198 protein-coding genes, 2 tRNA genes, 1 other RNA gene, 1 pseudogene and 1 riboswitch (2 of these 203 cut by a window edge) are annotated in these 230,686 nt (G+C 62.2%); of the genes and pseudogenes, 94 read left to right on the forward strand and 108 right to left on the reverse strand.

Going from position 1 to position 230,686, the window contains the following annotated elements:
- The 3 genes from flgA to F8197_RS09730 form a co-directional block, all read left to right on the forward strand.
- Nucleotides 1-665, forward strand: partial view of a flagellar basal body P-ring formation chaperone FlgA gene (gene flgA, locus F8197_RS09720; protein ID WP_152881670.1) — the 3' portion only. The gene continues 37 nt to the left of window position 1, outside the view; 665 of the gene's 702 nt are visible here — the last part of the coding sequence; its start codon lies off the left edge, out of view; it ends in the stop codon at nucleotides 663-665.
- A 113-nt stretch (nucleotides 666-778) separates the two neighbouring features.
- A complete protein-coding gene (gene flgM / locus F8197_RS09725; RefSeq protein WP_026637463.1) occupies nucleotides 779-1,096 on the forward strand; it encodes a flagellar biosynthesis anti-sigma factor FlgM in 318 nt (105 codons plus the stop codon).
- Nucleotides 1,097-1,104: 8 nt separating this feature from the next.
- Nucleotides 1,105-1,569 carry a flagella synthesis protein FlgN gene (locus F8197_RS09730; protein ID WP_152881671.1) on the forward strand — a complete coding sequence of 155 codons (465 nt, stop codon included), beginning with the start codon at nucleotides 1,105-1,107 and terminating at the stop codon, nucleotides 1,567-1,569.
- A 66-nt stretch (nucleotides 1,570-1,635) separates the two neighbouring features.
- Here F8197_RS09730 and motD read toward each other — a convergent pair whose 3' ends face one another.
- The 9 genes from motD to F8197_RS09775 all read right to left on the reverse strand — a co-directional run bounded on the left by motD (nucleotide 1,636) and on the right by F8197_RS09775 (nucleotide 11,828).
- Nucleotides 1,636-2,457: a flagellar motor protein MotD gene (gene motD, locus F8197_RS09735; protein ID WP_152881672.1), complete on the reverse strand. Its 822-nt coding sequence runs from the start codon at nucleotides 2,455-2,457 to the stop codon at nucleotides 1,636-1,638.
- 1 nt (nucleotide 2,458) lies between these two features.
- Nucleotides 2,459-3,205 (reverse strand): flagellar motor protein, encoded by a 747-nt coding sequence (locus F8197_RS09740; protein WP_056140749.1) that lies wholly within the window; start codon nucleotides 3,203-3,205, stop codon nucleotides 2,459-2,461.
- Nucleotides 3,187-3,918: an RNA polymerase sigma factor FliA gene (locus tag F8197_RS09745; protein WP_019922854.1), complete on the reverse strand. Its 732-nt coding sequence runs from the start codon at nucleotides 3,916-3,918 to the stop codon at nucleotides 3,187-3,189. Before F8197_RS09745 ends, F8197_RS09740 begins: the two co-directional genes overlap by 19 nt.
- A 17-nt stretch (nucleotides 3,919-3,935) precedes the next feature.
- Nucleotides 3,936-4,760, reverse strand: coding sequence for an antiactivator of flagellar biosynthesis FleN protein (locus tag F8197_RS09750; RefSeq protein WP_152881673.1), 825 nt, complete (start codon nucleotides 4,758-4,760; stop codon nucleotides 3,936-3,938).
- Entirely contained in the window at nucleotides 4,753-6,267 is a 1,515-nt protein-coding gene (gene flhF, locus F8197_RS09755) for a flagellar biosynthesis protein FlhF (protein WP_152881674.1), read from the reverse strand. The genes F8197_RS09750 and flhF overlap by 8 nt, the downstream gene beginning before the upstream one ends.
- Nucleotides 6,268-6,477: 210 nt before the next feature.
- Nucleotides 6,478-7,602, reverse strand: coding sequence for a transposase (locus F8197_RS09760; protein ID WP_152881675.1), 1,125 nt, complete (start codon nucleotides 7,600-7,602; stop codon nucleotides 6,478-6,480).
- A gap of 69 nt (nucleotides 7,603-7,671) precedes the next feature.
- Nucleotides 7,672-9,798, reverse strand: coding sequence for a flagellar biosynthesis protein FlhA (flhA, locus tag F8197_RS09765; protein ID WP_304438339.1), 2,127 nt, complete (start codon nucleotides 9,796-9,798; stop codon nucleotides 7,672-7,674).
- A 5-nt stretch (nucleotides 9,799-9,803) separates the two neighbouring features.
- Nucleotides 9,804-10,994: a flagellar biosynthesis protein FlhB gene (flhB, locus tag F8197_RS09770; RefSeq protein ID WP_152881676.1), complete on the reverse strand. Its 1,191-nt coding sequence runs from the start codon at nucleotides 10,992-10,994 to the stop codon at nucleotides 9,804-9,806.
- Nucleotides 10,995-11,108: 114 nt separating this feature from the next.
- Nucleotides 11,109-11,828, reverse strand: a complete 720-nt coding sequence (locus F8197_RS09775; RefSeq protein ID WP_056140768.1) for a pseudouridine synthase — start codon at nucleotides 11,826-11,828, stop codon at nucleotides 11,109-11,111.
- A gap of 149 nt (nucleotides 11,829-11,977) precedes the next feature.
- On the opposite strand from F8197_RS09775, the gene F8197_RS09780 reads away from it, so the two are divergent.
- Nucleotides 11,978-12,319, forward strand: coding sequence for a hypothetical protein (locus tag F8197_RS09780; RefSeq protein ID WP_227012177.1), 342 nt, complete (start codon nucleotides 11,978-11,980; stop codon nucleotides 12,317-12,319).
- A gap of 185 nt (nucleotides 12,320-12,504) precedes the next feature.
- Here the strand turns inward: F8197_RS09780 and F8197_RS09785 are convergent, their stop codons facing one another.
- Genes F8197_RS09785 through F8197_RS09800 form a run of 4 tightly spaced genes read right to left on the reverse strand, consistent with a single transcriptional unit; the run spans nucleotide 12,505 to nucleotide 15,640 of the window.
- Nucleotides 12,505-13,539 (reverse strand): S49 family peptidase, encoded by a 1,035-nt coding sequence (locus F8197_RS09785; protein ID WP_152881677.1) that lies wholly within the window; start codon nucleotides 13,537-13,539, stop codon nucleotides 12,505-12,507.
- A 20-nt stretch (nucleotides 13,540-13,559) separates the two neighbouring features.
- The gene (locus F8197_RS09790) at nucleotides 13,560-13,925 is read right to left on the reverse strand and encodes a Rieske 2Fe-2S domain-containing protein (protein WP_152882029.1); all 366 of its coding nucleotides are present in this window, start codon (nucleotides 13,923-13,925) and stop codon (nucleotides 13,560-13,562) included.
- The gene (locus tag F8197_RS09795; RefSeq protein ID WP_026637464.1) at nucleotides 13,925-14,584 is read right to left on the reverse strand and encodes an HAD-IIIA family hydrolase; all 660 of its coding nucleotides are present in this window, start codon (nucleotides 14,582-14,584) and stop codon (nucleotides 13,925-13,927) included. The genes F8197_RS09790 and F8197_RS09795 overlap by 1 nt, the downstream gene beginning before the upstream one ends.
- Before the next feature lie 42 nt (nucleotides 14,585-14,626).
- Complete coding sequence (locus F8197_RS09800) at nucleotides 14,627-15,640, reverse strand: RluA family pseudouridine synthase (protein ID WP_152881678.1); 1,014 nt, start codon at nucleotides 15,638-15,640, stop codon at nucleotides 14,627-14,629.
- A 714-nt stretch (nucleotides 15,641-16,354) separates the two neighbouring features.
- On the opposite strand from F8197_RS09800, the gene F8197_RS09805 reads away from it, so the two are divergent.
- From F8197_RS09805 to glp, 3 genes are all read left to right on the forward strand, one after another.
- Nucleotides 16,355-19,771 carry an Rne/Rng family ribonuclease gene (locus F8197_RS09805; protein WP_152881679.1) on the forward strand — a complete coding sequence of 1,139 codons (3,417 nt, stop codon included), beginning with the start codon at nucleotides 16,355-16,357 and terminating at the stop codon, nucleotides 19,769-19,771.
- Nucleotides 19,772-19,982: 211 nt separating this feature from the next.
- Nucleotides 19,983-21,089: a GTP 3',8-cyclase MoaA gene (gene moaA / locus F8197_RS09810; RefSeq protein ID WP_152881680.1), complete on the forward strand. Its 1,107-nt coding sequence runs from the start codon at nucleotides 19,983-19,985 to the stop codon at nucleotides 21,087-21,089.
- A gap of 1 nt (nucleotide 21,090) precedes the next feature.
- Nucleotides 21,091-23,169 (forward strand): gephyrin-like molybdotransferase Glp, encoded by a 2,079-nt coding sequence (glp, locus tag F8197_RS09815; RefSeq protein WP_152881681.1) that lies wholly within the window; start codon nucleotides 21,091-21,093, stop codon nucleotides 23,167-23,169.
- A 147-nt stretch (nucleotides 23,170-23,316) separates the two neighbouring features.
- Here glp and F8197_RS09820 read toward each other — a convergent pair whose 3' ends face one another.
- From F8197_RS09820 to cqsA, 3 genes are read right to left on the reverse strand one after another with little or no spacing between them, the layout of a single operon-like run.
- Nucleotides 23,317-24,648, reverse strand: a complete 1,332-nt coding sequence (locus F8197_RS09820; protein WP_152881682.1) for a DNA recombination protein RmuC — start codon at nucleotides 24,646-24,648, stop codon at nucleotides 23,317-23,319.
- Between the two features lie 6 nt (nucleotides 24,649-24,654).
- On the reverse strand, nucleotides 24,655-25,056 hold the full coding sequence (locus F8197_RS09825) for a group II truncated hemoglobin (RefSeq protein WP_373996828.1): 402 nt from the start codon (nucleotides 25,054-25,056) through the stop codon (nucleotides 24,655-24,657).
- 31 nt (nucleotides 25,057-25,087) lie between these two features.
- Entirely contained in the window at nucleotides 25,088-26,347 is a 1,260-nt protein-coding gene (gene cqsA / locus F8197_RS09830) for an alpha-hydroxyketone-type quorum-sensing autoinducer synthase (RefSeq protein WP_056140796.1), read from the reverse strand.
- 166 nt (nucleotides 26,348-26,513) lie between these two features.
- Between cqsA and F8197_RS09835 the strand changes: the two genes are divergently transcribed.
- Nucleotides 26,514-27,794 (forward strand): sensor histidine kinase KdpD, encoded by a 1,281-nt coding sequence (locus tag F8197_RS09835; RefSeq protein WP_152881683.1) that lies wholly within the window; start codon nucleotides 26,514-26,516, stop codon nucleotides 27,792-27,794.
- Between the two features lie 2 nt (nucleotides 27,795-27,796).
- Complete coding sequence (locus F8197_RS09840; protein WP_056140800.1) at nucleotides 27,797-28,873, forward strand: response regulator; 1,077 nt, start codon at nucleotides 27,797-27,799, stop codon at nucleotides 28,871-28,873.
- Here the strand turns inward: F8197_RS09840 and F8197_RS09845 are convergent.
- The 3 genes from F8197_RS09845 to F8197_RS09855 all read right to left on the reverse strand — a co-directional run bounded on the left by F8197_RS09845 (nucleotide 28,829) and on the right by F8197_RS09855 (nucleotide 33,633).
- On the reverse strand, nucleotides 28,829-29,935 hold the full coding sequence (locus tag F8197_RS09845) for a PAS domain-containing sensor histidine kinase (protein ID WP_152881684.1): 1,107 nt from the start codon (nucleotides 29,933-29,935) through the stop codon (nucleotides 28,829-28,831). The genes F8197_RS09840 and F8197_RS09845 overlap by 45 nt on opposite strands.
- A gap of 140 nt (nucleotides 29,936-30,075) precedes the next feature.
- Nucleotides 30,076-32,613: an ABC transporter permease gene (locus F8197_RS09850; protein WP_152881685.1), complete on the reverse strand. Its 2,538-nt coding sequence runs from the start codon at nucleotides 32,611-32,613 to the stop codon at nucleotides 30,076-30,078.
- A gap of 6 nt (nucleotides 32,614-32,619) precedes the next feature.
- Entirely contained in the window at nucleotides 32,620-33,633 is a 1,014-nt protein-coding gene (locus F8197_RS09855) for an adenosine deaminase (RefSeq protein ID WP_152881686.1), read from the reverse strand.
- A 447-nt stretch (nucleotides 33,634-34,080) separates the two neighbouring features.
- Here F8197_RS09855 and F8197_RS09860 point away from each other — a divergent pair, with 447 nt between their 5' ends.
- The 15 genes from F8197_RS09860 (at nucleotide 34,081) to F8197_RS09930 (ending at nucleotide 51,301) form a co-directional block, all read left to right on the forward strand.
- Entirely contained in the window at nucleotides 34,081-36,003 is a 1,923-nt protein-coding gene (locus tag F8197_RS09860) for a PrkA family serine protein kinase (protein ID WP_152881687.1), read from the forward strand.
- A 34-nt stretch (nucleotides 36,004-36,037) separates the two neighbouring features.
- Nucleotides 36,038-37,315 (forward strand): YeaH/YhbH family protein, encoded by a 1,278-nt coding sequence (locus F8197_RS09865; RefSeq protein ID WP_152881688.1) that lies wholly within the window; start codon nucleotides 36,038-36,040, stop codon nucleotides 37,313-37,315.
- Entirely contained in the window at nucleotides 37,312-38,886 is a 1,575-nt protein-coding gene (locus F8197_RS09870) for a SpoVR family protein (RefSeq protein ID WP_373996829.1), read from the forward strand. Before F8197_RS09865 ends, F8197_RS09870 begins: the two co-directional genes overlap by 4 nt.
- Before the next feature lie 545 nt (nucleotides 38,887-39,431).
- Complete coding sequence (locus F8197_RS09875; protein WP_152881689.1) at nucleotides 39,432-40,097, forward strand: energy transducer TonB; 666 nt, start codon at nucleotides 39,432-39,434, stop codon at nucleotides 40,095-40,097.
- An 88-nt stretch (nucleotides 40,098-40,185) separates the two neighbouring features.
- Nucleotides 40,186-41,124: a MotA/TolQ/ExbB proton channel family protein gene (locus F8197_RS09880; RefSeq protein ID WP_152882032.1), complete on the forward strand. Its 939-nt coding sequence runs from the start codon at nucleotides 40,186-40,188 to the stop codon at nucleotides 41,122-41,124.
- A gap of 6 nt (nucleotides 41,125-41,130) precedes the next feature.
- Entirely contained in the window at nucleotides 41,131-41,559 is a 429-nt protein-coding gene (locus tag F8197_RS09885; protein ID WP_026637469.1) for a biopolymer transporter ExbD, read from the forward strand.
- A 58-nt stretch (nucleotides 41,560-41,617) separates the two neighbouring features.
- Complete coding sequence (locus F8197_RS09890) at nucleotides 41,618-42,046, forward strand: biopolymer transporter ExbD (protein WP_026637470.1); 429 nt, start codon at nucleotides 41,618-41,620, stop codon at nucleotides 42,044-42,046.
- 71 nt (nucleotides 42,047-42,117) lie between these two features.
- Nucleotides 42,118-43,338, forward strand: coding sequence for a tetratricopeptide repeat protein (locus tag F8197_RS09895; protein ID WP_193333384.1), 1,221 nt, complete (start codon nucleotides 42,118-42,120; stop codon nucleotides 43,336-43,338).
- A gap of 234 nt (nucleotides 43,339-43,572) precedes the next feature.
- Complete coding sequence (locus tag F8197_RS09900) at nucleotides 43,573-44,556, forward strand: bifunctional riboflavin kinase/FAD synthetase (protein WP_056140826.1); 984 nt, start codon at nucleotides 43,573-43,575, stop codon at nucleotides 44,554-44,556.
- Between the two features lie 63 nt (nucleotides 44,557-44,619).
- A complete protein-coding gene (gene ileS / locus F8197_RS09905) occupies nucleotides 44,620-47,502 on the forward strand; it encodes an isoleucine--tRNA ligase (protein ID WP_152881691.1) in 2,883 nt (960 codons plus the stop codon).
- Between the two features lie 71 nt (nucleotides 47,503-47,573).
- Entirely contained in the window at nucleotides 47,574-48,077 is a 504-nt protein-coding gene (gene lspA, locus F8197_RS09910) for a signal peptidase II (protein ID WP_152881692.1), read from the forward strand.
- Nucleotides 48,078-48,090: 13 nt separating this feature from the next.
- Nucleotides 48,091-49,314 (forward strand): bifunctional phosphopantothenoylcysteine decarboxylase/phosphopantothenate--cysteine ligase CoaBC, encoded by a 1,224-nt coding sequence (coaBC, locus tag F8197_RS09915; RefSeq protein WP_152881693.1) that lies wholly within the window; start codon nucleotides 48,091-48,093, stop codon nucleotides 49,312-49,314.
- A gap of 1 nt (nucleotide 49,315) precedes the next feature.
- Nucleotides 49,316-49,765: a dUTP diphosphatase gene (gene dut / locus F8197_RS09920; RefSeq protein WP_056140838.1), complete on the forward strand. Its 450-nt coding sequence runs from the start codon at nucleotides 49,316-49,318 to the stop codon at nucleotides 49,763-49,765.
- A gap of 18 nt (nucleotides 49,766-49,783) precedes the next feature.
- On the forward strand, nucleotides 49,784-50,881 hold the full coding sequence (locus F8197_RS09925; RefSeq protein ID WP_152881694.1) for a M48 family metallopeptidase: 1,098 nt from the start codon (nucleotides 49,784-49,786) through the stop codon (nucleotides 50,879-50,881).
- A gap of 9 nt (nucleotides 50,882-50,890) precedes the next feature.
- Nucleotides 50,891-51,301 (forward strand): surface-adhesin E family protein, encoded by a 411-nt coding sequence (locus F8197_RS09930; protein WP_056140844.1) that lies wholly within the window; start codon nucleotides 50,891-50,893, stop codon nucleotides 51,299-51,301.
- A gap of 3 nt (nucleotides 51,302-51,304) precedes the next feature.
- On the opposite strand, the gene F8197_RS28565 is transcribed toward F8197_RS09930, so the two are convergent.
- The gene (locus F8197_RS28565; RefSeq protein ID WP_193333385.1) at nucleotides 51,305-51,460 is read right to left on the reverse strand and encodes a hypothetical protein; all 156 of its coding nucleotides are present in this window, start codon (nucleotides 51,458-51,460) and stop codon (nucleotides 51,305-51,307) included.
- A 42-nt stretch (nucleotides 51,461-51,502) separates the two neighbouring features.
- On the opposite strand from F8197_RS28565, the gene F8197_RS09935 reads away from it, so the two are divergent.
- From F8197_RS09935 to F8197_RS09950, 4 genes are all read left to right on the forward strand, one after another.
- On the forward strand, nucleotides 51,503-52,525 hold the full coding sequence (locus F8197_RS09935; protein WP_019922894.1) for an XdhC family protein: 1,023 nt from the start codon (nucleotides 51,503-51,505) through the stop codon (nucleotides 52,523-52,525).
- Between the two features lie 128 nt (nucleotides 52,526-52,653).
- Nucleotides 52,654-53,550: a DMT family transporter gene (locus F8197_RS09940; RefSeq protein WP_152881695.1), complete on the forward strand. Its 897-nt coding sequence runs from the start codon at nucleotides 52,654-52,656 to the stop codon at nucleotides 53,548-53,550.
- Nucleotides 53,550-54,494: a DNA-3-methyladenine glycosylase 2 gene (locus F8197_RS09945; protein WP_152881696.1), complete on the forward strand. Its 945-nt coding sequence runs from the start codon at nucleotides 53,550-53,552 to the stop codon at nucleotides 54,492-54,494. The genes F8197_RS09940 and F8197_RS09945 overlap by 1 nt, the downstream gene beginning before the upstream one ends.
- Before the next feature lie 70 nt (nucleotides 54,495-54,564).
- Nucleotides 54,565-55,314, forward strand: a complete 750-nt coding sequence (locus F8197_RS09950) for a Fic family protein (RefSeq protein ID WP_152881697.1) — start codon at nucleotides 54,565-54,567, stop codon at nucleotides 55,312-55,314.
- 50 nt (nucleotides 55,315-55,364) lie between these two features.
- Here F8197_RS09950 and F8197_RS09955 read toward each other — a convergent pair.
- Nucleotides 55,365-55,441: transfer RNA gene (locus tag F8197_RS09955), tRNA-Met, on the reverse strand.
- 173 nt (nucleotides 55,442-55,614) lie between these two features.
- Here F8197_RS09955 and F8197_RS09960 point away from each other — a divergent pair.
- From F8197_RS09960 to F8197_RS09980, 5 genes are all read left to right on the forward strand, one after another.
- The gene (locus F8197_RS09960; protein ID WP_152881698.1) at nucleotides 55,615-56,202 is read left to right on the forward strand and encodes an NUDIX hydrolase; all 588 of its coding nucleotides are present in this window, start codon (nucleotides 55,615-55,617) and stop codon (nucleotides 56,200-56,202) included.
- Entirely contained in the window at nucleotides 56,199-56,933 is a 735-nt protein-coding gene (aat, locus tag F8197_RS09965; protein WP_373996830.1) for a leucyl/phenylalanyl-tRNA--protein transferase, read from the forward strand. The genes F8197_RS09960 and aat overlap by 4 nt, the downstream gene beginning before the upstream one ends.
- Before the next feature lie 106 nt (nucleotides 56,934-57,039).
- On the forward strand, nucleotides 57,040-57,768 hold the full coding sequence (locus F8197_RS09970; protein WP_152881699.1) for an arginyltransferase: 729 nt from the start codon (nucleotides 57,040-57,042) through the stop codon (nucleotides 57,766-57,768).
- Between the two features lie 34 nt (nucleotides 57,769-57,802).
- A complete protein-coding gene (locus tag F8197_RS09975; RefSeq protein WP_152881700.1) occupies nucleotides 57,803-58,843 on the forward strand; it encodes a quinone-dependent dihydroorotate dehydrogenase in 1,041 nt (346 codons plus the stop codon).
- 10 nt (nucleotides 58,844-58,853) lie between these two features.
- Entirely contained in the window at nucleotides 58,854-59,900 is a 1,047-nt protein-coding gene (locus tag F8197_RS09980; RefSeq protein ID WP_152881701.1) for an aldo/keto reductase, read from the forward strand.
- Nucleotides 59,901-59,928: 28 nt separating this feature from the next.
- Here the strand turns inward: F8197_RS09980 and F8197_RS09985 are convergent, their stop codons facing one another.
- The 9 genes from F8197_RS09985 to F8197_RS10025 form a co-directional block, all read right to left on the reverse strand.
- The gene (locus F8197_RS09985; RefSeq protein ID WP_019922902.1) at nucleotides 59,929-60,858 is read right to left on the reverse strand and encodes a CysB family HTH-type transcriptional regulator; all 930 of its coding nucleotides are present in this window, start codon (nucleotides 60,856-60,858) and stop codon (nucleotides 59,929-59,931) included.
- Nucleotides 60,855-61,946 (reverse strand): sulfate/molybdate ABC transporter ATP-binding protein, encoded by a 1,092-nt coding sequence (locus F8197_RS09990; protein WP_056140866.1) that lies wholly within the window; start codon nucleotides 61,944-61,946, stop codon nucleotides 60,855-60,857. Before F8197_RS09990 ends, F8197_RS09985 begins: the two co-directional genes overlap by 4 nt.
- A gap of 1 nt (nucleotide 61,947) precedes the next feature.
- Nucleotides 61,948-62,838 (reverse strand): sulfate ABC transporter permease subunit CysW, encoded by an 891-nt coding sequence (gene cysW / locus F8197_RS09995; RefSeq protein WP_152881702.1) that lies wholly within the window; start codon nucleotides 62,836-62,838, stop codon nucleotides 61,948-61,950.
- The gene (cysT, locus tag F8197_RS10000) at nucleotides 62,838-63,710 is read right to left on the reverse strand and encodes a sulfate ABC transporter permease subunit CysT (protein WP_056140870.1); all 873 of its coding nucleotides are present in this window, start codon (nucleotides 63,708-63,710) and stop codon (nucleotides 62,838-62,840) included. The genes cysW and cysT overlap by 1 nt, the downstream gene beginning before the upstream one ends.
- A 119-nt stretch (nucleotides 63,711-63,829) precedes the next feature.
- Nucleotides 63,830-64,609 carry a sulfite exporter TauE/SafE family protein gene (locus F8197_RS10005; RefSeq protein WP_152881703.1) on the reverse strand — a complete coding sequence of 260 codons (780 nt, stop codon included), beginning with the start codon at nucleotides 64,607-64,609 and terminating at the stop codon, nucleotides 63,830-63,832.
- 100 nt (nucleotides 64,610-64,709) lie between these two features.
- Nucleotides 64,710-65,348, reverse strand: a complete 639-nt coding sequence (locus F8197_RS10010) for a peroxiredoxin (RefSeq protein WP_019922907.1) — start codon at nucleotides 65,346-65,348, stop codon at nucleotides 64,710-64,712.
- Nucleotides 65,349-65,381: 33 nt separating this feature from the next.
- On the reverse strand, nucleotides 65,382-65,945 hold the full coding sequence (locus F8197_RS10015; RefSeq protein ID WP_152881704.1) for an alpha/beta hydrolase: 564 nt from the start codon (nucleotides 65,943-65,945) through the stop codon (nucleotides 65,382-65,384).
- Nucleotides 65,946-65,967: 22 nt separating this feature from the next.
- Nucleotides 65,968-66,978, reverse strand: coding sequence for a sulfate ABC transporter substrate-binding protein (locus F8197_RS10020; protein WP_152881705.1), 1,011 nt, complete (start codon nucleotides 66,976-66,978; stop codon nucleotides 65,968-65,970).
- 130 nt (nucleotides 66,979-67,108) lie between these two features.
- On the reverse strand, nucleotides 67,109-67,492 hold the full coding sequence (locus tag F8197_RS10025; protein WP_152881706.1) for a diacylglycerol kinase: 384 nt from the start codon (nucleotides 67,490-67,492) through the stop codon (nucleotides 67,109-67,111).
- Nucleotides 67,493-67,594: 102 nt separating this feature from the next.
- Here F8197_RS10025 and F8197_RS10030 point away from each other — a divergent pair, with 102 nt between their 5' ends.
- Nucleotides 67,595-68,374, forward strand: coding sequence for an IclR family transcriptional regulator (locus F8197_RS10030; RefSeq protein WP_152882033.1), 780 nt, complete (start codon nucleotides 67,595-67,597; stop codon nucleotides 68,372-68,374).
- Here F8197_RS10030 and pbpG read toward each other — a convergent pair.
- The 3 genes from pbpG to F8197_RS10045 all read right to left on the reverse strand — a co-directional run bounded on the left by pbpG (nucleotide 68,356) and on the right by F8197_RS10045 (nucleotide 71,194).
- Nucleotides 68,356-69,435: a D-alanyl-D-alanine endopeptidase gene (pbpG, locus tag F8197_RS10035; RefSeq protein WP_056140883.1), complete on the reverse strand. Its 1,080-nt coding sequence runs from the start codon at nucleotides 69,433-69,435 to the stop codon at nucleotides 68,356-68,358. The two genes, F8197_RS10030 and pbpG, sit on opposite strands and share 19 nt — an antisense overlap.
- A gap of 148 nt (nucleotides 69,436-69,583) precedes the next feature.
- The gene (locus F8197_RS10040) at nucleotides 69,584-70,276 is read right to left on the reverse strand and encodes a nitroreductase (RefSeq protein ID WP_373996831.1); all 693 of its coding nucleotides are present in this window, start codon (nucleotides 70,274-70,276) and stop codon (nucleotides 69,584-69,586) included.
- Nucleotides 70,277-70,285: 9 nt separating this feature from the next.
- Complete coding sequence (locus F8197_RS10045; protein WP_152881707.1) at nucleotides 70,286-71,194, reverse strand: DMT family transporter; 909 nt, start codon at nucleotides 71,192-71,194, stop codon at nucleotides 70,286-70,288.
- Nucleotides 71,195-71,573: 379 nt separating this feature from the next.
- Here F8197_RS10045 and F8197_RS10050 point away from each other — a divergent pair, with 379 nt between their 5' ends.
- Nucleotides 71,574-72,134, forward strand: a complete 561-nt coding sequence (locus F8197_RS10050; RefSeq protein ID WP_019922915.1) for a phasin family protein — start codon at nucleotides 71,574-71,576, stop codon at nucleotides 72,132-72,134.
- A 67-nt stretch (nucleotides 72,135-72,201) separates the two neighbouring features.
- On the opposite strand, the gene F8197_RS10055 is transcribed toward F8197_RS10050, so the two are convergent.
- Both F8197_RS10055 and F8197_RS10060 read right to left on the reverse strand, forming a co-directional pair.
- On the reverse strand, nucleotides 72,202-72,834 hold the full coding sequence (locus F8197_RS10055) for a response regulator transcription factor (RefSeq protein WP_152881708.1): 633 nt from the start codon (nucleotides 72,832-72,834) through the stop codon (nucleotides 72,202-72,204).
- Nucleotides 72,821-74,818 (reverse strand): 7TM-DISM domain-containing protein, encoded by a 1,998-nt coding sequence (locus F8197_RS10060; RefSeq protein ID WP_193333386.1) that lies wholly within the window; start codon nucleotides 74,816-74,818, stop codon nucleotides 72,821-72,823. The genes F8197_RS10055 and F8197_RS10060 overlap by 14 nt, the downstream gene beginning before the upstream one ends.
- A gap of 184 nt (nucleotides 74,819-75,002) precedes the next feature.
- On the opposite strand from F8197_RS10060, the gene F8197_RS10065 reads away from it, so the two are divergent.
- Both F8197_RS10065 and F8197_RS10070 read left to right on the forward strand, forming a co-directional pair.
- Complete coding sequence (locus tag F8197_RS10065) at nucleotides 75,003-76,121, forward strand: GGDEF domain-containing protein (protein WP_193333387.1); 1,119 nt, start codon at nucleotides 75,003-75,005, stop codon at nucleotides 76,119-76,121.
- Nucleotides 76,121-77,764, forward strand: coding sequence for a methyl-accepting chemotaxis protein (locus F8197_RS10070; protein ID WP_152882034.1), 1,644 nt, complete (start codon nucleotides 76,121-76,123; stop codon nucleotides 77,762-77,764). Before F8197_RS10065 ends, F8197_RS10070 begins: the two co-directional genes overlap by 1 nt.
- A gap of 20 nt (nucleotides 77,765-77,784) precedes the next feature.
- On the opposite strand, the gene F8197_RS10075 is transcribed toward F8197_RS10070, so the two are convergent.
- The 6 genes from F8197_RS10075 to F8197_RS10100 form a co-directional block, all read right to left on the reverse strand.
- Nucleotides 77,785-78,507, reverse strand: a complete 723-nt coding sequence (locus F8197_RS10075) for an ABC transporter ATP-binding protein (RefSeq protein WP_152881711.1) — start codon at nucleotides 78,505-78,507, stop codon at nucleotides 77,785-77,787.
- On the reverse strand, nucleotides 78,507-79,280 hold the full coding sequence (locus F8197_RS10080) for an ABC transporter ATP-binding protein (RefSeq protein WP_056141940.1): 774 nt from the start codon (nucleotides 79,278-79,280) through the stop codon (nucleotides 78,507-78,509). The genes F8197_RS10075 and F8197_RS10080 overlap by 1 nt, the downstream gene beginning before the upstream one ends.
- 23 nt (nucleotides 79,281-79,303) lie before the next feature.
- On the reverse strand, nucleotides 79,304-80,515 hold the full coding sequence (locus F8197_RS10085; protein ID WP_019922921.1) for an ABC transporter ATP-binding protein: 1,212 nt from the start codon (nucleotides 80,513-80,515) through the stop codon (nucleotides 79,304-79,306).
- 10 nt (nucleotides 80,516-80,525) lie between these two features.
- Nucleotides 80,526-81,455 carry a branched-chain amino acid ABC transporter permease gene (locus F8197_RS10090; protein WP_056140901.1) on the reverse strand — a complete coding sequence of 310 codons (930 nt, stop codon included), beginning with the start codon at nucleotides 81,453-81,455 and terminating at the stop codon, nucleotides 80,526-80,528.
- Between the two features lie 237 nt (nucleotides 81,456-81,692).
- On the reverse strand, nucleotides 81,693-82,655 hold the full coding sequence (ispH, locus tag F8197_RS10095; protein ID WP_019922923.1) for a 4-hydroxy-3-methylbut-2-enyl diphosphate reductase: 963 nt from the start codon (nucleotides 82,653-82,655) through the stop codon (nucleotides 81,693-81,695).
- A gap of 23 nt (nucleotides 82,656-82,678) precedes the next feature.
- Entirely contained in the window at nucleotides 82,679-83,131 is a 453-nt protein-coding gene (locus tag F8197_RS10100) for a peptidylprolyl isomerase (protein WP_070249484.1), read from the reverse strand.
- Nucleotides 83,132-83,284: 153 nt separating this feature from the next.
- Nucleotides 83,285-83,356: riboswitch (Fluoride riboswitch) on the forward strand.
- A 69-nt stretch (nucleotides 83,357-83,425) separates the two neighbouring features.
- Between F8197_RS10100 and F8197_RS10105 the strand changes: the two genes are divergently transcribed.
- The 4 genes from F8197_RS10105 to rpmG all read left to right on the forward strand — a co-directional run bounded on the left by F8197_RS10105 (nucleotide 83,426) and on the right by rpmG (nucleotide 86,127).
- Complete coding sequence (locus F8197_RS10105) at nucleotides 83,426-84,643, forward strand: chloride channel protein (protein WP_373996832.1); 1,218 nt, start codon at nucleotides 83,426-83,428, stop codon at nucleotides 84,641-84,643.
- 238 nt (nucleotides 84,644-84,881) lie between these two features.
- Nucleotides 84,882-85,556 carry a DNA repair protein RadC gene (gene radC / locus F8197_RS10110; protein WP_152881712.1) on the forward strand — a complete coding sequence of 225 codons (675 nt, stop codon included), beginning with the start codon at nucleotides 84,882-84,884 and terminating at the stop codon, nucleotides 85,554-85,556.
- A gap of 153 nt (nucleotides 85,557-85,709) precedes the next feature.
- On the forward strand, nucleotides 85,710-85,946 hold the full coding sequence (gene rpmB / locus F8197_RS10115; RefSeq protein WP_026637479.1) for a 50S ribosomal protein L28: 237 nt from the start codon (nucleotides 85,710-85,712) through the stop codon (nucleotides 85,944-85,946).
- Nucleotides 85,947-85,959: 13 nt separating this feature from the next.
- On the forward strand, nucleotides 85,960-86,127 hold the full coding sequence (gene rpmG, locus F8197_RS10120) for a 50S ribosomal protein L33 (RefSeq protein WP_019922928.1): 168 nt from the start codon (nucleotides 85,960-85,962) through the stop codon (nucleotides 86,125-86,127).
- 112 nt (nucleotides 86,128-86,239) lie between these two features.
- On the opposite strand, the gene F8197_RS10125 is transcribed toward rpmG, so the two are convergent.
- The 5 genes from F8197_RS10125 to F8197_RS10145 form a co-directional block, all read right to left on the reverse strand.
- Complete coding sequence (locus F8197_RS10125) at nucleotides 86,240-87,442, reverse strand: fatty acid desaturase (protein ID WP_193333388.1); 1,203 nt, start codon at nucleotides 87,440-87,442, stop codon at nucleotides 86,240-86,242.
- A gap of 181 nt (nucleotides 87,443-87,623) precedes the next feature.
- Nucleotides 87,624-88,937: a mechanosensitive ion channel family protein gene (locus F8197_RS10130; RefSeq protein ID WP_152881714.1), complete on the reverse strand. Its 1,314-nt coding sequence runs from the start codon at nucleotides 88,935-88,937 to the stop codon at nucleotides 87,624-87,626.
- A gap of 73 nt (nucleotides 88,938-89,010) precedes the next feature.
- A complete protein-coding gene (locus tag F8197_RS10135) occupies nucleotides 89,011-90,312 on the reverse strand; it encodes an RsmB/NOP family class I SAM-dependent RNA methyltransferase (RefSeq protein WP_026637480.1) in 1,302 nt (433 codons plus the stop codon).
- Nucleotides 90,313-90,357: 45 nt separating this feature from the next.
- The gene (gene purN, locus F8197_RS10140; protein WP_056140917.1) at nucleotides 90,358-90,966 is read right to left on the reverse strand and encodes a phosphoribosylglycinamide formyltransferase; all 609 of its coding nucleotides are present in this window, start codon (nucleotides 90,964-90,966) and stop codon (nucleotides 90,358-90,360) included.
- A gap of 124 nt (nucleotides 90,967-91,090) precedes the next feature.
- Nucleotides 91,091-91,477 carry a barstar family protein gene (locus F8197_RS10145; RefSeq protein WP_152881715.1) on the reverse strand — a complete coding sequence of 129 codons (387 nt, stop codon included), beginning with the start codon at nucleotides 91,475-91,477 and terminating at the stop codon, nucleotides 91,091-91,093.
- Nucleotides 91,478-91,930: 453 nt separating this feature from the next.
- On the opposite strand from F8197_RS10145, the gene F8197_RS10150 reads away from it, so the two are divergent.
- The 11 genes from F8197_RS10150 to F8197_RS10200 all read left to right on the forward strand — a co-directional run bounded on the left by F8197_RS10150 (nucleotide 91,931) and on the right by F8197_RS10200 (nucleotide 104,600).
- Nucleotides 91,931-92,455 (forward strand): glycine zipper 2TM domain-containing protein, encoded by a 525-nt coding sequence (locus F8197_RS10150; RefSeq protein ID WP_152881716.1) that lies wholly within the window; start codon nucleotides 91,931-91,933, stop codon nucleotides 92,453-92,455.
- Between the two features lie 128 nt (nucleotides 92,456-92,583).
- The gene (locus F8197_RS10155; protein WP_152881717.1) at nucleotides 92,584-93,369 is read left to right on the forward strand and encodes a spermidine synthase; all 786 of its coding nucleotides are present in this window, start codon (nucleotides 92,584-92,586) and stop codon (nucleotides 93,367-93,369) included.
- Nucleotides 93,370-93,433: 64 nt separating this feature from the next.
- A complete protein-coding gene (locus F8197_RS10160; protein ID WP_152881718.1) occupies nucleotides 93,434-95,209 on the forward strand; it encodes a GspE/PulE family protein in 1,776 nt (591 codons plus the stop codon).
- Between the two features lie 99 nt (nucleotides 95,210-95,308).
- Nucleotides 95,309-95,384: transfer RNA gene (locus F8197_RS10165), tRNA-Lys, on the forward strand.
- Nucleotides 95,385-95,746: 362 nt separating this feature from the next.
- On the forward strand, nucleotides 95,747-97,003 hold the full coding sequence (locus F8197_RS10170; protein ID WP_152881719.1) for an HlyD family secretion protein: 1,257 nt from the start codon (nucleotides 95,747-95,749) through the stop codon (nucleotides 97,001-97,003).
- A 75-nt stretch (nucleotides 97,004-97,078) separates the two neighbouring features.
- Nucleotides 97,079-97,465, forward strand: coding sequence for a hypothetical protein (locus F8197_RS10175; RefSeq protein ID WP_056140932.1), 387 nt, complete (start codon nucleotides 97,079-97,081; stop codon nucleotides 97,463-97,465).
- 291 nt (nucleotides 97,466-97,756) lie between these two features.
- Complete coding sequence (locus F8197_RS10180; protein WP_152881720.1) at nucleotides 97,757-98,680, forward strand: TraB/GumN family protein; 924 nt, start codon at nucleotides 97,757-97,759, stop codon at nucleotides 98,678-98,680.
- 15 nt (nucleotides 98,681-98,695) lie between these two features.
- Nucleotides 98,696-100,837, forward strand: coding sequence for a peptidase domain-containing ABC transporter (locus F8197_RS10185; RefSeq protein ID WP_152881721.1), 2,142 nt, complete (start codon nucleotides 98,696-98,698; stop codon nucleotides 100,835-100,837).
- Nucleotides 100,827-101,564: an MGMT family protein gene (locus F8197_RS10190; RefSeq protein WP_152881722.1), complete on the forward strand. Its 738-nt coding sequence runs from the start codon at nucleotides 100,827-100,829 to the stop codon at nucleotides 101,562-101,564. The genes F8197_RS10185 and F8197_RS10190 overlap by 11 nt, the downstream gene beginning before the upstream one ends.
- Before the next feature lie 64 nt (nucleotides 101,565-101,628).
- Nucleotides 101,629-102,402, forward strand: coding sequence for an ABC transporter substrate-binding protein (locus F8197_RS10195; RefSeq protein WP_152881723.1), 774 nt, complete (start codon nucleotides 101,629-101,631; stop codon nucleotides 102,400-102,402).
- Between the two features lie 86 nt (nucleotides 102,403-102,488).
- Complete coding sequence (locus tag F8197_RS10200; RefSeq protein ID WP_152881724.1) at nucleotides 102,489-104,600, forward strand: S9 family peptidase; 2,112 nt, start codon at nucleotides 102,489-102,491, stop codon at nucleotides 104,598-104,600.
- Between the two features lie 24 nt (nucleotides 104,601-104,624).
- Here F8197_RS10200 and F8197_RS10205 read toward each other — a convergent pair whose 3' ends face one another.
- The 7 genes from F8197_RS10205 to F8197_RS10235 all read right to left on the reverse strand — a co-directional run bounded on the left by F8197_RS10205 (nucleotide 104,625) and on the right by F8197_RS10235 (nucleotide 113,720).
- On the reverse strand, nucleotides 104,625-105,914 hold the full coding sequence (locus tag F8197_RS10205) for an MFS transporter (RefSeq protein WP_152882036.1): 1,290 nt from the start codon (nucleotides 105,912-105,914) through the stop codon (nucleotides 104,625-104,627).
- 125 nt (nucleotides 105,915-106,039) lie between these two features.
- Nucleotides 106,040-106,750 carry a BON domain-containing protein gene (locus F8197_RS10210; protein ID WP_056140951.1) on the reverse strand — a complete coding sequence of 237 codons (711 nt, stop codon included), beginning with the start codon at nucleotides 106,748-106,750 and terminating at the stop codon, nucleotides 106,040-106,042.
- Between the two features lie 105 nt (nucleotides 106,751-106,855).
- Nucleotides 106,856-107,530 carry a hypothetical protein gene (locus F8197_RS10215; RefSeq protein ID WP_193333389.1) on the reverse strand — a complete coding sequence of 225 codons (675 nt, stop codon included), beginning with the start codon at nucleotides 107,528-107,530 and terminating at the stop codon, nucleotides 106,856-106,858.
- 152 nt (nucleotides 107,531-107,682) lie between these two features.
- Nucleotides 107,683-109,386 carry a hypothetical protein gene (locus tag F8197_RS10220; RefSeq protein ID WP_152881726.1) on the reverse strand — a complete coding sequence of 568 codons (1,704 nt, stop codon included), beginning with the start codon at nucleotides 109,384-109,386 and terminating at the stop codon, nucleotides 107,683-107,685.
- Nucleotides 109,387-109,428: 42 nt separating this feature from the next.
- Nucleotides 109,429-110,883, reverse strand: coding sequence for an efflux transporter outer membrane subunit (locus F8197_RS10225; protein ID WP_152881727.1), 1,455 nt, complete (start codon nucleotides 110,881-110,883; stop codon nucleotides 109,429-109,431).
- A gap of 24 nt (nucleotides 110,884-110,907) precedes the next feature.
- Nucleotides 110,908-112,533: a DHA2 family efflux MFS transporter permease subunit gene (locus F8197_RS10230; RefSeq protein WP_152881728.1), complete on the reverse strand. Its 1,626-nt coding sequence runs from the start codon at nucleotides 112,531-112,533 to the stop codon at nucleotides 110,908-110,910.
- Between the two features lie 11 nt (nucleotides 112,534-112,544).
- Complete coding sequence (locus F8197_RS10235; protein WP_152881729.1) at nucleotides 112,545-113,720, reverse strand: HlyD family secretion protein; 1,176 nt, start codon at nucleotides 113,718-113,720, stop codon at nucleotides 112,545-112,547.
- Between the two features lie 131 nt (nucleotides 113,721-113,851).
- On the opposite strand from F8197_RS10235, the gene F8197_RS10240 reads away from it, so the two are divergent.
- From F8197_RS10240 to F8197_RS10250, 3 genes are all read left to right on the forward strand, one after another.
- On the forward strand, nucleotides 113,852-114,550 hold the full coding sequence (locus tag F8197_RS10240; protein ID WP_152881730.1) for a TetR/AcrR family transcriptional regulator: 699 nt from the start codon (nucleotides 113,852-113,854) through the stop codon (nucleotides 114,548-114,550).
- Nucleotides 114,551-114,611: 61 nt separating this feature from the next.
- Nucleotides 114,612-114,794, forward strand: coding sequence for a hypothetical protein (locus tag F8197_RS10245; RefSeq protein WP_152881731.1), 183 nt, complete (start codon nucleotides 114,612-114,614; stop codon nucleotides 114,792-114,794).
- Nucleotides 114,795-114,818: 24 nt separating this feature from the next.
- On the forward strand, nucleotides 114,819-115,340 hold the full coding sequence (locus tag F8197_RS10250; RefSeq protein ID WP_193333390.1) for a GNAT family N-acetyltransferase: 522 nt from the start codon (nucleotides 114,819-114,821) through the stop codon (nucleotides 115,338-115,340).
- 56 nt (nucleotides 115,341-115,396) lie between these two features.
- Here F8197_RS10250 and F8197_RS10255 read toward each other — a convergent pair whose 3' ends face one another.
- On the reverse strand, nucleotides 115,397-116,068 hold the full coding sequence (locus F8197_RS10255) for a thiol:disulfide interchange protein DsbA/DsbL (protein WP_019922950.1): 672 nt from the start codon (nucleotides 116,066-116,068) through the stop codon (nucleotides 115,397-115,399).
- 130 nt (nucleotides 116,069-116,198) lie between these two features.
- On the opposite strand from F8197_RS10255, the gene F8197_RS10260 reads away from it, so the two are divergent.
- Nucleotides 116,199-117,509, forward strand: coding sequence for a M20/M25/M40 family metallo-hydrolase (locus F8197_RS10260; protein WP_152881733.1), 1,311 nt, complete (start codon nucleotides 116,199-116,201; stop codon nucleotides 117,507-117,509).
- A 95-nt stretch (nucleotides 117,510-117,604) separates the two neighbouring features.
- Here F8197_RS10260 and F8197_RS10265 read toward each other — a convergent pair whose 3' ends face one another.
- Nucleotides 117,605-118,516, reverse strand: a complete 912-nt coding sequence (locus F8197_RS10265) for a LysR family transcriptional regulator (protein ID WP_152881734.1) — start codon at nucleotides 118,514-118,516, stop codon at nucleotides 117,605-117,607.
- A 93-nt stretch (nucleotides 118,517-118,609) separates the two neighbouring features.
- Here F8197_RS10265 and F8197_RS10270 point away from each other — a divergent pair, with 93 nt between their 5' ends.
- On the forward strand, nucleotides 118,610-119,050 hold the full coding sequence (locus tag F8197_RS10270) for a PACE efflux transporter (RefSeq protein ID WP_152881735.1): 441 nt from the start codon (nucleotides 118,610-118,612) through the stop codon (nucleotides 119,048-119,050).
- Here the strand turns inward: F8197_RS10270 and F8197_RS10275 are convergent, their stop codons facing one another.
- Nucleotides 119,051-120,793 (reverse strand): PQQ-dependent sugar dehydrogenase, encoded by a 1,743-nt coding sequence (locus tag F8197_RS10275; RefSeq protein WP_152881736.1) that lies wholly within the window; start codon nucleotides 120,791-120,793, stop codon nucleotides 119,051-119,053.
- A 145-nt stretch (nucleotides 120,794-120,938) separates the two neighbouring features.
- Between F8197_RS10275 and F8197_RS10280 the strand changes: the two genes are divergently transcribed.
- Complete coding sequence (locus F8197_RS10280) at nucleotides 120,939-122,156, forward strand: YeeE/YedE family protein (RefSeq protein WP_152881737.1); 1,218 nt, start codon at nucleotides 120,939-120,941, stop codon at nucleotides 122,154-122,156.
- A 78-nt stretch (nucleotides 122,157-122,234) separates the two neighbouring features.
- Here the strand turns inward: F8197_RS10280 and F8197_RS10285 are convergent, their stop codons facing one another.
- Entirely contained in the window at nucleotides 122,235-122,657 is a 423-nt protein-coding gene (locus F8197_RS10285; protein ID WP_193333391.1) for a type II toxin-antitoxin system HicB family antitoxin, read from the reverse strand.
- Between the two features lie 26 nt (nucleotides 122,658-122,683).
- Nucleotides 122,684-122,773 (reverse strand): annotated as a pseudogene (locus F8197_RS10290) (type II toxin-antitoxin system HicA family toxin); the annotation flags it as partial.
- 82 nt (nucleotides 122,774-122,855) lie between these two features.
- Here F8197_RS10290 and F8197_RS10295 point away from each other — a divergent pair.
- Nucleotides 122,856-123,647 carry a PhzF family phenazine biosynthesis protein gene (locus F8197_RS10295; RefSeq protein WP_152881739.1) on the forward strand — a complete coding sequence of 264 codons (792 nt, stop codon included), beginning with the start codon at nucleotides 122,856-122,858 and terminating at the stop codon, nucleotides 123,645-123,647.
- 54 nt (nucleotides 123,648-123,701) lie between these two features.
- On the opposite strand, the gene F8197_RS10300 is transcribed toward F8197_RS10295, so the two are convergent.
- Genes F8197_RS10300 through F8197_RS10310 form a run of 3 tightly spaced genes read right to left on the reverse strand, consistent with a single transcriptional unit; the run spans nucleotide 123,702 to nucleotide 125,473 of the window.
- The gene (locus tag F8197_RS10300; RefSeq protein ID WP_152881740.1) at nucleotides 123,702-124,544 is read right to left on the reverse strand and encodes an NmrA family NAD(P)-binding protein; all 843 of its coding nucleotides are present in this window, start codon (nucleotides 124,542-124,544) and stop codon (nucleotides 123,702-123,704) included.
- Nucleotides 124,545-124,572: 28 nt separating this feature from the next.
- Nucleotides 124,573-125,127: a TetR/AcrR family transcriptional regulator gene (locus F8197_RS10305; protein ID WP_152881741.1), complete on the reverse strand. Its 555-nt coding sequence runs from the start codon at nucleotides 125,125-125,127 to the stop codon at nucleotides 124,573-124,575.
- A 1-nt stretch (nucleotide 125,128) separates the two neighbouring features.
- On the reverse strand, nucleotides 125,129-125,473 hold the full coding sequence (locus tag F8197_RS10310) for a multidrug efflux SMR transporter (protein ID WP_152881742.1): 345 nt from the start codon (nucleotides 125,471-125,473) through the stop codon (nucleotides 125,129-125,131).
- A 77-nt stretch (nucleotides 125,474-125,550) separates the two neighbouring features.
- On the opposite strand from F8197_RS10310, the gene F8197_RS10315 reads away from it, so the two are divergent.
- The gene (locus F8197_RS10315; RefSeq protein ID WP_152881743.1) at nucleotides 125,551-126,933 is read left to right on the forward strand and encodes an aminomethyltransferase family protein; all 1,383 of its coding nucleotides are present in this window, start codon (nucleotides 125,551-125,553) and stop codon (nucleotides 126,931-126,933) included.
- 7 nt (nucleotides 126,934-126,940) lie between these two features.
- Here the strand turns inward: F8197_RS10315 and lpdA are convergent, their stop codons facing one another.
- From lpdA to aceE, 3 genes are all read right to left on the reverse strand, one after another.
- Entirely contained in the window at nucleotides 126,941-128,731 is a 1,791-nt protein-coding gene (lpdA, locus tag F8197_RS10320) for a dihydrolipoyl dehydrogenase (protein ID WP_152881744.1), read from the reverse strand.
- A gap of 9 nt (nucleotides 128,732-128,740) precedes the next feature.
- Nucleotides 128,741-130,393, reverse strand: a complete 1,653-nt coding sequence (gene aceF / locus F8197_RS10325; RefSeq protein WP_152881745.1) for a dihydrolipoyllysine-residue acetyltransferase — start codon at nucleotides 130,391-130,393, stop codon at nucleotides 128,741-128,743.
- A gap of 81 nt (nucleotides 130,394-130,474) precedes the next feature.
- On the reverse strand, nucleotides 130,475-133,165 hold the full coding sequence (gene aceE / locus F8197_RS10330) for a pyruvate dehydrogenase (acetyl-transferring), homodimeric type (protein ID WP_056140990.1): 2,691 nt from the start codon (nucleotides 133,163-133,165) through the stop codon (nucleotides 130,475-130,477).
- 268 nt (nucleotides 133,166-133,433) lie between these two features.
- Here aceE and folD point away from each other — a divergent pair, with 268 nt between their 5' ends.
- The 5 genes from folD (at nucleotide 133,434) to F8197_RS10355 (ending at nucleotide 138,572) form a co-directional block, all read left to right on the forward strand.
- Nucleotides 133,434-134,279 carry a bifunctional methylenetetrahydrofolate dehydrogenase/methenyltetrahydrofolate cyclohydrolase FolD gene (folD, locus tag F8197_RS10335; protein WP_056140993.1) on the forward strand — a complete coding sequence of 282 codons (846 nt, stop codon included), beginning with the start codon at nucleotides 133,434-133,436 and terminating at the stop codon, nucleotides 134,277-134,279.
- Nucleotides 134,280-134,296: 17 nt separating this feature from the next.
- The gene (locus F8197_RS10340) at nucleotides 134,297-136,375 is read left to right on the forward strand and encodes a M3 family metallopeptidase (protein ID WP_152881746.1); all 2,079 of its coding nucleotides are present in this window, start codon (nucleotides 134,297-134,299) and stop codon (nucleotides 136,373-136,375) included.
- Nucleotides 136,376-136,386: 11 nt separating this feature from the next.
- Entirely contained in the window at nucleotides 136,387-136,812 is a 426-nt protein-coding gene (locus F8197_RS10345) for a DNA polymerase III subunit chi (RefSeq protein WP_152881747.1), read from the forward strand.
- Nucleotides 136,809-137,204, forward strand: a complete 396-nt coding sequence (locus F8197_RS10350; protein WP_019922965.1) for a hypothetical protein — start codon at nucleotides 136,809-136,811, stop codon at nucleotides 137,202-137,204. The genes F8197_RS10345 and F8197_RS10350 overlap by 4 nt, the downstream gene beginning before the upstream one ends.
- Nucleotides 137,205-137,423: 219 nt before the next feature.
- Nucleotides 137,424-138,572: a branched-chain amino acid ABC transporter substrate-binding protein gene (locus tag F8197_RS10355; RefSeq protein WP_056141002.1), complete on the forward strand. Its 1,149-nt coding sequence runs from the start codon at nucleotides 137,424-137,426 to the stop codon at nucleotides 138,570-138,572.
- 78 nt (nucleotides 138,573-138,650) lie between these two features.
- Here F8197_RS10355 and F8197_RS10360 read toward each other — a convergent pair whose 3' ends face one another.
- Nucleotides 138,651-138,971, reverse strand: a complete 321-nt coding sequence (locus F8197_RS10360) for a c-type cytochrome (RefSeq protein WP_019922967.1) — start codon at nucleotides 138,969-138,971, stop codon at nucleotides 138,651-138,653.
- Nucleotides 138,972-139,118: 147 nt separating this feature from the next.
- Nucleotides 139,119-140,981 carry a dihydroxy-acid dehydratase gene (ilvD, locus tag F8197_RS10365; protein ID WP_152881748.1) on the reverse strand — a complete coding sequence of 621 codons (1,863 nt, stop codon included), beginning with the start codon at nucleotides 140,979-140,981 and terminating at the stop codon, nucleotides 139,119-139,121.
- 133 nt (nucleotides 140,982-141,114) lie between these two features.
- Here ilvD and F8197_RS10370 point away from each other — a divergent pair, with 133 nt between their 5' ends.
- Both F8197_RS10370 and lgt read left to right on the forward strand, forming a co-directional pair.
- On the forward strand, nucleotides 141,115-142,029 hold the full coding sequence (locus tag F8197_RS10370; RefSeq protein WP_152881749.1) for a LysR family transcriptional regulator: 915 nt from the start codon (nucleotides 141,115-141,117) through the stop codon (nucleotides 142,027-142,029).
- The gene (lgt, locus tag F8197_RS10375; RefSeq protein WP_152881750.1) at nucleotides 142,023-142,898 is read left to right on the forward strand and encodes a prolipoprotein diacylglyceryl transferase; all 876 of its coding nucleotides are present in this window, start codon (nucleotides 142,023-142,025) and stop codon (nucleotides 142,896-142,898) included. Before F8197_RS10370 ends, lgt begins: the two co-directional genes overlap by 7 nt.
- 88 nt (nucleotides 142,899-142,986) lie before the next feature.
- Here lgt and F8197_RS10380 read toward each other — a convergent pair whose 3' ends face one another.
- The 8 genes from F8197_RS10380 to F8197_RS10415 all read right to left on the reverse strand — a co-directional run bounded on the left by F8197_RS10380 (nucleotide 142,987) and on the right by F8197_RS10415 (nucleotide 152,236).
- Complete coding sequence (locus F8197_RS10380; protein ID WP_056141017.1) at nucleotides 142,987-143,445, reverse strand: EVE domain-containing protein; 459 nt, start codon at nucleotides 143,443-143,445, stop codon at nucleotides 142,987-142,989.
- A 62-nt stretch (nucleotides 143,446-143,507) separates the two neighbouring features.
- Nucleotides 143,508-143,686: non-coding RNA, 6S RNA (gene ssrS / locus F8197_RS10385), on the reverse strand.
- A 55-nt stretch (nucleotides 143,687-143,741) separates the two neighbouring features.
- Nucleotides 143,742-144,053 (reverse strand): cell division protein ZapA, encoded by a 312-nt coding sequence (locus F8197_RS10390; protein ID WP_019922972.1) that lies wholly within the window; start codon nucleotides 144,051-144,053, stop codon nucleotides 143,742-143,744.
- On the reverse strand, nucleotides 144,050-144,337 hold the full coding sequence (locus tag F8197_RS10395) for a hypothetical protein (RefSeq protein WP_152881751.1): 288 nt from the start codon (nucleotides 144,335-144,337) through the stop codon (nucleotides 144,050-144,052). Before F8197_RS10395 ends, F8197_RS10390 begins: the two co-directional genes overlap by 4 nt.
- Nucleotides 144,338-144,469: 132 nt before the next feature.
- Nucleotides 144,470-147,367 (reverse strand): beta-galactosidase GalA, encoded by a 2,898-nt coding sequence (gene galA / locus F8197_RS10400; protein WP_227012178.1) that lies wholly within the window; start codon nucleotides 147,365-147,367, stop codon nucleotides 144,470-144,472.
- A gap of 96 nt (nucleotides 147,368-147,463) precedes the next feature.
- A complete protein-coding gene (locus tag F8197_RS10405) occupies nucleotides 147,464-150,034 on the reverse strand; it encodes a TonB-dependent receptor (RefSeq protein ID WP_152881752.1) in 2,571 nt (856 codons plus the stop codon).
- Between the two features lie 177 nt (nucleotides 150,035-150,211).
- Complete coding sequence (locus F8197_RS10410) at nucleotides 150,212-151,171, reverse strand: LysR substrate-binding domain-containing protein (protein WP_152881753.1); 960 nt, start codon at nucleotides 151,169-151,171, stop codon at nucleotides 150,212-150,214.
- A gap of 108 nt (nucleotides 151,172-151,279) precedes the next feature.
- On the reverse strand, nucleotides 151,280-152,236 hold the full coding sequence (locus tag F8197_RS10415) for an SMP-30/gluconolactonase/LRE family protein (protein WP_152881754.1): 957 nt from the start codon (nucleotides 152,234-152,236) through the stop codon (nucleotides 151,280-151,282).
- A gap of 198 nt (nucleotides 152,237-152,434) precedes the next feature.
- Here F8197_RS10415 and dgoD point away from each other — a divergent pair, with 198 nt between their 5' ends.
- The 4 genes from dgoD (at nucleotide 152,435) to groL (ending at nucleotide 156,375) form a co-directional block, all read left to right on the forward strand.
- Entirely contained in the window at nucleotides 152,435-153,583 is a 1,149-nt protein-coding gene (dgoD, locus tag F8197_RS10420; protein ID WP_152881755.1) for a galactonate dehydratase, read from the forward strand.
- Nucleotides 153,584-153,666: 83 nt separating this feature from the next.
- On the forward strand, nucleotides 153,667-153,996 hold the full coding sequence (locus F8197_RS10425; RefSeq protein ID WP_152881756.1) for a YnfA family protein: 330 nt from the start codon (nucleotides 153,667-153,669) through the stop codon (nucleotides 153,994-153,996).
- A gap of 380 nt (nucleotides 153,997-154,376) precedes the next feature.
- The gene (groES, locus tag F8197_RS10430) at nucleotides 154,377-154,667 is read left to right on the forward strand and encodes a co-chaperone GroES (RefSeq protein ID WP_026637491.1); all 291 of its coding nucleotides are present in this window, start codon (nucleotides 154,377-154,379) and stop codon (nucleotides 154,665-154,667) included.
- A gap of 58 nt (nucleotides 154,668-154,725) precedes the next feature.
- Nucleotides 154,726-156,375 (forward strand): chaperonin GroEL, encoded by a 1,650-nt coding sequence (gene groL / locus F8197_RS10435; protein ID WP_152881757.1) that lies wholly within the window; start codon nucleotides 154,726-154,728, stop codon nucleotides 156,373-156,375.
- An 81-nt stretch (nucleotides 156,376-156,456) separates the two neighbouring features.
- On the opposite strand, the gene F8197_RS10440 is transcribed toward groL, so the two are convergent.
- The 7 genes from F8197_RS10440 to F8197_RS10470 form a co-directional block, all read right to left on the reverse strand.
- Nucleotides 156,457-156,810 (reverse strand): hypothetical protein, encoded by a 354-nt coding sequence (locus F8197_RS10440; protein ID WP_152881758.1) that lies wholly within the window; start codon nucleotides 156,808-156,810, stop codon nucleotides 156,457-156,459.
- Between the two features lie 14 nt (nucleotides 156,811-156,824).
- Nucleotides 156,825-157,310: a hypothetical protein gene (locus F8197_RS10445; RefSeq protein ID WP_152881759.1), complete on the reverse strand. Its 486-nt coding sequence runs from the start codon at nucleotides 157,308-157,310 to the stop codon at nucleotides 156,825-156,827.
- Nucleotides 157,311-157,401: 91 nt separating this feature from the next.
- The gene (locus tag F8197_RS10450; RefSeq protein ID WP_227012179.1) at nucleotides 157,402-157,827 is read right to left on the reverse strand and encodes a hypothetical protein; all 426 of its coding nucleotides are present in this window, start codon (nucleotides 157,825-157,827) and stop codon (nucleotides 157,402-157,404) included.
- A gap of 62 nt (nucleotides 157,828-157,889) precedes the next feature.
- Nucleotides 157,890-158,873 (reverse strand): glycosyl hydrolase 53 family protein, encoded by a 984-nt coding sequence (locus F8197_RS10455; RefSeq protein ID WP_152881761.1) that lies wholly within the window; start codon nucleotides 158,871-158,873, stop codon nucleotides 157,890-157,892.
- A 139-nt stretch (nucleotides 158,874-159,012) separates the two neighbouring features.
- The gene (locus F8197_RS10460; RefSeq protein ID WP_152881762.1) at nucleotides 159,013-159,894 is read right to left on the reverse strand and encodes an SMP-30/gluconolactonase/LRE family protein; all 882 of its coding nucleotides are present in this window, start codon (nucleotides 159,892-159,894) and stop codon (nucleotides 159,013-159,015) included.
- A 156-nt stretch (nucleotides 159,895-160,050) separates the two neighbouring features.
- Nucleotides 160,051-160,671, reverse strand: a complete 621-nt coding sequence (locus F8197_RS10465; RefSeq protein WP_056141042.1) for a 2-dehydro-3-deoxy-6-phosphogalactonate aldolase — start codon at nucleotides 160,669-160,671, stop codon at nucleotides 160,051-160,053.
- A 2-nt stretch (nucleotides 160,672-160,673) separates the two neighbouring features.
- Nucleotides 160,674-161,570 carry a 2-dehydro-3-deoxygalactonokinase gene (locus F8197_RS10470; protein ID WP_373996833.1) on the reverse strand — a complete coding sequence of 299 codons (897 nt, stop codon included), beginning with the start codon at nucleotides 161,568-161,570 and terminating at the stop codon, nucleotides 160,674-160,676.
- A gap of 194 nt (nucleotides 161,571-161,764) precedes the next feature.
- On the opposite strand from F8197_RS10470, the gene F8197_RS10475 reads away from it, so the two are divergent.
- On the forward strand, nucleotides 161,765-162,331 hold the full coding sequence (locus F8197_RS10475) for a hypothetical protein (RefSeq protein WP_227012180.1): 567 nt from the start codon (nucleotides 161,765-161,767) through the stop codon (nucleotides 162,329-162,331).
- A gap of 80 nt (nucleotides 162,332-162,411) precedes the next feature.
- Here F8197_RS10475 and F8197_RS10480 read toward each other — a convergent pair whose 3' ends face one another.
- The 4 genes from F8197_RS10480 to F8197_RS10495 form a co-directional block, all read right to left on the reverse strand.
- Complete coding sequence (locus tag F8197_RS10480) at nucleotides 162,412-163,674, reverse strand: MFS transporter (protein WP_152881763.1); 1,263 nt, start codon at nucleotides 163,672-163,674, stop codon at nucleotides 162,412-162,414.
- Complete coding sequence (locus tag F8197_RS10485) at nucleotides 163,671-164,204, reverse strand: PadR family transcriptional regulator (protein WP_019922993.1); 534 nt, start codon at nucleotides 164,202-164,204, stop codon at nucleotides 163,671-163,673. Before F8197_RS10485 ends, F8197_RS10480 begins: the two co-directional genes overlap by 4 nt.
- 171 nt (nucleotides 164,205-164,375) lie before the next feature.
- The gene (locus tag F8197_RS10490; RefSeq protein WP_056141048.1) at nucleotides 164,376-166,247 is read right to left on the reverse strand and encodes a glucokinase; all 1,872 of its coding nucleotides are present in this window, start codon (nucleotides 166,245-166,247) and stop codon (nucleotides 164,376-164,378) included.
- 80 nt (nucleotides 166,248-166,327) lie between these two features.
- Nucleotides 166,328-167,965: an alpha-glucosidase gene (locus F8197_RS10495; RefSeq protein ID WP_152881764.1), complete on the reverse strand. Its 1,638-nt coding sequence runs from the start codon at nucleotides 167,963-167,965 to the stop codon at nucleotides 166,328-166,330.
- A gap of 195 nt (nucleotides 167,966-168,160) precedes the next feature.
- Here F8197_RS10495 and F8197_RS10500 point away from each other — a divergent pair, with 195 nt between their 5' ends.
- The 3 genes from F8197_RS10500 (at nucleotide 168,161) to F8197_RS10510 (ending at nucleotide 174,716) form a co-directional block, all read left to right on the forward strand.
- Nucleotides 168,161-169,753 (forward strand): oligopeptide:H+ symporter, encoded by a 1,593-nt coding sequence (locus F8197_RS10500; RefSeq protein WP_373996834.1) that lies wholly within the window; start codon nucleotides 168,161-168,163, stop codon nucleotides 169,751-169,753.
- A 108-nt stretch (nucleotides 169,754-169,861) separates the two neighbouring features.
- Complete coding sequence (pulA, locus tag F8197_RS10505) at nucleotides 169,862-172,606, forward strand: pullulanase-type alpha-1,6-glucosidase (RefSeq protein ID WP_152881765.1); 2,745 nt, start codon at nucleotides 169,862-169,864, stop codon at nucleotides 172,604-172,606.
- Between the two features lie 202 nt (nucleotides 172,607-172,808).
- Complete coding sequence (locus tag F8197_RS10510) at nucleotides 172,809-174,716, forward strand: GGDEF and EAL domain-containing protein (RefSeq protein WP_152881766.1); 1,908 nt, start codon at nucleotides 172,809-172,811, stop codon at nucleotides 174,714-174,716.
- On the opposite strand, the gene F8197_RS10515 is transcribed toward F8197_RS10510, so the two are convergent.
- From F8197_RS10515 to F8197_RS10525, 3 genes are all read right to left on the reverse strand, one after another.
- The gene (locus tag F8197_RS10515; RefSeq protein ID WP_152881767.1) at nucleotides 174,713-176,437 is read right to left on the reverse strand and encodes an alpha-amylase family glycosyl hydrolase; all 1,725 of its coding nucleotides are present in this window, start codon (nucleotides 176,435-176,437) and stop codon (nucleotides 174,713-174,715) included. The two genes, F8197_RS10510 and F8197_RS10515, sit on opposite strands and share 4 nt — an antisense overlap.
- An 18-nt stretch (nucleotides 176,438-176,455) precedes the next feature.
- Nucleotides 176,456-178,087 (reverse strand): alpha-D-glucose phosphate-specific phosphoglucomutase, encoded by a 1,632-nt coding sequence (locus tag F8197_RS10520; RefSeq protein ID WP_152881768.1) that lies wholly within the window; start codon nucleotides 178,085-178,087, stop codon nucleotides 176,456-176,458.
- Between the two features lie 79 nt (nucleotides 178,088-178,166).
- The gene (locus F8197_RS10525; RefSeq protein WP_193333392.1) at nucleotides 178,167-179,492 is read right to left on the reverse strand and encodes an MFS transporter; all 1,326 of its coding nucleotides are present in this window, start codon (nucleotides 179,490-179,492) and stop codon (nucleotides 178,167-178,169) included.
- Nucleotides 179,493-179,654: 162 nt separating this feature from the next.
- Here F8197_RS10525 and F8197_RS10530 point away from each other — a divergent pair, with 162 nt between their 5' ends.
- The gene (locus tag F8197_RS10530; protein WP_152881769.1) at nucleotides 179,655-182,099 is read left to right on the forward strand and encodes a TIM-barrel domain-containing protein; all 2,445 of its coding nucleotides are present in this window, start codon (nucleotides 179,655-179,657) and stop codon (nucleotides 182,097-182,099) included.
- A gap of 67 nt (nucleotides 182,100-182,166) precedes the next feature.
- Nucleotides 182,167-183,993, forward strand: a complete 1,827-nt coding sequence (locus F8197_RS10535; RefSeq protein WP_152881770.1) for a M2 family metallopeptidase — start codon at nucleotides 182,167-182,169, stop codon at nucleotides 183,991-183,993.
- Nucleotides 183,994-184,080: 87 nt separating this feature from the next.
- Here the strand turns inward: F8197_RS10535 and F8197_RS10540 are convergent, their stop codons facing one another.
- Together F8197_RS10540 and F8197_RS10545 are read right to left on the reverse strand one after the other, a co-directional pair.
- Nucleotides 184,081-185,499 (reverse strand): mannose-1-phosphate guanylyltransferase/mannose-6-phosphate isomerase, encoded by a 1,419-nt coding sequence (locus F8197_RS10540; RefSeq protein ID WP_152881771.1) that lies wholly within the window; start codon nucleotides 185,497-185,499, stop codon nucleotides 184,081-184,083.
- 251 nt (nucleotides 185,500-185,750) lie between these two features.
- Nucleotides 185,751-188,489 carry a TonB-dependent receptor gene (locus tag F8197_RS10545; protein WP_152881772.1) on the reverse strand — a complete coding sequence of 913 codons (2,739 nt, stop codon included), beginning with the start codon at nucleotides 188,487-188,489 and terminating at the stop codon, nucleotides 185,751-185,753.
- Between the two features lie 346 nt (nucleotides 188,490-188,835).
- Between F8197_RS10545 and F8197_RS10550 the strand changes: the two genes are divergently transcribed.
- The 5 genes from F8197_RS10550 (at nucleotide 188,836) to F8197_RS10570 (ending at nucleotide 195,738) form a co-directional block, all read left to right on the forward strand.
- Nucleotides 188,836-191,463: an esterase gene (locus tag F8197_RS10550; protein WP_227012181.1), complete on the forward strand. Its 2,628-nt coding sequence runs from the start codon at nucleotides 188,836-188,838 to the stop codon at nucleotides 191,461-191,463.
- Nucleotides 191,464-191,656: 193 nt separating this feature from the next.
- Entirely contained in the window at nucleotides 191,657-191,935 is a 279-nt protein-coding gene (locus F8197_RS10555; protein WP_082488684.1) for a hypothetical protein, read from the forward strand.
- A 91-nt stretch (nucleotides 191,936-192,026) separates the two neighbouring features.
- Nucleotides 192,027-192,389 (forward strand): diacylglycerol kinase, encoded by a 363-nt coding sequence (locus F8197_RS10560; protein ID WP_152881773.1) that lies wholly within the window; start codon nucleotides 192,027-192,029, stop codon nucleotides 192,387-192,389.
- Nucleotides 192,390-192,647: 258 nt separating this feature from the next.
- A complete protein-coding gene (gene wbaP / locus F8197_RS10565; protein WP_152881774.1) occupies nucleotides 192,648-194,108 on the forward strand; it encodes an undecaprenyl-phosphate galactose phosphotransferase WbaP in 1,461 nt (486 codons plus the stop codon).
- 79 nt (nucleotides 194,109-194,187) lie between these two features.
- Nucleotides 194,188-195,738, forward strand: coding sequence for a hypothetical protein (locus F8197_RS10570; RefSeq protein ID WP_152881775.1), 1,551 nt, complete (start codon nucleotides 194,188-194,190; stop codon nucleotides 195,736-195,738).
- A 24-nt stretch (nucleotides 195,739-195,762) separates the two neighbouring features.
- On the opposite strand, the gene F8197_RS10575 is transcribed toward F8197_RS10570, so the two are convergent.
- From F8197_RS10575 to F8197_RS10635, 13 genes are all read right to left on the reverse strand, one after another.
- Nucleotides 195,763-196,710, reverse strand: coding sequence for a glycosyltransferase (locus F8197_RS10575; protein WP_152881776.1), 948 nt, complete (start codon nucleotides 196,708-196,710; stop codon nucleotides 195,763-195,765).
- Complete coding sequence (locus F8197_RS10580) at nucleotides 196,700-197,767, reverse strand: glycosyltransferase family 4 protein (RefSeq protein ID WP_193333393.1); 1,068 nt, start codon at nucleotides 197,765-197,767, stop codon at nucleotides 196,700-196,702. Before F8197_RS10580 ends, F8197_RS10575 begins: the two co-directional genes overlap by 11 nt.
- Nucleotides 197,764-198,906, reverse strand: coding sequence for a hypothetical protein (locus F8197_RS10585; RefSeq protein ID WP_152881778.1), 1,143 nt, complete (start codon nucleotides 198,904-198,906; stop codon nucleotides 197,764-197,766). The genes F8197_RS10580 and F8197_RS10585 overlap by 4 nt, the downstream gene beginning before the upstream one ends.
- Before the next feature lie 9 nt (nucleotides 198,907-198,915).
- On the reverse strand, nucleotides 198,916-199,905 hold the full coding sequence (locus F8197_RS10590) for a glycosyltransferase (RefSeq protein WP_152881779.1): 990 nt from the start codon (nucleotides 199,903-199,905) through the stop codon (nucleotides 198,916-198,918).
- On the reverse strand, nucleotides 199,892-200,539 hold the full coding sequence (locus F8197_RS10595) for an acyltransferase (protein ID WP_152881780.1): 648 nt from the start codon (nucleotides 200,537-200,539) through the stop codon (nucleotides 199,892-199,894). The genes F8197_RS10590 and F8197_RS10595 overlap by 14 nt, the downstream gene beginning before the upstream one ends.
- 19 nt (nucleotides 200,540-200,558) lie before the next feature.
- Nucleotides 200,559-201,524 (reverse strand): glycosyltransferase family 2 protein, encoded by a 966-nt coding sequence (locus tag F8197_RS10600; protein WP_152881781.1) that lies wholly within the window; start codon nucleotides 201,522-201,524, stop codon nucleotides 200,559-200,561.
- Between the two features lie 84 nt (nucleotides 201,525-201,608).
- Entirely contained in the window at nucleotides 201,609-202,844 is a 1,236-nt protein-coding gene (locus F8197_RS10605) for an oligosaccharide flippase family protein (RefSeq protein WP_152881782.1), read from the reverse strand.
- Nucleotides 202,845-202,951: 107 nt separating this feature from the next.
- A complete protein-coding gene (locus F8197_RS10610; protein ID WP_152881783.1) occupies nucleotides 202,952-204,148 on the reverse strand; it encodes a Wzz/FepE/Etk N-terminal domain-containing protein in 1,197 nt (398 codons plus the stop codon).
- Nucleotides 204,149-204,213: 65 nt separating this feature from the next.
- Nucleotides 204,214-206,166 (reverse strand): SLBB domain-containing protein, encoded by a 1,953-nt coding sequence (locus tag F8197_RS10615; RefSeq protein WP_152881784.1) that lies wholly within the window; start codon nucleotides 206,164-206,166, stop codon nucleotides 204,214-204,216.
- Nucleotides 206,167-206,218: 52 nt separating this feature from the next.
- Nucleotides 206,219-209,242: a YjbH domain-containing protein gene (locus tag F8197_RS10620; RefSeq protein ID WP_227012182.1), complete on the reverse strand. Its 3,024-nt coding sequence runs from the start codon at nucleotides 209,240-209,242 to the stop codon at nucleotides 206,219-206,221.
- A 328-nt stretch (nucleotides 209,243-209,570) separates the two neighbouring features.
- Nucleotides 209,571-210,086 (reverse strand): GNAT family N-acetyltransferase, encoded by a 516-nt coding sequence (locus F8197_RS10625; protein WP_152881785.1) that lies wholly within the window; start codon nucleotides 210,084-210,086, stop codon nucleotides 209,571-209,573.
- A complete protein-coding gene (locus tag F8197_RS10630) occupies nucleotides 210,083-210,604 on the reverse strand; it encodes a GNAT family N-acetyltransferase (protein ID WP_056141095.1) in 522 nt (173 codons plus the stop codon). Before F8197_RS10630 ends, F8197_RS10625 begins: the two co-directional genes overlap by 4 nt.
- Before the next feature lie 79 nt (nucleotides 210,605-210,683).
- Entirely contained in the window at nucleotides 210,684-211,958 is a 1,275-nt protein-coding gene (locus F8197_RS10635) for an amidohydrolase family protein (RefSeq protein ID WP_152881786.1), read from the reverse strand.
- Between the two features lie 285 nt (nucleotides 211,959-212,243).
- On the opposite strand from F8197_RS10635, the gene phaP reads away from it, so the two are divergent.
- From phaP to F8197_RS10655, 4 genes are all read left to right on the forward strand, one after another.
- On the forward strand, nucleotides 212,244-213,131 hold the full coding sequence (gene phaP, locus F8197_RS10640) for a phasin family protein (protein WP_152881787.1): 888 nt from the start codon (nucleotides 212,244-212,246) through the stop codon (nucleotides 213,129-213,131).
- A 337-nt stretch (nucleotides 213,132-213,468) separates the two neighbouring features.
- Nucleotides 213,469-215,223 (forward strand): ABC transporter ATP-binding protein, encoded by a 1,755-nt coding sequence (locus F8197_RS10645; RefSeq protein ID WP_152881788.1) that lies wholly within the window; start codon nucleotides 213,469-213,471, stop codon nucleotides 215,221-215,223.
- On the forward strand, nucleotides 215,213-217,027 hold the full coding sequence (locus F8197_RS10650; protein ID WP_227012183.1) for an ABC transporter ATP-binding protein: 1,815 nt from the start codon (nucleotides 215,213-215,215) through the stop codon (nucleotides 217,025-217,027). The genes F8197_RS10645 and F8197_RS10650 overlap by 11 nt, the downstream gene beginning before the upstream one ends.
- A gap of 208 nt (nucleotides 217,028-217,235) precedes the next feature.
- A complete protein-coding gene (locus tag F8197_RS10655) occupies nucleotides 217,236-219,356 on the forward strand; it encodes a GGDEF domain-containing protein (RefSeq protein WP_308937340.1) in 2,121 nt (706 codons plus the stop codon).
- A 12-nt stretch (nucleotides 219,357-219,368) separates the two neighbouring features.
- Here the strand turns inward: F8197_RS10655 and F8197_RS10660 are convergent, their stop codons facing one another.
- Nucleotides 219,369-219,737 (reverse strand): hypothetical protein, encoded by a 369-nt coding sequence (locus F8197_RS10660; protein WP_019923029.1) that lies wholly within the window; start codon nucleotides 219,735-219,737, stop codon nucleotides 219,369-219,371.
- 77 nt (nucleotides 219,738-219,814) lie between these two features.
- A complete protein-coding gene (locus F8197_RS10665) occupies nucleotides 219,815-220,237 on the reverse strand; it encodes a hypothetical protein (RefSeq protein WP_227012184.1) in 423 nt (140 codons plus the stop codon).
- Between the two features lie 223 nt (nucleotides 220,238-220,460).
- Here F8197_RS10665 and F8197_RS10670 point away from each other — a divergent pair, with 223 nt between their 5' ends.
- Nucleotides 220,461-221,537 (forward strand): hypothetical protein, encoded by a 1,077-nt coding sequence (locus F8197_RS10670; RefSeq protein WP_152881790.1) that lies wholly within the window; start codon nucleotides 220,461-220,463, stop codon nucleotides 221,535-221,537.
- Nucleotides 221,538-221,543: 6 nt separating this feature from the next.
- Here the strand turns inward: F8197_RS10670 and F8197_RS10675 are convergent, their stop codons facing one another.
- Nucleotides 221,544-222,464 (reverse strand): LysR family transcriptional regulator, encoded by a 921-nt coding sequence (locus F8197_RS10675; RefSeq protein ID WP_227012185.1) that lies wholly within the window; start codon nucleotides 222,462-222,464, stop codon nucleotides 221,544-221,546.
- A gap of 109 nt (nucleotides 222,465-222,573) precedes the next feature.
- Here F8197_RS10675 and F8197_RS10680 point away from each other — a divergent pair, with 109 nt between their 5' ends.
- Entirely contained in the window at nucleotides 222,574-223,413 is an 840-nt protein-coding gene (locus tag F8197_RS10680) for a phytanoyl-CoA dioxygenase family protein (protein ID WP_152881791.1), read from the forward strand.
- Entirely contained in the window at nucleotides 223,413-224,228 is an 816-nt protein-coding gene (locus tag F8197_RS10685; protein WP_152881792.1) for a sugar phosphate isomerase/epimerase, read from the forward strand. The genes F8197_RS10680 and F8197_RS10685 overlap by 1 nt, the downstream gene beginning before the upstream one ends.
- Nucleotides 224,229-224,232: 4 nt before the next feature.
- On the opposite strand, the gene F8197_RS10690 is transcribed toward F8197_RS10685, so the two are convergent.
- Both F8197_RS10690 and F8197_RS10695 read right to left on the reverse strand, forming a co-directional pair.
- Nucleotides 224,233-225,291 (reverse strand): CHASE domain-containing protein, encoded by a 1,059-nt coding sequence (locus F8197_RS10690; RefSeq protein ID WP_227012186.1) that lies wholly within the window; start codon nucleotides 225,289-225,291, stop codon nucleotides 224,233-224,235.
- 3 nt (nucleotides 225,292-225,294) lie between these two features.
- Entirely contained in the window at nucleotides 225,295-226,422 is a 1,128-nt protein-coding gene (locus F8197_RS10695) for an HD domain-containing phosphohydrolase (protein WP_019923037.1), read from the reverse strand.
- 118 nt (nucleotides 226,423-226,540) lie between these two features.
- Between F8197_RS10695 and F8197_RS10700 the strand changes: the two genes are divergently transcribed.
- The 5 genes from F8197_RS10700 to F8197_RS10720 all read left to right on the forward strand — a co-directional run.
- Complete coding sequence (locus F8197_RS10700) at nucleotides 226,541-227,026, forward strand: MarR family winged helix-turn-helix transcriptional regulator (RefSeq protein ID WP_056141125.1); 486 nt, start codon at nucleotides 226,541-226,543, stop codon at nucleotides 227,024-227,026.
- Between the two features lie 24 nt (nucleotides 227,027-227,050).
- Nucleotides 227,051-227,797: a 2OG-Fe dioxygenase family protein gene (locus F8197_RS10705; RefSeq protein ID WP_152881793.1), complete on the forward strand. Its 747-nt coding sequence runs from the start codon at nucleotides 227,051-227,053 to the stop codon at nucleotides 227,795-227,797.
- A 56-nt stretch (nucleotides 227,798-227,853) separates the two neighbouring features.
- Nucleotides 227,854-229,206 carry a hybrid sensor histidine kinase/response regulator gene (locus tag F8197_RS10710; RefSeq protein WP_373996835.1) on the forward strand — a complete coding sequence of 451 codons (1,353 nt, stop codon included), beginning with the start codon at nucleotides 227,854-227,856 and terminating at the stop codon, nucleotides 229,204-229,206.
- Between the two features lie 271 nt (nucleotides 229,207-229,477).
- Entirely contained in the window at nucleotides 229,478-230,164 is a 687-nt protein-coding gene (locus tag F8197_RS10715) for a CerR family C-terminal domain-containing protein (RefSeq protein ID WP_152881794.1), read from the forward strand.
- Nucleotides 230,161-230,686, forward strand: the start of a protein-coding gene (locus F8197_RS10720; RefSeq protein WP_152881795.1) for a TolC family protein. The gene runs 1,055 nt beyond the window's last position; only the first 526 of its 1,581 coding nucleotides appear in the window; it begins with the start codon at nucleotides 230,161-230,163; its stop codon lies beyond the right edge, outside the window. The genes F8197_RS10715 and F8197_RS10720 overlap by 4 nt, the downstream gene beginning before the upstream one ends.

Below are 230,686 nucleotides of genomic sequence, written 5' to 3' on the forward strand. Positions count from 1 at the left end.
CGCTGCTGCTACCGGTGTTGCCCCAGGCTCACGCCCAGGGCCGCCAGGACGCGGCCGGCATCAAGCGTACCGTTGAAGATTTTCTCAAGATACAAAGCGGCGGCCTGCCGGGCCAGGTCACGGTGGCCGTGGGCGCCATCGACCCGCGCCTAAACCTGGCCGCCTGCCCTGCCCCGCAGGCATTCTTCTCGCCGGGCGCACGCGCCTGGGGCAAGACCACCGTGGGCGTGCGCTGCACGGCGCCAGCCGCCTGGACCCTCTATGTGCAAGCGAGCGTGACCGTGATGGGCGACTATGTCGCCAGCGCCGCGCCGCTGGTGCAGGGCCAGGAGATCGAGGAGCGCCAACTGGTCGTGCTGCAGGGCGACCTGACCAGCCTGCCGGCGGGCGTGGCCACCGATGTCAGCCAGGTGATCGGCCGCAGCACCAATGCATCATTGCCGCCAGGCACTCCCTTGCGTCTTGATACCTTGCGCAGCAAGCCGGTGGTGCAGCCGGGCCAGCTGGTGCGGCTGGTGTCCTCCGGCAGCGGTTTCAGCGTGTCGGCCGAGGCGCGCGCCATGAGCACGGCGACCGATGGCCAGGTGGTGCGGGTAAAAACCGCCTCGGGACAGCAAATCAGTGGTATCGCCAAAACCGGCGGACTGGTGGAGGTGGCGTTTTAAAGGATGGGCAAAAGCTGGGGGTCTTGGTCACGACGGCGCTAAAGTTTCTCAAACGCGCGCCGTTATAGACTCAGATCCCGGAGTATCACACTCCACCCAGTGAAGGAAGTGCTGTGAAAATCAACGATACAACATTAAAGAACACGCCAGGCTTGCCTGCAACGAACAGCCCGCCCGCCACGACCACCCGCAGCGCGGAGACGGCGGTGCAGTCGTCTACTCCGGCTGCGACCGACAGCGTACGGTTGTCGCCGCAGGGACAGGCCATGGCAGCCAGTGCCACCAATGGCGCAGGCGCCGTGTTCGACAGCAAAAAAGTCGAACGCATCAAGCTGGCAATTGCCGATGGGCAGTTCCAGGTCAACTCGGAAAAAGTGGCGGATGGCTTGCTCGATACGGTCAAGGATCTGCTGCACTCAAGACAACGTTAGGATAGATCATGACCACGGTCACCCCGCTCGACAATCTGCGTGAAGAAGCGCACATCATGACCACCTTGCTGGACTTGCTCAAGCAAGAACAGCAGATGCTGGTCTCGGCGGAGATCGAAGGCCTGGATGTGGTCACCAACAAGAAAACCGTGTTGATTGCGCAGATGACACTGCTGTCGGCCCAGCGCCACCGCGCCCTGGGCAAGGCCGGTTTCCCGGCCGAAGAGGCTGGCATGGAAGCCTGGATCGCCGCCAGCGGCGACGACGACATTGCCCACGCCTGGACTGCGCTGCTCGACACCACGCGCGAAGCCAAGGAATGCAATCGCGTCAACGGCATGCTGATCAACAAGCAAATCAATAATACCCAGGGCGCACTGGCGGCCCTGCGGCCTTCGACCGGTGGGCAGACGTATAGTGCGACCGGCATGTCGAATCCGATACCACGCAGCCGAGGCTTTTTAGCAGGCTGAAAGATGGCCTGAGGCCGCCCAGGACTTCGGGCCGTTCAGGCCATCTTTCGGATGCGTGCGTTTTGATTATTGTGGAGCTGGCACTGGCGCTGCGGCTGGGATTACCGTTGGTGCGGTCGCCGGTGCGCCGTCGGTCGGCAACTCCGTCACCGGATCAGGCAAGCCCGATAGAATCGTTACCGCCACCCGGCGGTTGCGGGCGCGGCCGATGGGGTCGTCGTTCGAGGCGACCGGCACGTTCGAGCCGAAGCCCACTGCCGTCAACCGCGTGGGCGCCACGCCATTTTCCACGAATAAACGCACCACGCTGCTCGCGCGCACCGACGACAGTTCCCAGTTCGACGGGAATTGCACATTGCTGATCGGCAGATCATCGGTGTGACCCTCGACCTGCACGTTATGGGTATCGTTCTTGAGCAGCACGCCCACCGCGCTCAGCGCTTCCACCGATTCCGGCGTCAGGCGCGCATCGGCCGGGTCGAACAGCACGCTGGCATTGATTTCCACGCTCACGCCCCGGCTATTCTGCGTTACGCGCACTTTCCCCTCCTTGACCAGCGGCGCCAGCGTGGACAGCAAGTCCTGCGCCAGCCTGGTCATTTCCTGGCGCTCCTGTTTCAGCATTTCGGCGCGGCGTTTCAGGGCGGGATTGGGGATCGGCAGATTGGGCACTTGCGTGTTGACCGGCGGCGACGAACCGGCGCCACCGAAGGCGTCACCCAGGGCATCGGAAAACACCTTGTACTTGCCGATATTGACCGACGAGATCGCGTACATCACGACGAAGAACGCGAACAGCAGGGTAATGAAATCGGCGTACGAGATCAGCCAGCGCTCGTGGTTTTCCACCTCATCGTCGAACTTTTTGCGGGCGCGCCGGTGGTACATCTCAGTGCTCTCGCATCAAGGTGGCGATGCGCTCTTCGATCACGCGCGAGTGGTCGCCGGTGGCAATATCGTAAAACACGGCAGCGGCGATTTCCTGCTGGTGCACATGCTGGTTGACGATGGCCTTGAGCTTGTTGGCGATCGGATAGAAAAACAGGTTGGCCAGGCCCACGCCGTAAATCGTCGAGACGAACGCCACCGCGATGCCTGCGCCCAGCTTGGTGGGATCGGTGAGATTTTCCATCACGTGAATGAGGCCCAGCACGGCGCCGAGGATGCCGATGGTGGGCGCGTAGCCGGCCGCCGATTCCCACACCCGCACGGCCAGCCGTTCCTCGGTCTCGTACGCGGTGATTTCGGTGTCGAGCAACTGGCGCAGCTTGTCGGGGTTGATGCCATCGACGATCAGGCGCAGGCCCTTGGTGTTGAATTTATCCTTGGAGGCCAGCATGTGGCGCTCGAGCGACAGCAGGCCATCGCGGCGCGCGGCCAGGTTCCAGGCGCTGATGTCGCGCGCCAGCGCGGCGCGCGTGTCCGGCGGCGGCGCAAACACCATGCGCAGCATCTTCATGCCGCGCACAAAGGTGCGCAGCTTCGATTGCAGCAGCACGGCGCCGAACGTACCGACCACCACGATGGCAAACGCGGCCGGCTGCACCAGCGAGGACAGCTTGCCGCCCTCCATGGTCTGGCCGATGGCGATGCCGATCAGCGCAATGACGACACCGGCTATGCTGGCCCAGTCCATGCCTTCTCCCTGAGATTGGCCCGCAGGCGCGCCACGGCTTGCGTATGCAGCTGCGATACGCGTGATTCCGACACACCCATCACGGCGCCGATTTCCTTCAAGTTGAGCTCCTCTTCGTAGTACAGCCCCATCAGGATCTTTTCGCGCTCGGGCAAGGCATCGATGGCGTTGATCACGGCCTGGCGGAAATCGGTGTCGAGCAGTGCGCGCAGCGGATCGGACTCTTCATCGGAGCAATAGCGGTCGAGGAAACTGTCGTTGCCGTCGTCGTCATGGAAGTCCTCGTAGTACACCAGCTGGTGGCCGCCGCCGTCGGACAGCATGTCCTGGTAATCGGACAGCGACAGCTTGAGCGACTTGGCCACTTCCGACTCGGTCGGTGGATGGCCGAGCTTTTGTTGCAGCGTGCTCATGGCCGCTTCGATCTTGCGCATGTTCTGGCGCATCGAGCGCGGCAGCCAGTCGCTGGTGCGCAGCTCGTCGAGCATGGCGCCACGGATACGCAGCACGGCATAGGTCTCGAACTGCGCGCCATGGGTTTCTTCGTAACGGTTGATGGCGTCGAGCAGCCCGATCATGCCGGCTTGCACCAGATCATCAACCTCTACGCTGGGCGGCAATTTTGCCTTCATGTGATGGGCAAGACGCTTGACCAACGGCATGTGCTCCGTCAGCAAGGTGTTCTTGTCCGCTTTCCCTTTGACCGTGTACATAGCCTATTGTTTTACTTTCAAGCGCTAAAATGATTGCCGCTCCCCGTCTGGAAAGAAGGCGAGCCAGCCAGCGCAAAGCGCCCCGCCAGTTGACGAAACGCCACCGATGCACCGGCCAGCGGAAACGCATCCACCACCGCGCGACCCAAACGCGCGGCGCGCTGCAGGTATTCATCGGCCGGCACCGAGCCCATCGAGACCAGGTTGACGGCCAGGTAACGGCTGGCAGCTTGTGCCATATTATCGTAAACCAACTTCGCTTCGGCTTCCGATGCACCAGTGACAAGAATTCCGAACGGCCGGCGGCCCAATTCCTGGTTCAATTGCTTGATTAAACTATAAGCCGCCTTGATCGACGCAGCGTTGGCCGACACTTGCACCACGATCTCGGAACTGGCCATGACCGGCACCGGGAACGACTCGCCGTCGAACTCGCCATCGACAATCACCATGCCGGTTTGCTTGACCAGCACGTCGAAAGCCTTGGCCAGGCGGCGGGTTTCGTCGGGGCCGCTGCGCGGCATGCCGCGCGTCATCGACGCCACGGCAAAACCCTGCGGCGCCTGATGCAGCACCTGGTTCAATGCGCATTCCTGGCGCGCCACGTTGAGCAGGCTGGCGCCGCCGTCGAGGCCGAGCCGGCTGGCCACGCCGCGGGCGCTGGCGCACGCGTCCATCAGCAGCACGTCGTTGCCGGCCCGGGCCAGCGAAGCGGCCAAGTTGACCAGCATGGCGCCCTTGTCGTCCTGCGCGGTAGCGGACAGGAAGGTGACAATGCGGGGCTTGGGCCCCGCCAGCATGCGGCGCAGGCCTTCGGCCTGGTCGAAATCGAAATTAGCCAAGGTGTACCTCGCGCAGCGCATTGTTCTGGCTGCCCGACATCAACAGCGGCAGTTCATTGTCCAGGTACTGGGTATTGACGACGTCGCGCTTGAGTTTGAAGGCGCGGTCGATCAGGTAGGCCGGATCGGCCAGGTGCAGGTCTTCCGGCACCCGTTGGCCGTTCGAGACGTAGAACAGGTTGAGCTTCTGGCGGATCACCACGTCGAGCACGTTGCCGATCGCTGCCGCTTCATCGAGCTTGGTCATGATGCAGCCGGCCAGGCCGCTGCCTTGGTAGGCGCGCACCACTTCCGACAGGGTTTCCTGGGTGGCCGTGGCGTTCAGGCACAGCAGGCGCTTGACGTCGGAGCCGGCGCCTTGCAGCATCGAGACCTGCTCGGTGACCATCTGGTCGCGCTGGCTCACGCCCACGGTGTCGATCAGCACCGTGTGCTTGTTGCGCAATTCCTTGAGGGCGATGCGCAGGTCCGCTTCGTCCTTGACCGAGTGCACCATCACGCCAAGAATCTTGCCGTAGATACGCAGTTGTTCGTGGGCGCCGATGCGGTAGGCGTCGGTGGTGATCAGGGCCAGCTTGTCCGGGCCGTGACGCATCACGCAGCGCGCGGCCAACTTGGCGGTGCTGGTGGTTTTGCCGACGCCGGTCGGGCCCACCAGTGCGAACACGCCGCCCTGGTCGATCAGCGCATCTTCGTTGGCCATGGCCGACAGGTTGCGCGTCAACACGGTCTTAATCCAGCGCATGCTGTCGGCGGCGTCGCGGCCGGCCGGCAACTTGTCGATCAGGTAGCGCGACAGGCTGGCCGAAAAACCGGCGGCCAGCATCTCGCGCAGCACGGCGGCCTTTTGCGGCTCGCGGGCCTGGGTGCTGCCCCAGGCGATTTCCGCCAGCTGGGTTTGCATCATGCCGCGCATGGCGCGGATTTCGCTCATCATGTCCTGCATTTCGGCGGCGGCGCTCTGCTTGGCGCTGGCCACGGCCGAGGCGACCATGGCGCTGACCTGTTCGGCATCGAGTTGCGGCGCGCGCGGCTGGGCTGGCATGCTGGCCGGCGCTGCTGCAGCAGCGGTCTTGGTGGCGTACGAAGAAGGCGAGGCGACCACGCGGCGTGGCGGTTGCTGGGCGGCCTGGTGGTGCAGCGGTTGCATGGTCTGCTGAGGTGGCTGCGCGTGGCGTGCCGCCGGCTGCATGGTCTGCTGAGGCGGCTGCGCCTGGCGTGTCGCCATGTAGGGCGCTTCGTCGAAATGGGGCTCAAGACGCGCATCGAGGCGCTGGCTGCGTTGCGCGATGGCGGCGTCGAAGTCGAGCGACGGGGCCGGCTCGGCCATCGGCGAGTGCGGCGCCGGCATCGCCAACGAGGCCGCATCGTCATTGGCCAAGGCCAGGATTTCCACCATGCCGTCGGCCTGGCGGTTGGACAGGATCACGGCGTCCGGCCCCAGCGACTCACGGACCTTGCGCAATGCCTCGCGCGACGTCGGCGCGGTGAATTTTTTCACGTTCATGGCCGGCTCCCCAGGAACTGGCTGACGCGGGGTTGCAAGGTAATGTAGGCCATCGATGACTCCTGTAGCTTGAGCAATGCATCGCGCGGCTGCGACGCTTCTATCACTCGGACAGTGCCATTATTGACGATGCACTCAGGAAACGATCTGATGAACAGGCGGGGAAATGGGCCGCATTTCAATGCGGCCGCGTGGAGTGGTCAGGCTTGGTCATTCGGTACGAAAAACAGCGTCGAGCGAATCGGCGTGGACAAAGTTTTTTGCCCACTGATTGAGCAGGTCGGCGGGTGCATCTTCCAGCATGATTTGCACAGGCAAACTTAACGGGCCGAAGCGGGCTTTAAGCATCAGGGACAGCAAGTCAGCAGAACCGCGCCGCTGTCCTTGCTCCAGACCTTTTTCCAGGCCTTTTTCCAGACCTTGCTCCCGGCCTTGTTCCAGGCCTTTTTCCAGACCTTGCTCCCGGCCTTGTTCCAGGCCTTGTTCCAGGCCTTGTTCCAAACCTTGTTCCAAACCTTGTTCCAAACCTTGTTCCAGACCTTGTTGCATGCCCTGTTGCAGGCCCTGCTCCATGCCTTTCTTGATCCCAATTTCCATACCTATACGTTCGATAGAAGACAAGTATGTCATGTCACTCCTCCTTTCCAGTTGAACAATCCCTGATCGCAGGCGCTGCTCCAGCGCTGGCGGCAAGCGCATGATCCAGTCCATCACCCGATAGAGATCGATGATACGCTGCCGATCCCAGTCGCGCTCATACAACATCTTGGTGAGTTTCCACTTGGCGATGCGGCGTCGATGCGCATCGTTACGGGTATTCTGAGCCAGCAAATGCGCTGCGCTCACCAGCGCGAACGCGTTTTCCTGGCTCGCCAAGTCCGGGATCACGTATGCGTAATCCTGCATTTTTGCGATCGGAAAATCAAGCTGCATCGTGCAGCCAAGCTGCTGCCAGCCGAAACCGGTCGGACGCCAGTGGCGATTCTCGTCGGTCAGCAACGCCATGCTGGCCACCGGATGGCGGTAGCGATCATACACGCGGTAGTTGTAGATGAACATGCGCTCGGCAAAATCGGCATCGTGCCAGCCCTGCACTTCCAGGTGCACCAGTACCCACTGCTCGTCGCCATCGAGCTTGCGCACGCTGACCAGCTTGTCCAACAAGCGTTTGCCGAGCTCGGCATCTGCCGACAACGCTGCCAGTTCCTGGTCGAGAAACACGTGCGGCAGCGACCAGTCGATTTGCGCATGCGCCTGGGGGAAATAGAAAGCCATGAATTCCGGAAAGTGGTGCATGACCACTTCCTTCCATGGCGAATCGTAGTCGTCGCTCATATGCCAAGTTTTAGACTTTGCACAGGGCGCGGTTTGATGCGGATCAAACGCGCGCCGGACGAAGCGAGATTACGTCTGGCCCACCAGCGCGGTCACGCGGATGGTTTTGCTCTCCGGAATTTCGGCATGCGACAGCACTTTCAGCTGCGGCAGCGCGCGCCGCAGGAAGCGCGACAGCAAGGCGCGCAGCGGGCCCGGCACCAGCAGCACCGGCGTCAGTCCCATCGCCTCCTGCTGCTGCGCCGCGTTCGCGGCCTGCTGGGCGATGGTGTCGGCCAGGCCGGGTTCGATGCCGGCGCCGTCCGGGCCACTGGCAGCCAGCGCCTGCATCAACAGGCGTTCCAGGCGGTTATCCAGGGTCATCACCGACAATTCGTTGGTACCCGGGAACAGCTGCTGGACGATGGCGCGACCCAGCGCCATGCGCACCAGCGCGGTCAGGTCGCTTGGGTCCTGCGTGTGCACGGTGTGCTCGGCCAGGGTCTCGATGATGGTGCGCATATCGCGGATGTGCACGCCTTCGACCAGCAGGTTTTGCAGCACTTTTTGCAGCGTGGACAGCGACACCATTTTCGGCACCAGGTCTTCCACCAGGCGCGGCGCTTCCTTGGCCAGGTGGTCGAGCAGCGCCTGCACTTCGGCCCGGCCCAGCAGTTCCGACGCATGGGTGGAAATCAGGTGGTTCAAATGCGTGGCCACCACGGTGCCGGCATCGACCACCGTGTAACCCATGCCCTGCGCCTGGTCGCGCAGGCTGGCGTCGATCCAGGTGGCCGGCAGGCCGAAGGCCGGATCGGTGGTCACCAGGCCTTGCAGCGTGCCGCTGGCCATGCCGGGATTGATCGCCAGGAACTGGCCGTTGAACGCTTCGCCCATGCCCACTTCCACGCCCTTGAGGGTGATGCGGTAGGCCGACGGTTTGAGCTCCAGGTTGTCGCGGATGTGCACCGGCGGCGCCAGGAAGCCCACTTCCTGCGCGAACTTCTTGCGGATGCCCTTGATGCGCTTGAGCAGCTCGCCGCCCTGGGTCTTATCGACCAGCGGAATCAGGCGGTAGCCCACTTCCAGGCCCAGGGTATCGACCGGCATCACGTCCTGCCAGCTCGCTTCTTCCTGCTCCGGCGCCGGTGGCGCGGCGGCAGCAGCTGCGGCAGCTTCCGCCTCGGCCTTGGCCGCCTTGCCCACCGGGCCACCGGTGACTTTTTCCTTGCGGGCCATCATGTAGCCAGCGCCGAGGATGGCGCCGCCGATGGTCAGGAACATCACATTGGGCATGCCGGGAATCAGGCCCAGGCCGAAGATGATGCCGCCGGTGACGTACAGCACTTCCACCCGAGCAAACAGTTGGGACACCATCTGGGTGCCGATGTCTTCGTCGCTGGCCACGCGCGAGACCACGATACCGGCTGCGATCGAGATGATCAGCGATGGAATCTGCGCCACCAGGCCGTCACCGATGGCCAGCAGCGTGTAGATCTGCGCCGCTTCGCCGAACGGCAGGCCGTGCTGGATCACGCCCACCAGCAAGCCGCCGATGACGTTGATCACGGTGACCAGGATGCCGGCCACGGCATCGCCGCGCACGTATTTACTGGCGCCGTCCATCGCGCCATAGAATTCCGCTTCCTGCGAGACTTCGTTGCGGCGCTTGCGGGCGTCCGCTTCGCCGATCAGGCCGGCATTCAGGTCGGCATCGATCGCCATTTGCTTACCTGGCATGGCGTCCAGGGCGAAACGCGCACCCACCTCGGCGATACGGCCCGCACCCTTGGTCACCACGATAAAGTTGATGATGGTCAGGATGATGAACACCACGATACCGACCGTGTAATTACCGCCGATCAGGAAGTGGCCGAAGGCCTCCACCACTTTACCGGCAGCATCCGCGCCTGTGTGGCCTTCGGTCAGCACCACGCGGGTGGACGCGACGTTCAGCGACAGCCGCAACATGGTCGAGACCAGCAGCACGGTCGGAAACGCCATGAAGTCGAGCGGCTTGACCGTGTACAGGCTGGTCAACAGCACCACGATCGCCAGCGCAATATTGAAGGTGAAGAAGATGTCGAGCACGAACGCCGGCAGCGGCAAGATCATCATGGCCAGCATCATGATCAGGAAGATCGGCGCCGCCAGCGACGACTTGTTCTGGCTGGTGGCCAGGCCTTGCAGCCATGGCGGCATTTTGACGTTGCTCATTGCGCTCATGCGGGTGCTCCGTTATTCATGTTTGGTTTGTTGCCGAATTTATCGACGTACGCCGGGTTGTGCGGATCGAGTTCCGGCGGCACATCGAGTACCTTCGGTTCAGTCGGCCGTGGCGCGCCGCCCTTGCTGTACATGCGCAGCTGGAAGACATAGGCCAGCACTTCGGCCACCGCCGCGTACAGCGTGGCAGGAATCTCGTCGCCGATCTCGGCATGCTTGTACAGCGCCCGGGCCAGGGCCGGCGCTTCGAGCATGATGACCTTGTTCTCGCGGGCGATTTCGCGGATCTTGGCAGCGGTTTCGTCGGTGCCTTTGGCGATCACTTTCGGTGCGCCGCGCATGCCGTCGTTGTATTTCAGTGCCACTGCGTAGTGGGTAGGATTGGTCACCACCACGTCGGCGGTCGGCACGTCGGCCATCATGCGGCGCTTGGCCATCTCGCGCTGCAGCTGGCGGATCTTGCCCTTGATTTGCGGGTTGCCGTCCGATTCTTTCGACTCCTGGATCACTTCCTGGCGCGTCATCTTGAGCTTGTCGGCGTAGTGCCACAGCTGGTACGGCGCATCGATGGCGGCGATCAGGCCCAGCGCGCCGACGATGTACAAAAAGCTGCTGCCCAGCATATTGAGCATGTGGGTGGTGCCCAGGCGCAGCGGCTCCACGGCCAGACCGATGACGGCGTCCTGCTGCTTCATCATCACCATCCACGCCACCACGCCCACCACGGTCGCCTTGGCGATGGCCTTGAACAGTTCCACCAGCGCGTTCTTCGAGAACATATTGCTGATGCCGTTGATGGGATTGAGCTTGTTGAATTTCGGCACGAAGGCCTTGGCGCTGAACAGCCAGCCGCCGATCAGGATAGGCGAGATAACCGCCACGAGCATCAGGGCCAGGCCCAGCGGCAGGCAGGCGATCAGCACGCGGCTGACGTCGAGCGCTACACGATGCAGCAAGACGTTGGAATTGAAGATTTGCTCCTGGTCCAGGGTCAGGCCCGAGACCAGCGCGGAATTGAGTTGGCGGATCAGGCTGTCGCCAAAGGTCCACAGGCCGACGCCGGCCGCCATCAACACGGTAAATGTGGCCACTTCGCGCGAACGCGGAATGTCGCCTTCCTCACGCGCCTGCTCGAGGCGCTTCGGTGACGCTGCTTCGGTCTTTTCTGCGTCGCTGCTGTCTGACATGGTGTGTCTGCCGCATGGTTTATTTCGATGTTGCCATTATCGAGTGCGGCAACATCACACCATCGGTGGAATACGGCAGGTTTTCCGTGCCAGATCAGTGATTCCGTGTGGAAATTATTGGGAAGGTGTTAATTTCGCCATGTGTTCCGGGGTGAGGAAGCACCATTCTCCCTCCTCCAGGCCCAGCTCTTCCAGGGTCAGGGTGCCGATGGCAGAGCGATGCAAGGCGCTGCAATGGTTGCCGGCAGCGGCCAGCATGCGCTTGACCTGGTGGTACTTGCCCTGTTCCAGCACGATTTCGAGCTGGTGCTCGCCACGCTTGACGCAAGTTTGCGCTGCCAGCGGCGCCGGCTCGTCGTGCAATTGCACGCCGCCCAGCAGCTGAGCCACCAGTTCGTCGGTGACCGGGTCTTGCGTGGTGGCCTGGTAAATTTTCGGAACATGGCGCTTCGGCGACGATTGGGCATGGATAAACGGGCCATCGTCGGACATCAGCAGCATGCCGGTGGTGTCGTGATCGAGCCTTCCGACCGGCTGCACTTCGCGCCAGGTGAATTGCTCGGGCAACAAGGTCAGCACGCCAGGATGGTGGCTGGGCTTGCGCGAACACTCGAAGTTGGCAGGTTTATACAAGGCGATGTACACGTGTTCGCGCACTACCCACTCTTCCTCGAACACGGTCAGCACCAGGCCGTCGGTTTCAAGCGTTTCTTTGTATTTGTCGTGTACGACACCGGCGATGCTCACTTCGCCATCTTCGATGAGGGCGCGGCAGTACTTGCGGGTGCCGAAACCCTGCGATTGCAGGATGCGGTCCAGGGATAATTTGCTCATGGAGCGAATTTTACAGGATGGCTGTATGCTTGGGAGGGGCACGCGCATTATTGATATACATCAAGTTCAGCAATGTTCGCGGGGTTAGACTTCAAACCGCATTAGGAATTCGCCTAACGCACTAGGAAATACTCAGCAGGAAGCTCGCCATGCCCACCACCTATATCCGCACCTTGCTGGCCCGTTCCCACGCCGCCACGCACCGCACCCAGCTCCTGATCAGCCGTTGCCGCCAGGGCTGTCTGCTTGCGCCGGAAGGCCAGGCGTCAGCCACCGGCGCACCGGCCAGCAGCGCGCAAGCCGCCTGGTACGCGCGGCAACAACAACTGTTTCTGGACTGGCTGGACGGGGGTGGCATGACGCAGGAAACAGCGCCATCGGCAAGCACCATAGGAAACAGCGGCATTGCGCCGCTGTTTCCAGCACCCTGTACGGGTGCTGACGAGGAATCACAATTCTCTCAAGTCCGCATGCGAGATGCGGTAAGGTAGTTCATTCTTGGTGGATCAAGCTAAGCTTCAACTTCTGCTGACAACGAGATAAACAGTTTATATCGACCTCCCTTGGAAAGAACTACACCACCACTATAGCCGAACTGGTAGCAGATGCAAGCAAGTCGGTATTGATAATGTTAATCGGTTTGCCTTGAGCGACAGCAAACCCGGTATCTCGCCGCTCAGCGCAGGGTCGGTTTGACGCTTTCCACCGCCGATTTGATAGCGCCCGCGCCCATGGCAGCGCCGAATTTCTTCAGCACGCGCTCCGGCAAGCCCTCGTGGGTGGTGTAGTCGATGATGTCCTCGGCCCGCACCACGTCGCGCGCGACGCTGTCCACGGTGCCGTAGGCGTCCGCCAGGCCCAGGTCGATCGAGCGGGCGCCGGTCCAGAACAGGCCCGAGAACATCTCCGGGGTTTCCTTGAGGCGCTTGCCACGGCCGGCGCGCACGACGTCGATGAACTGCTGGTGGATTTCATCGAGCATGGCCTGGGCATACTGGCGGTGCTTGTCGGTCAGCGGGCTGAACGGGTCCATGAATCCCTTGTTTTCACCGGCCGTCAGCAGTCGCCGTTCGACGCCCACTTTTTCCATGGCGCCAGAAAAGCCGAAGCCGTCCATCAGCACGCCGATCGAACCGACGATACTGGCCTTGTTGACATAAATGCGGTCGGCGCCGGCAGCGATGTAATAGCAGCCCGAGGCGCAAATCTCGTCCACCACCACGTACAGCGGCTTCGATGGATAGCCGGTGCGCAGGCGCCGCATCTCGTCCACGATCATGCCAGCCTGGACCGGGCTGCCGCCCGGGCTATTGATGTGCAACACCACCGCCACCGAGCCGCTGTCGGAAAACGCCTTGTTCAGCGCCGGGATCACGATCGCTGCAGCACCACTGCCCTCGGATTCGATGGCGCCTTCGATCTCGATCAGCGCGGTATGGCGGCCCAGGGTTTCCTCGGAGCCGGTCCAGCTGACGTCCATGTAGGTAGCCAGGGCCACCACGATCACCAGCAAGGTGACGGATTTGAAGAAGATACCCCAGCGGCGCGCCGATTTTTGCTCCTTGAGCGTGGCAAACACCAGCTTTTCCAGCACGGCACGCTCCCAGTTGCCGGCAGCAGCCGACGCTGCGGGCGGCACAGGGGTGACAGGTGGCGGATTGACGCCGCCGGCGTCGCTGTCGCCGGACTTGGGAATGTGGTTGTCGCTCATGGATTACTTAAGTTGGATAGTCAGGCCGATGGCGGCCGCACGTAGTCGTCCGGTTGCCAGAAAATCTGCTGGTCGCGTTCGATCACGGCAATCGGCCGCAGGCGACCGCCACGGCAGGGCCCGCCTGCGCACACGCCGGTTTCGGGCGCATAGATGGCGCCGTGGGTGGCGCACATCAGGTACGCGCCGCCGGACTCGAAGAATTCGCCTTCCGCCCAGTCGAGTTCGATGGGCATATGGGCGCAGCGGTTCAGATAGGCATATGGCGCGCCATCGTAGCGCACCACGAAGCCGGTGCCGGCCGTGCCGTCGGTGTTCACCGCGAAACGCACGCCCTTGCCGCCATCTTCCACGTCGGCGGTGGCGCAGACCAGGATCTCGTCCATCAGGCGTTCTCGCTCAGCCATTGGTGCAGCTCGGCCACCGTCGCAGCCGAATACACCGGATTGCAGGCGGTCAGTTGTTCGACCGGGTGGGCGCCATATTGCACTGCCACCCCGGCTGCACCGGCATTGTTCGCCATCAGCAAATCGTGCGACGTATCGCCGATCATCACCGTACGTCGCATATCCTGGCCCAGCTCCCGGGTCAGTTCCTGCAACATGGCCGGATGCGGCTTGGAAAACGTTTCGTCGGCGCAGCGCGTGGCGTCGAACAGCGACAGTACCTTGACGTCGTTCATGGCGCGGTTCAGGCCTACCCGGCTTTTGCCGGTGGCGACCGCCAGAAAGTAACCTTCCTGCGAAAGTTCCTGCAACATGTCGCGTACGCCGGGGAACAGCACCAGTTCGTGGTCTCGCGAGAGGAAGTGATAGCGGTAGCGCTCCACCATGCGCGGGTACCAGGTCGGGTCGATATCGGGCAACACGGCCTGCATCGCCTCGTGCAGGCCGAGGCCGATCACGTGGGCAGCCTTGTCGTCGCGCGGCACCGGCAGGCCGAGGTCGCGCGCCGCTGCTTGGATGCAACGGACAATGGTGGCCGTCGAGTCCATCAGCGTGCCGTCCCAGTCGAACACGATTAAATCAAATTGCTTTCTTGCCATGAATTCAGCCGCTGCACGCAGCGCGCCCCTAAATATTTGCGATTAGTTAATTGGTTTGCCCAAGCTTACCAAGAATCGCTCACATTCGGCGGCTAAAGGTGCGTTCAGCGTCATGATTTTTCCGGAGTCCGGATGGGTGAACGTAATTTGATGCGCATGCAGGAACATTCTTTTCAGTGCGCCGCGCTGCGCATCGGCTTTCAAGAGCGCGCGGTTGAGGGCGAAATCGCCGTACTTGTCGTCGCCAAGGATGGGGAAACCCGACGCCGACAGGTGCACCCGGATCTGGTGCGTGCGGCCGGTTTTCAGTTCCGCTTCCAGCAGGGCGAAGCCCGCGAACTTTTTCAGCAACGAAAACACGGTGTGCGACGGCATCCCTTCCGGATTGACCGCCACGCGGCGCTCGCCCTCGGCGGTGGAATACTTGTGCAGCGCCAGTTTGACGTGCTGACGCGCATTTTTCCAGTCGCCCGCCACCATGGTGAGATAACGCTTGTCGGTATCGCCATCGCGCATCTGCTCGTGCAGATTGGTCAGTGCCGAGCGCTTTTTGGCCAACAGCAGCAAACCCGAGGTGTCGCGGTCGAGCCGGTGCACCAGTTCCAGGAACTTGGCGTCAGGGCGCGACGCGCGCAATTGTTCGATCACGCCAAACGATACGCCCGAGCCGCCATGCACGGCCACGCCGGCCGGCTTGTCGATCACCAGGAGGTGGCTGTCTTCGAAAATCACCTTGAATTCGGCGGCCGGTACGTGGGTAGTATCGGCCTTTTCCGCGATGCGGATCGGCGGAATGCGGACCATATCGCCCTCGACCAGGCGATACAGCTGGTCGATACGGCCCTTGTTGACGCGCACCTCACCAGAACGCAGGATGCGATAGACGTGACTCTTCGGTACACCTTTGCAAATTCGCAACAGGTAATTATCGATCCTTTGTCCAGCGTCTTCTTCGGAAATAGTGACGAACTGCGCCTGCAGCGGGACTTGCGACGAGGGTACTGCGCCGGTGGTCGCGGAATGTGACGGGGGGACAACATCATTTTGCATCTTCATTTAAGCTGTCTTCCCAGAAATCTCTCTAAGTCCTTCATTTTGAATATATAATCATTTCGCTGCGGCATACACTGCGGCTGGTGTAAGAAGAAAAGCATATTTTACACAGGGGCGTCCCACCTGGCCTCGCCTAATTGCAAATTCAGGGGGAAATACGTATACGCACCACCCTTGCCGATATCAAGGTTGCACCGTTGTTGTAATCGGTTAGTGGCAGGGAGGCAGGATCAGAATGATAGTATTGTAAGGATAAAGTGCGGCCAGCCGGTCAAGAGTCGGCTGGCCGATTGATGAAGTTGATAACGCTTGCCGTTTCCGCCGGACCCCATGCTTTGCTGCAAGCTCAACGGATGGCTGTCACCAGCCCTGTAACATTTCAGCCCGGCACACTGTCGTCGCTGCGATATTGATTACTTGTAGTATGTAAGCTTGAGGATTTGGCTCTCAACGTTGCTGCTCACCGCCTGTATTTTTCTGCCGTCCTTAAGGGCCGCATGGAGGGGTACAGGTGATGCGAGCCCGCGGCCTGACGTTCAGCCTCTCAGCGCCCAGTTGCGTCCGCAGCGCCGGTTACCTCCCGCGCTGCTGCTCCGCACAGAATGGGCAATACCCCCCGCAATCGTTCTGATTCTTCGCGTATACCCCAAAACCTTCGTCGCCGGCTTCCACGAGCCGACGGCATAGAGCTGGCCTACGGGTCGCGGAGTTAAAAAAATGAAACGCATGTTGTTTAATGCTACGCAGCAAGAAGAGCTGCGCGTAGCGATTGTCGATGGTCAGAAACTGATCGATATCGATATTGAAACCGCCGGACGCGAACAGCGCAAGTCCAACATCTACAAAGGCGTGATCACCCGCATCGAACCATCGCTCGAAGCTTGCTTCGTCAGCTATGGCGAAGATCGCCACGGTTTCCTCCCATTCAAGGAAGTAGCGCGAACTTACTTCAAGGAAGGCGTTGATGTCCGCAACGCGTCCGTCAAGGAAGCATTGCGCGAAGGCCAGGAAATTATGGTCCAGGTCGAAAAGGAAGAGCGCGGCAACAAAGGCGCCGCCCTGACCTCGTTCGTATCGCTGGCCGGCCGCTACCTGGTCCTGATGCCAAACAACCCGCGCGGTGGTGGTGTTTCGCGCCGCGTCGAAGGTGAAGAGCGCCAGGAACTGCGCGAAACCATGGACAAGCTCGACCTGCCAGCAGGCATGTCGGTCATCGCCCGCACCGCCGGCATCGGCCGCAACGTCGATGAACTGCAATGGGACTTGAACTACCTGATGCAACTGTGGCGCGCAATCGAAGGCGCCGGCAAATCGGCTTCCGGCGCCTTCCTGATCTACCAGGAGTCGTCGCTGGTGATCCGCGCCATCCGCGATTACTTCCAGCCCGATATCGGCGAGATCCTGATCGATACCGACGAGATCTACGAGCAGGCGCACCAGTTCATGAGCCACGTGATGCCCGACATGGTGCACCGTGTAAAGCGCTACAGCGACGACGTGCCGCTGTTCTCGCGCTTCCAGATCGAACACCAGATCGAAACCGCCTACAGCCGCACCGTGCCGCTGCCATCGGGCGGCGCCATTGTCATCGACCACACCGAAGCCCTGGTGTCCGTTGACGTCAACTCGGCCCGCGCCACCCGCGGCTCCGACATCGAAACTACCGCCTTCAACACCAACTGCGAAGCGGCCGAAGAAGTGGCCCGCCAGCTGCGCCTGCGCGACTTGGGCGGCCTGATCGTGATCGACTTCATCGACATGGAAGTGGCCAAGAACCAGCGCGAGGTCGAACAACGCCTCAAGGATGCGCTGCACCACGACCGTGCCCGTGTGCAAATGGGCAAGATCTCGCGCTTCGGCCTGATGGAGCTGTCGCGCCAGCGCCTGCGTCCGTCGCTGTCGGAAGGCTCGCACGTGACCTGCCCGCGCTGCTCCGGCACCGGCCACATCCGTGATACCGAATCGTCGGCCCTGCAAGTCCTGCGCATCATCCAGGAAGAGGCGATGAAGGAAAACTCGGCCACCATCCACGTGCAGGTACCCGTCGATGTGGCAGCGTTCCTGCTCAACGAAAAGCGCGGCGAAGTGCTGAAAATCGAGAACCGTCACCGCATTTCCGTGATCCTGATCCCGAACAAGCACCTCGACACGCCGCACTACAAGCTCGAGCGCATCAAGCATGACGATCCGCGCCTCGAAGATAGCCAAGCCAGCTACAACCTGGCCGAGCAAGCCGAAACCGACATGGCCTACAGCAAGCGCCAGAAGGAAGAAGCCAAGCCGCGCCAGGAAGCCATGGTCAAGACCATCACTCCTGACCAGCCTGCTCCGCTGGTCGAGCGCAAGCCTGCCGAAACCGTCATCACGCCAGCTCCGGCCCCGGTGCCGGCGCCAGCGCCGAAAGGTTTCTTTGCCAAGCTGTTCAGCTTCCTGAGCCCGGAACCAGCGAAACCGGTTCTGCCGCAGCAGCCGACCATCGTGGTCAAGGCGCCGTCGCCGGACCGTAATGCCGACCGCAACGCCACCCGTGGCCCACGCGGCCGTACCCGCACCGGCAAAAATGGCCGTCCGGAACGTGAAGAGCGCGAACCAGGCGCCGCCCGTCCGGCATCCGACGAGACCAAGGCAGCCGACGCCGGCCGCCCGGCCCGTCCACCGCGTCCGCCACGCGAACCGCGTGAAGGCCGCGAAGGTCGTGAACCACGCGAAGGCCGCGACGGCGCGCCAGCCGAAGGCCAGATGCCGCGCGAACGTGCTGAACGCGCCGAGCGTCCTGAGCGCGCGGAACGTCCCGAGCGCGGCGAGCGTCCGGAACGTGGCGAGCGTCCGCCACGCGAACCGCGTCCACCACGTGAGCCGCGTGCCGACAAGGCGCCGGTAGAAGCCAAGGTTGATGAGCTGGCACTGGGCGCAGTAGCACCGGTTGCCGCAGCGTCCGCTGCCGTCTCGGGCACCTTTGCAGCGGGCGTGTTGGCCCCTGCGGCGGGTCCTGAAGCCGAAGCCACCAGCATCCTGAAAACCGCCCCGAACGCCGGTCCGGAAGGCGAAGCGCAAGACCTGGCAGGCGAAGGCGATGAGCCGCGTCGTCGCCGTCGTCGTGGCGGTCGCAACCGTAACCGTCGTGATCGTGATGGCGAAGGCCAGGACAACGAGGCAGGCGAAGGCAATGAAGGCGCCGATGGCGAGCAAGGCTACGCCGAGCACGATGGTACGCCGGTCGCAGCCGTTGCAGCACCGGTAGCAGCCGTGGCCGCAGCCGCCGCAGTTGACGCTGCTGCTGGCGCCGAACAAGCGCCGGCACCAGCTGCCGAGCCTGTCGTGGCAGCCGCCACGCCGGCAGCGGACGCCGCTCCGGCCGCACCAGTTGCTGCCGAGGCGCCAGCCCCGGCAGCAGTGGAAGTTGCCAGCGAAGCAGCGCCAGCAGTGGTAGAGCCGGCCGCTCCGGTAGCCGAAGCAGCGCCAGTGGTATCGGTAGCGGCACCGGCCGCAGCGGAAGCGCCAGCAGCATCGGTGGCAACTGCTGCTGAAGCACCAGTGGCACCTGTTGTATCTGCTGCACCTGCTGCACCTGCTGAGCAGGTTGCGCCAGCAGCGCCGGCCGTAGCAGAAGCCGCCGCACCTGCGCCGGTCGCAGCAGCAGCCGAGGTGGAAGCGCCAGTTGCGCCAGCACCGGTTGCCGCAGCGCCTGTGGCCGAAGCCGCTGTGGTAGCAGCCCCTGTAGCAGCCCCTGTAGCAGCACCGGCAGTTGCCGAAGCAGCGCCAGCACCGGTTGCAGAGGCGCCGGCCCCGGCACCAGTGGCGACTTCTGCGCCAGTAGCAACTCCGGCTCCGGCTATTGCTCCGGTAGAGGCTCCTGCTCCTGCTCCAGTGGCAACTCCGGCACCAGTGCCAGCACCAGTCGCGGCACCTGCCCCAACCGCAGCGCCTGCACCTGTAGCAGCAGCGACCCCGGCCGACCTGCAGGCCGTGCTCGGCTCCGCCGGCCTGACCCTGGCGGCCACCGATCCGGAAAAACTGCGCGCCGCGCAGGAAGCTGCCGCCAAGGTGGTAGCGCCGGTCCGCGTGCCACGCGAGCGCAAGCCGCTGCCGCCGCAGAACGACGAGCCAATGGTGCAGATCGACACGCGCCGCTGATCATCGCGGTGAGCTGATCAAAGGGAAGCCTTCGCGCTTCCCTTTTTTTATGCGTTGGGGCAGCCGGCGATAGCCGGTCCGGCACGGTTGCCCTGGCCGGGTGGATGGCTACGAGCAACGCCCGCTCGTGGTATCGTAAGCACATGGCGCAGTCAGGGCAGCGCGGCACCACCTTTCAATCCCAGCAAGTTTAGAGTTCAGACCACGAGTCATGTCAGAGAAAGTCATCATGATGACCGCGCAGCGCCCCAACGCGCCGGCCATCCCCTCCCCGCTCGAAGCGCCTACCGGATTGCTTGCCGACCGCCTGGCGCGGCCGCTGCACGACCTGCGCATCTCGGTCACCGACCGCTGTAATTTCCGCTGCGTGTACTGCATGCCCAAAGCGGTGTTCAACAATGATTACCAGTACCTGCCGCATACCGCGCTGCTGTCGTTCGAGGAGATTGCCCGTATCGCCCGCATCTTCATCGCCCACGGCGTAGAGAAAATCCGCCTGACCGGCGGCGAACCGCTGCTGCGCAAGAATCTCGAACGCCTGATCGGCATGCTAGCCGAACTGAAAACGGTCAGCGGCAAGCCGCTCGACCTCACGCTCACCACCAATGCATCGCTGCTGGCGCGCAAGGCGCAGTCGCTCAGGGACGCCGGCCTGCAACGGGTCACCGTCTCGCTCGATGCGCTCGACAACGCCACCTTCCAGCGCATGAACGACGTCGATTTCACGGTGGACGACGTCTTGAAGGGGATCGACGTGGCGCACCAGGTGGGCCTGGGGCCAATCAAGATCAATATGGTGGTCAAGGGTGGCATGAACGACCAGGAAATCCTGCCGATGGCCCGCTACTTCAAGGACACGCCGTACATCCTGCGCTTTATCGAATACATGGACGTGGGCGCCTCCAATGGCTGGAAGATGGATGAAGTGATTCCATCGTCGGAGGTGGTGCGCCGCATCGGCGCCGAACTGCCGCTGGCGCCGGTGGCTGCCAACTACAGCGGCGAGACCGCCTCGCGCTGGCGGTACGCGGACGGCGGCGGCGAGATCGGCCTCATTTCCAGCGTCACCCAGGCATTTTGCAGCGACTGCTCGCGCGCGCGCCTGTCCACCGAGGGCAAGGTATATACGTGCCTGTTCGCCAGCAGCGGCTACGACCTGCGCGCGCTGTTGCGCGAGGGACGCAACGACGCCGAGATCAGCACCGCGCTGGCGCACCTGTGGCGCGCCCGTGGCGACCGCTATTCCGAGTTGCGCACCAATGATACCGACGGCCTGGCGCGCGGCGCCAGGGTCGAGATGTCCTATATCGGAGGCTGACATGGCACCTGCGAACGCCATCACCGGATGGATACTGGCCGGCGGCCGCGGCACGCGCATGGGCCGCGTGGACAAGGGACTGCAACCGCTGGGCGACACCACCATGGCCGGCCACGTGCTGGCGCGCCTCAGACCACAGGTGGGCGCCATCGCCATCAACGCCAACCGCAACCTGGCGCAGTACCAGGCGCTTGCCGGCCCGGATGTCGCCGTTGTCGCCGACCACATCGGCGGTTTCGAGGGCCCGCTGGCCGGCCTGCAAACCGCCCTGCATTATTGTGCGGCCCACTGCGTCGAGCAGGGTGATACGGCGCTCCTGCTCACCGCGCCATGCGACTCGCCTTTCCTGCCGCCGGACCTGGCTGCGCGCCTGCATTCCGCGCTCGTGGCGAACGACGCCGACGTGGCGCTGGCAGTGACCATGGAAACCGATCCGGAAGACGCCAACGCAGCCCCGTACCGCCAGCGCCATCCCGTGTTCAGCCTGATCAGGGCCAACCTGCTGCCGCAACTCGAAGCCTGGCTGGCCACCGGCGCGCGCCGCATGGAAGGCTGGTATCACACCCTGCGCGTGGCCGAAGTGCTGTTCGACGATGCTGCCGCCTTCCGCAATATCAACACGCTCGAAGAACTGCAACGCCATGCGCCCGAGGCCACTGCCGCAGTATCCGCACCGATGGCAACCGCGCCCAAGTCCGCAACTGGAACCAGGACCGAAGCCGGAGTCTGGGCCGAAGCTGGAGCCGGAGTCGGATCCGAAGCTGGGGTCGGGGCTGCGGCTGCGGCTGCGGCTGCGGCCGGGAACGGTAGCGACAACGATCCGCTGCCGGTGGACCAGGCGCTGCGCCTGATCGCTGCCCGCGTGGCGCCGGTGGCCGAGACCGAGACCGTGGCCCTGCGCGCCGCGCTCGACCGCGTACTGGCAGCCGACATTATCTCGCCCATCAACGTACCCGCCTACGACAACTCGGCCATGGACGGTTACGCGCTGCGCGGCGCCGATTTGCCGAATGTGGAGTCGGGCGCACTTCCGGATACCGGCACGGTAACGCTGACGGTTGCCGGCAGCGCGTACGCCGGCCGCGCCTTCGCCGGCAAGGTTGAACAAGGCCAGTGCGTGCGCATCATGACGGGAGCTGCGATGCCGGCCGGCTGCGACAGCGTGCTGCCGCAGGAACTGGCGGCAGCCATCGGCAACGACAGCGTCACCATTGCCGCCGGCGTGATCGCGCCGGGCGCCAACCGCCGCTTTGCCGGCGAGGACCTGGCGCTGGGCGGCGTGGCGCTGGCCGCCGGCAAACTGCTGCGTCCTGCCGACCTGGGGCTGGTGGCCTCGCTCGGCATTGCCGAGGTGACGGTGCGGCGCCGCCTGCGGGTGGCGTTCTTCTCCACCGGCGACGAACTGCGTGCGCTGGGCCAGCCGCTCGACGACGGCTGCGTCTATGACAGCAACCGCTACACGCTGTTCGGCATGCTGGCGCGGCTCGGCTGCGAGGTGATCGACCTGGGTATCGTGCGCGACGACCCGGCGGAGCTGGAGGCCGCGCTGCGGACGGCCTGCCGCGATGCCGACGCCATCATCACATCGGGTGGTGTCTCCGAGGGCGCGGCCGACTACACGCGCGACATCATGGCGCTGCTGGGCGACGTGGCGTTCTGGAAGCTGGCCATGCGCCCCGGCCGCCCGCTCGCCTTCGGCAAGGTCAGCGACGGCGACGCCAGCGCGTGGCTGTTCGGCCTGCCCGGCAACCCGGTGGCGGTGATGGTGTCGTTCTATCTGTTCGCGCGGCCGGCGCTGCTGCGCATGATGGGCACCACGCAAGCAGCGGCGCGCCCGCTGCTGCTGCGCGCGCGGGCCGCAACGGCAATGCGCAAGCGCCCGGGCCGCACCGAGTACCAGCGCGGCATCGTCGCCCCCGGACCGGACGGCGCACCGCAAGTGCGGCTCACCGGCGCCCAGGGTTCGGGCATTCTCAGCTCGATGACAGCCGCCAACTGCATCGTGGTGCTGGTGCACGGCCAGGGCAATGTGGCGGCCGGCGATATGGTCGATATTTTGCCGTTCGACGGCCTGATTTGAAGGAGGCCGGACTTAAAGGGGGCCTGAATTAAAAGAACCTCGACCAACCTGCTGCGCGTCCAGCTATCGCCGCTGCGTTGCTCAGCGTACCTCCGAACGCTTGCGCTACCCAAGTCGGTAACAGGCCGCTCGCTGCGGTTTGCCCTCCTAGGCTTCGGCGTCGGACTGGTCGATCTCCGGCCCCAATAACAGCTGCGCCGCCTCGCTCGGCAGCGCCTCCACCGACTTGAGCTTGCGCGCCATCTGGCGGCTGCGGGTTTCGGCCGATTCGATATTCTTGGCGGCGCGCTCCAGCGTCAGCTTGGTGGCGGCCAGCACGTCGCCGAACTTGGCGAATTCCGTCTTCACCGCGCCCAGCACTTGCCATACTTCCGACGAACGCTTTTCCAGCGCCAGCGTGCGGAAGCCCATTTGCAGGCTGTTGAGCAGCGCACTCAAGGTCGATGGCCCGGCAATGCTGATGCGGTGCAGCCGTTGCAGCTCGTCGGCCAGGCCCGGGCGCCGCATCACTTCCGCATACAACCCTTCGGTGGGCAGGAACAGGATCGCAAAGTCGGTCGTGTGCGGCGGTGACACGTATTTTTCCGAAATGGTCCTGGCCTCGCCGCGCACCGCCCGTTCCAGTTCGCGTCCGGCCTGCGCCACGCCATCGGCGTCGGCGCGGTCGGCCGCTTCCAGCAGGCGCTCGTACTGCTCCTTGGGGAACTTGGCGTCGATCGGCATCCACACCGGTGCGCCGCCCTCCACCTGGCCCGGCAGCTTGAGCGCGAACTCCACCCGCGCACCGCTGCCGGCGATGGTCTCGACGTTCTTGGCGTACTGCTCCGGGGTGAGCACCTGTTCGAGCAGCATTTCCAGCTGCACCTCGCCCCAGGTGCCGCGCGTCTTGACGTTGGTGAGCACGCGTTTGAGATCGCCCACGCCCAGCGCCAGCTGCTGCATCTCGCCCAGGCCCTGGTGCACGCGCTCGAGGCGCTCCGACACCTGCTGGAACGACGCCGACAGGCGTGATTCCAGCGTGGCGTGCAGCTTCTCGTCCACGGTCTTGCGCATCTCTTCCAGGCGCGCGCCGTTATCGGCTTGCAGGTCCTTGATCTTCGCTTCCAGCGTGGCGCGCACCTCGCCCATGCGGGCGGCGTTCGATTCGGTCAGGCGGGCCAGGGTCTGGTTCATGCTGTCGGCGAACAGCTTGAGGTTGCGCGTCTGCTCGTCGCGCGCGACCAGTCCTTGCGTTTCGAGCTGGCGCCGCATGCCGTCGAACTGCTGCACCGTGGCCGCGTGGCTCGACTGCGCCGTGGTTTGCAGCTGCACCCGCACCTCGCGCTCCACGCGTTCGATACGCTCGGCCAGGTTGGACAGGGATGCCAGCGTTGCACCATCGAGACCGGCACTGCCGCGCGGGCGCAGCAAGACCAGCACCAGCAACACGATCGCCGCGAGCACCAGTGCCAGCAACACATAGAAGTGGATGTCGGTCATGGAATCTTAATCGGGCTTGTTACGCATCCAGTCGGCGGTCTGGAAGAAGGAGTTCATCAGCCGCACGCGCAGTTCGGTATCGATGCCCACGTCTTCCATCGCCCACGCCATGCAGCGCAGCCACTGGTCGCGTTCCTGGGTGCCGATGGCGAACGGCATGTGGCGCATGCGCAGGCGCGGATGGCCGTGCGCTTGCTGGTACAGGTCGGGCCCGCCCATCCAGCCGCTGAGGAACATGAACAGGCGGTCGTTGGCATTCTCGAGCGACGGGCCGTGCACGGAGCGCAGCAGCTGGAACTCGGGCTCGAGTTCCATCAGGTCATAAAAACGGTCGACCATCGCGCGCACGCGCGCCTCGCCGCCGATCACTTCATAGAGGGTTTTCGATTCTTCGGTCATAGCCGCCATGATAGCGTACCGCGCTTCCCCTCGTGCGCCCTCACACCAGCGCCAGCTTGTGCAGGCGCCGCGTGGACGTCCAGCCCTCGACATCGGCCAGGCTGCGGATATCGTCGCAGGCCTCGACGATGCGCCGCAGCTGGCTGCGATCAAGGCCGCTATTGAGGGTCAGGCGCACCAGCGAGCGGTTCTTCGGCGTGGCCGGTGCGCAGAACATGGCGCCCACCACGCCGCGCGCTTCGAGCAGCTTGCGCAGCGCCAGCGTTTTCGGTTCCGGGCCCGCTTCCAGGGCGATGATCTGCTCGGTGCCGTCGCTGACGTTGTAGCCGAGCGCACCGAGTTCCTCGCGCAGCGCGCAGGCCTTGATGTGCAGGGCCACGCGCCGCTCGTCGGCTGCCGCGACAAAGTCGATGGCGGCATCGAACCACGCCAGCTCGTGCCGCAGCAGGCAGGAACTGAAGATGGCCGGGCGCGACTCGGACAGGAAGTAGCCCTTGAATTTGCTGGAGCACGTGATGACGCCGGCGCGCCCGGCAAACGCCTTGGCCAGCGACGCCGTGCGGAAATGCACGCGGTCCTGCAAGCCCAGCGCGGCGACCAATCCGGCGCCGCGCGGACCGTGGGTGCCCAGCGAATGCGATTCGTCGACGATCAGCACGCAGCCGGTCGCCCAGGCCAGATCGACCAGTGCCGGCAATGGCGCCACGCTGCCATTGGTGCTGTAGAGCGCATCGACCGCGATTACGCCGCGTCCGTGGCGCGCCACCTGCCGCTGCAGATGCTCGAGGTCGTTGTGGCGGAACGAGACCGGCACGGCGCCGGCCGACTGCACGCCCTCCCACAGCGAGGCGTGGGCCTGCATGTCGAGGTACACCGGCAAGCCGGGCTCGGCCAGCGTCTGGACCAGGCCAACATTGGCGGCCCAGCCCGACTGCGCCAAAATCGCGTCCTCGGCACCCATGAAGCGCGCGAACTTGTGTTCGAGCCGGTGCTGGGCGCTGCCCTCCTGCAGGTACACCGCCGACATCAGCTGTTCGCTTTCGCCCCCCTGCAAGGCGTTGACCTGGGCCCGCACCAGCGCCGGCTCGCCGGCCAGGCACAGGTAATCGTTACCGGCCAAAAATACCGAGCCCGCCTGGACCGGCTGCCAGGCATGCGGGTGCTCGCCGCCGAGCAACTGTTCAATCCGCGTCACGTGATGCGCATCCATGCGCCGGCGCACGTAATCCGGCATCAGGTGTTCGGCAGCAAACAGCGAAGGGTGAAACAAGGCATTTTGGCAAGTGTTAACGTTGGTCATGATATTTTCCTGTTTTGAAATGGTTGTGTTTTTTTATGAAACTATTTCGCACCTTGATGCATAAAAATCCCAAACCAGTTGATCAAAATCAACGACCTATTTGATATGCCAGAGTGCGTTGCAAATCCGGGCGATGATAAGTCTCACAGACAAGTAAATCCTTGCCATGAAGCAACCACTGCAAGAATCCTTCAAGCGTTGGAAGACGAGCGTGCTGCAGTCGCTGCTCCAATACCATGGCCGCGAAGACCATGCCACCGTGCGCATCTTGCTGCTGGCCTGCATCGGCACGGTCGCCATGCCGCTGTACTACGTGATCTGGCAGCACTTTTTCCCGCAGGAATACGAGAGCCTGCCGCTGCGGCTGGTCGGTATCGTGCTGTGCGCGATCGGCCTGTTTGCGCGCCAGTTCAGCCGCCGCATGCTGGACCTGTACCTGCTGGTCACGCTCAGCTACATCTTCCCGTTCTTCTTCACCTTCATGTTCCTGATGAATCATGCGTCCGGCGTGTGGAGCGAGTCCCTGCTGATCGGCCTGATCGTGCTGTTCCATTTCGACACCAGCGTCGCCGTCAAGGCTTACCTGATCGGCACGGCGGCGGCGGTGGCAGCGGTGGCCATGGTGGGCGACACCGCCGTCCTCGGCAGCCGGCTGGTATTGCAGCAGTTGCCGATCCACTGGTTCACGATTGCCGTGCTCGCTGCTGCCAAGATCAGCCGCGAGGTACTGGCGCAGGAAAAACTGGCGGGACTGGGCGCCGGACTGGCGACCGTGGCGCACGAACTGCGCACGCCGCTCACCAGCGTGGACGCCAATGTGCGCGGCCTGCTGCGCATGTGCTCGGAAAGTGCGGGGCCGCTGCCGGCCGACCGCGTGGGCACCGTCGACGCGCTGGCGCGGATCCAGTTCGAGGTGCGCCACATGAACCACATGATCGACCTGTTCCTGCTCAGCGCCACGGCGGTGCGGCGCAGCCTGCGGCCGATCGAGACGGTATCGATGGAAGCGGTGGTGGCGGCGGTGCTCAAGCGCTACCCGTTCGTCAACGCCGGCCAGCAAAAGCTGGTGGCGCTGGAGGTACGCCGCAATTTCAGTTTTGCCGGCCAGTCCGAGCTGTCGGTGGTGATCTTGCTGAACCTGCTGAGGAATGCACTGAAAGCCATCCAGCGCGCCGGCAAGGGCCGGGTGCGGATCGTCGTTGATGGCGGCCATGCGCCGCCGCGCCTGCTGTTCATCGATACCGGCTGCGGCATTCCGGCGCAGCAGATGCCGCTGATCTTCCACCGTTTTTACTCGTTCCCGCCGCACAACGGCGCCGGCATCGGCCTGGCGCTGTGCCAGGAAATCATGGATGCCTGGAGCGCCACCATCGAATGCATCTCGCGCGAGAGCGCCTATGCCATCTTCATCCTCGAATTTCCCCAGCAGCCATCACTGGCAAAATAATCATGTCACTTCCTCTCTACACCCACCCTACCCTGACCGTGCTGGTCGATGACAGCGATTCATTCCTGCGCAGCCTGGCGTTCCAGCTCGACCCCATCCACGCCAGCAAGACCTTCCACGACACCACCACGGCGCTGCACTGGCTGCGCCACGGCGACCACGGACGGCGCGGCACACCGCCGCCCCCACCGCTGCACATGAATTTCGATACCCAGAACCAGCCAGGCGACCAGTTCAACGTGGCGCTCGATATCGATGCGATCTACCGCATCGCCGGCCAGCCGCAGCGCTTTGCCACGCCGTCGGTGCTGGTGGTCGATTACTCGATGCCGCAAATGAATGGACTGGAATTTTGCGAGCTGGTGAGCGACCTGCCGTGCAAGAAAATTTTATTTACCGGCGCCGCCGACGAAAAGATCGCGGTGAGCGCCTTCAACCGCGGCCTGATCGACCGCTACATCCAGAAAAGCGACGACCACGCGCTCGATATCCTGGAACTCGAACTCACCACGCTGCAACGGCGCTATTTCACCGACCAGTCGGAAACCTTGCGCGAGCTGGTGCTGCTGCACAATTACCACTTCCTCGGCGACCCGGTGCTGGCCTTGCAGGTGCAGCGACTCAAGCAGGACCTGGGCTTCATCGAACACTACCTGTTCGCCAACCCCACCGGCATCGTCTTCCTGGACAAGTTCGGCCGCACCCGGCTGATGATGATCGAAACCGAGCAAGGCATGGCAGCGCAATACGAGATGGCGTGCGACAGCGACGCGCCGCAGTCGCTGCTCGACGCCCTGGGCGCGCGGCGCGTGCTGCCGTTCTTTTCGGATGTGGATGGCGACGGCATGTATGCGCGCCACATGGGCGACAACTGGCAACGCTATTGCGCCACGCCCCAAGTGTGCCAGGGCCGCGAAACGTATTACTGGGCGCTGTTCGACCTGCCGCCGCACTATTACGCGCAGCCGCCGCTGGCCTATACCGAGTTCCTGCGCCAGGAGCGCGAACTGGCCAACGCGGCGGCCAGCGTCACGTCAACGCGGCGCGGCCGGCAGCGTGATCGTGAAACAACTCCCTGACGCCACGCCCGCGCTGGCGGCAGCCACCGTGCCGCCATGCAGGTCCACCAGCGCCCGTACCAGCGACAGGCCCAGTCCCAGGCCGTCGCTTTTGCGCTCGGTGGACTTGTGGACCTGGCTGTAGATGTCGAAAATAGTCCCCAGTCGCTCGGCCGGGATGCCCATGCCATTGTCGGTGATGCGCACGGTGATGATGTCGCCGGCGCGGCGCAGCGCCAGCGCGATGACGCCACCCTCGGGCGTGTAGCGCACCGCGTTGCCCAGTACATTGCCCACCGCCTGTACCAGCCGCATGTGGTCGCCCATTACCAGGCAAGCCGCGGCATCGATATCGACCGTCAGGCGATGCTGCTTGGCCTGCACTGCCGACTGTAATTGCTCCACGGTGTCGGCCACCACGGTGCGCATGTCGAGCCGGACCAGTGTCAGGCGGATTTCGCCACGGCGGATGCGTGTCGTATCGAGCAAGTCCTCGGCCACCCGGCTCATGTGGCCCAGCTGGCGCTGCACCATTTGCGCCAGTTCGGCGGTGCGGACGTGGTCGAAGGCCTTGAGCTTCAACAGTTCGGTGGCGTTGTGCGCAGCCGAGATGGGGTTGCGCAACTCGTGCGCCACGGTGGCCAGGAAGGCGTCCTTGCGCAGGTCAGCGTCGTGCAGCGCCTGGCGCGCCATGAACAGCTCGGTCATGTCGCGTGACACCACCATCACTTCGCGCACCTGGCCGTCGGCCCCGAACACCGGGTTGGCCACCACGTCCCACCAGCGCGGCGTGCCCTGGGCGGTGGGACAAAAGGCGTTGAATTTGCTGACCTTGCCGTTTTTGGCGCTTTCGAAAGCGTTTTGTGCCAGCATGCGGGCGTCTTCGGGCCAGAATTCCCACCAGGTCTTGCCAAGTATCTGTTCCGGTGCGCTCAGCTCAAGCGCCACCACCCCGCCCGGATTGAGCTGACCTAATCGTCCTTGCAGGTCGAGAATTTTAATGCAATCGACAGAACTGCTGAACAGGTCGCGATTCAGTTCGCCGTCAGATCCGGTATAGGTCGCGCAGATGGAATCAAACATGGTGTGGACGGTCGCTTCTCAGGGGTAAAGAAAGGAAGCGGGGGCGGGGCATCCTGTTGGTGGGCCGATTCTACAATACTTCGCAGCGCCGGCGCGCAAGGCAGGAGGCGCCAGCCCCCTGCCCGGTCAATGCGTCTGCGTCAGCCTTCGCGCAAGGTTTGCAGCGGCGGCTGGCGCAGCACGCTGCGCAAACCGAGCCAGCCGCCGGCAATCGCGCACACAGCGCCAGCGAGCAAGCCCACCATCCACACCGACGGCGAGAAGGCCCAGGCAAACTTGAACTGGTACGTGGCCAGCGCCCAGCCCATCACGGCGGCGCCGGTGGCAGCCAGCACGCCGGCCAGCGCGCCCACCAGCGTGAATTCGATCAGCTGTGCCTGCGACAACTGGCGCCGGGTGGCGCCCAGCGCGCGCAGCAGACCCGATTCGCGGGTGCGCTCGTCCTGCGAACCCATCAGCGCGGCATACAGCACCAGCAAGCCGGAGGCCAGCGTGAAGATGAACAGGAATTCGATCGCGGTGACCACCTGGTCGAGCACGGCCTGCACCTGGCGCAGCAAGCCGCCGACATCGACGATCGTCAGGTTCGGGAAGTCGCGCGTGAGGGCGTTCATCACCGGTCCCTGCTGGCCCGGCAGGTGGAACGCCGTGATCCAGCTTTGCGACACTTCGGTGAGCGCCGCCGGGTTGATGATGACGAAGAAATTGACCCGCATCGAGCCCCATTCGAGCTTGCGCAGGCTGGTAATCGTCACCTCGACCGGCGAACCGGCGATATTGAAGTTGAGCTTGTCCCCGACCTTCCAGCGCAGGGTCTTGGCGATGCCCTCCTCCACCGACGCTTCGGCCACGCCGGGAGCGTCGGTAAACCACTTGCCGGCCACGATCTCGTTCTCGGCCTGCATGGTGGCCATGGTGGAGAGGTTGAATTCGCGGTCGGCCAGGCCGCGCGCGCGGTCCTCGGTGTACGTCTCGGCCGTGACCGGCTGGCCGTTGACGGCGGCCAGGCGGCCACGGATCATCGGATACTGCGGCGCATAGGCCACGCCGGCCGATTGCAGGCGCGCGGCGATCTGGTCTTTTTGCTCGGGCTGGATGTTGATGATGAAGCGGTTCGGCGCATCGGGCGGCGTGGCGTTGCGCCAGGCCGTCATCAGGTCTTCGCGCACCACGGTGAGCACCAGCAGCGCCATCATGCCCAGCGCCAGCGACACCACCTGCACGATGGTCGCGCCCGGGCGGCGTTGCAGCGAGGTGATGGCGAAGCGCCAGCTTTGATGGTCGATGGCGCCGCGCAGCGGCTTGAGCGCTTTCAGGCCCAGCCACGCCACCAGCGCGAACACGCCGAAGGCGGCCACGAAACCCAGCGCCGTGTACAGCGCCAGCATGGCGTCGCCCGCCTGCCACAACAGCAGCGATGCAAAACCGGCGAAACCGAGGCCGTAGGTGGCCAATGCCGCCACCTGCGGTGCATCCTGCTCGCGGCGGATCACGCGGTTGTGCGGCACCTTGCGCAGTTGCAAAATCGGCGGCAATGCGAACGCGGCCAGCAGCAGGATGCCGGTGGCCAGGCCTTGCAGCGCCGGCCAGATGGTGGGACCCGGCAAATTGGCGGCCACCAGCTTGCCCAGCACTTCCAGCAGCACGTAGTGGGCGCCGAAACCGACCGCCACACCCATGGCGCTGCCGGCCAGGCCAACCAGCAGGAATTCATACAAATACATCGCGGTGACCTGGTTTTGCGTCAGGCCCAGGCAGCGCAGCATGGCGCAGGCATCGAGGTGGCGCTGCATGAAGCGGCGCGCAGCCATGGCCACGGCCACTGCCGCCAGCATGGCCGACAGCAGGCCGACCAGCGACAGGAAACGGTCGGCGCGGTCAAGCGTGTTGCGCATTTCGGGGCGGCCATTTTCCAGCGATTCAACCCGCACGCCCTTGAGGTTGGCCTGTTTGATGGTGTCCTGCATCCATTGCTGGAACGCGGCCGCTTCGGCTGCGGTATTTTTCGACAATGGCGGTGCCGCCACCAGCAGGCGGTAAGTCACGCGCGAACCGGGCTGGATCAGGTTGGTCGCTTCGAGATCGGCCAGCGCCAGCATCACGCGCGGCGCGAACGCCAGGAAGTTGGCGCCGCGATCGGGTTCCGACGCGATCAGTTGAGCGACCGTAAACGTCTTGTCGCCAAGCTTGACCTGGCCGCCCACGCTGGTGCCCAGGCTGCCCAGGAGGCCGGCATCGAGCCAGACCGTGCCCGGCGCGGGGATGCCAGCGGCGCCCGCGCCTTCGCTTTGCTCGGCCTGGGCGGCATCGGTGGTGAGCTTGAGCCGGCCGCGCAGCGGGTAGCCGGGACCGACCGCCTTGAGCGAGGCCAGCATCGATTGCGACTGCTCGCCCTCGCCTGCCGTGGCCATGCTGGGGAAGACCACGGTGTCGGTTACCACCAGCCCGCGCCTGAGCGCCTCGGCACGCCACTCGGGACGCACCGGCAAGTCGGTGCTGACGACCACGTCGGCGCCCAGCAGTTGGTGGGCATCACGGTCCAGGCCGCTACGCAGGCGATCGACAAAGAAGCCGGTGGCGGACAGGGCCGCGACGGCTACCGTCAGGGCGATCAGCAGGAAGCGCAATTGGCCGGCGCGCCAGTCGCGCGCGGTCATGCTCAGGGCGAGTTTGATCATGTTGGTTTAAAAAGGGAGAGAGGCGAAATAGGCGTCAACTTCGGCCAGCAGTTGCTGTTTTTGCGCTGCGGGCAGGAACGCCGCTTCAAAGCCGTTGCGTGCCAGGCGCTGCGCGTGCGACAAGCCCAGCGGCAACGCTTCGAAGGTGGCAATGAAATTGTCGTTCATATAGCCGCCGAAGTAGGCGGGGTCGTCCGAGTTGATGGTGACCTTGACGCCGGCGTCGAGCAGTTCGAGCAGGTTGTGCTGGGCCATGGCCGGGAACACGCACAGCTTGACGTTCGACAGCGGGCATACGGTGAGCGCCATCTGTTCGCGCACCAGGCGCTCGACCAGAGCCGGGTCTTCCAGGCAGCGCACGCCATGGTCGATGCGCTCGACCTGGAGCACGTCGAGCGCGGTTTCGATATAGGCCGGCGGACCTTCTTCGCCGGCATGGGCCACCAGGCGGAAACCGAGTTCCTTGCAGCGCGCAAACACCCGGGCGAATTTTTCCGGCGGATTGCCGCGCTCGGACGAGTCGAGCCCGATGCCGATGTACTTGTCGCGGTACGGCAGCGCTTCTTCCAGCACAGCGAACGCGTCTTCTTCCGACAGGTGGCGCAGGAAGCTCAAGATCAGCGTGGCGCTGACCGGGCTGTCCTGGCAGGCGCGGTGGATGCCGTCGATGACGTCCTTGACCGGCACGCCGCGCGCGGTGTGGGTTTGCGGATCGAAAAAGATTTCGGTGTGACGCACGTTGTCCGCCTCGGCGCGCTGGAGGTAGGCGGCGGTCATGTCGTAGAAATCCTGCTCGTGCAGCAGCACGCTGGCGCCGGCGTAATAGATGTCGAGGAACGATTGCAGGTCGGTAAACGCGTACGCGGCGCGCAGGTCTTCGACCGAGGCGTACGGCAGCGCGACGTTGTTGCGCGCGGCCAGCGCGAAGATCAGTTCGGGCTCGAGCGAGCCTTCGATATGGATGTGCAGTTCGGCCTTGGGCATGCCTTCGAGCACGCCGCGCAATTGGGTATTCAACATGATGAGTTCCTGTTACAGATGACGAGATTGATGCGTATGACTGGGCATCTTAGCGCACGCTGCGCGCAAGCGTGATACTGTGGCATAAATGGCGGTAAAAATTGCGGAAAAGTCCATGCGAAACGTGCAGTTTTATCGAATTTTATTCTTTTAAATCAAAGCTTTACGAAAGAGTATTAACGATATTACGACATATCTTTTGACTTCCTGCACCAATAGAGCAATAATAAATTTCATAGACGTAAGAAGCCTTACGACCAACACATAAAAGCCGTCCACCGGCGATAAAGTCAGCTCAGAGCCACGGGCAATCCGTGCTACTCCGAGGACGCTCACAGAAGCTGATCAAAAAGAAAAATACTCAGCAAGTACGCACCGATCCAGGGCCACGGCAGCCTTGCTGCCTGACCCGTGACTAGTAGGTTTACATCATCAAAGGACATTCAAATGACCATTTTTGACAACTACGCTGCACGGTATGAACGGACCAAAGAGGAAGAGATGTCCATGAAGGAATATCTCGACCTGTGCAAGAAAGATCGACTCACCTACGCCAGTGCGCCCGAACGCATGCTCGCTGCCATCGGCGAACCGACCCTGGTCGATACCCGCAACGACACCCGGCTCTCGCGCATCTTCGCCAACAAGGTCATCAAGATTTACCCGGCCTTTCGCGAATTCTATGGCACCGAGGAAGTGATCGAACAAGTGGTCTCCTACTTCCGCCACGCGGCCCAGGGCCTCGAGGAGCGCAAGCAGATCCTGTATCTGCTGGGCCCGGTTGGTGGCGGTAAATCGTCGATCGCGGAAAAGCTCAAGTCGCTGATGGAACATGTGCCGTTCTATTGCCTGAAAGGTTCGCCGGTCAACGAATCGCCGCTGGGGCTGTTCAACGAGGACGAAGACGGCACCCTGCTTGAAGAAGATTACGGCATTCCGCGCCGCTACCTGCGCAACATCCCGAGCCCGTGGGCGGTCAAGCGCCTGCACGAGTTCAACGGCGACATCAACCAGTTCCGCGTGGTCAAGCGCTATCCGTCCGTACTGAAACAGATCGCCATCTCCAAAACCGAGCCGGGCGATGAAAACAACCAAGATATTTCGTCTCTGGTCGGCAAGGTCGATATCCGCAAGCTCGAGGATTATTCGCAGGACGATCCCGATGCGTACAGCTACTCGGGCGGCCTGTGCCTGGCCAACCAGGGCCTGATGGAATTCGTCGAGATGTTCAAAGCGCCAATCAAGGTGCTGCACCCGTTGTTGACGGCCACGCAGGAAGGTAACTACAAGGGTACCGAGGGCTTTGGCGCAATTCCGTTCGACGGCATCATCCTGGCCCACTCCAACGAGTCGGAATGGAAAACCTTCCGTAACAACCGCAACAACGAAGCGTTCCTTGACCGGATTTACATCGTCAAGGTGCCGTACTGCCTGCGCATTACCGACGAGATCAAGATTTACGACAAGCTGCTGGCCAACTCGTCGCTGGCTGCGGCGCCGTGCGCGCCCGGCACCCTGCGCATGATGTCGCAGTTCGCCATCCTGTCGCGCCTGAAAGACCCGGAAAATTCCAGCGTGTACAGCAAGATGCTGGTGTACGACGGCGAAAACCTCAAGGACACCGATCCCAAGGCCAAATCGATGCACGAGTACGTCGATTACGCGGGCGTGGACGAAGGCATGAACGGGCTGTCCACGCGGTTTGCCTTCAAGATCCTGTCCAAGGTCTTTAACTTCGACAATACCGAAGTGGCGGCCAACCCGGTCCACCTGCTGTACGTGCTGGAGCAACAGGTGGAACGAGAGCAGTTCCCGCCGGAAACCGAACAAAAATATCTGTCGTATATCAAGGAACACCTGGCGCAGCGGTATGTCGAATTCATCGGCAAAGAAATTCAGACTGCATACCTGGAGAGCTATTCCGAGTACGGCCAGAATATTTTCGACCGCTACGTGACGTTTGCCGACTTCTGGATCCAGGACCAGGAATTCCGCGATCCCGATACCGGCGAGAGTTTCGACCGCGAATCGCTGAACAACGAGCTGGAAAAGATCGAAAAGCCGGCTGGCATCTCGAACCCGAAAGACTTCCGCAACGAGATTGTCAACTTCGGACTGCGTGCGCGCGCTAATAATGGGGGCAAGAACCCGGCGTGGACCAGCTACGAGAAATTCCGCACCGTGATCGAGAAGAAAATGTTCTCGAACACGGAGGAACTGCTACCGGTGATCTCGTTCAATGCCAAGGCCAGCGCCGAGGACGCCAACAAGCACGCGGACTTCGTCGCGCGCATGGTGGAAAAAGGGTATACGGCCAAGCAGGTTCGCTTGCTGTGCGAATGGTACTTGCGAGTACGTAAGTCGTCGTAACCGGCGGAGCCCACATAGACCAAGGGGGTATCTTTTGAGTCACCTCATCGACCGACGTTTGCAGGGCAAGAACAAATCCGCAGTCAACCGCGAGCGTTTCCTGCGCCGTTACAAATCGCAGATCAAGGATGCGGTGGGGCGCGCCATCAAGGGGCGCTCCATCACCGACATCGAAAGCGGCGAGAAAGTTTCCATTCCCGTCAAGGATGTGGGCGAACCATCGTTCGGCCATGCTCATGGCGGGGTATGGGAAACCATCAGCCCCGGCAACCAGGAATATCAGAAGGGCGACCAGATTACCCGGCCCAAGGGCGGCGGGGGCGCCGGCCGTGGCAAGGCCGGCAATAGCGACCAGATGACCGAAGACGATTTCATCTTCGAGCTGTCGCGCGAAGAATTCATGAATTACTTCTTCGAGGATCTTGAACTGCCGCACATGGTCAAAACCCAGCTGACCGCCACCACCGAGTTCAAGAACCAGCGCGCCGGCTATAACATTTCCGGCACACCATCCAATATCCACGTGCTGCGCTCCTTGCGCGGGGCGCTGGGCCGGCGCATTGCCGTCGGCGGCAGTTCGCGCAAGCGGCTGGCCGAAGCGCAAGAGGAACTGCAGGCGCTGCTGGACAAGCCGGTACCCGACCTCGAAGACTCGATCCTGGTGGCCGAGCTGCGCAAGGTGATCCACCACCTGCACACGCGGTTGGCGGCAATCCCCTACATCGACCCGTTCGACCTGCGCTACAGCAACCGCATCAAGGTACCGAAACCGATGACGCAGGCGGTGATGTTCTGCATCATGGACGTCTCCGGTTCGATGGACGAAACCCGCAAGGACACGGCCAAGCGCTTCTTCATCCTGCTGTACCTGTTCCTGAAACGCGTGTATGACAAGATCGAGGTGGTGTTCATCCGCCACCATACGGCTGCGTCCGAAGTGGACGAGGAAGAATTTTTCCACTCGCGCGAATCGGGCGGCACGGTGGTGTCGTCGGCGCTGCACCTGCTCGACAAGGTCATCGACGAGCGCTACGCTGCTGGCAGCTGGAACAGCTACGTGGCACAGGCATCCGACGGCGACAACTGGGACAACGACTCGGTGCTGTGCCGGCAGTTGCTCACCAACACCATCATGCCCAAGGTGCAGTATTACACCTACGTGGAGATCACCGACGGGCCGCCGCAAAACCTGTGGGAACAGTATTCGCAGGTGCCCGATCACCATCCCCACTTTGCCATGCAAAAAATCGTCACGCCGGCCGACATTTACCCGGTATTTCGCGAACTGTTTAAAAAGCAGGCAAAATCATGAACGATATGACGCACCCCGCCACGCCCACGCCGGGCCCGCGCGACCGCGAACCAACGTCGCGCCATCCGAACGCCCTGCCCGAGCAGTCGGAATGGACGTTCGAGCTGATCGAACAAATCCACGCCGAAATCCGCCGGGTGGCCGAAAACTTCGGCCTCGACACCTATCCCAACCAGCTCGAGATCATCACCGCCGAGCAGATGATGGACGCCTACACGTCGGTCGGCATGCCGGTCTCGTACAACCACTGGTCGTTCGGCAAACATTTCCTGAGCACCGAGAAAGGCTATAAGCGCGGGCAGATGGGCCTGGCATACGAGATCGTCATCAACTCCGATCCCTGCATCGCCTATTTAATGGAGGAAAATAGCCTGACCATGCAGGCGCTGGTGATCGCCCACGCGGCCTACGGCCACAACTCTTTCTTTAAAGGCAATTACCTGTTCCGCACCTGGACCGATGCCGAGGCCATCGTCGATTACATGGTGTTCGCCAAGAATTACATCGCCGAGTGCGAGCAGCGCTATGGCATCGACGAGGTCGAGCTGCTGCTCGATTCGTGCCACGCAATCCAGAATTACGGCGTCGATCGCTACAAGCGGCCTGCCAAGCTGTCGCTGGCGCAGGAACGGGCGCGCCAGAAAGAGCGCGAGGCGTACGTGCAATCGCAGATCAACGAACTGTGGCGCACTCTGCCACGGCGCGAGGAAGAGGAAGTCAACAAGTCGGCCAAGCGCTTTCCGCCCGAGCCGGAAGAGAACCTGCTCTACTTTATCGAAAAATATGCACCATTATTGGAACCCTGGCAGCGCGAAATGGTGCGTATCGTGCGCAAAATCAGTCAGTATTTCTATCCGCAGCGGCAAACCCAGGTGATGAACGAGGGCTGGGCCACCTTCTGGCACTACACCATCCTCAACCAGTTGTACGACGAGGGCGTGATTGGCGACGGCTTCATGATGGAATTTCTCAAGAGCCATACCAACGTGGTGTACCAGCCGCCGGTGCACAGCCCCTATTACAACGGCATCAACCCGTACGCGCTGGGCTTTGCCATGATGACCGACATCCGCCGCATCTGCGAGCACCCCACTGCCGAGGACCGAGCCTGGTTCCCCGACATAGCCGGCAGCGACTGGCGCAAGACGCTGGACTTTGCCATGCGCAACTTCAAGGACGAGAGCTTCATCGCCCAGTACCTGTCGCCCAAGCTGATACGGGAATTCCACTTTTTTGCCGTGCTCGATGACGATCACAACGAGAAACTGGCCATCTCCGCCATCCACGACGACCTCGGCTATCGTTACGTGCGCCAGCAGCTGGCAGAACAATATAATCTCGGCAATAGAGAACCGAATATCCAGGTCTGGTCGGTCAACACCCGGGACGACCGGGCATTGACCTTGCGCCACACGCAATTCCAGCGCCGGCCGCTCAACCAGCAGGCCGGCGAGGTACTCAAGCACGTAGCGCGGCTGTGGGGGTTCGATGTCCACCTCGAGACAACGGGGCCCAACGGAGAAGTAATCAGCGCGATGGAGGTTAAACGCGAGAAACGCTCACGCTTTTGACTGACAACTACAGGACATCTCTGTAGTGTGCTTGTTATGCTAGGCATGAACGGGCCCCTTAAACAGGCACGGCTCTTGCATGGAACAAGACCGGGTTCAGAAGCGAAAGCTTCGATACCCGGTTTCTTTTTTAGGGAATGCATGGCCGCAGAAAGAAGTCAACATTTTTCTGCACCATTTTGTAGTACCTGGTAACTTGCAGTTTCACTCAAGAAACATCTGCGACCGAATTATCGACTGTGCGTAGTAAAGTTACACGCATAAAATTCCGCAAATGCGCTTAAGGGAAAACTAAGTAATGTCACTGAGGGGCTTGCCCCAATTGTGCACTGCAAGGGGCGCTCGCGTGTACTATATTGGTGCAAAGGGAGCGCTAACACACAGGAAAAGCCGACGAAATTTAACCGGTTTTAGGGATGAAAATTCTATGTAAAATCAAGAATTCGTATGTATAATTCGCCGACGTCCCGGATGCGGCTGTTGTTTTATGTCGCCATTTTGGGGTTTAGTAGCAACAAAAAGAGTTGGTATTGGAGAAAGCAGGCATGAATTTCACGCACAACGAAAAAAGTACCGGGAAGAACTTTACAGGCATTACCATTGTCGTTTTGTTGCACGCCCTGGTTGCTTGGGGGATCATTTCGGGCTTGGGCACTCGCTTGGTCGCCAAGCTTGTTGCTCCGGTGGAGACCAAGATCATCGAGGAAGTAGCACCTCCTCCTCCGAAGGAACTCCCACCACCACCACCGCCGCCAGAGATGAAGGCTCCACCGCCGCCATTCATCCCGCCAGTCGAGGTGAACGTGCAGCAACCGCCGCCGCCGCAAAACACGATCGTCAACGCGACCAACGTGCCGCCGCCGTCGAAGGAAATCGTGAAGGCGCCGCCGGCACAACCGGCGCCAACGCCTGCACCTGCACGCTCGGGTCCACCGAACGTGGCAGCAGTAGCCGACTTCTCCACCTGCGCATTGCCAGAGTGGCCGAAATCGTCGCTGCGTAATGAAGAAACGGGTACGGTGACGTTGTCGTTCCTGATCGCCGCCGATGGTCGCGTCGCCGACTCCAAAATCGTGAAAACCTCGGGTTTCCGCGATCTGGACAAAGCAGCGGTAGTAGGCATCAGCAAGTGCAAATTCAAACCGGGTCTGACGGACGGCAAGCCGACGGAAGCGTGGATGCAGATGCAATATGTCTGGAAGCTGGAGTAAAAGCGAGGCAGCAACACCGTCTCAACTTAAGTAAGTTTCGTTGTCAATTACGTTCAGCGATCTGATTATTTATCAATTTGGAGGAAGCATGTTTAAGAATACCCGTTTGTCCGCTGTACTGGCCGCTGTAATGTTCTCCATGACGGCAACTGCCGCCCTGGTCAGCGCTCCAGCTTACGCACAAGAGACTGCCCCTGCAGCCTCGGCACCAGCAGCGGATGCGGCAGCAGCACCAGCAGCGGATGCAGCAGCACCAGCACCAGCCGCCGACGCAGCAGCTCCAGCAGCAGACGCAGCTCCAGCCCACGGCGCCGCCGCTGGCCACGAAGAAGTTGAAAACCCATACGGCTTCAAAGCAGTTTGGGACGGCGGTTTCGTATCGCGCGCTACCCTGATCATCCTGACCATCATGTCGATGGGTTCGTGGTACATCATCATCGTCAAGCTGATCGACCAACAGAAGATCTTCAAGCAATCGAAAGAAACCAGCGCCAAGTTCTGGAAAGCTTCGTCGATCGCTGCAGGTTCGGCTTCGCTGAAAGAAGGCTCGCCATTCCGCTTCATCGCTGAAACCGGCACCAAGGCAACCGTGCACCACGACGGCGCCCTGCTGGAACAAATCGACCTGTCGACCTGGGTGACCATGTCGATCCAGCGCGCTGTTGACAAAGTTCAATCGCGTCTGCAAGACGGCCTGTCGTTCCTGGCAACCGTTGGTTCGACCGCACCGTTCATCGGTCTGTTCGGTACCGTTTGGGGTATTTACAATGCACTGATCGCCATCGGCATGTCGGGTAACGCATCGATCGACAAAGTTGCAGGTCCAGTTGGTGAAGCACTGATCATGACCGCTTTCGGTCTGTTCGTGGCGGTTCCTGCTGTTCTGGGTTACAACTGGCTGGTACGTCGTAACAAAACCGCGATGGAAGATGTCCGTTCGTTCTCGGCTGACGTTCACTCCGTGCTGATCTCGGGCGCAATGTCCACCTCCGACGCTGCCCGTATGGCCGCTAAAAAGATTGGGTAATTAATCATGTCGATGTCCGTAGGCTCCGATAGCGGAGACGAAGATCAAGTCATGTCAGAAATCAACACGACGCCCCTCGTGGACATCATGTTGGTTCTGCTGATTATCTTCCTGATCACGAGCCCGGTTGTTCTGAAGCTGATCAAGATCAAGCTGCCAGAAGAAAACAACCAGGTTATTCAGACCAAACCGGAAGATGTCAACATTGTGGTAAGCAAGGATGGCGACATCTACTGGAATCAGAAGAAAATGCGGGACACCAATGAGTTGTTCGATTTTCTGAAGGTGGAGGCCGTGAAATTGCCGCAGCCGGAAGTTCACGTTCGTGGCGACCAAGAAACACGCTACGAAGCGATCGGCAAAGTAATCTACACGACCCAGCGCGCTGGTATTCAGAAGGTCGGTTTCATCACCGAACCGCCTGACCGGGGTTAAACCCACCCGTGCACCGCAGGCCTGGTCTCCAGGCCTGCCCTTCTAAAAAGGAAACATCATGAGTATGAATGTCGGCTCCCCATCCGCAGGCGCGGATCCGGAACCAATGATGGAAATGAATATGACGCCCCTCATCGATGTGATGTTGGTGCTGATTATCATGCTGATCATTACGATTCCGAAAGCCAACCACTCGGTCAACTTGAACATGCCGGTCGGTACGCCGCCGCCATCGACCAAGGAACCAGTGGTCATCACGATTGACGTCGATTTCGACGGTACGATTCTGTGGGATAACAACGTCATTCCTGACCGCGGTACCCTGGAAGCGAAACTGGCCGATGTCGCAGCGCAAGCTGACCAGCCGGAAGTGCATCTGCGTCCGAACAAGCTGGTTGAGTACAAAGTCGTGGCACAAGTCATGGCTTCGGCTCAGCGTCTCGGTGTGACCAAGATTGGCCTGGTCGGCAACGAGCAGTTCCAATAATTAGTTCTATGTTCAACGATAGGCAGGACCATTCCTGCCTATTTCGCATTTTGAAGAAAGAAAACTTACCCATGACCAAGTTTCGTCTCGCTCATCTCGGCCTGGTAATGGCCGCTATTGGTTTTACTGCAGCAGCTCCCCTGGCAGGTTTTTCGTCGGTTGCCTTCGCAGCCGAAACAGTGCGCGCTGAAATCGGCAAACCATTGCAGGAAGCACAGAAACTGGCTGCGGCAGGAAAGAACAAGGAAGCACTCGCAAAATTGCGTGAAACCGACTCGGTCGGTAACAAATCCGCCAACGACACGTACCTGATCGAACGCACGCGCGCCTCCGCCGCGTCGGCCGCAGGCGACTTCGACACCGCCGCCAAGGCATTCGAAAGCGTGATCAACTCCGGCAAGCTGTCCGCTGCCGAACAACCAAAATTCACCCAGGCCTTGGCCGGTATCTACTACCGCATCAAGGACTATCCGAAAGCGATTACCTGGATCCAGCGCGCGCTCAAGGACAATCCGAGTGACGGCGCCATGAAAGAACTGCTGATCCAGACCTACTACATCAGCGGCAAGTACGCTGAAGCAGCCAAGGAACTGTCGTCGCAGAAGACGCTGAACGAAGCCCAACTGGGCATGCTGGCCAACATCCAGCTCAAGCAGAACGACAAGACCGGCTACGTCCAGACCCTGGAACGCATGGCTGCCAGCTATCCGAAGCCACAAACCTGGGCCGACCTGCTGCAACGCGTGCAGACCAAGCCTGGCTACTCGTCCACGCTGTCGCTCGACGTGCTGCGTCTGCGCCTGGCCAACGGCCTGCTGACCAAGCCTTCCGAATACATGGAAATGAGCCAGCTGTCGCTGCAAACCGGCAATCCGGCTGAAGCACTGAAAATCATCAACGAAGGCTACAAAAAAGGCGCCCTGGGCACCGGTTCCGACGCGCCGCGCCACCAGCGCCTGAAAGACCTGGCGACCAAAACCCAGGCTGAGTTCGACGGCAAGCTGGCTGCGGCTGAAGCCGAAGCGACCAAGGCCAAGGATGCAGACGCGCTGGCCAACCTCGGTTACGCCCTGGTATCGTCCGGTAAAGCCGACAAGGGCCTGGCGCTGATGGATCAAGCTGTCAAGCTGGGTACCGGCCGCAATCCGGAAGCCATCAAGCTGCACTACGGTATCGCCCAGTCGATCGCCGGCAAGAAAGCTGCTGCGCTGTCCACCTTCAAGACGGTTAAAGGCACGGACGGCACCGCCGACCTGGCCCGTTACTGGACCATCAGCCTGAACCACGCCTAAAGGAACTCTAAAACCTACTGCGCGACTGCCTATCGCCTTTGCGTTGCTCAGCGTACTCTCGTACGCTTGCGCTACTCAAGACGATATCCAGCCGCTCGCTACGGTTTTAGAGGTTCCTTTACATACAAAAAAGCGCTGTTTGCTCCGGCAAACAGCGCTTTTTTTTCATCTTTTCCACCCTCTCCCCCGCTCACGTATAATCTTTCATTTAGCGTTAGTTTCCAGCACAATCCCATGAAGGTATTTCGAGGTCTTCCCAACGCGGCATCGCGTGCGCCGTGTGCGCTCACGATCGGCAATTTCGACGGTGTCCACCTGGGCCACCAGGCGTTGCTGGCCCGCGTGCGCGAAGCTGCCGGCGATCTCGGGCTCGAAGCGGCCGTGATGACGTTCGAGCCGCACCCGCGCGAATTCTTCGCGCAAAAATCGGGCGACCTGTCGCGCGCACCGGCGCGCATCGCCAACCTGCGCGACAAGCTGCAATCGCTGTCCGACAACGGCATCGACCGCGTGATCGTCGAACATTTTTCGTCCTCGTTTGCCGCCCTAACCCCGCAGGAATTTACCGAAAAAGTGCTGGTCGAAGGCTTGCACGTCAAGTGGCTGATGGTCGGCGACGACTTTTGCTACGGCGCGCGCCGCGCCGGCAATGTGCAGATGCTGCAGGAAGCCGGCGAGCGTTACGGCTTCCACGTCGAAACCCTGCCTACCGTGATGAACGGCTCCACCCGCATCTCGTCGTCGGCCGTGCGCACCGCGCTGGCCGAAGGCGATTTTATTCGCGCCGAGGCGCTGCTGGGCCACCCGTACGCCATGTCCGGCCACGTGATCCATGGTCAGAAGCTGGGCCGCACGCTGGGCTTCCCGACTTTGAATCTGCGGGTGCCGCACCGCCCCGCCCTGATGGGCATCTTCATCGTCCAGGTGCATGGCCTGGCAGACCAGCCGCTGCCGGCCGTGGCCAGCCTCGGCGTGCGCCCCACCGTGGACGACAGCGGCCGCGTGCTGCTGGAAGTGCATATCTTCGACTTCGCGCAGAATTGCTACGGCAAGCAGGTGCGGGTGGAATTCCTGCAAAAGATCCGCGACGAAGAAAAATACGTCGACCTGCCCACGCTCACTGCCGCCATCGACCGCGATGCCGACATCGCCCGCGCGTACTTCGCGCAGCGTCATGGCGCCAAAAATGGTGCAACTTCGGCCACCGACCGAATTTGAGCGCGCGACCAGCTACGCGCGCCGGCTACCCCGAATTCCCCGAAATCTTATTGAAGAAATCCCATGTCCAATCCAAAATCCGACAACCCTAAAAACAGCAAGAAGCCAGAGAGCAAATACCCGGTCAACATGACCGAAACCCCGTTCCCGATGCGCGGCGACATGGCCAAGCGCGAGCCGACGTGGGTGCAGCAATGGCAGGACAAGAAGATCTACGAGCGCGTGCGCAAAGCCGCCGCAGGCCGGCCGAAGTTCATCCTGCACGACGGTCCGCCGTACGCCAACGGCGACATCCACCTGGGCCATGCGGTCAACAAGATCCTCAAGGACATGGTGATCAAATCGCGCTCGCTGGCCGGTTTCGACGCGCCGTACGTGCCGGGCTGGGACTGCCACGGCATGCCGATCGAAATCCAGATCGAAAAGCTGTACGGCAAAAACCTGCCGACCGCTGAAGTGCTGACCAAGGCCCGCGCCTACGCGCTCGAGCAGGTGGACCGCCAGCGCAAGGACTTCATCCGCCTGGGCGTGCTGGGCGAATGGCAGAATCCATATCTCACCATGAACTACTCGAACGAGGCGGACGAACTGCGCGCGCTCGGCAAGCTGTTGGAAAAGGGTTATGTCTACCGCGGCCTGAAACCGGTGAACTGGTGCTTCGACTGCCAGTCGGCGCTGGCCGAGGCGGAAGTGGAATACCAGGAAAAGCGCGATCCGGCCATCGACGTCGGCTTCAAGTTCGCCCAGTTCGACGCGCTGGCAGCGGCCTTCAACCTGCCGCAGCTGCCGACCGAAAACGGCTTCATCGTCATCTGGACCACCACCCCGTGGACCATCCCGTCCAACCAGGCATTGAACGTCAACCCGGAAGTGACCTACGCGCTGGTGCAGGCCGAGCGTGACGGCCAGCCGCTGCTCTTGATCCTGGCGCAGGACCTGGTGGAATCGTCGCTGGCGCGCTTCAAGCTCGAAGGCACCACGATTGCCACCACCCTGGGTGCGGCGCTGGAAAACATCAGCTTCCGCCATCCGCTGCACGCCGCCGATCCGTTCTACGACCGCCTGTCGCCCGTATACCTGGCCGACTACGTCACCACCGAGAGCGGCACCGGCGTGGTGCACTCGGCGCCCGCCTATGGCCTCGACGACTTTATCTCGTGCCGCAAGCATGGCCTGAAGGACGAGCAGATCTTGACGCCCGTGATGGGCGACGGCAAATTCGCGTCCACGCTGCCGCTGTTCGGTGGCCTGACCATCTGGGAAGCCTCGAAGCCGATCTGCGACGCGCTGCGCGACGCCGGCGCGCTGTTCGAACTCAAGATGTTCGCCCACAGCTATATGCACTGCTGGCGCCATAAAACCCCGATCATCTACCGCGCCACGTCGCAGTGGTTTGCGGGCATGGACGTCACGCCTGCCGACGGCGGCGCCACCCTGCGCGAGACCGCGCTGGCCGGCATCGAGCAAACCGAATTCTTCCCCGACTGGGGCCAGGCCCGCCTGCACGGCATGATCGCCAACCGTCCCGACTGGACCCTGTCGCGCCAGCGCCAGTGGGGCGTGCCGATGGCCTTCATCGTGCACAAGGAAACCGGCGCGCTGCATCCGCGCACCGCCGAGCTGCTGGAGCAGGTCGCCCAGCGCATCGAACAGGGCGGCATCGACGCCTGGCTGGCGCTCGACCTGAAAGACCTGATCGGCGATGAGGCGGCCAGCTACGAAAAGAACAAGGACACGCTGGACGTGTGGTTCGATTCCGGCGTCACCCACCAGACCGTGCTGCGCGGTTCGCACAAGGAACAACTGGCCTTCCCGGCCGACCTGTACCTGGAAGGCTCGGACCAGCACCGCGGCTGGTTCCACTCGTCCCTGCTGACCGCGTCCATGCTGGATGGCAAACCGCCGTACAAGGCGCTGCTGACCCACGGCTTCACGGTCGATGGCGAAGGCAAGAAAATGTCGAAGTCGCTCGGTAACACGCTGGCGCCGCAAAAGATCTCCGACACCCTGGGCGCCGACATCCTGCGCCTGTGGATCGCCTCCACCGACTATACCGGTGAGCTGTCGATCTCCGACGAGATCCTCAAACGCGTGACCGAAGCATACCGTCGCATCCGCAATACGCTGCGCTTCCTGCTCGCCAATACGTCCGACTTCAACCAGGCGCAGCACGCGGTACCGCTGGAGCAGATGCTGGAAATCGACCGCTATGCGATCGCCAACATGGCCGCGCTGCAGGAAGAGATCGCCCAGCACTACGCCCGCTACGAATTCCAGCCCGTGTACTCGAAGCTGCAGAACTACTGCTCGGAAGACCTGGGCGGCTTCTACCTCGACATCCTCAAGGACCGCCTGTACACGTCGGCCGTCGATTCGCCGGCACGCCGCTCGGCGCAGACCGCGCTATGGCACATCACGCAAAGCCTGCTGCGCGTAATGGCCCCGGCGCTGTCGTTCACGGCGGAAGAAGCCTGGGCCATCTTCGCCGGCGAGGAAGCATACGCTGCCAGCGACGAGACCATCTTCACGCAAACCTGGTGGCAACTGCCGCAGCAGGCCGACGCCGGCGCTTTGCTGGCCAAGTACACGGCACTGCGCACGGTGCGCGCGGACGTCACCAAGCAGCTCGAAGACCTGCGCACGTCGGGCGCAATCGGCTCGTCGCTGCAGGCGGAACTGTCGATCAAGGCGTCGGGCGACAAGTACAAGCTGCTGGCCAGCCTGGACGACGATTTGAAGTTCGTGTTCATCACGTCGGCCGCCCAGGTGGCTGAAGTATCGACCGAAGCGGAAGAAGTGGTGGCAGTCGCCGCATCGACGGCGGAAAAGTGCGAGCGCTGCTGGCACTACCGCGCCGACGTGGGCGCCCACGCCGACCACCCTACCCTGTGCGGCCGCTGCTACAGCAACCTGTTCGGTGCGGGCGAACAGCGCAAGTTCGCTTAAGATGAAGGCCCTGCGCTCCTGCCCACCGCCCGGTGGCGGGAGCGCAGGTGAAACGATCCAACTGACTATTTATGGCCACCAAAAAAATCATCTCTTCCAAATCCTCGGCCAGCCTGACGCCGTGGCTGGGCATCGCCTTCATCATCATCCTGATCGACCAGCTGACCAAGATCACCATCACCCGCACCTTCGTGCTCGGTGAAGAGAAATTCATCACGTCGTTCTTCAACCTGGTGCTGGCATATAACAAGGGCGCCGCGTTCAGCTTCCTGCACGACGCCGGCGGCTGGCAGCGCCATTTCTTTACCGCGATCGGCCTGGCGGCGGCAGCCTACATCATCTACCTGCTGAAAAAGCACGGCGGCCAGCGCATGTTCTCGTGGGCGCTGACGCTGGTGCTCGGCGGCGCGCTCGGCAACGTGATCGACCGCGTGGTGTACGGCCATGTCGTGGACTTCCTCGATTTCCACTGGGAGGGCCTGGGCCACTTCCCGGCGTTCAATGTCGCCGATACGGCGATCTGCGTCGGCGCCGCGCTGTTCATCCTCGATGAGCTGCGCCGGGTAAACAAATAAAGCGGAGAGCATCATGGAATTGAGCGGCAAGAAAATCGTGCTGGGCCTGTCCGGCGGCGTGGCATGCTACAAGTCGGCGGAATTGTGCCGCGCGCTGACCCGCGCCGGCGCCTCGGTGCAGGTGGTGATGACCGACGCCGCCGAACACTTCATCACGGCCGTGACCATGCAGGCGCTGTCCGGTAACAAGGTGTATTCGAGCCAGTGGGACCCGCGCGTGGACAACAACATGGCCCACATCGACGTCACCCGCCACGCGGACGCGATCATGATCGCGCCCTGCTCGGCCGACTTCATGGCCAAGCTGGCGCACGGCGTGTGCGACGACCTGCTCTCCACCATGTGCCTGGCGCGCCCGCGCCACGTACCGCTTTTGATCGCGCCGGCCATGAACGTGGAAATGTGGCAGAACCCCGCCACCGGCCGCAACGCCCGCCAGCTCGAAGACGACGGCATCGTCATCTTCGGCCCGGCCGCCGGCGACCAGGCCTGCGGCGAAGTGGGCATGGGCCGCATGCTCGAACCGGCGCAACTGCTGGAAGAATTGATCGCATCGTTCCAGCCGAAAGTGCTGGCCGGTAAACGCATCCTGATCACGGCCGGACCGACTTTCGAAGCCATCGACCCGGTGCGCGGCATCACCAATCTGTCGTCGGGCAAGATGGGTTACGCGGTGGCGCGCGCGGCGCGCGAAGCCGGCGCCGAAGTGGTGCTGGTATCGGGCCCCACGGCGCTGCCGGCGCCGTTCGGCGTCCAGCGCATCAACGTGCAAAGCGCGATGCAGATGCACGACGCGGTGCTGGCCAACGTCGATCACCAGCACATCTTCATCGCGGTGGCGGCGGTGGCCGACTGGCGCATCTCGAATGCCAGCGAACAGAAACTGAAAAAGAATCCGGACGGCTCGGTGCCCGACCTGAAATTCGAGCAGAACCCGGACATCCTGGCCACGGTGGCCGCGCGCACGTCGCTGGCCGGCCATCCGTATTGCGTGGGCTTTGCCGCCGAGTCGGAAAACCTGATCCAGTTCGGCGCCGACAAGCGCGAGAAAAAGGGTATTCCACTCCTGGTCGGTAATATCGGCCACCACACCTTCGGCCAGGACGACAACACCATCATCCTGTTCGACGAAAACGGCCACACCATCCTGCCGCGCGCCGACAAGCTCACGCTGGCGCGCCAATTGATTTCCGAAATTTCCAAACGCATCACCCAGCATTCGCTCTTCGACAAATAACATGAATACTATCGACGTCAAAATCCTCGACCCGCGCATGAAAGACCAGTTGCCGGCCTACGCCACTCCGGGTTCCGCCGGTCTCGACCTGCGTGCCTGCATCGACGCGCCCATGGTGATCGAAGCCGGCCAGACCGTCCTGATTCCTACCGGGCTGGCGATCCACGTGGCCAATCCCGGCTACGCCGCCATGATCCTGCCGCGCAGCGGCATGGGACACAAGAACGGCATCGTGCTCGGGAATCTGGTAGGCTTGATCGACTCCGATTACCAGGGCCAACTGATGATTTCGACCTGGAATCGCGGCCATAGCGCATTCACCCTGAACCCGATGGAACGGCTGGCGCAACTGATTATCGTGCCGGTGCTGCAAGTGGGCTTCAACGTGGTGGAAGAATTTGACAGCAGCGAACGTGGCGTCGGAGGCTTCGGCAGCACGGGCGTACAATAAACAGCAGGAGACTTCAGGATGGTTCGACAGCACACTTCGACAAAACTCGCTTCATTGTCCCTGGTCGCGGCAGCCAGCCTGCTCACCGCCTGCACCACCTACACGGTGCGCCCCACTGATGGCGCGTCCGAGCCGGCCGTGGTCCGCACCATCAACCAGGACCAGCCGGTGGTCACCGCCAAGATGGCGGCGGCTCGCGAAGAGCTGGGTCAGATGGTGGCGCTGCAAGACCGCCTGTACCGCATTGCCGCCCCGCTCCTGATCAATAACGCCGACCTGTGCCGCTCGCAGGCGCGCAACCTGCTGGGCTTTACCGCCAAGAACCGCTACTCGTACTCGGGCGAATACGTCGATGCCGCCACCGCAGTGCTCAACTACGGCGACCGCCTGGAAGTAGCCAGCGTACTCGCCGGCAGCGGCGCCGCCAAGGCCGGCCTGAAACAGGGCGACATCCTGCTGGCGGCCGAAGGCAAGGAACTGCCGCGCGGCGCCAATGCCGAAACGCAGGCGGCCGGCATCCTCGGTCCGCTCGCGTCCAGCAACAAAACCCTGAACCTGATGGTCGAGCGCAAGAACGTCAACGTTCCGCTCAAGGTGCCCGTCACGCGCGCCTGCGCCTTTAAAATCGACATCGGCAATGTCGACAACATCAACGCCTATGCCGACGGCCAGCGCGTGCTGATCACGCGCGGCATGGTCAATTTCGCCCAAACCGACGAAGCGATTGCCTATGTGCTGGCCAAGGACATGGCCCACAACATCCTCGGCCATGCCGCCACCACGCGTTCGGCCTACACGGTGGCCAGCATCATCGACAACCTGGTCACCATTCGTCCCGACACCTCCATGCTGATCGGCAGCGCGGGCGTGAAGCCGATGCCGCAGGAGCTCGATGGCGCCGCCGACCGCCTGTCGCTCTACATGGTGGCACGCGCCGGCTACAGCACGGCCGGCGCCCGCGCCTTCTGGCAGCGCCTGACCACGCAGTATCCGGCCACGGTCCTCAACGGCTACACCGCCAATCACCCTTCGGTGAACTATCGCCTGTCGGTGATCGACAAGACCGTCGCCGAAATCCGCAGCAAGCAGTCTTCCAACAAACCGCTGGTGCCGTAGGAGTCATCGATGAACAAGTCCGCCCTGTCGGTCGTGGTGTGCCTGTTGTTTGCGGCAGCGGGCGGCGCCCAGGCCGCGCAATGGGCCAAGGTGGGCGGCGCCTCGGGCGGCGCCGGCAATGTCTATTACATCGACCGTGCCAGCGTGATCAAGAAGGACAAGACACGCAAGGTGTGGTCGCTGCACTCGTTCGCGCGCGCGCAGAATTCGCCCGAGGGCAAGCCGTACAAATCGGTGAAGGCGCTGCACCTGTATTCGTGCGAGGACCGCACCACCATCCTGCTCTCGCAGGTGTTTTACCCGGAAGCCATGGGCAAGGGCGAGGCGCTGGAGACCTACAAGTACGAAAAATTCACGGCGGAAGATATCGTGCCCGACAGCCCGTACGACAATGCACTCGCCATCGTCTGCAAGCCATAACGCTTAGCTGAAATTCGGAAAGTCCGGAAACACGGTGGCCATCAGCCAGGTCAGCGCGCCGCACAGCAGCACCACGCCCACCAGCACCAGCAGCAGGCGGCCGAACTTCGGACCGTCTTCATCGTCACTGTCGTCTTCGTAATGATTCGGTTCGGTCATGGCGTGCCTGCACGGTTCGGAGAGGCATAGTATATTCCAACCATGGACAGCATCGATCTCGAAGTACTCAAAACCAGCGCAGCGTGGATCGCCTCCGGGCGCCGCTGCGAACTCATCACCGTCATCAAGACCTGGGGCAGCAGCCCGCGTCCGATCGGTGCCACCCTGGCCATCTGCGACGATGGCACCGTGATCGGCTCGGTCTCGGGCGGCTGTATCGAAGACGACCTGATTGCGCGCGTGCGCGACCACGGCATCAGCCGCACGGCGCCCGAAATCGTCAGCTACGGCATCACTGCCGACGAAGCGCACCGTTTCGGCCTTCCCTGCGGCGGCACCATCGAACTGGCGATCGAACCGCTGGCACAGCACAGCCGCATCGCCGAGCTGCTTGAACGGCTCGAACGCCACGAACTGGTGCAGCGTCGGCTCGACCTGCACACCGGTGCGGTGGAACTGTCGGTGGCGCCGCCCGGCGCGCAGATGCAGGTCAGCGATCGCGCCATGGTCACGCTGCACGGTCCGCGCTGGCGGTTGCTGATCATCGGCGCCGGCCAGCTGTCGCGCTTCCTGGCGCAGATTGCCACGGCCATGGATTACCACGTGATCGTGTGCGACCCGCGCGAGGAATACCGCGCCGGCTGGCACGTGGACGGCGTGCAGCTGGTGCACGACATGCCCGACGATACGGTCACCGCCATGCGGCTCGACCATCGCAGCGCGGTGGTCGCGCTCACCCACGATCCCAAGCTCGACGACCTGGCGCTGATGGAAGCCCTGAAGTCCGACGCGTTTTATGTCGGCGCGATCGGCTCGCGCCTGAACAACAGCAAGCGCCGCGAACGGCTGCTGCAATTCGACCTGACGCCAGCACAGCTGGCACGGCTGCACGGGCCAATCGGCCTCTACATCGGCAGCAAGACGCCTTCGGAAATCGCCATCTCGATCCTGGCCGAGCTGACCGCGACCAAGAACGGCGTGCCGACCGGGATGCTGGTGCCCCACGCGGCGGCACCGACGGCGCCGGGTGCCGATGTGTGCGTGGTGGAGACCGGCGCCGTTTAGCCTGACAGCCCAAAGGGGGGCGGGCGGGGACGCCGGGTCCCTTCCGGGTTCGGCCACCGCGCAGAGCAGTGCAGGATAAAAGCAAGAACCGGCTGGTATTCCCCTGCGTGCTGCGGGACAATGGCACCATGAGCACAGCCAACCTCCTCCGCCTGATCTTCCTCGCCGCCATCTGGGGCGGCTCTTTCCTCTTCATGCGCATCGCCGCGCCCGTGCTCGGTGCGCCGGTGCTGATCGAATACCGTGTGCTGTTTGCCGCGCTGTTCCTGGCCGTGATGGCGCTGGTGCTGAAAAAGCCGCTGGCCCTGCGCCAGCACTGGAAGCACTACCTGATCCTGGGCCTGGTCAATTCCGCGCTGCCGTTTCTCTTGTTCGCGTTTGCCGCGCGCACGCTGTCGGTATCGCTGATGGCGGTGCTCAATGCCAGCACGCCGCTGTGGGGTACCTTGATCGCGGCGGTGTGGTCGCGCCACCCGATCACGCCCAAGGTGGCGATCGGCCTGCTGTTAGGAGCGTGCGGCGTGGCGTTGCTGGTCGGCTTCGATCATGTGACGTCCAAGCCCGGCGCCGGCATCGCCATCGTGGCCGTGCTGTGCGCCTCGTTCATGTATGGCGTGGCCAGTAATTACACCCGCAGCGCGGCCAGCGCAAAAGGCGTGGAGCCGTTCGCCAACGCCCACGGTTCGATGTGGGCCTCGGTGCTGCTGGTGCTGCCGGTGGTACCGTTCTTCCCGGCGCCGGCCACGCCCACCATCGGCGTGATGGGCGCGGTGATCGCGCTGGGGGTGCTGTGCAGCGGCGTGGCCTACCTGATCTACTTTCGCCTGATCCAGGATGTGGGGCCGTCGTCGGCGCTGACCGTGACGTTCCTCAGTCCCCTGTTCGGCATCCTGTGGGGCGTGCTGTTCGTCGACGAAACGATCCATTGGTACACGGTCGCCGGCGCCGGCATTGTGGTCGTGGGCACCGCACTGGTGACGGGCTTCCGCCCGAATTTCGGCGCGCTGCGCAAGGCCCGCGCCTGATGGCCAGCTTCGCCTTCACGTTCGAGCTGGCGCCCGGCTATCGCCTGCACGACGTGCTGGCCTTTCACCGCCGCGATACCGAAGCAGTGGCTGAGCAGGTTGAAGGGAACCGCTTGCGCAAGGGCGTGATGCTCAGTGGTGTGCCGGTGCTGCTGGACGTATCGTTTGAAGGCCTCGTTGATCCATCGGCCGGCGCCAGCGCGCCTGGCCAAGCGGTCTGCACGGTACACGCCGACGGCAAGCTGTCCGCCGCCGCGCGCCGCCGCCTGGAAGGGCAAGCGCATGACGCCGCACTCAACATCCTCGGCCTGCGCATCGACCCGGCGCCGTTCTGCGCCTTTGCTGCCGACGATCCGCTGCTGGGCTCCCTAGTACGCGCGCAACCGGGTCTGCTGATCGTGCAGTCGGCCACCGTGTTCGAGGCGCTGACCTGGGCCGTGATCGGCCAGCAGATCAACCTGTCGTTCGCCATCACACTGCGTCGCACCCTGATCGAACTGGCCGGGCGTCGGCACAGCAGCGGCTTGTGGTGTTATCCGGGACCCGCCGACGTGGCCGCGCTTGAACTCGACACCCTGCTGGCCCGCAAATTTTCGCGCGCCAAAGCAGAGACGTTATTGCGGCTGGCGCAACTGGTGCAAAGCGGCGCGCTCGATCTCGAGCTTTCGCCCACCAACAGCATCGAACAGATTTCAGCTGCGCTGCTGGCGATCAAAGGTATCGGCCCGTGGACCGTCAACTACGGCCTGCTGCGCGGCTACGGCCATGCCGACTGCTCGCTGCACGGCGACGTCGCCATCCGCGCCGCCCTGCAGGCGCTGCTCGGCGAAGACACCAAGCCCGCCATGGCACGCACCGAACAACTGCTGGCGCGTTATGCCCCGCACCGGACCATGGCGGCGGCGCACCTGTGGGCCAGCTTGCATCCGCGCGCCAGCGACTAGCAAATTGTTTATGTCTGACGTAAAGTCACCAAACCGCACGGCACCTGCTGGAACTCATGAGGAAAGTCGTATGAACCTTGACGAACTCGATGCCCTGAAAGCGAAGCTCGATTCTTTGCGGCCATTACCTGTGGCGGCATTGCGCAATCTGCATGAAGCGCTGGTCCTGCACTGGACCTACAATTCCAATGCCATCGAGGGCAATACACTGACGCTGATGGAAACCAAGGTGGTTCTCGAGGGCATTACTGTCGGGGGCAAGCTCCTGCGCGAACACTTCGAGGCCATCAACCATCGCGACGCCATCCTGTACGTGGAGGACATCGTGCGGAAGGCCGAGCCATTGAGCGAATGGCAGATACGCAATCTGCATCGCCTGGTGCTCAAGCACATTGATGACGAAAACGCGGGCACCTATCGAAAGCTGAACGTCACGATTGCCGGTGCGCGCCACGTGCCGCCGGATATGCTGCTGGTGCCTGGGCAGATGTCGGCACTCATGCACTGGTATGACACCGAGGCAGCGGCCGTGCATCCGATCGTCCGTGCCGCCAGGCTGCATGTCGAGTTCGTCAAAATTCACCCGTTCGTCGATGGCAATGGCCGCACGGCGCGGTTGTTGCTCAACCTGGAGCTGCTCAAAGCCGGCTATCCGGCCATTGTGCTGCCGGTGACGCGTCGTTTGGCGTACTACGAAACACTGGACACCGCCCACGCAGAGGGCGACCTGGCGCCGTTTATCGAACTGGTAAAAGAATGTGTGAGGGAAGGATTTGCGCCGTACTGGCACGTACTTGGTGTGAACCCGGAACGCATGTAGAACCAATGAAAAAGCCGCTGATCTCTTTCGAAATCAGCGGCTTTAGTATCTGGTTGCGGGGACAGGATTTGAACCTGTGACCTTCGGGTTATGAGCCCGACGAGCTGCCAGACTGCTCCACCCCGCGTCTGTATGGATGTATTATAGGGCAGTTCAGGGGATTAGGCAATATTAATCCCGAAATGATTGCCGATAGACCGAATAAATCCGCAGAGCCCCTTTCAACGGGCATGTCCGCGCGCCGCAATCGGTGTAAAGTAGGCAAATGAACAAACCATCCCGACCAGTCAGCATCTGCCTATGAAATATTGTTCCGAATGCGCCGCCGCCGTCACCCTGACGATCCCCGCTGGCGATAACCGCCCCCGTTTTGTCTGCACCAACTGCGGCACGATCCACTATCAGAATCCGAAAATGGTGCTGGGCTCGATGCCGGTCTGGGAGCGCGACGGCGAACTCAAGGTGCTGTTATGCAAGCGCGCGATCGAACCGCGCCATGGTTACTGGACCCTGCCTGCCGGTTTCATGGAAAACGGCGAAACCACGGCCCAGGCGGCGATCCGCGAAACCGAGGAGGAAGCCGGCGCCAACATCGAACTCGGCAAGCTGTTTTCGATGTTGAACGTGGTACGCGTGCAGCAGGTACACATGTTTTACCTGGCCACCCTGCTCGACCTCGATTTTGCGCCCGGCATCGAAAGCCTGGACGTGCAATTGTTCAGCGAGGCGGAGATTCCGTGGGACGACCTGGCCTTCCCCACCATCCGCGCCACGCTCGAACTGTTCTTTGCCGAACGCGCCCGCATGCGCGAAGCGGGTTCCCGGGACGACTACGGTTTCCATGAACACGATATCCACCGGGCCATGCGTTCGGACGATGCCACGTGATCCCCTGGCTCGACACTAACACCCCCTTCCCCGATGTCTCGACCGCGCTCACCCGCGAGGCGCCGGGGCTGCTGGCCGCCGGCGCCGACCTGTCGCCGCAGCGGTTGGTGACGGCTTACCAGCACGGCATCTTCCCGTGGTTTTCGGAAGGCCAGCCCATCCTGTGGTGGAGCACCGATCCGCGCATGGTCTTGATGACCGACCAGTTCCGCGTCAGCGACAGCCTGCGCAAGACCTTGCGCAAAGTGGAGCGCGAACGCACCAACCCGGACGGCGGACGGTGGCAGGTGCGCTTCGATAGTGCATTCGAGGAGGTCATGCGCGCGTGCGCCGCACCGCGCCGCGACGGTCCCGGCACCTGGATTTCGGAAGACATCATTGCCGGCTACACGGGCTTGCACCGACTGGGCTATGCGCACTGCGCCGAGGTATGGCTCGATGGCGAATTAGTGGGGGGCGCGTACGGCGTTTCCATCGGGCGCATGTTCTACGGCGAATCGATGTTTGCCCGCGTGACGGACGGCTCCAAGATCGCCCTGGCTTACCTGGTGCGGTTCTTGCAACACCATGGCGTCCAGATGATTGATTGCCAGCAGGAAACTAACCACCTGGCCTCGCTGGGCGCCGCACCGATTCCGCGTGAGCGCTTTTTAATACACTTGCGCAACAATATTGGCTTACCTCAAATCAAGGACTGGGAACCGATTGCGCCGCTGGCCCAGCGCAGTTAAGCTGGAGCAAAATCCTGCGACACGGTTCCTTGATTAACGCTATTATTGGTCAAAAGAACAACCGCCCGGTCATACACCAAGTATGGGGCACCGAACTAGGACCGGCATGACGCACCTGAACGAACTGCCTTTTGCGACGCTGCAGTTTTATACCACCGCGCCCTACCCGTGCTCGTATCTCGACGGGCGGCAGGCACGCTCGCAAGTCGCCACCCCGTCGCACTTGATCAATGCCGATGTGTATTCGGAACTGGTCAAGAACGGCTTCCGGCGCAGCGGCATCTTTACTTACCGCCCGTATTGCGACGGTTGCCAGGCCTGCATCCCGGTGCGGGTGGTGGTCGATCAATTCCTGTCCAGCCGAGGCCAGCGCCGTGCGTGGGCACGCCATGGCGACCTGATACCGGGCGTGGCCACGCTGTCCTTCTCCGACGAGCACTACGATTTGTACCTGCGCTACCAGAGCAAACGCCATGCCGGCGGCGGCATGGACCAGGACAGCCGCGACCAGTATGCCCAGTTCCTGCTGCAAAGCCGGGTCAACACGCGGCTGGTGGAGTTCCGCGAGCCAGGCGGCGTGCTGCGCATGGTCAGCATCATCGACGTGCTGTCCGATGGCCTGTCGTCGGTGTACACGTTTTTCGATCCCGACGTGGAAGGCGCGTCGTATGGCACGTTCAACATCCTTTGGCAAATCTCGCAGGCGCGCGAATTGAAGCTGCCTTACGTATATCTTGGCTATTGGATCAAGGAAAGCCAGAAGATGTCCTATAAAACCAACTTCAAACCGCTGGAAGCGCGCATCAAAGGCGTGTGGAGTGTACTGGGCGACTGATAAAATACGGGCGAACAACATCCAGAGCGCCCTCATGTCCCAAAACTTCCTGTACTCCCTGGCCCGTCCGCTGCTGTTCTCCATGGACGCCGAGCAAGCCCACCACACCACCCTGCCCGCGCTCAAGCGCGCTGCCGCCCTCGGCCTGACCAAACTGGTCAAGCAACCGGCGGCCGACCCGCGCACGGTGATGGGCATCACGTTCAAGAACCCGGTGGGCCTGGCGGCCGGCCTCGACAAGGACGGCGCCTATATCGACGCGCTGGCCGACCTCGGTTTCGGCTCGATCGAAGTGGGCACCGTCACGCCGCGTGCGCAGGCCGGCAATCCCAAGCCGCGCATGTTCCGCCTGCCAGAAGCGCACGGCATCATCAACCGCATGGGGTTTAATAACGGCGGCGTCGATGCCTTCGTGGCCAATGTGCAGTCGTCGCGCTTTTACCAGGACAAGGCCGGCGTACTGGGCCTTAATATCGGCAAGAACGCCGATACGCCGATCGAACGCGCCACCGACGACTACCTGCATTGCCTGGAAAAAGTCTATCCGTACGCCAGCTATGTCACCGTCAACATCTCGTCGCCGAACACCAAGAACCTGCGCCAGCTGCAAGGCGGCTCCGAGCTCGACGGCCTGCTCGGCACCTTGAAAGAGGCGCAGCTGCGCCTGGCCGACCAGCACAAGCGCTACGTGCCGCTGGCCCTGAAAATCGCACCGGACATGGATGGCGACCAGGTCAAGAACATTGCCGACGCGCTGGTACGCCACCGCATCGACGGCGTAATCGCCACCAACACCACCCTGAGCCGCGACGCGGTGACCGGCATGCGCCATGGCGCCGAAGCCGGCGGCCTGTCGGGCGCGCCCGTGTTCGCGCTGTCGAACACCGTCATCAAGCTGCTCAAGGCGGAACTGGGCGACGCGCTGCCGATCATCGGCGTGGGCGGCATCATGCGCGGCGCCGATGCCAAAGTGAAAATGGACTGCGGCGCGCAACTGGTACAACTCTACAGCGGCTTGATTTACGCCGGACCGGCCCTGGTGCGCGACTGCGCCGACGCCGTGCGTGGCAAATAAAGGACATCACATGGAAAAAACAGCACTGGGCGCGAGCGGCCTGAACGTCTCGAAAATCTGCCTCGGCACCATGACCTTCGGCGAGCAGAATACCGAAGCCGAGGCGCACAGCCAGCTCGACTACGCCTTCGAGCGCGGCATCAATTTCATCGACACCGCCGAGATGTACCCGGTGATGCCGCGCGCCGAAACGCAAGGCTCCACCGAGCGCTACATCGGCACCTGGCTCAAGAAAAGCGGCTTGCGCGATAAGGTTGTGCTGGCCACCAAGGCCGCCGGCCCCAATCCCAACCTGACCTGGGTACGCGACGGCAAGCAGAACCTGGACGCGGCCAGCCTGCGCGCAGCGGTCGAGACCAGCTTGCAGCGGCTGCAAACCGAGCATATCGATTTATACCAATTGCACTGGCCCAGCCGCAACACGCCGATCTTCGGCAGCACCGTGTTCAATCCCGAAAACGAGCGCGACTGCGTGGCCATCGAAGACACGCTGGCGGCATTGGGCGATTTGATTAAAGAGGGAAAAATTGGCGCGATCGGCGTGTCGAACGAATCGAGCTGGGGCGTGAGCGAGTTCATCAAGCAGGCCGAACTGAAGGGCTTACCGCGCATCGCCAGCATCCAGAACCTGTACAACCTCACCGCGCGCCATTACGAAACCAGCCTGCTGGACGAGACCTGCTTCCGTGAAAACGTGGGATTGCTGGCCTACAGCCCGCTGGCGTTCGGCCAGTTGACGGGCAAGTACCACGACGATCCGAAGGCGCACGGCCGCCTGACCATCTTCCCGCCAAGCTGGAGCCCGCGCTACCTGCGGCCATCGGTGCTGGAGGCGGTGGCGCAGTACACCAAACTCGCGCGCGATAACGGCATGACGCCGACGCAGCTGGCACTGGCATGGTGCTACTCGCGCTGGTTCGTGGCCTCGACCATCATCGGCGCAACCACGCTGGCGCAGTTGAAGGAAAACATCGATGCGTTTGAAGTAAAACTGTCGCCGGAGGTGGTCGAGGCGGTGAATGCGATTCACGCCTGCATCACCAACCCCGGCCAGTAATCACCGCAGTAAGCACTACCGGTGGTGGCTAGTCGCCGCCACCATTCAACGCGGTCTCGATATCGGAGCGCTTCAAATCCGGCGCAAATTGCAGGATGAAGTCGTACGCATATGAGCGCAGGTAGGCGCCACGACGCACCGCGAGGCGCGTCGTGTTCGAGGCGAACAGGTGCGATGCCTCCACCGCGCGCATGCCCTTGTCGCGGCCGTGGTCGAACGCCATCGACGCCACGATGCCCACCCCCAGCCCCAGCGATACGTACTGCTTGATCACGTCCGAATCCATCGCCGTCAACATGATGTCGGGCTTGAGGCCGGCCTGGTTGAAGGCCGCGTCGATATGGCCACGGCCGGTAAAGCCCACGTCATACGTAATCAGCGGGAATTCGGCCAGGTCTTCGAGCCGGATCGGGCTGCGCGACAGCAGCGGGTGGCCGTCCGGCACCACGATGATGTGGCTCCAGCGATAGCACGGGAACGATACCAGGTCCGGGAACTGCGACAGGCCCTCGGTGGCGATGCCGATATCGGTCTTGCCCGACAAAATCCATTCGGCGATGTGCTCGGGTGCGCTCTGCTGCAAGGCGATGCGCACGTCCGGGTACGCGGCGCGGAAGCCCTGCACCACTTTCGGCAGCGCATAGCGCGCCTGGGTGTGGGTAGCTGCCACGCTCAGGGTGCCGCTTTGCTGGCCCGTGTATTCGAGGCTGGCCTGCTGCAGGTTCTCGGCCTCGATCAGCAGGCGGTCGATGATTTTCAGGATGCCCTTGCCCGGCTCCGTCATGCCAGTCAGGCGCTTGCCGTTGCGTTCGAAAATCACCACGCCCAACTCGTCCTCGAGCTCGCGGATCTGGCGGCTCACGCCCGGTTGCGAAGTGAACAGCGCGTTGGCCACTTCGGTCAGGTTGTAGCCGCGCCGGGCCGCTTCGCGGATCGAGCGCAATTGCTGGAAGTTCATAACGGCGCTCCGGGTTGTGCTCCATTATCGACAAACACATGCAGCCGCTTCGGCCGCACGACCAGGGTCTCGCCCTCTTTGAGCTGCAAATTGGTGAAACGTTCATTCGACATCACCGCCTCGATCAGCTCGGACGTGTCGCCGCGTTCGAGATCGAGCTGGGCCAACGGGCCGATCGCGTGCGCGCGGCGCAGCTTGACCACGATGCCTTCGGCGCCCGGCGTGTAGCGGTCGATTTCCAGGTCGTGCGGCCGCACATATGCCGTACCCTTGCCGTTCTTGCCTTCGCCATTTTGCTGGCCCGGCACCTGGAAGCTGGCGTCGCCGCTGGCCAGGATGCCGTCCTGCACGCGGCCATGGAACATGTTCACATTGCCGAGGAAGCCGTACACGAACGGCGACGCGGGATGGTTGTACACCTGATCCGGCGCGCCGATCTGCTCGACGTTACCCTTGTTCATCAGCACGACCTGGTCGGCCACTTCCAGCGCTTCTTCCTGGTCGTGGGTGACGAAAATACTGGTCACGTGCAGGTCGTCGTGCAGGCGGCGCAGCCAGCGGCGCAGTTCCTTGCGCACCTTGGCGTCGAGCGCACCGAACGGCTCGTCGAGCAGCAGCACGCGCGGTTCCACCGCCAGCGCGCGCGCCAGGGCGATACGCTGGCGTTGGCCGCCCGACAGTTGCGGCGGATAGCGGTCGGCCAGCCAGTCCAGTTGCACCAGTTCCAGCAAGTCTTTTACTTTACGGCGGATCTGGTCTTCGGACGGCCGCTCGGCGCGCGGTTTGACACGCAGGCCGAAGGCAACGTTCTCGAACACGGTCATGTGCTTGAACAGCGCATAGTGCTGGAACACGAAGCCCACCTGGCGCTCGCGCACGTGGCGATGCGAGGCGTCGTCGTTGTCCAGCAGCACCTGGCCCGAATCGGGATGCTCGAGGCCGGCGATGATGCGCAACAAGGTGGTCTTGCCGCAGCCGGACGGTCCCAGCAGCGCGGTCAGTTCGCCCTGCGGGAAGTCGAGCGAGACATTGTTGAGGGCGACGAAATCGCCGAAACGCTTGTTGATGTTTTTAACTTCGATCGTCATGTTACTGCTCCTTGATACGGGCATCTTCGACGCGCGATTCGTTCAGGCGCCAGGAGATAAAGGATTTCAGGGCCAGCGTCACCAGGGCCAGCAAGGCCAGCAGGGACGCCACGGCAAAGGCTGCGGCAAAGTTGTATTCGTTGTAGAGAATTTCCACTTGCAGCGGCATGGTGTTGGTCTCGCCACGGATGTGGCCGGACACCACCGACACCGCGCCGAACTCGCCCATCGCGCGGGCATTACACAAGATCACGCCGTACAGCAGGCCCCACTTGATGTTGGGCAGCGTCACGCGGCGGAAAGTATTCCAGCCCGAGGCGCCCAAGACGATGGCCGCTTCTTCTTCCTCGCTGCCTTGCGCCTGCATCAGCGGAATCAACTCGCGCGCCACGAACGGGAACGTCACGAAAATGGTGGCCAGCACAATGCCCGGCACCGCGAACAGGATCTTGATGTCGTGCTTGTACAGCCACTCGCCGAACCAGCCCTGGGCGCCGAACAGCAGCACGTAAATCAGGCCCGAAATCACCGGCGACACCGAGAAGGGCAAGTCGATCAGCGTGAGCAAAAAGCTCTTGCCACGGAACTCGAACTTGGCGATACACCACGAGGCAGCGATACCGAACACCAGGTTCAGCGGCACGGCAATCGCGGCCGTGATCAAGGTCAGTTTGATGGCCGAGATCGCGTCTTCCTCGACGATGGCGGCCACGTACGCTTCCCAGCCCTTGCGGAACGCTTCGGCAAACACGGCAACCAGCGGCACGAACAGGAACACGGTCAGGAACAGCAGCGCGACAGCGATCAGCACATTGCGCACCCAGCGCGGCTCGAGGGTTTGCGGGGCCGACGGCAGTTCGCCGCGACGCGCAGGAGTATTAACACCGCTCATTATTTACCCGACTTTCCGCGAGCCCAGGCTTGCAAGAGATTGATACCCAACAGCATGAGGAACGACACCACCAGCATCACCACCGCAATCGCGGTGGCGCCGGCGTAGTCGTACTGCTCGAGCTTGGTGATGATGAACAGCGGCGTGATTTCCGACACCATCGGCATATTGCCGGCGATGAAAATCACCGAACCGAACTCGCCGGTGGCGCGCGCAAACGCCAGCGCGAAACCGGTCATGAGCGATGGCAAAATCGTCGGGAACACCACGCGGCTGAAGGTCTGGAACGCATTGGCGCCCAGGCTGGCAGCGGCCTCTTCCAGTTCGCGTTCGGCGTCTTCCAACACAGGTTGCACGGTGCGTACCACGAACGGCAAACCGATAAAGGTCAGCGCCACCACCACGCCCAGCGGCGTAAACGCCACCTTGATGCCCAGCACGCCTTCGATGAACTGGCCGAACCAGCCATTGGCCGAGTACAGCGCGGTCAGGGTGATACCGGCCACGGCGGTGGGCAGCGCGAACGGCAAGTCCACCAGCGCATCGACGATGCGCTTGCCAGGAAATTCGTAGCGCACCAGCACCCAGGCCACGATACCGCCAAAGATGACGTTGATAAACGCGCCGATCAGCGAGGCGCCAAATGTCAGGCGATATGAGGCCATCACGCGGTCGGATGTGACAGCCGCAATAAAGCCTTCCCAGGTCATGGTAAAGGTCTTGAGGAAAATCGCCGACAGCGGGATCAGGACGATCAACGCCAGGTAAAAGATGGTGAACCCGAGCGAGAGCCGGAAACCGGGCATCACGCGGAAAGGCGCGCCCCGTGCGGCAACGGGTGCCGTGGCGGGCGCTGCTAAGACTGCTGACATGTACGCTCCCTTATTACATAAACTTCTATAAGGGCTGCATAGTCTCACTTGTGCTTCATTCTACAAACGAAGCAATTTTTATTTAGTTAGATCAATCAGCTATAACGAGTCCAGCATACCTAGCTTTTAAAAATCAGTTTGAAGGCCACCGTCACCAGGACCACCGCCAGCAAGCCGCGCAGCAGCTTCTCCGGCACCGCGCGCGCCACGTAGGAGCCGAGCGTGATGCCCGGCAAGGAACCGACCAGCAGCGCCAGCAACAGGTTCCAGTCGATGGAACCGAGCCACCAGTGGCCCACGGCGGCAATTGCCGTCAGCGGCACGGCGTAGGCAATGTCGGTACCGGCCACTTCGGCAGCGGTCAGGCGCGGGTACAGCAGCACCAGCACGGTCGCGCCAATGGCGCCGGCACCGATCGAGGAGATGGTGACCAGCACGCCGAGCACGGCGCCGGAAACGATGGTCGCAAGCGCCAGCGAGCGGCCTTGCAGCTGGCGTTCCGGGTGCGCGGTGATCCACTCGAGCATCTTGCGCTTGAACAGCAAGGCGACGACGGTGAGCAGCACCGAGCCGCCGATCATGTAGCGGATCAGCTGGCCGATATCCTGGTTGAGGGTGCCGAAATACTTGAGCGAGAGACTGGCCAGCAGCGCGGCCGGCAAGGCGCCGATGCACAGGCGGCGCACGATATCCCAGTGCACGGTGCCGCGCAGGCGGTGGGTGAACGTGCCCACGCCCTTGGTGATCGAAGCGAAAGCGAGGTCGGTGCCCACGGCCACGGCCGGCGACACGCCAAACAGCAAGGTCAACAGCGGCGTCATCAACGAACCGCCACCAACGCCGGTCATGCCGACCAGCAGGCCAACAGCAAAACCCGATACAACAAAAGATACATCCATGCAAAAATCCCCAAAGTAGGCCGCAGAGTACCTACTTCGGGGAAATTATCAAACAACAGCATCGTTATTTGCTTATGCGCTTAGTGCGCTTCGATATGCATTACTTGTTCGGCTGGGGCGTAACGCGCAGATAAGGGCGCGCAGCCGTAAAGCCTTTTGGATACTTTTGCTTCAGCACTTCCGGATCTTGCACGGTCAGCGGAATGATGACGTCGTCGCCGTCTTTCCAGTTGCCGGGCGTGGCCACGGTGTAGCCGTCGGTCAGTTGCAAGGCGTCGATCACGCGCAGCACTTCGTCGAAGTTGCGGCCGGTGCTCATCGGGTAGGTCAGCGACAGGCGCACTTTCTTGGCCGGATCGATCACGAACAGCGTGCGCACGGTGGCAGTGGTCGAAGCGTTCGGGTGGATCATGTCGTACAGCGACGATACCGAGCGGTCTTCGTCGGCGATGATCGGGAAGCCGACCACGGTGTCTTGCGTCTGCTCGATGTCGCTGATCCAGGCCGCGTGTTTTTCAGCCGGATCGACCGACAATGCGATCGCCTTGACGTTGCGCTTGTCGAATTCCGGTTTCAGCTTGGCAGTCAGGCCCAGCTCGGTGGTGCACACCGGCGTGAAGTCGGCCGGGTGCGAGAACAGCACCACCCAGGAGTCGCCCGCCCACTCGTGGAACTTGAGCTTGCCAATCGAAGAATCCTGTTCAAAATCAGGGGCGACGTCGCCCAGTCGTAAAGTCATAGTGGTCTCCTGAAAGAGGACCCGATCGGTGGATCAGTGGGTCCGGGATTGCGTATTGTGCGCTTGTTCTGCCAAAAAATACAACATTTCCAATCCTTCGGGCCAGTCGCCCAGGCCGGACTCGGCGTTGATATGGCCGAGCGGTCCGCCGTTGACAAACCGGCTCTGCCAGCGCTCTGCCCAGCAGGCCGCGCGCGGCGCCGCCATCCAGGGATCGTTGGTGCTGCCGACCATGACGGAAGGTCGCGCCAGTGGTTCCAGCGGCAACTGGTCCACCACGTCGAATTTTTCCGGATCGGCCGGCGCCACCAGCAGCACGCCCGCCACGTTGGACGGATCGCGCGCCAGGCTGTGCACGGTGGCCAGGCTGCCGAAGCTGTGCGCCACGATCAGCGTGGGCCGGGTATCGCTGCTCTGCTGACGCAGCTGGTCCACGCGCGCCGACCAGCGTGCCAGGTCGGGCACATCCCAGTCATCCTGCTCCACGCGCTCGAAGGCCGGGAACAAACGCTGCCACCGGCTTTGCCAGTGGTCCGGTCCGCTGTTATGCAGACCGGGCGCGATCAGGACACGGAATTCGGCAAGCGCGTGGGCCATGATATTTGATTACCTGGGTTGCTTATTTAGGCTGATAAATCTGGTCGAACACGCCGCCATCCGAGAAGTGTACCTTCTGGGCTTTGGTCCAGTCGCCCGCCACATCGGCGATGGTGAACAGCTTGACGGCCGGGAACTGGCTGGCGTATTTCTTCGCTTCCTTCTCCACTGCCGGACGGTAGTAGTTCTTGGCGATGATTTCCTGCGCTGCGTCGGTGTACAGGAAGTTCAGGTAAGCCTCGGCCACCTTGCGGGTGCCACGCTTGTCCACTACCTTGTCAACCACGGCCACCGGCGGCTCGGCCAGGATCGAAACCGACGGGGCGATGATGTCGAACTTGGTCGGGCCCAGTTCCTTGATCGCCAGCAGCGCTTCGTTTTCCCACGCGATCAGCACGTCGCCGATGCCGCGTTCAACAAAAGTGGTGGTGGCGCCACGGGCGCCGGAATCCAGCACCGGCACATTCTTATACAGCTTGCCGAGGAAGTCTTTAGCGGATGCTTCGGTGCCGCTCGGCTGGCGCAGCGCGTAGCCGTAGGCTGCCAGGTGGTTCCAGCGGGCGCCGCCCGAGGTTTTCGGATTCGGGGTAATGACGGCCACGCCTGGTTTGACCAGGTCGTTCCAGTCCTTGATGCCTTTAGGATTGCCCTTGCGGACCAGGAACACGATGGTAGACGTGTACGGGGTGCTGTTGTGCGGCAGCTTTTTCTGCCAGTCCGGCGACAGCAGTTTTTTCTCGGCGATGGCGTCGATATCATAGGCCAGCGCCAGCGACACCACGTCCGCTTCCAGGCCGTCGATCACGGCGCGGCCCTGCTTGCCCGAGCCGCCGTGCGATTGCTTGATCTTGACGTTGTCGCCAGTCTTGGCTTTCCAGTCCTTGGCAAAGGCGGCGTTCACGTCGGCATACAGCTCACGCGTGGGATCGTACGATACGTTCAGCAAAGAAATATCTGCAGCGAACGATGGAGCGGCGGTAACAACAGTGGTCGCGGCCAGGATGGCAGCGGCAATAATTTTTTTGGACAGCATCGTAATCCCCTGGTTGTGAAGGCCCCAGATTACTGCTGTCCCTTATAAATGAGAACTAAGCTTTTAGCAGTTCAATATACCGCAATCTTATATAGAACTTTTCGGCAAGTTTTCTGCTCAGTAAATCTGCTCAGTAAAATCTATTAAACAAGACCACGCCCCAAGTCGCTGCCGCCAGCAGGCACGCCAGCAACACGGCTGCGCTACCGAAATCCTTGGCGTTTTTCGACAGCGGATGGCGTTCGAGCGAAATCCGGTCCACCACCGCTTCGATCGCCGAATTGATCAGTTCCACGATCAGGATCAGCACCATCACCGCGATCAGCACCAGTTTTTCAAACGCCGAAATGCCCAGCGCCAGCGCGATGGCGGTGGCGACGATGAACAGCACCAGTTCCTGGCGAAACGCGTGTTCATGGCGCCAGGCAGCCTTGAGGCCATCCATCGAATAGAAAAATGCCGAAAAGATCCGTTTCAGGCCGCTTTTGCTCTTGAACTCGCTCACTGGTTCCATGTTGGGGTCTGTGTAAAAAGATAAGATTATGCATCAAGTGCTGCGTTTTTTCACATTATGGTATAAAGTATTATCACTTTACTGCAATGCACCAACCATATGATGAAAGCAGAGACACCGACAGAGCAAAAGACCACGATCCAGGTCATCGACCGCATGATGGCATTGCTCGACGCCCTGGCGCGCTACCCGGATCCGGTCAGCCTCAAGGAATTGTCCAAGGTCTCGGGGTTGCACCCTTCCACCGCCCACCGCATCCTCAACGACATGGTGGTCACGCGGTTCGTCGACCGCATCGAACCGGGCACCTACCGGCTCGGCATGCGCTTGCTGGAGCTGGGCAACGTCGTCAAGAGCCGGCTGTCGGTACGCGAAGCGGCGCTGGACTTCATGCGCGCGCTGCACAAAAAAACCCAGCAGACCATCAACCTGTCGGTACGCCAGGGCGACGAGATCGTGTATATCGACCGCGCGTTCTCGGAGCGCTCGGGCATGCAGGTGGTGCGCGCCATCGGTGGCCGCGGACCGCTGCACCTCACCTCCACCGGCAAGCTGTTTTTATCGGTCGATGAGCCCAAGGCCATCCGCGCGTATGCCACGCGCACCGGGCTGGCCGGCCACAACAAGAATTCGATCACGGATTTGTCCAAGCTCGAGCGCGAACTGAGCCTGGTGAAGTCGCGCGGCTATGCGCGCGACAATGAAGAACTGGAACTGGGCGTGCGCTGCATGGCCGCCGGCATCCGCGACGATAGCGGCAAACTGATTGCCGGGCTGTCGATCTCGGCGCCGGCCGACCGTTTACAGGAAGACTGGCTGGAAGACCTGGTGATTACCGCCAACCAGATCTCCGCCACCCTCGGTTACATGCCGGTGGAATAAACCGGCGTGGTGCCGGCGCCGATGTTCAGCGCGGCCGGCTTCAGTGCTTCGATCCATTTGCGGATACGGCCGGCATCGGCCACCCGCGACTGCGTGCCCTTGGAATCGAGGAACACCATGATCACGGAACGGCCTTCGATCACCGCCTGCATCAGCAGGCAACGGCCCGCTTCGTTGATAAAACCTGTTTTCTGCAAACCGATCGACCAATCCGGGCTGGCCACCAGGCGGTTGGTCGTGCCGAATTGCATCGGACGGCCATTCGCTTCGACGATGGCGTTGGTGTCGGTGGAGAACTGGCGCAGCATCGGGTGTTCGTAAGCGGCAATCGCCAGCTTGGCCAGGTCGCGCGCGCTGGCCACATTCATTTTCGACAGGCCGCTCGAATCGACGTAATGGGTGTCGCTCATGCCCAGTTCGCGCGCCTTGGCGTTCATCGCTTCGACAAACGCAGGCTTGCCGCCCGGATAGTTGCGGCCGAGTGCCGAAGCAGCGCGGTTTTCCGAACTCATCAAGGCGATATGCAGCATGTTGGCGCGCGTCAGCTGGGCGCCCACGCGCAGGCGCGAGCTGCTGAACTTGGCGCGATCGACGTCGTCGTCGGTCACGGTCAGCACTTCATCCATGTCCTGGTTGGCTTCCACCACGACCAGGCCGGTCATCATCTTGGTGATCGAGGCGATCGGCAACGCGATATTGGAATTCTTTTCAAACAGCACTTCCGAATTGGCCTGGTCGAGCACCAGCGCCACGTTCGATTTCAGGTCGAGCGGATCGCGGGTGGCGGACAGGCCGGCCAGGTCGCCCATGGTGGCAAACGCCGGGGCGGCCGTGATCAGGCGCTGGTAGCTGACTTTCTTGCGGCCGTTCACGCGTGTAATACGCTTGACCACGCGGCCTTCCACCCGGGGAGCGGACAGGCGCACGGTCTGGCGCGCCTTGGCTTTTTTGACTTGTGCCTTCTTGGGTGCAGCCGTTTCTGCGTGGGCGATGCTGGCCGTGGTGAGGCCGGCGGAGGCAAACATCAGCGAAATGACGGCACTGAGCGCTAGTTTATACATTCATTTCCCCAGGAAGAACAAACAAAATTCACAAATTGATCGTTGCAGTGTAGCAAAATGCTGCGCCAGCGCAAGCAAAATTCTCCCTGCTGACCAGATTGGTTGCGGATCCGCCATATGCGAATCGCAACACGTGTTCAAACAGATATCACGAGATAAATTTAACAAATTCGTCGAGCGCCATGCGCTCGGTGACCAGCGTGTTCTCGACCTTGCTCATATCGGCATAGCCGAGGGCCATGCCGCAGACCACCATTTCATGGTCGGGCAGCGCCAACTGGGCGGCAATCACCCGATGATACTGGGTAAACGCGGCCTGTGGACAGGTATCTAGCCCACGGCCGCGCGCAGCGACCATCACGCTTTGCAGGAACATGCCGTAGTCGAGCCACGAACCCTGCGCCATCACCCGGTCGATGGTAAAGATCAGCCCCACCGGTGCGCCGAAAAAGTCGTAATTCTTGCCGTGCTGGGCGGCCATGCCGGCCTTGTCCTCGCGCGTGAGGCCCAGCAGCGCATACAGGTCCCAGCCCACCTTGCGGCGGCGGTCGATGAACGGCGACTTCCACTCGGCTGGGTAATAGGCGTATTCCTCGGTGTGCTGGCGCGCCTGCACCGGGTCGTGGTGCAGGGCCAGGATGGCATCCGACAGCGACCGCTTCGGATCGCCCTCCAGCACATACACTTTCCACGGCTGGGTATTGGTGCCCGACGGCGCCCTGCCCGCCACCTGCAGGATGTGGGCGATGTCCTCGCGCGCGACCGCTTGCGGCAGGTAGGCGCGGATCGAGCGGCGCGACGTGATGGCGGCGTCCACCGCCTGCTGTTCGGGAGTTGTCACGAGTTCTCCTTATTTCGATTTACTGACAACAAAGAATACACCGGCGACGGCCAGCGCCATGCCAGCCATGCCGAGGGCGTTGAACGCTTCGCCGAACATCAGCCACGCCATCAGCGCGGTGGTCGGCGGCGTCAGGTAAAGCAAGCTGGTCACTTGAGTGGCGTCGCTGCGGCGGATCAGCGCGAACAGCAGGAAGATCGCGCCGATCGACACCGCCAGCACCGCCCAGGCCAGCGCGCCTATAAAGTGCGCCGTCCACTGCACCGCAGCAAAGTCCAACCTCATCCCTTCAAAAATGATAGCCAATGGCAAGATCACAATCGTGGACGCGGTAAACTGGATCACCGTGCCGGTGCGCAAGTCGAATTGTGGGCAGTGACGTTTCTGGTACAAGGTGCCGACGGTGATCGACACCAGCGCCAGCACGCACAGGGCAATCGCCGCAAACGACAGGCCGACCAGCTCGATCTTGGCCGCTACCACCAGCGCCACCCCGCCAATGCCGAACAATAATCCCAGCCACTGGCGCGGCCGCACGGTTTCGCCGATCAGCGGCGCGGCAAAGGCGGTCAGGATCGGCTGCATGCCCACGATCAGGGCCGACAGTCCGGCCGGCATTCCCAGCTTGATCGCGCACCACACGCCGCCCAGGTAGCCGGCGTGCAGCAGCACACCGGCCAGCGCGATGTGCAGCACCTTGCCGTGCGGCCAGGGCGCGCGCAACAGCAACACCAGCGGCGCCAGGATCGCCAGCACGCACAGAAAACGCAGGACGATAAATGTCAGCGGCGGTGCATAAGGCAGGCCAAACTTGGCAACGATGAAACCGCTGCTCCACAAAAATACGAAAAACAACGGAATTGGCGACAGAAAAGAAGCGGTGCGGGGAGCGGTTGTGGCGGCGGACGGGTCGGGCATGTCAAGTTACTATCAGTCTAATAGGAGGTCGGCTACGCCGAACAGGTGCTCGTCGAGTCTAGCACGGGAAAGGCGGCCTCATGGGGAGGAGCCGCCGGAGGCCAGTCGTGGTGCGGTTCCACACGGATATTTACTTGCAAGGAAACAAATAACCGGCAGTCGCTTTGCTTACCTGAAAATAACACTCATGCCTTGATGCAACGCACAAAAAATCGCTTGACTTAATTTTTGAAGGCCGTAAAATCGGTCTTGTTGCGTTGCACAATTTGTGATTCGGTCTGAAACGTGGATGACTGCATTCTGGTCTGTTCTGGTCGTTTCGCACCGACAGTAAAAACAGTAAGAAACCTCATTCAAGCCCTATTTTCTGGAGAGTTAAATGTTTTCGATCCCTGAGCAATTTTCCAATGCGACCAAAGCCAACTTCGAAGCCCAGTTCGCCATCTTCTCGGCACTGACCAACAAAGCGTTCGAAGGCGTCGAAAAACTGGTTGACCTGAACCTGACCGCCGCCAAAGCTTCGCTGGAAGAATCGTCGAACACCGCCAAGCAACTGCTGTCGGCCAAAGACCCGCAAGAATTCTTCGCGCTGGCTTCTGCTCAAGCTCAGCCGAACGCTGAAAAAACCCTGGCTTACAGCCGTCACCTGGCTACCATCGCTTCGAGCACCGGCGCCGAGTTCAGCAAAGCTGCCGAAACCCAGATCGCCGAAACCAACCGCAAAGTCATTTCGCTGGTGGAAGAAGTGAGCAAGAACGCCCCGGCCGGCAGCGAAAACGCGATCGCCCTGTTCAAATCGGCCATCGGCAACGCCAATGCCGGCTACGAGCAAATGACCCGTACCGCCAAGCAAGCCGCCGAGTCGATCGAAACCAACCTGAACCAGGCCGTCAGCCAGTTCACCGCCGCTGCCGCCAAAGCCGCGCCGGTACGTGCCTGATCAGTAGCAACCTCCTCCTCGTCCGCTCGCGGACGACCTTGAAAGCCTCGGACTCCGAGGCTTTTTTTTATTCCGCCTCGGGCCGCAGCAGTCGCAAAGTATTGACGGCAGTCACCAAGTCGGAAATCGAGTCGGCCGCCATCTTGCGCATCACGCTGGCGCGATGCAGCTTAATCGTGTGTTCGACCGTGCCCAGCTCCGCTGCGATCTGCTTGTTGAGCCGACCGGCTACCACCAGGTCCAGCACCTGGCGTTCGCGCCGGGTCAACTGGCCCAACCGCGCCTGGATCGCCCCGACCAGGTCGCGCTCATCGAGGCGCTTGCGGTTCAATGCCAGCGCCAGCTCCACCGAATCGAGCAAGACATCCGCCTCCACCGGCTTGGTCAGAAAATCGCAGGCGCCCAGCTTCATGGCGCGTACGCTATTGGCGACGTCGCCGTTGCCGGTCAGGAAAATGATCGGCAGCAGTGAACGGCAGCGCAGCAGGTGTTCCTGCAACGCCGGTCCCGGCATGTCCGGCATGGAGATGTCGAGGATGATGCAGCCGTGGCGTCCGAGGTCGGCATGTTCGAGGAACAGTCGCGCCGAGCCATAAGGTTCGATCACATACGACGTGGCGAAAAACAGGCGCTCGACCGAGCGCAGGATGAAGGGATCGTCGTCGATCAGGAACACACAGGGGGGCTTAGCGGGGGTCATCGAGGGGCATGGTGAATTCTACAAGAGAGCCTGCCGGCGCGAGCGGCTGGGCCGTGATCTCGCCGCCGTGGGCGTTGACGATTTTTTTGCAAATATTGAGGCCTAGTCCCAGTCCTCCCTCCTTGGTGGTGAAGAACGCCGCAAAAATCTCGGCCTGGCAACTGGTGGGGAAACCGCAGCCGGTATCGGCCACCGACAACAAGGCAAACCGCGCGCCGGCGCGGCGTGCCGACAAGGTGATGGTGCGCCGTGCCGGCGGCAAGTCCTTGACGGCATCGACCGCGTTCATCAGCAGGTTGACGAGTACCTGCTGCAACTGGATGGCGTCACCCCGGATATACAGGCCGGGCTCGCATTGCTCATGCATCACGATCTGCTTTTGCGTAAAGTCGTGGCGCAGCAGAGTTTGCACCGTGGCATATACCCTGGGCACATACACCTTGTCTGCGGCCTGGGTGCCGGGGAACAACAGACGGCGGACGCGGACGATCACGGCGGTGGCCATCTGGGCCTGGTGGATGATGTCGAGCACGATCGCCAGGTGGGCGGCAGGGTCGAGCCGGTGGCTCTTGATCATCATTTCCGCCGCCTGGCTGTTGGTGAGGATCGAACTCAGCGGCTGGCTCAGCTCGTGCGCCACCGCGCCCGTCATTTCCCCGGCCATGGTCACCCGCGCCAGGTGGAACATTTTCACTTCGCTGTCCTTGAGGGCGATGGCCGCTTCCAGCTCGCGCGAGCGGGCGTTATGCATGGCCAGGCGCAAGGTTTTCATCGAGTGGGCAATGGAAAAGCCGAGCGCCACCACGGCAAAGATCGTCGTTTGCGCCAGGTAGAAATTCTTCTCCAAAAGATACTGGACGGTGAACACATTGCTCAGGCTGAGCAGCTTCATGCTGAGCGACACACCCATCGGAAAAAAAGCGACAAAGAAAAACAGCGCGTCGATATTTTTCTGCCAGCACAGGCGGATTGCCAGCGCCGCCAGCAACATGATATCGATCAGCATCAAGTGGCCGATGACCGCGTAGGCCGCCGCATAGCCGGCCATGAATACCCACGTCACGGCAGCGAACAACAGGCAGATCACGACGTCGTAAATGCCGATCAGCAAGGACGGCGTGTGTGCCGACAGCCGCAGGAACTGGCGGGCGAACAGGAAGAAAAAGCCGCCGCCCATGGAAAAGCAGGTCAGCAATACCAGGTTGTTGGCCTCGGGATAGGTACGCAGCAGCAGCTCGGCGCTGACGCCGTAATACACCAGGTTGGTGCACACGGTGAGAAACAAAAAGGCTGAAAACAGCAGGTAGGTATTTTCCCGCGTCAGCCCGTACAGGAACAGGCTGCACAAGCAAAACGCCAGCAGGCAGCCGAAATACGCGCCCAGATAGAATTTTTCCTGCGAACGGTACGCCATGAAGTCTTGCGCTGCCAGCAGGGACAGCGGTGGCGACTCGAGAAAGCCGTCATGCGAGGCCATGTGCAGGTATACCTGCAGGCGCTCGCCCGGATGCACGATCAGCGGCAACGACAGCGTGTGATTGCGCTGGTAACGAAAGTCGAACGGCCGCCGGTCGCCGCTGGCAACGCTGGTCTTCAACTGGTCGAGCTCGGCGTCGAACACATACCAGTCCACGTAATCCTGCAAGGGCGTCTTCAGGTCGAGCACCACGTTTTGTTCCTGCGTGGACGAGTTGCCCAGTTCCAGCCGCACCCACCACGCCGAACCGGTAAAGCCGAAGCGCGGCGATTGTCCGCTGGCATGGCGCCAGCCGGCCTGGTTGCGCACGTCCGCAATCGTCTGCCTGGCCGAGCGGTCTTCGAGCAGGTCGTAACGCAGAATCACCCCCAGTTGGCTGGCGTCGGCCACGTCGTAAAACGCTTGCTGCGGCTGGGCTGTGGCTGCGGCCGGGATGGCCATGACCATCAGCGCGGCCAGCCAATACCATGCTGCTGCTATGTTTATTCCCTTTACTGCGCGCTGCATGGTGGCTTTCTGCATTTCCTGACACATCAATATACCGGCGCACCAGCGGACCATCAATAGAACCATGGTGTAGTGGCCGCCCTGTTGCGGACGCGCTATGCTCGGCTCAAATTTTCCACAAGGAAACCACCACCACTGGTTGAACGCCAGTCTCATGAGTGCACCAATTGAGAAGGCGACACACATGATCATTGCACGCAGAATTAACGAGATTTCAGGCATTCTCGATTTGAATTTGAACGAGCAATCGCGCAAGCAGTATTTTCTCCAGGAATTGAAAACGCCCAGCCTGTCGCTGCAATGGATCGCGCTGACGGGATTGCTGGCAGCATATGCCGTGGCGCCGCCCTTCGTGCTCGATATCGGAACAACCTTCAGCGCCTGCGTGCTGGGCCTGCTGTTGGGCATCCTGGTCAGCCATCTCAGCCGAAACTACGTGCATCTCAACATCGGCGGATTTTCGTCGATGCTGTTTGCCGGCGCCGGCTTTCGCCTGATCCTGATCGCCACCGAGCGTGCGCCCTACTGGACGCTGCCGCTCGGCGCGCTGATGGCTGTCTCGGTCGCGGTCATCATCAGCGGACCGCTCATGTACCTGCTGCTGATGGCGACGATGTGGAAAGTGCTCCCGATCGACTTGCACACGTCGGTGTTTGCCCACGGCCATGGCCTGTGGCCGCAATTGCTGATCGGTTCGGCAATGCTGATCGGTTTGTTGATCAGCATGTTCCTGCACCGGTTGCGGCACCTGAACCAGGTATGCACCCTGCGCCTGGTGGACATGGCTTACAAGGACCACCTCACTGCGATTCCCAACCGCCGCTGGTTCATGGAAGCGGTCACCCTGGCGCTCCAGCGCCGCCAGCTGGACGGTTACCTGCTGATGCTCGATATCGACGATTTCAAGCGCGTCAACGACGAGGCTGGCCACGACACGGGCGACGCCGTGCTCAGGCAGGTGGGCGCCATCATCGGCGACGTCGCTGCCGGCCTGCCGCACGGGCGCCTGGGCGGCGAAGAATTTGCCATCGTGGCGCGCGGCCGGCGCGGCGATGCCGAAGCCATCGCCGCACGCCTGCTACAGGCAGTGCGCGCCACGCCCATCGCCGGCCGCCGCGTGACCGTGAGCATCGGCGCCTGCGTGCTCGAGGACGAAAATATTTCGCGCTGCATGCGCCTGGCTGACGAAGCGCTCTACCGCGCCAAGCTCGGCGGCAAGGACCGGGTGGAATTCAATCCCGAGCCGGTTGCCGTCGTATCCCGGCTCCCCTCTTCCCCTCATTTGGAAAGCACGACATCATGATGCACATTCGCACAATCAAAGGAAAACTGGCGCTCGCCTTCGCCGCGCTGGCCAGCATGGTGCTGCTGGTGTCAGGCATGGCGCTGACCTCGCTGCTGCAGGCCAATGAGCGCTTCAACAGTTACCTGGCCGAGACCAACGCCCGCGCGGTGCTGGTCGCAAAACTGCAGCAGGCCGTGGACCAGCGTGCCATCGGTGCACGCAATATGCTGCTGCTCGAGAACGCCGGGCAAGTGGCTGCCGAGGCGGAGCGCGTCCAGCAGTCGCACCTGGAAGTGGGCGGCTATCTCGAGCAATTGCAGCGCAGCGCGCAGCAGTCGCGCGAGATCACCGGCCCCGCAGCCGCCTTGATTGCCACCCTGGTGCAAGTGGAGGCGCAGTACGGGCCGGTGGCGCAAGCCATCGTCGCACTGGGCCTGGCCGGCCAGCGTACCGAGGCCATCGACAAGCTCAATCGCGAGTGCCAACCGCTGCTGGCCCAACTGGGCCGGGCCAGCGCCGAGTATGCGCGGTATGCCGACACCCGCGCCGTCGTACGCCAACGCGCCGGTGCGGCGGATTTCGACCGGCAGCGCAACCGCCAGGTCGCGGTTTGCCTGCTGGCGCTGGCATCGGCGGTGCTGGCCGGGCTCTGGATCTCGCGCACGCTGCACCGCGCGCTCGGCAGCGAACCGGCGCTATTGGGCGCGGCAGCGCAACAGGTGGCCGGTGGCGACCTGAGCCACGAGGACGGCGCCGCCGGCATGCCGGATGGCAGCGTGATGGCGTCGCTGGCGCAAATGCGGCGCGCGCTGGCGCGCCTGGTGGGCGAGGTGCGCGCAGCGGCGCACCTGATTGCCGACGGCTCGGCCGAGATCGCCTCGGCCAACGCCAACCTGAGCGCCCGCACCGAGGAACAGGCCGGCAGCCTGGAGCAAACCGCAGCGTCGATGGAAGAGTTGACGGTGGCCGTCAAGAGCACCGCGCAGGCCGCACAGACGGCGGCCGACCTGTCGATGGCAGCATCAAGCGTGGCGCGCAAAGGCACCGGCGCGGTGGCCAGCGTGGTCGATACCATGGACGCGATCGACACCAGCTCGCGGCAGATCGCGCAGATCCTCGGCACCATCGACGCCATCGCCTTCCAGACCAATATCCTCGCACTCAACGCCGCCGTCGAAGCGGCGCGTGCAGGCGAGCAAGGCAAGGGCTTCGCGGTGGTGGCCAGCGAGGTGCGCACCCTGGCCCACCGCAGCGCTGCTGCGGCCAGGGAAATCAAGACCTTGATCGACGCCTCGATGGCGAATGTGGCCGCCGGCGGCAAACTGGCGCGCCAGGCCGGCGCCACCATGGAGGAGATCGTGCAAAGCGTCGATCACGTGGTGGACATCATCAACGACATCAGCCTGTCGGCCACCGAGCAAAGCCATGGCATCGAACAGGTGACTATTGCAGTGAGCCAGCTCGACCGCATGACCCAGGAGAATGCGGCAATGGTGGAGGAAACGGCCGCTGCCGCCGGTCAGCTCAAGCACCAGGCTTTACACATGAGTAACCTGGTGGGTACCTTTAGGCTGGGCGGCGACCGGCCACATGGACAGACAAGGCCGCACATCGAACGCAACCAGCGCGACCAGTTGGCCCGGCCGGCTTTGCTGGCTTAGCCGGCTAATATGCCTGGCGCCTACTCGCCCAGGTAGGCAGCCTTCACGCGCGGGTCGTCCAGCATGGCGCTGGCCTGGCCGGTCATGGTGATCACGCCGGAGTCCATCACGTAGCCACGGTGGGCCGCTTGCAGCGCCAGCTTGGCGTTCTGCTCGACCAGCAGCACGGTAATGCCTTCGGCCGAGACGTTGCGGATCACCTCGAAGATCTTGTCCACCATGATAGGCGACAGGCCCATCGACGGCTCGTCGAGCAGCAGCAGTTTCGGGTGCGACATCAGCGCGCGCGCCATCGCCAGCATTTGCTGCTCGCCACCGGACAGGGTGCCGGCCAGCTGCTGCGCGCGTTCCTTCAGGCGCGGGAACACGTCGAACCATTTGGCGACGTCCGCCTCGATGCCGGCCTTGTCGTTGCGCGTAAACGCGCCCATCATCAGGTTTTCCTGGATGGTCATGCGGGTGAACACACCGCGCCCTTCCGGCACCATGGCCAGCTTCTTTTCCACCAGGTGGAAGGACTTGGTGCCCTTCATCGACTCGCCCTGGTAGGTGATCGTGCCTTCGACCTTGCACTCGGGCAGGGTGCCGGTGATGGCTTTCAGGGTGGTGGTCTTGCCGGCGCCGTTGGCGCCGATCAGCGCGACCAGCTCGCCCTGGTTCACTTCCAGGTCGATGCCCTTGACCGCCTTGATGCCGCCGTAGGCGACCTTCAGCCCCGAGATCTTTAAAACATTGGTGCTCATTAATGCGATCCTCCGAGGTAGGCGTCGATCACCGCCTTGTTGCTTTGTATTTCAGCCGGCAGTCCTTCGGCAATCGGCTTGCCGTACTCCAGCACCATCAACCGGTCGCACAGCGCCATCATCATCTTGACGTCGTGCTCGATCAGCAGCACGGTCTTGCCCTGCTGCTTGATCTTGATGAGCAGCTCGCGCAGCGCCAGTTTTTCGGTGGCGTTCATGCCAGCCGCCGGTTCGTCGAGCGCCAGCAGTTGCGGATCGGTGGCCAGCGCGCGGGCGATTTCCAGGCGGCGCTGGTCGCCGTACGACAGGAACTTCGACGTGCGGTTGGCAAACTTGCCGATGCCGACGAAATCGAGCAGCTCCTGGGCGCGGGTGCGGATCGACGCTTCTTCCTCGCGCGCGGCCTTGTGGCGGAAGATGGCGCCGAACACGCCCTGCTTCGAGCGCACGTGGCGCCCGACCATGACGTTTTCCAGCGCGGTCATCTCGCCAAATAAACGGATGTTCTGGAAGGTGCGGGCGATGCCGGCCTTGGCCACCTCGTGCGGGGCGGACGGCGAATACGGCTTGCCGGCCAGCTCGAAGGTACCGGTATCGGGCTGGTACAGGCCGGTAATGACGTTGAAGAACGTGGTCTTGCCCGCGCCGTTGGGGCCGATCAGGCCGTAGATCTGGCCCTGCTTGATCGTGATGCCCACGTCGGTCAGCGCCTGCAGGCCGCCGAAGCGTTTATTGACGCCGGCGATATTCAAAATAGTTGGCTGTTCATTCATGGTGGCGTTCATCGTTGCACTCCTCAAGCCGCGACCGTGTCGGACGATTTATCTTTGGTGTCCGAATCGTGGTCGGGACGGTCTTCGTGCTTGGGCGACGGCCACAGGCCGGCCGGGCGGTACAACATCATCAGCACCAGCGCCAGGCCGTACAGCAGCTGGCGCAGCACTTCCGCTTCGATCACGACATGGCCGAACAGCTTTTGTTGCAGCGGCTCCACCACGTGGCGCAGCACTTCCGGCAGCGAAGCCAGCAAAGCACCGCCGAGGATCACGCCCGGGATATGGCCGATGCCGCCCAACACCACCATCGCCAGCACGGCGATCGATTCGGTCAGCGAGAACGACTCGGGCGAGACAAAACCCTGGAACGCGGCAAACATGGCGCCCGCCACGCCGCCGAACGACGCGCCCATCGAGAAGGCCAGCAGCTTGACGTTGCGGGTGTTGATGCCCATGGCCTTGGCGGCGATTTCATCTTCGCGGATCGCTACCCAGGCGCGGCCCAGGCGCGAGTGCTGCAGGCGCGCCGTGACGAACACGATCACCACGCACAGGAACAGGAACAAATAGTAGTAGGCATTGACCGACGGCATGGCGAAGTCGCCCAGCATGACAGTGGCGCGCGAGCCGGCCTCGCCGGCCAGGTTGACGCCGAACACGCGGATCGGGTCGATCATATTGATGCCCTGCGGACCGTTGGTGAAATTGATCGGCTCGTTCAAGTTCATCATGAAAATACGGATGATCTCGCCAAAGCCCAGGGTCACGATGGCCAGATAATCGCCGCGCAGCTTGAGCGTGGGGGCGCCCAGCAAGGCGCCAAAGAAACCGGCCAGGATGGCGGCGATCGGCACGATGGCCCACACCGACAGGTGGATGCCGTTCTGCTGGATCTCGGGCCCGAGCACGGCAATCAGGGCATCGGCCACGGCCGGGTACTCGTAGATCATCGATTCGAGCAAGGTGGCGAACTGCGGCGACGCCAGCAGGCCGGTCACGTACGCGCCCACCGCGAAGAACGCGATGTAGCCGAGGTCGAGCAGGCCGGCAAAGCCGACCACGATGTTCAGGCCCAGCGCCAGCATGATGTACAGCAGCGCCATGTCGATGATGCGTACCCACGAATTGCCGAACTGGGCGGCAAAGAACGGGAAGATCAGCAGGCCGATCAACAGCACGGCCATGCTGGCGTAAGCCTTGCGCGGGTTATGCGACGTGTCAAAAATAGCCATCTCGGTCTCCTTATGCGCGGTCGGCCACGCGCTCGCCCATGATGCCGGACGGCCGCACGGTGAGCACCAGGATCAGCACCACGAAGGCAAAGATGTCCTGGTAGTGGCTGCCAAGGAAGCCGCCGGTCAGGTCGCCGATGTAGCCGGCGCCCAGGCTTTCGACCAGTCCCAGCACAATGCCGCCGATCATGGCGCCGTAGATGTTGCCGATACCGCCCAGCACGGCCGCGCAGAACGCTTTCAGGCCGGGCAGGAAGCCCATGGCAAACTGGATCGACGCATAATTGGCGCCCCACATCACGCCGGCCACGGCAGCGAGCGCCGCACCGAGCGCAAACGTCAGCACGATCACTTTATTCGAATCGACGCCCATCAGGCCGGCCACGCGCGGGTTCTCGGCCGTGGCGCGCATGGCGCGGCCCATCTTGGTTTTTTCCACCAGCAGCACCAGGCCCACCATCGATGCGGCAGCGAGCACCAGCAGCAAGATCTGGGTTTGCGAAATCAGCGCGCCGCCGATCAGCACCGGCTCGGGCGACAGCAGTTGCGGGAATGGCAGCGGGTTGCGGGTCCAGATCATCATGGCAATCGTCTGCAACAGGATCGACACGCCGATTGCGGTGATCAAGGGAGCCAGGCGCGGGGCGTTGCGCAGCCGGCGATAAGCGACCCGCTCGATCAGCACGTTGACGATCATGCAGACCGGAATCGCGCCGCCGATGGCAATCGCCAGCTTGATATAGCCGGGCATTTCGGGCGCATATTGATTGAGCAAGTTGAGGATGGTCAGCCCGGTCATGGCGCCGATCATCAAGACGTCGCCGTGGGCGAAGTTAATGAGGTTGAGCACGCCGTACACCATGGTGTAACCGAGCGCGACCAGTGCGTACATGCTGCCGAGCACCAGCCCGTTGATAATTTGTTGGATAAGGGTATCCATTGAGAACCTTTACTATGTTATGCCTGCACCACGTAACAAAAACGGCACCCGGAAAGCAAGTTCCCGTAGTGCCGCAGTTGGCTACGCATTCATAATGCAAGTTTCGTACCAGAAGTACCGCTGGAGACGAAACGACAAGCTTTTAAGAGCGAGGCAATGATAGCGAGATTCTGGAAAAACTAACAGCGGAATAACTCAGCAGTAACTGAATTAAATTCCGCCGCGATCAAGGCGTTTTTAAGCGACGCCCTCGATTGGTGCAAGTTTGGGACCATCGAGGCCCTTGGGCAGAGGGAATGTGACCGACTCTTCCACGCCGTCGAGCGGACGCACGCTGCGCACGCCGCACTCTTTCAAACGCGAAATCACGGCTTCGACCAGCACTTCAGGCGCCGACGCGCCGGCGGTCACGCCCACGCGCACCTTGCCGTCGAGCCAGGCCGGGTCGATTTGCGAGGCGTTATCGACCATGTAGGCAGGGGTACCCATCTTTTCGGCCACTTCGCGCAGGCGGTTCGAGTTCGAGCTGTTGGGGCTGCCCACCACGATCACCAGTTCCACCTGCGGCGCCATGAACTTGACGGCTTCCTGGCGGTTGGTGGTGGCGTAGCAGATGTCGCCTTTCTTCGGCTCGATAATCGCCGGGAACTTGCGCTTGAGCGCGGCGATGATTTCGATGGTGTCATCGACCGACAGCGTGGTCTGCGACACGTAGGCCAGCTGGTCGGGCTTGGCCACCACCAGGTGTTCGACATCGTCCACGGTTTCCACCAGGTACATGCCCTGGTCGGTCTGGCCCATGGTGCCCTCCACTTCCGGGTGGCCCTGGTGGCCGATCATGATGATCTCGCAGCCCTGCTTGCGCATCTTGGCCACTTCCACGTGGACCTTGGTCACCAGCGGGCAGGTAGCGTCGAAGATCGACAGCCCGCGCGACTCGGCTTCGGCCCGCACTGCGCGCGAAACGCCGTGCGCCGAGAATACCAGCGTATTGCCGGCCGGGACGTCGTCGAGGTCCTCGATAAAGATCGCGCCCTTGGCGCGCAGGTCGGCCACGACATAGGCGTTGTGGACGATTTCGTGGCGCACATAGATCGGCGCGCCGAACTGGTTCAGGGCGCGCTCGACGATTTCAATGGCGCGGTCGACGCCGGCGCAAAAGCCGCGCGGCTGGGCCAGCAGGAGTTCTTTATCGCTCATGGGTTAATCCTCAAGGTTCAGTCTCACAGCACCGAAATCAGGTTGACTTCAAATTTCAAAGGCTGGCCGGCCAGCGGATGGTTGAAATCGAATAAGCAGGTTTCCGTACCGAGCTCGCGCAGGATGCCGGCAAAGCGGCCGCCGCCGGGCGCCGCGAAATCGACCAGGTCGCCGATTTTATAGTCGGCATCGGGCGCCGAGTTGGCGTCGAGCGTGGCGCGCGACACTTCACGGATCAGCTCCGGGTTGCGCGGACCGAAGCCCACGCCCGGTTCCAGCTCGAAGGTCTTGTGCGTGCCTTCGGGCATGCCGAGCAGCAGCTCTTCCAGCACCGGCGCCAGCTGCCCCTGGCCCAGCATCAACGTGGCCGGCGTGCCGCCGAAAGTGGTGACGATATCTTTGCCATCCACGGAGGCCAGGCGGTAATGCAGGGTGAGATAGGCCGACGGGGTGACGACAGGTTGCTCGTTAGACATGACGTGAATTCGGTAAGCTGACAAAGGCTGTATTGTAAGCCACCTTGCCTGATTCGGCCTGATCCTCGATGGCATCGGGCTGCCGAAAGCTGATGTGCATGTTGCCGCACGTCCTACCCTGGCCTGGTTTGACTAGCTGGCAACTATGCTAAACTCCCTCAAGGAGATGGCATTCCTCCTGCAACTTTCATAAACCGCCATCCGGCTGATGATGCCTGCTGATTCCTGGCCGGGAAGATGTAGGCGCGCGGTCGTCGAGTCTGTATGTCCAGGTTTGCGTGAATCGAGGACATAGTGGACCACTTCAAACATTCGATATTTGCCAAGCTCATCAAGTGGGCCGCCCTGTCGTGCCTGATCGGCGTGCTGGCTGGCGCGGCGTCGGCCGCCTTTCTGCTCGCGCTCGATGCGGTGACGCACTGGCGGGGGCAATACCGCTGGCTGATCTGGCTGCTGCCGGTCGCCGGCCTGCTGGTGGCCTGGTTGTACCGACGCTATGGCGCCGGTAGCGATGCCGGCATCAACCTGCTGATCAACGAAACGCGCGCGCCCACTCACCCCATCCCGCTGCGCATGGCGCCGCTGGTGTTGTTCGGCACGCTGACCTCGCACCTGTTTGGCGCCTCGGTCGGGCGCGAGGGGACGGCGGTGCAGATGGGCGGCGCCTTGTCGGACCAGCTGAGCAAACTATTCAAGGTCAGCCATCACACCCGCACCCTGATCATCACGGCCGGCATGGCGGCCGGCTTCGCATCCGTATTCGGTACGCCCGTGGCCGGTGCGATCTGGGGCATCGAAGTGGTGGCGCTGACCGGCATGGCCGCCAGCGCCCTGCTGCCCTGCCTGCTATCGGCCGTGATCGCGCACTTTGTCACGCTGGGCCTTGGCGCGCACCACATGCATTACGCGGCGGGCGCCATGCCGGCGCTGGGCGGGATGCCACTGCTGCTCGTTGCCGTGGCCGGCGTGGCGTTCGGACTGGCGGCGCGGGCTTTTTGCATGGCCATCCATGGTTTCTCGGCGCTGTTTAAACGCTGGGTGGCCAACAGCCTGCTGCGCCCGGTCATCGGCGGCACGGTCATCGTACTGTTTGCCATGACGGTGAACAGCGCCGACCGCTACCTCGGCCTGGGTTTGCCGGTGCTGCAGGCAGCCTTCTCGGGACAGGTAGCGCCGCAGGATTTCCTGGTCAAGCTGGTCATGACGGCCTGGTCGATCGCCAGCGGCTTCAAGGGTGGCGAGGTGACGCCACTGTTTTTCGTGGGCGCCACGCTGGGCCACGTACTGGCGCCGCTGCTGCAACTGCCGCCGCCATTCCTGGCAGCAGTGGGCCTCGCCGCCGTGTTCGCGGGCGCATCGAATACGCCACTCGCCTCCACCATCCTCGCCATCGAACTGTTCGGCTTTGACATCGCGGTGTACGCCGCGCTGGGCTGCACACTCAGCTACGTGCTCTCGGGCCGGCGTGGCATCTATGCGGCTCAGCGCCTGCTATACCCGAAGTTGGGATAAGAACCTATCCCAGCAAGGAATGAGGCACTGCTTGCGCGCCGCGACAGCGGGACCGGCATTGCTCGCTATCGCATTGTCCGGATGCTACGTCGCAGCGCCGTGTCCCCGCTACCGTTGTATTGCAATCGGCTGCCTGCTCCCTACTGAAACAGGGCTAACCGCCACACGCTTGATATGCGCCCGTTCGCGGCCGAACCCGCTCCGCATAATTGCCAGACAACTGCGGCGGAGGAACCTGATGACAATCAACCAGTGGCCCAAACACCAGCGCCCGCGCGAGCGCCTGATCCGCGACGGCGCCGGTGCGCTGTCCGATGCGGAATTGCTGGCGATTTTTCTGCGCGTGGGCGTGCGCGGCATCGATGCGGTCCAGCTCGGCCAGCACGCGATGCAGCACTTCGGTTCGCTGCAAGGATTATTTGGCGCCACCCTGCTGGAGTTTTCCGCGATCAACGGCATGGGCCCGGCCAAGTTCGCCCAGTTGCAGGCGGTGATGGAACTGGCGCGGCGCGCCATGCTCGAGGAACTGCGCCACCCCACCACGCTCGGCTCACCGCAAGCAGTGAAACAGTACCTGCGGCTGCTGTTCAACGGCCGTACTTTCGAATCGTTTTACGTGTTGTTCCTCGACGTCAAGAACCGCCTGGTCGATGTGAAGGAGCTGTTCCGAGGCACGCTGACCCATACCAGCGTCTATCCGCGCGAAGTCGTCAAGGAAGCGCTGGCGCGCAACGCCGCCAGCATCATGCTCGCCCACAACCATCCGTCGGGTACAGAAGCCCCCAGCGAGGCCGATTTGCGGCTGACCAGGTCGCTGGTGCAGGCGCTGGCACTGGTCGATATCCGCATCCTCGATCATTTTGTGGTGGCGGGACACCACGTGCATTCGTTCGCCGAGCACGGACAATTATAGGTTTACCCCTGCTGGCTCAAGGGTTTACGCGCAATTGTTAAATTTTATGGGACATCCATGACACCATTGTTTTTCACAAGTCATTGAATATCCTAAGTTTTTTGGATATACTCTTGTTTTTCCAATTGTGGAATGTCTTTTAAGGAGTGCGTTATGGCACGTGTTTGCCAAGTTACTGGGAAGAAGCCGATGGTCGGCAACAATGTTTCCCACGCAAACAACAAAACCAAACGTCGTTTCCTGCCTAACCTGCAGAACCGTCGTATTTTTGTTGAATCTGAAAACCGCTGGGTCTCCCTGCGTCTGTCCAACGCTGGTCTGCGCGTAATCGACAAGGTCGGCATCGATGCCGTTCTGACCGACATGCGTGCCCGTGGCGAAAAAGTCTAATTAGGGAGCTACCATGGCAAAAACTGGCCGCGACAAAATCAAGCTGGAATCGACCGCAGGTACTGGTCACTTCTACACCACCACCAAAAACAAGCGCACGATGCCTGCTAAAATGGAGATCATGAAGTTCGATCCTAAAGCACGCAAGCACGTCGCTTACAAAGAAACCAAGATCAAGTAATCGATCGCCGTTTCCTGAAAACCACCTCCGGGTGGTTTTTTTTCGTCCATGCATTGTGTCGGGACGAAAAAAACCCCGCATGGTGCGGGGCCTTTGCTACAACAACGACAGCTTAAGCGTAGCTACGTAACCGCAGCGAGAACTCTTGCAGCGACTTGATGCCCGACGCTTCGGCGCGGTTGCACCAGTCTTGCAGCTTGTGCAGCAGCTGTTCGCGGGTGAAGTGCGAACGTTCCCAGATCACGCCCAGCTCCACGCGCATGGTATGCATGGTTTCCAGCGCCTTGCTGTGCTGGAACAGCTCGATCAGTTGCTCCTGCTGCGGCGCTTCCAGCTTGCCCGGCTCGCGCTGCAACAGCTTGCGCGACGATTTCAGGAAGCGCGATTCGAGCTTGGCTTTTTCTTTCAGGTGCTCGCGCTCTTCGTTCCAGGCCGACTTGACCGACTTGGCGTACTTGGCCATCACGTCGTAGCGGTTGGCGATAACGGACGCCAGGGTATCGAAGTCCGCTTCCACTTTGCCCTTGGCAAACTTGGGTTCCGGTGCGCGGCGCTTGACCTTGGCCAGGCCGACGATTTCCAGCGCGCGGATATAGCCCCAGCCGATGTCGAACTCGTACCATTTCGACGACAGTTTGGCCGACGTGGCAAACGTGTGGTGATTGTTGTGCAACTCTTCGCCGCCGATCAGGATGCCGAACGGGATGATGTTGGTGGCAGCGTCGCTGCAATCGTAGTTGCGGTAGCCCCAGTAGTGGCCGATGCCGTTGATGATGCCGGCGGCAGTGACAGGGATCCACATCATCTGCACGGCCCACACGCTGATACCGATCACGCCGAACAGGGCGAAATTGATGAAGAACAGCGCGATCACGCCCGAGGCGGAAAAGCGCGTGTACAGGTTGCGTTCGATCCAGTCGTCAGGCGTGCCGTGACCGTACTTTTCCATGGTTTCCAGGTTTTTCGATTCGGCGCGATACAGCTCGGCGCCTTCCCAGAATACTTTTTTGATGCCACGCGTGACCGGGCTGTGCGGATCTTCTTCGGTATCGCACTTGGCGTGGTGCTTGCGGTGGATCGACGCCCACTCCTTGGTCACCTGGCCCGTGGTGAGCCACAGCCAGAAACGGAAGAAATGGCTGGGGATCGCATGCAGCTCGAGTGCACGGTGCGCCTGGTGGCGGTGCAGATAAATCGTCACGGCGGCAATCGTGATATGGGTCACGATCAGCGTGTAAAAAAATACTTCCCATGCACTGAAGCGGGTAACGCCGTTGGCAAGAAAATCCAGTACCGCATGTAAACTCAAGCTCATTCTCCAAAAAAGGCCCATGTTGCAACTAGGCGGATCCGCCAATATTGCTCTTTACAACAGGCGCAAAAAATCAATCTGTCTTATGCACAGCACGCCATTGTACGATGATTTGAGGACCTTTTGACGATAGGCTCGTGCGGTCCATGCCTAAGTTTTCAGCACGCTCGTGCTTTATGCCGGATCAGCCCTGGGTGTCATGCTCGGGTGGCTGGCCGGGTACGCGCATTTCGCGCGCCGGGAATGGCACCAGCACGTGGTTGTCCTTGAGCGCGCGCCAGATCGCGCGGTTGACGTCGGACGTCACGCCACCCCGCCCTTTTTCCGGATCGTTGATCCAGAAACTCAGTTGCAAGTCGAGTCCATCGACGCCAAAACCGATCAGCGTGGCCGACGGCCCCTTGTCCTGCAACACGCGCGGCACGGTGCGTGCAGCATCTTCGAGCAGCTTGAGCACCATATCGACATCGGTCTCGTAAGCCACCGACACCTTGGTGGAAATATTGACCATGCTGTTCGACAGCGACGAATTCTGCACCGCGCCCGATACCAGCATCTCGTTCGGCACGATCGATTCCATGCCATCGAGACCCTGCAACACCGTGTAGCGCGTGTTGATTTGCGTAACGCGCCCGCTGTACTTGTCCACCGTGATCATGTCGCCGATGGTAAGACTGCGATCGAGCAGGATCACGAAGCCGGACACGTAGTTGCTGGCGATCTTTTGCAGGCCGAGACCGAGACCGACGCCGAGCGCGCCGCCAAACACCGACAGCACAGTGAGGTCGATCCCCACCAGCGACAAGCTCAACAGCACAGCCACGAGGATCAGCACGGCGCGCGCAGTGCGCGACACCACCACCCGCAGGTTGGTGTGCATGCCCTGCATTTTCATCAGCCATTCTTCGAGCGCGGTGCCGGCCCACAGCGCCAGCATCAAGAGCACCACCACCGAGATCGCCGCTTGCAGGATGTCGGCAATCGAGACCTTGTACTTACCGAGCGGCAGCACCGTGTGGTCGAGGAAATAGAACACTTCGTCCCACATGCCGGTGATGTAGAGCACGTAGGCGGCCCACACCAGCAACTGGAACAGCTTTTCGAACGAGATCATGCCGGGGCTGATCTCGCGGTGGCGCGCAAACACGCGGCGCAGCACGTAGAAGGTGAACCGGATCGCCGCCAGCGCGCCGAAGATCGGCATCGCCACGTTGACCAGGTTGGTATGCGGCATGTACTGGCGCAGCACCAGGCGCGACAGCCACAGCAGGCACATGATGGCCAGCGGCCCCATCACCCTGCCGAAGCTTTCGACACCGAAGCGTGCCATATTGCCCTGGCTTTCGTTGCGACCGAAACGGGTGCGCAGCATGGTGGCCAAGGTCCAGCCCAGCACGATGGAAGCGACGATGGCGCCCAGCTGCCACACCAGCAAAATATTCTTGAAGTCGCCGGTGATATCGTCGATCAGTTTGAGGAGCGGCTGTTGTGGGGTCATCGTCAAATCTTAGGTCGTGCGGGAATGGTCCGGACAGGGGCTGTGCCCTGCCCGGCCGTGCTCGTTACTGCGGTTACTCTTCTTCTGCTTCTTCCTGCACCGGTGCGGCCTTCTTGGCCATCGGCTTGCGCTCGAACACGGCAGCAAAGAAGCCGTCGGTCTGGTGCTTGTGCGGCAGCAGTTTCAGGAAGTCGCCCATTTCCAGGTCGATCTTCTGTTCGGCCAGCACTTTGCTCATCGGTACCAGCTCGAAGTCCGGGTGGGCTGCCAGGAACTGGTTGGCGATGAAGTCGTTCTCTTCGTCGAGGAAGCTGCAGGTGGCGTACACCAGGCGGCCACCGCCCTTGAGCAGGCGCGCGGCGCCGTCCAGGATCGCTGCCTGCTTGGTCTGCATTTCAGCGACAGCGCTTTCCTGCTGGCGCCACTTGACGTCCGGGTTGCGACGCAGGGTACCGAGACCCGAGCACGGGGCATCGACCAGCACGCGGTCGATCTTGCCGGCCAGGCGCTTGATCTTGGCATCGCGCTCGTGCGCGATCAGCACCGGGTGGACGTTGGACAGGCCGCTGCGCGCCAGGCGCGGCTTGAGCTTGGCCAGGCGTTTTTCGGAGACGTCGAACGCATACAGGCGGCCGGTGTTGCGCATGGTGGCGCCCAGGGCCAGCGTCTTGCCGCCGGCGCCGGCGCAAAAGTCCACCACCATCTCGCCGCGTTTGGCGCCAACCACGGCCGACAGGATCTGGCTGCCTTCATCTTGCACTTCGATATGGCCGTCCTTGAACAGCGGCAGGTTTTGCAGCTGCGGCTTTTGCAGCACGCGCAGACCCAGCGGCGCGAACGGCGTAGGCGTGGCGCGGATCGGCGCTTCGGCCAGGGTAGCGATGACGTCGTCGCGGTTGGCCTTGATGGCGTTCACGCGCAAGTCCAGCGGCGCCGGCTGGTTCATGCCGTCGGCCAGCAGCAGGGTTTCTTCTTCGCCCATTTGGGCGACCAGCTTGTCGAACAGCCACTTTGGCATGTTCGAACGGCTCGACTTGTGCATCACCTTGCGGTCGATTTGCAGAATACGCTCGACCCACTGCACTTCATCGTCGGTCAGGCCACCGAGCGACTCGACACCGACCGCGTCGGCCATGCCCAGCAGGGTCAGACGACGCATGGTGGCGCCGCCGCCTGCTTCGGAGAAATCGGTATAAAACGATTTGTTGCGCAGCACGTTGTACACGCACTCGGCAACGGCGCCGCGTTCGCGGCCGCCCAGGCGCGGGTGGTCTTTGAAATAGCGCGACAGGGTAGTATCGGCTGGCGCGGCAAAGCGCAAAATCTCGCGCAACACTTCTTCGGCGTTGGCGAGTATCGCTGGAGGCAATCTCATGGAAATCCTTGGTTAATATTTCTGCTGTGTTTCAGCGGTCTGCGATCAGTGTTCGAGGACCTGGGTATGTTCTTGCGCCATCGTCAGCTTGCCATCCACGAAATCGCGCACGGCCTGCGGGTAAAGCTTGTGTTCCTGTACCAGCACCCGCGCCGACAGGGTGTCGGGCGTATCCCCGGGCAATACCGGTACCCGCGCTTGCGCGACGGCCGGGCCATGATCGAGCTCGGCAGTGACAAAATGCACGGTCGCGCCGTGTTCGGTCACGCCAGCCGCCAGCGCCTGCGCATGGGTGTGCAGGCCCGGGAACAGCGGCAGCAGCGACGGGTGGATATTGAGCATGCGGCCCGCGTAATGGTCCACGAAGCCCGGCGTCAGGATGCGCATGAAGCCGGCCAGCACCACCAGGTCGGGCGCGTAGCCATCGATGACGGTTTGCAGGGCGGCGTCGAACGCTTCGCGGCTGGCGTAATCCTTGTTCGAGACCACGGCTACAGCAATGCCATGCGCGGCGGCAAATTCGAGCCCGCCGGCGTCGGCACGGTTGCTGATCACGGCGGCAATGCGGGCCGGCCAACGCTCGGCCTGGGCCGCGCGCACGATCGCTTCCATGTTGCTTCCGCGACCTGAAATAAGGATGACGATGTTTTTCATAGGCCGACATTGTACCTTGTCCACACCAAGCGGACCAGAAAATGCCGAGGTTAGCGACTACTATGTTGCAGCGCAGCAGGGCTCAGCCCCGGCGCATCAGTGGCAACTGGGGATGGTTTGCGGCCTATTCGAACGAGTAGAACACGCGGAACGGGACCTGCTTTTCGGCCCAATAATCGGCAGCATCGCGGAAGACGTCAAGCAGGGTTTCCCGTGCTTCCTTGTCAAATTTCTGGGCATTCGGCAATTGTTCGAGCACGACCAGGAAACCTTCCTGGTGGCCGGCAGCGGCCATGGTGGTGGTCAGCGTTTCGCGCAGACCGTCGAAATTTTTGCCTATGCCCTTGGGAAACTGGAACGATTCGGCGATCAGGCCCAGCACTTGCTGCTTGGTGGTACCGGCGAGCGGGTGCGCATACAGGAAGTGATGGCCGAGGCGCGCCGCTTCCTCCTGCAATTCGACCACGCGGAAAGCGCGGATCGACTGCACCAGGTTGGCGGGCACGGTCATCAACAACGTCTCGTTTCCCTCGATCTGACCAGGTATGTACGGTGTGTCCACTTTGTTGTCGAGAGTGCCTAACTTGTGAATTAATGAGTAAATAATTTGAGCACCTGTCCACTTAACACGGCCGGCGGGTCAGTGCCAACCGTGGTCGATTCAACATGTTTTTGAATCCCATACGCTTATTAGGGTAACGTGTTGTTCCTCCCAGATCAACACGAAGTTGATTCGTGGCGCAATATTTGTTAAAACTGGAACATTCTGAGGGGGTTTTAAGACGAAATCGGCACATTTGTCGGGATTCGCCAGCGGTGGCGTTTCTGTCCCGCTGTTACAATTTGTTGCCACAGATACCAGTTGACCACTGGCCCTGAAGCGCCAACCGGACTACCATACAATCACGCGTCTCAGACTACCTGACACGCACCCCCGACAGTCAAACAACACGAGGTATCAAACATGAGCCTGCACACCAAATTGATCGCGGCAGCCCTCTGCGTCAGCGCCCTGCCGTTCGGACAAGTTGCCAGCGCCGCCGATTTCGAAGATTACGGCCGCGTGGTGCGCGTCACGCCGCAGGTCGAGCAGATCAACCGTCCGCGCCAGGAGTGCCGTACCGAATACGTGCAAGTCCAGCAACCGCCGCCACAGCGCGGCGTCGGTGGCGCCATCATTGGCGGCCTGATCGGCGGCCTGGCCGGTAACCAGGTGGGCGGCGGCAGCGGCCGCTCGGCAGCCACCGCTGCTGGCGCCATCGCCGGCGCCGTGATCGGCGACCGTACCGAGAACTCGAACGTCCCCAACAGCGGCGGCTATCAGGAACAGCAAGTCAAGCAGTGCCGCACGGTCGATCACTGGGAGTCGCGCACTTCCGGCTACCAGGTCACCTACGAATATCGCGGCCGCAACTACACCGACGTCATGTCGTACGACCCGGGCGAACGCCTGCGCCTGCGCGTGGCCATCGAGCCGATGCAGCGTTAATCGGCCACCAAGCGTTGTTCGATGCTGAGGTAATGCCGGCCCGCGTGGCCGGCATTGTCGTTTACGGCTTGCCGCTGGCCTTGCCCACGCGGGATAATGCCGGTTCATTCCCGCCTTCCCCCTGCCCAATGCTGATCAAACGTAAATCCATCGAAAAAGAAGAATCCTCCCGCCCGGCGCGCAAGCCCAAGTTTGCACCGGTCACGCTGTCCGAGCAGGACGGTGTGCGTTATCTGCATTTCGGTACGGAATGGGTGCAAGGCGCGATGCGCATCCGCAAACCAAACTGGCCCGAACTCGAATACGCGCAGCAGATGATGGCCGCCATGCTGTGGCAGGAACAGCCGCGCCACCTGGCCCAGTTGGGCCTGGGTACGGCGACCCTGACCAAGTTCAGCTATACCACCTTCCCGGACGCGACGATTACGGCGGTGGAACTCAATCCATCGGTGATCGCCATTTGCGAGTCGATGTTCAAGCTGCCGCCGAACGACGCCCGCCTGCGCGTGCTGGAAATGGACGCACTCGATTTCGTCAACGACGAGGCCAACGCCGGCACCATCGACGCCCTGCAAGTGGACCTGTACGACGCCACCGCGCGCGGCCCGGTGCTCGACACCGCCGAGTTCTACCAGGCGTGCAATCGCTGCCTGAGCGATGATGGCATCATGACGGTGAACCTGTTCGGCGACCACCCGAGCTATGCACGCAACATCAAGGCCATCAAGTTCGCGTTCGCGCAAGTGATTTGCCTGCCGGAGGTCCATGATGGCAACGTGGTGGCGATCGCCTTCAAGCGCCAGCGCGCCATCGACCTCGAGGCGCTCACCGCGCGCGCCGCGCGGATCCTGGCCGACACCAAGCTGCCGGCCAAGTCGTGGGTCAAGGGCATTGCCGCCAGCCTAACCAAGTAGCGCAACAAGCAACAAGCAGCAGCGGCGCCGGAACGGTCCGGCGCCGAGACAGTGGGAGCTTCGCATGGCCGCACCGCTCGATCTGCAAGACATTTATAACTGGCTGCTGGCCGACGGCATGGTGCGCAAGAGCGAGATCAGTACGCTCTACGCCCACAGCCAGGCCATCATGAAGAACAGCCCCATGCACCCGCTGTGCGCGGTAGCGCATGGCAAGCTGCTCTCGGCCCAGCCGCCGCACAAGCTGCTCACGCTCGACGCCTTGTGCGAGTGGATGGCGCACCGTCACCAGTTGCCCTTCATCCGCATCGACCCGCTCAAGATCGATTTCACCAAGGTGGCCGACGTCATGTCCGCCAGCTACGCGGCGCGCTTCCACATCCTGCCCGTCGAACTGACGCCGGACGTGCTGGTGGTGGCCACCTCGGACCCCAACGCCACCGAGTGGGAAGCGGAAATTGCGCGGCTGTCGCGCCGGGCCATCCGCCGCGTGATCGCCAACCCGCTCGACATCGCCCAGTACACCACGCAGTTCTTCAGCCTGGCCAAGTCGATCAAGAAGGCCAACAAGAGCAACAGCAACGAACTGGCGCTGCGCAACAACTTCGAGCAACTGGTGGAACTGGGCAAGGCCAGCAAGCAGGTCGATGCCAACGACCAGCACGTGATCAACATCGTCGACTGGCTGTGGCAGTACGCGTTCGAACAGCGCGCCTCCGACATCCACCTCGAACCCAAGCGCGACATGGCATCGATCCGTTTCCGCATCGACGGCGTGCTGCACCAGGTGTACCAGGTGCCGGCGGTGGTGATGATCGCCATGACCGCGCGCATCAAGCTGCTGGGGCGCATGGACGTGATCGAAAAACGCCGCCCGCAGGACGGCCGCATCAAGACCCGCACCGCCGGCGGCCAGGAAGTGGAGCTGCGCCTGTCCACGTTGCCCACCGCCTTCGGCGAAAAACTGGTGATGCGCATTTTCGATCCCGACGTGGTGGTGAAAACCCTGCCGGAGCTGGGCTTCCCGGTCGACGACGCCGCGCGCTGGGACAGCCTCACGCGCCGTCCGCACGGCATCATCCTGGTGACCGGCCCCACCGGCTCGGGCAAGACCACCACCTTGTACACCACGCTCAAGGCGCTGGCCACGTCCGAAGTCAACGTGTGCACGGTGGAAGACCCGATCGAGATGGTGGAACCGGCCTTCAACCAGATGCAGGTACATCCCGCCATCGACCTGACGTTTGCCGACGGCGTGCGCGCGCTGATGCGGCAAGACCCGGACATCATCATGGTCGGCGAGATCCGCGACCTGGCCACAGCCGAGATGGCGATCCAGGCCGCGCTCACCGGCCACCTGGTGCTGTCCACGCTGCACACCAACGACGCGCCGTCGGCCGTAATGCGGCTGCTGGAACTGGGCGTGCCCTACTACCTGCTGGAGGCCACGCTGATCGGCATCATGGCGCAGCGCCTGGTGCGCACGCTGTGCGAGAACTGCAAGGCGCCCGACGGCGAACTGGCCGACGACCTGTGGCACAGCCTGGGCGGCGCCTGGCACATGCCCAAGCCGGCCGCCATCTACCGCGCCGTGGGCTGCGCCGAGTGCCGGCAAACCGGCTACCGTGGCCGGACCGGCCTGTACGAACTGATGACGGTGACCCAACAATTCGGCGAACAGATCCGCGAAGAAACCGACGTCCACGCGCTGCGGCGCCAGGCCGTTGCCGACGGCATGAAACCGCTGCGCATCGCGGGCGCGCTCAAGATCGCCGAAGGCGTGACGACAGCGGACGAGGTGCTGAAGGCCACCGCGGCGTTGACTTCTGCGAAGACGTAAAGCCGTCACTCCCGCGCAGGCGGGAATCCAACTTGACGCGCCGTCGAAAAAACTCCTTGGCACCAACCGTCGAGCTGTATATAATACGGCCTCTTTCGGGGGTCGTTAGCTCAGCTGGTAGAGCAGCGGACTTTTAATCCGTTGGTCGCAGGTTCGAATCCCGCACGGCCTACCACCGAATTTCAGCAGTACAGATCAAGGTTACAAGCGTCAGCTTGCTAGCCTTTTTTTGCGTCCAAATTTCCCTTCTCCCCGTGTTATCTCGTCCGCGCCCCCTTTTTTCGAGGCTGCTTTCCCTTGATTACAAGTTGGTAATGTACGCATTTAAAAATTGATATGATTTTTTTTGCATGGAATAATCAGCTACGAATTTGATCGATACCGAACGGGTACGCTCCCCTGAAAACCCAGGCATTTGAACGTAGAGTTTATGCAAATGACGCCAATAGCGATCCCGGGATTGAGAATAACTCTTCGGATAATCAAGCTGAAAAACAGCATTATTTTTTCGGCTGCGCCTGTCGCGGAAGACGGTGCATGAGCACATTGTTATTCAGGCACGAGGCGCTTGACGCCCGCAGCACGCATTGGGCCGGCACGATTATTCTGTTACGTCCAGTTTCGATGCGGCTGGCGGCCGCATTTGCGGCAGTCGTGACCGTGATGCTGCTCGGTTATTTAACGGTGGGAGAGTACACGCGCAAAGTGCGGGTAAGCGGACAACTGGTGCCGACTGCAGGCGTGATCAAGGCGGTGGCGCCCCAGTTCGGCCGTGTTCTGAACCGCCCGGTACACGATGGTGACACCGTCAAAGCTGGCCAGGTCATCTACGAATTATCATCCGAACGCGACGCCCAGGGCGGGGGCATCGACACCCGTATCGACGTGTCGCTGGCCGCCCGGCGCGACCTGTTGAACCAGGAGCGGATACTACAGACCCAGCAACTACAGCAGCATAAACACGCACTACGCGCCAAGCGCCTGCTGATCCAGGAAGAACTGACACGCCTGGACCAGGAACTGCGGCTACAACAGGATCGCATTGCGACCGCGGAAAAAACGCTGGACCGGTATCGCTTGCTTCGCAGCCAAGGTTTCGTATCGGAGTTCCAGTTGACACCCTATGAAAACGACCGTACAGATCAACTGGCACGCAAGCAAACCCTGGAGCGGACCAAACTAGTGGCCACAGGGGAGTTGATGCAGGCGCAGGAGGATGCCAGCCAGGTTGCTGGCCAAATTCGCCTCAACGCCGGGCAGACTGAACGCACACTTGCCTCGCTGGACCAGGAGTCTGCAGAGCACCAGGGACATAGTCGGGTACAGGTGCTGTCCCCGGCCGACGGTGTTATCACTGCGTTGACGGCGGAAGCCGGGCAAACCGTCAATCTGGCCGCTTCCCTGGCCAGCGTGATACCCGCCAGCAGTACGCTGGAGGCGCACCTGCTGGCGCCATCGCATGCGATCGGTTTTCTGGAACAGGGACAAACCGTATTACTCAGGCTTGCCGCCTTCCCATACCAAAAATTCGGCCAGGTCGAAGGGACCGTGATACGCGTGGAGCAGAGCCCGATCGCTGAGGGAACCGGCATGGGCGCTGCCGCCGCGGCTGACGCCGAACCGGTATACCGGATCGTCGTCAAGCTGGACCGGCAGTCGGTGTGGGCATACAACAAGCAGCAATTATTCAGGGCGGGGATGACGCTGGATGCGGACATCCGCCAGGATCGCCGACGACTGATCGACTGGGTGATGGACCCGTTGATCAGTGTCGCGAAAGGCCGTGCAGGGTGACGTCAACACCCCGCACGGTGGTACCAGGCCATTCCATCGGAATGTTCAATCAACCAGATAGAGGAATAGCACAAAATGCGTTTGATAACAAATGAAGAGCTGTTCGCGGTCGCTGGTGGCGAAGAAGAAATGGAGAGCAACGATGGCGGTGGCGGCGGTGGCGAGGGTGGTGGTGGTGGCGACATGCAGGTGGTGACGATCACTGCCACCAGGGCGGACGTACAAGCGGCCCGTTACGAAAACTTTGCCGACAATGCCGCCGGTTACATCAGTGCCGCCGCCGGCATCGGCGCAGGCGCCGTGGTCACGGGCGCTTGCGTTGGCATTACCGCCATCGTATCGGGCCCGGCCGCGCCGGAAGCGGTGGCGGTGGCGGCGCGTCCCTGCGCGTACCTGGGCGGTGTGGCGGCCACAGGGGTGGGCGTATATACCTCCAACTACCTGAGACAGGCGCTGCGCTAATCGATCAAAAGTTACTTGTAACCATGACGCCAGCGCCCGGACGCGTACGATCATTGCGGACGGGCGCGGGTTCACCACGGGAACCATCACCATGAAAAGCAAAAAAAATATACTGATATTTTTTATCTCAGTATTTTTTGTCTGTTGGATCTTTGCGTTAGCTCTCACTTATTATCTCGGGAATTTCAATTTATTCTCCGCGACCATAATTGCATTGTGTGGTTCGATTGGCGCCTCCGCCACTGCGCTGATCTGTGAAAAAATCGCGGGGAAATAATAGAGGAATAGTTGATGAGAAAAATAATTATCATTCTTGGTTTATTCTTCCTGACTGGCAGTTGCCGGGCGCTCGACTTTCCGCTCATGCGTCTCACTAAAGATGGTCACAGCATTTTACTGATCGGGTCCATGCATATTGGCATCATGGATCCATCGCGAACAAAAGAGATTAACGCGCTACTTAAAGAAACCGGCAGCATCTGCATGGAAGACGACCCCGGCGATATTCCAGGCGCGCAGCGCGTTGCCCAGGCGGTGTTTGGCAATCCGCCGGGCCAGCGCTTGCGCGACCGTCTCGGTGACGCGCTGTACGACCAAAGCAAGAATCAACTGCAGTGGTATCTGGCCAAGGGCGGAGCGATCGACGACATTTCGCCCTATGCCGTGGCAAGTCTGCTGACGATGAATATGCCGGCCATGCGTGATTTCACGCTGCGACTCACGCCGCAGCAATCGCTCGACGCCGCGATCCGGTCGGCGGCGGTGGCGCACGGCCAGCAACTGCTCACCATCGAAAGCAGCGACGCCGTTCCTGCGGCCTTTGCGCGCCTGACGGAGGATGAATGGCGCTATTACGTCGCCGGCACATTGAAGATACTGCACTGCCCGGAGTGCGCGGCATCCTATTCGGAAAACATGATCCACGCCTACGACGCCACGACCGATGCCGAGGCGGCGCAGCGGCGCGCACAGCAGGCTATGGCGAGCGACCCCAGGCTGCTTGCCATTTTCGAGAAACTGTTTTACGGAGAGCGTAACATCGCGATGGTCAACAATATCGAACACGACGCTCTCGCGCATCAAAAATGCAGCGTGGTGGCGATCGGTGCTGGTCATTTGGGTGGCCCGCTCGGTGTCGTGGCCAGACTGCGGGAGCGCGGGGTAAAGGTCGAGAAACTGACGTCGGTGGACGAGGCACAGCGTGGACACGATTGAGCCAGTGAGCTTGCGATGAATAAATCCGCTGTTGAAGCCAGTCTCGGACGACTGGAATTTTTCGCCCGGCGCATGCCGGTAATCATCCAGACCGAGGCCGCAGAGTGCGGCCTTGCCTGCCTGGCCATGATCGCCGGCCACCACGGCTTTCTTACCGATTTGTCGGCATTGCGCGCGCGATTTTCGCTATCGCTCAAAGGCAGCAATCTCGCTCAACTGGTGCGTTACGCCAACGATCTGAATCTGTTCTCGCGCCCTTTGCGGCTCGAGGTGGACGAACTGTCGAGCCTCAAGCTGCCCTGCATATTGCATTGGAACCTGAACCATTTCGTGGTGCTGCAAAAGGTGGAACAAAAAGGGATCGTCATCCACGATCCGTCGGTCGGCGTGCGCAAGATGGCGTTCGCCGAAGTGGGCAAACATTTTACCGGCGTCGCACTCGAACTGACCCCGACCATGCAGTTCACCGTAGCCGACGAGGCGCGGCGGGTATCCCTGCACGGCCTGATGGGCAAGGTGGAGGGACTGTGGAAATCGCTGGGACTGGTCATGGCGATGGCCTTGGCACTGGAAGTATTCAGCCTGATTTCGCCCATGTTCAACCAATGGGTGGTGGACGAGGCGCTCGCCTCGGCTGACCGCGACCTGCTGAACGTGCTGGTGATCGGCTTCGTTCTGATGCTGGTGATTCAGACGTCGATTTCGTTGGCGCGGGGCTGGACGGTGATGTACCTGGCGACGCACCTCAATTTGCAATGGACCACCAACGTATTCCAGCACATGTTGCGGCTGCCGGTAGCGTGGTATGAAAAACGACACCTGGGCGACATTGTCTCACGCTTCGGCTCGATCGGCGCTATCCAGCAGACGCTGACCACCGGCTTTATCGAGGCCATGCTCGACGGCCTGATGGCGATCGCAACGCTGGCCATGATGCTGCTGTACAGCCCGAAACTGACACTGGTGGTGGTGTTGGCCGTGCTGCTGTATGCCATGTTGCGCAGCTTGTCGTATCGCCCATTGCGGGCAGCGAGCCAGGAAAGCCTGATCCTGTCCGCCAAAGAGCAAAGCTGTTTCCTGGAAAGCATTCGCGCGGTACAGGCAATCAAACTGTTCGGGCGCGAGCTGGATCGTCAAAGCCGCTGGCTCAATCTCAAGGTCGACTCGGTCAACCGCAGCGTGCGCACCCAAAAGTTCATGCTCTGGTTCGGCATCGCCAACACCGGTCTGTTCGGCATCCAGGGACTGTTGCTGTTCTGGCTGGGCGCACACATGGTGATGGACGGCGCGTTCACGGTGGGCATGCTATTCGCCTTCACGTCCTACAGCGGACAGTTCACCAGCCGCCTTGCCTCGTTGATCGACAAGTTTTTTTCGTTCCGCATGCTGTCGCTGCACGACGAACGTTTGGCCGACATCGTGCTGGAAACCGCCGAAGAAGACACCCAGCATGAGGCCGACGCAACCCAGCTGCAGTCGCGCATCGAATTGATCAACGTCAGCTTCCGCTACGGGCAAGGCGAGCCCTGGGTGGTCAGGCATCTCGACCTGGTGATCGAACCCGGTGAATCGGTGGCGCTGGTGGGACCGTCTGGTTGCGGAAAAACTACGCTGGTCAAGCTGATCCTGGGCGTGCTGTCACCGTCCGAAGGTGAAATACGCTACGGTGGCATGCCGATCCAGGCCCTGGGCCATCGCGCATATCGCCAGGCCATGGCGGTGGTCATGCAGGACGATCAATTGTTATCGGGCTCACTGTCCGACAACATCAGTTTTTTTGATTCCCACGCGGATCAGGATCGCATCCAGGCATGCGCCAGGCTGGCCGCCATCCACGACGACATCGCCGCCATGCCGATGGGCTACCACACGCTGGCGGGCGATATGGGTACCACTTTATCAGGTGGACAAAAGCAGCGGGTACTGCTGGCGCGGGCGCTGTACAAGTCTCCCAAAGTGCTGGTGCTGGACGAGGCGACCAGCCATCTCGACGTGGAGCGCGAGCGCATGGTCAACCAGTCGATACGGGCGCTCGACATCACCCGCATTTCCGTCGCTCACAGGCCCGAGACGATCGCCATGTGCGGACGCGTCGTGCGGCTTAACCATGGCACAATAGAACAGGATTTCAGACAGTTAGATACCCATGCCGCCTGATACGCAGTTACCACGCATCGAACGGCTGTTCGTCAAACCGGCCCGCAACGAGCCCATGCGTGCTGTCGAGGCACTGGCGCTGGTTGCCCGGTTCGGCATCGCCGGCGACATCCACGCCCACAAGCTCAGCCCGCGCCAGGTGCTGGTCACGCTGGCCTCTGAACTCGACGCGCTGGGACTGGCGCCGGGCACGCTGTACGAAAACCTGGTGATCGAGGGCGCGGTGCCTGAGGACTTCCGCCCCGGCAGCGCCATCGTCAGTGGCGCCGTCGAAATCCGGCTCACCATGCACTGCGAACCGTGCCAGCGCATCGCGCCGCTGGTCGGCAACCTGGCGGCCATGGTCGGGCGGCGCGGCATCCTCGGCGTGGTGGTCCATGGCGGCACGCTGCGCACGGGCGATGCCGTCTCGCTCATTCCGGGGCGTTACTCACCGCTGCCGGCATCGGTGCAGCAAAAATTCAGCGACTTTGTTGCGACCATTCCTGCAGGTCGCGTGGTGCGCTACCGTGATGTGACCATGGCCATCGGCGTCGATGACAGCTTCGTGCGCGCCCTGCCCGGCTACATCAGGCGCAACCTGGACGCCGGGCTGCCGCTGCACCGTATCGTCGACGGACGCGGGCAATTGCTGGCGGCGCTGCCGCAGCAGGCAGGCATGCTGGCCGCCGAAGGTGTACCATCGGATGGCGCGGTCGATCTAAGCCGTTTTCTGTGGCAGGGCTGACCTGGGCCCCGCGCCAAAATTCAGCACCGATCAATATTTTATAAACGATATGCCTGGAAATGCCATGCGCCGCGCAGTTCGCTCCTTGCCAGTGCTGTTGCTCTGCTGCCTGCTGCTGGCGGCAGGCAGCCAGGCGCAAAACATCGTCACGCTGCGCGTGGCCGCGCAGACCGGCACCGAGCCGAAGTTCATCGACGGCGGCAACGGCCGCGTGATCGGCCTGTGCATCGACATCTTCCGCACCATCGAGCGCATCGACCCGGGACTGGTGTTCGCGGGCGACCAGCAATGGCTGCCGCTGATCCGCGCCGTGTCGGAAGTCACGACGCGCCAGGACGACCTGGCGTGCGCCATCCAGCGCTCACCGGAGCGCGAGCGGCAACTGGTATTCCTCGATCCTGTCATTATCCAGTTCCAGTACCTGCTGGTGGCGCGCGCAGACGACCAACTGGTGGTCAACAGCTGGGACGACCTGCGCGCGCTCGGCGAGCGCGGTGTGGTGCTGGTCAACCGGGGCTTCACCACCTCGGATTACCTGAAGCAGCTGGGCGGCCTGCAGATCAACGCCAGCGCCACCGATCCGGCCATCAACCTGCAAATGCTGGTCGCACGGCGCGGCCGGGTTTTCCTGCACCGTAATCCGGGACTCAAAACGCTGATCGCACGCACCGGCATGACCGGCAAGGTCAAGGTGCTGCCACACGTGATGTACGAGAACCCCACCTATATCGCCATCGGCAAGCATGTCGATCCTTCAGTGACGGCGCGGGTCCGGCGCGCGCTCGAGCAGATGGAGCGCACCGGCGAACTGGCGCGCATCGTCAAAAAATGGGAGTAGCCGCCGCGCGACGACAAGCCCGAATTGACAGCCCCGACAGTATTGGTCACTATCGCCTTTTCACTTTTTATTGGGCGAGTGTTTTCATGACCATACCGCGTCTTTCCGTTCTTGCCTTTGCCCTTGCCGCCGCACTGGCCGGTCCATCACAGGCGGCTGCCGAAGCGCCGGTGGCCAAGCGCGCCATCACCCACGAAGACGTGTGGCTGATGAAGCGCGTGGGCGCGCCGACCGTCAGCCCGGACGGCAAGTGGGCGGTGTTTTCCGTCACCGATCCGGCCTACGACAGCAAGGAGCAATGGTCGGACCTGTGGATCAAGTCGCTCAATGACGACAGCGCGCCACGGCGCCTGACCTTCAGCAAGGGCGGCGAAGGCGCCGTCAACTGGTCGCCCGACAGCCGCCAGCTGGTCTTCACCGCCAAGCGCGAAGGCGACGACGTTAGCCAGATCTACCGCATCGACATCGCCGGCGGCGGCGAGGCCCAGCGCCTGACCACGCTCACGCTCGGCGCGCGCACGCCCAGGTTCAGCCCGGACGGCAAGCAGCTGCTGTTCGTCAGCGACGTCTTTCCCGGTGCTGCCGGCGAAGAAGACAACAAGCGCATCGCCAAGGAACGCAAGGACCGCAAGTACAATGTGCGCGCCTACGAGAGCTTCCCGCCGCGCTACTTCGACAAATGGCTCGACGACAAAAAAGTGCGCCTGTTCGTGATGGATGCCGCTGTTGGCGCGCTGCCCCGCGATGTACTGGCCGGCACCAGGCTGGCGCAGCTGCCGGGCTTTGGCGGCGGCCAGGGCGACGACGGCCAGTCGCTCGACGCGATCTGGTCGGAAGACGGCAAGACCATCGTGTTTAGCGCATCGACCAATCGCGACGAAGCGGCGCGCGCCTCCGGCTACACGCAAATCTTCGCGCTGCCGGCAGCCGGCGGCGAAGTGCAGCAGCTCACGCAGGACAGGCACAGTTACAAGGCGCTCAAGTTCAGCCGCGACGGCAAGACCCTGTTCGCGCTCACCGAAGAGGAAGCGCCGGGCAAGGTATATGACGTCACGCGCCTGGCCAGCCTGGCCTGGCCGGTGACCAACCCGGCGCCGAAAATCCTGACCGCGTCGCTCGACCGTTCGATCTCGCGCTTCGCCCTGCCCGATGGCACGAACCGCATCGTGTTCAGCTACGAGCACGCGGGCCTCGAGCAACTGCACTCGATCAAGTACGACGGCAGCGACCTGCGCGCGGAGAACTCGCCCGCCACCGGCGCCATCGGATCGTTCAACGCTGGCGGCAAGGCCGTGGTAGGCGTGTGGGAGTCGGCCATCAATCCACCCGAGGTGTATTCGTTCAATGGCACGCCGAAGCGCCTGACGTCTTTCAACGTCGAGCGTGCAGCGGCCATCGACTGGCAGGCGCCCGAGCACTTCTGGTTCAAGGCCAGCGACGGGCGCATGATCCACAACATGCTGATCAAGCCGGCCAACTTCGACCCGGCCAAAAAATATCCGCTGTTCTCGGTGATCCACGGCGGCGCCGCCAATATGTGGCGCGACCAGTTCGTGCTGCGCTGGAACTACCACCTGCTGGCCAAGCCCGGCTACGTGGTGCTGCTCACCGACTACAAGGGTTCGACCGGCTACGGCGAGGAATTCGCCCGCGCGATCCAGGGCGATCCTTTAAAAGGTCCGGCCGAGGAGCTGAACGAGGCGGTGGACGAAGCGGTCAAAAAATACAGCTACATCGACGGCAGCAAACTCGCTGCTGGTGGCGCCAGTTACGGCGGCCACCTGGCCAACTGGCTGCAGGCGACCACCACGCGTTATAAAGCCATCGTCTCGCATGCGGGCGAGATGGACCTGATCATGCAGTGGGGGACCAGCGACAGCATTTATGGTCGCGAAGTCAACAGCGGCGGTCCGGTCTGGGAAAACCTGCCCGTGTGGCGCGACCAGAGCCCGGTGATGCAAGGCGGGAACCACGCCAAGGGCACCGGCTTCACCACGCCGATCCTGATCTCGGTGGGCGAACTCGATTACCGCGTACCGGCCAACAACGCACTGATGAACTTCGCCACCCAGCAGCGCCTGAACGTGCCGAGCAAACTGCTGGTCTTCCCGGAAGAGAATCACTGGATCCTCAAGGGCGAAAACAGCCGCTACTTCTACAACGAAGTGCACGGCTGGCTGGCCAAGTACCTGAACTGACTTCGGGACGCACGCTACCAGGCGTTACGCCGGCTTGATCGCCGGCGCAGGCTGCCGGCGTATCAGCATGACCAGCGCGGCGGCCACCAGGCATGCCGCGCCGGCAGCAAACAGCGCCGGGTTGTAGGTCAGCAGCAGGGTGCGCACGCGCCCTGCTCCCCACGCGTCCACGGCCGCGCCCAGCTGGTGTCCCGCGAAGACCCAGCCGAACACCATCCCCGCCCGTTCCTTGCCGAACGTGGTGGCCACCAGCCGCACCGTGGGCGGCACCGTGGCGATCCAGTCCAGGCCATAGAACATGGCGAACAGCGACAGCCCATAAAACGTGAATTCCGAATACGGCAGCCAGAACAGCGACAGCCCGCGCAGGCCGTAGTAGATCAGCAGCAGCTTGCGGTTGTCGTAGCGGTCCGACAGCCAGCCCGAGCCGATGGTGCCGACCAGGTCGAAGGCCCCCATCATCGCCAGCACCGAGGCAGCAGGCACCGCACCCATGCCGGCGTCGCCGCACAGCGAAATGAAGTGGGTCTGGATCAGGCCATTGGTACTGAGCCCGCAAATGAAGAAGGTACCGAACAGGATCCAGAACACGCGATGGCCCGCCACGCTGGCCAGCACCTGGAATGGCGTGGCGAACGTCACGTGCATCGGCGGCGCAAGCGGCGCGACCGGTGTGCCGGGCGCCGCGCCATATGGCGCCAGGCCTACTTCATTGGGCCGGCTGCGCATGAAGGCCCACACCAGCAGCGCCACGATTGCGCACGCGACGAACACCGGCAAGACGGCGAGGCGCCAGCCGAAGTGCTCGATCAGCCACGCCCCCACCGGCAGGAAGATCAATTGCCCGGTGGCCGAACTGGCCGTGAGCACGCCGACCACCAGCCCGCGATGGCTGTCGAACCAGCGGTTCGAGACCACCGCGCTGAGCACCAGCGCCGTCATGCCCGAGCCGACGCCCAGCATGATTCCCCAGAACAGGATCAGGTGCCAGAACTGCGTCATAACGGTGGCCAGCGCCATGCCGCCGACCACCAGCGACAACGCGGTCACCACCACCGCGCGCAGGCCGAAGCGCTCCATCAGGATCGCCGCGAACGGCCCCATCAGGCCGAACAGCACGAAGCGAATCGCCAGTGCCGACGAAATCTGCTCGACATCCCAGCCGAACTCGCGCGACGGCGGTTGCAACAGCGCGCCGGGCAGCCCGAGCGCGGCCGATGACGTCAGCGCGGTCAGAAACGTGACGGCGACGATCACCCAGGAATAATGCCAGCCGCGCCGCTGCAGCCAATGGGAAAAACCGAGTGCGAACATCATGACCTCGAACATGCGTGCGCGCCGGCGGCACGCTGACAGCCAGTTTAAATGATGATCATAATGAATACAAGAAAAACAAAGGGCCGGATGTACCGGCCCCTGTTCACGCTACACGGTGCGGATTACTTCACGCGCAGCGAGTTTTGCACGTCGTGCACGCCTTTGACGCTGCGGGCGACGTTGGCAGCCTTGTCGGCTTCAGCTTGCGATGGCACGAAACCACTCAGCGACACTTTACCGTTGTTGGTTTCCACTTTGACGTCCAGCGATTTGAGCGAAGGCTCGGCCATCAGGCCGGTTTTGATCTTGGTGGTGATGACGGAATCGGCCACAGCGTCCTTGGCCAGTGCGGTTTTCGAACGGGCTTCGCAGCTCACCTTGTCGCCGCCGGTCAGGTTGTTGCAATCAACGCCAGTCTGGGCGATGTCGGCGGCTTGCTTGCCAGCCTTGGCATCGTTGATGGCAGCGGTTTGCTGCATCTTGGCGGTGCTCTTGCAGCTGTCTTTGCCGTTGCCGGTCATGGCATCGCATTTTTCTTCGTCGAGGTCATAGCGGGCGTCCGCCACGGCGATGCGGGCTTTTTCCAGCGAGTTCTTGTCGTTCTTGTACTTGGTGGTAGCGTCGAGTTCAGCCTGCTTTTGATCCAGCTTGGCTTGTTCTTCGCAGATATCTTTGGCGTTGCCCGATTGCGCATCGCAAGCGGCTTTGGCGGATTTGTAGCTGGCTTCGGCGCGGTCTGCGGCGGCTTTGTAGGCGACGGTATCTTGTTTTGGGGTAGCAGCGAAAGTCATGCTGGTGGCGCTAGCCAGTACCAGGAAGAGCAGCTTGTTCATGATATGTCCCTCTGTGTTGTGGTGGTTGATGGACACATTAAACCGCGCGGCCGCCCTTTTCTCTGTGCGGAACCGTACAAAAATGACATGGTGACGAGTTCGCAACTACTCCCCGTTTGCAAGCCCCTTGCGCCACAAGCTACCCGCCTGCTCGAACAACGGCAACCGGCTGTTGAAAGCATCACCAGTCCTGGCCAGTTGCAGCCACGCCATGGTGCCATGCGATTCGACGGAGGCCACCGCCGCCGATGCCGGCGCGCGCACCTGCCGCATCCAGGCAGCCACGTCGGCATAGTGCTCGGGATGGCGCTGCTGAGTCCACGCCAGCGCCACCAGGTCGGCAAAGCCTTCCTCGCGCCGGGTCTGTTGCAGCGATTGGGCGGGCTGCGCACCGCCGTGGGCGAAGCCGGACGGCGTCTGGTGCCAGGCGCCCTGCGCATAGCGCCAGCAGTGGGCGATCTCGTGGGCGAACATGGCTTCGATCATCAAGGCGCGCCGCGCTTCGGGCACGCTGCCAAGGATGTCTTCCGCTTGCGGATTGCCGCGCAGGGACAGCACCAGCTTGCAGCGGCCATCGTGGTAGCCCACGGCCACCGGCACATCGCTGGCGCGCGCCTGCGGCTGCACGGTGATATCGACCGGCAGCTTGAGGTCATGCTTGGCGTAATTGATCACGGATAAACCCGCCGTCAGCCAACGGGTTTCCATCGAGGTCAGCTCGGCGGCTAAGGCCGGGCTGCAAGACAACATCATGAGAGGGATGAGTGTGCGCTTGATCATGGTGGCGATTTCCTTGATCAAAACTGTAGCACGGTGACCGCAATAATTATTGCTTTGTGGAAGGTCTTACAACAGTAAATTATTACGTAGGCAAAGTTGAATGCTTGAGGTTTTAAAACGGGATTCCGCAACGTTGCGGAACCCCGTCGTCCTTACTTCGCCAGCAGGCTGTTGGCGGTCTTGAACTGCGGACGGATGTCGTTCGGCACCGACTTCATCTTGTCGAGCGCCTTTTGCACGTCGGGACGGATCACCACGTACTTGGCCATCATCTCCTTGGCGCGCGCGTAATCGCCGGTCGCTTCGATCATCAGGAACTCGCGATCGAGCTCCTTGACCGCGTCCTTGATCCTGGCAAAGTCCACCGAGAACGTACCGTCGCCGTGCGACACAAAACCGCCCTTGTCGAGCAGGTAGTTGACCTGGATGGCCATGCCGCGCGCGTGCGAGTCGGTCAGGCCGAAGTGCAGCGTGCGGAAGGCCGATGCCAGGAACGTCGTGTACAGCTTGCGTTCGGCCGCCTCGCCCTGCCCCAGGATGCCTTTCAGCTGGCCTTTGCCCATCATCACGTCAAGCACGTACAAGCCGGTGATGTCGGCTTTGGCTTCCTCGATGGTGGAGTAGGCTTCCTTCAGATCCTGGCGCGGCGTCGAGGCCTTGCCGTCGATGGTGGTGGCGTGGGGACCGAGGCCGTGGGTGATTTCGTGCGCCAGGATGTGGGTGAAGAACGAGTCGAAATCGACGTCCTTCTGGTCGGCAGCGCGCAGCACCAGTTTCGAAATCGGCGTGAGCGTCGATTTGAATTTCGCTTCCTGCACATTCTTGAGCATCACGCGTTTGGATCCGCGCTGGCTGATGATGCGCTCGTCGTTGGGCAGGTTGTAGGCGGCGGTCTGCACGCCCATATTGCCGTCGCCGGCGCCATACACCTGGTTGACCACCACCATCGGCGCGATCGCGCCCACCTTGGGGTTGCGGTACTGGGCGTCGATCGGCAGGCTGTCTTCCAGCTCCTGCATGTGCTGGGCGAAGAAGTCGAGCTTTTGCGTCTCTTTCTGGTCGCGGATATTCACGTACGCCTCGAACGCGGCCTTGTAGCCGAACAGTTCGTCGTTATAGGTTTCGTACGGGCCGATGGTGACGTCCACCGGCGAATCGAGATCCATCCAGGCGAAATCGGAAGCGAGATAGTCGTTGCTGAGGAAAGCATCGGCGCGCAGGTCGAGGAATTTTTTAAGCGACGCGTTGTCGGTGGCGGCAGCGGCCTGCTTGAGCAGTGCGGCGGCTTTTTCCAGTTCCGGCTGGTACTCCACCGAGTACGGCACGGTGGTGAACTGGCCGCCGGCATTGCGGCGGATCGCCGTGAAGAACCACTGCGCCTGCGACTTGTCGATGGCTGGCAAGGCGTTCATCCAGGTATCGAGCTGGGCCTTGCTGGCGTCGTCGGGATAGAAGCTGCCGCCTTCGGGCTTTTTGGCCGGGATCTTGATGCCGCCGATTTGCGCGGGCAGGAACGACTGGTGGTCGTCGAGGATGGACCAGGGCCCCTTGTTAAGCCAGAAGTAATCGAGGCGCGCCTTGCCCAGCAGCGTGGTGTCCTTTTTCAGCGCGGCCCACAGGGCCTCGTTGCCGGACCAGCGCTGGCGCAGTTGCAGCACGTCGATAATCTTGGCCGCTCCGATCAGCTTGACGATGGCCTGCTTGTCGCCGGCCGACAGCTTGCTGGTGTCGGCGGTGAGCGCCACGGGGGCGTAGCGCTGGCTCATCTTGTTCAGGTCGGCGATGGTGGCCGGTGCGGCGTGGACGGTGGAGGCAACAGCCAGGACCAGCGCCAGCGGGAGCAGGATTTTTTTCATACGAACCTCGGGTGGGGTGAGGTTCGTATTGTAATCCAGCGCTTACTTCGCCACAGCAGCCAACTGCGCCGAAGGCTGCCAGCCGGCGCCGAGCGACCGCGCCACGGCCACGGTAGCAAGCAGACGCTGGGTATTGATCTGCACTGCCGCGCGATCGGCCGCCAGCGCGCTGCGCTGGGCATCGGTCACGTCGAGGTACGTCGAGACGCCACGCTCGTAGCGCGCCCGCGCCACCAGGTAACCGCGCGCGGCTGCCGTGCGCGAGGCCGATTGCGCTTCGCCCTGCAACTGGCGTTCCTGCACGTCCGACAGCGCGTCTTCCACTTCGCGCAGCGCCGTCAGCAGTTTGGTTTCGTGGTTGGCCACCGCTTCGTCGTAGCGCGACTTGGCAATCGCCAGGTTGGCCTTGTTGCGGCCACCGTCGAAAATCGGCAGCGACAGCGCCAGCGGTCCCACGCTGAACTGGCGCGCACCGCTCTCGCCGATGTTGCGCAGCGCTTCCGACGCGTAACCGAAGTTACCGGTCAGCGACACCGACGGATAGAAGGCGCCTTCGGCCACGCCGATCTGCGCATTGGCCGCGCGCAGGCTGGCAACGCTGCCGGCCAGGTCGGGACGCTGCGCCAGCAGGCTGGCCGGCAAGCCGACGGGAATCGCCGGTGGCGCTGGCAGCACCGCAGGGGTGGCAGTAGCGGCAGTGAGCATCGCCGAAGGCGAAGCGCCCACCAGCGTGGCCAGCTGGTGCTCGACCAGATTGCGCTGGCGCTGCACTTCGTGCAGGTCCGCCTTGGCGTTGGCCAGTTCGATGCGGGCGCGCGAGACGTCGAGTTCATTCGACAGGCCGGCGTCGAAACGCGCGGTGACCAGTTGTTCGCTTTCGCGGCGGGTATCGAGCGCGCCGTTGAGGATCGCCATTTCGGCGTCCAGCCCGCGCAGTTGCCAGTAGGCCGTGGCCAGTTGCGACGACAGCATCAGCAGCACGCCGTCGCGGTCCGCTTCGGCAGCCAGCGCCTGCGCGTCGGACGCTTCTACCAGGCGGCGCACGCGGCCCAGCAGGTCGAGCTCATACGAGAAATTGGCGCCGACCGCGTAGTTGTTACCCTTGATCGAACGGCCACCAAGCGCGATACCCTGCGAGGTTTCGGCCGACGTGCGCGAGTTCGACACCGAGGCGCTCACACCCACCGAAGGAAGCTGGTTGGCGCGCGACAGGCCGGCCTGCTCCTGCGCCTGCACCAGGCGTTGCCCCGCCGCCTTCACGCTCGGGTTATCGCGCAGCGCGGTCTCTTCCAGGCGGTTGAGGATCGGATCGTTGAACACGGTCCACCATTGCGCCGGCAAGTGCGCAGCAGTGCTGCCGGCTTGCGGCAGGTGGCGGAACGACGCGTCCTTGACGTTTTCAGGCGTGCCGAAGTCGGTGCCGACAGTGGCGCAGCCGGAGAGCGCTGCGGTAATGGAAACAGCGAGCGCGATGCGCTGCAAAGCTGAATGGAACATGGTGTTACCTCACAAAATTTTAGATTAGTGCCCGCCGCCACCGCCACCCGAAGGGGCTTTGACCTTGTCCGAGAACCACAGCACGCCGATGCAGGCAAACAGCACCATGGCGACCAGGAAGAAGCCGTCGTTGTAGGCCATCACGAACGACTCGCGCCGCACAATGCCGTCGATCGCTTTGAGCGCCATGTTGGACGCCGTGGTCGAGTCGAAGCCTTGGCCAATGAACGATTGCGTCAGCACCGACAGGCGCTCCTGCGTGGCGGCCGCAAAGCCGGTGACCGATTCGCCGATGCGCTGCGAGTGGAAATGCTCGCGCGACGTCAACGCGGTCGCCAGCAGCGCGATACCGATCGAACCGCCCAGGTTGCGGGTCATGTTGATCAGCGACGACGCCGATGGCATGTCCCTGGGCTGGATGCCGTTCATGGCAAAGTTCGACAGCGTGAGCATCACGAACGGCTGGCCCAGCGCGCGCACGATCTGCGACAGCAGCAGCTGGTCGTAGCCGGTAGTGGCGTCCATATAGGAATTCATCAGGCACGAGCCGCCAAACAGCAGCAAACCAAACGTGCACAGGATGCGGTTATCGACCTTGGACGACAGCTTGGCCACGAACGGCATGATGAACAGCTGCGGCAAACCGGACCACATGATCACTTCACCGATCTGCATCGGCGAGTAGCCGGGAATCTGTCCCAGGTACAGCGGCAGCAGGAACGACGAACCGTACAAGCCCATGCCCATCGCCATCGACAGCGCGGTAGCAGCAGCGAAGTTGCGCTGGCCGTACAAGGCCAGGTTGACGAACGGCTGCTTCTTCAATGCGCTGTTGACCACCCAGCCCAGCAAACCAAAGATCGCCAGCGCGGCAAAGGTGATGATGAACGACGAATCGAACCAGTCCTTGCTGTTGCCTTCTTCGAGGAAGATGGTGAGGCTGCCCAGGCCCACGGCCATGAAAAAGATGCCGCTCCAGTCGGCGCCCGACAGCAGCGACGGCTGGAATTTTTCCTTCTGCAGGCCATAGGCGATACCGCCGATCAGCAGCAAACCCGGCACCCAGTTCAGGTAGAAGATCGACGGCCAGCCATACAGCTCGCTGAGGTAGCCACCGAGCGTGGGGCCCATCGACGGCGCCAGCGTGGCGGTCAAGCCGAAGATGGCCATGCCGGTGGCGCGCTTCGATGGTGGCAGTTGCGTCATCACCAGCGTGAACGCCATCGGGATCAGGGCGCCGCCCGTGAAGCCCTGCATCATGCGGAAGATGATCATGCTCTCGAGGTTCCAGGCGAAGCCGCACAGGGTCGAGAACAGCAGGAACAGCGCGGTGGTGCCGATCATGTAGTTACGCGTGCCGAACACCCGCGTAAACAAGCCGGTCATCGGAATGACGACGATCTCCGCCACCAGGTAGGCGGTGGCGATCCACGAGCCCTCTTCCTGGGTGGCCGACAGTGAACCGAGGATGTCCTTCAACGACGAGTTGGTGATCTGGATGTCGAGCACCGCCATGAAGGCGCCCAGCATGCCGGCGGCAATCGCGATCCAGGTGCGGGCCGTGACTTTTTCGCTCGGCGCCGGCGGAGCGGCGGGTGCAGCCTTCCCCGCCGCCGTGGAAGCCGGCGGATCGAATGTGGAACTGGCCATGATGTCGTTCCTTACTGGACCGTGGCAGGTGCGGCAGCGACCTTACGCTCGGACTTTTTCTCGTCCTGGTGGATCGCCACTTCGGCGATCGCCGACATGCCCGGCACCAGGCGGCCATTGAGGGCCTTCACGTCTTCGGGCTTGAACACGATCTTGACCGGCACACGCTGGACGATCTTGGTGAAGTTGCCGGTGGCGTTATCGGCCGGCAGCAGCGCGAACTGCGCGCCCGACGCTGGCGCGAAGCTCTCCACGGTGCCGATCAATTCCTTGCCCGGCATGGCGTCGATGGTGACTTTGACTTCCTGGCCCGCATGCATCTCGGCCAGCTGGGTTTCCTTGAAGTTGGCGGTCAGCCACACGTTGTCCTGCACGATGGCGGTCAGTTGCTGGCCCGGCTGCACGCGCTGGCCCACTTCGATCGAACGCTTGCCGATGCGACCCGCGACCGGCGCCAGAATGTGGTTGTAGGCCAGCTGCTGCTGGGCGTCCTTCAGTTGCACGCGCAGCACCGATACCTGCGCCTTGAGCACGTCGCGCGCCGATTCGGCGGCAGTGATTTGCGCGCGGGCGGCGGCAGCGTTATCCCTGCGCGCGGCCAGGTCGGCGGTGGCGCTGGCGCGGCCTGCAACGGCAGCGTCGAGTTCCGCCTTGGAGACGGCTTTCATCTGCTCGTTATACAGCTGGCCGAAACGGTCGGCGTCCTGCTTGGCGCGCAGCAGCTGCGCCTGCGACTGCGCCACTTGCGCGGTGGCCGAACTGGCTTGCGCTTTCACTTGCATGATCTGGGCGTCGGCCTGCAGCACCTGCTGCTCGGCGCTGGCGATCTGCGCCTGGATCTGCTCGACCTTCACGCCCTGGTCGAACGGATCGAGTTCGGCGATCACGTCGCCGGCGCGCACGACCTGGTTGTCGTCGATCAGGACCTTGGTCACCACGCCGGAAATGCGCGCCGACACCGGGTGCACGTGGCCAGCCACGTAGGCATTCTCGGTCTCGACGAAGTTATGGCTGCGGTACCACATGCGGCCGCCTGCGCCGATGGCGACCAGCGCGATGATGCCGGCAATGACCAGCACTTTGCGGTTCGATTTGGCCGGAGGCGCCGGAGCATCCTGGCTCGGCTGGGCTGCCTGGGGTGGTACCGCGCTTGGACCTTTTTGTTCTTGCTGTTGTGGGCTGGACATGCACTGCTCCGAAAATAATGAAAGGGGATGAGCGCATTATTGGATGATTTCAATTGGAAGTCAAGAAATGAAACGATTGCATTTCATTTTATTTTGGACTAGCATGGCGCCATTCGCTATCATCGATCACCATGAAAAAAGACAACATTTCAACCGAGGAAGAACTCGACTGTCCGGACGCCGCGCCGCACGAACCTTGTTTCGGCAAATCGGCCGGCCGGCCGCGCGCAGCCGACAAGGAAGCGCGCGAACAGGCGCTGGTGCACACTGCTGCCCAACTGTTCATGGAAAAGGGTTATAGCAAGGTCAGCCTGGAAATGATTGCCCGTGAAGCCCATGTTGCCGTGCGCACCATCTATGTGAAATTCGGCGGCAAGGCCGGCCTGCTGAGCGCAGCCATCACCCGGGGCCGCGCCAGGTTTTTCTCCGACATGACCAGCCTGGAAACCGACACGCGCCCGATGGAAGCGATCCTCGGCGACTACGCGCTGCGCTTCCTGGAACTGGTGTCGCAGCCGGCATTCGTCAACCTGCACCGCATGGTGGTGGCCGAGGCGCGCACCACGCCCGAGCTGGCCGAAACCTTTTACGATGCCGGCCCGCGCAAATCGCGCGAGCAACTGGGCAAGTTTTTCGCCCGCGACGACATCAAGCCAAGGCTGCGCACCGACCTGCCCCACGAATTTCTTCCGGTCCATTTTGTCAACTGCCTGATGGGCGACACCATGAGCCGCATGCTGTTTCCACCGGACCATCAACCTTCCCATGCTGAAATCCGGCGCCAGGCAGCCCAGGGCCTCGACCTGTTCCTGCGCAGCGTGGTTCTTTAGACACCAAAGGTCTGTACAACTTTGCCATTTGATCTATACTAATCCTTTACAAGGAGTGCATATGAGCAAAACAAATAGACTGGACTGGAGCCGACAAGTAACGCTCATGAACGAGCGCATCAAGAGCTTCCAGGCCAATCCGGGGCAAGAACAGCTGGACGCCGTCATCGAAGAAATGAAAGCCTACGCCGAAGCGGCCCGCAACGGCGGCATCGAAATTCCGGCGCGCTTCACGGTCAACTAAGCCATCCGCGCGATGGCCGGCCACATGATCATCCGCACGCTGCAAGCAGCCGACGCGCCAGCATTACTGGCGTTCGAGCTCGCCAACCGCACGTGGTTCGAACAGCATGTGGCGGCCCGCGCGCCCTCGTTCTATTCCCATCAGGGCATCACCACCCACATCACCGAATATCTCGGCTTGCACGACCAAGGCGCCATGCTGCCCTGCGTGCTGGTGGACGTCGGCGGCGTCATCGTGGGCCGCGCCAACCTGCGCCATATCGACCGAGCGGCGGGTACCGGCGAAGTCGGCTACCGCATCGCCCATGACGCCGGCGGCCGTGGCCTGGGCAGCCTGGCGCTACGCCACCTGCTCGATGCCGCCCGCAACGACTACCAGCTACGCACTATCGACGCATGGATCACCGACGACAACCCCGGCTCGCGCCGTATCGTGGAAAAGCACGGTTTCATGCGCCTGGACCTGGCGCCGCTGCCGGAAATCTGCGGCGAACAACAGCGGTGGGCGTACGCTTACCGCTGTGCGCTGGCGCCCCCTGCTCCATAAACAAAAAGCCGCCCGGCTTGCACCGGGCGGCTTCCTCATACTGGCCTGCCAGAGAATTACTTGCGCGATTGCGCGACCAGCGCGTCGAGCACTTGCAGCGTGGCGGCGGTCAGCTGCTGGCGCGGGATGCCGGGGTTGGCGGCGTCCACCATCGACGGGTTGGTCAGGTAGCGGCCATTGACGATGATGGTCGGCGTGCTGTTGACTTCATACGACGATGCCACGCGGCCGGCGTTTTTCAGGCGGTTGTTGATCGCAAACGAGTTGTACACGGCCAGGAATTTTTCCTTGTCGATGCCGTTCTTGACGGCCCACTCGATGTTGGCGTCGTCGCTTTGCAGGCGCTTGCGTTCCACGTGCCAGGTCTGCAGCACCTTGGCGTGCAGCTGCGACTCGAGCTTCATCGCTTCGAGCGTGAGGAACAGATGGGTTTCCGGATCTTTTTCACCGGTCAGCGGCAAATGGATGCGGCGGAAGCTGATGTTGTCGCCCTGCTTCTTGACCCAGTCCAGCATGGCCGGCTCCAGCGCGTAGCACGCCGGGCAGTGGTACATGAAGAACTCGATCACTTCGACCTTCTTGCCCTCGGCCTGGACCGGCTGCGGCGTTTTCAGCGTGGTGTACTCGGCGCCGCTCTTCGGTGCGGTGGGCGTGGCAAAAGCGGTACCGGCAAACATGGCGGCAACAGCGGCAGTGACAGCGGCGGTCAGGAACGTACGACGGAGCATGGTTATCCTTTAAAAAAATCTGCAAAAAATCTGCACTGCGAATATAACAGCTTCCGGCGCGCGGTGGCGGCGCTACGGCCGCAATTGACACTACGCTACAATTGCTTACACATCTGCCTCCGGATCCCCCATGAAAATACCGCTGTTGTCGCCCGCCTCGCTGGTCCTGGCCCTGGCCATGACCATGTCTTGCGCCCACGCCGCCGACCTGTCCCCCGTCGAGCAGAACATCGTCGCCGCCATCAAGGCCCGTTCACCGCAGGCGCTGCAACTGCTGGAGCAATCGGTCAACATCAACAGTGGCACCATGAACATCGAAGGTGTGCGCGAAGTGGGCAAGCTGTATCGCAGTGAACTCGACCAGCTGGGCTTTGCCACGCGCTGGATCGACCTGCCGCCAGCCATGCGCCGCGCCGGCCACCTGGTGGGCACGCGCGAGGGCAAGCAGGGCAAACGCTTGCTGCTGCTCGGCCACCTCGATACCGTGTTCGAAAAAGACAGCCCGGTGCAGCTGTGGCAGCGCAACGGCGACCGCGTGCGCGGCCAGGGCGTCAATGACATGAAGGGCGGCGACGTGGTCATCCTCGAAGCGCTGCGCGCACTGAAAAGCGCCGGTGCACTCGATAACACCACCATCACCGTGATGTTCACCGGCGACGAAGAAAGCGCCGGCGAACCGATCGCCACGTCGCGCGCCGACATGGTGGCCGCCGCCAAACGCAGCGACATCGCGCTCTCCTTCGAAGGCACCATGCGCAACCAGGAGGGCCAGGACACCGGCACCATCGGCCGCCGTTCGGCGTCGTCGTGGGAGCTGGAAGTCAAGGGCAAGCAGGGCCACTCGAGCACCATCTTCACCGACAAGGCGGGTTATGGCGCCGTGTACGAAACGGCGCGCATCCTCGATGGCTTCCTCCAGCAGGTGATTGAACCCGATCTCACGTTCAGCGCGGGACTGATACTCGGCGGCACCGATGCTGGCGTCGATGAGACAGGCACGAAAGGCCAGGCCGCCGGCAAAACCAACGTGATCGCCAGGACCGCGCTGGTGCACGGCGACCTGCGTTATCTCACCTACGAACAGCGCGACCGGGCCCACGCCAAGATGCGCGCCATCGTCGCGCAGAACCTGCCCGGCACCAGCGCCAGCATCAGCTTCCACGACGCCTATCCGCCGATGGCGCCCACGCCCGGCAACCTGGCGGTGTTAAAAGTATATTCGCAGGCGAGCAGCGACGCCGGCCTGGGCACGATCCCCGCCCTGCCCCCGGGCCAGCGCGGCGCCGGCGACATCCAGTTCGTGGCCTCGCTGGTGGACAGCCTCGATGGCCTGGGCGTGGCCGGCAACGGCGCCCACTCGCCGGACGAAGACCTGGAAATCGCCTCGCTCGAACGCGCTACCATCCGCAGTGCTTTGCTAATCTATCGGCTCACTCGCTAGAGCGTCTGCAAACCTTCAGAACAAGGCGCAGCGAAGAAGACATTACCGCCGCAAGGCGAGGCGCTGCATGCAGCCATGAAGGCCTTTCAGGCGCTCTATACATGGCCGGGGCGGGCCTCCAACCCGCCGATATCCTTCATCAACGCGATCAACCGCTTGGCGCCCAGGCCCAGCGGGCGGTCGTTCACCCACACCACGTCCACCCACAGCCGCAGCTGGTTGCTCATGCTGGCGAAATCGATCACCAGCAGCTCGCCATCGGCCAGCAGCGGCGCCACCAGGCGCCGGGGCAGGAATGCCCAGCCGATGCCCGCCTGCACCAGCTCCAGCGTGGCCTGGTGGCTGTCGGTGCGCCACAGCTTGCGCGACACCAGCACGCGCTTGTCCTCCTGATGGGCGGCGCGGCTGACGATGGCCACTTGCCGGATATCGACCAGGTCTTCGAGCCGGAAATGGCCGTTGCGCTCGCGCGCTGCCTGATGCTGCGGCGAGAGCACGGCGACCAGCACCTCGCTGCCCAGTTCCTGGAAGCTTTCGCGTTCATCGACCTGCGGCCGGTCGTAGAGCAGCGCCAGCTGCGCAGTACCGTCGTGCAGCATGCGCCGGGCATCGGCCTGCGGCGCCGACAGTACATCAACTTCCAGCGACGGAAATTCGTCGGCCAGGCGCGCCAGCGGCTCGCCCCACGCGGCCGACAGCAGCTCGGGCGACACCGCCAGCGTCAGCCGGCGCTCGAGCCCCTGGTGCAGCGACAAGGCGTGGGCCTGCAGGCGGCGCATCTGGCCGGCCATGTGGCGCGCCTCCGCTTCCAGCGCGCGGGCCATGTCGGTGGGGATCACGGCGCGCGAGTTGCGCTCGAACAGTTGCAGGTCCAGCTCGGCCTCAAGGTTGGCAATCGCCATGCTGACGGCCGACGGCACCCGGCCAAGCGCGCGGGCGGCGGCGGAAAAAGAACCGTGGTCGATCACGGCAAGGAACAGATCGACGTTGTCGCTGGAAAAGGCCATTCACTATGCTGTCACAAAAACTGATAGCTGTCGACTTTTACTATCAGATCACTTCAACTATCATCGCTCGATTGATGTTTGAAGGAATCTATCATGCAAGGATTGAAGCGCAAGATTGTCTATGTATCGCTGTTCGAACTGTTTGCGGTGGGGTTGACCACCACCACGCTGATGCTGCTGGCTGGCAGCAGCAGCGCCCATGCCAGCGTGGCGGCCGTGGCGTCGTCCACCGTGGCCGTGGTCTGGAATTTCATTTTCAATTCCATGTTCGAGGCGTGGGAAGCACGCCAGACCACCAAGGGCCGCAGCGTGGCGCGGCGCATCGCCCACGCCATCGGCTTCGAAGGCGGCCTGGTGGCGTTCCTGGTGCCGCTGTTCGCGTGGTGGCTCGAGATCTCGCTGTGGGAGGCGTTCATCGTCGACCTGTGGATCGTGGTGTTCTTCCTGGTGTACACCTTCCTGTTCAGCCTTGCGTTCGACCGCATCTTCGGCCTGCCCGCCTCGGCGCAGGGCGGGCAGCCGCAGGCGGCCTGATTATTTCGGGGCCACCCGCCAGATCTCTCCGGTGACATCGTCATCGACCAGCAGCGAGCCGTCGTCCTGCACCACCACCGACGACGGCCGGCCCCACACTTCCTTGTCGCTGACGACAAAACCAGTCATGAAGTCCTGGTACTTCCCGGTCGGCACACCGTCTTTCATGAACACCCGCACCACTTTCGAGCCAGTGCGCGTGGCGCGGTTCCAGGAGCCGTGCAGCGCCAGGAAGACATCGCCAAGATACTCTTTCGGGAAGGCCGCTTTGGCGGCGGCGGGTGCGTCGTACATGATCATGCCCAGCGGCGCCGAGTGGGCCGTCAGCAGCAGGTCCGGCGCAGTAACCTTGTCTTTGAGGTCGGGACGCTGGCCCTGCAAACGCGGCTCCTCGTTGGCGCCGATGTAGTGCCACGGCCAGCCATAGTGCGCGCCGCCCTTGACGCGCGTGAGATAGTCGGGTGGCAGGTTATCGCCGAGCATATCGCGCTCGTTCACACTGCACAGCAAATCGCCCGTGCGCGGATACAGATACATGCCCACGCAGTTGCGCAGGCCGGTGGCGAAGGTGCGTTTGTTCTTGCCATCGGGGTCGAACGCCAGCACCACTGCGCGGTCCAGTTCCGAACCCCAGGCCGCGCCGAGACCGTGTTTTGCTTCCCACTGCTTCAGCGGTTCCGGCGGCGTGGCGCCGATGCCCTCGGCCACGTTGGACGCGGAGCCGATCGACAAATACATGGTCTTGCCATCTTTGGAAAACACCAGCGTACGCGAGGAATGGCTGCCCGTCTCCGCCGTCAGGGTGGGCACCACCACTTCGGCCGGTGCGCCGGCCACCAGGTCGCCGTTTTTATAGGGGAAGCGGATGATGGAATTGACGTTGGCCACGTACAGGTACTGCGGGTTCGGTCCCGCCGGCCAGAAGGCGAAGCCGAACGGCCGATCGAGCTTGTCGGCGAACACACTGATCTTGTCGGCGGTGGCGCCGGTGCTGGACCTGAACACCTTGATCAGGCGCTTGGTGGTCGAGGAGATGAAGATGTCGCCATTGGGCGCCTTGGCCATCACGCGGCCGCGATCCGGATCCGTCGCCCACAGGTTGACGGCGAAGTTGGCCGGCACCGATGGCAGCACGCCTTGCGGGCGCGGCACGGTCTTCGGGTTGTTGCCGGCGCTGGCACTGGCAAACGGCGGTGGCAGGTCGGCCATGAGCACTGCGTGGATGCGGCCCGGCTGGTCGTCGCTCCAGTGTTCTTCCTTGCTGGCGTTGCCAGCATTGGCGTTGGTCCTGGTGGCGGTACTGTCGTTGGCGCTGGCGGCGGAGGCTTGCGATGCAGCCGGCATGGCAGCCTTGCCCTTGGCGGTGGCCAGGTAGGCAGCAAGCGCCGCGCGTTCGGCCGGCTGGGCGACCGCAATCGGCATCGAGGTGCCGGGCGCATAGGCGCTGGGGTCTTTCAGGAACAGCGACAGTTCCTGCACGGTCCAGCGCTTGTTCTTTGCACCCAGCGCGCTCAAGGCATCGGAGTACGCAAAGCCCACCACGCCGGCGACCTTGCGCCCCACGACATTGAACAGCGGCGGCCCGGCCAGCGTGACCATATCGGGCGACGCGGAATGGCACATCGCGCAGTTGTTCTGGAAGATGCGCTTGCCATCGAGGGGGGCAGCTTGGGTGGATTGTATGGCGGCCAGTGTCAGGCCGAAGAGCAAGGGCAGGAGTCGGATCGGGGTGGCTTGGTGCATGGCTAACCTCATTGGTCGGACAGCCATGCTTTCATACTTCACCGCCCTCGCCTACCGCCGCGCGGCTTTAATCAGAAATATGATTGCGCCGCTTCGCAGCAAAAAGGCGGAGAATGCCAACTTGTTTATTTTTTACCCCATCACCATGTCCACCACGATCACCGCGCCCATGCGCCCACCATCCAACATCAACCCCGGCGCCCTGTGGAGCGCGCTCGCCATCGTCGTGATTGGCGCGTGGTATTTGGGCCAGGCCGTCAGCCCGCGCCAGGCCGCGCTGTACGTGGTCGGTGCGCTGCTCGGTGTCACGCTGTATCACGCGGCGTTCGGCTTCACGTCGGCGTGGCGCGTCTTTATCGCGGATGGCCGCGGCGAAGGACTGCGCGCGCAGATGGTGATGCTGGCCGTGGGCGTGGCGCTGTTCTTCCCGGTGCTGGCGGCCGGCTCTCTGTTCGGCGCGCCGGTCAAGGGCCTGGTGGCGCCTGCCGGCACGTCGGTGGTGGTCGGCGCTTTCATTTTCGGCATCGGCATGCAACTCGGCGGCGGCTGCGCTTCCGGCACGCTGTACACGGTGGGCGGCGGCAGCACCCGCATGATCGTCACGCTGGTGGCGTTCATCGGCGGCTCGCTGATCGGCACGGCCCACATGCCGTTCTGGACATCGCTGCCGCAACTGGCGCCGATCTCCCTGGTTAAGTCGCTGGGCGTGGCGCCGGCGCTGGCGCTCAATTGGCTGGTGTTCGGATTGATCTTCGCAGTGACCGTCGTGGTGGAAAAGCGCCGCCACGGCAAGCTGGTCGCCGCCCACGTGCAACCAGGCCACACGGCGCGCTGGCTGCACGGCCCGTGGCCGCTGGTCGCGGGCGGCATCGCGCTCGTCCTCCTCAATTTCGCCACGCTGGCACTGGCCGGCCGCCCGTGGGGCGTGACGTCTGCGTTTGCCCTGTGGGGCGCCAAGGCCGCCACGCTGGCCGGCATCGACGTCGCCAGCTGGACGTACTGGTCGGCGCCGGCCAACGCCGCCACGCTCAATGCGCCGGTGATCGAGGACGTCACGTCGGTGATGGACATCGGCATCGTCTTTGGCGCCATGCTCGCCGCCGCGCTGGCCGGGCGCTACGCGCCGGTGTGGCGCGTGCCATTACGCTCGCTGGTGGCGGCAATCGTGGGTGGCCTGCTGCTCGGCTACGGCGCCCGCCTGGCCTATGGCTGCAACATCGGCGCGTACTTCAGCGGCATCGTCTCAGGCAGCCTGCACGGCTGGCTGTGGCTGGTGGCGGCGTTCATCGGCAATGTATTCGGCACCAGGCTCCGGCCGTGGTTCGGGTTGGAGGTGGAGCGGGTGAAGCCGACGGCTTGCTGATATTAAAAAATTGGGTTGGCGATGCGCCGTCAATGAAAATGCCGCTCAGACGGTGAGCGAGCGGGATTATCGCAATCATCAAGAACGTTCAGGTGCTTTTGATTCGGTGTCGATCAGTTGCAGCACGGCGCGCGCCAACAGGCCGCTGCGGGTTTCATGGCGGGACGCCGCATAACGGTCTATCTTGCCCACAACAAACCGCGGCAGACTGATGTTGATGCGTTCGGGTTTGGTATCGAGCTTGTCGAGATCGAGTGCCACCAGCGCCCAGATTCCGCCAGCATGCTGGGGATCGTTTTGCAAATCGCCGATCTTGCTCTGGCTGATCTCTACCGCCTCGCCGAGTTCCAACAGGGTTTCGATATGACTGGTGATCGCTTCCTTGACATTTTTGAGTGCCTCCTCGACCGTGTCGCCCCACGAGTGCACACCTTTGATGTCAGGCACGTTCACCCCGTACACGCTGCCTTCATCCTTGAAAATCACCACGGGAATATCCATCGGCTGCTCCGTTTTCCAATAACGCATTACTTAAGTCCGGCATCTTTGAGCACGCTTTTCCAAGTTCCGACAGGAAGGTCTTTCTTGGGATGCGGCACAGTGAACAAACCGGGCTTTGTGGCTCAGCTTGCAGATACCCGTGCACTCCCCCACATTGGCATACAAGCATACCAACATCACAATTGAAAGAGGAAGCACATGCAAGTTCACAGATTCAAATGCTTCGGTGAGTCGCCAGGCGATGGCAATCCGGCGCTGGTCATCGAGGGCGACTTCTCGCCCCGCGAAGCGCGCCAGGACTTTGCGCGCGAGCGCAATATCACCTGCGTCTGGATCGATCCGCCCGATGAGGCGGACGTGGTGGCAAGCGTTGATTATTTTTATCCGCACGCGCGCAGTCCGCTATGTCTGCACGCGACCCTGGCCGTCGGCCAGCGCCTGTTCATGCAGCATGGCGGCAATCGCGAACTCACGGTGAAGACTGCCGTGCATGGCCAGCGGCTCGGGCTGGTTTCTGGTGCCGATGGCCAGGTATTGGTTCGCCTTCAACGGCAGGATGCATCACAGCCGAACCTGGCGCCTGACCTCATCGGGCGCCTGCTGGCCGCGCCGGGTTTGATGCCGCTGGCGCCGGCACGTGTATTTTCTGTCGGCAGTCCAAAGCTGCTGGTCGAGGTGGCGGATGCAACCACGCTGTATGGCTTGACGCCCGATCTGCCGGCCATCACCGCCTGGGGCAAAACCGCAGGCGTCAATGGCATCTACGCGTACTGCAAGGTTGACGACGGCAGCTACGAAGGCCGTAACTTCAACCATCTGGACGCGGCGCTGGAAGACAGCGCCACCGGGGTCGCGGCCGGCGCACTGACCGCGATGCTCGGCCACGGCATCACGCTGCGCCAGGGCCGGGCAACGGCACGCGCCTGCCGGATCACGACGCGACTTGAAGGTTCAGACGTGCTCGTCGGCGGAAACGTGGAACCGGGCTGAGTGCCTGGTTCCAACGGTAGCGCCCATCTCCTTCGGCGTGGACGCTACCGTTCCTCAGACCGCTTGCTTCCAGGCGCCCCCACGTGCCGTGTTCGACACAAACCCCGAAAAATCGCGCGCCGGTTTGCCGAGCACCGCTTCGACATCTGCCGAGACTTGCGCCAGCTTGCCGCTGGCGATGTCCTGGTACAAAGCGGCAAAGGCGCGGGCCCACTCTTGCGGTACCTGTTGCGCAAGCTGTTCGGCGACGTAGGTGTCGCTATCGACCGGCACATAGGTCAGCGGGTGTCCTGCGCCGTCGGTGATTTCCCGCGCCACGTCGGCAAAGCTCAGCAGGCGCGGCCCGGTCAGGTCGTACCTGCGGCCGTTATGGCGGGCATCGGTCAATGCGGCCACCGCCACCTCGGCAATGTCATCGGCATCGACAAACGCTTCCTTGCCGTCACCCGCTGGCAGGCGTAATTCACCCGACAGCACCGGTTGCAGCAGGAAATCCTCGCTGAAATTCTGGAAAAACCAGCGCAGGCGCAGGCTGGTCAACTGTAGCCCGGCAGCGACGATATGGGATTCTGCCGCCCGCATCGACCGGGAGAAATCGCTGCCGTCGTCCGGCGTGGAAGCCAGCACCGCCTTTTCCACGCCGGCAGCGGCGGCTGCACGAACAAATTGCTCCACCTGGGCGGCTGCGCCGTCGCCGCCCAGGCCCGGATGCACGATATAGACAGCGCGTACACCTTGCAGCGCTGCCGGCCAGGTAGACGCATCGTCCCAATCCAACCGGATAGTTGAATTGCGCGAGACGGCGCGCACCGGAAAGCCGCGCTGCGCGAGTACGGCCGCCACACGGCGGCCGGTTTTGCCGGTAGCGCCGGTGACGAGTATGGGACTGCTGGACATGGTGGTCTCCTGGGGGATGATGCGATGGTTAATAAGTCATGGCGACCAGGCGCGCCCGGATGGCGGGCAGGTCCAGCACTTCGGCAGCAGCGGTGGCGCTCAGCGATGTAAACCAGGCGCCATCCGCTGCCAGCCTGACGACGGCGAGGATCTCGTCGGCGTCGGTGTCGGCATGGCGGCGCAGGCGCTGCGCCAGCCAGGCATGCCATTGCGTGGCCACCTGGGGTTCGGTACTCAGCGCGCCGATCAACGCCGACCAGATGCGCGTGGTGGTGTCGTCCATGGTCAGCGCAGCGTGGACATAGGCACGGGTAAAGCTGCCGCGTGATACGGCGTCGGCAGCGATCAGGGTGTCGAGCGCGGTATCGAGCTCCTGCATCAAGCCGTCGACCATGGCGTTGACCAGCGCCTGCTTGTTGGCGAAATGGTGGAACAGCGCACCCTTGGTCACGCCGGCAGCCAGCGACACGCCCGCCACCGTCACGGCACCCAATCCCTCGCTGGCGGCAATCGACGCGGCGCAATCGAGCAGTGCGCGGCGTACCGCCTCGGGGTCCTTGCGGCGTTCGTACGCAGACGCCATCTCAGTGCCCGCCGGCTTTGGAAAAGGCGTTGACGATGATCACGCCAACCACGATGAAGCCAATGCCGACCATGGCAATCCAGTCGAGCCGCTGCTTGAATACCACGATGCTGACGATGGCCGTGAGCACGATGCCAAGGCCGCCCCAGACCGCATAAGCGACACCGAGCGGCACCGTCCTGAGCGCCTGGGCCAGCAGGTAGAACGATACGCCGTACAAACCCAGCGACACCAGCGTGGGCGCCAATTTGCTGAACTGCTCCGATTTGTTCAAAAAGCCGGTGGCAACCACCTCGCAAGCGATGGCGCCACCCAGCGCTGCCCAGGACCATAAGTGAGGATTCATTTGAACGGTGCACCCCATGTTTGAAGAGATGTGCAAAGATAACATACCAACCGGTATCTTTCAACTGGAGACTTCCCATGCACCGTATCGACACCATTGTTCACAGCCCTTATTTGCCGTGCGATCCAGACGTGGCCGACTACAACACGACGTTTGGTCATTTGTCGCCATGGCAGTTCGGCGGCTGGAAAAAGGAATCGCTGTCCTGGAAAAAAAGCTGTTACCTGCATGCTGGCCTGAACCCGGCATCGCCCTACCGGCTGCACGGTCCGGATGCCTTGCGCCTGTTGCGCGACGCGTGCCTCAATGGCTTTGCCAAGTTCTCGATTGGCTGCTCCAAACATGCGGTGATGTGCAATGCGCAAGGAAATGTGATGGCGGACGGTATCGTCTTGCGCATTGGCGAGGCCGATTTCACGTGTTTTTTTCTCAATCCATACATCGACTACCTGGTCGCTTCGGGCCGCTACGATGTCACTGGCGAAGACCTCACCGGCAAGACATTCCTGTTCCAGGTTGCCGGCCCGCTTGCATTGGCCGCACTGGAAGCGGCGACGTCGGAGAGTCTGCGCGATATCGACTTCCTTTGGCACCGCACCAGCCAGATCGCCTGTGAAGGCCGCAGTATTGCGGTGCGCGTGTTTCGCCTGGGCGTGGCGCGCACGCTGGCCTATGAGATCCATGGACGCATCGAAGATGCGCACGAGATCTACCGCGCCATCTGGAATGCGGGCCAGCCATTCGCTATGGAGCGGATCGGCATGCAGGTGTACGGCATGCACCACACGGAGGGCGGCTTTGCGCAGTCGTACATCCATTTTCTGCCCGCCTACACGCAGGACCGGGACTTCATGGCCTTTCTGGGCGGTCGCACGGACGCTTACATGCAGGACTTGCCCGGCAGCGCAGGCGCGGCGATCGAGAAGCGCTACGCCAACCCGGTGGAACTGGGCTGGTCGCACATGATCAGGTTCGACCACGAGTTCGTCGGCCGCGCCGCGCTGGAGCGCATTGTCGCCGCGCCGCACCGGCGCATGGTGACACTGGAGTGGCACCGGGACGACGTGCTGGCGGTGTATGCGTCGCAGTTCCTTGCCGACGCCGATCTCGCGTTCATGGACTTTGCCGCCAACCCGATCTGGACCGCGCACAACTCGGTGGTGTTCAGCGATGATGTCATGGCAGGCGAAGCGCTGGCCGGTATTTCCAGCGGCCGAATATTCAGCTATTACTATCGCCAGATGCTGTCACTGGCCCTGTTGCAGCCGGAATATGCGCACCCCGGAACAATGGTGGAAGTACTGTGGGGACCGCCGGGCGGGCGCCAGCAGCGTTTGCGAGCCACGGTAGCGCGCTATCCCTACCTCGATCTGCCGAAAAATGCCGATATCGACGTCAAGAACTTACCCGAAAAAAATGCCGCCCAGCTCACGCTGAACGGCATCTCGGGCAACCGGTAACGATTGCTTATTTCTTGCGCGGTGGCGGCAGATCGGTGCACGAGCCTTCGTACACTTCAGCGGCCATGCCGATCGACTCGCCCAGGGTCGGGTGCGGGTGGATGGTTTTGCCGATGTCGGTGCCGTCGCAGCCCATTTCGATGGCCAGCGCGATTTCGCCGATCATGTCGCCGGCATGGGTGCCAACGATGGTGCCGCCGATGATGCGGTGGGTTTCAGCGTCGAACAGCAGCTTGGTGAAGCCCTCGGCGCGGCCGTTGGCCACGGCGCGGCCCGAAGCGGCCCACGGGAAGTGGCCCTTCTCGACCTTGATGCCCTTGGCTTTCGCTTCGTCTTCGGTAATGCCGGCCCATGCCACTTCCGGATCGGTGTACGCCACCGATGGAATCACCTTGACGTCGAAGTGCGACTTCTGGCCGGCGGCAGCTTCCGCTGCCACGTGGCCTTCGTGCACGGCCTTGTGCGCCAGCATCGGCTGGCCCACCAGGTCGCCGATGGCGAAGATGTTCGGCACGTTGGTGCGCATCTGGCTATCGACCGGGATGAAGCCACGGTCGGTGACCACCACGCCCGCCTTGTCGGCAGCGATTTTCTTGCCGTTCGGGCTGCGGCCCACGGCGACCAGCACCAGGTCGTAGACCTGTGGTGCTGGCGCAGCGGCACCAGCTTCGGCAGCTTCGAACGTGACCTTGATCCCTTCGGGCAGCGCTTCCACGCCGACCGTCTTGGTCTTGGTCATGATGTTGTCGAAGCGCTTCTCGTTGAACTTCTGCCAGACCTTGACCGCATCGCGGTCGGCGCCTTGCATCAGGCCGTCCATCATTTCGACCACGTCGATGCGCGCGCCGAACGTCGAGTACACGGTGGCCATTTCCAGGCCGATGATGCCGCCGCCGATGACCAGCATGCGTTTCGGGATCTGGCGCAGTTCCAGTGCACCGGTCGAATCGACGATGCGCGGATCTTCCGGCACGAACGGCAGTTTGACGACGGCCGAACCGGCAGCGATGATTGCCTGCTTGAACTGCACCACTTTCTTGGTGCCGTCAGCGGCGGTTACTTCGATGTGGTTCGCGCTCAGGAACTGGCCCACGCCGGTGACCACTTGCGTCTTGCGTGCCTTGGCCATGCCGGCCAGACCGCCGGTCATGTTCTTGATCACGCCTTCCTTGTACGCGCGCACCTGGTCGATATCGATGGTGGGCTTGGCGAAGGTGACGCCGGTCTTGCTCATGTGCTGCGTTTCGTCGATGACCGATGCCACGTGCAGCAGCGCTTTCGATGGAATGCAACCGACGTTCAGGCACACGCCGCCCAGCGTTTCGTAACGCTCGACGATCACGGTGTTCAGGCCCAGGTCGGCCGCGCGGAACGCTGCCGAGTAGCCGCCAGGACCACCGCCCAGTACCATCATATCGCAGTCGACATCGACCTGGCCGCTGTAGCTGCCGCCGATAGGTGCCGCCACGGGGGCTGCAGGAGCAGCCGCAGGTGCAGGTGCAGCAGCAGGTGCAGCAGCAGCCGGTGCCGGAGCAGCGGCGGCAGGAGCAGGCGCATCGCCGGCAGCCGCATCGATCACCAGCATCGCCACGCCTTCCTTGACCTTGTCGCCCACTTTGACCAAGACCTGCTTGACCACGCCGGCGTGCGACGATGGCACTTCCATCGACGCCTTGTCCGATTCCACGGTGATCAGCGACTGGTCCACCTTGATGGTGTCGCCGACCTTGACCATCACTTCGATTACTTCAACTTCTGCGAAGTCGCCGATATTCGGCACTTTCACTTCTGTGCTCATAGTCGCTCCTTACAGCAGAATTTTGCGCATGTCGCCGAGCACTTCGCTCAGGTACACGGAGAAGCGAGCGCCCATGGCGCCGTCAACCACGCGGTGGTCGTACGACAGCGAGGTGCCCATCATCAGGCGTGGCTGGAAGGCCTTGCCGTCCCATACCGGCTTGATCGATGCCTTGGACAAGCCCAGGATCGCCACTTCCGGCGCGTTGACGATCGGCGTGAAGTGCGTGCCGCCAATGCCGCCCAGCGACGAGATGGTGAAGGTGGCGCCCTGCATGTCGGCCGGTTTGAGCTTGCCGTCGCGCGCTTGCAAGGACAGTTCGGTCATTTCGCGGGCGATCTGCGAGACCGATTTCTGGTCGGCGTTCTTGATCACCGGGACCACCAGGCCGTTCGGCGTGTCTGCCGCGAAGCCGATGTTGTAGTACTGCTTGAGGATCAGGTTTTCACCCTTCGCATCGAGCGACGAGTTAAACGACGGGAATTTCTTCAGCGCGGCAACCGACGCCTTGATCACGAATGCCAGCATGGTCAGCTTGGCGGCATCCTTGTTCTTGGCGTTGGCGTTGTTGGTATCGACGCGGAATTCTTCCAGGTCGGTGACGTCCGCTTCGTCGAACTGCGTGACGTGCGGGATCTGCACCCAGTTGCGGTGCAGGTTCGGGCCACTGATCTTCTTGATGCGCGACAGCGGCAGCAGCTCGGTCGGACCGAATTTGGAAAAGTCCAGCGACGGCCATGGCAGCACATTGAAGTTGCCGCCACCAGCGTTAGACGATGCCGCGCCCGCAGGGGCTGCGATGCTGCCGGCGATCACGCCCTTGACGTAGTTCTGCACGTCGATTTGCGTGATGCGGCCTTTCGGACCCGAACCTGGCACCTTGCCCAGGTCCACGCCCAGTTCGCGCGCGAACTTGCGGATCGATGGCGAAGCGTGGGCCAGTTTGCCGGTTTGTACGGAGCCTTGCGATGCTGCTGCAGCTGGAGCTGCGGCAGCAGCCGGCGCTGGCGCAGGAGCAGCAGCGGCTGGCGCGGCGCTTGGTGCTGGTGCGGCGGCAGCAGGAGCAGCGGCAGCAGCAGCGCCACCGGTCGATTCAACCACGAACACGATGGTACCCATGGCAACCTTGTCGCCGACTTTTACTTTAACTTCCTTGACCACGCCGGCGTGCGACGATGGAATTTCCATGCTGGCCTTGTCCGATTCCACGGTCAGCAGCGACTGGTCCACCTTGATGGTGTCGCCCACCTTGACCATCACTTCGATCACTTCCACTTCCTTGAAGTCGCCGATGTCCGGTACCGCGATGTCCACCGGACCGGCAGCGGCGGCAGCCGGTGCAGGGGCTGGTGCAGCAGCAGGTGCTGGCGCAGCGGCGGCAGGTGCAGGAGCGGCAGCAGCGGCTGGCGCAGGCGCAGCAGCAGCTTCGCCTTCCAGCAGCAACAGCAGGCCGCCTTCGGCGATCTTGTCGCCGACCTTGACCTTGATTTCCTTGATCACGCCGGCGGCCGACGATGGAATCTCCATGCTGGCCTTGTCCGATTCAACGGTGACCAGCGACTGGTCCACCTTGATGGTGTCGCCAACCTTGACCATCAGCTCGATGACTTCCACTTCCTTGAAGTCGCCGATATCCGGGACTTTAACTTCCACAATGCTCATAGCGTTTGCTCCGTATTCTGTTTGTACCTTCGCCAACGCCACTCCTGCTTTCGGGCGGGAGTGGCGCGGCGCGACCGGGTATTACTGGGTCACTGGGTTCGGTTTGTTCGGATCGAGGTTGTACTTGGCCACGGCCTGTTCAACCACGGACACGTCCAGCTTGCCTTCTTCGGCCAGCGATTTCAGTGCGGCGACCGTGATGTAGTAACGGTTCACTTCAAAGAATTCGCGCAGCTTGACGCGGCTGTCCGAACGGCCGAAGCCGTCGGTGCCCAGTACGCGGTAGGTACGGTCCTTCGGAATGAAGGCACGGATCTGTTCCGCAAACGCACGCATGTAGTCGGTGGTGGCAACGATCGGGCCGGTGGTGGCGTTCATCAGTTGCGTCACGTACGGTACGCGCTGTTCCTTGGCCGGGTTGACCAGGTTCCAGCGTTCGGCATCCTGGCCGTCACGCGCCACCAGCGTCAGCGACGGTGCGGACCAGACGTCGGCCGCGATGTTCCAGTCGTTTTTCAGCAGGTCTTGCGCCGCGATCGATTCGCGCAGGATGGTGCCGGAACCCAGCAACTGCACGCGCTGCTGCAGCGACTCGTCGCCTTTTTGCAGCAGGTACAGGCCTTTCAGGATGCCCTCTTCCTGGCCTGGCTTGATGCCTGGATGCGGGTAGTTCTCGTTCATGATGGTGATGTAGTAGAACACGTCTTCCTGTTCTTCCACCATGCGACGCATACCGTCCTGAATGATGACTGCCAGCTCGTGACCGAAGGTCGGGTCGTACGGCATGCAGTTCGGTACCGCAGCAGCAAACAGGTGGCTGTGGCCATCTTCGTGCTGCAGGCCTTCGCCGTTGAGCGTGGTGCGGCCGGCGGTGCCGCCCATCAGGAAGCCACGGGCGCGCATGTCGGCGGCGGCCCATACCAGGTCGCCGATACGCTGCATGCCGAACATCGAGTAGTACGTGTAGAAGGGGATCATCACGCGGTTGTTGGTCGAGTACGAGGTCGCCGCAGCGATCCACGAGCTCATGCCACCGGCTTCGTTGATACCCTCTTGCAGGATCTGGCCGGCCTTGTCTTCGCGGTAGTACATGACCTGGTCTTTATCGACCGGCTCGTACAACTGGCCCTGCTGGTTGAAGATACCAACCTGGCGGAACAGGCCTTCCATACCGAAGGTGCGCGATTCATCGACCAGCACCGGCACGATGCGGGCGCCCACGCTCTGGTCTTTCAGCAGCGTGGTCAGGATACGCACGTAGGCCTGGGTGGACGATACTTCGCGGCCTTCGGCGGTCGCATCGAGCACGTTCTGGAACGCGCTCAAGGGCGGTACCGTCAGCTTTTCGTCCGCTTGCATGCGGCGGGCCGGCAGGTAGCCGCCGAGGGCCGCGCGGCGCTCATGCAGGTACTTCATTTCCGGTGCGTCGTCGGCTGGCTTGTAGAACGGGATGTCGGCCAGTTGATCGTCCGGGATCGGGATCGAGTAGCGGTCGCGCATTTCGCGCACGGCTTCGTCGGTCAGCTTCTTGGTGTTGTGCGCGGTGTTGCGTGCTTCGCCGTGCTTGCCCATGCCGAAGCCCTTGATGGTTTTCACCAGCAGGACGGTCGGTTGGCCTTTATGCTCTTGCGCCACTTTGAACGCGGCGTAGATCTTGTGCGGATCGTGACCGCCACGGGTCAGGCGCCAGATGTCGTCGTCGGTCATGTTGGCAACCATCTCCAGCAGCTTTGGATGCTTGCCGAAGAAGTGCTTGCGCACGTACGCGCCGTCTTTCGCCTTGTAGTTCTGGTATTCACCGTCCACGGTGTCCATCATTACCTTGCGCAGGATGCCTTCCTTGTCCTTGGCCAGCAGTGCGTCCCAGCCCGGGCCCCACACGACCTTGACCACGTTCCAGCCGGCGCCACGGAACTCGCCTTCCAGTTCCTGGATGATCTTGCCGTTGCCGCGCACCGGACCGTCCAGGCGTTGCAGGTTGCAGTTGACGACGATGACCAGGTTGTCGAGTTTTTCACGCGAGGCCATGCCGATGGCGCCCAGCGATTCCGGTTCGTCCATCTCGCCGTCGCCGCAGAAGGCCCAGACCTTGCGGTCGGTGGTGTCGGCGATCGAACGCGCGTGCAGGTACTTGAGGAAGCGCGCCTGGTAGATCGCCATCAGCGGGCCCAGGCCCATCGACACGGTCGGGAACTGCCAGAAGTTCGGCATCAGTTTCGGGTGCGGGTACGACGACAGGCCGCCACCGTCCACTTCGCGACGGAAGTGGGTCAGCTGGTCTTCGGTCAGGCGGCCTTCGAGGAACGCGCGGGCATACACGCCCGGCGAGGAGTGACCCTGGATGTACAGCAGGTCGCCGCCATGGTTTTCGCTCGGCGCTTTCCAGAAGTGGTTGAAGCCGATGCCCAGCATGTTGGCCAGCGAGGCAAACGAGGACAGGTGGCCACCGAGGTCGCCATCGACGCGGTTGGCCTTGACGACCATCGCCATGGCGTTCCAGCGCATCCACGAGCGCAGTTTTTCTTCGTATTCCAGGTTACCCGGGCAGTGTTGTTCCTGGTCCAGGGGAATCGTGTTGACGTAGGCGGTATTGGCGGAGAACGGGATATCCGAGCCGCTCTGGCGTGCCAGGTCGATCAGGCGTTCCAGCAGGTAATGCGCACGATCAGGGCCCTCTTGTTCGAGTACCGAGGCCAGGGAATCCAACCATTCTTTGGTTTCTTGCGAATCAGGGTCGGTGCTTGCCGGTACCTGGTCGAGTTGATCTGACATGTGTTAAGTCTCCTGAGTTAAAGGCCCGTGTGGTGCATCTGCCGGGCCTGTGGAACGCTGATTATTTACCAATACTTCTACGACGTGTGGGGATTCTAACAGTGATTTTTTGCTTTTTCAAACTATGATAAGTCATTTCATATCGTGGGATTTCCCTATGAAAATCTTGTGCGGTGCAGCATCCGAAAAGGCCGGAAATCGCGGGACCGGGCGCGTTAGCGCTTATAATCTCGCTTCCCTCTTCCAATCCTCCTAACCTGGTTAAAACATGTCTGCTCAACTGATCGACGGAATCGCCCTCTCCCAAAAACTGCGTGCTGAAATTGCTGCACGTGCTGCCGTGCTCACCGCCAAAGGCAAACAACCCGGCCTGGCCGTGATCCTGGTCGGCGACGATCCCGCCAGCCATGTGTATGTACGCAACAAGGTCAAGGGTTGCGAGGATGCCGGTTTCTATTCGCTCAAGGAGCAATACCCGGCCGACCTGTCGGAAGTTGCACTTCTGGAACGTATCGCTGCACTGAACGCCGATCCGAAAATCCACGGCATCCTGGTCCAAATGCCGCTGCCCAAGCATATCAACCCGCACAAGGTGATCGAAGCGATCTCCACCACCAAGGACGTCGATGGTTACTCGGTGCTCAGCGCCGGCGAACTGATGACGGGCCTGGAAGGCTTCCGTCCGTGCACGCCGTACGGCTGCATGAAGCTGATCGAAAGCACCGGCGTCGATCTGAAGGGCAAGCACGCCGTGGTCATCGGCCGCAGCAACACCGTCGGCAAACCGATGGGCCTGCTGCTCTTGCAAGCCAATGCCACCGTCACCATCTGCCACAGTGGCACCCCGGACCTCGGCGTATTTACGCGCCAGGCCGACGTGGTGGTGGCCGCCGTGGGCCGCCGCAACGTGCTGACCGCCGACATGGTCAAGCCGGGCGCCATCGTGATCGACGTGGGCATGAACCGCAACGATGAAGGCAAGCTGTGCGGTGATGTGGACTTTGCCGGCGTCAAGGAAGTGGCGTCGCACATTACCCCGGTGCCTGGCGGCGTGGGTCCGATGACGATTACGATGTTGTTGATGAATACCGTCGAAGCCGCCGAGCGCGCTTAAACCTACCGGAAACTGACATGACTACAGACGCAACCAATCCTCTTCTCGACTTTTCCGGCTTGCCGCGTTTCGACGCCATCCTCGCCGAGCACGTCACGCCCGCGATCGACCACCTGCTGGCGCGCTCGCGTACCGTGGTGCAGCAACTCGAAGCGCCGCAGGATGACGTGACCTGGGACAGTTTCGTCACGCCGCTGGAAAACGCCACCGAGTTGCTTGGTCGCGCCTGGAGCATTGTCAATCACCTCAACAGCGTGGTGGATACGCCCGAACTGCGCGCCACCTACAACGAGAATCAACCGAAGGTGACCGAGTTCTGGACCGAGCTGTCGCAGAACGAAGCGCTGTTCGCCAAGTACAAGGCCTTGCGCGCGTCCGATAGTTTTGCCAGCCTGTCGCCGGCGCGCCAGCGCATCATCGACAACGCGATTCGCGACTTCCGCATGGGCGGCGCCGAACTGGCGGCCGACCAGAAGGAACGTTTCGCAGCGATCCAGGAAGAACAGGCAGCCGTCTCCACGCGCTTCTCGGAAAACGTGCTGGACGCCACCAACGACTACAAGCTGCTCGTTACCGACGAAGCGGAACTGGCCGGCCTGCCCGACGACGTCAAAGCAGCCGCCCACGCCGCCGCGCAAAAGGACGGCAAGCAGGGCTGGCAGTTCTCGCTGCACTTCCCGTCGTACTACCCGATCCTGCAATTTGCCGACAACCGCGCGCTGCGCGCCACCGTGTACCGCGCCAACGCCACCAAGGCGTCGGACCAGGGCGATGTATTCAGCAAGAAGGACGATTGGGACAACACGCAAAACATCGTCACCCTGCTGCGCCTGCGCGACGAAGAAGCCAAGCTGCTCGGATACAAGAACTTTGCCGAAGTATCGCTGGTACCAAAAATGGCGCAATCGCCCGAGCACGTGATCGGCTTCCTCGAAGACCTGGCCCAGCGCGCGCGGCCGTTCGCCCAGAAAGACCTGGAAGAGCTCAGGCAGTTTGCCAAGATTGAACTCGGCATCGACGACCTGCAAGCGTGGGACATGCCGTACGCGTCCGAAAAACTGCAGGAGCGCCGCTACGCGTTCTCGGCGCAGGAAGTCAAACAGTACTTCCCCGAGCATAAAGTAGTCGATGGCCTGTTCCGCCAGATCCAGAACCTGTTCGCGGTCGAGATCAAGCCCGACGTCGCGCCGGTATGGCATAAGGATGTGCGCTTCTACAGCATCGAGCGCGACGGCATCCTGATCGGCCAGTTCTACCTCGATCTGTACGCGCGCGCCGGCAAAAGCGGCGGCGCCTGGATGGACGACGCCCGTGGCCGCCGCGCCAATGCCCACAGCGTGCAGACGCCGGTCGCTTACCTGACCTGCAATTTCACCGAGCCGGCCGTGGTCGATGGCGTGGCGCAGCCGTCGCTGTTCACCCACGACGAAGTCATTACGCTGTTCCACGAATTCGGCCATGGTCTGCACCACATGCTCACCCAGGTCGATGAGCTGGGCGTGTCCGGCATCTCGGGCGTGGAGTGGGATGCAGTGGAGTTGCCGTCGCAGTTCATGGAAAACTTCTGCTGGGAGTGGGACGTGCTCGAGCACATGACCGCGCACGTGACCACGGGCGCCCCGCTGCCGCGCGCACTGTTCGACAAGATGCTGGCCGCGAAAAACTTCCAGTCCGGTTTGCAGACCCTGCGCCAGGTGGAATTCTCGCTGCTCGACATGCACCTGCACTACGACTACGACGCGTCCACCGGTCAGACTGTGCAGCAAATGATCGACAGCGTGCGCGCCAAATTCTCGCTGGTGGTGCCGCCGCCGTTCAACCGTTTCCAGAACTCGTTCGGCCACATCTTTTCCGGCGGTTACGCGGCCGGCTACTACAGCTACAAGTGGGCCGAAGTGTTGTCGGCCGACGCGTATGCCGCGTTCGAAGAAGCCAAGGCGTTGGGACCGGACGCCACCACCGAAGCGGGCAAGCGCTATCTGCGCGAAATCCTGTCGGTGGGCGGTTCGCGCCCGGCCCTGGAATCGTTCACGGCCTTCCGTGGCCGCGAGCCGAGCATCGACGCCCTGCTGCGCCACAGCGGCATGGCCGCCTGACCGGGGACAGCATGACGCGCATCGACTTCCACACCAACATCCCCGACAAGGTCGCCTACGCCTGCCGCCTGGCGCGCAAGGCGTTTGGCGCCAACCATCGCATCGTGGTGCTGGCGGACGATGCGCAGCAACTGGCGGAACTCAACACCGCCATGTGGACCTTTTCCACGACCGACTTCCTGCCGCACGTGCTGGCCGGCGATGTACTGGCCGAGCACACGCCGATCATACTCACCGACAACGATGAGGCGGAATTACCACACACCGAATTATTAGTGAATCTGTCGCGCCGCGCGCCCTCCCGCGTGGACCGATTCGAGCGCATGATAGAAGTGATTTCCTCGGACGAGGATGATGCGGCTGCCGGCCGCAAGCGCTATGTCGCCTACAAGCAGCAACAGTATCCCCTCACTCACTTTGTCGCAGGAAAATCATGAGCTCAACCTTTGATAACAGCATCCCGGTGTTGACCGAAGTTCTGAAGACCGAGGCACCCGGCGAAGACCCTCTCCCTGGCGCCACGGCCCCGCTGGCGCCCACCAAGGCCGAGATCGCCGCCGCGCTCGAAGCCGAAGCCGTCGATGGCTGGACCGACGCCGAATGGGCCATGATGGAACACCGACTGGCCGAACGCATCATGCACAAGCTGCAATCGCGCGTCGATTTCGTGCTCGAGCAGCGCATCAAGGACAGCATGGCCGAAGTGCTCACGCACGCGCTGCACGGCCTCACCAACGAGATCCGCATCGGCCTGCACGACACCATCGAAAAGATCGTCGCCCGCGCCGTCTCGCAGGAACTGGTACACCTGCAAGCGCAGAAAAAGTAACTCTCCCTGCCTTCCGATTCGCGCATTGTGTCTCATCCTGGTGCGCGGATCGCACCCATTCCGGGCATCCCCGCACCATTCCAGGAAACGCATCATAAAAGCGCAAAACAATCACGTTTGCCGCTTTGCGCCGTCTCCAAATTGTTGTACCTTTTGGCCTTGCAGAAAAACCTGCGGCGTTCACGAGACCCCGTTGACCAACACTTTTGGAGAATGACAATGCAGTTCAAGACTAAATTCATTCCACTCGCCATCGCCCTCGCTGTTGCCGGCATCGGCAGCGCCAGCGCCCAGGAAGTCATCAAGATCGGCCACGTCGGTCCGGTCTCGGGTCCATCGGCTCACCTCGGCAAGGACAATGAAAACGGCGCCAAGATGGCGATCGAAGACTTGAACGCCAAGGGCTTCAAGATCGACGGCAAACCGGTCAAGTTCGTGCTGGTGGCCGAAGACGACGGCGCCGATCCCAAGCAGGGCACGGCCGTAGCGCAAAAGCTGGTCGATGCCAAGGTGAACGGCGTGATCGGCCACCTCAACTCCGGCACCTCGATCCCCGCCTCCAAGATTTACCACGACGCCGGCATTCCGCAAATCTCCCCCGCCACCACCCAGACCAAGTACACCCAGCAAGGCTTCAAGTCGGCGTTCCGCGTGGTGGCCAATGACGCCAAGCTCGGCGGTACCCTGGGTACCTACGCAGTGGGCAAGCTGGGCGCGAAGAAAATCGCCGTGATCGACGACCGCACGGCCTACGGCCAGGGCGTGGCCAACGAGTTCATCAAGGGCGCCAAGAAATCGTTCCCGGGCGTGCAGATCGTCGCCAAGGAATTCACCACCGACAAGGCCACCGACTTCAACGCCATCCTCACCTCGATCAAGGGCAAGAACCCGGACCTGGTGTTCTTCGGCGGCATGGACTCGGTCGGTGGCCCGCTGCTGCGCCAGATGAAGGCGCTGGGTATCACCGCCAAGTACATGGGCGGCGACGGCATCTGCACCGAAGCGCTGCCGCGCCTGGCCGGCACGGCTGCCGCCAACGGCGTGGTGTATTGCGCCGAGGCCGGCGGTATCACGGCCGAGCAGCAAAAGAACATGGACGACTTTACCTCGCGCTTCAAGCAGAAGTACAACGCCAACGTGCAGATCTACGCGCCATACGTGTACGACGCCGTGATGACCATGGCCACCGCGATGCAGGAAGCCAAGTCGTCGCAACCGGCCAAGTACCTGCCGGTGCTGCAAAAGATCAAGTACCAGGGCGTGACGGGCCTGATCTCGTTCGACCAGTACGGCGATATCAAGGACGGCGCACTGACCTTGTTCACGTACACCGACGGCAAGAAGACCAAGGTGGAAGTGGTCAAATAAAAATCGGCCTCATCAACGACAAACGCGCCCGAAGGCGCGTTTGTCGTTTGTGGAGTAAAGCGGAGGACGCAAAAGCGCTTACTTTTGCGTCAGCACCCATTTCACCAGGGTGCGGGCTTCCGCCTCGTTCACCTGTGGGTTGGCTGGCATCGGGATCGCGCCCCAGGTGCCCGAACCGCCCTTCATCACCTTGGTGACGAGCTTGGATTCGGCATCTTTCTGGCCCGCGTATTTGGCGGCCACGTCCTTGTAGGATGGACCAACCAGCTTGGTGGCGACAGCGTGGCAAGCCATGCAGTTCTTGGCCTTGGCCAGATCCGAACCGGCATCCGCCATCGCCGCTTGCGATGCGAACGCCGACGCGACCAGTACACCCACCATCATCAAATTGCGTTTCATATTCCTCTCCGGTTAAGCTGCGAATGCCCCTACATTTTACAGTGTTTTTCTCTTCAGAATTTAACGCACAAGTAAATGCAATGGTTGACGCAGATGACCGAGAGGAACTTCTAACTATTCAATGATCAGGGCAATAACATTCGGGTTTCAACGCTTCAACTGCGACAAGTCCCGCACCGCGCCGCGGTCGGCCGAGGTGGTCAGTGCGGCGTAGGCTTGCAGTGCCTGCGAGACGTAGCGCTCGCGGTCCACCGGTTGCCAGGCCATGTCGCCTTTGGCTTCCATGGTGGCGCGGCGGGCGGCCAGTTCGGCGTCGGTGATGCGCAGGTTGATGGTGCGGTTCGGGATGTCGATGTCGATCATGTCGCCCTCCTCCACCAAGCCGATGGCGCCGCCTTCGGCCGCTTCCGGCGAGGCATGGCCGATCACCAGGCCAGACGAACCGCCCGAGAAGCGGCCGTCGGTCAGCAGCGCGCACGATTTACCGAGGCCCTTCGATTTGATGTACGACGTCGGGTACAACATCTCCTGCATGCCCGGGCCGCCTTTCGGTCCTTCGTAGCGGATGATGACGACGTCGCCCGCGTGCACCGTGTCGCCGAGAATGGCAGCGACTGCATCGTCCTGGCTCTCGAACACGCGCGCCTTGCCGCTGAATGTGAGGATGCTCTCGTCCACGCCGGCGGTCTTGACGATGCAGCCGTTGACGGCCAGGTTACCGTACAACACGGCCAGGCCGCCGTCCTGCGAGTACGCATGTTCCTTGTCGCGGATGCAGCCGGTGCTGCGGTCCAGGTCCAGCGACGCGAAGCGCTCCGATTGCGAAAATGCCGTTTGCGTCGGCACGCCGCCTGGCGCGGCGCGGAACAGCTGGTGCACGGCCGGGTCGTCGCTGCGCTTGATGTCGTTGCGTTCGATGGCGTCGGCCATGGTGGGCGCGTGGATGGTCGGGCGGGTGGTGTCGAGCAGGCCGCCGCGCGCCAGTTCACCGAGGATCGAGATGATGCCGCCAGCGCGGTGCACGTCTTCGATGTGGTACTTGTCGGTCATCGGCGCGACCTTGCACAGGCAGGGCACCTTGCGCGAGATGCGGTCGATGTCGGCCATGGTGAAGTCCACGCCCGCTTCGTGCGCGGCTGCCAGCAAGTGCAGCACGGTGTTGGTGGAGCCGCCCATGGAAACGTCGAGCGCCATGGCGTTTTCAAACGTGGCCTTGTTGGCGATGGTGCGCGGCAGGATCGAGTAGTCGTCCTGCTCGTAGTGGCGACGGGCCAGTTCCACGATCAGGCGGCCGGCGCGCAGGAACAGCTGCTCGCGGTCCGAGTGCGTGGCCAGCACGGTGCCGTTGCCGGGCAGGGACAGGCCCAGCGCCTCGGTCAGACAGTTCATCGAGTTGGCGGTAAACATGCCCGAGCACGAACCGCAGGTCGGACAGGCCGAGCGTTCGATTTCAGCGACGTCGGCGTCGGAGACGGTGTCGTCGCCGGCCTTGATCATGGCATCCACCAGGTCGAGCTTGATGATCTTCTGGCCGCCGTTGACGACCTTGACCACCTTGCCGGCTTCCATCGGGCCGCCGGACACGAACACCACCGGAATGTTGATGCGCATGGCGGCCATCAGCATGCCGGGCGTGATCTTGTCGCAGTTGGAGATGCAGACCATCGCATCGGCGCAGTGGGCGTTGACCATGTACTCGACCGAGTCGGCGATCAGGTCGCGCGACGGCAGCGAGTACAGCATGCCGCCGTGGCCCATGGCGATGCCGTCATCGACGGCGATGGTGTTGAATTCTTTCGCGACGCCACCCGCTTTTTCGATCTCGCGCGCCACCAGCTGGCCCAGGTCCTTCAGGTGCACGTGGCCGGGCACGAACTGGGTGAAGGAATTGACGACCGCGATGATCGGCTTGTCGAAGTCGCCATCTTTCATGCCGGTGGCGCGCCACAGGGCGCGGGCGCCGGCCATGTTGCGGCCGTGGGTGGTGGTGCGGGAACGATAGACTGGCATGGTGATTCTCCAAAGATAGTGCAGCGACGTAGCACGACAGAGTGCCTTGGCCCTGCTCCCCTGTCAAATATAAGATTGTCGGTGCTGTGAGTCGTTTAAAATATCACATAGCAAAATTTGAATAGAAATACATATGAACCTGGAACTCAGACAGCTGCGCTATTTCGTCACTGTCGCCGAGGAACTGCACTTCGGCCGCGCCGCGCTGCGGCTGCACATGACGCAGCCGCCGCTGTCGCAAACCATCCAGGCGCTCGAGGAACTGCTGGGCGCGGCCGTGTTCGAGCGCAACCGGCGCGGCGTCACGCTCACGCCGGCCGGCAGCGCGCTGCTGCCCGAGGCGCGCCGCATGCTGGCGCAGGCCCAGGAACTGCCGCAACTGGTGCAGCGCGCCGCCGCCGGCGAGGTCGGGCGCCTGACCCTGGCCTTCGTCTCGTCGGCCGACTACAGCGTGCTGCCGCCGTTCCTGCGCGCCTACCGCGCGGCCTACCCGCAGGTGCAGATCACGCTGCAGGAAGCCACGTCCGACCTGCAGCTGGACGACCTGCTGCACAACCGCATCGACGCCGGCCTGCTGATCCCGCCGCTGCCCGACAAAGCGCGCGCCGAACTCGATTATCTGCCGGTACTGCGCGAGCCGCTGGTGCTGGCCGTCCCCGCCGGCCTGCCGGCGCTGAACAAGCGCGGCAAGCCGGCATTGAACGCATTGCCGGCGCTGCCGCTGATTATCTTCCCGCGCGCGATCTCGCCCGCGCTGTACGACGCCATCCTGTCGGTGTTCCGCGACGCCGGCGTCACGCCCGAAATCGGCCAGCAGGCGATCCAGATGCAGACCATCGTCGGCCTGGTGTCGGCCGGCATGGGCATGGCGCTGGTGCCGCAGTCGGTCTCCAACCTCATGCGTCCCGGAGTAGAATACCGTGCGCTGGCCCACACCACGCCGCTGGTCGAAACCGGACTGGCCTGGCGACGCGACAATGCTTCGCCCGTGCTGCGCGGCTTTTTGGAATTATTAAGGAACGAAGTAAGGAAAACCGCCCTATGCTGATACACCCGATGCCCGATCCGGTCGCCATCCACCTGGGACCGGTCGCGATCCACTGGTATGGATTGATGTACGTCCTCGCCTTTGCGCTGTTCATTACGCTCGGCCGCGTGCGCATCAAGCAGCCGCACATCGCCGCCCAGCTGTGGCGCAAGGAAGACCTCGACGACATGCTGTTTTACGGCATGCTGGGCGTGGTCATCGGCGGACGCCTCGGCGAAGTGCTGTTCTACGACCCGGTTAAATATTTTTCGGATCCGATCGAGATCTTCAAGGTGTGGCATGGCGGCATGTCGTTCCACGGCGGCTTCATCGGCGTGCTGATCGCCATGTCGCTGTGGGCGCGCAAGGCCGGCCGCAACATCCTCGACGTATACGACTTCATTGCGCCGCTGGTGCCGCTCGGCTACGCCGCCGGCCGCCTGGGCAATTTCATCAACGCCGAACTGCCGGGCCGCGTGGTGGCCGACCAGTCGCTGCCGTGGGCCATGTTGTGGCCCGATAATTCGTTCCCGCTGCACCCGAACCCGATCTTCCTGCAAGGCCTGCGCCATCCGTCGCCCATTTACCAAATGCTGATCGACGGCCTGCTGGTGTTCGTCATCCTGTGGCTGTTCTCGCGCAAAGAGCGGCCACGCCTGGCGGTCGGCGCGTTCTACACGCTGCTGTATGGCTGCGCGCGGTTCTTTACCGAGTACTTCCGTACGCCGGACTGGGAACGTGAGATTCTGGGCGTTCCGATCACGTCGGGCCAGGCGCTGTCGCTGCCGATGATTGTCGGTGGCATTGCCATGCTGGTGTGGGCGTATAAGGTAAACCAGCGCGGCGCGGCGCCCACCGTGCCGCGCGCAGAACCTGCGAAGAGCGCCTGACAAAGCCTTCAGAGCAAGGCGCAGCGACGAAGACAGTACGACTGTACGGCGAGGAGCTGCAACGCAGCTCTGGAGATTTGTCAGCGCTCTACGCCAGCAGCTTGACGATGGCCTGCCACTGCGCCGGCGTCACCGGCGTGATGGACAGGCGGCTGCCTTTTTGCAGCACCACCATGTCTTCCAGCGCTGCGATGGTGCGCATCTCGGCCAGCGGCAGCAGCCGCGTCTTCTGCGTTCCCTGTACGTCGATCGAAATCCAGCGCGGCTGCTCCTGCGTGGCCTTGGGGTCGTGGTAATGGCTCTTGGGGTCGAACTGCGAGGCATCCGGATAAGGACCGCTGGCAATCACTGCCAGGCCGGCAATACCGGGCTGCGGGCAGCTCGAATGATAAAACAGCACCCCATCGCCCTGCTGCATCTGGTCGCGCATGAAGTTGCGCGCCTGGTAGTTGCGCACGCCGTACCACGCGGTCGTGTGCTGGGGGGACGCCATGAGATCGTCGATGCTCACGTCGTCGGGTTCGGACTTCATCAACCAGTATTGCATACGATATCTCCAGACGAAAAAAAGCGGCTGGGCATTTGCACGCCAACCGCTTTTTAAGGAATTAGTACCCCGCTTGTGCCGTTATGCCGGCATCCCGAACCTAATGGCTCAGGTGGTCACGGTTAGTTCAATTTCGGGTTCATCGAACAAGCGATGCTCACGCCCACCAAACAAAATCCCACGACCGGTGCAAACAAATGGTTCAAGGAATATATGACATTCACGAACACTGCAGGGTGACGCCAGTTTACTCTCTTGTCCGTCGCAAAGGAAGGAGTTTGATGATTAAAAAACCGTTAAAACAGCGCTTCTTGCGGTGTGAGTGCGGTATCCAACACCTTGTGCATGGCGGCGATCTTGGTCTGCACTTCGAGGATGGACATGTCGGACAACGGACCTTGCGGCGCCTTGATCGACAGGAATTCCGCCGCCACGCTGAGCGCGGCCATGACGGCAATGCGGTCGTTGCCCTTGACCCGGCCCGCTGCGCGGATGCCGGTCATTTTCTTGTCGAGCATGACGGACGCTTCGCGCAGCGCGCGTTCTTCGTCGGCCTTGCACATGAGGCGATACGATTGGCCCATGATGGTAACGTCGAGCTCGATCATCGTACTTCCTCTTTTTCCGCAGCGGCAGCGGCATCGCCAGCTGGTTGTTCAGTTGATGCGACTTCGTCTTCATCCGGCACAGGCTCCGGCACCAGCGACGGCACGTGCACCAGCAGCGCCTGCACACGGTCGGCGGCCTCGCTCAAGCGGCGTTGATATCCCATGTTTTCCACCACGAGGGCGGCATTGGCCTGACGCAACTGGGCGTTTTCGCGGCGCAAAGCATTGGTCATCTCGGCCAGCTGGTCGATCTTGTCGGATAGTTCTTGGAAGTCTGAAATCATCCCGCCACTATAGGCAGGGCGCGGGGTGCCGTCAACCGAATCACGTGTGCGGCCCCGAATTTTAAGTAAAACGCAAGTTAACTATTTGCGCGCCGGACATTCGGCGCGCAAATCGCTGACTTTTTACTGTTTTTACTGTTTCGGCTCGATCGTCACGTTGCCGGTGATGCCGCTACCCTGGGCGCCAGCCTGGCCCGGTTCGGCTTCGACAATCACGCTGATCTCGCGTTTACCGGTACCGGCTGGCAACGGCAAGTCCAGCGGTTCGTTGGCAAAGCTCTCCTTCTTGCCTGCCAGCTTGCCGTTGATCCACACTTCCGCCTTGCCCTTGATGCCTGCAAAGCGGATCAGGCCATTGCCGTCAGCCAGGTTCTTGCGCGGCGTGAAGCTCGACCGGTACAGGTTGAACTTGCTGCCTGCTGCGCCCCACATCGGCGGCTGGCCCCAGCCCCAGGTATTCATGTCGAAGCTGTCGATCTTTTGGTTCGGGTTCGGACGGGTGTCACCCGGCGGCGCCACGCGCCAGGTACGCACGAACGTCAGCGGTGCATCGGCGCTGGCCACGAACGGCACGGCCGGCACGGCTTTCACCGGGATCGTCACCGTGGCCGCTTTCAGGCCAGGCGCGCTCGCCTCCACTGTGACGGGCTCGGTGGCGTCGTAGCTGGTCTGCACGATCAGCTGCGCCAGGCCGTTGAACAGGCGGCGGGTGGCGCCCTTCTCGTCCTCGTGCGAGGTCGGGTCGCCATTGCCATGGCCGATCGACCGGCCGCCGCCGGTGACCTTGAAGGTCACGGTCGGATCGGCCAGCGGCACTGCGCGGCCCTGGGCGTCCAGCGCGCGCACCGTGATCGGCATGGCGTCACGGCCATCGCCGGCCAGGTCCGCGCGGTCCGGCACCAGTTCCAGGGAAACCGGCTCGCCCGTGGTTTCCACCGCCGTGCGCACGACTTCCTTGCCGCCGTTGTAGCCGATGGCTTCGAGCTTGCCCGGCGCGTAGGCGACATTGAAGTAATTCATGCGGAACGGATCGGCCTTCTGTTCGCCAAGCTTGGTACCGTTCAACAGCAGTTCGATGCGTTCGACGTTGGCCATCACCATCACGCGGATGTCCTTGCCTTCGCTGCCGGCCCAGTTCCAGTGCGGCGCGATGTGGATCAGCGGACGATCCTTGATCCATTGCGCCTGGTGGATGTAGTAGGCGTTTTTCGGGAAGCCGTTCAGGTCCATGATGCCGAACACCGAGCTGACCGACGGCCATTCATTGGGCGTCGCCTCGCCGCGATAATCAAACCCGGTCCAGACAAAGCCGCCGGCCACGAACGGGCGCTTGGCAATCGCTTCCCATGCATCGCGGTGGGTATTGCCCCACTGCGCGGCGTCGGCCAGGTCGTCGTAGCTGGCGATCTGGTTCTTTTGCTTGTCGGTCTTGAACACGCCGCGTGTCATGAACGCGGACGTGTCTTCCGAGCTGGTGAACGGCACCGTCGGATACGCCGCGTGGAAGCGGTCGTAATCGGGCACCTGGTAATTGGCGCCCACCACGTCCACCGCGTGCGCCACGTTGAGGTCGCTGAAGAAGCCGCCGTTCATGGCCGCGGTGACCGGACGGGTATCGTCGAGCGCTTTGACGGCAGCGGACATGCGGCGCACCATCTCGTAGCCCACTTCCGATCCCTGCACCGGTTCTTCGTTGAACACCGACCACAGGATGATGCCGGGGTGATGGCGGTCGCGCTTGACCATCCATTCGAGCTGCTTCATGTAGTCCGGCGACGGATTGAAGTTGCGGTTCTCGTCCATCACCACGAAGCCCATGCGATCGACCATGTCGAGCACTTCGGCGGCTGGCGCATTGTGCGAGAAGCGGATCGCGTTCACGCCCAGTTCCTTCAGGCGGCGCAGGCGATACTCCCACACCGCATCGGGAATCGCGACACCGACGCCGGCGTGATCCTGGTGGATGCACACGCCTTGCAGTTTAAGGTGTTCGCCGTTGAGGAAGAAGCCCTTTTCGGCATCGAAGCGGATGGTGCGGAAACCCGTGTGCAGCGCCACTTCGTCCTGCGCCTTGCCGTTTTCCAGCACGCGCGTGACGACCTTGTACAGGTTGGTCTTGGCGATCGACCACAGGGCCGGATCGTTGATCTTGAACGGCAGCTTGACGGTGGCGTCTTTCAATACGCCCACGCTGGCCTTGGCCAACTGGCGGCCCACCTGCTTGCCGGCCGGGTCGAACACGGTCACTTCCACCGTCACGTCGGACGCCTTCTTGCCGCTGTTATTGAGTGTCACCTCCACTGGCAGGGTCCAGTCGCGGCCCTTGCCGGCGCGGGGAACGGCATACACGCCATCGGTGGCCACATGCACCGGTGCGCGCTTGACCAGCCACGCGTGGCGATACATGCCGGCGCCCTCGTACCACCAGCCCTCCATCGCTTCCGCATCGACGCGGATCGAGATGGTATTGAGCGCGTCACCATAGGTCAGGTAAGGCGTGATATCGATATTACTGGCGTTGTAGCCGGACCAGTTGCGGTTGACGACATTGCCGTTGACGTACACGGTAGCGTGGGTGGCAATCGCATCGAACTGCAGCTCGAAGTGGCGGCCACGGTCGGCCGGATCGACCTGCAGATAGCGGCGATACCAGCCGATGCCGCGCGGGCGGTAACCCTGCGAGATATTGGCTTTCGGGTCGAACGGTCCTTCGACGGCCCAGTCGTGCGGCAGGTCGAGGCGGCGCCAGTCGGAGTCGTCGAATTCGGCGCCGGCAGCGCCGGGCGCGTTGCCGGCCTTGGCGTTGCTATACGATTCTTCGTGGCCGACGATCGGCGCCTGGCGCACGTCGCCGAGGTGGAACAGCCAGCCGCGGTCGAGCGACAGGCGCTCGCGCCCGGCCTTGACGGTGGCGTCGGTAATGTGGGGTTTGATCGGTGCGGCGGCGTGCGCAGCAGTGTGTGCGGCGGCGCTGGCGGCCAGCAGCAGGACGGCAGCGCAGATGCGCCGCCAGTGAGGCAGTTTGTTCAAGCTTGGCTCCCTTACAACTTGGGCTAAAAAAAAACGGAGCAGCACCGTTAAGCACTGCTCCGCAAACCACGATAAAACAAAGGTACAACGGAAAATTTACAGCTTGAAGGACAGGCCCAGGTTATAGCGGCGGCCGTATTCGGTCACTTCCTGTTGCAGCGGATTGTTGGCGCCGGTATAGACACCCTTCTGGTTGGTCAGGTTATCCACGCCGAATCGCACTTGCACGTTCGGTGTGATCTGCTTGGCCAGGTTCAGGGTCAGGTAGGTTTCCGCTTCGTTGACCAGCAGCTTGCCCGCGCTCCAGCCTGGGTTGCGTACGAAAGAACTGTGATGAGTCGCCGAGATGCGGGCTTCGTAGCCGGCTTTCTCGTACCACAGCGTAAGGCCGCCGTTGTTGCGCATCAGGCCTTCGATCGGGAACGGGTTACCGACCGGGACCTGTTCACGCACGGTGCTGGCGGTGTACGCGTAATTGCTGGCGATACCCAGGCCATCGAACGGCGCCGGCAGGCCGGTGAATGCCTGCTGGTACACCAGCTCGACACCACGGACGTTGCCGCCGTCGCCATTGACCGAACGCGTGATTTCATTCTCGTTCTGGGTGATGGCAATGTAGCGTTGCAGCTGCTTGAAGAAGCCACCGACCGAAATCAGCGAGCCTTTTTCAAAGTACCACTGGTAGGCCAGGTCGACCTGGTTGGCCATCATCGGCTTCAGATCGGGATTACCGGCGGTACCGGTCTGATTGCCGGCGCCGGACAGGCTCAGGCTGCGCGATGCGCGCAACTCGTCGATCGGCGGACGCGACATGGCGCGTGCCACGCTAAAGCGCACCTGGTGCTCCTGTGCTTCGTCGAGATTGAGGATCAAGTTCAGGCTCGGCAGGATCTCGGTATACGACGTGCCTTGTTCGACCACTTCCAGGGTGGAAGCGGGAGTCTTGCCAATGCCGAAGCTGTCCGTCTTGGTGTGCACCAGACGTACGCCAACGTTACCGCGGTAGGTCTTGCCGAATGCTACGCCGTCCAGGTCACCCTGTACGTAAGCCGACTTGCTGCGCTCCTTGACTTCCCAGCTCGACAGCAGGTCATTTTCGGTCAGGGTGCGGCCGGTCGGGTTGGTGGCATCGCTGCCGAAAGTCGAGTGCACGATGCTGCCGAAATCCTTCAGCGCGATGTACGCAGGGAAGCCGTCCACCTTGACCGTCTCGAACGCCGACGCAGGAATGGCGGACGGACCGGCTTGCCAAGTGGTCTGGTAATAGTTCTTGGTGCGATCGGTAGCGCGGACGCCGAACTTGATGCGGCTGAAGATGCTGTTGTCGATCGCACGGTTGGCACTGAGCGAGAAGGCGTCCAGACGGTCCTTGACGTGGCCGTCGGTATCGACGAACAACTGGGCGTCGCTGAAGTTGGCCGGGTTGCCCGTGTCCATTCCGAAGCTGTACGACTGGTTCTTGTTGCCCGTGAAATCCCAAGTAGTCTTGACAAAGTCGTTGCTCCACTGGCGCACGTCGGCCCACTGGCTGCTGCGCAGCGCGTGCGAGGTAGACAGATCGGCCTCGATTTTCCATTCGCCGGCATTGAACTTACCGTTCAAGCCGCTGGCCGCCACGCTGCCATCCTGCTTCCAGCGCGAGTGGTTGTTGACCACTTTTGTCCAGTCCGCCGTCGCGCCGGCATAGTAGCCGTCGATGATGTGGGGATTGCTGTAGTTGCCGATGTTGGACAGGTTTTCAGTCCAGTGCTGCAGCTGATCTTCCTTGATCGCGGACTTGGCGTAATACGTGTCGGCCGTGATCAGGATATCGCTGTTGGGCTTGTATTCCACCTTGGCCAACACGCTGCTGCGTTCGTTGGTGCCGCGGCGGACATCGTCCTGGAAACCCCACGGCGCCTTGGTGGCCGGGTCAAAGCCCCAGTGGCTGATGTTCTTCTGGACCGACGGCTGGTCCTGGTAGCTGAACGCGATGGCAGCACCGAGAGTCTTGTTGAGGAACTGGTCGATCCAGACGCCCCCTACGCGGGGCTTGGTGGTCTTGGCACCAGGAACATCCTTGGCGATCGGATAGTACAGCGCATCGGCCTTCAGGTTGATCTGGCGACCGTTGTACTTCAGTGGCGAGACCGTTTGCAGGTCGATCGACGTGGCGATGCCGCCCTCGGCCAGGTCGGCGTTTTGGGTCTTGTACACGGTCGCGCCGCTCAGCGACTCCGACGGGAACTGCTCGAAACGCACGGCGCGGTTAGGCTCCGACGACGCCAGCTCACGGCCATTCAATGTCGCGGAAATGAAGCGTGGGCCCATACCGCGCGCAACAATCTGCGAGGCATTACCGCGATCGAGACCCGACGACAGGCCTGGCAGGCGTGCCAGCGATTCGGCGATGGTGGTGTCCGGCAGTTTGCCGATGTCTTCCGACGCGATCACTTCCACCATGCTGTTGGAAGCTTCCTTGACGGCCAGCGCGTTACGCACCGACGCACGGATGCCGGTCACGTTTACTTGCTGGATTTCGCCGGCGACCGGCGCTGCGGGAGTTGCCGCTGGTGCTGCTGCCTGTGCTGCTGCCTCTGCTTGTGCTTCTTGCGCGAACGCTTGTTGCGCCATCAACGGGGTGCTGAACAAGGTCGCGATCAGCAGGCTCATTTTCTTGTGTTTCATTATGTGCATCTCCAGTGTCTATGTAGTTCCGTCTCTGATCTTTGAACCACATCGGACGGATAAGACGGGATGCTATCGAAACCGAAGTTGAGAGGCCAATAGCTTATTGACGTTGGCCCATATCAAGTTCGTATATCAGACATACAAAAAGCGTAAACAGTTTGTCAGCTTTGCTGTTTACGGCTTGGTGTAGTGGGGATACATGGTGGTGGCGGTGTCGCGCAGCGCCAGCAGCATGGCGTCGGCGCCAGGGGAGAGCTGGTGTCGCTTGCGCGTCACAATACCGAACGAATCCATGCTCACGCCGAGGTCGAACGGCAGGATCGCCATCAGGCCGGTTTGCAGGTAGGCGTGTACCGCTTCGGCCGGCAGGGCGACGATCATGTCGCTGTTCATCAGCAGGCTGGCCACCACCGGCAAGTCTTGCGTCTCGACGGTTTCGGCCGGCTGCTCGAGGCCGTGCGACAGGAACAGGGCCGTCAGGCGATCGCGCAGGATGCTGCCGGCCGGCGGCAGTATCCAGCATTGCCGCACCAGTTCTTCGAGCTGCAAATCGGTACGACCTGCCAGCGGGTGGTCGCTACGCGCGATCAAGAGGTGCGGTTCGTCGGTGAGCGGTTCGAAATGCAGTTCGTCGGCGGCAGCGGTGTCGAGAATGCGGCCGACCACCAGGTCGAGCTCCCCGCTGCGCAGCCGTTCCACCAGCACTTTGCTGGTGGACATCTTGACCGACACGTGCACGCGCGCATGGCGCGACTTGAGCAAATTGATAGCTTTGGGCACCAGCGAGGTGGCTGGCGCCAGCACCGAGCCGATGCCGACCCGTCCGCGCAGGCCCGACAGCAGTTCCATCACTTCCTGGTGCGCCGCGTCCATCTCGGCCAGCGCCGCACCGGCGCGGCGGATCAGCACCTTGCCATACCAGGTGGGCGCCACGCCGCGCGACAGGCGTTCGAACAGTTGCACGCCGAGGGCGTGTTCAAGCTCGCCCAGCAGTTTGGACGCACCGGGTTGAGTCAAATTGGCGGCTTGCGCCGCGTGCGCGATGGAACCGTGACGGCCGAGTTCCACCAGCAATACCAGGTGGCGGGTCTTCAGGTGGGAGCGGACAAAGCGGTCGGAGCGGGAATCGGTCATATTGGCGATTATTATACCGCCCGAAAGGTAGAGCACGCGCGACTAGCGTGGCGAAGCCGCGTTCGGCGGGCGCGCGCGCCTGCTCGTTTCGTCCTCGTCCCGCGCTCGCTAGCCGACGGCCTGCACTGCGGGCGCCATGTCGTCGAACCGCGTATCGGCGATGCCAGCGGTGGCGCTATCGATCAATCCGGACGGCAAACCGTACAAGGCGCCGTCGTTACCCAGCAACAGCAAGTGCGCCAGGCCGTCGCCCCCGAAGGCCAGCGCGACCGGCGCAGCGCCTTCGAGCGCAATACGGCACAGCACGGCGCCGCCGGCGTCGTACCGCACCAGTTCGGCGCCCTGGATGCTCCACAGGCAGTCGGCGCTGTCGAACACGGCCGCGCCCACGGCCGCATCCGACTCGGCAAACGTGGTGACATTGCCAACCCTGGCACGGTCGGCATCATACGTACAGTGCAGGATGCGGTTGCCGTCGGCGAACACCATGCGGGTGCCGTCGGCGCTGAAGGCGATGCCGGCCGCGCGCACCACCACCGGCAGCGCCAGCCGGCGCAGGCCGTGGCGTTGCGAGTGCTGGTAAAAGCTGCCGATCGGGCGCTGGTCGCTGGCGGTATTGGCGGTGCCGAACACGAAATTGCCGGCGCGGTCGGTGCAGCCGTCGCTGATCGCCGTGCGCGGCTCGGCCGCGTCCACCGTCAACAACACTTGCGACTGTAGCGTCCTGGCGACACTGCCAGCCGCCGGCAACTCGACCAACCCCAACCGCTTGCCCTGCCCCAGCAGCAGGCGCCCGGAGGCGCAGGCGGCCAGCGCGCAGGCGCTTTCGGACAAGCGCAAGCTGCCCGCCGTTGCGACTGTAGCGGCCGTGGCAGGCGGTGCCGGCGGCGTGGCAGTGGCGGCTGCAGACGGCCAGTTGTACAACAGGCCGGTCAGCGGATCGGACCAGCGCCAGCAGTTGCCGGCTGCGTCCCAGCGCAGGACACCGCCGGTGCGGCCGCCGCGCTGCAGCAGGATGGCGTGCGCAGCGACGGCGGCGATGGCAGGCGTGGAAATGTCTATCATGACGCCGAGTGTAAGCGCGGCGGGCGTCCGACAGATATAAAAAAATCACTATCAGCTATCTTGATATCAGATAGCTGACTTGTTTATTTCTGGTATTCGATAATGATATGGTTTGTGGCGAATTAATCATATTTCCATAGCGGGGCGCCGTTTTAGACTGTGTGCTGTTCATTGAACTTACTCTCATTCATCACCCCTATGAAAATCACCAAACTGACGACCTACCGTGTTCCACCGCGCTGGATGCTGCTGAAAATCGAAACCGATGAAGGCGTAGTCGGCTGGGGCGAACCGGTCATCGAAGGCCGCGCCCGCACCGTGGAAACGGCCGTCCAGGAAATGGAACCGTATTTGATCGGCCAGGACCCGTCGCGCATCAACGACCTGTGGCAAACCATGTACCGCGCCGGCTTCTACCGTGGCGGCGCCATCCTGATGAGCGCGATCGCCGGTATCGACCAGGCGCTGTGGGACATCAAGGGCAAGGTCCTGGGCCAGCCCGTGTACGAACTGCTGGGCGGCCTGGTGCGCGACCGCATGAAGATGTACAGCTGGGTGGGCGGCGACCGTCCTGCCGACATCATCGAACAGATCAGCAAACTCAAGGAAGGCGGCTTCGACACCTTCAAGATGAACGGCACCGAAGAACTGGGCCTGCTCGATACGTCGGCAGCGGTCGATGAAGCGGTGCGCCGCGTGGCGGAAATCCGCGAAGCGTTCGGCAACACCATCGAGTTCGGCCTGGACTTCCACGGCCGCGTGGCCGCGCCGATGGCCAAGACCCTGCTGCGCGAACTGGAGCAGTTCCGTCCGCTGTTCGTGGAAGAGCCGGTCCTGGCCGAGCAAGCCGAATACTACCCGCGCCTGGCCGAGATGACCTCGATCCCGCTGGCAGCCGGCGAGCGCATGTACTCGCGCTTCGAGTTCAAGAACGTGTTCGCGGCCGGTGGCCTGTCGATCGTGCAGCCAGATTTGTCGCACGCCGGCGGCATCACCGAGTGCCTGAAAATCGCCTCGATGGCCGAAGCCTACGACATCACGCTCGCGCCGCACTGCCCGCTTGGACCGGTCGCGCTGGCCTCGTGCCTGGCGGTGGACTTCGTGTCGTACAACGCCGTGCTGCAAGAACAAAGCATGGGCATCCACTACAACAAGGGCGGCGAGCTGCTCGACTACGTGATCAACAAGGAAGACTTCAAGATCGTCGACGGCTACTGCGCGCCGCTGCGCAAGCCTGGCCTGGGTGTGGAAGTGGACGAAGAACGCGTGATCGCCGCCAGCAAGAACGCCGGCGACTGGCGCAACCCGGTCTGGCGCCACAAAGATGGCAGCGTCGCCGAGTGGTGATGCAATCGTGGTAACCGAAGCCGGCGTGATTGCCGGCTTTTTTTATGCGCCCCGCTGCTGCGCCCACCCGGTATCATGACGGCATGGATTTCATCAAACTCGCCGCTCTCTTCTTCATCACCGCCATTGCCGAAATCGTCGGCTGCTACCTGCCCTGGCTGGTCCTGCGCCAGGACAAGTCGCCGTGGCTGCTGCTGCCGGCCGCCCTGTCGCTGGCCCTGTTCGCCTGGCTGCTGACCTTGCATCCCACCGGCGCGGCGCGCACCTATGCCGCATACGGCGGCGCCTACATCGCCGTTGCGCTGCTGTGGCTGCGCCTGGTGGACGGCGTGGCGCTCACCCGTTACGACATGGCCGGCGCCGGCCTGGCCCTGGCCGGCATGGCTGTGATCGCCTTGCAGCCTTCGACTTAGAACCTATCCCGGTAGGGAGGAGGCAGCGGATTGCGATGCCTCGGTAGCGGGGGCAAGGCGCGAGGAAGAAGCATGGCGGGCCATGCGATGACGAGCAACGCCGGCCCCGCTGCCGAGGCGCGCAAGCAGCGCCTCATTCCCTACCGGGATAGGTTCTTAGCCGATATCGCCGGAATCTGTTGCCTCTCATACATCACAACGCTGCTTTTTTGCGCTTTCACAAATCTTGTGCCTTGAAATACAGGGATGTCGTCCCTATAATTGGCACTCGTTATGAGAGAGTGCTAACAAAGTCTCTTGTCCCACTTTCCGCTGCGGCAATCCCCGCAAGGTGATTGAAACAGCAACAAACTGTACCATTGTTAATTAAGGAGTTTTGTATGAACCTTCGCCCTTTGAACGATCGCGTTATCGTCAAACGTCTCGACCAGGAAACCAAGACTGCATCCGGCCTGATCATCCCTGATGCGGCTGCTGAAAAACCGGATCAAGGCGAAGTCCTGGCCGTTGGCAATGGCAAGATCCTGGAAGACGGCAAAGTGCGTCCTCTGGATGTCAAAGTAGGCGACCGCGTCCTGTTCGGCAAATACGCCGGCCAGACCGTCAAGATCGACGGCCAGGAACTGATGGTCATGCGCGAAGAAGACATCATGGCGATCGTCACCAAGTAATTGCATTTGCAATCACTGGTCAACGATTCCCACTTAATACCTTACTGGAGTAAAAAACATGGCAGCTAAAGAAGTAATCTTCGGCGACGCAGCGCGCGCCAAAATGGTTGAAGGCGTCAACATTCTGGCCAACGCCGTTAAAGTAACCCTGGGCCCTAAAGGCCGTAACGTGGTACTGGAGCGCTCGTTCGGCGCCCCTACCGTCACCAAGGACGGCGTATCGGTTGCCAAAGAAGTCGAACTGAAAGACAAGCTGCAAAACATGGGCGCGCAAATGGTCAAGGAAGTTGCTTCCCGCACCAGCGACAACGCCGGCGACGGTACCACCACCGCAACCGTGCTGGCCCAGGCTATCGTGCGCGAAGGCATGAAGTTCGTTGCCGCAGGCATGAACCCGATGGACCTGAAACGCGGTATCGACAAGGCAGTAGCTGCCACCGTCGAAGAACTGAAAAAAATCGCCAAGCCAACCACCACCACCAAAGAAATCGCCCAAGTTGGCGCGATCTCGGCCAACTCGGATGCGTCGATCGGCGAGCGCATCGCTGAAGCGATGGAAAAAGTCGGCAAAGAAGGCGTGATCACCGTGGAAGACGGCAAGTCGCTGAACGACGAGCTGGACATCGTTGAAGGTATGCAGTTTGACCGCGGCTACCTGTCGCCATACTTCATCAACAACCAGGAGAAACAAGTTGCCGCCCTGGACAGCCCATTCGTCCTGCTGTGCGACAAGAAAATCTCGAACATCCGTGACCTGCTGCCCGTACTGGAACAAGTTGCCAAAGCCGGCCGTCCACTGCTGATCATCGCAGAAGACATCGAAGGCGAAGCACTGGCCACCCTGGTAGTGAACAACATCCGCGGCATCCTGAAAACCGTTGCTGTGAAAGCTCCAGGCTTCGGCGACCGTCGTAAAGCCATGCTGGAAGACATCGCCATCCTGACCGGCGGCCAGGTTGTTGCTGAAGAAGTCGGCCTGACCCTGGAAAAAATCACCCTGGAAGAACTGGGCCAAGCCAAGCGTATCGAAGTCGGCAAAGAAAACACCATCGTCATCGACGGTGCTGGCCAGGCTGCTGCGATCGAAGGCCGCGTCAAGCAAATCCGCGTGCAGATCGAAGAAGCGACCTCGGACTACGACCGTGAAAAACTGCAAGAGCGCGTGGCCAAGCTGGCCGGCGGTGTTGCCGTGATCAAGGTTGGCGCTGCCACCGAAGTCGAAATGAAAGAGAAAAAAGCCCGCGTTGAAGATGCACTGCACGCTACCCGCGCTGCCGTGGAAGAAGGCATCGTGGCTGGCGGCGGCGTTGCCCTGCTGCGCGCTCGTGCTCAAGTATCTGGCCTGAAAGGCGACAACCCAGACCAGGACGCAGGTATCAAGATCGTGCTGCGCGCGATGGAAGAGCCACTGCGCATGATCGTGCAAAACGCCGGCGAAGAAGCTTCGGTCGTCGTGGCAGCGGTTCTGGCCGGCACCGGCAACTACGGTTACAACGCCGCCAACGGCACCTACGGCGACATGGTCGAAATGGGTGTTCTGGATCCAGCAAAAGTCACCCGTTCGGCACTGCAAAACGCAGCATCGATCGCTGGCCTGATGCTGACCACCGACTGCATGATCGCTGAATCGGCTGACGACAAGGCAGCTGGCGGCATGGGCGGTATGGGTGGCATGGGCGGTATGGGTGGTATGGACGGCATGATGTAATTGCCGATCGGCCAAAACATCGGCCGATAAAAAAAGCCCGCGCAAGCATCAAGCCTGCGCGGGCTTTTTGACGTCTGGCGATTAGTGTACGTCGGCGCGCATTTGGCGCAGCAACGCATCGCCGCGCCCGGCGTCAAGTCCGGGCAGACGGGCCGTGAGAACGTCACCCACTTCGCCCAGCGCGCGCGCGTACGCGCCTAGCGTATTGGCGCCGAGCTGATCGAGCGGACATTGCTCCTGTTCGGCGATGCCGGCCAGGATGGCCAGCGTGAGCGCGCGGCTCTCGGGTGCTGGCTCGCAACCAGGCGCATCGTGGAAAAAATCACCGCGCATTTCTTGGGGCCAGGCCAGTTGATCGAAGGCGCGATAACAGTAGAACAGTGCTTCGTTGGCGGTATGGAAGGGAACTGGTTCGAGGTAGGCTAAGATATTCATGACAGGTCTCCGGCTTAAAGCTCAAAGGCATCAAAGAGATCCCGGGGCAGACTTCTGATGATGTATTCCTCAGAAAACGGATGGGCTCTCAGCTTGACTGGCACAGACGCCAGCAAGGTTGCTACGTTGTGGTGCGGTATGACGAACATCAGCGGTGCAAAGTCTTGCAACTGGGACTGTTTGACAATGTCGAGGATTTCCCGATACTGCATATTGTCGATATTACCCGCTTTCAGATTAAGGGCGGCACCCTTTTGAATACCGCGCCGGATTTCCGCTACCTTGATCGAATGCCGGTCACGACCGTCCACGTCGCGCCGCAGGTTCCAGTAAATCTCGCGAGGATTGGAGCTCGGCGGCACCAGGTTATATGAACTCAACTTGGAACGGGCATCGAAATATGGCGCGCACCACGCATAGTGCCGCTGCCCGTAATACCGCTGGCAAATATAATAGGACAGCCAGTTATTGCTGGAATAATAGATACGTTTACCGTTCATATGCCGCCTCCATCGCGCCGTCCCATCCACTGAGACGTTACACCGGCGCAGACCCTGACGGCTGATTCCGGTCAATGGTGTTAGCTGAACATCAAGCGTCGTGGAACTCGTCCTCGATTTCCTCGCGGCGCGGCGCGTCGGCGAGGTGCACGATCAGGGTGTCGTGCAGCTCGTGCGCGGGGTGGCTGGCGCGGTGCCGGGCGAACCAGAATGCTTCGGAGAGGTCGTCGTCTTCGTGCGACGTGGTGATCACCACGTCGGCTTCGTCCACGTCTTCGTAGTTGGTTGCTTCCAGGTGAGCGTCGTCGATCGATTCTTGCCACTGCGCGGCATCCTTGCCCCATACCATGGCGTATCTGCAGCCCGATTCGATCAGCCAGCGGCTGATGTCCCAGCGTACCGTTTCCAGCACGTCCACATCGACCACCAGCACGGCCTTGAAGTTATCGAGCGCTTCGAGTACCGGCAGTTCGTCTGCCGGTGCCAGGTGCAGGTAGCGGGGAGGATTTTTTTTCATCATGCGTCTCGGAGGTTCAAACGACGCATTCTCCCCTGATTCCCGCCAACCTGCAATTACGCTCAGAAGGGATCGAGCGCGATGGTGAACTTGCCGCTGCCGTCCAGTGCGCCAAACGTATAGCCCTGCCAGCTCGGGTACGCCTGCGGCTCCCAGTAGAACACGCCCAGGCCGTTGGAGCCCAGCGCCTTGGTCTTGGTCAGCAGGTCGGCCACCATGGCCTTGGACGTTGCAGCTTGCGTCCAGTCCATGCCCACCTCGGTCACCATCACCGGCTTGGCGTAGCGCGCCACCATGTCCTTCATGTTGATCGAGATCTTGTTGTTGTAGTTGGTCCAGTCCGATGGCGGCGGATAGTGCGACATGCCGATCACGTCCCACTTGGCGCCCGCGCCTTTGACGCCATCGAAGAACCAGCGGAACACTGCGTTGTCGTAGCCGTTGGCCAGGTGCAGGATCACCTTGGCGTTCGGGAACACGGCCTTGGTGGCGTTGTAGCCGCTGTTGATCAGGCCGGCCAGGTTGGCGAAGCTGGTGGTCTTCCCTTCCGGCCACAACATGCCGCTGTTGATCTCGTTACCGACCTGCACCCACTCGACGTTGATGCCGTTCGATTTCAGGTAGTTGAGCGTGCCCTGGGTATGGCTGTACACGTCGTTGTTCAGCTGCGCCAGGGTATGGTTGGCCCACGCGGACGGCTTGGTTTGCTGGCCGGGGTCGGCCCAGCTGTCGCTGTAGTGGAAGTCGATCATGATGCGCTGGCCTTGCGCTGCGGCGCGCTTGGCCTTGTACAGCACATCGGCGCCATCGTTCCAGCCAGGCTTGACCCACACGCGCAGGCGGATGGCGTTGATGTTCAGATTTTTCAGCAGCACGAACGGGTCGGTCTTGACGCCGCTGCTGTTGTAGAACGCATAGCCGGCGGACTCCTGCTGGCTGACCCAGCCCACATCGGCGCCGTTGGCGAAACTTTGTGCCGAGGCCGTCGAGGCGGCCAAGGTCAGCGCCATGCCGCAGAACGCGGCAAGCATTTTCTTGAAATTCATGTTATCTCCAGTGTCTTTTTTGTTTTGGATGAAACGGAACTGCCAACCACCAGTGCGCACCTCCCCCTGCCGCCTTGCGCGGCACAACAATCGAGTCATGGAAGAACGCGCCGCCGCAGCGGCGGCGCGTCAGATAGCGTTAGCCGAAGCGTGCCGCCGGAATGCCGGCAACATCCACGCGCACCGCGAACAGGCCGCCCGTGAGCGGGAATTCCTTCAGTTGCTCGGGTGTGTTGTCTTCGCTGGCGGTGGTGATGAACAGCGTTTTGAAGTCCGGGCTGCCGAACGTGCACGACGCGGGATTGCGCACCGGCACGCGGATGGTTTCGAGCAGGTCGCCGTCGGGCGAGTAGCGGCATACACGGCCGCCGCCCCACTGCGCCACCCACACGCAGCCTTCGCTATCGACTGTCATGCCGTCGGGCGAACCTTCGCCTTCGGCGAACTGGCGCCACACGCGCGGCTCGCCCAGAGTGGCGTCGGCCGCCAACGGGTAGGCGTAGATGCGGCCTTCGAAGCTGTCGGTGTGGAACATGGTGGTGCCGTCGCGGCTGAAGGTGGGGCCGTTGCAGATGTGGTAGCCGGCATCGGCCACCGTCAGCGACAGGTCCTTGTCGAGCAGGAACAGCGCACCGACCGCTTGCGCGTAGTCGGTGTTGTGCATGGAGCCGGCCCAGATGCGGCCTGCGCTGTCCACCTTGGCGTCGTTCAGGCGCAGGTCGCTGCCCGGTGCAAACGGATGGGCGATGTATTCGATACGCAATTCCGGTTCGAGCCACACGCGGGCGATGCCGTGGCGCAGGCCGGCCATGAAGCCGTCGCCGTCGGCGCGCGCGATGAGCCAGCAGACGTAGTCCGGCATTTCCCAGGCGTGGCGCTGGCCGGTCTCGGTATCGAACGCGTGCAGCGTCTTGCTTTTCAGGTCAACGAAATACAGGCGTTGTTCTTCAGCTACCCACAGCGGGCCTTCGCCCAGTTGCGCACCCAGGTCCCACAGGCATTGCACCTCATGCTTACTCATCGTTTTTGTCTCCGTAATTAGGGAATCTCGAAGAACCTACTGCGCGATCCGCTATCGCCGCTCCGTTGCTCAGCGTACCTCCGTACGCTTCCGCTACTCGCGACGATAACGAACCGCTCGCTACGGTTTTTCGAGGTTCCCTTTTTTTTTAAAAAATCAGGCAGCCAGTGCGCGCCAGGCATTGACGAACGCCGCCGCGCGCTCACCCAGTTCTTCGAGCGATACGCCCGGAGTAAACAGCGCGCCGCCGATGCCGAAACCGGTGGCGCCGGCTTTCTTCCAGCCTGCCATGGTCTCGGGCGTGACGCCGCCCACCGGCCACATAGGCGTGCCAGCCGGCACCACGCTGAGCATGGCTTTCAGGCCGCCGTGGCCGACCATCTCGGCCGGGAACAGTTTCAATGCATGGGCGCCGGCGTCCAGTGCGGCAAACGCTTCGGTCGGGGTGGCCACGCCAGGTGCGCAGTACATGCCCAGCTCGGCGGCGCGACGGATCGCGGCCGGGTTGCAGTTGGGCGAGACCAGCAGGCGGCCGCCCGCTTCGTACACGGCTTCCACGTGCGCCACGCTGAGCATGGTGCCGCCGCCGACCAGGGTATCCGGCAGGTTCAGCTTGACGATGGCGGCGATGCATTCGAGCGCACCCGGGCGATTCAGCGGCACTTCCAGCGCGCGGAAGCCCGCGTTGTACAGCACCTTGGCGACATCGACCGCCTCGGCAGGTTGCAGACCGCGCAGGATGGCGACCAGTGGCGTGGTTGGATGGGAAATGGTCATGTTCAGCCCTTGATGAATTGGGAAATCGCAGTGCAATACACGCGATGTGGATCGAGCACCTGGCATTGCAGGCCAAAGTGCTGGGCGGCTACGGCGTAGCGCTTGGCCAGCGCCGGCGAGCCGATGACAGTGATGGTGCCGCCAGCCGGCATGCTGCGGGCGGCAGCAGCGAATTCGGCGCCGATCAGCAAACCGCTGACAAACGCGGCGGCCTGCTCGACCGGGGCGCTGCGCGACACCACGCCGGCGCGCACGCGGAACAGGGTGTTCGACAGCGGCTCGCCCACGCCAGCCTGGTCAAGGCCGGCTGCGAAGCCGGTGGCGTCGCTGGTATCGCCGCCCATCATGGACGACAGCGTGCCGCCCTTGGACAGCATGGCGAACAGTTCGCCGGTCATGTACGTGGACAGCGACTGGATCACGCCGTCCTTGAGCAGCACCCACTTGCTGTGCGTACCCGGCAGCACCAGCCAACCGTCGCGCTGGCCCATCACCACGGCGCCGAGCAGCTGGGTTTCCTCGCCGCGCATGACATCGGCCGACGGGCCGCGACGGTACGCGTAGCCGGGCACGATGTGGCAGTTGGCCGACCAGGGAGCTTCATTCACCTGCGCCAGGTGCGCCGGCAATTCGGTCAGCGGCACCGAGGCGTCGAGGTAGTTCACTTCCTGCCAGCCTGAGGCGCTGCCGACCATGCCGGACATGATGACCGGGACGGCGGCATCGATGCCCATGGCGGCGCGCAGGCCGTCGAGCGAGGCGCCGAAGCGCTCGCGCCCGCCCACGGCCAGCATGCCCTGGTCATCCTCGTACTCGGCCAGGCAGTTGGCTTGTTGATCGATCAGGTAGGCGCGCCGGTTGCTGGTACCCCAGTCAACGCCGAGTATGGTCTTGTCCACTATGAAATCCTTTTCTATGCTGCCAAGATGTTACGGAATCGACAGTCATGCCGCCAATGAAATATCAGATAGGAGTAATACCAAAATTGTATAGGCTTATGCGTTACCCTGTCGGCTTGCCCAGCCGCAAACGTTGCCCGATGGTTGCCTTTGGTTTAGTATGTCCGTCTATAAAATAGTTTTGTCTATTCATTATGGCTTCTCCGTCTCTCCCGCCCCGCCTGCTGCTCACCGCCGGTGCTGTCATCGCCGTCCTGATCGGCGTCGGCGTGTACGTTAGCAATTCGACACCGGAGCCTGCTCCCACCGTCCCTGCGCAACCCGCACCGATCAAGCCCCTGCCCACGCCACCAGCAACGCCGCCGGCCGCCAAGCCAGCGCCACGTCCACCGGCAGCGGTCGAACCGGCCGCACCGGCGGAACCGAAAGTCACGCGCACCAAGGACCAGGCCTCGGCTGCCCTGCTGGCGTTGCCGGAACTGCGCGCCTGGTCCACCATGCTGGAGAAAACCTCGAACGGGAAAGTGCACGGCGCGCTGATCGAGTACGATCCGGCGCCGCGCAAGCTCAACGGCAAAACCTATTACCAGTTCAGCTTTGTGGAAAACAGCGCCGACGCGGCGCTGCGGTGGGAAAGTTTCCTGGTCTCGGCCAATGACGACGAGATCCTGGTGGAAGACGCCACCAACGATGAAGTGATCAGCCTGGCGCGCTGGCGCCGTGAAAAGCACCCGGAGAAACGCACCAGCGTCGATGGCTGATGCGCAATTCTTCCCCGCCTACGCGGCGGTCCGCCGACGCGGGATGACGTCGATATCGACAGTTGCTTGGCCGGCAGACCTCACGCGGTCGCAACTGCCGGTTTCAGGTCCACCGCCCGCCGTACCCTCCCCACCCACAGCACCGACAATACCGTCAACCCCGCCGCCAGCCAGCCATTGAGGCCGTAGCCGATGATGTGCCCGGCCGCGTCCGTGTGCAAGGTCATGCCGCCCAGCAGCGCGCCGGTGCCGCTGCCGATCGACTGGATTGCCGAATTGGCGGACAGAAAACCGCCGCGCCGCGCCGGTTCCGGCACCGTGGTCATCAAGGCCTGCAACGGAATGGTCCGGCCCGACACCGCCGTCATGAAGAACGGGAAAAACAGGATCACGGCAATCAACGGCATGGCCGGCATATGGGTGACGAACAGCATCGGCACCGCCGACGCCAGCGCCATGTAACGATAGACCTTGTGCGCCCCCACCCGGTCCGACCAGCGGCCGATGCGACGCGCGGTAAACAGCGTGGCCACGCCGCCGGCCAGATACACATACGTCACCTCCGCCGGCGCGATGCCGAGATTGCTGACCATAACCGGTGAAATAAACGGAATCACCAGCATGCCCGTGGCCATGTTCATGAACGATAGCAGGAAGGCTCTCAGGTGATTGGGCACCCGGTACAGCGCAACCAGGTTCGGCAGCACCGCCTTGAGCGGCACCGGGTGGCCCAGGTGACCATCGATCGCTGGCAACGCGCGCGCGGCCAGCAGCCAGACCGGCACCGACAGCACCACCAGCAGATAAAACGGCGACGCCCAGCCGAAGTGCGCGGCCAGCATCACGCCGGTGGGCACGCCGGCCACGGCCGCCATGCTGAACGAGGTCATCACCACGCCGGTGGCGGCGCCGCGCCGGTCGGCCGGAATCAGGTCGCCGATGATGGCCATGATGATGGCGCCCAGCACGCCGCCGGTCACGCCCGCGAACGCGCGCGAGGCGATCAGTACCTCGAACGTGGGCGCCAGCGCGCACGCCAGGTTGGACAAGGTAAACAGCGCGAACATCCACAACAGCAACTGCTTGCGGTCGAAGCGGTCGATATACATGACCGCCAGCAGGCCGGACAACCCGGCACACCAGGCATATGCCGACACCGCGCCCGAGACGGCGGCCGGTGTGATCGAAAACGCCGTCATCAGCTGCGGCGCGAGCGGCATCATGACCATGAAATCCATGATCACGGTGAACTGCGTGAGCGCCAGCAGCCACAGCACCAGGCGCTCGCGCGCCGGGGTCAGTGCAGAACCAGGCGCGGGGATCAATAAGCCAGCCGCGGTCATGCCAGCGCCGTGATGTCGGCCGTAGCCTGGCGCAGGATGGCGCGAATTTGCTCGAGCTTGGCGGGCGTCGGATGGTTTTCCTGGCCCTGGGCGATCACCGCGTGCTTGAGCTCATGCATGATGGTGCGCAGGTCGTCGCGCGCCTCGGCCGGGTCGCTCATGCGCGCCACGATGGCATCGACGAACTGGCGGTTCTCGGCCAGGAACGCCTCGCCTTCCGGGGTGATGGTGTGCAGCTTCTTGTTGCCGTCGGGCGAGGCGGAGACATGACCCATATCGAGCAGCATCGACAACAGCGGGTAGATGGCGCCGGGGCTCGGGGTGTAGCCGCCGCCGGAACGCTGTTCGAGCTCCTTGATGATCTCGTAGCCGTGGCGCGGCTTTTCGGCGATCAGTTGCAGCACGATATAGCGCATGGCGCCGGCGTCGAACATTTTCGGGCCGCGCGCGCGGCCGCCGCCACCGCCATGACCGTGATGGCCGTGGGCAGCATGGTGGCGATGGGAGTGGTGGTGTGGATTGGTCAGCATGGCAATGTCCTTGTCAGGTGGTGAATACTCGTTACGACATAACGAGTTAAGATATAACTTAGTAAGACATATCTTATTCCATTCCTGCGAAAGTTCAAGCAGCAATTTGTAACAGGCGAAAAAAAAAGGCAGACCGCGCTGGTCTGCCTTTTTCAAGGGGATGGACGACGGTCAGCCGTCCAGGTGAGAGATCAGCAGCCGGCGGCCATCGGCCTCGCCCTTGGCTTTATGTTCGACGACCAGCTTGCCCTGCTGGGCGTCGAGCGAGATTCCCACCGACAGGATGTCGATCAGCAGCAGCTGCAAGATGCGCGAGATCATCGACAGGAACGTGGTGCTGTCCTCGGAGTGATCGACCGCCAGGCACACGCTGGCCTTTTTCGCCAGCGGCGAGTTGCTGGCCGTGATCGCAATCACGTCCGCGCCGGCCGCACGCGCCACATCGACCGCCTCGAGCAGGTCGGGCAGCTTGCCCGAGTTGGAAATGGCGATCACCACGTCGCCCGGCTTGAGCAGCTCGGCCGCCAGGTTCAGCAAGTGCGAGTCGCCGTACGCCGACGTCGGAATGCGGAAGCGGAAGAACTTGTGCTGACCGTCCAGCGCCACCACGCGCGAATTGCCCATCGCGTAAAACTCCACGCGCTTGGCCTTGGCCACCAGCGCGATGGCCTTGTCGATCGAGCGCACGTCGAGCTGGTCGCGGAATTTCAGGATCGCGGAAACCGTATTATCGATCACCTTGGCGCTGAGGTCGTGCGTGCTGTCGCTCACCCGCACCTGGCTGTGACGCACGGGAATCGCGCCCGTCAGGCTGCTGGCGAACTTCAATTTGAAATCGGCCAGGCCGAGGAAACCGAGCGAGCGGCAGAAACGGATCACGGTCGGCTGGCTCACTTCGGCCAGGCGTGCGATGTCGGCAATCGGTTCGTTGAGCACCAGGCGCGGTTGCTCCAGCACCAGTTGCGCCACGCGCTGTTCGGCCGGCGTCAACTCGTGCTGCAAATGGCGCACGCGCTCCATCAGCGTGTTGGCGCCGCTGCGGCCACGCAGGTGTTCGGACAGGATGGTGGCCACGCCGTAAAACGCCGGGTTGGGCGTGGTGATCACGTAGGTCGGAATCTCGGACAGGTAGCTGGTAAACCGCCCTTTCGCCTCGAAGCGCGAGCGGAACGGCGACTGCGCAAACCACTCGCCCATGCGCGGCACGATGCCCCCGCCAATGAACATACCGCCGAACGCGCCCAGGGTGACAGCCAGGTTGGCGGTGGCGCCACCGAGCATGGCGCAGAAGCACTCGAGCACTTCCAGGCACAGCGGGTCTTTATCGGTGAGCGCGCCGGCCATGATCTCCTGCGAGGTCAGGTCGCGCACTTGTCGGCCGTTGCGCTTGGCGATCGCGCGGTAGATGATTTCCATGCCGGGGCCCGAAATCAAGCGCTCGGTCGAGACGTGCGACCAGGTTTGCCACGCGTACTGCAGGATCGAATATTCGCGCTCGTCAGCCGGCGCGAAGTTGGTGTGCCCCCCCTCGGAACCGAGCGTGACGAAACCATCGACAGTGGGAATCACGCCCGACACACCGAGACCGGTGCCCGGTCCCAGCACGCCGATCACGGAGTTGAGCGCCGGCTTGCCGCCGCCCACCTGCATCAGGTCCGCAGGTTTGAGGCCCGGCAGCGACATCGCCAGCGCCGTGAAATCGTTCACCACCAATAAAGTGTGCAGGCCCAGGGCGCGGCGCACTTCGTCGGTGGAGAATTCCCAGTCGCGGTTGGTCATGCGGATGTAGTCGCCGCTGACCGGGTTGGCCACGGCCAGCGCCGCGTGGTTGAGCGTGATGTCGGCGTGGTCGGCCAGGTACGAGCGCAGCATGGCGACGATGTCGGCATAGTCATCGCACTTGAGCACGCGCACGGCGCGGAACTCGCCCGGCGCCGTCTGCAAGGCGAAGCGCGCATGCGTGGCGCCGATGTCGGCCAGCAGGCGCGGGCCGTCGGCAAAGGCCGTGCGGTTGAGTTTTTGATCCACTTCGGATTGTTTCATGTTGGTTCAGTCAAGGCAGTTGGCGGAAGCATACCCGAAATAGTGCGTAGCAAGAAGTCAACGCCGCATTCGACCCGCGCTTACGCCGCGTAGCCGAACCATGCACCGAACGCCGGCAGCGACACGACGCCGTTATCGATCGTCCCCGGCAGGCCGTAGCCTTCCAGCTGTTGTGCGCCGGCCGTCTGCGGCAGACTGAAACTGACCGGTTCCGCACCGAGGTTAAACACGGCAATCACACCGCGCTCGCCGTCGAGATCGCGGCGCAGCGCCAGCACCGGCTCGGGCGCATCGTAGAAGCTGATCGCGCCGCGCGTCAGTTGCGGCAGCGTGCGGCGCCAGGCGATAAAGGTGCGGGTAAAGGACAGCGTCGATGCCGGATCGTTTTCCTGCACGGCCGCCGCGCGTTCGCGGTGCTGCGGCGAGACCGGCAGCCATGGCGCGCCCGTGGTGAAGCCGCCATGGTCGTCGTCAGTCCAGGCCATCGGCGTGCGGCAACCGTCACGGCCCTTGAACTCGGGCCAGAACGTGATGCCGTACGGGTCTTGCAGCAGCTCGAACGGCACGTCCGCTTCGGCAAACGCCAGTTCGTCGCCCTGGTACAGGCACGGCGTGCCCTTGAGCGACAGCTGCATCGCCAGCGCCAGCTTGGCAAATGCCGGCGGCGCGTCCGGGCCGCCCCAGCGCGAGGCCACGCGCGGCACGTCGTGGTTACCGACCGACCATGAAGCCCAGCCGCCTTTCACCCGTTCCTCGAACTGCTCCACCTGCTGGCGGATGTAGTGCGACGACAGGTGATTGACCAGCAAATTGAAGCTGTAGGCCATGTGCAGCTTGTCGCCGCCGGCCGTGTATTCGGCCATGGTGGCCAGCGAATCGTCGGAGCCCACTTCGCCGATCGAAATCGCCTGGTATTCGTCGAGCAGCGCGCGCAGCTTTTGCAGGAACGGCAGGTTTTCCGGGCGGGTCTTGTCGTAGTCGTGCGCCTGCATGCCGTACGGATTCACATCGGTGACCGTGATCGAATCGCGGTTGGTGGCCGGCGGATTGCTGCGCAGTTGCTGGTCGTGGAAGTGGTAGTTGCACGCGTCGAGGCGGATGCCGTCCACGCCGCGTTCGAGCCAGAAGCGCAGCGCGTCCAGGTGCGCCTGCTGCACTTGCGGGTTGTGGAAATTGAGCTGCGGCTGGCTGGCCAGGAAATTATGCATATAGTATTGACGGCGGCGCGTATCCCACTGCCACGACGAGCCGCCAAACACCGACAGCCAGTTGTTGGGCGGGTTGCCGTCGTCTTTCGGATTGCTCCATACGTACCAGTCGGCCTTGGGGTTATCGCGGCTGGCACGGCTTTCCTTGAACCACGCGTGGTCTTCGGCCGTGTGGGCCATCACCTGGTCGATCATGATTTTCAGGCCCAGGCTGTGGGCGCGGGCGATCAGCGCGTCGAAGTCGGCCAGCGTGCCGAACATCGGATCGACATCGCAGTAATCGGCGATGTCGTAGCCGAAGTCCTTCATCGGCGACGTGAAGAAAGGCGAAATCCACACGATGTCCACGCCCAGTGATGCGATATAGTCCAGCTTTGCCGTAATCCCCGGCAGGTCGCCGATACCATCGCCGTTGGTGTCGTAGTAGCTGCGTGGGTACACCTGGTAAATGATGGACTCGCGATACCAGTCCTTGGCATGCGGCGACACTTGAGTTAGTTGCTGAGTCATAAGAGAATCCGGGGTTGGCTGGGCAAAGAAAAAGAATTTGTACAGAATATACATGACGAACATGTTTTTTTCAATGCGCTTACCGGTGGGGAATTATCACATTTAATTCTTCAAAATCAAATACTTAGAGATTTCAACAGGAATTTCAAAGGTAGAAATCAGTAGTCAAACTACATATAATCAGGAGAAAGACCAGTGAGCAGCAACGCCAGCACCGTCGATATCAAGGACGGCAACGGGCCCTTGCCTCGGCAGATCCCGTACATCATTGCCAACGAAGGCTGTGAACGCTTCAGTTTTTACGGCATGCGCAACATCCTCACGCCGTTCCTGCTCAGTACCCTGCTGCTGTTCATTCCGGCCGAACACCGCACCAACGAAGCCAAGCACGTGTTCCACACCTTCGTCATCGGCGTGTACTTCTTCCCGCTCCTGGGCGGCTGGCTGGCCGACCGCTACTTCGGTAAATACAACACGGTCTTCTGGTTTTCCCTGATCTACGTGGCCGGCCATGCGTGCCTGGCGATTTTCGAGCACAACATCAACGGCTTCTACTTCGGGCTGGGGCTGATCGCGTTCGGCTCGGGCGGCATCAAGCCGCTGGTGGTGGCGTTCGTGGGCGACCAGTTCGACCAGACCAACAAGAACCGCGCGCGCCTGGTGTTCGACGCGTTCTACTGGATCATCAACTTCGGTTCGTTCTTCGCCTCGCTGCTGATGCCGGTGCTGCTGCGCGACTACGGTCCTTCGGTGGCCTTCGGCATACCCGGCATCCTGATGGCGATTGCCACGCTGGTGTTCTGGATGGGCCGCAAAAAATACGTGCACGTACCGCCGGCCGCGCCTAATCCCGACTCGTTCAGCAGCGTGGCCCGTACCGCGCTGCTGGCGCGCGTAGCCGGCCAGTCGCGGCCAGGCCTGATGGTGGCCGGCGTGGGCGCTCTCGCCGCCCTGGTATCGCTGTGCATGATTCCGCAAATGGGCTTCGTGATCGCCTTCTGTACCGCGCTGGTGCTGCTGCTGGCGTTCGGCTGCTTCGGCGTGTCGATGCAACTGGACCGCGCTCGCGGCATCCACACGGCCGAAGCCGTGGAAGGCGTGCGTTCGGTGCTGCGCATCCTGATCGTGTTCGCGCTGATCACACCGTTCTGGTCGCTGTTCGACCAGAAGGCTTCCACCTGGATCGTCCAGGCCAACGCCATGAACAGCCCGCAGTTGTCGCTGTTCGGCTGGGACTTCACGCTGCTGCCGGCGCAAATGCAGGCGATCAACCCGATCCTGGTGATGATCCTGATCCCGTTGAATAACGTGGTGCTGTACCCGCTGATGCGCGCGATCGGCATCAACCCCACGCCGCTGCGCCGCATGGGCGCCGGGATTGCGCTCTCGGGCCTGTCCTGGATCGCCGTGGGCGCCATCCAGCTCAATATGGACGCGGGCGACAAGGTCTCGATCTTCTGGCAACTGCTGCCGTACGCACTGCTCACGCTGGGCGAGGTGCTGGTGTCGGCCACCGGCCTGGAGTTCGCCTACAGCCAGGCGCCCGCACCGATGAAAGGCATCATCCTCAGCTTCTGGTACCTGGGCACCACCATCGGCAACCTGTGGGTACTGATCGTCAACGCCGGCGTGAAGAACGATACGGTCAGTGGCCACATCGCCAGCACGGGACTGTCGGAGAGCGCGTTCCAGATGTTCTTCTTTGCCGGCTTTGCGCTGGTGTGTGCGGGATTGTTCGCACTCTATGCCACCCGCTACAAGATGGTCGATAACTACCGCAAAGCATAACCGTCCGTACCAAAACTACAGCTTTTAGATTACCATAGGCCGGCAATTCTCCTTGAATTGCCGGCTTTTTTGTAACAGCACTACTAAATCTATAGTTTGGAGACGAGATTGGCCAAGATTCTTACCGGCGTCGCACTGGCGCTGAGCTGCGCGGCAGCAACCGCCGCCCCCACCATTGCCGACTGCGACGGCCCGTTCGCCACCGTACTGCAGGCCGGCGCCATGCCTGCCGCCGAGGCGCGCGCTTACTGGCTGGACCGCCAACTGATCCAGTGGCCGGCCGCCGACACCACCGGCACCTTCAAACTGTATCACTCGGCCACCGCGCAGCTGCGCGCCACCGTCGGCCAGCGTGTGACCGGCGAGGACGGCGCCATGCTGCTCTCGCCATCGAACACGCCGGCCCCGGCCGCGCTGGCGCAACGCTTCAAATTCATCGGCAAGGGGCCGCTGCTGGCCGTGGCGCCAGGTGATGCCGCCCGCATCCCCGCCCTGCTCACCGGCCAGCTGCTGCTGGTGCGCGAAGCGCCCGATGGCACGGTGCTCGATGCAACCACCGCGCAACTGCCGGGCGCCCTGGACGACCTGTACGCCAGCGCCGCCAAAGCGCCCGACCTCGGTGTGACCGTGCGCGCCAAAGCGGCCGGCTTCAAGCTGTGGGCGCCCACCGCACAGAGCGTGGCCGTGTGCACCTACGCCAGCGGCTCTTCAACAGCGACCGCACTGACCACCATGCGACGCGACGATGCCAGCGGCATCTGGTCCGCCGAGCTGCCCGGCCAACACGCGGGCAAGTACTACCAGTACCTGGTGGACGTGGTGGCGCCCACCGCAGGCCTGGTGCGCAACCTGGTCACCGATCCGTACTCGGTCAGTCTGACCACGGATTCAAAACGCAGCTACATCGCCGACCTCGGCGCAGCCAGCCTCAAACCGGCAGGCTGGGACCGTACGCCGATACCGAAGCGCGTGGCCACGCAGCCGGACATGGCGATCTACGAGCTGCACGTGCGCGACTTTTCGATCAACGACGCCACCGTGAGCGCCGCCAACCGCGGCAAGTACACGGCATTTACCGAGACTGGCTCGAACGGCATGCGCCACCTGCAAGCGCTCAGCAAAGCCGGCATGACCGACATCCACCTGCTGCCCGTGTACGACATCGCCACCGTGCCGGAACAGGGCTGCAAATCCACGCTGGCGGAAATCGCCGCCCTGCCTGACCTGCGGCCCGACGGACTGGCACAGCAGGCGGCCATCACCGCCGTCAAGTTCACCGACTGCTACAACTGGGGCTACGACCCTTACCACTACAGTGCCCCGGAAGGCAGCTACGCCACCGATGCAGCCGACGGCGCCAAGCGCATCGTCGAATTCCGCCGCATGGTTCAGGCGCTGCACAAGATCGGCCTGCGGGTAGGCATGGACGTGGTGTACAACCACACCTTTATCGCTGGCCAGAACCAGCAGTCGGTGCTCGACCGCGTGGTGCCCGGCTACTACCACCGGCTCGATGCGAAAGGCGCGATCGAGCGCTCCACCTGCTGCGACAACACCGCCACCGAACACGCCATGATGGCCAAGCTGATGATCGATTCGGCCGAGCTGTGGGCGGTGCAGTACAAGATCGACTCGTTCCGCTTCGACCTGATGGGCCACCAGCCGCGCGCAGCGATGGAACAACTGCAGGCGCGCGTGAACCAGGCCACCGGCCGCCACATCAACCTGATCGGCGAAGGCTGGAACTTCGGCGAAGTGGCCGACGGCGCGCGCTTCGTGCAGGCGTCGCAGCTGTCGTTGAACGGTACCGGCATCGGCACCTTCAGCGACCGCGCGCGCGACGCCATGCGCGGCGGCGGTGCCGCCGACGGCAGCGCGCAAATCGCCAGCCGGCAGGGCTGGATCAATGGCCTGGTATATGACGCCAACGCCAGCGCGGCGCCACGCACCAGAGAAGACCTGATGGACGCAGCCGACATGGTCAAGGTGGGTTTGGCCGGTTCGCTGCGCGGCTTCACCTTGCAAACCCGCCAGGGCGAGCGCAAGCGCCTCGAAGACATGGTCTATGGGGGCAACCAGCCGGCCGGCTACGCCAGCGAACCGGGCGAGACCGTCAACTACGTGGAAAACCACGACAACCAGACCCTGTTCGACATCAATGTCTTCAAGCTGCCGCTGGGTACCACCACGGCCGAGCGGGCGCAGGTGCAAATACTGGGCGCGGCCATCAATGCATTCAGCCAGGGCGTGCCCTACTTCCACGCCGGCTTCGACATCCTGCGATCGAAATCGCTGGACCGCAACAGCTTCGAGTCCGGCGACTGGTTCAACCGCCTGGACTGGACCTACCGCGACAATTACTTCGGCACCGGCCTGCCGCGCGAGGAGGACAACGGCAAGGATTACGCGCTGATGCGCCCCCTGCTGGCGCGCGCGGCGGACATCAAGCCCACGCCGCAGGACATCGCCTGGACCCGCGACGCCTTCCGCGACCTGCTGGCCATCCGCGCCAGCAGCACGCTGTTCCGCCTGCGCACGGCAAAGGATGTCGAACACCGCCTGCGCTTTTACAACACCGGCGCGCAGCAGGTGCCGACCGTGATCGTGGGGCACCTCGACGGCGCCGGCTACCCTGGCGCCCATTTCAAGGCCATCACCTACGTGATCAACGCGGACAAGGTGGCGCAGCAGGTCGCCGTCAACGCAGAACAGGGCCGCCGCTACCGGCTGCACCCGGTGCACCTGGGCGCTGGCGCGGCCGACCGGCGCATTGCCGTCTGCGCGACATACGACACGGCCACCGGCAGTTTTTCGGTACCGGCGCGCAGCGCCGTGGTGTTCGTGGAGGAGTGAGCCAACCGTTGCCTCGGCGCACGATTGCAACCGGGCGCCGAGTCAAAACTTAAATCATGGTACTATTAATTTCACGAGTGCAATAATATTGCGATTTACGCAATCGATTGGCGCCACGCCCCCGCATTCAATAGCTCGTTGTCACGCACGTCCCGCAGTGGGCAAGACACCGCCCGCTGGCACCACCAAAACGAAAACGACCATGACTATTTCTTGCCTGACCACGGAAGCACAGCGCCTCGATGCGCTCCACAAGCTCAATATCCTCGACACGCCACCAAGCGAAGCGTTCGACCGCATCACGCGCATGGCGGCGCGGCTGTTCAACCTGCCGATTGCCGCCGTCTCGCTGACCGACAGCGACCGCCAGTGGTTCAAGTCGCGCGTGGGCATCGAGCATTGCTCGATCCCGCGCATCAAGGCGCCGTGCGGCAGCGTGGCCGATAACGCCGAGCTGCTGGTGATTTCCGATCTGCAGGACGACGCGTATTTCCGCGACAGTCCGCTGGCTGCCAGCGGCATCCGCTACTACGCCGGCGCGCCGCTGGTGACTGCCGACGGGCACTGCCTGGGCGCCATGTGCGTGCTCGGTACCGAGCCGCGCGACACTACGCCGGAGGAACTGACCATACTGTGCGACCTGGCCGCGATGGTGATGTCGCAAATCGAGATCATGCACGCGCTGGGCCGCGTCGATTCGATCAGCGGCCTGCCCAACCGCAACCAGTTCATCGAGGATTTCCAGGACATGCAGCGCGACAGCGAGGACGGCGCCCAGCGCGTGGCGGTGCTGATCAACCTGGCCACGCCGGCGCAACTGGCGCACGCCGTGCGCGCCATGAACCCGCGCTACCTCGACGAACTGGTGACCGACGCCGCCGCCTGGATCCGCACCGAACTGGGCGCAGGCCGCAAGGTCTATCACGTGGCCACCACCCAGTTCGCGATCCTGACCACGCCGGAGATGGCAATCGACCGCTATCCGCCGCTGCTGGAGGCCAAGCTCGCTCATGCGATCGCCACCGTCAAAACCCGCTTTGTCGCCACGCCCACCATTGGCGTGGTGCCGTTCGACATCAGCAATACCGACGCTCTCAATGTGCTGCGGCGCGCGCAAAGCGCAGTGCAGGACGCTATCGAATCGGGCACCAGCGTGGCCATGTACTCGGTCGGCGAAGACCAGGTGTATCGCCGCCGCTTCAGCCTGCTCAACGACTTTGGCGCGGCGCTCGAAAGCCCCGGCCAGCTGCGCCTGGTGTTCCAGCCAAGGATCGACATCGCCAGCGGCGAATGCGTGGGCGCAGAAGCGCTGCTGCGCTGGAACCACCCCACCCTGGGCGCCATCGGCCCCGGCGAATTCATGCCCATCGTCGAGCGCTCGCGCCTGGCGCAGGCGGCTACTTCCTGGGTACTGAATACCGCGCTCGACCAGCAACTGGCCTGGCGCCATGCCGGCTTGGTGCTGCAACTGTCGCTCAACGTCTCGGCGCTGAACCTGCTGGAAGCCGACTTTGCCGACCGCGTGGTCGAGGGCCTGCAGCGGCGCCGCCTGCCGCACGATTGCCTGGAGCTGGAAATCACCGAGAGCGCCATCATGGAGCACCCGACCAAGGCGCACGCCACGCTCGATGCGCTGGCCCATGCCGGCATCCACCTGGCGATCGACGATTTCGGCACCGGCTACAGCAGCCTGGCCTATTTGCAGCGCATGCCGGCCGACGTGGTCAAGATCGACCAGTCGTTCGTGCGCGGCATCGAACACGACCAGCGCCAGCAAGGGCTGGTGCGCGCCATGATTTCGCTGTCGCAGGAACTGGGCCACCGGGTGGTGGCCGAAGGCGTGGAAAATGGCGCGGCGCTGGCCTTCCTGCGCTCGGCAGGTTGCGACGAGGCGCAAGGCTATTTGTTCGCCAAGCCGATGGAAGTGGCCGATTTCGCCCGCTGGCACCAGGCCCAGGCCGCGCAGGAAGAGGCGCCGACGCTCAATATGGACAGTGCACTGGAAGCCGTCGAACGTGCGTTTGCCATGCGCGTTCCGCGCCTGCTGTGCACCACGCCGTCACCGCGTAACCTGCTGGCGGCAGCGCGGCGCCGGCCTTTGATACGTTAATCGGCCTGGCCGATCAACACGATCGGATTACGGGTGCCGAAATTGACGCTGCCGGCGCGTACCACGGCGGTCTTGCCCGAGTAGTAGTCGCGCACCTTCTGGCCGTTGGCAAACACGCCGTGTACCTTGATGGCGCTGGCCTTGTCGGTCGGCAGATCGAGGGCGACGACCACCTGGTCGCGCAGGCCATCCTTGTCGTACGTGCGTTTGAAGATGTAGGGCTGTGCCTGCAGTTGCTGGTGCACGCCGGCGCCCACCGCCACGTGGGCGCGGCGGAACTGGCCCAGTTTGCTCCAGTGCGTGTACACGTCGCCGACCTTGTAACCGTCGCGCTGCGTGTTTTTCGCCAGCTCGTCCCAGTTCATGAACGAGCGCAGTTTCGCATCACCGGTGGCTTCAAGCATATCGAGCTTGCGCGCGGTTTCGTCGCCGTAATAGATCTGCGCGGCGCCGGGCGCCAGCAGCAGCTTGGTCGCGCTCTCGAACGGACGCTTGCGCGCAGCGTCGAACGGCGGCTCGTAGTCGTGCGAATCGATGTAGTTCAATACCGAGTAACCCTGCAGCGCGCCGCCGTGCAGGATGTTCGAGTAGCTCGAGAACAGCGCCTCGTAATCCTTGTTCGCATCGCGCACCAGGCCGAAGTTGATCAGGCTGTCGAAGCCCTGCTGGTAGTAGTTGGCGATGGTGCCGCCACCAAGGTCATGGGTCTGGCCGTGGGCGATATCGTAGTTATAGACCTCGGCGGTCATGTAGAACTTGTCGCCGAGTTTCTTGTCGGGGTTGGCCTGCTTCCAGTCCTCGTACGCTGCATCGGCCACGGTGCGCAGTTCTTTCCACACCTTGGGTTCCACGTGCTTGACGGTGTCGGCGCGGAAGCCGTCCACGCCGAACTTGCGGATCCAGTCCGCGTGCCACTTCATCAGGTAGTAGCGCGGTGCGCGCGGGTAGCCGGTTTTGGCGAAGAACTCGTCGAGCTCTTTCATTTGCTGCGTGTAGCGCCCTTCGCGGCGCCATTTTTCCACCAGTTGCGGCGGCAGTTCCACTTCGGCGTCGCTGTCGGTGCGGATGTCCGGCAGGTTTTTCACCAGCGTGCAATCGATGGTGGTTTTCGCGTCTTTATAGGTACAGGTGGGGTCGGTGCGCACCCAGTCCTGCGGCCATACCGGGTCGATCCGGGTGACCGGGCCGGTGTGGTTCATCACCACGTCGAGGATCACGCGGATGCCGCGCGCATGGGCCGCCTCGACGAAGTTACGGAAATCGTTCTCGGTGCCGAGGTTGGCGTCCACCGCCGTAAAATCGCGGGCCCAGTAGCCGTGGAAACCGTACGACTTGCCGGTGCCCTCGTCGGTACCGGCGTGGATCTGTTCGACCGGCGGCGTGAGCCAGATGGCGTTCACGCCCAGTGCGTCGAAGTAGCCGTCGTTGATCTTGTTGATCAGGCCAGCGAGATCACCGCCCATGAAACCGCGTAGCGGTGCGGCATCCTTCTCGCGACCATAGGCCAGGTCGTTGCCGGTAAAGGCATTATTAAAACGGTCGGTCAGCACAAAATACACGGTGGCGTTTTCCCACAAGAAGGGCTTGGCCTGCTTCGGCACCTCGATGCGCGGCGGGCCTTTCTTCTTGACGCCGGTGGCCTGGGCTGCGGCGTTGCCACCTGCCAGCGCCAGCGCCGATGTCAATGCCAGGGAAATCGTGGTCCACCGTGTCAATCTCATGCTGTCTTCCTTATGGTTTTACGTAGTGACGGTCGGACGCGCGCGTCCGGTCCAGCCTTCGATACCGGCCACCTGTTCGGCAAGCAGGATCAGGGCCGAGAGGGCCTGCTGGGTTGGTAAATGATGCAGTTCGGGATCGGCTTCGTAGCGTTCCAGGTACACGCGCAGGGTGGCGCCTTCGGTGCCGGTGCCCGACAGGCGGAACACGATGCGCGAGCCGTTGGTCATCACGATGCGGATGCCCTGTTTTTTCGACACCGAGCCGTCGATCGGATCGGTGTACTCGAAATCGTCGGCGAAATCGACCACGTAGGCGCCCAGGTCCGCGCCCTGCAGCGTGGCCAGCTTGATACGCAGCGAATCCATCAGCTCATTGGCGCCCTTGGTTTCCACTGCCTCGTAGTCGTGGCGCGAGTAGTAGTTGCGGCCGAAGCGCGCCCAGTGTTCGCTCACCAGCTCTTCCACCGACTTGCCGGTCGCGGCCAGCAGGTTGAGCCAGAACAGCACGGCCCACAGGCCATCCTTTTCGCGGATGTGGTCGGAACCGGTGCCGTAGCTCTCTTCGCCGCACAGGGTGGCCTGGCCGGCGTCGAGCAGGTTGCCGAAGAATTTCCAGCCGGTCGGTGTCTCGAAGCTCGGGATGCCCAGCGCTGCTGCCACGCGGTCCGACGCCTGCGACGTCGGCATCGAGCGGGCGATGCCTTTCAGGCCGGCGCGGTAGCCCGGCGCCACGGTGGCGTTGGCAGCCAGCACGGCCAGGCTGTCCGATGGCGTGACGTCGAACTTGCGGCCGACGATCATGTTGCGGTCGCCGTCGCCGTCGGAAGCAGCGCCGAAATCGGGCGCGTCGTCGGCCGCCATGATCTCGATCAGCTGGGCGGCGTTGACCGGGTTCGGGTCCGGGTGCAGGCCGCCGAAGTCTTCCAGTGGCTCGCCGTTGATGACGGTGCCGGCTGGTGCGCCCAGCATGCCTTCGATGATGGCCTTGGCGTACGGGCCGGAGACGGCGGACATGCCGTCAAAGCACATGCGGAAACCGCCGCCGAACAGCTTGCGGATGGCGTCGAAGTCGAACAGTTGCTGCATCAGTTCCGCGTAGTCGGCCACCGAGTCGATCACGACGATCTCGGTCTGCTCGATGTGCGAGGTGCCCAGCACGTTCAGGTCCACGGCGGGCGCATCGCTGATGCGGTACTCGGTAATCGCTTCGGTGCGCGCGTAGATCGCCTCGGTGATGCTCTCGGGAGCCGGGCCGCCGTTGGCGATGTTGTACTTGATGCCGAAGTCGCCGTCCGGGCCACCGGGATTGTGGCTGGCCGAGAGCACGATGCCGCCGGCGGCGCCGTGCTTGCGGATCACGCAGCTCACGGCCGGGGTGGACAGCACGCCGCCCTGCCCGACCAGCACCCTGGCGTAGCCGTGGGCCGCCGCCATGCGCAGGATGACCTGGATCGCTTCGCGGTTGTGGTAGCGGCCATCGCCGCCGACCACCAGCGTTTTGCCGGCGACGTCGCCCAGCGTGTCGAACACGCTTTGCACGAAGTTTTCGAGGTAGCCCGCCTGCTGGAAGACGGTAACTTTCTTGCGCAGGCCGGACGTGCCGGGACGCTGGCCGGAAATCGGTTGGGTGGTGATCGTTTGAATGCTCATAGTCGCTCCGCGTGAATGAAGGGGCGACGCGTTGCCACGCCGCCGTCGTTGCCATTATCTCACGGGCAATATTACATTATTAACGTTCAGGGGCTGCGTTATCTTGCACGGCCAAGGTCAAAATTGCCGCCACCAGCATACAGACGCCGCCCAGCATCAGGGTCTTGACCGCCTCACCCATGAACAGGTACTTGGTTACAAAGCCGAGCAGCAGGCCGCTGACGATCTGCGGAATCACGATGAAGAAATTGAACACGCCCATGTAGTAACCCATGCGCTTGGGTGGCAGCGCGCCGGCCAGGATTGCGTACGGCATGGTCAGAATGCTGGCCCAGGCAATGCCCACGCCCACCATCGGCAGGTACGACAGCTGCACATCGTGGACCGCGAACAGGCTGATCAGGCTGACGCCGCCGATGGCCAGGCACAGCGTGTGGGTGAACTTGCGGCTGGTATGGCGCGCCAGCACCGGCAGCACGAACGCGGCCAGCGCGGCTACGCCGCTGTACACGGCAAACATCACGCCGACGTGACTGCCCGCCGCCTGGAACGCGGCCGACTGTGCATCGGTCGTGCCGAAGACGTTTTTGCCGATGGCGACGTTGGTGTAGATCCACATCGCAAACAGGCCGATCCAGGTGAAGAACTGCACGGCCGCCAGTTGCACCATGGTCTTGGGCATGCCGCCGAAACCGGCCAGGATTTCCTTCAGGGCGTGCAGCAGGCCCTTGTTGCGGCGCTGCTCGGCGCGGAACGCTTCCATGTCGTCGGGCGGCAGTTCCTGCGCGGTGAGCACGGTCCACAGCACGGCGCTCATGTAGATGGCGCCGCCGGCGTAGAACGAGTAGCGCACGGTATCGGGAATGGCGCCAGCCACCGACTCGTTGGACACGCCCAGGTAGTCGGCAAAAATGGTGGGCAGCAGCGAAGCGATCACCGCGCCCCAGCCGATAAAGAAGGTCTGCATGGCAAAGCCGGCGGTCTGCTGCGACGGTCCCAGCTTGTCGCCCACGAAGGCGCGGAACGGCTCCATCGACACGTTGATCGCGCCATCGAGCATCCACAGCACGGCCACGGACATCCACAGCGCCGACGAATGCGGCATCAGGAACAGCGCGATCGACGCGAACAGCGCGCCAAGGAAGAAGAACGGCCGGCGGCGGCCCCAGGTCGGGTGCCAGGTGTTGTCGCTCAGGTAGCCGATGACTGGCTGCACCAAGAGGCCCGTGACCGGCGCGGCCAGCCAGTACAGCGACAGGTTGTCGGGGTCGGCGCCGAGGGTGGAGAAGATCCGGCTGGTGTTGGCGTTTTGCAGCGCGAAGCCGAATTGAATGCCGAAAAAGCCGAAGCTCATATTCCACAACTGCCAGAACGACAATATGGGCTTCTTGAGGTGTGAGTGCATGCTGCGCGTCCCGAGTATTTTGAATTTGTAGCAAAATAACATGCAGACACAGGTGTGTCAAATGAACTTTTCCCTAGTAAAATAACGGCAAACCGCAGTTTCACTACCGATTTTTGTAGTCAAATGTAGCCAAACAACAAAACGACGGGACACCACACTGACATGATACGCATTTCCTTCTCCCAACTCGCCACCAGTGTACCGCTGGTCGTCCTGGCGCTGGCCCCGGCGGCCGCTGCCGAGCGCACTTTCGAGTCGATGGTGGCCGCCAGCGGCCAGCTCGACATCCGCACCAGCGATGGCCGCTACGTGATCAAGCCCTACTCCGCCGCCATCATGGAGACCACGTTCATTCCCGCCGGCGAAGCGTTCGATCCGGCCTCGCACGCGGTCGTGCTGGCGCCAGCGGCAGTCGAGGCCTCGGTACAGGACCAGGGGGATCGCATCGAATACGCCACGGCCGGCATCGCGGTCACCATTACCAAGTCGCCGCTGCGTATCAGCTACACGTACAAGGGCAAACCACTGGTGGCGGAAAAACGCGGCTACCTGAAAGTGCGCGACGACGTCGCCACCGGCAGCAAGGACATCAACAAGGGCGAGGCCCGCGAGCTCGACGCCATCGAATTTGCGCTCGATGCCGACGAGGCGCTGTATGGCGCCGGCGCGCGCGCAGTCGGCATGAACCGGCGCGGCAACCGTTTTACCCTGTACAACAAGGCCGACTATGGCTACGGCGCCACGTCGAGACAGCTCAACTACGGCATGCCGATTGCCATGTCGTCGAAGCTGTACGCGCTCCACTTCGACAACGCCCAAACCGGCTACCTCGATTTCGACAGCAGGAAGGACAACAGCCTGACCTGGGAAACCATCGGCGGCCGCAAGACTTACCAGGTGGTCGCTGGCGACAGCTGGCAGGACGTGGTCGGCAACTACACCAGTTTGACCGGCAAGCAGCCGTTGCCACCGCGCTGGGCCTTCGGCAACTTCGCCATGCGCTTCGGCTACCACACCGAGGCCGAGGCGCGCAAAACCGTCAACCAGTTCGCCCTGGACGACATCCCGCTCGACGCCATCGTGATGGACCTGTACTGGTTCGGCAAAGAGGTCAAAGGCACCATGGGCAACCTGGCCTGGGACAAGGACAACTTCCCCAACCCCACCGGCATGATCGCCGACTTCCAGCAGCAAGGCGTACAGACGGTGGTAATCTCCGAGCCATTCGTCGTCAACACGTCGAGCCGCTGGCAGGAGGCCGTCGACAAAAAAATCCTCGGCACCGGACCGGATGGCAAGCCGCTGTCGTACGATTTCTTCTTCGGCCACACGGGCCTGATCGACATCTTCGGCGCGCCGGGCCGCGACTGGCTGTGGGATATCTACAAGGGCTTGCGCCAGCAGGGCGTCAAAGGCGTATGGGGCGATTTGGGCGAACCCGAGCTGCACCCCACCGCCATGCGTCACGCCACCGGCAGCGCCGACGAGGTCCACAACATCTACGGCCACCAGTGGGCGCGCCTGGTGGCCGAGGGTTACCAGAAGGACTTCCCGACCGAGCGGCCGTTCATCCTGATGCGCGCAGGGTACTCGGGCACGCAGCGCTACGGCATCATCCCGTGGTCGGGCGACGTCGATCGCAGCTGGGGCGGCTTGCAGTCGCAGCCCGAGATCGCACTGCAAATGGGCATGCAGGGCGCCGGCTATATGCACTCGGACCTCGGTGGTTTTGCCAACCCGGTCGAAGACGATGAACTGTATGCGCGCTGGCTCCAGTACGGCGTGTTCCAGCCCGTGTTCCGCCCGCACGCGCAGGAAGAAGTGCCGTCGGAACCGGTGTACCGCAACGCGGCAACCAAGGCGCTGGCGCGCACCGCGATCCGCCTGCGCTACGCGCTGCTGCCATATAACTACACGCTGGGCTTCGAGAACAACCAGCGCGGCCTGCCGCTGATGCGCCCGATGGTGTACGAGGAACCGGGCAATCCCAAGGCACAGTCGATGTCGTCCACCTACCTGTGGGGCAAGGACTTCCTGGTGACGCCGGTCATGACCAAGGGCGCCACCACGGCTGATGTGTACTTCCCCGCCACCGCCGCCTGGTTCGACTTTTATACCGGCGAGCGCCATGCGGGCGGCGCCAGCAAAACCGTGGCATTGAAGGCCGAGCACATTCCCGTGTACGTGCGCGCCGGCGCCTTCATTCCGATGACGGCCGTGGTGCAGACCACGCGCGACTACAACACGCGCCGCATCGCCCTGCATTACTACCACGACGCCTCGGCCACCGCCGGCAGCGGCCAGCTGTACGATGACGACGGTGCCACCGCGCAGGCCTACGAACAGGGCAAGTACGAACTGCTGCGCTTTGCCAGCGTACTCAAAGGCCGCACCTTGACCTTGAACGTGGCGTCGGAGCTGGGCCGGCAGCAAACCCGCCAGCCCCGCGCCTTCGATGTCAGCGTGCATAACGTGGCAAACAAGCCGGCCAGCGTGAAGGTCGATGGCAAGGCTGCCGCCTTTGCGTGGGATGCTGCCAGCAAGCTGCTGACGGTGACGCTGCCGGCCAACATGGCAGCAGCGCGGAGTGTCGCCATCGTTCTCTAGCCGTGTATGATTTGCGGGCCATCGGGCAACAGCCCGGTGGCCCGCAAATATCCACCAGGGAGATGCAATGACATCACGTACCATCGGCACGCTGCCGCTTCTAATCACTGCGGTAGTGGCCATGGCAGCCAGCGTTACCGCGCATGCCGCCGCAGAGAAAAAGCCCACCACCGCCGAGGCTCAGCGGTTCCTGACCGACACCGAAGCGCGCCTCAACAAGCTCAATAACGAACAGGCGCGCGCCGCCTGGGTGGGCTCCAACTTCATCACCGACGACACCGAGGCGATCAGCTCCTGGTTCGCCGAGCGCTATCTCACCGCGACCGGCGAGGCCGCCATCGGCGCGCGCCGCTTCAACGGCGTGAAACTGGCGCCGGACCAGGCGCGCAAGATCATGCTGCTGCAGCAGTCGCTGGTGTTTGCCGATCCGAAGGAACGCGAACAGTTCGCGCAACTGCAGGCCGCCCTCAACGGCGCCTACGGCAAGGCCAAGTACTGCGTCAGGCAAGCTGACGGCGCCGACCAGTGCCTGGCGCTGGGCGAGATGGAAAAAGTGCTGGCCGACAGCCACGACGAGAAAAAACTCAGGGAGATGTGGGTGGGTTGGCACGCGCAGTCGCCGGCCTACAAGCAGAAGTACATCGACTACATCGCGCTGTCGAACAAGGGCGCGAAGCAGATGGGTTTTGCCGACACCGGCGCCATGTGGCGCTCGCAGTACGACATGCCGCCCGAGGCCTTTGCCGCCGAGATGGAACGCCTGTGGCAGCAGGTCGCGCCGCTCTATCAGTCGCTGCACACGTACACGCGCTACAAGCTGCGCGAGACCTATGGCCCGGACGTGGTGCCGTTGACCGGCCCGATTCCATCTCACCTGTTCGGCAATATGTGGGCACAGAGCTGGGACAACCTGTACCCGATCCTGAAACCGGCCACCGGCGCCAGCAGCTACGACCTTACCAAGGTACTGGAACAGCGCAATACCGACGCCAGGCAGATGACGCAGTACGCCGAGCGCTTCTACACGTCGCTGGGCATGCAGAAACTGCCGGCCACGTTCTGGGAACGCTCGCTGCTGACCAAGCCGCGCGACCGCGACGTGGTGTGCCACGCATCGGCGTGGCCGATCGACGAGAAGGACGACGTGCGCATCAAGATGTGCATCACGCCCACCGCCGAGAACTTCACGGTGATCCACCACGAACTGGGCCACGTGTACTACTTCCTGGCCTATAACAAGCAGCCGCTGCTGTTCCGCACCGGCGCCAACGACGGCTTCCACGAAGCCATCGGCGACACCATCGCACTGTCGATCACCCCCGACTACCTGAAAAAAGTGGGCCTGATGGACGAAACGCCGCCGGCCGACGCCGACATTGGCGACCTGCTCAAGCGCGCGCTGGGCAAGGTGGCGTTCCTGCCGTTCGCGTACTCCGTCGATAAATGGCGCTGGGACTTGTACGCCGGCAAAACCAAACCGGACGACTTCGACAAAACCTGGTGGCAATTGCGCGAACGGTACATGGGCGTGAGCCGCCCGGCGCCGATGGCAGCCGGTGGCTTCGACGCCGGCGCCAAGTACCACGTGGCGGCCGACGTCTCGTATGCGCGCTACTTCCTGGCCCACATGCTGCAGTTCCAGTTCCACCGCGCGCTGTGCCGCGAGGCCGGCTACACGGGACCACTGAACCGCTGCTCGGTGTACGACAACCCGAAAGCCGGCGCCAAGTTGCAGCAGATGCTGGCCATGGGCGCCAGCAAGCCGTGGCCGGAAGCGCTGAAGGCGATTTCGGGCGAAGATAAAATCGACGGCGGCGCCCTGCTCGAGTATTTTGCGCCGTTGAAGGTCTGGCTCGACCAGCAGAATGCGGCGTTTGCCGCGCAGCAGAAGTAATAGCAAAAAGGCCTCCGCCGGTTTCCCGGCGGAGGCCCTCTGCATTGCGTTCGTGCTCGACTACGCTGTCACCATGACCGCCAGCGGTCAGGTGCGCTGGTACACGTCCTCGAAACGGACGATGTCGTCTTCACCGAGGTAGCTGCCGGACTGCACTTCGATCAGATGCAGCGGCAACTTGCCCGGATTTTCCAGGCGATGGTTCATGCCGATAGGAATATACGTCGACTGGTTTTCCGACAACAGGGTGACGTTCTCGCCGCACGTCACGCGCGCGGTGCCGCTGACCACGATCCAGTGTTCGGCCCGGTGGTGGTGCATTTGCAGCGACAGCTTGCCACCCGGATTGACGGTAATGCGCTTGACCTGGAAGCGTTCGCCGATGTCGATGCCTTCGTACGAACCCCATGGACGGTACACCTTGGTATGGTGCAGGTGCTCGGTGCGGTCGTCGGCATTGAGGTGCTCGACCACTTTCTTGACGCGCTGCACGTGGTCGCGGTGGGTCACCAGTACCGCGTCGGCAGTTTCCACGACCACCAGGTCCTGCACGCCGATCACGGCCACGATACGGCTTTCAGCGCGCACCAGGCTGTTGGTCACGCCATCCAAGTACACGTCGCCACGGCTGGCGTTGCCCTCGGCGTCGCGCTGCTGCACTTCCCACAGCGCCGACCACGAGCCGACATCGTTCCAGCCGATGTCGGCTGCTACCACGACCGCGCGGCGGGTGTGCTCCATGACGGCGTAGTCGATCGATTCGGACGGCGACGCAGCAAACGATGCTTCGTCCAGGCGGCAGAAGTCGAGATCGCGGTACGCCAGGCGCACTGCTTCGGCAGCGGATGCTTCCATGGCTGGCTGCAACGTGCGCAGCTCGTCCAGATAGGTCTTGGCCTGGAACAGGAACATGCCGCTGTTCCAGTAGTACGCGCCGTCGGCCAGGAAGCTCTCGGCGGTGGCCAGGTCAGGCTTTTCCACGAAACGCTCGACGCTGTAGCTGCCGGAATCGGCAACTACTGGCGCACCGCGCCGGATATAGCCGTAACCGGTTTCGGGAGCGGTAGGCACGATGCCGAATGTGGCCAGCGCGCCATCCTTGACCAGTTCGGCCGCGTGGGCGATCGCCGCGTGGAAGCCGGCGCGGTCATTGATGACGTGGTCGGCAGGCAGGACCAGCATGATCGCATCGGGGTCTTGCGACAGCAGGAAATGGGCGGCAGCGGCCACCGCAGGCGCGGTGTTGCGGCCTACGCATTCCAGCATGATGCCCAGCGGCGTCACACCGATTTCACGCATTTGTTCCGCCACCATGAAGCGGTGTTCATTGCCGCAGACGATCAGCGGCGCCGCCACTGTGGCGCCCTCTGGCAAGCGCAATACCGTCTCCTGCAGCATGGAGCGCTTCGATACCAGCGGCAACAGCTGCTTGGGCATCATCGCGCGCGACAGCGGCCACAAACGGGTGCCGGCGCCGCCGGATAAAATGACTGGATAAATTTTCAAGTGATATTCTCTTTCTGAGCTACGACCACCGCGCCGATACCATGCTTGCTGCGGCAGCCTCGTACTTTGGTTAATTCAATGCGAGTCTACTCGGTGCGCCAACATTATATAGCCCGTAACCATTTGCGCTGGGAAAGCGCCATCTTGATATTTTCGCTAGTATCCCATATGCAGCGGCGATGAACTAAAAAAAACCTCCGCCGGTTTCCCGGCGGAGGCTGAAATACACTGCGGAGACTGCAGTTTAAAAATTAAAACTTGTAGTTCATGCCCGCGATCACGGTACGACCATACTTCGCATATTCCAACTGCTGGGCACGGTCGCCGTTATAGGTTTCGTAGGCGGCGTTGCGCAGGTTGTTCACTTGCAGCACCAGGCCCACACCCTTCATCGCACCGGTATTGAAGGTATAGCCGATCTGGAAGTCGACGATGTTTTCGCCGACAACATAGCGCAGCGCGCGGTCGTTGGAGAAGTTGCCGATCTCGCCGACGAAGTCGGAACGACGACGCTGACTCACGCGGGTTTCGAAACCATCCTTCTCGTAGTAGGCAGTCAGGTTGGTCGTGCGCTTGGACAGGCCCGGCAGCGGGATGTTGTTGCCGATGCTGCCGCTTGGATCTTCGATGGTGATCTTGCTGTCGGTGTACGTGGCGCTGGCCGATACACCGAAGCCGTCGAGGGTCTTGGTCAGCATGTTCAGCGGCATCGAGCCCGACAGTTCCACACCCTTCAGGATGCCGCCCTTGCCGTTGTATGCAGCGGTGTAGTCACCGGTGCGCGAGTTCAGCGGCAAGCCGGTCGTCATCAGGTAATTGGCCGGGAAATAATTCGAGAAATCGTAACGGCGGGTCTGGGTGAAGATATAGGTGTCGATCTTCTTGAAGAACGCCGCTGCCGCGAAATACGCTTTCTTGTCGAAGTATTTCTCGTACGAGATGTCGAACGCCTTGGCACGCCATGGATCGAGTTGCGCATTGCCACCGCTGCCGTTCGGTTCGCGCTTGGCGGTATCGACATTGATTTCCAGTGCCGAGCGCAGCTGGTCCATTTTTGGTCGCGCCAGTTGCTTGGCCAGGGCCACGCGCACGGTCTGCTGGCCGTCGAAGCCGAAGGCCAGGTTCATGCTTGGCAGGATGTCGGTGTAGCTCTTGCCATCGTGAACCGGCTTGATCTGACTGGTACCGCTGCTGTTATCAACAAAGCGCGAATCGGACGACTGCGTGGTGTTCTGCATCTGCACGCCGAAGTTACCGCGCAGGCTCACCGCTGGCGACAGTTCCGCCTCGATATTGGCCTTGGCGAAGGTGGTGATGACCTTCTCGTTGACGGTCCATGCTTTCGGGATCAGATAGATCAGGTCTTCGCTTGGCAGGAACGACATGTACTGGCTGACGAAGCCTGGCACGTTCCACGAAGGAATCGAACCGGCGCCGGCAAAGCCGAGGTCAACTGCGCCGTATTGCAGGTTGCCCGGTACGGCCACCGCGCCGCCGACCAGGTTGATGGCGCCTTCGGCCTGGCGCTTGCTCTTGCTGCGGTCGGCGTAGTTGACGCCGAAGTCGAAGCTCGAGAACGCTTTTTCCAGCGCCCCCGAGGCACGCACATTGGCGGTCAGCTTGGCGCCTTTCAGTTCGTCTTCCACGTGCGGCACCTTGCCGTAGCCGGAGCCGTAGATGGTGTTACCCACGTACAGGTTGTTCGAGTTGCTGTAGTCGAGGCCCGGGGTCAGCTGCGAGAAGCCGCCGTTGCCGTAGCCCAGGTTGACCTTGTCCAGGATGGCCGACGCGCCGCCATTGCTGTATTGCAGATTGTTTTCCAGGCCGGTCTCGTTGCGCTTGGCCTTGGAGTAGTTGAGGTCGCCGAAGATGGTCCAGTCGCTCGACTTGTATTCGTTGCTCCAGCCGAAGGCGCGGATGTCATCCTTGCGCTTGTTGTACATGCCGCGCACCAGCGGACGCACGTTGTTGAGCGTGCCTCCAGCGATAGTGCCGTTGTTGACCGTGACCGGGTTGTAGTTGGACTCGGACTGCTCCAGCGAAATCTCGAGCTGGTTGGCGGTCTCTTCAGCCTTGAAGCGCGATGCATACACATCGATGATGCTGGTCCACTGCTTGTTCGGACGGTACTGCAACACGCCCATCAGGCCGTCGCGTTCGTTGCGGCCGCTGCGGGCCACGGCCTTGATCCCGTTCGACGCGAAGGTGCCGGCTGGCAGGCCATTGCGCGCATCGCGTTTCCATGGTTCGTACAGGCCGGTTTCGTTCGACAGGATCGGGGTTTCGATGCGCGCATAGCCGAGTGCGATACCGATGGTGCGGTCGGCAAACTGGTCGATGTAACTGGCCGAGAAGCGGGTGCCGGTATCCTTGGCGTTACCGATCTTGCCCAGCGAATTTTTCTCGCCGCGGGCATTGAGCGCCACGGTGCGGCCGGCAAACGCCAGCGGACGCACGGTTTGCATGTCGATGGTGCCCGACAGGCCCTGGCCGACCAGGCCGGCGTCCGGGGTTTTATAGACGGTCACGCCCGCCATCAGTTCCGACGGATACTGGTCGAACTCGACGCTGCGGTTGTCGCCGGTCGAGACTTGCTCGCGGCCGTTCAACAGGGTGGTGGCGAAGTCCGGCGACAGACCGCGCACGCTGATCACCTGGGCACGACCGGCCACGCGCTGGGCCGACAGGCCAGGCAGGCGCGAGATCGACTCGGCGATACTGACATCGGGCAACTTGCCGATGTCTTCGGCGGAGATCGCCTCAACGATGGAATTCGAATCTTTTTTGACCGAGATGGCGTCCTCGATACCGCGACGGATGCCCGACACGACCACGGATGCGATCGGCGCCGGCGCATCGGCAACGTATTCGGGCGCAGTGGTCTGCGCCATGGCTGGCATGGCGAAGGCAGCGACAAACAACGCGCACCCCGCTGCGACCGGATTGAGTTGGAAGGCAGCTGTGCTGCGCTTGTTGGCGAAGATACTCATTGATGTCCCCTCTACACGACACTAATAATTTCTCTGTAGTCAACGACTACATGAGAACCAAGAAAATAACGTTCTAAAGACGTTCCGGGAGGAATTTTGTACTAAAACTAGATTCAATGTCAATTGAACTTCCTGCCAACTACACTTTACCAGTGGCGCCCTGCGGGGCTCGGCTTGGGATTGCGCGGTTCTCGTTGTATTTCAGCTACAATAGCCTGACAAAGTAGATGTAGCAGAACTACACTTTTCTCGCAAAAACCATCCATTTCTGAAAGCAAATGCCAGAAAACTGCCTTTCTTAAAAAATCGCCGTGTAGTACGACTACGAACGGCAACGGAGAACCTCATGCACACCACACAATTACAACTGCGGGCGCTGGTCGCCGCCCTCCCCATGGCGCTGGCCCTGCCCGCCATGGCGCAAACCCCGGCCAGCACCACGGTGCACTACCCCACCTGGGACGGCCAGCAGAACACCGTGCGCTATGCCACGCCCGACGCCGGCGCTGTCCTGCGCAACTACACGCAAGCGACCACCCAGCGCGTACGCCAGGGCGAGACCCTGGGCGGCAAGCAGGAAACCGGCTACGCGGAAACCGCGCAACTCCCCACCGTCCGCACTGGCAATCTCGGTTTCGATGCGCTGTTCGCGCTGGCAGGCGTGGAAATGCGGCGCGACGCGGTCAGCCAGATCCAGGACGGCAGCTACAACGGCGGCCAGCCGATCGCCTGCGATTGCTTCAAGACCGGTGAGCTGTGGCACTACGTGTGGACCCGCGACCTGTCGTACGCTGCCGCGTTGTCGCTGGCCATGCTCGACCCGCAACGGGTGCGCAACTCGCTCGCATTCAAACTGGCCGGCTACCGCACCGGCGTCACGCCCGGCCCTGAGGTGGCCGGCACGGCCGACGGCCTGCAAATCGTCCAGGATACGGGCAGCGGCGGCAGCTGGCCGGTGAGCACCGACCGCATGAGCTGGGCCTTCGGCGCCGCTGAAGCCTTGAAGGCGCTGCCGCCCGCCGAGCGCCAGGCGTTTGCCGTCACGGCACTGAAAGCCCTGCGCAACACGCTGGAGAACGACCGCCTTGCCGCCTTCGATCCGGTGGACGGCTTGTACAACGGCGAGCAATCGTTCCTCGACTGGCGCGAGCAAAGTTATGCCGCCTGGATCCCCGGCGACCTGGCCAGCATGGCCACCGCCAAGGCGCTGTCCACCAACGTCGCCCATTACCAGGCGCTGACGCTGGCCGCCAAGCTGGCGCGCGAACAGGGCGAGTCCGCGCCGGCGGCGCGCTACGCCGGCTGGGCGGCCGACCTCAAGGCGGCCATCAACCGCCGCTTCTGGCAGGGCGACGCCGGCATGTACAGCAGCCTGACAGCCGGCCACTTCGACGGCGCCGCGCTCTACAAGTACGACTGGCTGGGCCAGTCGCTGACCATCATTCACGGCATCGCCGACCCCGCGCAGGCGCAAAGCATCCTCGCCCATTACCCGCACGGACCACTCGGTGCGCCCGTGATCTTTCCACAGCAGCCGGGCGTGGCGGTGTATCACAACCGCGCCATGTGGCCGTTCGTCACGGCGCATGGCCTGCGTGCCGCCGCCATGACCGGCAATGTAGCCGTGGCCGATGCCGCCTACGACACCCTGCTGCGCGGCGCCGCCCTCAACCTGTCGAACATGGAAAACTTCGAATGGCTGTCGGGCGAACCGCTGCTGGCCGACAAGCAGGCGCAAGCGGACCTGAGCGGACCGGTGGTCAATTCGCGCCAAATGCTGTGGTCGATCGGCGGCTACCTGGGCATGGTGGTGGGCGATATCTTCGGCGTGCACACCACCGACACCGGCCTCGCCCTGCGACCGTTCGTAACGGCCAAGCTGCGGCGCGAAGCATTCGGCGCCAGCGACACCGCCACCCTGAACAACCTGCAACTGCGCGGCAAACGCCTGCAGGTCAAGCTGCTGTTGCCACCGCTCGCCACGGCCCCTGTGGGCCGGCAAGGCTATTACGCCATCGACCACATCACCGTGAACGGCCAGCAGGTCGGCGCGGCGCTGGACTGGTCGGCGCTGGCGGACGACAACCTGGTCGAGATCCACCTGGGAGCACTGCTGCCCGGCCAGCAGGCGATCCGCCGCGTGGACGGCCAGCCGTACCAGGCCGATCCCGCACTGTATGCACCGTTCGAGCCGCGCGCCACGCTGGCACAGGATGCCAGGGGCGCCGCTACGGTACGTATCGCCTACCCCGGCGACACCCAGGGCGTCGTATACAACATCTATCGCAACGGCCAGCCCGTCGCACAGGGCTTGAGCGCCAGCACCTGGACCGACCGCTCACCGGGCAAGACCGGCAATGCCTGCTATGCGGTGGAAGCGATGTACCCAAGCTCGGGCAACCGCAGCCACCACAGCGCACCGGCATGCGTGCAAGCCGGCCAGACCATCGGCGCCGGTGACGCCCGCGTGCGGTCGAATCTCCGCGCAGAGACCAGGACCGGCCGCATTCCCCACTGGGGCGCCCCCGTCGATACCTTTACTGTGCGCAACATCCGTATCGCACGCGGCGGCGACTATGCACTGCAAATTCTGTATCGAAATACCGCGCACCAGATCAACCTGGGCATCAGCGGCGGCGTGAAATGGCTGGCGGTGACGGATGCAGCTGGACGCCAGATGGCAGGTGGCGTGGTGCAAATGCCACACTCGCCTGAAAGCGCGGGGCCGTCATACTCGACTCCGCTGCACGCCAACCTGAAGCCGGGTAACTACCGGCTCGAGTTGCGCGATTTTTACAATATGAGTTACTTACAGAGCAATAGTACTTATGGCGATGCCGGCGGCGCCCAAGGGGCGTCCAACCATGTCGATCTGTACGGGGTACGCATCATGCCCGCTTTTCGTCCGGAGCCTCAGGCAAGCCTGTTCGGTGGAACCATCACGCGCCCAAACGGCCTTGACGCCGATAAATGACCAGCGCTAAACCCGCGCTGGTCCGCTCAGTCTTGTCGCGCAAATATCACAATCAATGCAAAAACAACGCAAGGTTATCAATAATCACTTGCAATTTAGAAATTATTTTCCATATCCAATTGATTGATAAACAAAAGCCGGTACAATGGCTATCGTAGTCAAGATGTCTCTTTACTTACCTCAGAGGACCAACATGAAAAAAATCGCTATCACCGCCGCAGTTCTGGCATTCGCCGCTGGCCAAGCTTTCGCTCAAACCGCACCTGCTCCAGCTGCTGGCACCACCACGACCGGCGCTGCTGGCGCTGGTGCCGGTGCTGGCGCCGGTACTGCTGCCGGCGTTGGTGCCGCAGCTGGCCTGAGCACTGGTGCCCTGGTTGCTATCGGCGCAGCCGTAGCAGCTGTTGGCGCTGCTGCTTCGGATTCAAACTCCGGCACCACCCACCACGCAACCAGCCACCACGCTCGTTAATTATTGCGGTTGCTACCGTGCCACGTGGTGCGGTAATGATCGTGCACTGCGGCCGGCCCTTGGGCCGGCCGCAGTTTTCTTGTTCTCCCCCATGAAAAACCAGCCCTTCTACAGGCGCCTCGGGTTTGCGTGGCATGGCATCGTCAGTGCATGGCGCACCGAAATGAGTATGCGCCAACAATCTGTCGCCGCCGTCGGTGTAGTCATCACCCTGCTATGGCTGCGACCTGCCCCCGTGTGGTGGGCACTGCTGTTGCTCAACTGCGGGCTGGTACTTGCCGCCGAGTTGTTCAATAGTGCGCTCGAACATGCGCTCGACCATTTGCATCCCGCTCCCCATCCCGCCATCGGCCTGGCCAAAGACTGTGCAGCAGGTGCTGTATTGCTGCTCAGCGTCACTGGAATTGCTTTATTTGCATGCTTTCTTTGCGAAACATTTCTTACGCAATATTGACGTGTTGCGTCGCAACATCGCCCGCTTAACAAATATGGAATGTTACATGAGCGAAATTGCAGAGAGTTCCACCGACTAGTACAATGCCTTAACGTTTAAATTTCTTTTTTCAACAACACAATGAAGCGATCGCATGATCGTATCTTATACCGTGATTCCACACACCAGCGGCTCATGCCGTCGTAGCTTGCAGCGTGCAATCTGCACACATGTCGCCCATTCCGGCGTCAATTTCTTTTTCGCAGGGAGCCGCGACGCATGAAGCCAATTGATGCATTCCTTCTGCCAAGCAAAGCCTGGCATGCCAGTAAGGTCGCCGAGCGCAATTTGCTGCTTGGCAGCGACCTGCTGGCAATGGCAATGACCACCGCGCTGACCCATGTCCTGATGCTGCTCACGGGCATCTCTGCCGGTGACAGTGTCAATGGCGCGTTGGTGTCACTGTATCTGGCACCACTGGCACTGGTGATTTTCTGGACCCAGGGTCATTACAGCAAACGTAAGCCTTATGCCCGCGAAGTGCGCGAACTGCTGCACGCGTGTGTCGGCTTGCTCCTGGCGCAGGTGGCGCTGGCATTTTTCAGCGATTGGGAAATGCCCCGCCTGTTGCCACTGGTGCAGTGGACGCTGGCACCGATTCTGCTGCTGAGCCTGCGCGCAATCCTGAAATTCACCATGCTGCGGCACGGCAGTTGGAGCCGTCCGATGGTCATCGTCGGTACTGGCGCCAATGCCCGTGAAACCGCGCGCGTGTTCGAAGCCGAACGCCTGATGGGCTACCACCTGATCGCCTTCCTGGACCTGCCAGGCAGCGCGCCTACTGCCACCCAGTATCACGATCGCCGCGGCCGCTCGGTGCCGTGCCTGCACTTGGGCTCGCAAACCAATATCATCCTCAAGCAGCTCGGCTCGCCGCACGTGGTATTGGCCCTGGACCAGGGCGGCATGGAATCGTCGCAAATGCTGATCCAGCAACTGAGCCGCGATTGTGCCAACCTTCAAATCGTGCCGTCCCTGCGCGGTCTGCCGCTGCACGGCATGTCGATTAACCATTTTTTTGCCCACGACATCATGGTGCTGGGCATGCGTAACAACCTGGCGCAGCGCGGTCCCCAGATGCTCAAGCGTGCGTTCGATGTGTTTTGTTCTACCCTGCTGCTGGCCATGACTTCCCCGCTGTTCCTTTGGGTGGCAATCCAGGTAAAACTCGGTGGCGGTGGCGGCGTGTTCTTCGGCCACATGCGTATCGGACAGGATGGTGTGCCATTCCCTTGCTACAAGTTCCGTACAATGGCAGTAAACGCCGATGTCCTGTTGAAAGAATTGCTGGCAAACGACCCCGTCGCCCGCGAAGAGTGGGAACGCGACTTCAAGCTGAAGAATGATCCACGCGTGACCAAGATCGGTCGCTTCCTGCGCAAGACCAGTCTCGATGAACTGCCACAATTGTGGAACGTGCTCAAGGGTCAGATGAGCTTGGTCGGTCCGCGTCCGGTGATACAGGCCGAACTGGAGCGTTATGGCGACCAGGTGGGTTACTACCTGGAAGCGCGTCCTGGCATCACGGGTCTGTGGCAGACCAGCGGACGAAACGATGTAAGTTACGAAACCCGGGTTAACCTCGATGCCTGGTATGTCAAAAACTGGTCGCTTTTCACCGACCTCGTCATCCTGATCCGCACTTTCAAGGTGTTGCTCGTCAAGGAAGGCGCTTACTGATTCCTGACGCGATCGCAGTACTCCGTTACGGCGCTGCTATCGCGGTAAAATAATGCTCCTGAATGAACATGGAGCAACAGTGTCGCAATTTCTCCCACCCAACTCTACGCGGCGTAACTTGTTAGGTTTCGCCTTGACGGTGGGAGCAGTTGAGGCCGCTGCCTCATCTCAAACTCCTCCCCCCCTGCTCTCGCAAGCCCCTCACAACACGCTTAGCGTGCTCGATTTCGGCGCCGATCCATCGGGCGGCAACAACTCTGTCGAGGCATTCAACCGGGCGATTCGACAAGCGAGCATGGCCGGTGGCGGCGAAATCACGGCAGTAGGCGTGTTCCGCATCGCCGGCCCGGCATCCATTTACCTGCTCTCGAATATCCGCCTCAACTTGCGCGGCGCCACCCTGACTGGCGATGGCGACAATATCCTGATCAAGTCCGGGGCTATGTTCGGTGCCACCGCGCGCGACATCAGCGTCCAGTATGGCAAGGATATGACCGGCAGCGGTACACAGCACGTCAGCAACGCCAGCGTGATCGGTGGCACGTTCGCCAACGCACGCTGCGCCATCTTGGCACACCGGTTTAATTACGGCTGCACCATCGAACATAATGTATTCACCGCAACGCTTAAGCACGCGTATATCTCGCAACATTCGTGGGGTTTGAAAGTACATCAAAACACGCTTTACGCACCGGCCATCATGCGCGACTTTGTCGACTGGACCGAGGTCAGCGGCAATAGCTTCGAAGGACCGGGGCCACAAAATGGTACAGCCGCGTTGACGATTACCACGGGGGGCTTTGGCGGAGCTTACTCGACCAATATCGTCAGCAATGGCTTTCACCATTGGCAGACGGGCATCTCGATCACGTGCGAAACCACCAATCTGAGCATCCTTCATAATCACTTTGAAGACGTACAGTGCCATATCGCGGCGTCCGCGCTGAATAATTACAATATGGACATCTCACAAAACTGGATGAAGGCAAACCTGGCTTCGCCGACAACGGTGGTGGGTATGCGGCTGCTGAATGTTAAAAATTCGAAGCTGTCGCCGAATTTCTATAGTGAAAACGCACCGTGCCGTTTCGAAGCGCACATCATCGCGCAGACCGATGACTGCTGGGGGAATTTGATCGAACTCGACTACGCCCCGAACAGCAAGGCGGACCTGCGAATGTATCGCCTCAACGACGCCAACCAGGTCGTTCAACGCGGCGGCTCCAATAATGCCGCGCTGGTGCAGCCGACGGAAGAGATGATGTCCGGCAGCGGCAAATACACCATCGAGCGCTACAAACGGCGCTACAACGCAGTCCCAAATAGCATCCCGTATTGCGAGGTGTCGTATGACGCGGGCGTGGTACAGCTCGACACCTGGATAGACAGCGACATTTTCGGCACGCGTGATTTACTAGCCTTCAACTTCTCGGTCGAGGGCCGGCAGCACGCCTACCTCGTGGGCGGACACTTGCTGGGACTTAAGATTTCAACGGTTGAAAACATTGCACTGAAAGGCGGCGGACCTGGCCTGGCTTTATCTGCCAGTCCATGGCGCGGCAAGCTGCGCCTGACGCTGCGCGGCAGTTCACCACAGTCGCAAATCAGCGGCTGGGTGAAGGTCGTCTAGATTGTCCGCCCGTCTGGCCCGGAATCAGAACCAGCCAGCCAGTGCGGCAAAAGCCAGCACTGCCCGATCGCTCCCGCGGCGGCGGCCATGGCGGGCGACCGCATGGGCCAAAGCCAAGCGATTGATCAGCCCGTTCGCGTGGCGGCGCTTGGGGTCAAGCCGTCGCGCGAGATCAGCTGCCACGTCGCCATTTCCACCAGCGAGGAGGTAAATTTCCGACGCCGCAGCAAGCTGCCCGCCGTACCAGCCGTTGCGGATCAACGCCAGGCGGTGGCGAATCGCCGATATGCCCTTGCGGGCGCCGATTTCATTGAGTGCATGCTGGCGATAGGTCATCGATGGCTGCTGATCGAAAGTCCAGCGGAGCTGCCAGGCGCGGGACAGCAGATACACGAGCCAATCGTGGTAGTGCAGTTTTTCGACAGCGGCCTGATTTTTTCTGCAAAAATCTTGCACCTTCACAAAAAAATCAGCGCGCATGACGAAGGTGCAGCCCTGCCCGGCACCCTCGAACAGGTGGTCGGCTGCGGTGGTCGCGGGATTTTGCGTCAGGACCTTGGTTTCTCCGCCATCCCATGTGGCAGTGACGGCAGAGGAATAGCCGTCGGTGCGGTCGGTGTTGAGCCGCGCCACGGCGCGCGCAAGCTTGTCCGGATTCCAGATGTCGTCCTGGTCGGCCAACGCCACGAAATCGGCCTGGCCAATCTCGGTTTCACGGTACATATTGCGAAAATTGGCGCCGGCCGAACCGCTTCCCTGCGGTCTTTCCAGCATAGTCACCCTCGGCTCCTGGGCGAAGTGTTCGCGCACAACCTGGAAGGTCGCATCGCGGGAATGATCATCGGCGATCACAACGCTCACCTCGACGCCTTGCTGCGCCAGAATGGACTGAACTTGGGGAACGATCCAGCCGGCACCGTTATAGGCAGCCAGGATCACCTTGATCCTGGCCGGGGTAGAATTATTGCTCATAGAGTTGCACCAGTTCCCGTTCGAAGTCGGCCAGATCCATCACCCGCAGCCTGCCGCTGGCATCCGCGATGCCTTCCGCCCCCACCGGCGTGGCCAGTACTGGCAGCCCCGCTTGCAGCAGTTCCAGCGTTTTGAGTTTGACACCCGCCCCCATACTCAAGGGTACGATGCCTATCGCGGAACTGGCAAAATAGGCGCTCGGATCTTCAAGAAATCCAGTGACATGGATATGGTCACAGGCCAGCTGTTCCACTTTGGGACCAGGCTTGGAGCCCACGATATTGAGCTGGTACAAGTAACCTGCAGCGCGCAATTTTTCCAGTACATGTTGAACAAAATACAAAACAGCAGCCTCGTTTTCCACCCGGTTCATCGCGCCCCAGAACAGCAGGGTATTTTTACGCACGCCACCCGGTGTGCGATCGACCGTGTACACAAACGGCGACAGCGAGGGTGGTGCTACCGTGACCGTGCTGCTGATATCGAGGAGGTTGTGCACGAAAACCTTGTCTTTTTCGGACAGGACAATGATCTGGTCGGCTGCCTTCAACATTTTGCACTCGGTGATGTAAGCCCAGTAGAACAACCACGATTCGAGGCTGCGTTTGCGCAAGATCACCTGAATTTGCAGATCGTGTATCGACAGCTGTATCTTGGCAGCGAGCCCGGCCGCAGTTTTTTTGAGGTCGCTGGCATACTTGAATGTCTGCGAGAACTCGAACCGGACCGTCGTGAACCGCTGTTTCTCGCAATAGGCCAGCAAATGGCCCGAGATAGCGCGGGTATGGCGCGTGGACAGGCGCGGATAATCGCGCCAGCCGCCCGCCAGCATTTCCTTTAAAATATCCTTATTGCCCATGACATGAACCTGTATATTCTGCGCTCCGCACAGGGCAACAAGTTCCGGTGGGATATTTTTTTCAGCCTGCCGGACGATCAGGAACAAATGTACTTCACCTGCCTTACACAGGGTACGAATAATGTCGTAGGACAACCTGTGACCAGCCTTGTCTGCATTCTTTGCAGGCATGAACGGCAGTACCAATAATGTTTTCATATTTTTTTTGCAGAGAAATCGCGCATGATTCCATGTAAATGGGAGTTCAGTGCAAGCCCAACGAGGACACAGAACAGCAAGTTCTCGAACCATACATAAAATAAACCAGCGATAAAGACCAGGATAAAGAATCCGAAATTTTTCGCGCGCAGGCTGGCCGCGGTAATGAGCACCGACAGTATCATCCCGACCACTCCGTACGCATAGGCGAGTGAAAGGTATGCATTATCAGGGAAAAATACTTCGATCTCCTGGTTGGCAGCAATATTGAGCCCGATGGGATAACTGCCCGCCACCGTAATTTTGGAAATCGTATCGAGGATGATCAGCACCCTCGTGCCAAGCGTCAGGCTAACCGCGTTACTACCACGCAGGAAACTCGCCATCCAGCTCACCACCGAGATGATGCCTTCGGAACCCAATGCCATGAGAATGACCACGATCGCGGCGATCGATAGCAGGTAAATCCAGCGATTAAGGCGGCCAAACAGCAGAGCGGCGTTGATGAAAAAGATGCCGCTGAGTGTGAGAACACCCATCAATCCACTTTTTAAACCATTGACCCGCCCTGCGGGCGACAACAGGAAGATGAGACAAGCCATGAAAGCGGTGGCAGAAGGCGTCAGAAACAAGCCGGGATTGCGCTCATAGGGCCCCACAGATTCGAAATACATGCCGACGCCGAGCAGGCCAAGTATGAGAGATACGCCGATTGCCACCGGCAGCACGATGTTGAACACGCCAAGCGCCACCGCGTACAGCCGGCGGCATCCGCCAGCATCGGCAGTCATGCACCACACCAGGGCCAGCATCCACAAGGATCCGCGCAACGCTATGGCCAGCGCGAAACCGTGGCCGATGCCATAGATTACATATGCCACGAATACCATCACGGCAGCGATGCGCCAGATCAGATTTTTTCGGTTGAGATGCCTGGTGAAATACAGCGCGACAAACAGCGTTGCGATATCACGCAACGCCTTGAGCCACACCGGCGTTACCGAAATATCGTTGGTTGCCCGATATCCGAAAAATGTTGCGACCAGATCCGGAAACGCCGCGATGATCCAGCACAGTGCCAGCAACCAGCCGATCTGCTGGTAGCGCCTGTCGCCTCGATCAAGGTAATCAAAAAGCATTCAGTCCCCTCACAGCTGGAAGTCTGGCAGGTTCATTCTGCGGGCGCTGGCGTAAGTCTTGCGCAGCGCGATGCAGAAAAAGCGCGGGACGCAGAATGCGACGAACCGGATGCGCTGCTTTTCTTCAGGCGAGGTGTCGCCATTGGCGAGGATCTGCACATCGGCAGGCGTCAACAGGCCGTCGGCCTTTTTGCCCAGCAGGAATTTCAAACGCAAATAACCGTGCGCATCTATATGACTCTGGAAAGCGCGCTTGAAAGAGTCGGCCCCAAATTCGCTTTGCAACATGCGCAACAGGTCACGCCAGCCCTGGAACACCCCGTATGAATCAGCGGACCATGTAAACGTGGTCGCATCGCCCACCCGGTTGCCGACCAGCGGCCGTTCAATCACGGTAATATTCTTGTTGTGGCTTGCCAGGCAAATACCTGCTACGTGCGCATAATAGGTGCCAATGAACTCTTTATAGCGGGTGGCCAGGAAGTTGCTGCGGCGAATGATGCAACCACCAATGAAACCTGCGGACCATAGATAGTTTTCAAAAAATTCCTTGAACTCCATCTGGCCCGCGCGAATTTCCACGGATTTTTCACGGAAAATCTTTTTGTGGTCAGCGGTGATATAAGCGTAATTGGCGAAGACAAACGGCGCCTGCGCGTCGCGCTCGATCGCTGCCAATGCCTGGTCAACCGCTTCCAGGCGCATCAGGTCATCCTCGCCAAACAACCACACGTAATCACTGGCAGCGTGTTCGATACATGCGCAGATGTTGGCGTCGATACCCAGGTTGACCGGGTTTCTGATGACCCGCAGATTTCGCCCCAGCGCCAGGTGTTTTTGGTACACCCAGTCATTGCCGTTGCCAAGCGAGTCGTCCATGACCAGCACTTCGATGCCGGAAGCCTTGGCGGAATTAAAGATTGACTCGATGCCTTTATCGAGCAATTCAGGACGTTTATAGGTCGGTATTGCAACCGACAACAAATTACTTTGATTCATAAGCAGACCATTTTTTTTCAACTACATTGTATTGCCGCGTAATAGTCCCGTGTGCGACAGAGGAATAGATACAGTTTTCGGGGACGTCCGCCCTGACCACGGAGTTCGCAGCGATGATTGCACCGCTGCCGATCTTGACTCCGGAAAGAATTTTCACGCCATCGCAGATCCAGACATTGTCGCCAATGATGACCGGTCCCCGCACCGCCAGCGCACGCTGGTTCGGCGGCACGGATGGCGGTTCGCCGCCGGCGCCATAGGCGCCGTGCGAATGGTCGGTGATCAGTACATGACTACCAATGAGTACGTTCTTGCCGATGACGATCGATTCGACGGCACCGATGTGCAGGTATTCGGACGCGGTAAAATCGTCCCCGATGGTAATTTTAATGCCGTACTTTTCCATGCCATGACCAAATACGGCTTCGATCCACAAGCCCGGACCACAACGAAAATTGCGACCGAAATGGATGCCGCGACGGTTCATGATCTTGGGTGCACCCTGGAAATAGATATCAGGCACGCCGAGCAGGCGACGAATGATCGCCACCCGCACGTAGTTGCGCAAGCGGGAAAAAAATACGAATATCGCCCAAGGGCCCTCGTTCTTTAGAGCGGAAAGAATTCTTTTCATTTTTCTCCCATATGACTGATTACAGTACGCCGTTGATCGATTTTTTGTGCAGCTTCGAGACGATTCTGCTGGCTTTATTCACCGGGAACAGCAACCATTTCGGTCCGCCAAAATAGATACGGAACACCGCGCTATACAGGCCCTCACCGAAATACTTGCTCATGCTTTGCTTCGGGTCTTCAGACAGGAAATAAAAACCTCGCGTACCGGAGCGCAATTTGTACGTGATCGGCAAGATCAAATCGAGGTACATGCGCAGCTTGATCAACGCGATCAACTTGCGGTCACGGGCAAACGGGGTGGTTTCGAGCACATCGAAGACCGATTGCGACCATACCTTGTAAAACAGGTAATTACCCGTATTGTCTGCATTGGCAAAAATTTCCTTGCCCGCGCTGACGTAGCATTTCTTGGAGTTCCACAGCGCTTCCGTGAAGACTTTGTAATACGCCATGAAACCACCGAGGAACACCCGCGCGGATTCGACCTGTTCCTTGATCAAGTCGGCACGTATGACTTGCGACGTCATGAAAGTGGTGAAAATATTGACGCGGGTGAGCAATTCGACATTCGTCATCTGCTCGGCGCCGCGCTGCAGGTGGTCGATCTCGGCCCCTTCGGTCTTGAGATACAGGAAATCGAACTTCAGTTCGCGAATCGATTTGACGATGTAAGCGATCGTATCCATGCGGATTTCATCATCATCGCCAGGCAACCAGATGTATTCACCCTGTGCCATGCCGAACAACAACAGGAAATTGGCATCAGGACCGATATTTTTTTCGTTGCGGTTGTAACGGATGACCGATGCGTACTTTTGCGCCACCGCCGGAGTGTCGTCCTCCGACGCATTATCTGAAACAATCACTTCCACGTCGTCTTGCAACTGGTACTTCACCAACTGCTGCTGGACATTTTCCAGTAACTTGTCCAGATAGTTGCGACGGTTAAAGGTAGGAATGCAAATGCTTAAAATTTTCTTCACGGTACACTTTCACTAAATTTGAATTTCAGGGAGCGCGGCTCCGCTCACTACGCGCGGGCCTGCTGGCGCGCCTGTGACGCCGTCCTATGCCTTTTTACTTTGGCGACTGCTAACAAAAACAACAATGGCAATAACGATGGTGATGAGCCACTCGATGGCGACCCACGATATCGCCATCCCTTTGGCCTCATATTTGGCTATCAGGAAATAAGCCATGGCGATATTGGTTACGGCAGCTGTGGCGATAATCGCATTGAACATTTTTTCACGCCGGTCAGCCAACAGGTATTGGAATCCCAGCACATTGCTGATGGCGATCGCCGGAATAACCCAGGCCAATATGACCAATATCGCGTTGACCTCTGCAGCACTACTGGGGAACATATAATGCACAATGACTGGCCCCAGCTCCCAGGTTGCCACCATGCCGATCACGCCGATCAACAAGAAAACACCGAGGACCTGGAGACGGAAATTTTTCACCTTCTCGGGATATTTCATCTTCAACGCGTTCAACCGCGGGAAGATCGCATTCGAAAACTGCCCCAGGAATCCGATTCCAGCCCGCATCAACCGTTCTGCAGACGCATAAATACCAACCTGTACCGGAGAACAGTAGAAACCGAGCAGGACAACATTAAACGACGTGTATAAGCTCACCGCACCCTGAAACAGGAACACGTGGAAGCCGCTTTTCAGATGCGCGATGCCGGCCTGCCAATCCAGACCGAGCGGACCATGTCCCCTCATTTCGCCATACATCCGGCGGCTCAACAACATCACGCTGAACAGCCTTGCAGCCAGAACAATCAATGCCAACTTGTTGAAGTCATTGGCATCCGCCACCAGGAAATACACCGCGAGCAGCGTGAGGGCGCCGCCGCCAACTTCGATCATGCCAACCCGCCGCAAATCCTCACGGCCCTGGAAATAGTAAATCGGCGATAACGCTGTCAACACGCCCAGCAGCCAGGCGGTAACCGCCCAGAAAATATGATCTTGAAACACCGGCAACCAGAGGATTGCGCAAGCGAGCAGCGGCACGGTAGCGACAACCAGTAATAATTTTGCCGTCTGCGTTCCGGCCACCGTGCGCGCGATCGATGCCTTGTCGCTGTTACTTGCAATTTCCCGGGTAGCGGAAATATTAAATCCGTATTCGACAAAAATCGACAACCAGGCGGAAGTCGAAATTGCGTACATGTACACGCCAAAATCGTCGGCGGCAATGCGCCGGGTCAGGATCGGTATGATCAGCAACGGCAAGAGAAGCCGGATCGCATATACGAGGCTGAGAATGAATATATTTTTAGCGAGCAAAATAAATCTTACTTAAAGCATTTTTGTGGATATTGCCCGCCCGGAATGCGCGTGACAGTGGTCCGCGCAGTTGCGCTAGGCAACTTGCACGGCACACTTGCCTGGCTCTACTTGCCAGTGGTCCAGGCATTGGCAAACACGCGCCACAATGAACTGCGGCCGTTCGTGCTCGCCGTGGAGAATGCCAGTACCAGTGCGATCAGCACTGCCAGGATCAGACCGACAAACAGCGCGCCGACCACGATCAGGCCACGTTTGGGACCGGTTTTCTTTTCTGCCGGCAGCGCAACGTCAAGTTGCTGGATCAGCGACGATTCCTTGGCTTCGTCGATTTTCGCCAATTCAAATTGCTTGGCCAGCAACTCGAACACTGTTTCGTTGTACTTCAGGTCGCGAACCGCGCGGATGTATTCGACCCCCACTTCCGGCAGTTCTTTGGTCGGCACCATGAGCCCGCCATTGGCACTGCCGGTCTGGGTCTTGGCCAGTTGCGCGTTGAGTCCCTTGAGCTCTTGTTGCAAACGCAGCATTTCCGGATTGTTGGCAGTGGCAAAACTGCGCATGGCGCTCAGTTGCACTTCTTTGGCAGCAATTTGCGCCTGCAGTTGTGCGGCGCCTGCGATGATGCCCTTGACCTGTCCGTCGAGCTGGATCATGCCAGTCTTTTGTTGCATGTCGCGCATGCGTATCTCGGCTTCCGCCAGCTGATCTTTGGCCTGCTTGAGCTGGGTTTCGAAGAACAAGCGGCGTTTGGCAGCTTCCGTTAGCGCCAGCGACTGGTTCAGTTTGCCCAGCTCAACGACATACGCGTTGGCCATATCGGCAGCAAATTTCGGGTCGCGATCCTCTACTGCGATCGCAATCAAGCCGTCCTTGCCACTGACAATCGCACTGACACGCTTGAGTTTTTCACGCGCGCCGTCGGTCGTTTCCTCATCATAACGATCACGCAGCTTGAATTTATCGATCAGCGCATCGGCGACGGTGCGACTGCTGAGCATGCCGACATAGAGGTCGTTGGGATTCTTGATTGCCCCCAGGCTGGCCGCGGCCGCTAAGCCGCCCCCCAGCTGCCCCAACATGGCAGCCATGCCGGAACCTTGCTGCTGCGGTGGCATGATGGTCGCCGTCGAGGTGTAATAAGGCTTGATCACGATGACGGCAATCAATGCGATGATCGCAAAAAATAGCGGCAAACCAACAATCAATCGCTTTCGAATAGCAATCGCCTTCACCAGGTCGGACAACAAAATCTGGTTGCCGCTGTCATCGCTAAGTCTTTCTTCTTGTTTTCCTTCAAACATCTTTTTCTCTCGCTGTAATTACGCATCCAACCCGTGCGGCAAATACGCCGCTTCGACAACAGACATTAATCTTTCAATACCTTCAGGCCGGCGGCGCCCAAACCGAACTGATAGAAGATGGAAGTCCACTCTTTAAGGCTTTGCGTCCAGGAGACGTGTGGAATTTCTTCCGGCATCACAATGCTGTCGCCCGGATTGACCTTGCTGGCGTAGACATTGGCGAACCAGGTGGAGTTGCTGTTGCTTTCCGTCGTACCATCGGCCCGGATCACATACAGTTGCGAGTGATCCGCAGTCTGGTTGGCCCCGCCCGCCAGCGTCAGATAATCTTTGACGCTACGGCCAGTACGATAAATGAACGTGTTTTGCTGGACCACTGCGCCGAGTACGCCCACCGTGTCGGGACGACGCGGAATGTAGATGCTGTCGCCATCGCGCAGCGCCACATCCGGCAAGTTTTTCACCTGTGCGTCGCCATCCTTCAATTCCAGCACGATCCGGCCTTTGGCCTTGACCGATGCCATGCGCAATGCCGCATTACGCTGGCGCTCGATCGAAGAGTTGATCAATGCAATGGCGTCGCGGTCCGTCGTGGCAGCCAGCTGCAGCGATGCGCCCACTTCCAGGTCGCGCATGAAACGCTGCGCCACCTCGTCGAGTTTCTCCTGTTGCACACGACGTACGGATTCACGCGATAACTCGGTCGCAAACACGTAAGCGTTGCTGTTGACGCCGATGCGTGAAATCAGCGAACGCAGTGTTTCGCCTTGGCCAATCCGGACCGCGCCGCTCTGTTTGACTTCACCGCTCAAGCGCACATATTCGTTGCTGATCACCGCCTCCACAGGCACGGCCGAGGGCGAAAATACCCGAATAATATCGGCGGGCATCAGCGGCACGCCTGCCAGGGCAGGACTGGGGCTCGAGGTTCCAGAGGTCACCGTGGCGACAGCCTTGAAGTCGTTGTCGACAATCTTCTCGACCACGACAGGCTTGTCACTGGTGGTCGAGGCCAAGCCACCGGCCCATTCCACGGCGTCGGCAATGGTTGACTTGCCCTTCAGTTCGAAGATCGCTGGACGCTTGACATCGCCGGTCAAGGCGACAAGAGGGCCAACTTGCGGCACATAGACGACGTCGCCGTCCTGCAATGGAATATCGCGCGATTTGTCGCCGCTCAGCAACATGTCATACATATCGAACGTGGTGACGACTTTACCGCCGCGCTTGACCTCAATATTGCGCATCGAACCGGTGCTGTCTGGACCGCCCGACGTAAACAGCGCGTTGAGCAGCGTGCTCATGGCGCTCAGTGTGTAGGTACCGGGACGGGTGGCATGACCGACCACGTAAATCTGCACAGAGCGCACTTGGGAAATGCTCACCGCCAGATCGAAGTTGGTGAAGTTCTTGGCCACCGCCTGCTTCAGGTACGACTGCAAGTCACGGTATTTAACCCCAGCAACATTCACAGATCCCACGCGCGGAATATACACCGCGCCGGAACGATCGACCCTGGTTGTCACTTCGATGTTGACCATGCCCCAACCGCGGATCTGCAGCTCATCACCGCTGCCGATGACGTAATCCTGGTTGACCTGGTTGGCGCTCAAGGGCGAGAACGTGGTGGGTACGGACTCGAACAGATCGATACCAAAAATAGCCAGCGGTGCAACACTCTTCGATTTCGTGACCTCGGCGACGTATTTCTCAAACTCGCCTTGCTTGCGCGGTTGACGCGGCACATTGCGCATCCCCTGGTCATTGCGCATCCCCTGGTCATTGCGCATCCCCTGGTTTTCCTGCAGTGACTGTGCCTGGGCTTGCGGGAGGGCACTGCGGGCGCTGCTGATCGTCGGCAGTGGCGACGCCGCGACCGATGGCAGCGCCGAGATCATGGCATCGTCACGCTCCGAAGTGGTCTGCGCTTGGGCCGCAGCCGTAGTAACAGACAGAATGCATACAGAGAACAGCACTCGATTCAAGATCGTCTGCGCTTTAAAGGTTGGCTTTTTCATGCTCGTCTTTTTTGTAAATATGAATGTTTTTCGGGCGTGAATGAATTCACACTTAATATGATCTTTGCCAGGTCACACTGACGGCCTTCGGTCCGGGCACGATGGACAACCCACCCTTGCTTTGATCGCGCTGGGCATGCCACAACCAGTTGCCGACCGCGTAACCAATCAAGCTACCGGCAACCGTGTCCGAGACCCAATGCTTGCGCCCTGCTACGCGCCCGGCCGCACCGAGCGCCGCGACACCGTAGAGCCACGGGGCATCGTATTCCTTGGCAAACGGCGTGATGGCCGCGAACGATACGGCGGAATGACCGGAGGGGAACGACGCGTTTGATCGCGAATTGCCGGCATCGACGCGCGACCAGGTATCCCTAGCGTCTTCGGGGCGTGCGCGGCCTACTGCGTACTTGCCGACCAGCGCCACCCCGGTGGACGCCGCGATCGATTGCAGGGCGATCAGGCCGGTATTGCTCAACCGGTCGTCTCCGAGCGCGAACGCTGCGCCAGCGGCCCCAACGAGCACATAAGGCAGCGCGTTCCCATAAGTGTTCATGCCGCGCAGCACCTTCTTGTCCTGGTACTTTTTCATCTGGCGGTCGACCGGCTTATCGGCCAGTGCAGATATCACCACCGCAGCGACCGCGAAACTGGCGGGCTGCAACCATTGCTGCGGCGCCGGCAGCACATTGAGCGACTGATCGATACGCTCGCGCACCACCGGCAGCGGATTTTCAAACGGCACATCGGGAGGCGTCACCGCCGGCAGTTGCTGCTCGTCCGGGCGTTCGGCAAAGTTACCGAGACCATCGTACGTATTCATGTCGCGGCGAGGCTGCTCGACCAGGTCATACAGATCACCTGGCGACGCCACCATCTGGCCGACGTCGCGGGTCCACGGCGAGAGCGAGAAGCCGGCAGCGCCTTGCGAATCCATCGGCAACATGCTGTTGAAGGGAACGGACAGGAAAATACCGCGATCCTGGTAGGGCTTGCTTGGCGAACCGGGCGAGGTGATGTCATTGCCGTTGGTGTGGGTGTACCACGCACCAACTTCGATTCCCGACTGGAAGCGGCGCTTGAACTCGATGCGGACACCTTCGTCGCGGGCCAGGAAACGACCGGCGCGCGCCGTGACGGTGATGCCGCGCGGCAGCTTATAATGCAGCGATGCGATGGCGGTCACAGTCTTGTAGTCGAGGCTGTCGAACAGCCGCCTGTAGCCCCGCTGTTGCAGTGCGTCGACCGACAAGTCGGCCGCCCAATTGCTGTTTTTCGGCAGGTACAACACTTGCCCGCCAGCCCCACGGAACATGTCCTCATACAAGCCGACCGAGCCACGCACATACCAGCGCTCTGCAGGGTTGGCATACTTGTTGAGCAAGACGCGGCTCAGGGCAAAACGGCTCTCGCCCAAGTATTTGGCAACATCGGTGCGCACATGCGGCAGCGCGCTGTTCGAAGGCTGCTTCACACCGGAAACAGTCTCGATGATCGAAAAGTTAGCGGCGGTGTTGAGATACAGACCATCGCCAAGGCGGCGGTCGTAACTGCCGGCCGCCGAGATCGAGTAACGGAAGGCGCCGCTGGGATCATTGAAGAAAAAGCCGAGCTTGGGTGCGACCTTGAAGCGGTTGCTCTCCCTGTCCTCGGAAGTGACTTGCACTACATCACCCTCATGCCCCATGGCAACACGCAACTTACCGTCACTCTGCACCGGGCTGCCGGACACCGCCGGCGTCGGCGCGACGGCAGCGACAGGCGCAGATGCGGACCCGGTGACGGATGCCGAAGCTGGCGCCGCGGCGACAGCCGCTGGCGGCGCTGCGGCTGCCGTGTGCGGCGCGGCGGCCACGCCTGCGCCAGCAGGTTCGTCGATCAAACCCGAAAGCCAGCTCTGCTGGTCGTCGCGGATGACGTCGGCATTGTTGGGGTAACGTACCAGCACCACGTCATTGAACGCCTTACGGTCGATATTGCCCTTCAGGTACTCCTGTAACTTGGGCAAATCGAAGAATTCGTAGGTCGTCAGCGGTTGGTCCAGCTTGGTGTACGTGACCTTGATGGTCGTCACACCGGCTGGCGTAAACGCCAAAGCGGTGCGTACAGCCCGGCCAACCGCCCTGCCCATGTTGGAAATACGGCTGTTGGTCAGCGTGATGTTGAGGGTATTGCCACCGAGGCCGACACGGACGTTCTTGAAATCCTGGGCAGTCAATGCCCTGACCAGATCGGCGCCGTAGCCGGGATCCTCGCGCCATTCGGGAATGGTTGGCGCAGGTACCGGATCCTTGTCCTCGAATGGCCGCGGCTCGTAGATCTTGGGAATGTATTCGCGCTCACCGAAAGGAATACTGACAAAGGCATTGACGCTGAAATTGTCGCGTCCGCGCGAGGCTTGCAGCCCCAGCCACCCCCAGCGGTATTCAACTCCGAGCACGGGGCCTTTGCGGCGTTGCGCAGCGCCGGTCTGGGTGGCGAGATAATCCTTGTTGTAATCGATCGAGTTATATTCGCCCACCACCGACCAGCGCGGGTGATCGATCGATGTCCAGCGCACGCCGGCAAAGGTGCCGTCGATACGCTTGGTGCCATAGCCAAGACTGAACTCGACATTTTTGGCATCACCAAGGGTCTTGGTGGCAACCACATACTGACTTTTGAACAACTCGGTGCCAAACACATCACTCGCACCCAAGGCTACCGCAGGCCGCCAGCCTTCTTCTTTCCAGAGCTGGACCTTGCCGTCGATGACTTTGTCCTTGTAGCGGCCGTAGCCGGCGCCGTACTGGGCATCGGGCGCACCGGGGAAGGCAGGAACGCCCGTGATGGAGACATAGCGGCCCGTGACCTGCAAGGCGGGAAGGATGGTGGAAGTAACCCACAACTGTCCATACGGGCTGTCGTAGCTGTAACCGACACTGAACGTGCCATCGGCCTCGACCACTGCGCTGGGCGTATTGATATACCCCGACTGGCCGTTGTTGCCCGGCGTCGCGGCGAAGCTGTTCTGCCCTGCGAGGATCAGGCAGCCACACCAAGTATATTTAACCGATTTTCTAAGCGCGCTTAACAAGTCCAACTACCCAAAAAAATACTCCTAATTCGCTACTTCCTTGTAGATCAGGAGCCGAGCAAGCTGGAGGTGGAATTCGAACCAAAGAGAAGCATGGCGCCCATCTTCTGGTATGTGTGATCACGTGATACCGCTCTCCGGTGCACGCGCCGCCCGCATAATACATGAGCGGACCACGAGTTTCACGGACGGCTTTGATTTTTAACAAACTTCAGCAGTCAATCGCGACCATTTTACCATCGTTAGCAAATAAGTACGCCGAATTATTGCTCCAAAGCTCTACCCGAGAGGCGCTATCGGCGTCAAAAACCACACTGATATGCGTCTGTCAAGATGGGAAATCAATCGCATAAATATTCGTCGGCCGATCTCCCGGCGGTAACAACTTTATTTCCTGAAACCGCAGCCCGAGCTTGTTTAACAGCCGGATCGAGTTGACGTTGCCCGGCGCGGTCAGGCCCAGCACGCGGGTAATGCCGAGCGGTCCGCGCGCCAGTTGCAACACTGCCTGGGCCGCCTCGTAGGTGTAGCCGCGCCCGAAATGCTCGGGGCGGATGGCGTAGCCGATATCGACATCGGGCAGGAAATCGCGTCGGATCAGGCCGCACATGCCCAGGGCCTGGCCATCTTCCTTGCGCTCCATGATGTATAGCGAATAGCCGAGGCGTTGCTGCATCGCCAGCGGGCCGTCGATGAGGGCGGTGCGGGCCTGCTCGATGCTGCGGATGCCCTTGTCGCCGATGAATTCAAGCCAGGTGGGGTCGTTGACCAGCGCGTAATAGAACGCGGCATCGTCGGTCTCGACCGTGCGCAGGCGCAGGCGCGCCGTCTCCAGGATCATCATGCGTCGGGCCAGTGCGAGGGATCTTCCAGCAACTGGTACATCACGTACACATCGACATAGCCCAGGTACTGGTGGTAATAGGCGCGCGGCAGCGTGCCGACGATGGCAAAGCCCAGCTTTTTCCACAGCAGCACGGCCGCGACATTGGAACTGACCACGTAGTTGAATTGCATCGCCAGGTAGCCGTGCCGGCGTGCCCGCGCCAGGCAGTCGCGCCCCAGCATGGTGCCCACCCCCACGCCCTGCGCCGCCGGCCCCACCATGAACGAGGCGTTGGCCACGTGGGCGCCACGGTCGCGCTGGTTGGCGGTGAGGCGGTACATGCCAAGCAGGCGGTCGCCGTTGAGTTCGGCCACAAAGCTCTCGATGCCGGGGCCGAACCAATAGGCGTGGCAATCGTCGCGGCTGGTGTCGGCGGCAAAATAATAGGTGTCGCCGGTGGCGATCAGTTCCTGGAAGATAGCCCACATGGCGCCAAAGTCGGCTTCCGTGGCGGGGCGGATCGCGATTTCTTTCAAGACAGCTCCATGCGATGGCGTCGGTGTTTGATTGTCATGGATTTCTGCTGGCAAGTCCAGCGCACCGCCGCCGCGCCCACTATCGGGTCAGGCGGAAATCGACGCCTTCCGGACGTCCCGGCAAGCTCAACCGGGCCTGCGCGCGCGGCGACTCGGCCACGATCTGGCCGCGCCGCATCACCAGTCGGCGCGCCGCACGCAGGCGGATCGCTTCCACCGGGTCGGCCGCATCGAGCAGCACCAGGTCGGCATGGCAGCCGACCGCTATGCCATAGCCATCCAGGCCGAGGATGCGGGCCGGAGTGTCGGTCACGGCCGTGAAGCAGGCGCGCATCGCGTCCTGTCCCGTCATCTGCGCCACGTGCAAGCCCATGTGCGCCACTTCCAGCATGTCGCCGGAACCGAGGCTGTACCACGGGTCCATCACGCAGTCGTGGCCGAAGGCGACGTCGATGCCGGCGGCCAGCATTTCCGGCACCCGCGTCATGCCGCGCCGCTTGGGGTAGCTGTCGTGGCGGCCCTGCAGGGTGATGTTGATGAGCGGATTGGCTATCGCCGCCACCCCGCCCTCGCGGATCAGCGGCAGCAGCTTGCTGACGTAATAATTGTCCATCGAGTGCATCGAGGTCAGGTGCGAGCCGGTCACGCGGCCGTGCAGGCCCAGCCGGTGGCTGTGGTATGCCAGCGTCTCGATGTGGCGCGACAGCGGGTCGTCCGATTCGTCGCAGTGCATGTCCACCCGCAAACCTTTATCGGCGGCGAATTCGCACAGCAGGCGCACCGACTCGGCGCCGTCGGCCATGGTGCGCTCGAAGTGCGGAATGCCGCCCACCACGTCGACGCCCATGGCAATTGCCCGCTTGAGGTTGGCGAACGCGGTAGGACTGCGCAGCACGCCGTCCTGCGGAAACGCCACCAGTTGCAAGTCCAGGTACGGCGCCACCCGGCGCTTGACGTCAAGCAGCGCCTCGACGGCCAGCAGGCGGTCGTCGCAGACGTCCACGTGCGAGCGGATCGCCAGCAGGCCGCGCGCCACCGCCCAGTCGCAATACTGCAAGGCGCGCTCGACCAGCGCCTGCTGGGTCAGCTCGGGTTTCAGTTCGCCCCACAGCGCAATGCCTTCGAGCAGCGTGCCAGAGGCGTTGACGCGCGGCAGGCCATAGCTGAGCGTGGCGTCCATGTGGAAATGGGCATCGACGAACGGCGCGCTGACCAGGTCGCCGCCGGCATCGATCTCGCGCCCGGCAGTGACGGCCAGGGCATGGCCGATGGCAGCAATGCGGCCGTGTTCGATGGCGATATCGACGCCGGTCTGGCCGTCGGCAAGGTTGGCGTTACGTATGACCACATCCATGGGAACCCCGGCTCAGTTGTTGATGTCGTTGATTGTAGACAGTTTCAACGGTTTGCACTAATTGTTGCGTCGCGGTAATCGATAACCGATATTTCTGACTTAAATTTGCGATAGATCAAATGTGCCATAATAAGTCTGGACACCGCATTTTTCCATGTGGCACTCTTGAAGCACTCTTATTGCGCGCTTTATCCCCATAGCACAAAAAATAACTTTTCAAGCCCCGTGTTCGTGGCTAGAATGTTCCAATATTGCATCGCAACAGACCCGTCGCCAGGAGAAACCATGTCTTCGATTACCGAACAGTTTTCCGCCGTTACCAAATCGCAACTTGAAGCCCAGTTCCATATCTTTAACAGCCTGGCCCACACCGCGGTCGACAGCGCGGAAAAGCTGATTGCGCTGCATATCAACACGACCAAGGCGTCGGTGGAAAAATCGTCCGCCGCCGCCAAAAAGCTGCTGGACATTAAGGACACCAAGGAACTGTTCAGCGCCAGCCGCGATACCCCGACCGGCCTCGATAGCCTGCTGGCCTATAGCCGCGAACTGTTTGCCATCGCCAGCGGCGCCCAGGCCGAGCTGATCAAGAGCACCCAAGGCACTACCCTGCCGCAACTGGCTGCACCTTGGGCGGCACCGGTGGCCGAGGCGGCTAAAACAGCAGCAACGCCAGTGGCCGAAGTTGCTAAAACAGCGGCAGCACCGGGGGCCCAGGCAGTGCAGGCGGCTACGCCCACCGAGACCGCAGCAGTACCACCAGCAGCAGAGCCTGCCCCGGCCCGGGCAGCGGCACCGGTCGCAGCCGCTACTGCTGCCCCTGCAGCCGCACCAACGACCGCCGCCGTGACCGAGCAGACGGCGCCACCTGCCACCACGATCCAGGCAGCCGTGTCGGCAGCGGTGCATTCGGATGAAGCGCCCGCCGTCGCAGACACCCCGGCGCAACTGGCACCGCAGCCGCTGGCCGCTACCGTCGCCCCCACCGCGCCGGAAGCCATCCAGCCGGCGCTCAAACCGGCCACCGAGACCGCGCCACCCGCAGCAGCAAAACCGGCATTCCCGGCCGCCAAGCCGATCGCGCTGGCTGCCGATACCAAGACTTCCAAGCTGAAAACCATCGCGCCGAAAGCCAAGCCCGCCGACGCGCCTGCCGGTAAACACAAGAAGTAAAAGCAGTCAGCGCCACCGGCAATCACTGCCTGCCAAGCCCCCCCATACACTCCCCCTGGCGCCACGTCGTTCGGATGCCCCCTCGGGCTCCCGAACGTTGTCGCGACAGCGCCTCAAAGAGGTTCCCGAACGGTTCCCGAACGGGTTCCCGAAAGGTTCCCGATTAGGTTGCCGAACGGCTCCAATAGCCTCCTGAAAGGGCTCTGCCGGATCCCGTGAAAAAGGACTCCGCCGGATCCCGATTCGGACCGTGCGCCCACCCGATCGCTTGCCTTGCTGTATCCTAGCGGACTACGCGCTGGCAGTACGCTGCCAGCCCCAACGCTACCGAGGCAACATGTCTACTCTCTCCGCGCTGCTGGGCGGTTTCATCCGCCAGCACAAGCGCGCCTATGCCCTGTCCGGCCTGATGCTGGCGGGCGTGGCCGCGCTCAGTATCTGGGTGCCGCGCAAGGTCGGCGCCATGATCGACGGGCTGGCCGCCCACACCCTGTCCGGCGACGCCCTGCTGCTGGAAATCGGTTCGCTGCTGTTGATCGGCCTCGCGATTTATTTCCTGCGCGTGGCGTGGCGCCAGCTGCTGTTCGGCGCCGCCTATAAACTCGGCGTGTCGCTGCGCACGCGCCTGTACGCCCGTTTATCCGAACAGGGCTCCGCCTTTTACCAGCGCCAGCGCACCGGCGACCTGATGGCGCTGGCCACCAACGATATCGACGCCATCGAAATGGTGGCCGGCGAAGCGATGCTGGCCGGCTTCGACGGCGCCCTCACCCTGGTGATGGTGCTGGGCGTGATGCTGCTCGGCGTGGACTGGCGCCTGGCCTGCATCGCGCTGCTGCCGTTCCCGCTGATGGCGTGGGCGTTCTGGTATATCTCGGGCCACATCCACACCGCGTCCACCGATTCGCTCAAGCGCTTCTCGGACCTGAACGACCATGTGCAGGAAACCTTGTCGGGCGTGCGCACCCTGCGCGCGCTGGGCCTGGAACAGCGCAGCGCCAAACAGTTCTCCGAACTGGCGCAGCGCGCATCGGACGCCAGCTTGCGCGCGCAGGTGTGGGAGGCGGCGTACGAACCGGCCGTGGGCCTCACATTGGCTGCCGCCAGCACGCTCACGCTGGGCCTGGGCGGTTACCTGGTGTGGCACGACCAGCTCACCATCGGTTCGCTCACCGCGTTTACCATGTACCTGGGCCAGTTGATCTGGCCGATGTTCGCCGCCGGCTGGGTGCTGTCGCTGATCGAACGCGGACGCGCCGCCTGGCAGCGCCTGCAGCCGATGCTCGCTGCGCCGCTGGCCATCGACGACCATGGCACGCTCACCGCCATCGCCCCCGGCGCGCTGGTGCTCGATCACGTGCGCTATGCGTATGCCGACCAGTCGGTGGCCGCGTTGCAGGACATCTCGCTCACGCTGGCACCGGGCCAGACCCTGGGCCTGGTGGGACCGACCGGCAGCGGCAAGTCCACCCTGCTGCGGGTGCTGATGCGCCAGCTCACGCCGCAGGCAGGTACGGTGACGTGGAACGGCCACGCGCTCGACCAATATACGCTGCACACGCTGCGCGCCGGTATCAGCTGGGTGCCGCAGGAGTCGTTCCTGTTTTCGGCGTCGATCGCCGACAATATCGCGCTGGCACGCCCGCAGGCCACGCGCGCGCAGGTGGAGCACGCGGCCAACCTGGCAGCGGTGCACGACGACATCCTGAAATTTGCGCAGGGCTATGAGACCGAGGTGGGCGAAAAAGGCATCACGCTCTCCGGCGGCCAGCGCCAGCGCGTGGCAATTGCCCGCGCGCTGCTGGCCGATAACGACCTGCTGCTGCTCGACGACGCCTTGTCGGCGGTCGATACCGGCACCGAGACGCGCATCCTCGAACACCTGGAAGAACTGCGCCAGGCGCGCGCGGGCCGCAGCGCGGTGATTGCCAGTCACCGCCTGAGCGCAGTGGTCAATGCCGACCTGATTCTGGTGCTGCGCGACGGCCGCATCAGCGAGTCCGGCAGCCACGAACAACTGCTGGCGCAGGACGGCTGGTATGCCAGCCAGTGGCGTTATCAACAACTGGAGGCCTCGCTCGATGCCGCCTGATTCCATGCTCACCAAACCCGACACCACCTCGATCGGCGCCCAGACGCGCCAGGCCTTCTCGCTCCTGCGGCGCGCCGCCCGCCCCGACCAGCACCACCTGGGCTGGGCCGTGCTGTGGCTGATGCTGGCCGCCCTGTTCGAAGTGATGGGCCCCATCATGGGCAAGGCGCTGATCGACGAACACCTGCTGCCGCACCACCTGGACTGGCCGCGCATGGCCCTGCTGCTGGCCGGCCTGCTGCTATCCGGCTGGATCGCCAGCGGCCTGCGCTACCTGCAACTGGTGCGCCTGTCCGGCCTGGCCATGCGCTCGGTAATGCGCCTGCGCGAAATGGTGTATACCCACGTGCTGCTGCTGCCGATGTCGTTCTTCGATCGCGCCATCACCGGCCAGCTGGTCTCGCGCGTGACCAACGATACCGAGGCCGTAAAAAACCTGTACATCCAGGTGCTGTTCGTCATCCTCGACAGCACCATCGTGCTGGTGGGGACGATAGCCGCCATGGCCTGGCTCGACGTGCGCCTGATGGGCATGGTGCTGGCGCTGCTGCCGGCGGTGCTGGTCATCGTGTTCCTGTACCAGCGGTGGAGCGCGCCGGCCGTCACCCGCGCACGTGCGCTGCGCAGCGACATCAACGGCCAGATGGCCGAGTCGATCGGCGGCATGAGCGTACTGCAGGCGAACAATGCGCAGCAGCGCTTCAGCGACCGCTTTGCCGCCACCAACCAGGCCCACTACACGGCGCGCCAGGCCGAGCTGCGCGCCAACGCCTGGCTGCTGCGACCTGCGCTCGACCTGTTCAACGTGATCCTGCTGGCGGTCGTCATCTTCGTGTTCGGCCAGCGCCAGATGACCGCCACCGAGGTGGGCGTGCTGTATGCGTTCATCAGCTACCTGGCGCGCGTGATCGAGCCGCTGATCCAGATCACCATGCAGTTCAGCCAGTTGCAGCAGGCCGTGGTGGCCAGCGCCCGCGTGGCCACGCTGCTCGACGAGGCAGAAGCCAAGGAGCACACTGCTGCTGCCATCGGCCAGGCTGCCGCAGCCGACCAAAGCTCGTCGGGGCCGCAGCCAGCGGTGGCCATCCGTCACCTGGACTTCGCCTACAACCCCGGCCAGCCGGTGCTGCACGACCTGTCGCTGGAAATCCCCGCCGGCGCCTTTATCGGCATCGTGGGCCATACCGGCAGCGGCAAGTCCACCCTGCTCTCGCTGCTGCTGCGCTTTTATCCCGCGCCGCACGGCAGCATCACCTTGCACGGCGTGGCGCTCGACGACATCGACAACGAACGCTTCCGCGCCGAAGTGGGCCTCGTGCCGCAGGACCCGTTCCTGCTGGCGGCGTCCGCGCGCGACAATATCGACATGGGGCGCGGCCTCACGCAGGCGCAGATCGAGACGGCAGCACGGGCCGCGCACGCGCACAACTTCATCATGGCGCTCGACCGCGGTTACGACACCGAGCTGGGCGAAGGCGGCTCGCGCCTGGCCGTGGGCCAGAAGCAGCTCATTGCCATTGCCCGCGCGCTGGCTGGCCAGCCGCGCATCCTGCTGCTCGACGAAGCGACGTCGCACATCGATTCGCAGACCGAGCAGGTGGTGCAGGTGGCGCTCGACGAATTGCGCGGCAAGGTGACGGTGATCGCGATTGCGCACCGCCTGTCCACCATCCGCGATGCCGATCGCATCATCGTGCTCAATCACGGCCGCATTACCGAGACCGGCCCGCACGAGGAGCTGATGCAGATCGAGGGCGGCCTGTACCAGCGCCTGTACCTGCTGCAGCAACTGAGTACCAGTTGAGCACCAGTTGAGCACCTGCCAACCTGTTGCGCGCCGTCGCCATAGTGTGTCTTTGCGCGCACAAATGCGCGATGGACGCTGAATTCTCGATTGCAATACGCCTATAATTGATTTCGCTAAACAAGACAAATGCGAAGGGGCGGCGTTGGCGGGATCGGGATATCGGGGACGGACGGGCAAGGCGCACACCAGCGTCCTGGCGCTAGCATTGGCTGGCGCCCTGGCGTCGGCGCTGGTCCCGGCCCTGGCGGCGGCGCAGGCGCCAGCACAAACCCAGTCCCAGGCGGACAACGAGGCATTGCGTGCGCGCCTGATCGAGATCCGTGAACAAAGCCGCTTTCTGCCTGAAAAGGCCCTGGCCGCGCTCGACCAGATCGGCCCCGAACTGGAAGGCAAAGCGGGCGCCCTGCAGGCCGACCTGCTCACCATCGAAGCGGACGCCCGCATGCGCCAGGGCCGCTACGATGACGCCATGGCCGCCGCCGAAAAGGCCATCGCGCTGGGCCGCGAGCTGCACGATGACGCAGTCGTTGCCAAGGCCCAGCTGACCAAGGTCTATGTGCTGTTTGCGCGCGCCGATGTCGATGCCGCCCACAAGCTGGCATTCGAGGCTGAAAAGCTGGCCATGCGCACCACCAACGCCGCCGTGCGCGCCCAGGCCACCATCACTGCCGGCCAGACCCACGCCGAGCAGGGCAACTTTCCGGCTGCACTGATCAAACTGCAGCAGGCAGTGGAAATCGCGCGCGGCGTCACCAGCGATCCCACCACGCTGGCGGCGGCGCTCAATGCGCTCACCCGGCTGCTGGTGCAAATGAAGGAGTTCGACCAGGCCGCCGCCAGCCTCGACGAGCTGATGGCCGAAACGGTGAAGCTCAATTCGCCGGGCCGCATGTCGATCGCCAAAAACGCCGAATACTGGCTCACCAGCGATACCGGCCAGATGCAGCGCGCCATGCGGGCGCTGCGCGCGGAACTGGAGATCGAGCGCAAGATGGGCGCCGAGCGCATGGCCACCACCACGCTGGTCAACCTGGCCGACCTTCACCTCAAGCTGCGCGACTATCCGCGCGCCGCCCAGTATGCGCAGGAAGCGCTGCATGTCACGCAGCGCAACAACGACGCCTCCACCGAAGCCACCGCCCGCGTCAACCTGGGCAACGCGCTGCTGGCCATGGGCCGCATCGGCGAAGGCAAACACCAGTTCGAAGCAGGCATGGAACGCTACGAAAAGGAAAACAACAAGCCGGAGCTGCAACTGGTACTGCGCGAGTACGGCGTAGCGCTGGAGAATGCCGGCGACCTGGCCGGCGCCCTGAAAGCCTACCACCGCGAGCGCGCGCTGTCGGACGAACTGTTCGAACGCCAGCGCCAGAAGTCGATGCTGGAACTGCAGGAAAAATACGAGACCGACAAGAAGGAACGCCAGATCGAGCTGCTCAGCCGCGAAAACCAGCTGCAGACGGCGGAACTGGACAACCGCGCGTTGCAGCAGCGCGTATGGTGGTTGCTGGCGCTGGTGTTCGCGCTGGCGGCGGTGGTGGTGGGCCTGTTGTACCGCAAAGTGCGCCAGACCAATGCGCGGCTCGAGGAAAAGAATCTCGAGCTCAAGGCTCAGTCCACGCTCGATCCGCTGACGTCGCTCTACAACCGCCGCCACTTCCAGGACTATATGCGCACGCTGGCGCCCATGCCGGCAGCGGCGCATGCGGGCTGGCCGCAAATCGAGCAGCGCGTGCACCACAGCGACGACCTGGTGGGCGCGCTGTTCCTGCTCGACGTCGACCACTTCAAGCATATCAACGACAGCTACGGCCACGCCGCCGGCGACGCGGTGCTCAAGAAGATCGCCGAAAACCTGCGGGTGGCACTGCGCGAGACCGACATGATCGTGCGCTGGGGGGGCGAGGAATTCCTGGCCTTCATGCCGGCCGTGCCGCGCGACGGCCTCGACGAGATCGCGCGCCGCATCCTGCAAGGCATTTCGGCCCAGCGCGTGACACACCAGGAGCACGAGATTGCGGTCAATGTGTCGGTGGGATTTGCGCCGTATCCGCTGGCGCCGGGCGCCACGCCGCTGGCGTGGGAACGGGCGGTGAACCTGGTGGACATGGCGCTGTACCTGGCCAAGGCCCACGGCCGCAACCGCGCCTACGGTGTACGCGGGTTTGCCCATTTCGAGCGCACGTCGATGGAGTCGATCGAACAGGACCTGGAACGCGCATGGCGCGAAGGCTACGTGGACCTGAGCGTGGTGCTGGGCGGCGCGCCGGAAGCACCGCCGCCGTCGCAGGACAACGTGGTGCGGTTCAGGCGCGCCGGCTCTTGATTGTTGCGGTAATTACTTGGTGGCTTCGCGCTCGGCAGCCTTCTGCTGCATGTTTTCGCCCGCCTGTTCCAGCTTGCGGCCAGCGGCATCGGTTGCCTGATTGAGCTTGGCGCCGGCGGTGTCCGCTGCGCGGTCGAGCTTTTCGCTGGTTTCCTTGGCAGCCTGGTCCATCTTGTGGCCGGCTTCGGTCATTTTCTGGTCGGCTTCGCGCGACGCCTGGTTCAGTTCGGCGCTGGCGCGCTCGCTGGCCTGGTCGATCTTGCGGCCGGCAGTTTCAGCCGGACCGGCGCCGACGGTGTCGTCCTTCTTCTGGCAGCCGCCCAGCAGCGCGGCCATGACCAGCACCGCACCGGCGGTTTTACCCAATGTCGTGATATTCATGTGCATCTCCTTGAAGAATGATTGTTGTCATTAGCATACAAGGAGTTGTGCCGATGCAGCGCACGCTACAACCAGGTTCAGGTATTGATTTTTTTCGGTGGCGGCGGTGGCGCAAAGACGATGTTTTCGGACTCGGGCGCGGTTGCCAGCGCGTCCGACGTCTCGAGCCAGTGCCGCAGTTTTTCCATGCGGCGGATCAGGATGCCCTTGCTGTTGATGTAGCCGACCTGCTCGAAGTTTTCCGGCTTGCTGATCATCTTGGAGACTGTGGGCAGGTTGTCGGCCAGTCGGTCGAACGCCTTGCGCGCCTTTTGCTCCCACTTGACCAGGTTCGGTTCGTTGAAGCGGTTGCTTTCGTAATAAATCGTCAACGTACGGTCATGGTTGCCGAAACCGACAATCGCCGCGCCCCGCCGCACTGTGTCGAGCACATCGTCCTTGATGTTCGCCGTGGGCACGAACAAGGCGGCCCGCGCGGTGGCGCTATCGGGTCGTTCCAACGGCAAATCCTGTCCCATTAATACGGTCATACACATCCTGTTCTGATCGCCAAGGAGTTGCTGTTAGGCTATATTCTTGATTTTATATCGCGGTCACGGCGCAAGACAAGGAGAAAGGCGGTGGAAAGCCCGCAGAACCGCCTACGGCGTGGCGCGCATGCGAATCCGGGGTGCTGCAGTGGCCTATAATGCCCGCTCCAGCGATCATTCCAGCCCCTTCACGATGTCTTCACCTGCCCCCGCCGCCCTCCCTGGCGCCAGCTTGTTTGCCAACTGCGGAACCATTCCCGCCGCCGCCGTCGATGCCGCCGAGCGCCATCTGCGCGACACCCTGGCCATCGCCATCGGCCACGCGTCGCCGCACGCCGCGCTGATCGTGCACGACACCCGCACCGACCTCAATCTGGCGCTGACCGAAGCCTACCGGCGCGTGGTGCCCGATGCGCGCTTCATCGACTTCGACGCCGTCGCGCCCGAGGACGTGCTGGCCGCGTTTGCGCTGCTGGACGCCGGCGACCTGGTGGTGCTGGTCCAATCGACCAGCTTCCGGCTCGAGGCCTTCCGCATCCGTATCGAGCTGTTCAAGCGCGGCCTGAAGGTGATCGAGCATGTGCACCTGGCGCGCATGCCCGGTGCGCAGGGACTGCATTACATCGAGTCGCTGGCCTACGACCCCGCCTACTATCGCGGCGTGGGCCACGCCCTCAAGGCGCGCATCGACGCCGCCAGCCACGGCATGGTCGATAGCGGCGACGGCGCGCAACTGGTGTTCGGTTCGCCGTTCGAAGCGGCAAAGCTCAATATCGGCGACTACACCGGCATGAACAACATCGGCGGCCAGTTCCCGCTTGGCGAAGTGTTTACGGAAGCGCGCGACCTCGAAGCCGTCAACGGCCGCGCGCGCATCTTCGTGTTCGGCGACACCTCGTTCCACGTCAACCAGCCGGCGGTGCCGGTCACGGTCATCATCGAAAAGGGCCGCGTGACGGGCACGGAGAACAGCACGCCGGAATTCGACAACATGCTGGCCATCATCCGCGCCCACGAGGGCGAAGTATGGCTGCGCGAACTGGGCTTCGGCATGAACCGCGCCTTCTCGCGCACCCGCATGGTGGACGACATCGGCACCTACGAGCGCATGTGCGGCATCCACCTGTCGCTGGGCGCCAAGCACGGGGTTTACACGAAGCCGCAGTTCAAGCGCAAGGATGCGCGGTACCACGTCGATGTGTTCGCGGTGACCGAGGGCGTGTATCTCGACGGTCAGCAGGTGTATGCGGACGGCGCCTGGCAGCCCTGATGATGTTTACAGGCCGCGCAACGCGCGGTCCCACGGCGGCTCCGGCTGGTACTCGGCCACCAGGTGATCGATCAGCGCCCTGACCTTGGGCGACGGCTGGCGGCTGGCCGGGTACAGCGCGGACAGGTGGTTGAGCGGCAGTTCCCAGTCGGTCAGCACCGGCACCAGCGTGCCCTCCTGCAGCGCGCGCCAGGCCAGGAAGGTGGTGTGGTACACGATGCCCAGCCCCTGCTGCGCCGCCTGGTGCAGCACCAGGCCATTGTTGGCGGTGAACGCCGCCTGCACCCGGACCGTCTCCCTTTGCTCGCCTTGGGAAAAATGCCAGGCCGTGCCGGCCGTCAGGTGGGAAAAGTGCAGGCAGCGGTGCGCGTGCAGGTCGTGCGGCGTGCGCGGCGTGCCGTGGCGCTCCAGGTAGTCCGGGCTGGCGCACAGCACCGCGCGGCATGGCGCCAGCGGCCGCATCGCCAGCGCGTGCACGTCCGGAATGCCGCCCACGCGTATGGTCAGATCGAACCCGTGCTCGATCGGGTCGAGCAGCGCGTCATCGACGTGCAGCGACGGCGCCAGTTGCGGATGGAGCAGGTTGAACCGCGCCACCGAACAGGCCAGCCACTCGCTGCCAAAGCTGGACGGCGCCTGGATGCGCAGCGGCCCGGCCAGTTCATCGCCAGCGCTTGCCACTGCGCGCGCCGCCTCGTGCGCCTGCGCCACGGCGGCAGCGCACGGCGCCAGGTAGGCCTGGCCGGCGTCGGTCAGGCTCACTTCGCGGGTGGACCGGTGCAGCAGGCGCGCCTGCAGGCGGTCTTCCAGTTGCAGCACGTGCTTGCTGACCATGGCGCGCGTGAGCCCCAGCCGGCGGCCCGCCTCGCTGAAACTGCGCTGGCGCGCCACCTCGACAAAAATCTCCATTGCGCGTAATTGGTCCATGCTTGATTGTCACCAATTTGGCGACAATGTGTCAATGCTTTGATCGTTGTTGGAGCCAGCGGTCGCGCTTACAATCGCTGATCTTCTTAATTGAGCCTGGAGCTGCAACATGTTGACAGACGCGCAAAAACTGCAATACCAACGCGATGGTTACCTGGTCGTGCCGAATTTCAAAAGCGCCGCCGACATCGCCGTGCTGCGCGAGCGCGCGGCGCAGATTGTCAACCAGTTCGATCCGGGCGCGCAGTCGGGCATCTTCAGCACCATCGAGCAGGAAAAGACTACCGACGACTACTTCCTCGGTTCCGACAACACGGTGCGCTGCTTCTTCGAGGAAGAAGCGTTCGGCGCCGACGGCCAGCTGAAACAAGACAAATCACTGTCGATCAACAAGATCGGCCACGCCATGCACGATCTCGATCCCACCTTCCGCGCGTTTACCGCCGACGAACGCCTGAACGCGGTGGCTCGCGATATCGGCCTGGCAGACCCCAGGGTATGGCAATCGATGTACATCTTCAAGCAGCCCGGCATTGGCGGCGAAGTGCGCTGGCACCAGGACGCCACCTATTTCGACACCGACCCGGTAAGCGTGACCACGTTCTGGTTCGCGCTGGAAGACGCCACGCTCGACAACGGCTGCATGTGGGCCGAACCGGGCGGCCACCGGGGCCCGATGCGCGAACGCTTCCTGCGCAACGGCGACCAGGTACGGATGGAAAAGCTCAGCGACATGCCGTGGCCCGACAACAGCACCGCCGTGCCGCTGCCGTGCAAGGCCGGCAGCCTGGTGGTATTCCACGGCCTGCTGCCACACTACAGCGCGCCGAACCGCTCGGCCGTCTCGCGCCACGCCTACACGCTGCACGTGACCGACGGCGCCACGACCTATTCGCTGCAGAACTGGATCCAGCGCGACGAGCGCCTGCCGGTGCGGGGCTTCATCTGATGCAGGTCCAGATTTTTGCCGCCCACTGGGGCAACAACGAGCTGCCGGCCGACGTGTTCATCGAACGCGTGCAGGCGGCAGGCTTCGACGGCATCGAGCTCTCCTTGCCACTGGACGCAGCCGCGCGCGACGACTGGACCGGCCGCATTGCCGCTGCCGGCCTGGCGCTGATCGTGGGCCAGTGGGAAACCGCGCTGGTGCCGGAGTTCGCGGCCCACCGGGCGGCGCTGGCCGAGCTGCTGCACAACGCCTGCGCGGCGCGCCCGCTGCACGTCAATTCGCAGACCGGCAAGGATTATTTCACGTTCGAGCAGAACTGCGAACTGCTCGAGATGGCAGCGGCAATCTCGCGCGAGCACGGCGTGCCGATCTACCACGAGACCCACCGCAGCCGCTGGAGCGCTCACCCGGCGCTGGCCCTGCCCTACCTGCGCCAGCTGCCCGACCTGCACCTGACGGCCGACCTGTCGCACTGGTGCTGCGCATGCGAGTCGCTGCTGGGCGACCAGCCGCAGACGCTTGCCGCAACGCTGCCGCGCGTGCGCCACATCCACGCGCGCGTGGGCCACGAACAGGGGCCGCAGGTGGCAGACTTCCGCGCGCCGGAGTCGCAGGCCGCACTGGCCGCCCACCTGTCGTGGTGGGACGAAGTGGTGCGCTTGCGCCGCGCAGCGGGCGCCGAGCGTTTGACCATCACGCCGGAATTCGGCCCGGTGCCGTACACCCAGACCTTGCCGTACACGGGAGCGGCGGTATCGAACGCGTGGGAGTTGAACGTGGCGATGCTGGGCCTGCTGCGCCAGCGCTACTGCTAAATCTTTACTGCTGCACCCTGCCCGCGCGGGCGGGTCGCAGCATGGCAATGGCGGCAGCGAGCGCGCTGATGACCGCGCCGGCCAGCGCCACCGCCAGCACCGCCGCCGACGCGCCGCCGTAGCGCACGCCGGGCTTGCCCTCGAAGCGCAGCAGCCAGCGCCGCTGGCCCACCTCCAGCACTTTTTCCGCCACCAGTCCCCCGTTGTCGGTCCCCTGTGGCGCGGCCTTGCCCGCGCTGTCGTACAGCAGGTTGCCCAGGTTGTCGCCAGCGGCGCGCGGCGCCATGGCGCCGTTGACGTAGCCGCCGTCCTCGATGCGTACGTGCAGGTGTTCGAGCAGCGCGCCATCGATCACCTCGCGCATCAGCGCATTGACCCGGAACACGATGGCGACGAAACCGACCAGCGCCGCGCCGCGCCGGGCCTCGGTATCGACCACGGCATCATTGCGGTACACCGGCGCGCGCGCCACGAAGCCCGGTTCGCCGGTCACATCCTGCACCAGCGTGATCGGCTCGGTGGCGACGATGCCGCCGCTGTCGCGCGCCAGCGTCACCGCGCGCAGGTGCGGCGGCAATGCTGCTAGGTCCAGGCCAACCGCGCTCTCGTTGCCTTTGACCGGCGCCGTGTACTCGATCACGTAGTGGACCGGCGCATGGGTGACCGGGTGCACGCGGAAGTTCGGATAGCCGCCCGCGTCCACGCTGGTGTCGGCGCGCACGGCAGCCACAAAGGCGTCGAACTGTTCTGCGGGCACGGCGCGCACGAACTGCACCGCCTGGAATCCGGGATAGCGGCGTTCGAGCTTGAGCTCCGCACCGAAGCGGTGGAAGCGCGCGCGGTCGATGCGGTCGTCGAGCGCGTACATGCCCTTCAGGCTCAAGAGGACATCGAAACAGGTTTGCAGCCGCGCCTCGGTATCGCGCGCGACCTTCTCGGTGTCGCGCTGGAAGCGCATCTCCATCTGCGCGCGCTGGTCGGCGTGCACCAGCCAGCAGAGCGCGCCGGTCAGGCCCAGCCCGACGGCAAGGGTGACAAGACCGCGCGCGCGCATGGGCTGCATGGCCTACAGGTGCTGTGACAACAGCGGACCGATGCCGTGCTCGAGGTCCTGCACATTGTCGGCGTAACGCTCGGCGATGTCGCGGAACTCCTCCTCGGCTGCCAGCATGGCATCGACCACGTCGGGATCGAAATGTTCGCCGCTGGCCTGGCGCACCATTTCCATCGCGGTTTCGTGGGTAAATGCGGGCTTGTACACGCGCTTGGAGATCAGCGCGTCGTACACGTCGGCCACCGCCATCAGCCGCGCGGCCAGTGGAATCGCGTCGCCCTTCAGCCCTTCCGGATAGCCGGTGCCGTCGTATTTTTCCTGGTGCGAATAGGTGATCTCGCGCGCGTAGCGCAGGAAGGTGTTGGTGTAGCCCAGGTGGTTTTCGACGTTGACGATGGCGTCGCGGCCGTACACGGTGTGCATTTTCATCACCGAGAACTCGGCCGGCGTGAGCGCGCCGGGTTTGAGCAGGATGGCGTCGGGGATCGACACCTTGCCGATGTCGTGCAGCGGCGCGGCCTTGTACAGCGACTTGATGTTGGCGTCGCTCAGTTCCTCGGCAAAGCGCGGGCTGCCCTGCAGGCGGCGCGCCAGCGCGACGACGTAGTGCTGCACGCGGCGCAGGTGGTTGGCGGTTTCGTATTCACGCGTCTCGGCCAGCGAGGCCAGCGCCCAGATCATGGCGTCGAGCATCTGGCTCAATTCCGCCGTCACTTCTTCCACCACGTGTTCGAGCAGGTTGCGCTGCTGCTTGAGCAGCTCGCGCGCATGGCGTAGCTGCAAATGGGTGTCCACCCGCGCGCGCAGCACCTCGCCGACGAACGGCTTGGGAATGATGTCCACCGCTCCCTCGCAAATGGCGCGCGCCTCGTCGGGTTCCGACTGCAGGAAGATCAGCGGGATGTCGGCCGTGTCAGGGCTCGATTTGAGCTGCTGGCACACGGTGTAGCCGTCGATGTCGGGCAGCGCGGCGTCGAGCACCACCAGGTCGGGCCGGGGCACGTGCTCCATCACCATCAGCGCGGCGCGGCCGCTGTTGGCCAGGCGGACCTCGTAACGGTCCTGCAACAGGCTGTTCATCTGGATCAGATTGTCCGAAGCCTCGTCAACGATCAGCACGATGGCTCTTTTGGCATTCATCTACCGCACTCCCTGAAAATTAGCTATTAGCAACATATGACCACATCATACCCTGTCAGTGACGACAATTTACAGGCCATCGCTTGCAATTGTATAGCGCACTACCCATAATGGGATCATGAATACCAAAACTTCCTCCGTCCCAGCTCCTGCCGAAGACGCTGCAGGCGCCGGCCAGGCGCCGCAACTGGACCAGCAACTGTGCTTCGCGCTGTATTCGACGTCGCTGGCGATGAGCAAGATCTACCGCAAGCTGCTGCGCGGCCTGGGCCTGACCTACTCGCAGTACCTGGTGATGCTGGTGCTGTGGGAAAAGGACGAGCAGACCGTGTCCGAAGTGGGCGAACGGCTGTTCCTCGATTCGGCCACGCTGACGCCGCTGCTCAAGCGCATGGAAGCGGCCGAACTGCTCACCCGCACCCGCGCCGCCGTCGACGAACGGCAAGTGATCATCAAGCTCACTGCAAGCGGCGACGCCCTGCGCGCGCAGGCGGCCAAGCTGCCGCCGTCCATTCTGCAAGCCACGCGCTGCTCGGTCGAGCAGGTGGTGGACATGAAACAGCAACTCGACACCCTGCGCGCCAGCCTGATGGCCGCCGGCTAAATATACCGTCCTACCGATATCGCCATGAAGCCATTCAACCCGATCTACACGCCGCGCGCGCAGGCGGCCGAAGCGCTGCGCACCCAGGGCTACGCGCTGCTGTCGCCGCAGGACGTGGCCGCGCTGGCCGGCGTATCGCGCGACGCGCTCGACGCCCTGGCCCCGAGCTGGAACGCGCTCGAACCCGACCAGTACCTCAAGGACGGCGGCCGCTACCGGCGCCGCCGCCACTCCTGCTTCGTGCAGGAAGGTGACCGCCTCACGCAAACCACGCACCGCGCGCACTGGCAGCCGCTCGAATACAACGCCCTGCACGGCGGCATGCACCGCCTGTTCGAGCCGGTGATGCCGGCCACCGTGGCGCAGCCGGCGTGGCCGGCGCTGATCGCCGCCATCGGCCAGCTATGCAGCGCAGCCAGGGATAGCAACCAGCCGTGGTACGTGGAAGCGCACCAGTTCCGCATCGACACCGCCGACGGTATCGGCCGCCCCACGCCCGAAGGCGCGCACCGCGACGGCGTCGATTTCGTTGCCGTGATCCTGGTCGCACGCGACCAGGTCAAGGGCGGTGAAACCCGCGTATTCGAGGCCGACGGCCCCAACGGCAAGCGCTTCACCATGACCGAACCCTGGACTTTGCTGCTGCTCGACGACGCCACCGTGATCCACGAATCGACGCCGATCCAGCCGCTGCACGTCTACGGACACCGCGACACACTGGTCCTTACCTGGCGCGCCGGCGCGTTCCAGGGCGAGGAAAAACCCCTGTAGCGGACTAAATCCGCTATAGTCACAATAGAAAATTCAAGCATTCAGGAGGGTGGTCAGTGGACGCCAGCTATGAGATACAGCCCGATGAAATCGAAATACTGATCGTCGAAGATAGTCCTACCCAGGCCGAGCGTCTGCGCCGGCTGATCCAGTCGATGCGCTATCGCGCCCGCGTGGCCGGCAACGGCCGCCTGGCGCTCGAAGCCATCCGCCAAAGCAAGCCGCACCTGGTCTTGTCCGACATCGTCATGCCCGAAATGGACGGCTACACGCTGTGCCGCGCCATCAAGTCCGACCCCGAACTACGCGATATCCCGGTCATCCTGGTCACATCGCTGATGGACCCCAAGGACATCATTCGCGGCATCGAATGCGGCGCCGACAACTTCATCCGCAAGCCCTACGCGGAAGACTACCTGCTCAACCGCATCGGCCACATGCTGATGAACCAGAAGCTGCGCCGCAACCAGAACATGGAAATCGGCATCGCCCTGTACCTGGGCGAGCAAAAGCACTTCATCAACGCCGAGCGCCAGCAAATCCTCGATCTGCTCATCTCCACCTACGAGCAGGCGGTGCAGGTCAATGGCGAACTGCAAGCGCGCGAGCGGCAGGTCATCGAGCTCAATATGCGCCTGGCCAACCATGCCGGCGAGCTCGAAACCATCAACCGCGAAATCGCGCTGAAAAACCTCGAGCTGGCCGAAGCGAGCCGCATGAAGTCCGCCTTCATCGCCAATATGTCGCACGAGCTGCGCACGCCGCTCAACGCCATCATCGGCTTTACCGGCGCGCTGCTGATGAAGCTCCCCGGCCCGCTGACCGGGGAACAGGACAAGCAGCTCAACACCATCCGCACCAGCGCACGCCACCTGCTCTCGCTCATCAACGACATCCTCGATGTGGCCAAGATCGAAGCCGGCAAGGTCACGCTTGAAGTGCAGAAGGTGCAGTGCCAGAACCTGGTGCGCGACGTGGTGGACACCCTGCGTCCGCTGGCGCTGCAAAAGAATCTCACGCTCGAAATCGACCTGGCCGACGAACCGATCGTGCTCGAAACCGACCAGCGCGCGCTCACGCAAATCCTGCTCAACCTTGGCAACAACGCCATCAAGTTCACCGAGACCGGATCGGTGCGTGTCTCGCTCGCGCAACGCGCGGGCGAAGGCCAGCAGATGATCGAATTCTCGGTGGCCGACAGCGGCGCCGGCATCCGCGAGGAAGACCAGAACAAGCTGTTCCAGGCCTTCTCGCAGCTCGATTCCACGTCCACCCGCCACGCCGAAGGCGCGGGCCTGGGCCTGTACCTGTGCCAGAACCTCGCCAACCTGATTGGCGGTTCCCTGTTCTTCAAGAGCGACTTCGGCCAGGGCAGCACCTTTACCCTGGCGCTGCCGCGCCGCGGATAAAATATATTTCGCACATGGTAGTTCTACGGTATTGCAGCGCAACATAAAAGGGGATATATTGGAACTGTCTCCTCCAACCGTTCGCTGAACATTGGAATTAAGCCCGCCACCTTTACAGGTCGCGGGCATTTTTTTTGCCCGCATTTTGCCCGTATGCCTGGCTGCAAATAATCACGGATTTGATTGTGCCGTGCAGCACAAATCTCAGCAATAAACTAAACAACCGATTTAGTTATATCAATCGTTTGAATTGTGTGCTGTAATCGCAGCCATGAATCCCAAATCTACCTCCTCTTCCGCCGACGACGCCCGCAAGCCGCGCTCGGACGGCGAGCAGTCGCGCGAACGGCTGCTGCACGCGGCCATGCGCCTGTTCGGCCAGCAGGGCTTTTCCAAGACCTCCACCCGTGAAATCGCCCAGGCGGCCGGCGCCAACGTCGCTGCCATCAGCTACTACTTCGGCGACAAGTCCGGCTTGTACCAGGCCTGCTTCGGCTTCCTGTGCACCACGCCCGGCGGCAACGTCGCCGCGTTCGAGCAGCCGCACTTCACGCTGCGCGAATCGCTGCAGGGCTATTACCACCAGATGCTGGCGCCGCTGTTGCAGCACGAGGACGCCGACCTGCTGCTGCGCCTGTTTTACCGCGAGATGCTCGAGCCCACCGGCCTGTGGCAGCGCGAGATCGAAAACAATATCAAGCCCGAACATGCGGCGCTGCTGCGGGTGCTGTGTCGCCACCTGGGCACGCAGGAAGTCACCGACGACCTGCAACGCCTGGCCCATGCGATTCCGAGCATGTGCGTCACGCTGCTGATCGCGCGCGACGTCATTGCCGCCGTCTCGCCGCAACTGGTCGAGTCGCCTGCCGCGTTCGCGGTATGGGCCGAGCAGCTGGTCGATTACGCCGAGGCGCTGGTGCAGGTCGAAAAAAACAAACTTCAACAAAGGACAGCATGAACAGGACTTTACGGGTTGCCGTGGCGTGCGCCATGGCGGCGATGTTAGGAGCTTGCGCAGTCAAGGCGCCGGCGCCGCAAGTGGATGCGCAAGCGCCCGCGCAATGGCAGGCTCCCCTGCCCCACAACGGCAGCCGCGCCAATCTCGCCACCTGGTGGCGCCAGCAGACCGACACGCTGCTGGCCGAATTGATCGAAGCGGCGCAGGCGGTCAGCCCCACCGTGTCGTCGGCCGCCTCGCGCATTGCGCAGTCGCGCGCCGACCAGGTGGCGGCCGGCGCCGCGCTGGTGCCCAACGTGGACGCAGCGGGCAGCATCAGCCGCGCCAACCAGCAGTCGCTCACGCCCATGGGCACCACCTCCCAGGCGGCATTGCAGGCTTCGTGGGAGATCGACCTGTTCGGCGCCAACCGCGCCGCGCGCGACGCCGCGCAAGCGCGCTACCAGAGCGCGCAGGCCGGCTGGCACGACGCCCGCGTATCGGTGGCGGCGGAAACCGCCAACCAGTATTTCGCCCTGCGCG

It is taken from the genome of Duganella sp. FT27W, from assembly GCF_009295655.1.
Lineage (GTDB): Bacteria > Pseudomonadota > Gammaproteobacteria > Burkholderiales > Burkholderiaceae_D > Rugamonas > Rugamonas zoogloeoides.

Excerpts from the sequence above, each read along its gene's own strand:
- F8197_RS10200 (WP_152881724.1), top strand. The coding sequence starts at position 102,489 with ATGACCATACCGCGTCTTTCCGTTCTTGCCTTTGCCCTTGCCGCCGCA.
- F8197_RS10135 (WP_026637480.1), bottom strand. The coding sequence starts at position 90,312 with ATGAGATTGCCTCCAGCGATACTCGCCAACGCCGAAGAAGTGTTGCGC.
- lgt (WP_152881750.1), top strand. The coding sequence starts at position 142,023 with ATGCTGATACACCCGATGCCCGATCCGGTCGCCATCCACCTGGGACCG.
- dgoD (WP_152881755.1), top strand. The coding sequence starts at position 152,435 with ATGAAAATCACCAAACTGACGACCTACCGTGTTCCACCGCGCTGGATG.
- F8197_RS28565 (WP_193333385.1), bottom strand. The coding sequence starts at position 51,460 with ATGACCGAACCGAATCATTACGAAGACGACAGTGACGATGAAGACGGT.
- moaA (WP_152881680.1), top strand. The coding sequence starts at position 19,983 with ATGTCAGAGAAAGTCATCATGATGACCGCGCAGCGCCCCAACGCGCCG.
- F8197_RS10205 (WP_152882036.1), bottom strand. The coding sequence starts at position 105,914 with ATGTTCGCACTCGGTTTTTCCCATTGGCTGCAGCGGCGCGGCTGGCAT.
- F8197_RS09775 (WP_056140768.1), bottom strand. The coding sequence starts at position 11,828 with ATGAGCAAATTATCCCTGGACCGCATCCTGCAATCGCAGGGTTTCGGC.
- F8197_RS09780 (WP_227012177.1), top strand. The coding sequence starts at position 11,978 with ATGCCCACCACCTATATCCGCACCTTGCTGGCCCGTTCCCACGCCGCC.
- F8197_RS10055 (WP_152881708.1), bottom strand. The coding sequence starts at position 72,834 with ATGACCCCCGCTAAGCCCCCCTGTGTGTTCCTGATCGACGACGATCCC.
- F8197_RS10170 (WP_152881719.1), top strand. The coding sequence starts at position 95,747 with ATGAGCACATTGTTATTCAGGCACGAGGCGCTTGACGCCCGCAGCACG.
- F8197_RS10480 (WP_152881763.1), bottom strand. The coding sequence starts at position 163,674 with ATGACCGCGGCTGGCTTATTGATCCCCGCGCCTGGTTCTGCACTGACC.
- F8197_RS10455 (WP_152881761.1), bottom strand. The coding sequence starts at position 158,873 with ATGAATTTCAAGAAAATGCTTGCCGCGTTCTGCGGCATGGCGCTGACC.
- F8197_RS10465 (WP_056141042.1), bottom strand. The coding sequence starts at position 160,671 with ATGACCATTTCCCATCCAACCACGCCACTGGTCGCCATCCTGCGCGGT.
- F8197_RS10410 (WP_152881753.1), bottom strand. The coding sequence starts at position 151,171 with ATGACCGATTCCCGCTCCGACCGCTTTGTCCGCTCCCACCTGAAGACC.
- F8197_RS10275 (WP_152881736.1), bottom strand. The coding sequence starts at position 120,793 with ATGCACCAAGCCACCCCGATCCGACTCCTGCCCTTGCTCTTCGGCCTG.
- F8197_RS10610 (WP_152881783.1), bottom strand. The coding sequence starts at position 204,148 with ATGTTTGAAGGAAAACAAGAAGAAAGACTTAGCGATGACAGCGGCAAC.
- dut (WP_056140838.1), top strand. The coding sequence starts at position 49,316 with ATGAATACTATCGACGTCAAAATCCTCGACCCGCGCATGAAAGACCAG.
- F8197_RS10695 (WP_019923037.1), bottom strand. The coding sequence starts at position 226,422 with ATGAATGCCAAAAGAGCCATCGTGCTGATCGTTGACGAGGCTTCGGAC.
- F8197_RS10295 (WP_152881739.1), top strand. The coding sequence starts at position 122,856 with ATGCAAGTTCACAGATTCAAATGCTTCGGTGAGTCGCCAGGCGATGGC.
- F8197_RS10130 (WP_152881714.1), bottom strand. The coding sequence starts at position 88,937 with ATGACCCCACAACAGCCGCTCCTCAAACTGATCGACGATATCACCGGC.
- F8197_RS10535 (WP_152881770.1), top strand. The coding sequence starts at position 182,167 with ATGACATCACGTACCATCGGCACGCTGCCGCTTCTAATCACTGCGGTA.
- F8197_RS10515 (WP_152881767.1), bottom strand. The coding sequence starts at position 176,437 with ATGAGATTGACACGGTGGACCACGATTTCCCTGGCATTGACATCGGCG.
- F8197_RS10520 (WP_152881768.1), bottom strand. The coding sequence starts at position 178,087 with ATGAGCATTCAAACGATCACCACCCAACCGATTTCCGGCCAGCGTCCC.
- F8197_RS10305 (WP_152881741.1), bottom strand. The coding sequence starts at position 125,127 with ATGGCGTCTGCGTACGAACGCCGCAAGGACCCCGAGGCGGTACGCCGC.
- motD (WP_152881672.1), bottom strand. The coding sequence starts at position 2,457 with ATGTACCACCGGCGCGCCCGCAAAAAGTTCGACGATGAGGTGGAAAAC.
- F8197_RS09930 (WP_056140844.1), top strand. The coding sequence starts at position 50,891 with ATGAACAAGTCCGCCCTGTCGGTCGTGGTGTGCCTGTTGTTTGCGGCA.
- radC (WP_152881712.1), top strand. The coding sequence starts at position 84,882 with ATGACAATCAACCAGTGGCCCAAACACCAGCGCCCGCGCGAGCGCCTG.
- F8197_RS09980 (WP_152881701.1), top strand. The coding sequence starts at position 58,854 with ATGGAAAAAACAGCACTGGGCGCGAGCGGCCTGAACGTCTCGAAAATC.
- F8197_RS10685 (WP_152881792.1), top strand. The coding sequence starts at position 223,413 with ATGCAGGTCCAGATTTTTGCCGCCCACTGGGGCAACAACGAGCTGCCG.
- F8197_RS10310 (WP_152881742.1), bottom strand. The coding sequence starts at position 125,473 with ATGAATCCTCACTTATGGTCCTGGGCAGCGCTGGGTGGCGCCATCGCT.
- F8197_RS10340 (WP_152881746.1), top strand. The coding sequence starts at position 134,297 with ATGACTACAGACGCAACCAATCCTCTTCTCGACTTTTCCGGCTTGCCG.
- folD (WP_056140993.1), top strand. The coding sequence starts at position 133,434 with ATGTCTGCTCAACTGATCGACGGAATCGCCCTCTCCCAAAAACTGCGT.
- F8197_RS10415 (WP_152881754.1), bottom strand. The coding sequence starts at position 152,236 with ATGATAGACATTTCCACGCCTGCCATCGCCGCCGTCGCTGCGCACGCC.
- groL (WP_152881757.1), top strand. The coding sequence starts at position 154,726 with ATGGCAGCTAAAGAAGTAATCTTCGGCGACGCAGCGCGCGCCAAAATG.
- F8197_RS10555 (WP_082488684.1), top strand. The coding sequence starts at position 191,657 with ATGAAAAAAATCGCTATCACCGCCGCAGTTCTGGCATTCGCCGCTGGC.
- flhB (WP_152881676.1), bottom strand. The coding sequence starts at position 10,994 with ATGTCAGACAGCAGCGACGCAGAAAAGACCGAAGCAGCGTCACCGAAG.
- ileS (WP_152881691.1), top strand. The coding sequence starts at position 44,620 with ATGTCCAATCCAAAATCCGACAACCCTAAAAACAGCAAGAAGCCAGAG.
- F8197_RS10625 (WP_152881785.1), bottom strand. The coding sequence starts at position 210,086 with ATGATGATCCTGGAGACGGCGCGCCTGCGCCTGCGCACGGTCGAGACC.
- F8197_RS10210 (WP_056140951.1), bottom strand. The coding sequence starts at position 106,750 with ATGAACAAGCTGCTCTTCCTGGTACTGGCTAGCGCCACCAGCATGACT.
- F8197_RS10270 (WP_152881735.1), top strand. The coding sequence starts at position 118,610 with ATGCAAGGATTGAAGCGCAAGATTGTCTATGTATCGCTGTTCGAACTG.
- F8197_RS09820 (WP_152881682.1), bottom strand. The coding sequence starts at position 24,648 with ATGACCGACATCCACTTCTATGTGTTGCTGGCACTGGTGCTCGCGGCG.
- F8197_RS09960 (WP_152881698.1), top strand. The coding sequence starts at position 55,615 with ATGAAATATTGTTCCGAATGCGCCGCCGCCGTCACCCTGACGATCCCC.
- F8197_RS10510 (WP_152881766.1), top strand. The coding sequence starts at position 172,809 with ATGACTATTTCTTGCCTGACCACGGAAGCACAGCGCCTCGATGCGCTC.
- F8197_RS09730 (WP_152881671.1), top strand. The coding sequence starts at position 1,105 with ATGACCACGGTCACCCCGCTCGACAATCTGCGTGAAGAAGCGCACATC.
- F8197_RS09895 (WP_193333384.1), top strand. The coding sequence starts at position 42,118 with ATGACCAAGTTTCGTCTCGCTCATCTCGGCCTGGTAATGGCCGCTATT.
- F8197_RS09740 (WP_056140749.1), bottom strand. The coding sequence starts at position 3,205 with ATGGACTGGGCCAGCATAGCCGGTGTCGTCATTGCGCTGATCGGCATC.
- F8197_RS10700 (WP_056141125.1), top strand. The coding sequence starts at position 226,541 with ATGAATACCAAAACTTCCTCCGTCCCAGCTCCTGCCGAAGACGCTGCA.
- F8197_RS10425 (WP_152881756.1), top strand. The coding sequence starts at position 153,667 with ATGGATTTCATCAAACTCGCCGCTCTCTTCTTCATCACCGCCATTGCC.
- purN (WP_056140917.1), bottom strand. The coding sequence starts at position 90,966 with ATGAAAAACATCGTCATCCTTATTTCAGGTCGCGGAAGCAACATGGAA.
- F8197_RS10485 (WP_019922993.1), bottom strand. The coding sequence starts at position 164,204 with ATGCTGACCAATCCACACCACCACTCCCATCGCCACCATGCTGCCCAC.
- F8197_RS09990 (WP_056140866.1), bottom strand. The coding sequence starts at position 61,946 with ATGACGATCGAAGTTAAAAACATCAACAAGCGTTTCGGCGATTTCGTC.
- aceF (WP_152881745.1), bottom strand. The coding sequence starts at position 130,393 with ATGAGCATTGTGGAAGTTAAAGTCCCGGATATCGGCGACTTCAAGGAA.
- F8197_RS10360 (WP_019922967.1), bottom strand. The coding sequence starts at position 138,971 with ATGAAACGCAATTTGATGATGGTGGGTGTACTGGTCGCGTCGGCGTTC.
- F8197_RS10585 (WP_152881778.1), bottom strand. The coding sequence starts at position 198,906 with ATGCTTTTTGATTACCTTGATCGAGGCGACAGGCGCTACCAGCAGATC.
- aceE (WP_056140990.1), bottom strand. The coding sequence starts at position 133,165 with ATGTCAGATCAACTCGACCAGGTACCGGCAAGCACCGACCCTGATTCG.
- F8197_RS10355 (WP_056141002.1), top strand. The coding sequence starts at position 137,424 with ATGCAGTTCAAGACTAAATTCATTCCACTCGCCATCGCCCTCGCTGTT.
- F8197_RS10160 (WP_152881718.1), top strand. The coding sequence starts at position 93,434 with ATGGCCGCACCGCTCGATCTGCAAGACATTTATAACTGGCTGCTGGCC.
- F8197_RS10560 (WP_152881773.1), top strand. The coding sequence starts at position 192,027 with ATGAAAAACCAGCCCTTCTACAGGCGCCTCGGGTTTGCGTGGCATGGC.
- F8197_RS09945 (WP_152881696.1), top strand. The coding sequence starts at position 53,550 with ATGGCCAGCTTCGCCTTCACGTTCGAGCTGGCGCCCGGCTATCGCCTG.
- F8197_RS09855 (WP_152881686.1), bottom strand. The coding sequence starts at position 33,633 with ATGTTGAATACCCAATTGCGCGGCGTGCTCGAAGGCATGCCCAAGGCC.
- F8197_RS09760 (WP_152881675.1), bottom strand. The coding sequence starts at position 7,602 with ATGAGCGACGACTACGATTCGCCATGGAAGGAAGTGGTCATGCACCAC.
- F8197_RS09935 (WP_019922894.1), top strand. The coding sequence starts at position 51,503 with ATGGACAGCATCGATCTCGAAGTACTCAAAACCAGCGCAGCGTGGATC.
- F8197_RS10495 (WP_152881764.1), bottom strand. The coding sequence starts at position 167,965 with ATGACTCAGCAACTAACTCAAGTGTCGCCGCATGCCAAGGACTGGTAT.
- cysW (WP_152881702.1), bottom strand. The coding sequence starts at position 62,838 with ATGAGCGGTGTTAATACTCCTGCGCGTCGCGGCGAACTGCCGTCGGCC.
- F8197_RS10615 (WP_152881784.1), bottom strand. The coding sequence starts at position 206,166 with ATGAAAAAGCCAACCTTTAAAGCGCAGACGATCTTGAATCGAGTGCTG.
- F8197_RS10345 (WP_152881747.1), top strand. The coding sequence starts at position 136,387 with ATGACGCGCATCGACTTCCACACCAACATCCCCGACAAGGTCGCCTAC.
- F8197_RS10225 (WP_152881727.1), bottom strand. The coding sequence starts at position 110,883 with ATGTTCCATTCAGCTTTGCAGCGCATCGCGCTCGCTGTTTCCATTACC.
- F8197_RS10405 (WP_152881752.1), bottom strand. The coding sequence starts at position 150,034 with ATGAAACACAAGAAAATGAGCCTGCTGATCGCGACCTTGTTCAGCACC.
- glp (WP_152881681.1), top strand. The coding sequence starts at position 21,091 with ATGGCACCTGCGAACGCCATCACCGGATGGATACTGGCCGGCGGCCGC.
- F8197_RS09785 (WP_152881677.1), bottom strand. The coding sequence starts at position 13,539 with ATGAGCGACAACCACATTCCCAAGTCCGGCGACAGCGACGCCGGCGGC.
- F8197_RS10145 (WP_152881715.1), bottom strand. The coding sequence starts at position 91,477 with ATGACCGTGCCCGCCAACCTGGTGCAGTCGATCCGCGCTTTCCGCGTG.
- F8197_RS10075 (WP_152881711.1), bottom strand. The coding sequence starts at position 78,507 with ATGAGCACCAATGTTTTAAAGATCTCGGGGCTGAAGGTCGCCTACGGC.
- F8197_RS09925 (WP_152881694.1), top strand. The coding sequence starts at position 49,784 with ATGGTTCGACAGCACACTTCGACAAAACTCGCTTCATTGTCCCTGGTC.
- F8197_RS09840 (WP_056140800.1), top strand. The coding sequence starts at position 27,797 with ATGTCACTTCCTCTCTACACCCACCCTACCCTGACCGTGCTGGTCGAT.
- F8197_RS10460 (WP_152881762.1), bottom strand. The coding sequence starts at position 159,894 with ATGAGTAAGCATGAGGTGCAATGCCTGTGGGACCTGGGTGCGCAACTG.
- F8197_RS10010 (WP_019922907.1), bottom strand. The coding sequence starts at position 65,348 with ATGACTTTACGACTGGGCGACGTCGCCCCTGATTTTGAACAGGATTCT.
- rpmG (WP_019922928.1), top strand. The coding sequence starts at position 85,960 with ATGGCAAAAACTGGCCGCGACAAAATCAAGCTGGAATCGACCGCAGGT.
- F8197_RS10045 (WP_152881707.1), bottom strand. The coding sequence starts at position 71,194 with ATGCCCGACCCGTCCGCCGCCACAACCGCTCCCCGCACCGCTTCTTTT.
- F8197_RS10255 (WP_019922950.1), bottom strand. The coding sequence starts at position 116,068 with ATGCTCCGTCGTACGTTCCTGACCGCCGCTGTCACTGCCGCTGTTGCC.
- F8197_RS10080 (WP_056141940.1), bottom strand. The coding sequence starts at position 79,280 with ATGAATGAACAGCCAACTATTTTGAATATCGCCGGCGTCAATAAACGC.
- F8197_RS10215 (WP_193333389.1), bottom strand. The coding sequence starts at position 107,530 with ATGATCAAGCGCACACTCATCCCTCTCATGATGTTGTCTTGCAGCCCG.
- F8197_RS10285 (WP_193333391.1), bottom strand. The coding sequence starts at position 122,657 with ATGGATATTCCCGTGGTGATTTTCAAGGATGAAGGCAGCGTGTACGGG.
- phaP (WP_152881787.1), top strand. The coding sequence starts at position 212,244 with ATGTCTTCGATTACCGAACAGTTTTCCGCCGTTACCAAATCGCAACTT.
- F8197_RS09835 (WP_152881683.1), top strand. The coding sequence starts at position 26,514 with ATGAAGCAACCACTGCAAGAATCCTTCAAGCGTTGGAAGACGAGCGTG.
- F8197_RS10575 (WP_152881776.1), bottom strand. The coding sequence starts at position 196,710 with ATGAGCAATAATTCTACCCCGGCCAGGATCAAGGTGATCCTGGCTGCC.
- F8197_RS09795 (WP_026637464.1), bottom strand. The coding sequence starts at position 14,584 with ATGGCAAGAAAGCAATTTGATTTAATCGTGTTCGACTGGGACGGCACG.
- coaBC (WP_152881693.1), top strand. The coding sequence starts at position 48,091 with ATGGAATTGAGCGGCAAGAAAATCGTGCTGGGCCTGTCCGGCGGCGTG.
- F8197_RS09900 (WP_056140826.1), top strand. The coding sequence starts at position 43,573 with ATGAAGGTATTTCGAGGTCTTCCCAACGCGGCATCGCGTGCGCCGTGT.
- F8197_RS10675 (WP_227012185.1), bottom strand. The coding sequence starts at position 222,464 with ATGGACCAATTACGCGCAATGGAGATTTTTGTCGAGGTGGCGCGCCAG.
- F8197_RS10050 (WP_019922915.1), top strand. The coding sequence starts at position 71,574 with ATGTTTTCGATCCCTGAGCAATTTTCCAATGCGACCAAAGCCAACTTC.
- F8197_RS10125 (WP_193333388.1), bottom strand. The coding sequence starts at position 87,442 with ATGAGCTTGAGTTTACATGCGGTACTGGATTTTCTTGCCAACGGCGTT.
- F8197_RS09940 (WP_152881695.1), top strand. The coding sequence starts at position 52,654 with ATGAGCACAGCCAACCTCCTCCGCCTGATCTTCCTCGCCGCCATCTGG.
- F8197_RS10550 (WP_227012181.1), top strand. The coding sequence starts at position 188,836 with ATGCACACCACACAATTACAACTGCGGGCGCTGGTCGCCGCCCTCCCC.
- F8197_RS10315 (WP_152881743.1), top strand. The coding sequence starts at position 125,551 with ATGCACCGTATCGACACCATTGTTCACAGCCCTTATTTGCCGTGCGAT.
- F8197_RS10475 (WP_227012180.1), top strand. The coding sequence starts at position 161,765 with ATGGCTTCTCCGTCTCTCCCGCCCCGCCTGCTGCTCACCGCCGGTGCT.
- F8197_RS09805 (WP_152881679.1), top strand. The coding sequence starts at position 16,355 with ATGAAACGCATGTTGTTTAATGCTACGCAGCAAGAAGAGCTGCGCGTA.
- F8197_RS09860 (WP_152881687.1), top strand. The coding sequence starts at position 34,081 with ATGACCATTTTTGACAACTACGCTGCACGGTATGAACGGACCAAAGAG.
- F8197_RS10150 (WP_152881716.1), top strand. The coding sequence starts at position 91,931 with ATGAGCCTGCACACCAAATTGATCGCGGCAGCCCTCTGCGTCAGCGCC.
- F8197_RS10245 (WP_152881731.1), top strand. The coding sequence starts at position 114,612 with ATGAGCAAAACAAATAGACTGGACTGGAGCCGACAAGTAACGCTCATG.
- F8197_RS10370 (WP_152881749.1), top strand. The coding sequence starts at position 141,115 with ATGAACCTGGAACTCAGACAGCTGCGCTATTTCGTCACTGTCGCCGAG.
- F8197_RS10020 (WP_152881705.1), bottom strand. The coding sequence starts at position 66,978 with ATGCTGTCCAAAAAAATTATTGCCGCTGCCATCCTGGCCGCGACCACT.
- wbaP (WP_152881774.1), top strand. The coding sequence starts at position 192,648 with ATGAAGCCAATTGATGCATTCCTTCTGCCAAGCAAAGCCTGGCATGCC.
- F8197_RS09975 (WP_152881700.1), top strand. The coding sequence starts at position 57,803 with ATGTCCCAAAACTTCCTGTACTCCCTGGCCCGTCCGCTGCTGTTCTCC.
- F8197_RS09950 (WP_152881697.1), top strand. The coding sequence starts at position 54,565 with ATGAACCTTGACGAACTCGATGCCCTGAAAGCGAAGCTCGATTCTTTG.
- F8197_RS10195 (WP_152881723.1), top strand. The coding sequence starts at position 101,629 with ATGCGCCGCGCAGTTCGCTCCTTGCCAGTGCTGTTGCTCTGCTGCCTG.
- flhF (WP_152881674.1), bottom strand. The coding sequence starts at position 6,267 with ATGAACGTGAAAAAATTCACCGCGCCGACGTCGCGCGAGGCATTGCGC.
- rpmB (WP_026637479.1), top strand. The coding sequence starts at position 85,710 with ATGGCACGTGTTTGCCAAGTTACTGGGAAGAAGCCGATGGTCGGCAAC.
- F8197_RS10590 (WP_152881779.1), bottom strand. The coding sequence starts at position 199,905 with ATGAATCAAAGTAATTTGTTGTCGGTTGCAATACCGACCTATAAACGT.
- F8197_RS10715 (WP_152881794.1), top strand. The coding sequence starts at position 229,478 with ATGAATCCCAAATCTACCTCCTCTTCCGCCGACGACGCCCGCAAGCCG.
- F8197_RS10005 (WP_152881703.1), bottom strand. The coding sequence starts at position 64,609 with ATGGATGTATCTTTTGTTGTATCGGGTTTTGCTGTTGGCCTGCTGGTC.
- F8197_RS10280 (WP_152881737.1), top strand. The coding sequence starts at position 120,939 with ATGTCCACCACGATCACCGCGCCCATGCGCCCACCATCCAACATCAAC.
- F8197_RS10260 (WP_152881733.1), top strand. The coding sequence starts at position 116,199 with ATGAAAATACCGCTGTTGTCGCCCGCCTCGCTGGTCCTGGCCCTGGCC.
- F8197_RS10440 (WP_152881758.1), bottom strand. The coding sequence starts at position 156,810 with ATGAATATCTTAGCCTACCTCGAACCAGTTCCCTTCCATACCGCCAAC.
- F8197_RS09970 (WP_152881699.1), top strand. The coding sequence starts at position 57,040 with ATGACGCACCTGAACGAACTGCCTTTTGCGACGCTGCAGTTTTATACC.
- F8197_RS09825 (WP_373996828.1), bottom strand. The coding sequence starts at position 25,056 with ATGGCGGCTATGACCGAAGAATCGAAAACCCTCTATGAAGTGATCGGC.
- ispH (WP_019922923.1), bottom strand. The coding sequence starts at position 82,655 with ATGAGCGATAAAGAACTCCTGCTGGCCCAGCCGCGCGGCTTTTGCGCC.
- F8197_RS09850 (WP_152881685.1), bottom strand. The coding sequence starts at position 32,613 with ATGATCAAACTCGCCCTGAGCATGACCGCGCGCGACTGGCGCGCCGGC.
- F8197_RS10250 (WP_193333390.1), top strand. The coding sequence starts at position 114,819 with ATGATCATCCGCACGCTGCAAGCAGCCGACGCGCCAGCATTACTGGCG.
- F8197_RS10670 (WP_152881790.1), top strand. The coding sequence starts at position 220,461 with ATGTCTTCACCTGCCCCCGCCGCCCTCCCTGGCGCCAGCTTGTTTGCC.
- F8197_RS09790 (WP_152882029.1), bottom strand. The coding sequence starts at position 13,925 with ATGGACGAGATCCTGGTCTGCGCCACCGCCGACGTGGAAGATGGCGGC.
- F8197_RS10645 (WP_152881788.1), top strand. The coding sequence starts at position 213,469 with ATGTCTACTCTCTCCGCGCTGCTGGGCGGTTTCATCCGCCAGCACAAG.
- F8197_RS10450 (WP_227012179.1), bottom strand. The coding sequence starts at position 157,827 with ATGAAAAAAAATCCTCCCCGCTACCTGCACCTGGCACCGGCAGACGAA.
- F8197_RS09880 (WP_152882032.1), top strand. The coding sequence starts at position 40,186 with ATGTTTAAGAATACCCGTTTGTCCGCTGTACTGGCCGCTGTAATGTTC.
- F8197_RS10065 (WP_193333387.1), top strand. The coding sequence starts at position 75,003 with ATGATCATTGCACGCAGAATTAACGAGATTTCAGGCATTCTCGATTTG.
- F8197_RS10395 (WP_152881751.1), bottom strand. The coding sequence starts at position 144,337 with ATGATTTCAGACTTCCAAGAACTATCCGACAAGATCGACCAGCTGGCC.
- F8197_RS10300 (WP_152881740.1), bottom strand. The coding sequence starts at position 124,544 with ATGTCCAGCAGTCCCATACTCGTCACCGGCGCTACCGGCAAAACCGGC.
- F8197_RS10350 (WP_019922965.1), top strand. The coding sequence starts at position 136,809 with ATGAGCTCAACCTTTGATAACAGCATCCCGGTGTTGACCGAAGTTCTG.
- cqsA (WP_056140796.1), bottom strand. The coding sequence starts at position 26,347 with ATGACCAACGTTAACACTTGCCAAAATGCCTTGTTTCACCCTTCGCTG.
- ilvD (WP_152881748.1), bottom strand. The coding sequence starts at position 140,981 with ATGCCAGTCTATCGTTCCCGCACCACCACCCACGGCCGCAACATGGCC.
- F8197_RS10595 (WP_152881780.1), bottom strand. The coding sequence starts at position 200,539 with ATGAAAAGAATTCTTTCCGCTCTAAAGAACGAGGGCCCTTGGGCGATA.
- F8197_RS10530 (WP_152881769.1), top strand. The coding sequence starts at position 179,655 with ATGATACGCATTTCCTTCTCCCAACTCGCCACCAGTGTACCGCTGGTC.
- F8197_RS10175 (WP_056140932.1), top strand. The coding sequence starts at position 97,079 with ATGCGTTTGATAACAAATGAAGAGCTGTTCGCGGTCGCTGGTGGCGAA.
- F8197_RS10060 (WP_193333386.1), bottom strand. The coding sequence starts at position 74,818 with ATGCAGCGCGCAGTAAAGGGAATAAACATAGCAGCAGCATGGTATTGG.
- F8197_RS10545 (WP_152881772.1), bottom strand. The coding sequence starts at position 188,489 with ATGAGTATCTTCGCCAACAAGCGCAGCACAGCTGCCTTCCAACTCAAT.
- F8197_RS10230 (WP_152881728.1), bottom strand. The coding sequence starts at position 112,533 with ATGGCCAGTTCCACATTCGATCCGCCGGCTTCCACGGCGGCGGGGAAG.
- F8197_RS10650 (WP_227012183.1), top strand. The coding sequence starts at position 215,213 with ATGCCGCCTGATTCCATGCTCACCAAACCCGACACCACCTCGATCGGC.
- F8197_RS09800 (WP_152881678.1), bottom strand. The coding sequence starts at position 15,640 with ATGAAGATGCAAAATGATGTTGTCCCCCCGTCACATTCCGCGACCACC.
- F8197_RS09845 (WP_152881684.1), bottom strand. The coding sequence starts at position 29,935 with ATGTTTGATTCCATCTGCGCGACCTATACCGGATCTGACGGCGAACTG.
- F8197_RS10680 (WP_152881791.1), top strand. The coding sequence starts at position 222,574 with ATGTTGACAGACGCGCAAAAACTGCAATACCAACGCGATGGTTACCTG.
- cysT (WP_056140870.1), bottom strand. The coding sequence starts at position 63,710 with ATGTCAGCAGTCTTAGCAGCGCCCGCCACGGCACCCGTTGCCGCACGG.
- F8197_RS10490 (WP_056141048.1), bottom strand. The coding sequence starts at position 166,247 with ATGAAACAATCCGAAGTGGATCAAAAACTCAACCGCACGGCCTTTGCC.
- F8197_RS10085 (WP_019922921.1), bottom strand. The coding sequence starts at position 80,515 with ATGGCTATTTTTGACACGTCGCATAACCCGCGCAAGGCTTACGCCAGC.
- F8197_RS10015 (WP_152881704.1), bottom strand. The coding sequence starts at position 65,945 with ATGGCCCACGCGCTTGCCGAATTCCGTGTCCTGATCGCGCCCGGTCTG.
- F8197_RS10070 (WP_152882034.1), top strand. The coding sequence starts at position 76,121 with ATGCACATTCGCACAATCAAAGGAAAACTGGCGCTCGCCTTCGCCGCG.
- F8197_RS10580 (WP_193333393.1), bottom strand. The coding sequence starts at position 197,767 with ATGAAAACATTATTGGTACTGCCGTTCATGCCTGCAAAGAATGCAGAC.
- F8197_RS10025 (WP_152881706.1), bottom strand. The coding sequence starts at position 67,492 with ATGGAACCAGTGAGCGAGTTCAAGAGCAAAAGCGGCCTGAAACGGATC.
- F8197_RS10155 (WP_152881717.1), top strand. The coding sequence starts at position 92,584 with ATGCTGATCAAACGTAAATCCATCGAAAAAGAAGAATCCTCCCGCCCG.
- F8197_RS10100 (WP_070249484.1), bottom strand. The coding sequence starts at position 83,131 with ATGTCTAACGAGCAACCTGTCGTCACCCCGTCGGCCTATCTCACCCTG.
- F8197_RS10090 (WP_056140901.1), bottom strand. The coding sequence starts at position 81,455 with ATGGATACCCTTATCCAACAAATTATCAACGGGCTGGTGCTCGGCAGC.
- F8197_RS09870 (WP_373996829.1), top strand. The coding sequence starts at position 37,312 with ATGAACGATATGACGCACCCCGCCACGCCCACGCCGGGCCCGCGCGAC.
- groES (WP_026637491.1), top strand. The coding sequence starts at position 154,377 with ATGAACCTTCGCCCTTTGAACGATCGCGTTATCGTCAAACGTCTCGAC.
- F8197_RS10705 (WP_152881793.1), top strand. The coding sequence starts at position 227,051 with ATGAAGCCATTCAACCCGATCTACACGCCGCGCGCGCAGGCGGCCGAA.
- F8197_RS10240 (WP_152881730.1), top strand. The coding sequence starts at position 113,852 with ATGAAAAAAGACAACATTTCAACCGAGGAAGAACTCGACTGTCCGGAC.
- F8197_RS10380 (WP_056141017.1), bottom strand. The coding sequence starts at position 143,445 with ATGCAATACTGGTTGATGAAGTCCGAACCCGACGACGTGAGCATCGAC.
- F8197_RS10690 (WP_227012186.1), bottom strand. The coding sequence starts at position 225,291 with ATGCAGCCCATGCGCGCGCGCGGTCTTGTCACCCTTGCCGTCGGGCTG.
- F8197_RS10190 (WP_152881722.1), top strand. The coding sequence starts at position 100,827 with ATGCCGCCTGATACGCAGTTACCACGCATCGAACGGCTGTTCGTCAAA.
- F8197_RS10235 (WP_152881729.1), bottom strand. The coding sequence starts at position 113,720 with ATGTCCAGCCCACAACAGCAAGAACAAAAAGGTCCAAGCGCGGTACCA.
- F8197_RS09875 (WP_152881689.1), top strand. The coding sequence starts at position 39,432 with ATGAATTTCACGCACAACGAAAAAAGTACCGGGAAGAACTTTACAGGC.
- F8197_RS09885 (WP_026637469.1), top strand. The coding sequence starts at position 41,131 with ATGTCGATGTCCGTAGGCTCCGATAGCGGAGACGAAGATCAAGTCATG.
- F8197_RS09985 (WP_019922902.1), bottom strand. The coding sequence starts at position 60,858 with ATGAACTTCCAGCAATTGCGCTCGATCCGCGAAGCGGCCCGGCGCGGC.
- F8197_RS10180 (WP_152881720.1), top strand. The coding sequence starts at position 97,757 with ATGAGAAAAATAATTATCATTCTTGGTTTATTCTTCCTGACTGGCAGT.
- F8197_RS10390 (WP_019922972.1), bottom strand. The coding sequence starts at position 144,053 with ATGATCGAGCTCGACGTTACCATCATGGGCCAATCGTATCGCCTCATG.
- F8197_RS10635 (WP_152881786.1), bottom strand. The coding sequence starts at position 211,958 with ATGGATGTGGTCATACGTAACGCCAACCTTGCCGACGGCCAGACCGGC.
- lpdA (WP_152881744.1), bottom strand. The coding sequence starts at position 128,731 with ATGAGCACAGAAGTGAAAGTGCCGAATATCGGCGACTTCGCAGAAGTT.
- F8197_RS10660 (WP_019923029.1), bottom strand. The coding sequence starts at position 219,737 with ATGAATATCACGACATTGGGTAAAACCGCCGGTGCGGTGCTGGTCATG.
- lspA (WP_152881692.1), top strand. The coding sequence starts at position 47,574 with ATGGCCACCAAAAAAATCATCTCTTCCAAATCCTCGGCCAGCCTGACG.
- flhA (WP_304438339.1), bottom strand. The coding sequence starts at position 9,798 with ATGAGCAACGTCAAAATGCCGCCATGGCTGCAAGGCCTGGCCACCAGC.
- F8197_RS10525 (WP_193333392.1), bottom strand. The coding sequence starts at position 179,492 with ATGCACTCACACCTCAAGAAGCCCATATTGTCGTTCTGGCAGTTGTGG.
- F8197_RS09745 (WP_019922854.1), bottom strand. The coding sequence starts at position 3,918 with ATGTACACGGTCAAAGGGAAAGCGGACAAGAACACCTTGCTGACGGAG.
- F8197_RS10185 (WP_152881721.1), top strand. The coding sequence starts at position 98,696 with ATGAATAAATCCGCTGTTGAAGCCAGTCTCGGACGACTGGAATTTTTC.
- F8197_RS10445 (WP_152881759.1), bottom strand. The coding sequence starts at position 157,310 with ATGAACGGTAAACGTATCTATTATTCCAGCAATAACTGGCTGTCCTAT.
- F8197_RS10220 (WP_152881726.1), bottom strand. The coding sequence starts at position 109,386 with ATGAAAAAAATCCTGCTCCCGCTGGCGCTGGTCCTGGCTGTTGCCTCC.
- F8197_RS09890 (WP_026637470.1), top strand. The coding sequence starts at position 41,618 with ATGAGTATGAATGTCGGCTCCCCATCCGCAGGCGCGGATCCGGAACCA.
- pbpG (WP_056140883.1), bottom strand. The coding sequence starts at position 69,435 with ATGTATAAACTAGCGCTCAGTGCCGTCATTTCGCTGATGTTTGCCTCC.
- F8197_RS10265 (WP_152881734.1), bottom strand. The coding sequence starts at position 118,516 with ATGGCCTTTTCCAGCGACAACGTCGATCTGTTCCTTGCCGTGATCGAC.
- F8197_RS10030 (WP_152882033.1), top strand. The coding sequence starts at position 67,595 with ATGAAAGCAGAGACACCGACAGAGCAAAAGACCACGATCCAGGTCATC.